Origin of the sequence: Elstera cyanobacteriorum (assembly GCF_002251735.1) — a bacterium.
Lineage (GTDB): Bacteria > Pseudomonadota > Alphaproteobacteria > Elsterales > Elsteraceae > Elstera > Elstera cyanobacteriorum.
The window spans coordinates 337,079-541,527 of record NZ_NOXS01000035.1 but is presented as its reverse complement, the minus strand read 5'-3'; the positions used below and the strand labels follow the sequence as shown (position 1 = coordinate 541,527).

Genomic DNA, 204,449 nt, shown 5'->3' with positions numbered 1-204,449 from the left:
GCGGTCGTACCGTCGGCGCCGGCGTCGTCGCTAAAATCGTCGCGTAAGGCCGACGATACGAGATGCCAGGGCCGCGCATCGGCCCTGGCTTTTTCGTAATAAAAGCCTTGCAAAGCGGAAGGGGTGCTGCTAAATCCAGCGCCCCGACTGGAGGAGCATAGCTCAACTGGTAGAGCACCGGTCTCCAAAACCGGGGGTTGGGGGTTCGATCCCCTCTGCTCCTGCCATCTCCCTCAAGGCGATGGCGCCCCACCAGCAGGGACATTGATAGGACCGATCGAGGCGGCGGAACCCTTCCCCGCCTTTCTTATTCGGGCCGGAGACGTTGAGTTAGGCGCATGGCGAAGACAAGCCCGGTTCAGTTCTTCAAGGAAGTTCGGCAGGAAGCCCGCAAGGTCTCTTGGCCGACCTGGAAGGAAACTTGGATCAGCACCGCAATGGTGTTCATGATGGGGCTGCTTGCGGCCTTGTTCTTCTTTCTGGTGGATCAAGGCCTTTCGCATGGCATTCGCCTGATCCTTGGTCTGGGGAAATAAGCTCATGGCGCAGCGTTGGTACGTGGTGCACGTCTACTCCGGTTTCGAAAAAAAGGTGGCCCAGGCCATCCAAGAAACCGCCGAGCAAAAGGGCATGGCCGATCTTTTCGGGGATATTATGGTCCCGACCGAAGAGATTGTTGAGGTCCGGCGCGGCGCCAAAGTGAATTCGGAGCGGAAGCTCATTCCCGGCTATGTGCTGGTGAAGATGGAAATGAACGACCAGACTTGGCACATCGTCACCTCGACGGCGAAAGTGACCGGGTTCTTGGGCGCCAAAGGCAAACCGTCGCCGGTCAGCGATGCGGAAGCCGAACGGCTGGCCCGGCAGGTCAAAGAAGGCACGAACCGTCCGCGTCCGTCCGTCCGCTTCGAAGTGGGCGAACAGGTGCGCGTTGCCGATGGTCCGTTCGCCTCCTTCAACGGCACGGTGGAAGAAGTGGACGAAGAGCGCTCGCGCCTCAAGGTGGCTGTGTCGATCTTCGGACGCTCGACCCCGGTCGAATTGGAATATGGCCAGGTCGAGAAAGTTTAAGACCTGGCTCTATCGCGCGGGAGGCTCGCCATGGCCGCACCGCGCTTCCTTCTCGTGAGAGGATCAAATGGCAAAAAAGATTGTTGGCTACATTAAGCTACAGGTGCCGGCTGGCAAAGCCAATCCGTCGCCGCCGATCGGTCCGGCGTTGGGTCAGCGCGGTCTGAACATCATGGAATTCTGCAAAGCGTTCAATGCGCAGACGCAGCAGCTTGAAGTCGGTATGCCGATCCCCGTGGTCATCACGGCCTATGGCGACCGTACCTTCACCTTCGTGATGAAGACCCCGCCGGTCACTTACTTCCTGAAGAAGGCTGCGGGCATCGATAAGGGGTCGCAGACCACCGGCAAGGGCGCGAAAGTGGGTAAGGTCACGATGGACCAGATCCGCGAAATCGCGACCAAGAAGATGGCCGATCTCAACGCCAATGACGTTGATGCCGCGGCTACCATGATTGTCGGCTCGGCCCGGTCCATGGGCCTGGAAGTGGTGGAGTAAGCCCATGGCCCGCATCGGTAAGCGTCTGAAGAAGGCGTATGAAGGCGTTGACTCCGAAGCCCTGGTGGCGCTGGAGCAAGCCGTTTCCATGATTAAGGCCCGGGCCACGGCGAAGTTCGATGAAACCATCGAAATTGCCATGAACCTGAACATCGATCCGCGTAAGGCCGATCAGGCCCTGCGTGGCGTCGTGTCGCTGCCGAATGGCACCGGTAAGACCCTGCGCGTCGGCGTGTTCGCCCGCGGCGCCAAGGCTGAAGAAGCCAAGGCGGCTGGGGCCGATGTGGTCGGCGCCGAAGACCTGATGGAAATCGTTCAGGGCGGCAAGATCGAGTTCGATCGTTGCATCGCCACCCCGGACATGATGGCCATCGTCGGTCGTCTCGGTAAGGTGCTCGGCCCGCGTGGCCTGATGCCGAACCCGAAGCTCGGCACGGTGACCACCGATGTCGCAGCAGCGGTTGCGGCGGCCAAGGGCGGTCAGGTGCAGTTCCGCGCCGAAAAGGCCGGGATCGTCCATGCTGGTATTGGTAAGGCGAGCTTCTCGGAAGAAGCGCTGCTGGAGAACGTCAAGGCGTTCGTTGGCGCGATCAACCGGAATAAGCCGACCGGCGTTAAGGGCGTCTACATTAAGAAAGTCAGCCTCAGCTCGACCATGGGTCCGGGCGTGAAGCTGGAACTCGGGTCGGTCGCCAGCCTCTAAGGCGCGACGATCCGATGAAGGATCCCCGAAGCGCTTCGGCGCTTCGGGTTTGATCGGATGAGCGATCATCCGATCCCCTGTCCAAGACCATTGGGGCCAAGGCTTCGGCCAAACGCTTAATCATCCAACGGTAGACAGAAGGTACCGGAACCATCCCCGCGAGGGGGCCTGGGGAAAGACTTCTGCGGACAGGCGAACGAGAGGGGAGCCTTCGGGCTGCCCGAGTGTGCCGGGGGTTAGCAATAACCCCCATCGTATCAGGAAAGCAGATGGTCTGCTTTCCCTTGATATTGGAGACGAGACGTGGACCGTTCCGAGAAGCAGGAGCTGGTTTCGTCCTTGCATTCCGCGCTGGCTGGTGCCGGTTTGGTAGTTGTCACCCAACAAAAGGGTTTGACGGTTGCCGAAACGACCAACCTTCGTCGCAAGATGCGGGCCGAAGCGGCCTCCTACAAAGTTGCGAAGAACAGGCTCGCTAAGCTCGCCCTCGCCGGCACGCCCTACGAAAACCTCGGCGATCTGCTGAAGGGTCCGACTGCGCTTGCGTATTCGGCTGACCCGGTTGCGGCTGCCAAGGTTGTCGTCGAGTTCGCCAAGACGAACGACAAGCTCACCATCGTTGGCGGCTCCCTCGGGGGGCAACCGCTCAACGAAGCCGGTGTGAAGGCTCTTGCAACGCTGCCGTCGCTCGACGAACTGCGTGGCAAGCTGCTCGGCGTGCTCCAGGCTCCGGCCCAGAAGCTCGCCGCAGTGGCACAGGCCCCGGCTGCTCAGCTTGCTCGCGTCGTTCAGGCGTATGCCGACAAAGGCGCAGCGGCCTAACCGTCGCAGCTTAATCTTTCCCAGACTTACCCTCCTAGGAGACTTACAATGGCTGATTTGGCCAAACTCGTTGACGATCTCTCGGCCCTGACCGTTCTGGAAGCCGCCGAACTCGCGAAGCTGCTGGAAGACAAGTGGGGCGTCACCGCCGCCGCTCCGGTCGCCGTTGCCGCTGCTGGCCCGGCTGCTGCCGCCGCTCCGGTTGAAGAACAGACCGAATTCACCGTGATCCTCGCCGATGCCGGCGACAAGAAGATCAACGTGATTAAGGAAGTCCGTGCCATCACCGGTCTCGGCCTGAAGGAAGCCAAGGACCTGGTCGAAGGCGCTCCGAAGCCCGTCAAGGAAGGCGTGTCGAAAGACGAAGCCGCCAAGATGAAGAAGGTGCTGGAAGAAGCCGGCGCAAAGGTCGAAGTGAAGTAATGCCTTGCGGCCCTCTGGCCGCACGGTGTTAATCTTATCGGCTTGCCGTGGGCGGAAGGGGTTTCGCGAAGCCTTTCCGTCCACGCAGTCGGTAACTGGAAGCGTAAGCGTACTTTAGAGCGGGCCTGCTGAGCGCCGGGGTTTCCGGGGCAGCACGGGCCTGTTCCCGTTTGCAGAAGAATCCGATGGCTGCGCGAAGCGGTCGGTTCCGGTGCGGCGGCGGAACACAGACGATTGAGGGGCAGACATGGCGAAGTCGTTCACGGGTCGTAAGCGGGTTCGGAAGAGCTTCGGGCGCATCCCGGAAGTGGCAAAAATGCCGAATCTGATCGAGGTGCAAAAGAGCTCCTACGATTATTTTCTGCAAATGAACGTACCGCCTGAACAGCGCACCCCGGTCGGGCTTCAGGAAGTGTTCCGCTCGGTATTTCCGATTAAGGATTTCTCCGAACGCTCGCAGCTCGAGTTCGTTAAGTACGAACTGGAAGAGCCGAAATATGACGTTGAAGAGTGCCAACAGCGCGGCATCACCTTTGCAGCGCCGCTGAAGGTTACGCTCCGTCTCGTGGTCTGGGATATCGACGAAGATACGGGTTCGCGCTCGATCCGCGATATCAAAGAACAAGAAGTCTACATGGGCGATATGCCCCTGATGACCAGCAATGGTACGTTTATCATTAACGGCACCGAGCGCGTCATCGTCAGCCAGATGCACCGGTCGCCGGGCGTGTTCTTCGATCACGACCGTGGCAAGACCCATTCGTCGGGTAAGTTCCTGTTTGCCGCCCGCGTTATCCCCTATCGCGGATCGTGGCTGGACTTTGAATTCGACGCGAAGGATATCGTCTACGTCCGTATCGACCGCCGCCGCAAGCTGCCGGCGACGACCCTGATGCTGGCACTGGATTCCTTCTTGACCGAAGAGCGGCGCGTGAAGCTGGCCGAAGACGGGGCGACCTTGGCGCCCTTCGAAGCCACCGGCATGACCGCCGAAGAAATCCTGCAGTATTTCTATGAGACTCTGACCTTCGAACGCACGCCGGGCGGCTGGAAGCGGCCATTTAGCGCTGAGCAGTTCAAGGGCATGAAGCTCACCTATGATCTGATCGATGCGGCCACGGGCGAAGTGCGCGTGCCGAAAGAAACCAAGATCACCCCGCGTCTCGCCAACAAGCTGGTCTCGGAAGGTCTCGAGGCAGTGCTGGTGCCGACCGATGATCTGGTGGGCCGTTATGTCGCCGCCGACATCATCAATGAAAACACCGGGGAAATCTGGGTTGAAGCTGGGGAAGAGGTGAGCGAGCAGCTTCTCGAAACCCTGGCCGATATGAATGTTGGCGAACTGCCGACGCTCAATATCGATCACGTCAACGTCGGCCCGTACATTCGCAACACGCTGGCTGTTGATCGCAACAAGACCCGCGAAGACGCGCTGATCGATATCTACCGCGTCATGCGCCCGGGCGAACCGCCGACCCTCGAAACCGCTGAAAAGCTGTTCGGCGATCTGTTCTTCGATTCGGAACGCTACGATCTTTCGGCCGTGGGCCGTGTGAAGATGAACGCGCGCCTGGGCCTGGATGTGCCGGACACGATGCGCGTGCTGCGCAAGCACGATATTCTGGCCATCGTCAAGCTGCTCTGCGACCTGAAGGACGGGCGCGGCGAAATCGACGATATCGACCATCTCGGCAACCGCCGCGTTCGCTCGGTCGGCGAACTGATGGAAAATCAGTATCGTCTCGGCCTGCTGCGCATGGAGCGCGCGATCCGCGAGCGCATGTCGTCGGTCGAAATCGACACGGTGATGCCGCATGATCTGATCAACGCCAAGCCGGCGGCGGCGGCAGTGCGCGAGTTCTTCGGCTCGTCGCAGCTCAGCCAGTTCATGGATCAGACCAACCCGCTGTCGGAAATCACCCATAAGCGCCGCCTGTCGGCGCTTGGGCCGGGCGGTCTGACGCGCGAACGCGCGGGCTTCGAAGTCCGCGACGTGCATCCCACGCACTATGGCCGTATCTGCCCGATTGAAACGCCGGAAGGCCCGAATATCGGTCTCATCAACTCGCTCGCCACCTATGCGCGGGTGAACCAGTACGGCTTTATCGAAAGTCCGTACCGCAAGGTGAAGGACGGGGTTGTTTCGTCGGACGTGGTCTATCTTTCCGCGATGGAAGAAGGCCGCTACACGATCGCCGAAGCGAATGCCGAACTTGATGCCGATATGCGTTTCGTCGCCGAACTGGTGCCGAGCCGTCAGGGCGGGGAATATATCGTCGCCCGTCCGACCGATATCGACCTGATCGACGTGTCGCCGAAGCAGTTGGTGTCTGTCGCCGCCGCGCTCATCCCCTTCCTCGAAAACGACGACGCGAACCGCGCCCTCATGGGCTCGAACATGCAACGTCAGGCCGTGCCGCTGATCCGGGCGGAAGCGCCGCTGGTCGGCACCGGGATGGAAGCGACCGTGGCACGCGATTCGGGCGTTGCGATCTCCGCCAAGCGCGGCGGGATCGTCGATCAGATCGACGCGACCCGTATCGTTATCCGCGTGACCGATGCGACGGAAGCCTCCTCCTCGGCGGTTGATATTTACAACCTGCTGAAGTTCCAGCGCTCGAACCAGAATACCTGCATCAATCAGCGTCCGCTGGTGAAGGTGGGCGACGTGGTGGCGGCGGGCGACATCATCGCTGACGGCCCCTCGACCGAGCTGGGCGAACTGGCGCTGGGCCGCAACGTCCTCGTCGCCTTCATGCCGTGGAATGGCTACAACTTCGAAGACTCGATCCTGATCTCCGAACGCATCGTGTCGGAAGACGTGTTCACGTCGATCCATATCGAAGAGTTCGAAGTGATGGCCCGCGATACCAAGCTGGGTCAGGAAGACATCACGCGCGATATTCCCAATGTCGGGGAAGAAGCGCTGAAGAACCTCGACGAAGCCGGGATCGTTTACATCGGTGCCGAAGTGAAGGCGGGCGATATTCTGGTCGGTAAGGTGACGCCGAAGGGCGAATCGCCGATGACGCCGGAAGAAAAGCTGTTGCGCGCCATCTTCGGTGAAAAGGCGTCGGACGTGCGCGATACCTCGCTGCGCGTGCCGCCGGGGGTCACCGGGACCATCGTGGAAGTGCGCGTCTTCTCCCGCCGTGGCGTGGATAAGGACGAGCGCGCGATTGCCATCGAACGCCTGGAAATTGAACGTCTGGCGAAAGACCGCGACGACGAACGGGCCATTCTGGAACGCAGCTTCAACGGCCGCTTGAAGGAACTGCTGCTCGGTCAGACCATTGCGTCTGGTCCGCGCGGCGTGAAGGCGGGCGCGGTTGTCGATAGCGAAACCCTCGCAGGTCTCACCCCCGGTCAGTGGCGCCAGATTGCCGTTGCCGACGATAAGGTGATGGACGATCTCGAAGCGCTGAAGAAGCAGATGGACGCCTCCATCGACCGCCTCAACAAGCGCTTCGAAAACAAGGTCGAAAAGCTGCAGCGCGGCGACGAACTGCCGCCGGGCGTGATGAAGATGGTCAAGGTCTTCGTTGCGGTGAAGCGCAAGCTGCAGCCGGGCGATAAGATGGCCGGTCGCCACGGCAACAAGGGGGTTATTTCCCGCATCACGCCGATCGAAGATATGCCCTATCTTGAAGACGGAACAGCGGTCGATATCGTCCTCAATCCGCTGGGCGTGCCGAGCCGCATGAACGTCGGGCAGATCCTGGAAACCCATCTGGGGTGGGCCTCGGCCAACCTCGGGCGGCAGATTAAGGATCTCGTCGATCAATTCCGCCGCGAAGGGTCGAAAGACACCAGCAAGCTGCACAGCTACTTCAAGGATATCTACGGCGAGAAGGTCTATGGCGAGGATATCGCCGACCTTGATACCGGCGATACGTTGGAACTGGCGCAGAATCTGACGCGCGGTATTCCTTTCGCAACGCCGGTCTTCGACGGCGCCCGTGAAGAAGATATCGTCCATATGCTGGAAAAGGCTGGGATCCACAGCTCGGGTCAGATGACCCTGGTCGATGGCCGCACCGGCGAGCCGTTCGACCGGTCGGTCACGGTCGGCTACATCTACATGCTGAAGCTGCACCATCTGGTCGATGACAAGATCCACGCCCGCTCCATCGGGCCGTACAGCCTCGTCACCCAGCAGCCGCTGGGCGGTAAGGCGCAGTTCGGTGGGCAGCGTTTCGGGGAAATGGAAGTCTGGGCGCTCGAAGCCTATGGCGCGGCCTATACCCTGCAGGAAATGCTCACGGTCAAGTCGGACGACGTGTCGGGCCGTACCAAGGTTTATGAAGCCATCGTCCGCGGCGACGATAACTTCGAAGCCGGTATCCCTGAGTCCTTCAACGTGCTCGTGAAGGAACTGCGGTCGCTGTGCCTCAACGTCGAACTGGAAACCCGCGCCTAACGGCGCGGGGGCTTTCGGCGGTTATATAGTTTAGAAGTACGGGTCTTCTAACGGGCTGGCCTCAGGGGCTGGCGGGAGTAAGACATGAACGAGTTGATGAATCTCTTTGGTCAAGTGACCAGCCCTCAGAGCTTTGACGAGATCCAGATTGCGATCGCAAGCCCAGAGCGGATTCGGTCCTGGTCCTTCGGCGAAGTTAAAAAGCCCGAGACGATCAACTATCGCACCTTTAAGCCGGAACGCGACGGTCTGTTCTGCGCCCGTATCTTCGGCCCGATTAAGGATTACGAGTGCTTGTGCGGTAAGTACAAGCGCATGAAGTATCGCGGGATCATCTGCGAAAAATGCGGCGTCGAAGTCACGCTGGCCAAGGTTCGGCGCGAGCGTATGGGCCATATCGAACTGGCCTCGCCGGTTGCGCATATTTGGTTCCTGAAGTCGCTGCCCAGCCGTATCGGCCTGCTGCTCGATATGACGCTGAAAGATCTCGAGCGCGTCCTATACTTCGAAAACTACGTCGTCATTGAGCCGGGTCTGACGCCGCTGAAGCTGAAGCAGCTTCTGTCGGAAGAAGATTACCTGAAGGCCCAGGACGAATACGGCGAAGAAAACTTCACCGCCAAGATCGGCGCCGAAGCCCTGCGCGACATGCTGGTGCAGATCGACCTTGAAGACGAGGTCGAGACGCTGAAGACCGAGCTGCGCGAAACCGCCTCGGAAGCCCGCCGCAAGAAGCTGGTGAAGCGCCTGAAGCTGGTCGAAGCTTTCCACGCCTCTGGCTCGCGCCCGGAATGGATGATCCTGGAAGTCGTTCCGGTTATCCCGCCCGAACTGCGCCCGCTGGTGCCGCTGGATGGCGGCCGCTTTGCGACCTCCGATCTCAACGACCTTTACCGCCGCGTCATCAACCGCAACAACCGCCTGAAGCGGCTGATCGAGTTGAAGGCGCCGGACATCATCGTCCGCAACGAAAAGCGTATGCTGCAAGAAGCGGTCGATGCGCTGTTCGATAACGGCCGTCGTGGCCGCGTCATCACCGGCGCCAACAAGCGTCCGCTGAAGTCGCTGTCCGATATGCTGAAGGGTAAGCAGGGTCGCTTCCGTCAGAACCTGCTGGGTAAGCGCGTCGACTACTCGGGCCGTTCGGTTATCGTCGTCGGCCCGGAACTGAAGCTGCACCAGTGCGGCCTGCCGAAGAAGATGGCGCTCGAACTCTTCAAGCCGTTCATCTATGCCAAGCTCGAACTTTACGGCCACGCGAGCACCATTAAGGCGGCGAAGCGTATGGTCGAAAAAGAGCGCCCGGAAGTTTGGGACATCTTGGAAGAGGTGATCCGCGAACATCCGGTGATGCTGAACCGCGCGCCGACGCTGCACCGCTTGGGTATCCAGGCGTTCGAGCCGACGCTGATCGAAGGTAAGGCAATCCAGCTTCACCCGCTGGTCTGTACCGCGTTCAACGCCGACTTCGACGGCGATCAGATGGCCGTTCACGTGCCGCTGTCGCTGGAAGCGCAGTTGGAAGCGCGCGTGCTGATGATGTCGACCAACAACATCCTCTCGCCCGCCAACGGCAAGCCGATCATCGTGCCGAGCCAGGACATTGTTCTGGGTCTCTATTACCTCTCGATGGAAGACTTCCGCCGCCTGACGGATGAAGTTGATCTGGCGCAGCTTACCGATGCCGAGATTGATGCGGCCATTACCAATGGCAAGCTGATCCTGCGCGAAGGCGATGCGGCGACCGGCACCTATCATGTGAAGCCGCTGGGCGCCGACTTGGCCGCTAAGCGCGCCAAGCTGGTTGGCCTGCGCGTGCCGTATTATTCGAACATCTCGGAAATCGAAGCCGCGCTGCAAGAAAAGACCATGCACCTGCACACGCCGGTGCGCGGTCGCTGGACGACGGTGGATGCCGCAGGCAATCTTGTTCAGAAGGACGTCCGCGCCACGGCGGGCCGGATGCTGCTGGGCGAAATCCTGCCGAAGAGCGTTCTCATCTCCTTCGATCTGGTCAACCGTCAGTTGACCAAGAAGGAAGTGTCCTCGATCATCGATATCGTCTACCGCCATTGCGGTCAGAAAGAGACGGTGATTTTCGCCGACCGTATGATGGCGCTGGGCTTTAGCCACGCCTGCCGCTCGGGCATCTCCTTCGGTAAGGATGACATGATCATCCCGAAGGATAAGGATGCGCTGGTCGCCGATGCTCAGGAAAAGATCAAAGAATACGAACAACAGTATCTCGACGGTCTGATCACCCAGGGCGAAAAGTACAATAAGGTCGTCGACGTTTGGTCGCAGTGCACCGAAAAGGTCGCCGACGCGATGATGAAGACCATGCAGGCGGTCCACGGGTCGGGCAAGCTCAACTCGGTCTATATGATGGCCCACTCCGGGGCGCGTGGTTCGGCGGCGCAGATTAAGCAGCTTGCCGGGATGCGCGGTCTGATGGCCAAGCCGTCGGGCGAAATCATCGAAACGCCGATCATTTCGAACTTCAAAGAAGGTCTGACCGTGCTGGAGTACTTCAACTCCACCCACGGTGCCCGTAAGGGTCTGGCCGATACCGCGCTGAAGACCGCGAACTCCGGGTATCTTACCCGCCGTCTCGTGGACGTGGCGCAGGATTGCATCATCACCGAAGACGATTGCGGCACGCAGCAGGGCATTACCGTCCGCGCCGTCGTCGATGGCGGTGAAGTCATCGCCCCGCTGGCCGAACGTATCCTCGGCCGCTCGGCGGTTGCCGATGTGATCAACCCGAAGACCGGCGAACTCATCGCCAAGGGCGGCGAGATCATCGATGAAGACGCGGTCGAAAAGGTCGAAAAGGCTGGGATCGACTCGATCCTCATTCGCTCGGTTCTGACCTGCGAAAGCCATGTCGGCGTGTGCGCCGCGTGCTACGGGCGCGATCTGGCGCGCGGTACGCCGGTCAATATGGGCGAAGCCGTGGGCGTTATCGCGGCGCAGTCGATCGGCGAGCCGGGCACCCAGCTTACCATGCGTACCTTCCATATCGGTGGGGCGGTGCAGCGCGGGGCGGAGCAATCCTCAATCGAAGCCAGCCATGACGGCACGGTGAAGTTCATCAACCGTACGGTGGTGATGAACGGCCAGGGCGTGCCCATCATCATGGGCCGCAATGTAGAACTGATCCTGCAGGATGCCGATGGCCGCGACCGCGCCCGTCACCGCATCCCCTACGGCTCGAAGCTGCTGTTCGATGAAACCCAGCCGGTCACCAAAGGCCAGCGCTTGGCGGAATGGGACCCGTATACCCTGCCGATCATCGCGGAACAGGAAGGGGTTGCCCATTTCGTCGACCTCGTGGACGGTCTGTCGATCCGCGAAGTCATGGACGAAGCCACCGGGATTTCGAACCGCGTTGTCACCGATTGGCGTCAGCAGACCCGCGGGTCTGACCTGAAGCCGCGTATCGTGCTGCGCGACGAGAAGGGCGAATCGATCAAACTGCCGAACGGGCTGGAAGCGCGCTACTTCTTGCCGGTAGATGCGATCCTGTCGGTCGAGAATAATCAGCGGGTGAAGGCGGGCGACGTTGTGGCCCGTATCCCGCGCGAAAGCTCGAAGACCCGCGATATCACCGGGGGTCTGCCGCGCGTCGCCGAACTCTTCGAAGCGCGTAAGCCGAAGGATTACGCGATCATTTCGGAAAGCGAAGGCCGCGTCGAATTCGGGAAGGATTATAAGACGAAGCGCCGCATCCTGGTCGTCCCGACCGAGGAAGGGCGCGAACCCGTCGAGTATATGATCCCGAAGGGCAAGCACATCAGCGTGCACGAAGGCGATTACGTGCAGAAGGGCGACCTGCTGATGGATGGCAACCCGGTTCCGCACGATATTCTGCGCGTGCTGGGTATCGAAGCCTTGGCCAATTACCTGACCAACGAAATCCAGGACGTGTATCGTCTGCAGGGCGTGAAGATCAACGATAAGCATATCGAAGTGATCGTCCGGCAGATGCTGCAGAAGATCGAAATCGACGATGCGGGCGACAGCACGTATCTGATCGGTGAACAGGTCGGTAAGCTGGAATATGAAGCCGAAAACCGCAAGCTGGTGGCCAAGGGCGAACGCCCGGCGCACGGTAAGCCGGTTCTGCAGGGCATCACCAAGGCGTCGCTGCAGACGGATTCCTTCATCTCTGCCGCATCGTTCCAGGAAACTACCCGCGTGCTGACCGAAGCCGCCGTGTCGGGCAAGACCGATACGCTGAACGGTCTGAAGGAAAACGTCATCGTCGGTCGCCTGATCCCCGCCGGGACCGGCTCCGTCGTGGCGGAATTCCGCAAAGTGGCGGCGGAACGCGACAAGGCCATCCTGGCCACCGAAGCGACCGCCGATGCCGCGCTGACGGACGAACGCGAAAGCGCCTAACGCTTCCTGCGACTAAGCAAAACCCCCGGTTCCGCAAGGGCCGGGGGTTTTTGTTTGGCGGTAAGGATGGACGGCGGCCCGGTGCTGAGGGTGCGTTAGTCGCCCCCGCCGCCGCCGTCCCCACCCCCCGTATCGCCGCCGCTACCGCCTGTATCGCCGCTGCTGTCGGCGAAGCCGTCGGAACTCTCGCCCCCGGCCTCCATTGCCAGAAGCGCAGAAAAACTGAGCGCCAGACCAGGGGCGCCGGAATCCTGGGGCCGGCGGTAGGCGCGCGGCGCTAGGCGATAGGCTGGGGCCCAGGCGCCCGGATCGATCCGGCTGAACATCCCGGTCTTCACCCCCGCCAGCACCTGCGCCCCGATCCATTGCGTCGGTGGAAACCAGCAGGGCAGCGCGCAGAAGGGGTAGCGTAACCAGGGCAGCAGGCGGGCGTTTGATTGGAAAAACGGCGTCAGCCAGCGGCTGGCCCATTGATAAAAGCGCTGCTGCCCCTGGCGGGCGCGGGCATAGTGGGCTAGGGCCTCCGGCAGCGGGCGGGCGCCACTAAGGCAGAGCGACAGCACTAAGGCGTCGAGCAGCGCTAAATTAGCCCCTTGGCCGAGCTGCGGGCTGGTGCAATGGGCGGCATCGCCGATGAACAGCAGCCGCCCGGCAATCGGGGTTTTCAGCACGACATCGCGGTAGCGCGCGGGGGTAAGGTGCCCGTGCTCGGTAATCTGCGCTGCAAGCGGTTCGGTTTCCGGCCAAAGGCGCCGAAGCGTGTCCCGCCAAGCGGTGAGATCGGCGTGCGGCCAGTCACCCAGCGTCGCGGTCGGCTCGCTCCAGAACAGGGCCGCCCGGTTGCCGCCAACTGGCAACACGCCGATCATATGCCGGGCGGCCTGATAGCGCTGGTCCAAGACGTCGGGGGCGAAGCGGCTGTCTTTCAGATTAACCAGCCCCCAAAGCGCGCCGAAGGGATACGGCCGATCCCGCCGAACGTTGCCAACCTGCGCGCGCAGCGGGCTATTGGCGCCGCTGGCATCGACAATCAGGTCGAAGGGGCCGAAACGACCAGCGGCGGTTTCAACGAACCCGCCGGAACCATCTGGGTCAAGATCAGTCGCCCCTGTCACCGGGGCGCCGGTGATCAGCCGGATCGGGCGGGCTTGGGCGGCGGTATAGAGGGTTTCGAAGAGCGCCGTCCGGGTAACCCCAAGACCGAAAAGCCGTGGCGCGAGGGCGGCATAGCGCACGTCCAGCAGGGTGATTTTGCCCCCCACCGCCCGGCCATAGAGTCGTGAGATGCGCGCGCCGTGCGGCAGCAGCGCGGTATCGAGCCCTAGGCACGCGAGGACTGACAAGCCGCTCGGTTGCAGCAGCAGCCCCGACCCCAGCGGGCGCGGCGCCTCAAAGGCTTCGATCAGCGTCACCGCGTGGCCTGCATCGGCGAGAAAACAAGCGGCGGCCAACCCGCCCATCCCGGCGCCGAGAACGGCGATCTCTTGCGGGGTGGCGGCGGCGGGCAGCATGGGTTAGGCCGCTGCCGCCTTCTTCTTCGCCGCCACCACTAGCCAGCGGTGCGTCCCGAAGCCCGTCAGGACCAGGGCGAACATGATATAGGCCATTGGCCGGGCGGAGGCGTCGTGGAATAGGCCCAGCAGCACGCCCGCCCCCATGCCCAGAATAAACGGCAGCACCCCGCCCAAAGCCGCAGCGGCCCCCGCCATATGGGGGTAAGCCGCCAGCGCGCCTGCCATCGAATTGGCGCCGACCATGCCGAGGGCGGCCAGCATAATGAACAGCGGCACGGCGATCCCGGCAACGCCGAACAGGTTGAAGCTGGCCGTCACCAACAGCAGGGATGCCCCAACCAAGGTGAGCATCAAGCCATAGCCCAGCATGCGATCCGACCCGACGCGGGTCACCACGCGGCTATTCACGGCGGACAGGATCATCATCCCCACGACATTGCCGCCGAACAGAAAGCCGAAGGTCTGCGGGCTAATGCCCATGACGGTGATATACACATGCGGCGTTCCGGCAATATAGGTGAACATCGCCGCATACAGGCAGCCCGCCGACAGGCAATAGCCGAGAAAGGGGCGGGAGCGGATCAGCTCGCGGTAATGATGCAGGGCAACGCGCAGGGTGCCTTGACTGCGCCGGTCCCGCGCCAGGGTTTCCGGTGCCAGGGTAAAGGCGACGATCAAGCAGAGGATACCGAAGCCGGTCAGCGTCCAGAAAATCGCCCGCCAGTCGAAGAAGATCAGCAACTGCCCGCCAACCACGGGCGCCGCCATCGGCGCCGCCCCCATCAGCAGCATCAGGATCGAATACATCCGGGCCGATTGGTCGCGGCCATAGAGATCGCGCACCATCGCCCGCGCCATCACCGGCCCCGCCGAGGCGCCGATACCTTGCAGCAGCCGGGCGAGGATCAGGGTTTCGACACTGCCTGCCGTTGCGCACAAGATACTACCGACGAGATAGAGCAGAATCCCGCCCAAGGCCACCGGGCGCCGCCCCAGCGAGTCCGACACCGGCCCATAAACAAGCTGCGCCAGCCCGAAACCGACCAGGAAGCCGCCCAAGGTAAGCTGAATTGCCGCCGGATCGGCCCGCAGCGCCGCTTCCATCGCGGGTAGGGCGGGCAAATACATATCGATGGAAATCGCCCCGAACATCGACATTAAGCCGAGAACAGCCGCGAGAACGGGGAAGGGCAGGGCGGTCGCCGGGCGGGCGGCGGCAGACGATTGGTTATTCATGCAACCAACCTGTCGAGGTGCTACCCAAGGTGCAAGCGATAATCCGGCAGAGGGGGGATGCTATCCCCGCCCGCCACGCGCCGCATGCATCAGGGCGCGATCAATCAGATAATCAATGTCCTGCGGCAGGGTTTGCCAGTTGGTGACGAACCGCACCTCCGACGATCCTGGCCCGCCCCAGCGGTAGAAGCCGATGCCATCGGCTTCCAGCCCATCGGCCACCCCGTCCGGCAGGGCGGCGAAAACCTCGTTGGCTTCGACGGGATAGAGTAGCCGCGTACCGGGCAGGCGGGCGAGGCCCTGGGTCAGCCGTTCGGCCATCGCATTCGCCTGGGTCGCCCAGGATAGCCAGCGCCCATCGGCGAGGCTGGCAGCCAATTGGGCGGACAGAAAGCGCATCTTCGAGAAAACATGCCCGCCGCGCTTACGGCGAAAGGCGGCTTCATCGGCTAGGGCCGGATCGAAGAACAGCACGGCTTCCGCCGCCAGGGCGCCGTTCTTCGTTGCGCCAAACGACAAAACATCAACCCCGGCTTCCCAGGTGATTTCGGAGGGGGCGGTTGCCAGCGTCGCCACGGCATTGGCAAAGCGCGCACCGTCCATATGCACTTTCAGCCCGTGGGCATGGGCGATTTCGGCAAGCGTGTGGATTTCGTCGGGCTGATACAGCGTGCCGCATTCGGTCGCCTGGCTCAGCGATAGGGCGGCGGGCTGGGTTTTCTGCGGATTGCCGGGCGCGGTGGTGGCGAGAACCTGGGTTAGCCCTTCCGGCGTGATCTTGCCGTTCTCGCCGGGGATCGGCACCAGTTTGGCGCCATTGGTGAAGAATTCCGGTGCGCCGCATTCGCTTTCGATGATATGTGCGCCCTCGTGGCAGTAAATCTCCCCCCACGGCGGGCAGATGCAGCTTAGCGCCAAGGCATTGGCGGCGGTGCCGGTGGCGACGGCGAACATCGCCAACTCGCATTCGAACAATTCGCGGAAGCGGCGCAGGGCCAGCGCGGTCATATCGTCGGCACCATAGGGCATGGCGCTCGACTGGTTGGCGACGGCAATAGCCTCCAGAATCTCTTGCGGGACGGAGGCGACGTTATCGGAGGCGAAGTTCAGGTTCACGGCGCCGTTCCTTGTACGATGATGCGGCCCAGGGTTTTGCCGGTCGCGGGATCGACGGCCAGCAGCAGCGCCTCGCCCTTCGGGCCGCGCGTGTGCAGGATCACCCGGTCTTGCGTACCGGCGACGCCCATCAGCCCATAGCCTTCCGGCAGCATGACGGTGTTTTCCCACACCGCTTTGTTTCCGGCCATGCGGGAGGCTAAAGTGGCGGCCAGCACCACAACGCCGACGATAATGAGAACCCCCATTCCGATGACCAGAGCCTTCAACGCCGCCACCCGTTCCTCCTGCTGCTCGTGCGCCCAATGACCGCGACGATCCTAACCGTGCCCGACGATCTGGCCGGGGAACGGCTGGACCGCGCCCTAGCCGTTCTGCTGCCCGATCTATCGCGCTCCCGCCTGAAAACCCTGATCGAAGGGGGGCACGTGCTGCTTTTAACCGAAGCGCCCGAGGCGGAAGACGACGACCCGATCGACGGTGCGACAGTAACGGAGCCGTCCAGCCGGGTCAAACCGGGGCAGGTCTTCGCCCTGGCCTTGCCGGAGGCCGAAGCCGCCGCGCCGGTGCCGCAGGATATTCCGCTGAGCATTCTCTACGAGGATGCCAGCGTGATCGTGATCGATAAGCCCGCCGGGATGGTGGTGCATCCGGCGCCGGGCAATCCCGATGGCACGCTGGTCAATGCGCTGCTCTATCATTGCGGCGAGAGCCTGACCGGCATTGGCGGCGTCGCCCGGCCCGGCATCGTTCACCGGATCGATAAGGAAACCAGCGGCATTCTGGTTGTCGCCAAGACCGAAACCGCCCATGCGCACCTGTCGGCGCAATTTGCTGATCATTCGGTGGACCGCAGCTATCGCGCCTTCGTGTGGGGCGGGCCGGTGCCGCTGGAAGACCGCATCGAAGGCCCCATTGGCCGCCACCCGACCGACCGCAAGCGCATGGCGATTACCGCCAAGGGCAAGCATGCCGTGACCTATTATTCGACGCTCGCCCGCTATGGGGTGCCCGATATCACCCTGGTCACGCAGCTTGCCTGCCAGCTTGAAACCGGGCGCACCCATCAGATTCGCGTCCATCTGACCCATCGCGGTCACCCGCTGCTGGGCGATCCCGTCTATGGTCGCCCGTCGAAACAATCCCTCGCCGCTTATGCCGGGGCGCAACGGTCGGGCGCTTTGGCGCGCTGGGACCAGATCGCCGCCTACGTAAAGGATTGGGACCGCCAAGCGCTGCACGCGGCGGAGCTTGGCTTCACCCACCCCGTCAGCGGCGAGCGGCTGCATTTCGCAAGCCCGCTGCCCGCCGACCTCGCAGGCTTGGAAAGTTTTTTAGAAGGAGCCTAAAAACCTATTGAAACAGTGTTAAGTTGGGGTATGCTCTGAATATCCGAGAGGGTTGGTCAGACATTATCTCGCCTTTTTTGGGGGATAGCGTCACCGCACCGCAGAACTGGGTGCCGATCTCGGACCGATGTTGTGTTGATACCGACCGAACGCCATAGGAGGGTTCATAATGGCCGCTAGCTTGCCTGTGATCGGAAGCGATGGAAATCTGGCCCGGTATCTTGCGGAAATCCGCAAGTTTCCGATGTTGACGGCCGAGGACGAGTTCCTGCTAGCCAAGCGTTTCAAAGAACATGGGGACGTTGAGGCGGCGCACAAGATGGTGACCAGCCACCTCCGTCTCGTTGCCAAAATTGCGATGGGCTATCGGGGCTACGGTTTGCCGGTCTCCGAACTCATCTCCGAAGGTAATGTCGGCATGATGCAGGCGGTGAAGCGCTTCGATGCCGATAAAGGGTTCCGCCTAGCGACCTACGCCATGTGGTGGATCCGCGCCGCCATTCAAGAATATATCCTGCATAGCTGGAGCCTGGTGAAAATGGGGACGACGGCGGCGCAGAAGAAGCTGTTCTTCAATCTGCGCCGACTGAAGGGCCAGATGCGCGCGATTGACGATGGTGATATGACGCCGGAGCAGGTGCAGAAGATCGCCACCGACCTTGCGGTGTCGGAAGACGATGTGATCCAGATGAACCGCCGTTTAGGCGCCCCGGATCATAGTCTGAATGCCCCCTTGCGCGTTGATGGCGAAGGCGAATGGCAGGATTGGCTGGTCGATGACGCCGATAGCCAGGAAATCGCCATCGCGGAACAGGACGAAAGCGATAAGCGCCGCGCGCTGCTGAAGGACGCGCTGAAGCAGCTTAACGACCGCGAGCGCATCATTCTCGTCGCCCGCCGCCTGACCGATGAGCCGCAGACGCTGGAAGACCTGTCGCAGCGCTATAACATCAGCCGCGAACGGGTGCGCCAGATCGAAGTGCGCGCGTTCGAAAAGCTGCAAAAGGCGATCCGTACCGCTGCGGCGGCCAAGAACCTGCTGCCCGCCTAAGCCTGTCGCCACTGGTTGCGAAAAGCCGCAAGAGTCTCGCTCTTGCGGCTTTCGGCTTTCGGCTTTGGTTAGGGTTTAGGCAGGGTTTTGAGATAGGCGATCACATCGGCGCGGTCTTGTTCGTTCGGCAGACCGACCGTCATGCTGGTGCCGGGCACTCGCTTGGCCGGGGCGGCGAGATAGGCGTCGAGGTCTGCCTCGGTCCAGGTGATCCCAGCGGCGGGCAGGGCTTTCGAATAGCGCGCGCCCGGCACGCTCCCCGCCGGGCGACCGATGATGCCAACCAGATGGGGGCCGACTTTATTTTGCTCGGTCACGGCGTGGCAGGCGGTGCAGCGGGTGAAGACGCTTTGGCCGCGCGCGGCGTCCCCCGCCGCCCAAACCGGGCTTGCGAGTGTGGACAGCAGTAGGGCCGTGGCGACGGCGGGTCGCATCGTCATCAATATCTCCTGGTCGATGGGGATGATCTGAAGATGGGGGCCGCGCGGGGCCAGCGTTAGCCGAATCCTCGGGAATTCTTGCCCGATTCTCCGGGGGGACTTGTCGGACAGGGCAGTGTGTCGCCACCTTGTCACATCATCGCCGCCGCTGAGTCTGGAGCCGCCCGTGCCGCAGTTTGCCGCCGATACTGCCGACGCCATCCGTACCGATATTCTAGCCCGGTTGACCCCGGACCATCCCGACCGCGCCGCCCGCATCACCGGCTTTGCGATCTATCGGGTCACGGAAACGGCGGGGCCGATGTGCGGCCTATACGAACCCAGCCTATCGGTGATCATTCAGGGGGCCAAACGCCTGCATATCGGCGATGAAACCCTGGTCTATGACGAAAAGCACTTCCTGCTGACGGCGGTGGGGCTGCCAATCCTGGCGCAGATTGAAGCGGCAACGCCGGAGCGGCCCTATTACTGCCTCGCCCTGCGCATCGATCTTGCCAAAGTGCGGGAGATTATTGCCGAGATCGGCCCCCAGCCCGTCAGCGGGGCGGAAGTTGGCCTGTCGATGGCGCTCGGTACGGCGACCGCCGAACTCTTCGATGCCTTCCGCCGCCTGATCGCCCTTCTGGACCAGCCGCACCATATCCCCTTCCTGGCCGACCAGATCGAGCGGGAAATCTATTACCGCCTGCTCACCGGCGACCAGGGCGTCCGCCTACGCCGTTACGCCCTCGCGGGCAGCCAGAGCAGCCGGGTGGCGCGGGCGGTGGAATGGCTGAAGCAGAATTATACCCAGCCGCTGCGGGTGGAAGATTTGGCCGATATTGCCGCGATGGGCGTTTCCACCCTGCACCATCATTTCCGCGCCATGACGGCGATGAGCCCGCTGCAATTTCAAAAGCACCTGCGGCTTAATCAAGCGCGGATGCTGATGCTGGGCGACAATCTCGACGCGGCGACGGCGGCCCTGCGCGTCGGTTACGAAAGCCCGACCCAGTTCAACCGCGAATACCGCCGCCTCTTCGGCGCCCCGCCGATGCGCGATATTAAGACGTTGCGCGCGATGCCGGCGGCCAATCAGCCGGTCGACTTGGATATCGCGGGGTAGGCTCGGCTAAACCCCCTCTCCCCTTGGGAGAGGGAAGGGTGAGGGATAAAGGCCCCGAAAGATCGGAATGCTTTCCCTCACCCGGCGCCTCCGGCGCCACCCTCTCCCGGAGGGAGAGGGATCGACGCGGCTTCAGTCTAAGCACTCAGCCCCTTCGACAGCGGCAGCACATGGATCCGCTTGCCCAGCGCCTTGAAGATGGCGTTGGCGACAGCGGGGCCGATGGGCGGGACGCCCGGTTCGCCGATGCCGCTCGGTGGGTTGGTGGAGGGGACGATATGCACCTCCACCTTTGGCATGGCGTCGATGCGCAGCGGGCGGTAGGCGTCGTAATTACTCTGTTCGACCTGGCCGTTTGCCAGCGTAATCGCTTCGTCCATGATTGCACCTAGCCCGAAGCCAACCCCGCCTTCCACCTGGGCTTTCACCTGATCGGGGTTGATAGCCGTGCCGCAATCGACGGCGGCGACCACCCGTTCGACCTTCACCCCGCCGCGCGGATCGACCGAGATTTCGGCGATTTCCGCAACGACCGTGCCGAAGCTTTCGGCCAAGGCCACGCCCCGGAAGCGACCGGCGGGCAGCGGCTGATCCCAGGCGGCTTTTTCCGCTGCGAGTTTGAGGGTCACGGCGTGGCGGGAAGTTGGCTCTAGCATCGACAGGCGGAAGGCCACCGGGTCTTTCCCTGCCGCCGCCGCAACTTCATCGAGGAAGGCTTCGCCGACATAGGACGTATGGGTGGAGCCGACCGAGCGCCACCAGAGGATCGGCACGCCAACCTCCGTGGTGGTCAGGCCGATGGTCTGGTTGGGGATGGCATAGGGCAGGTTATTGGCGCCTTCGACCGAGGTCGGATCGACCCCGCCGACGACCATGCCTTTTTCGAACATTGTGCCCTTCATGATCGACTGGCCGACGATATGGTCAGCCCAGGCGATCAGCTTGCCGTCCTTATCCAACCCGGCCTTAACCTTATGGACGTAGGCGGGGCGATAGCGGCCGCCCTGCATATCGTTCTCGCGCGTCCACTGCACTTTGACCGGCGCTTTGAAGCCGATGGCTTTGGCGACGGCAACCGCTTCCGCAATCACATCGGCGTCAAAAACCGCGCGGCGGCCGAAGCTGCCGCCCGACTTCATCACGTGCAGATGCACCTTATCCGGCGTGGTTCCGGCGATCCCGGCGGCGATGGCTTGATAGACATCGGGGAACTGGTGGCCGCCCCAGATTTCCAGCGTGCCATCGGCATTCATGCGCGCGACCGCGTTCAGCGGCTCCAGCGCCGCATGGGCGAGGTAGGGGAATTCATAGGTGGCTTCCAGCACTTTCGCCGCGCTGGCGAAGGCTTTTTCCGTATCGCCATCCTTGCGGGCGACGGCTTGGGGGGCCTTACCGGCAATGTCCTTATAGCTGGCGATAATCGCGTCCGACCCGCGCTTTTCCGCGCCGCTTTCGTCCCAGGTCACGGTCACCGCGTCGCGGCCCTTCAGCGCGGCCCACATATGCTGGGCGACGACGGCGACCCCGCGCGGGGTGCTGACCACATCGACGACGCCTTTCACCGCTTTGGCGGCAGTCGCGTCGAAGGATTTCACCTTGGCGCCGAAATAGGGCGGATGGATCATCACCGCCGTCAGCATGCCGGGCAGTTTAACGTCGATAGTATAGCGCTCGGTGCCATTGGCCTTGCGGGCGCTATCGAAGCGCTTCAGGTCGGACTTACCGATGAACTGCCAATCCTTCGGCGCCTTCAGCGCCACTTTCTCGGGCACCGGCAGCGTCGCGGCCTTGGCGGCGAAAGGACCGAAGCCCGACGATTTACCCGATGGGTGGGAGAGGATGCCCTTGGCAACGCGGATTTCCTCCGGCTTCACCTTCCACTCGGCGGCGGCGGCGGCGACCAGCATTTCGCGCGCGGCGGCCCCGGCCAAACGATAGCGCTCCCACGAGGAGGCCATCGAGGTCGAGCCACCCGTACCTTGGAAAGCCCCACCGAAAGCGAGATTGCCGTAGAGCTTTACATTTCCGGCGGCGCCCTGCACTTCGATGGTGTTCCAATCGGCGCCCAATTCTTCGGCGACCAGGGTAGCGATGCCGTTGTAGGCGCCTTGGCCCATTTCGAACTGCGACGACAGGATCGTCACCTTGCCATCGGCGCCGATGGTTAAATAGGCCGCGAACGGCTGGCCTGCGGCGGCGGGGGCGACGCCGCTATTGGCAGCGGCCCGCTTGCCCGGCAAGTGGAAGCCGACCGCCAGCCCGGTTCCGGCGGCGGCGGCCCCCAATAGAAAACGGCGGCGGGTCGGTTTCGCGTCCAGCACCGGTTGGGCCAGGCGTTGCATCATTTTCGGCAGCATGGCTTAGGCCTCCAGGCGCTTGGCGGCTTCGTGGATACCGGCGCGGATGCGGTGGTAGGTGGCGCACCGGCAGAGGTTGCCGGACATGGCGGCGTCGATATCCGCGTCCGTCGGCTTCTTATTGGCGGTTAGCAGCGCCGTCGCCGCCATCACTTGCCCCGACTGGCAATAGCCGCATTGCGGCACGTCGAGATCGGCCCAGACCTTTTGCACGGTCGCCGCGACCTTACCGGCCAGGCCTTCAACGGTGGTGATCTTGCGCCCGTCGAGATCGCCGATGAAGGTTTGGCACGCGCGCGTCGGCTCGCCATCCACATGGACGGTGCAGGCGCCGCATTGCGCCATGCCGCAGCCGAATTTGGTGCCGGTCAGGCCGATGATATCGCGGATCGCCCACAGGAGCGGCATATCCGCATCGGCTTCGATCTGATGATCGACGCCGTTGACGTTGAGTTTCACCATAACCCTTCCCCACGATTGCTACCGAACGCGACTTTTCGGAAAAAAAGGCGGCCCGGCAGGTGTTGGATGTCTTGTGTGTATGATGAAACTGTACGCCCCGGTCGCCCAGCCGGATAGCGACGATCCTGCCGGTTTCTTGCCCGATCCTGCCGACTAGAACCCAACGTCTGGCTTGACGATCATCAGATAGAAAATGCCGATGACGCTGATAAAGGCGGGCCAGCCGAGCGCGAACCACCAGCGGGCATAGGTTACGTACCGCGGCGGCAGCGGCGTGTCCCCAGCCTTCGCCTCTTTCACCATTTTATGCATCTGAAGCTGGAGCCAGACGACGGGCAACCAGCAGGCGCCAACAAAAAAATACAGAAGAATAGCGAGCGCCAACCAACCTTCAGTCAGCGGAAACCCGGCCTGAAGCGCCATCCACACCCCTGTTACCGGCTGCACGATCACGGCAGGGGTTGTGAAAATCCAATCGGCTAACACAACATTGCGGTTCACGACCAAGGTGGCGTCGAGGTTGCGGCTGCGCCCCGCCATCCAGCCATGAAACGCTGTGCCAAGGCCCGTACCGAACAGCAGCGTCGAGCTCATGACGTGAATGAATTTCAAGAGCAGATAGCTATCCACGGTCGGTCTCCAGTGCCATCATCACCAGGGTGGCTGCCGCCACCGGTAAGTTCTTCGAAATTGGCCCCAAGGGGTGCAGCCATAGATCGGGCAGGAAAAGCGTGACAAGGCCGGTGTAGCCCGCCATCAGCAGCAGTTGCGCCGCGCCGACCCAGGGAATGCGCCAGCCGATCAGCAGCAGCACCCCCAGAATCAGATCAAGCCCGGCGCCGCCTAAAATGAGCGTTAACCCGGCCCAGGGGGGCAGACCGAGGGGGGCGATCAACTGAAGGCTGCCCGCCAGCGGATAGACGCCTGCCGAGACAAAAGCCGTCCACAGCCAAACGAAGGCGAGGCTGAGGCGCAGCGGCACGGGGAAGAACCTAAGCCGCGCCCGCCAACGGTCCGCCGCTGTGGCCGGGGTTTCCGCTAGCGCCTCGGCCAGGGCGCGCGGGCGGACGCCCAGCGTCTCAACGAGGGGTTCCACGGGGGCCGTGTTGCCCGCTGCGAGCATCGTTAGGCTCTCAGAGGTAAGCGCCCCCAGCGCCAGCCGGTCGCCGAGCGTCCCCGCAAGCCGCAGTGCCGCTTGCGGGATGGGGAGGGACGGCACCGGGGGCAGGCCCAACCAACTGCGGTAGGTGGCGGTGAGCGCGTCGGTAGTCATCGCCTCCGGCCCGACGATATTGAGGCGGCAGGCCAAACGCCCCGGATGCTGAAGCGCGTTGTGCACGGTCGCAACAAAGTCGGCAATTCCGATGGGCTGCACCTGCCAGGTTCCCGGCCCAAGGCGCGGCGGCAGCGGCAGGGCGGCCAGGGCCGCAAAGAGGTCGTGACTGGCCCCGCCCGGCCCCAGGATCAGCGAGGGGCGTAAGATAATCCAATCCAGGGTGCCGCTGTCTTGGGCCAGGGCGTCATCTGCGGCGCGTTTGCTGGTGTGATATTGGGTAACTGCGGCTTCATCGGCTCCAAGCGCGGAAACCTGCACAACCTGCGTCACCCCTACCGCCCGGCACGCGCGGAACAGCGCCTGCGGCCCATCGGCATGCACCCGCTTGAAACCACCCCCGCCGTCACGGATCAGTCCGGCGAGGTTGACGACGGCCTCAACCCCCCTCAGCCGGGTCTGCCAATCGGCTTCGGTATCCGTCGCAAAATCGCAGGAAACGGGGGGGAGGGCGGGGAAGAGCCGCCGCAACCGCTCCGGCGAGCGGCCCGCAGGGAGCACGGCCATTCCGGCGGCAGTTAACCCGCGCACCACGGCTTGCCCCACGAACCCGCTTGCACCGATCACGAGAACCCGCATGGCTCTCTACCTCTTTTTATATGTTCCCGCTCTGTTTCGCAGAAAAACCGCATTGATGCAAGACAAGTCCGGCGTGGCCCCCTATCTAGGGAGGCACAGCGATCCTGCGATGGAGAAGATGATGCGGCGCATGATGATCGGGCTAACGGTGGCGGGCCTTCTGATGGCGGGCGGGGCTGTCGCCCAAACCGCAAAAACGCCAACGAGCGGCACCAATATTTCGGTGGTTGGGCTGGAAGATTCGCTCAGCAAACTCCAGGCGATGAAAACCCGCAATGCCGCCCAGGCCGTGCTGTTTCTCCAGCTCATCAAGGGGGTTGGCAAGAAGGGGACGGCTGCCGATGGCCGCAGCCAATATGATTATCGCATCGATGTGACCGACAGCGGCGGGGTGCTGGTCAATGGGATCGACATCGCGCCGATTCTGAATGCGGCCAACGCGGTAAAATAGCGGGCTTGAATCTGGCGCCGGGGCGGCTTATCTCGCACCCCGGTATCTCGATAAGAAGAAAGGATTGTGCAATGACCACCGAAACTTTGGCCTTCCAAGCTGAAGTCAGCCGCTTGCTCGATATTGTGGCCCATGCCCTCTATAGCGAGCGGGACGTGTTCTTGCGCGAACTCATCTCCAACGCGGCGGATGCCTGCGACAAGCACCGCTATTTGGCGCTGACCGAACCGGAGAAGGCCGGTCCCGCCCTCGATTATGCCGTGACCTTGACGGCGGACGCCGAGGCGAAGACCCTGACGATTGCCGATACCGGCATCGGCATGGACCGGATGGAATTGGTGGAAAACCTCGGTACCATCGCCCGCTCCGGCACCGGCAAGTTTCTTGAAACCCTGTCGGGCGACGCCAAGAAGGATTTTTCGCTGATCGGCCAATTCGGCGTCGGCTTCTATTCGGCGTTTATGGTCGCGGATAAGGTGCGCGTCACCTCCCGCAAGGCCGGGGCGGCCGAAGCTTTTGCCTGGGAATCGGATGGGCGCGGCAGCTTTACCGTTGCCGAAGCGGACCAGGCGACGCGCGGCACGACGATCACTCTGCACCTGAAGGAAGACGCCGCCGAGTTTCTGGACGAATGGCGCCTGAAGGAAGTCGTCCGCCGCTATTCCGATCACATTGCCTTGCCGATCAAACTGCAAACGGCGGAGAAGACCGAGACGATTAACGCCGCCTCCGCCCTCTGGACCCGCGCGAAGAACGAGGTGACGGCGGAGCAGACGAAGGCGTTTTACGAAAGCCTGACCTACGATAAGGACGATCCCTTCGCCACCCTGCATATCAAGGCCGAAGGGGCGTTGGAATATTCGGCGCTGCTGTTTCTGCCGAATAAGCGCCCGCCCGATCTCTTCACCCCGGAACGCCAGCACCGGGTAAAGCTCTATGTGCGCCGGGTGTTCATCACCGACGACTGCAAAGACCTGATGCCGACGTGGCTGCGGTTCGTGCAGGGCGTTGTCGATTCCGCTGATCTGCCGCTGAACGTCAGCCGCGAGATGCTGCAAAACAACCCAACGGTGCGCAAAATCCGCTCCGGCCTCGTGAAGAAAATTCTGGGCGAGTTGGAAAAGAAGGCGAAGCCGGACGCGGACCATTCCGCATACGAAAAATTCTGGGAGGCCTTCGGCCCAGTGCTGAAGGAAGGGCTGTACGAGGATTTTGAGAACCGCCAGACCATCCTCGGCCTCACCCGGTTCCGCTCCTCCACTCAAGACGGTTGGGTGAGCCTCGCCGACTATGTTGGGCGGATGAAGCCGGGGCAGAAGGCGATCTATACCGCTTCCGGCGAAAGCGTGGAGGCGATTGCCGCCAGCCCGCATCTCGAAGGCTTCCGCGCCAAGGGGATCGAGGTTCTCTACCTGACCGATCCCATCGATGAATTCTGGCTGCCGATGATCGGCACCTTCGACGAAAAGCCCTTCCAATCGGTCACGCGCGGCGCCGCCGACCTCGGGGAAATCGCGGCGGATGGCGAAGAAAAACCCGCCGAAAAGCCGGAAACGACGCCGGACCTTGCGGCGCTGATCGACCGGTTGAAAGGCGTTTATGGCGAGACGGTCAAAGACGTTCGGGTTTCGCAACGGTTGACCGATAGCGCCGTTTGCCTGGTGGCCGACGAGGGCGATGTTGATCTTCATCTCGAAAAACTGCTGCGCCAGCACCAGCGCCTCGACCGCGATGCCAAGCGCGTGCTGGAAATCAACCCGACCCATCCGGTCATCACCAAACTGACCGGCACCCCCGCCGAGGCGGCGATTGACGATGCCGCTTGGTTGCTGCTCGATCAGGCCCACATCCTCGAAGGCACCCCGGTCCGCGACGCCCGCGCCTTCGCCCGGCGGTTGGAAAGCGTGCTGGGGCGGTAGGATCGCGCACGCGATTGCAGGAGGCACCGCCTCCTGCACCTCCGGCCAAGGGCTATCCCTTGGCAATCCTGCTTGTTACTGTGACAGCATTGGCTTAAAATTGCTGTCATCGAGAGCGGGAGGGGAAAAAATGGCTGTTCTAACCGTGCGGAACCTACCCGATGACGTCCATCGTGCCTTGCGGATACGGGCGGCCGAGCATGGGCGCAGCACGGAAGCCGAGGTTCGGGATATTCTGGCGCAGGCCGTTAAGCCTGCTGTGCGCTTGGGCGATGCCTTGACCGAACTTGGGCAGCGGCTGGCTCTCACCGACGAGGACATAGCTGTTCTCGACCAAAACCGTGATACTACGCCCGCCGCCCCCCTTACTCTCTGATGTTCGTTTTGGATACCAATGTGGTTTCCGAGGCGATGAAGCCTTCGGCAAACCCAAACGTTAGGGCGTGGTTAAACCGGCAACCTTCTGGCGCACTGTACCTTTCGGCGGTGACCTTGGCGGAGCTGCTCTATGGCATCGCTGCCCTACCCGATGGGCGCCGAAAGGTCGCTTTAGCCGCCGTCTTGGACGGGCTACTCGATCTTTTTGCTGGCCGGATATTGTCATTCGATACCGCAGCGGCGCAGTGCTACGCTCCGCTTGCCGCCACGGCTCGGACTGCTGGGCGAGGGTTTCCCACCCCGGATGGCTATATTGCCGCTATTGCTGCTGCGCAGGGATACACCGTGGTAACGCGCGATAGCAGCCCGTTCTTGGCGGCGGGTGTGCCAACGCTCAATCCTTGGGACGCGGCTTAAACCGTCAACCCCTTCAACCGATACAGCGCCTCCAGCGCTTCGCGCGGGGTCAGCGCGTCCGGGTCGATGTCCGCCAGGGCGGCGAGCGCCGGGTGCAGGGCGGGCGGCTCTTCCGCCTCCTCTGCCGGTTCCGGCGCGGCTTTCAGCGCGGCGAACAGCGGCAGATCGTCGGCGAGGCGCGAGAGGGCGGTGGAACTATCGCCGCTTTCCAGCAGTTTCAGCACCTGTTCGGCGCGGCGCAGCACCGGCTTTGGCAGCCCGGCCAGCTTCGCCACATGGATACCGTAAGATCGGTCGGCGGCGCCCGTCTGCACCTCGTGCAGAAACACCACATCCCCCTGCCATTCCTTCACCCGCATCGAATGGCACGAGAGGGCGGGCAGGCGCGCGGCCAGTTTCGTTAGCTCGTGATAATGGGTGGCAAACAGGCAGCGGCAGCGGCTTACCTCGTGCAGATGTTCGACGGCGGCCCAAGCGATGGACAGCCCGTCGAAGGTCGCCGTACCGCGCCCGATTTCATCCAAAATCACCAGGGCGCGCGGCCCGGCTTGATTGAGGATCGCGGCGGTTTCCACCATCTCGACCATGAAGGTGGACCGCCCGCGCGCCAGATCATCGGCGGCACCGACGCGGGAGAACAACCGGTCGACGATCCCCAGGGTCGCGGCGCGGGCAGGGACGAAGCTGCCAATTTGTGCCAAAAGGCAAATCAGCGCGTTCTGGCGCAAGAAGGTCGATTTACCCGCCATATTCGGGCCGGTCAGCAGCCATAGGCGGCTCGTTCCGAGATCGCAATCATTGGCGATAAAGCCGCTTGCCCCGCCGGGCAGCAGGGCTTCCACCACCGGATGGCGCCCGCCGTCGATGTGGAAGTCGATGCCGTCGGTCAGGCTGGGCCGCGCATAGGCGCGGTCGGCGGCAAGATCGGCGAGGGCGGCGGAAACATCCAGTACCGCCAGGGCGCGGGCCGTCGCGGCAATCGGTTCGGCGCGGGCCAGAACTTCCCCGACCAAATCCTCGAATAGCTTCTGTTCCAACGCCAAAGCGGTATCGCCCGCTTTTGAGACCTTGGCGTCGAGATCGGCGAGATCGACCGTGGTAAACCGCGCTGCCCCCGCTAGGGTTTGCCGGTGAATGAAGGGCGCACTCAGCTTATCCGCTTGGGCGGCTGTGACTTCGACGAAATACCCCAGCACATTGTTATGCTTCACCTTCAGGCTATTTACGCCTGTTTCGGTAACGTAACGGGCTTGCAGTCCGGCAATATGGCGGCGGGCATCGTCGCGCAGGGAGCGCTGATAATCCAGCTCCGGCGCATAGTCGGGGGCGATGAAATCGCCGTCGCGCGCCAGCATCGGCAGGTCGGGTTTCAGCGCCCGGTCCAGCCGGTCGATCAGGCCGGTATCGGGGCGGAGGTCGGCGACAGCGGCGGCGAGTTCGGCGGACAGCGGGCGCGATTGATCGGCCAGTAGCCGTTCGCGCAGGGTTTCCGCCGCGCGCAGCCCGTCGCGGATGGCCGCAAGGTCGCGCGGCCCGCCGCGCCCGAGGGTCAGGCGGGTAAGCGGGCGTTCAAGGTCCGGCGCGCGGTTCAGCGCCTCCCGCAGCTTCGCGCGCAGGTCGCTGTGGGTGTGGAAAAAGCTAACGCTGTCCAAGCGGGCGGAAATTGCCCCCCGGTCGGTCAGCGGCGCCACCAGCCGGGCGTTCAGCAACCGCGCCCCACCAGGAGTGATGGTGCGGTCCACAACGGATAAAAGCGAGCCTTTGCGCTCTCCGTTTTGGGTTCGTACGAGTTCCAGCGAGCGGGCGGTGCTGGCGTCAATCGCCATAACAGCGCTGCTTTCCAGCCGCACGGGGGCGTCCAGCCGGGGAAGCTTGCCGCGCTGGGTCAGGTCGAGATAATCGACCAGCGCCCCAGCGGCGGCAATTTCGGCCAAGCTGAAATGCCCAAAGCCTTCCAGCGTCCCGACCTCGAAGACGCTTTCCAGCCGCTTGCGGGCATTGCCGGGGTCGAAGCGCGGGCCGGGCAGCGGGGCAAGGCGGGCTTTCCACTCGCCAAAAACCTCGAACAGCCGTTCGGCCTTCAGCAATCGTTCCGGCAGCAAAATTTCTGCGGGATCGAGCCGGAAGAGTGCCGCTGCGGCGGCCTCCGCCAGCCCGGATTTTGCCGTTTCGCCTAAGAGGCCAACCTGAAAACTGCCGCTGGTCATATCGACCGCTGCCAGCGCAAGCTGCCCGCCCCCATCGCAGAGGGCGGTCAGGAAATTCGCCCGCCGCGCGTCCAGCAGCCCGTCTTCGGTAATCGTCCCAGGCGTGACCACGCGCACCACATCGCGCTTCACCGGGCTTTTCGGCCCGCGCTTTTTGGCTTCGCTGGGATCTTCCATCTGCTCGCAGACGGCCACGCGAAACCCGGCGCGGATCAGGCGCGATAGATAGCCCTCTGCCGCATGCACCGGCACGCCCGCCATCGGGATGTCATCCCCGGCATGCTTACCCCGTTTCGTTAACGTAATATCCAACGCGCGTGCCGCCTGCACCGCGTCGTCGAAGAACATCTCGTAGAAATCGCCCATGCGGTAGAACAGCAGGCAGTCCGGGTACTGCTGCTTCAGCGCCAGATAATGCGCCATCATCGGCGTTGTGGCGGCGTCGGGCGAAAGGCTCATCGGCTCCTCGGTCTTGCTGGATCAGGGGCGGCGCTCTGCCTATCCCAACCAGGTTCCGGCGACCCACCAGTCGGGATGGGCGGTTTTGATGCGGGCGGCGGCTTCGGTGCGGGCGTCGCGGGTCGGGAAGAGCCCAAAGCAGGTGGCGCCGCTGCCAGAGAGGGCGGCGGCGAGGCACTGCGGGGTGCCGCGCAGGGCTTTTAGCACGTCGCCGATCACGGGGGCGATGGCGAGCGCCGGGCGCAGCAGATCATTCCCACCGCGCTGCACTAGGTCGGCCATCGCGCTGGCCGTGGCAAGATCGGGCAGGGTCACGAGCGGCAGCGAATAATCGCCGATCCGCTTGCCGAAGGCCGCTTTGGTTTCAATCGGCACCCCAGGGTTCACCAACACGACCGGCACGCGCGGCAGACGGAGGGGGGTGAGAAGCTCCCCCACGCCGCCAACGCGGGCGCTGTGCCCGAGCAGGCACATGGGCACATCAGCGCCCAGGCGGGCGGCAATCTTGGCGAGCGGCAGGCTCTCGGCGTCCAGCCCCCAGAGCTTCACCAGCAGTCGTAGGGCCGCCGCCGCATCCGCCGAACCGCCACCGATGCCCGACGCGATGGGCAGATGCTTTTCGAGGTGCAATGCTGCTCCCAGGTCCGGGCGCCCGGCAGCGGTACGCAGCGCGTCGGCAGCGCGCAGCACCAAATTCTGGTCGGGCGGTGTGGCGCGCAACGCGGCGGCAAAGGGGCCGGAGACGGTTAACGCGAGGTCGGGCGCCGCCTCCACGGTCAGCCGATCGCCAATCTCGGCAAAGCCGACCAGCGAGTCCAGCCGATGATAGCCATCGTCTCGCTGGCCCAGCACGCGCAGAAACAGGTTGATCTTGGCAGGCGCCAGACCGGTCAAAGGCGCCAAGGTTGCGGCGGTCACGGTGTCGGCAAGCCCTGCTTTAGCTTTTGTTCAATCAGCGGAATATCTTTTGGCTCCGGCCCCAGCTTCAACGCCCGTTCCCACTGGAAGCGTGCTTCGCGCTGGCGCCCGGTGCGCCAATAGACATCGCCGAGGTGATCGTTGACGGTGGCATCGCCGGGCTTCAGTTCCACCGCCCGTTCCAGCCAGCGCACGGCGCGCGGCAGATCGCCCAGGCGGTAGAAGGCCCAGCCCAGACTATCGACGATGGCCCCGTCGCGCGGGCGCAGTTCCACGGCCTTTTCCAGCATCTTCCGGCCTTGGTCGAGGTTCTTGCCCTGATCGACCCAGGTATAGCCGAGGTAGTTGAGGATATAGGGTTGATCCGGCTCCAGGCTCAGCGCCCGTTGCAGGTCTTCGATGGCGCGGTCCACTTGGCCGGAGCGTTCAAGCGCGATGGCGCGGTTGAACAGCAGCGACGCGTGACGGCGCTCGATCTTGGGGATGCGCCCGAAAGCGCTATCGTAGAGCGTCACGGCCTCGGCAAAACGGCTGTGCTGGCGCAACAGGTCGCCCGCATAGCCCAAAGCATCGTCGCGCTCGGGCCGTTCGAGGGCCATTTGCTTTAGGTCGGCCAAGGCGCCGTCGGTATCGCCCATCGCGTCGCGGTTACCCGCCACGCGCAGGCGGGCGACCCAGCGGAAGGGCGAGTCTGGCCCGATGGTCTGATAGACCTTGATCGCGGCGGCTTCGCGGTTCTGATTCTCCAAAATTTCCGCCAGCAGCATTTGCGCCGCCGGAAAATCCGGGCGCAGATGCAGCACGAGGCGGGTGTAGATCAACGCCGTCTCATTGCCCTGGCGCTCGCGCTGGATCAGCGAGGCTACGTCGAACAGCGCTTCGGCTAAGCCTTCCCGATCGGTCAGTGCTAGGCGCGGTGGTGGGACTTTTCCGGCAACGCGCTTATAGGCGTTGGTGAGGTAAAGCGTGTCCGGGTTGCGGCTTTGGTAAACGTCGTAGATCGCCTTGGCTTTGTCCGGGCGCCCGGCGTTCTCATAAAACAGGCCCGCGAGTTCGACGATGCGCAGCGGCGGGGTCTCGTCGGCTTTCAGCAAGGCTTCGATGGCGGCTTCGGTTTCCGCCTGATTGCCTTTGCGGGCGGCGATAAGGGCGGTGTGATAATCGTACAGCCCGGCGAGCGGCGAGATATCGGCCAGCGGCTTGAGCGACGCTTGCGCCGCGTCCCATTTGCCCTGGGCGGTGGCAATCCAGGCGCCGACCACCGGCAGCAGCAGGTTGTTGATGCCGGAGCGGGGCAAGCGGGCAATACGCTTTTCCGCCTCTGCCGGGCGCCCGGCGCCGACGTCTTCGAAGGCCAGCACCATTTGCGCCAGCGGGAATTCCGGGTCGCGCTGCACGAGGCGGCGGGCGAGTTGCACCGATTGCTCGATACGCCCTTCGCCGGTCGAGAAGACGAAGGCGCGGCGCATCAGATCGAGATTATCGGGATCGGCGGCCAGCGCCTGCATCGACAGATCGGCGGCGGCGGCATAATCGCCCGCCGTTGCGGCGGCACTGCTGGCAAGATAGGCGCCGAGCGGGCTTTGCGCTTGAATGGGAACGGGTTCCTGCGCGGCGACGGGCGCGGGCGGCTGGCCGGTCTGCGCACAGGCCGACAGGGCCGGACCAAGCAGCAGGACGGCAACCGCCGACCGCAAGCGCTGGATACGAGAGGTCAGAGAAAGCACGTGACGCCGCTCCCAAGCCGTCGAAACGAATAAGTCTTTTTCCCATAGCACAGCCCGCCGGGGGCGTCTCGACCGACCTTTGCCGACCAAGACGGTTCCGAGAGGGGCCGCGCTTGCCCGATCCTCCAAAACCCTTGCCGGTTTCGCCAAAATCCCCGCGCCGGGCGTGCGTTTATCGCGGTGCGTCCCTATCCTGTTCGGCACGAACGGAGGGAGGGGATCATGCCGGAAGCAGCACTAACCCAAGGGTTGATCGCGGCAACCCTGCGCCATATGCCGGAAGACGGCATGGCGGCAACCGCGCTGCCGAACCTAACGATTTTTCGCGCGCAAGGGCCGACCGATAGCGTTCCCATCCTGCATAAACCCGCCGTTTGCTTGATCGTGCAGGGTGCGAAGCGGGTGATGCTGGGGACGGAGGTTTTTCTCTATGACGCCGCGACCTATTTCGTCGTCTCCGTCGATCTCGCGCTGAGCGGTCAGGTAATCCAGGCAACGCCCGACCAGCCCTATCTGTGCCTCAGGTTCGATCTCGACCTTTATGGCATCAACGATCTCCTTTTCGGCCTTGATCTGGGCAAGGCCGAGGGGCGGGAGGCGGGGCCGGGGGCGTTTCTCAGTCCGGTTACGGCGCCGTTGCAGGATGCCTTTCTGCGCTTGCTTGGCCTGCTGGATCGGCCCGCCGATCAGCCCGTGCTGGGGCCGCTAATTGAGCGGGAAATTCTCTATCGGCTGCTGACCGGGCCGCAGGGAGCGCGGCTACGGCAACTGGCGCGCCCCGGCAGCCGGGATGCCCGGATAGGCCGGGCCATCGGTTGGATCAAGGCGAACTATCGCGATACCCTGCGGGTTGCCGAGGTGGCCGATGCGGCGGGGATGAGCCCGTCCGCCCTGCATCTCTACTTCAAGCAGATGACGCAGATGAGCCCGCTGCAATATCAGAAACATATCCGCTTGCAGGAAGCGCGGCGGCTGATTCTCGCGGAGGGGATGGATGCGGCGTCGGCGGGGTTCAGCGTTGGTTACGAAAGCCCGTCGCAGTTCAGCCGCGAATATCGCCGCCTGTTCGGCGCCCCGCCCCGGCGCGATACCGACCGCCTGCGCGCCGATCCCACGGCAGGCGCTACTTTGTAGGATCGTGCAAGAAAGGCGGCGGGCTGATCTACCGCCAATTTGGCGCAAAACTATAGATTTCTCTCACACCGGGGCGCGGTTGTCCTGGGATGATGTGGAGAGAGATCATGGAAACTGGGCAAGGAAAAGTGATTGCCATCACCGGTGCTAGCAGTGGGATCGGCGCGGCGACGGCCAAGCATCTCGCCGCGCGCGGGGCGCGGGTAGTGATCGGGGCGCGGCGCGCCGACCGGTTGGAAGCCTTGGCGGCGGAGATCCGCGCAGCAGGCGGCACGGTCCTCGTGCGGGCGCTCGACGTGACCGATCTTGCAAGCGTCGAAGCCTTTGTGCAGGCGGCGGTGGCCGAGTTCGGGCGGCTGGATGTCATCGTCAATAACGCCGGGATCATGCCGCTCTCGCCCTTCGCCGCCTATAAGATCGACGAATGGAACCAAATGATCGACGTCAACATCCGGGGCGTGCTGCATGGGATCGCCGCCGCCCTGCCGGTAATGCAGAATCAGAAGGGCGGCCAGGTCATCAATATTGCCTCCATAGCCGGGCATGCGGTGTTCCCGAAGGCGGGGGTTTACTGCGCAACGAAATATGCAGTGCTGGCGATTTCGGAAGGGCTGCGGCAAGAGCATACGGATATCCGCGTCACGGTCGTTTCGCCGGGCGTTACCGAGTCTGAACTCGCCGAGACGATCACCGACAGTTCGGCAAAGGCAATGATGACCGATTTCCGGTCCATCGCCCTTCCGGCCCAAGCGATTGCCGAGGCGATTGGCTTTGCTGTCGATCAGCCCGCTGGGGTCGATCTGAGCGAGATTATCGTGCGCCCGACCGCCAGCCCCTATTAAGGAAAAGACCCATGGAACGCCACCGCAGGGGGGCGGCTGCGCTGCTGCGCTGGCTGGTCCCGCTTCTCTCGCTTTTCACCTTGCCGGGGGCGGCGCAGCCGCCCTCTTTCCTCTTTGGCCCGCAGGAGATCGCAATGGCCGAACCGCAGTCTTTCATCGGTCTTTGGGTAACGGCAGATAAGTCCGTTCGTCACGAATTGCTGCCGAACGGTCGCTATGTCGAAGCGCGCGGCACCCGCGAGCGGGCCTATGAAGGCCGCTACGTCGTAACCGGCACTCATATTGAGTATTGGGACGATACCGGCTTTATGGCGGATGGGGATTTCATCGACGGCGTGCTGCATCACGGCGGGATGATTTTATACCGGCAATAAAAAGGGGCCGCCGTAGCGACCCCCCTGGTAGGCTTACTTCTTCGTCCAGACTTCCGTGCCCTTGGTGCCGGCATCGCTCCGCCGCCACCATTGGCCTTTCACCGACCCATCGGGATTAATCTTCATAATCATAATGGAGTTGCGTTGATCCACGACAGAGGCAACAGCGAGAATGTCGCCCGACACTTGACCGATGCCGATGTATTCGCCGCCGTCCCACTTCACCAGATAGGCGCCCGAAGGCTCCTGGGAAATGGTCAGCGAGCCTTCGTCATAAGCCGACCCATCGGTATTGGTGCCGGTCACCTTATAGCTGCCAATCAGATTGGCTTGGGCCAGGGCGGCGCCGGTCAAGGAAAGGGCGAGGGCGCCACTCAGGAGAAGCGTCTTCAGCATTATCGTCTCCGACGAAAAAAGAGGGCCTGGATTAGACCGACGCTTAGAATGCGGTAAAAGCTATGAATATCAAATTAATGTTGCGTAACCGCAGGGTCTAACAGGACAAGTTTCTGTCTTATTAGCATCGACTGCTTATCATTCGCCCGGCGGCAGGGCGCGGATTACGCGGTTGCGGCCAGCGTGCTTGGCCTGATAGAGCGCCCGGTCGGCTGCTGCCAAAATCGCTTCCGGCGGCTGGAAGCCATAGCATTCGGCAACACCGATGCTAACCGTCAGGGTAAGATGCTCGTCTTCAGTCAGGCTGATTTTCGCGGCGGCAATGCTGCGGCGGAGCCGTTCGGCGACGACATGCGCGTCTTCGATATTGGTTTCCGGCAGCAGCGCGGCAAATTCCTCCCCGCCCATCCGACCGAGATGATCATGGGTGCGCAGGCAGGCTTTGCACACTGCCGAAAAATGCGTCAACGCCAGATCGCCGGTCGCGTGCCCAAAGCGGTCGTTGATCAGCTTGAAGTGATCAAGGTCGATCATCAGCACGCTCAGCGGCAGATTGGTGCGGTTGCGCCGGGCCAGTTCTTGATCGAAAAGCTCCAGGAAGCGGCGGCGCGTTAGGGCGCCGGTCAGCGCATCCAGCGTCGCGAGGCGTCGCAACTCGTCTTCCAGAATTTTGCGCTGTTCGATTTCCAGCGCCAGCATTTTGTTCAGCGCCTGCAAGCGGTTATTCGCTTCCTGAAGCTGGACGTGCTGTTCGCGGAGATGCAGCATGTTCTGCACCCGCGCGCGCAACTCAGTCCCATCGACCGGCTTGCCAAGAAACTCGTTGATCCCGGCGCTGAGGGCGAGGGTACGCACCGCCGCCTCATTCCGCGCGGTGGCCATGATGATTGGCACGGCGGCGCCGTGGGGCAGGGCGCGGATGCGGCGGGCCAGCGCGATACCATCCATCTCCGGCATCACGTAATCAGTGATCACCAAATCCGGGCGATGGGTTTCGATCCATGTCAGGGCTTCCTGCGGATCGGTGAAGAGCGTGATGGCCAGATTGGCCGAATCGCCCAGGGCGGCTTTCAGTAGCAGCGTACTGGGGCGTGCATCATCGACGATGACGATAGAAAACACACGGCCAGGGCCGGTCGTCGGCTGCCCGCTGTTCATCGTCTCCTCCGATTTGCGCCCGGCACTCATGCCCTATCCCTTGCCCCCGGCCCTCCGTTGGGCGGTGTTGCTGATTTATGTCTCAGCTTTTTGTAACACCCGACACTAGCGAATGCTGGGGGCGGGGGGAAGAAGATTCCCGAAACACTCCTAGAAATTCCGCAGGCGGGAATTATGTTTCTGCCGCATCGGGCGGCGGCTTACGCTTGAAGGCCGCCCCGCGCCCGGCATCCATGAACACGGAATAGAGCGAGCGCAGCATATCCTCGGGCCGTTGTCGGCCATAGGGCAAATTATCTTTGGCGTATTCGATGATCTCGTCCGACGGGCGGCCCGGCACCAGCACATAGCCTTCCTTCGCCAGCATCCGCAGCACGGCTTCGGCCTGCTTCGTGTAATCTTCGAAGAAATAGCGCGTATCGGCCTCGCGGATGGCGGCGGCGATCTTCATGCGGAAATCGGGGCGTTTCGGGGCCATCGGCGATCTTAAGACCCTTCGGGCGACATATAGGTGGCGAGCGCCCGACGATTTTCGTCGAGACTGAGGGCGTGATGCAAGGAGGGATGGGCACGGTCGGCGCAATCCTTGCGCGGGCAGACCCGGCAGGAAACCCCGATGGGGGTGATCAACTGCGGATCGTCAAGATCCAGCCCATCCGCATAGACGATCTCGCGGGCGTAGGAGATGGCACACCCAAGGCCGATGGCGTGCCGCCCGCCGCCGCGCGCGTTATTGCCGCGCAGGGTTGACCGCCCAACCCCATCGACCGTGCGGGCGATGCAAAAGAAGCTGCCGCCTTCCGGCATGCGGCTAACCTGGCGGCGCAGCAACCCGGGGGTAGAGAAAGCATCATAAACATTCCAACGCGGGCAGGCGCCGCCAAACCGCGCGATGGAAATGCCCGAGGCCGAAAAGCGCTTGGAGATATTCCCGGCGCCATCGACGCGCAGCAGATGGAAAGGAATGCCCTGCTGGCCCGGGCGGCGCAGGCTGGTCAACCGGTGGCACACTTGCTCGAAGCTGGTATCGAACCGCCGCTCCAGGGTTTCGATATCGTGCCGGGTCTCCCGCGCGGCCGCCAGGAACCGCTCGTAAGGCATGACCACGGCGGCGGCGAAATAATTTGCGAGCGCCACCCGTGCCAGCGTATCGGCCTCTTGGGTCGTGAATTTGCCGCCCGAGACCAGCCGGTCGAGCAAGGGTTTCTGACCCAGCAGGGCGATCTGATGGGCCAGTTGAAAGGTGCGGCTGGGGCGCGGCAGCAGTTCGGACAGAACCAGCTTGCGGGTGCGCGGATCATATTGGCGCAGCAGCCCCCCAAGGGCCGCCGCAGGGGCGATAATGACATCGACGGCATAGGCTTCGCCGAGGGTCTTCACAAGACCCGCATAGAGGGTATCGGCTGAAAGCTCTGCCCGTTGCCACAGCTCGTCGGCGGCGGCTTCTAATTCCTTGAAGTAGTTCTTCCGCTCCTGAATGAAATCCGTCACCTCCTCCGACGGCATGCCGACGGGGACGGGCGTATCGCCATCTTCCGCAAGGCCGCCGCCCGGGGCGGCAGTCGCACTGCCCCCCGCCCGAAAAGCTTGGTAGAGGGTCAGGACAGCTTTCCCCAGGGCGGGGGCAGCGCCGATCAGTTCTTCGACATCGGCAGTTTTAAGGTCGGCGCCGTCGAACAGCGGATCGGCGAAAACTTCCATGAGGTCAGACGTCAGGCGCGCATCATCATCGGCGGTAAAATCGGCGATATCGATGCCAAAGCGCTGGGCCAGCTTCAACAGCACTGGGACGGTGACGGCGCGCTGGTTATGCTCCAGCAGATTAAGATAGCTGGCCGATAGCCCCAGGGCTTCCGCCATCTGGGCTTGGGTCAGTTTCTGCGACTGGCGCAACCGGCGGAGCTTACCGCCGAGCCGGGCGTTCTGCTGGGCCATGAAAATTCTTTACAGGTTGATAAGTTGAAATATGTAAAGAAGTATAATTTTTCACCACTTCCGTTGACTTTGCAAGCCCTTCTTGCCGCTGCGGCGATTTGCGTGTTTTCTAAGGGCAGAGAATGATCAAGGCCGGATCAACCGGCTGAGCCTGGTACCGCAGTAGCGGTGCCGACCTTGGTGGAACGGCGGGGCGCTTGTCCCCGTCAACAAACAACCCCTCGGTTCCCATGCGCTGGGCGAAAAGCGTTAGGGAACCCAATAACACGTCCTGAAAAGGCCAAAGGCCGGTAGGACCAAGACCGTCCTCAAGTAGGCCAAAGGCCGATAGGACAAAAAAAGACCCGGGGAGGGGCGACCGGCGCAGGTGGGCGGACCTGCGCCGGTTTTGCTTTTGGGGGCGGGAAAGGTAAAACTGTAACTACGATTACCGTTTACTTCCCTAAATTTAATTCATCTGTTTTTAATACAATCTTTGTTGCGACCGGATCGCGACTCGGGCATGTTTTGTCGGGTCGAGAGAGACGAAAAATCCTTTTAAATGAAGGTTTTCGTTTTTTCGATTGAAATAAAACCGCTTGCCCTCTGGGAGAATATACAATGAAGCGTGCCTCGATTATCGGCATGGCGCTGGCCAGCCTGTTCGTCTCGACGGTCGCCCTGGCCCAGTCGGCCGACGACAAGAAGTGGGTGGCGCAGTGCCTCGTGGACAATAAGGACGCGAAGGTCTCGCTGGAGATCGTTACGAGCTATTGTACCTGCATGAACAGCCAGATGAGCGAAAGCGAAACCCGGACGATCACTGAATGGGAAAAGGCGAATCCCAACACGCGCAAGATGTGCGAACAGAAGGCCGGTTGGAACTAAGCTATTCTTCTCGTTGAAGAAGGACGGGCCGCCGCGTGCGGCCCGTTTTCTTATATATTAGGATATGATATATAGAACTATTTTACTGATTTTTCAATAATAGAGAGCGCGCTAAATATTTTATCAGTTAGTTGAAATAAGGGAATTGAGATTAAGGTTAGTGGTAGCGCGGCCCCTAGATAAAAATCTTTCTTTGATCGTCCACACAGATAAGAAAGTATACATATTGGGGCGGCGACAATTATTAATAGATAAACTTCAAGCGCCAGCGGTACGCCGATTGCTAATCCTTCAGCAAAACCGCCTCCATCGTAATTTCCTGCGCGTAGATTGGAGGAGGATGTATATAATTGCACGGCTTCAAGATGAAACTGAAATGGGATTGCGTAGTTAAATATAAATAAAAATAAAAAAGGGAAAGTGATAATTGTCTTTTTTAGAAGGGAGTTGGTGCTTGTTCGGAAGAATAATAATACAATCAATAGGGATATCAAACAAGTTAGGGTAATCTGTGTCGTTGCCATCGAAAAGAAGGTTTTGGGGTACATGGCGGCGAATACAAGGGGATTGGTGATTAATGGACGTGTTCCGATGTCATCCATTTAAAACTCCTAGCGTATTAAACTCTCTCAAACCCCGTCAGCACAGCGGCGACATTGGTGCCGATTTCGGCGACCGCATAGCCGCCTTCCTGCGTGAAGACGGTCGGCAAACCGAGGCGGGCGATGGCGGCGCCGATCAGCGGGTAATGCTCGGCCTTCAGTTTGAAGGCGCTGATCGGGTCGTTCTCGTAGGTATCGACGCCCAGGGCGATGACCAGCGCGTCGGGTTTAAAGGCTGCAACGACGCCCAAGGCTGTCTCCAGCACGCCCCGGTAGCTATCCCAATCGGTGCCGCGCGGTAGCGGGAAATTGCGGTTGAAGCCTAGCCCGGCGCCTTCGCCGGTTTCGTCGGCAAAACCCCGGAAGAAGGGATATTCGGTTTCCGGCGTCCCGTGGACCGAGACGGTCAGCACGTCGGCGCGGTCGTAGAAAATATCCTGGGTGCCATTGCCGTGATGGTAATCGACATCCAGCACCGCCACGGTGGCCCGCCCTTGGTCGCGCAGATATTGGGCGGCGAGGGCGGCGTTATTGAGGAAGCAATAGCCGCCATAGGCCGCTTTGGCGGCGTGATGCCCCGGCGGGCGGCAAAGGGCGTAGGCGGCGCGTTCCCCCTCCGCCACCAGCGCGGCGGCGGTCAGGGCGCATTGGGCGCTGGCATAGGCGGCATCCCAGGTGCCTTCGACGATGGGCGTTCCGGCGTCAAAAGCGTAATAGCCCAGCTTGCCGTTTACCCCCGGCGGAATAACATCCTGGCGCATACTGCGCGCGGCAAACCCGCTGGGGAGCATAAACCCATCTTTGCCGACGGCTTTCCATTGATCGAACGCACTGCGTAGAAATTCGACCAGCCCGGCATCGTGCAGGGCCAGGATCGGCGCCAGACCAAAGTCGCGCGGCGCCGTCAACCCGTGCCCCGCCGCCGTAACGGCATCGCGGATATAATCGGCGCGCGACGGCATTTCAAAACAGGGCACCAATTCGCCCCGATGCAGCTCCATGCCGCCATCGTGGCGGGCGTGCAGGGGGGAATAGACGGCTTTCATGGCGGGGCCTCCCAACCTCCGGGGTGATGCGATCAGCTTCAACAGGCCGGTGACGATAGGTCAAGAGGTTGCTGAAATATGTCCAAAACCGCGATTGTTGCGCAGGAATGCAGAAAATCTTGCGTTGACCTTTGTCCGGGCGCAGGCTGACGTGAGCGATTGTGACGGTTGGAGGGGGCGATGCGGCGCTTTCTAGCGGTTCTGCTGATGGCCGGTATTCTGCCCGGGGTGGCGTACGCCCGGGTGGTCGATCTGCTGCTGGTGATGGCGGTCGATGTTTCCCGCTCGATCGACGAGGAAGAATTTACCCTCCAGCGCGAAGGATACGCTCAAGCGCTGACCGATCCTGCCGTGGTCACGGCCATTCGGTCGGGGCCGATGGGGGCGATTGCCGTCGCCTATATGGAGTGGTCGGGGGCCGGTCTCCAGGCTGTGCTGGTGCCGTGGACGGTGATCGATACGATGGAGGCGGCGCAGCGCGTCGCCGCGATCTTGCGTCGCGAACCGCGCCCGTTTGGCGAACGCACAGGGGTTGGCGCCGCCATTGGCGCTTCCGTCGCGCTGATCGAGGCCGCACCGCACGAAGGGCTGCGGCAGGTCATCGATATTTCCGGCGACGGGCGCAATAGCTCCGGCCCCGAACCGCGCGCCTTCCGTGATATTGCCGTTGAAAAGGGCATTATCATCAACGCCCTGCCCATCGTGAACGATAAGCCGACCTTTGGGCGGATGGAGGTTGACCTACCGGGGTTCTTCCGCGAGGAGGTGATCGGCGGCCCCGGCGCCTTCCTACAAGTGGCGGAAGGGTTCGGCAGTTTTGCCGCAGCGATCAAAGCAAAATTGGTGCGGGAAATCGCTTGGCAAGGACAGGCTGATGAATCACAGCGTATTGCAGTAATACCGCTGGGTAAATAATTCCGGCTGAAATTGGGCCGCGAATTTTGCTAGGGTCGCACGGCTAGCAGTAGGGATTAGAACCAATGGCAGTCGGTAACTCGGCCCTCGGGCAGAAAAACCTTTCGCAGAAGACCACGGGCGCCAAGGGCGGCCGGGATGCTGACGTGCAGGTGGCCGGGTATAAGATCGATGGCGACGTTCTGTCCAGCATCCGGGGCGCGGCCAAAAAGACGGGGGTAAATTTCTCTTACCTCATGGCGCAGGCGGCCCAGGAAAGCAGCTTCAATACCGATGCGAAAGCGTCCAGCAGCTCGGCGACCGGCCTGTATCAGTTCCTCGATTCCACCTGGATGCAGATGGTGAAGGAACATGGCGGCAAGCACGGCCTGGGCCAATATGCCAATGCGATCGAGATTGGCCGCAGCGGCTATACGGTGCGCGATCCAAAGCTGAAGCAGGAAATTCTCGATCTGCGCAAGGATGCGAAAATCGCCGCCGTGATCGGCGCGGAATTCGCCCTGGGGAATAAGGAGACGCTGGAGCGGAACCTGAACCGCGCTGTCGGCGGGGCGGAAATGTACCTCGCCCATTTCCTCGGTGCGCAGGGCGCGACCAAGTTTCTCGCGGCGGTGGATCGCAACGCCGATTTGCCCGCAGCGAAGTTGATGCCGGAAGCGGCAGCGTCCAATCGCAATGTCTTCTACGATAAGGAAACCGGCCGCCCGCGGACCGTGGGCGAGGTTTTCCGCATGTTCAGCCGTTCCATTGAAAAGAAGGCGGAAAGTTTCGCCTCGCTGGAGGATGGCGGCATGGGCGGCGCGGTAGCCGCCGGGCCGCGCGCGGGCAAGCCTTCGGTCAGCACGATGCAGGGGCCACGGCAAGACTATGTGCGCTTCCTGCCGCAAGCGCCGTCCGCCGATAGCGAGACGGTGGTGGCTCTGCCGACCGGCCTGTCGAATGCGACCTTCCTGACCATGCTAACCATTGCCGCGCTCGAAACCACCGAAGGCGTTGGCGATGCGTTGGACAAAAAAGATGCCGATGGCGATGGCCGCGTAACGGCGGCGGACGCGCGCGCGGGGGGCCGTCAGGATCAGGAAACCGCCAATGCCGCCCTTGAAAAAGGGCTGCGGGAAGCCCGGGCGGCGGAAGCCGTGCAGCGGTTCAAGTCGGCAACCCTGCTGTAAGAGCGCCGCGTCAACGGCGCTGTGTCGATATTTTCTCGACAGTGTGCCTTTCTCTCGCCGATAATACCGCCCTATAAAGCATACGATTGTGCCGCCGTTCGCGGGTGGCATGGCTGACAGGAAACGGACAGAGGGTGCGGCATGGAGTCCACTCCGCTCGCCTCCGGGGCGATTGGAACGGTCGGGACGGGGGAACCCCCGCCAGATCGGCAAAGCATGGCCATCGCGGCGCTTCTGGACCAGATCGGTCGACGGGCCGATGCGGCGGCCTGGGCGACGGGCCTGCACCCGGCCCAATGGTCGGCCTTGCGCTATTTCTCCCGCGCGGGGGCCGAAGCCCGGACCGTCGCGGCGTTTGCGGCGTTTGTCGGCGCCTCGCTCGGCACGTCCTGGCAAACGGTGAAGGCGCTGATCGGCAAAGGCTATGTTACCAGCAATAAAATGCCGGGGCGCGGTAAAGTGCTGCGCATCGATCTGACCCAAAAGGGCCGTCAGCGCATTGCCGATGATCCTTTGGCGGAAATTGGTCGGGCGATTGCCCAGCTTGATCCGACCTTGCGGATTACCCTGATCGAAGCCGCAGAAGGCGTCTTGCGCCGCCTGCCGGCGCGCGGCGTTGCCGCAGCGGCGGAGGAGGAGACGGTACCTGGCGAGGCGGAGGCTGAGCGGCCCCGGCCCTCGATCCATCCGGTTCCTTTGGCGAGCGACCCGACGCCAACCGAGGCGGAGGATGCGGGGGAAGCCGTGATTGGGTTTTTCCCGCGTGGGGGCCGGGTTTCGGCGCCCGAATAACCCGTTACGGGCTGATCGCGGCCAGCAGTTCTTCCGGCTCGAAGGGCTTAAACACCACGGCATCGGCCCCGCGCGCTTCGGCGGCGGCGGTGGAGACTTCGAGCGGCATCGACCGTGACCCGCCGGAGACCACGACGAAGCGCGTTTGCGGCCGGGCGGCGCGCCAGCGGGCGAGCAGTTGTAGCCCATCCACCCCCGGCATCCACAGGTCGGTCACCACCACATCGAAATTCTGGGCCGGATCGCGCAGCCAAACCTCGGCCTGCTCGCCATTCTCGGCAGTTTGAATGCGATGCCCGGCGTCGGACAGGATCAAGGCAATGGCGTCCCGCACGGCGGCCACGTCTTCGACGATCAGGATGGACAGCGGGGCAGCAGCGTTGGACATCAGGGGCGGCCTAGGCGGTTATCATGATAGGACAACAGTTTATGCCGATTCTTCCGCATAGGGAAAGAGGGTGAGCACGGCTTCTGCTATTCCACAGTGATTGTCACCGGGGCCGAGGCTTCGGGCCGCTGCGGCAAGCGCACTTGAAAAGCGTGGCGCCCGGGTTCAATTGGCCAATGGAACGGCTGGTCGGGCGGGCTGACTTGGCGGGCGATCCCATCGGCATACCAGATGACCTGCGCGACGGGCGGATCGGTTGCGACGCGCAGGGTTAAGCGATTGGCCGCGTCCGGCACTTCCGGGTTGCGCCACAGCCGCAGATTGTTCCGGGGGGCGGTAATAGTCAGCGCGACCGGCTGTTCCGCCCGGCGTAGGGCGGCGCGCGGTGGGGGCAGCGCGGGGGAAAGCGCGGCGCGCGCCCGATCCATCGGCAACCATTCGCGCAAGATCGGCCCGCAGGCGGCGCTGGTCTTAGCATAGGCCGCCTCCTGCCCCGTTGCGCTACACAGGGCGACGCGCTCATACCCCACCGGTGCTGGAAAATCGGCGTCCAGCATCTCCCCGGCGGTGGTGCGATGGGCGAGCAACATCAGCGCGCGGGCGAGCGGCGCGGCACCCCCGGCCCCGGTAACCTGCCGCATCGGCGCGGCGTCGGGTCGCCCGACCCAGACGCCGATCAAATAGCGGTCGGAATATGCAATCGTCCAAGCGTCGCGATAGGCCTGCGACGTGCCGGTTTTAACCGCGACTGGAAACGGGTAATCGGTCGGTCCACCGCGCGGGAAACTCGGCAACCGGGCGAGCGGATCGGCCAGAAACCCCGTCACCAACCGGGCCGTCTCGGCGGAGATCAGGCGGCGTGGCGGCTCTTGCGTCTCCCCGGCGTACCAGTGCAGCGGCTTGAGAATCCCGTCATTCGCCAACGCGCCATAGGCTTGAAGCAGCCAATCGAGCCGTGTCGGCAGCCCGCCGATGGCCATCGACAGGCCGAAGCTCTCGGCGGGCAGGGCGATGTGATGTAGCCCGACGTCTTCAAAAAACCGGAAGCTCGGCTCGAACCCCAGGGTGCGCAGCAGGGTAGCGGCGGGGATATTGCGGGAATTGGCGAGTGCTTGGCGCGGCAGCAGCGGCCCCAGGAACTGCCCATCGGCGTTCGCCATACCGAAGGCTTCCTCCGGCGCGTCGGCCATCACCTGATCCGGGCGCAGCACCCCTTTTTCGAGCGCGAGGGCAAACAGGAAGGGTTTCAGCGTACTGCCGGGGGACCGGGGGGTGCGGGTGAAATCTAAGGCGCCGCCGGGCGTGCCGAAAAATCCCGCCGATCCTACAGCGGCGCGGACGGCTAAGCTGCGGCGGTCGAGGATCAGGGCGGCGGCCTGCTCGGCTTCCGCCCCGCGCCAGTCGGCGACATGCTTCATCAGCAATGTTTCCGCCGCCTGTTGTAAGGACCGGTCGAGCGTTGTGACCACGCGCCCGTCGCTGCCCAGGGGCGACCAGCCGCTCTGATGCAATGCCTCCTTCAGTCGCAGCACCACATGCAGGCTGCCGGGGCGGCGGGCGGGGGCTTGCAGCCGCAGGCGGGAAAGCTGCTCTTCTGCCAACCGCCGTTCGCCATTGGTCAGAACGCCCCGCGCTTCCAGCCGCGCCAACAGTTTCCCAGCCCGCGCCAGTGCCCTTGGGAAGCCATCGGCCCGCAGCGGGTTCATCCGGGCGGGGGCCTGCGGCAGGGCGGCGAGAAAGGCAATCTCCGCCCAGCTTAAATCATCGACCGGCTTATCGAAGTACCAGCGCGCGGCATGGGCGATGCCGTGGCTGCCGTTGCCATAGGGCACGAGGCGAAGATAGTGGCGCAACAACGCCTCCCGCCCATAGCGCGCGGTCAGCAGCAGCGCCGTTCCCGCTTCCAGAAACTTCGCTTTGAAGGCCCGATCCGCCGGGCGCTGCATGCGGGCGATCTGCATCGCAAGGGTGGAGGCGCCGGAGCGGCCCGATCCCGTCGCGCGCTGCCACACCGCCCGGCCCACCGCCAGCGGATCGACGCCGGGATGCGACCAGAAGCGCTGATCTTCCAGCGCCAAAGTGGCCAGCGCCACCCGTTCCGGCACGCGCGGCAGCGGCCAAAAGCCATAGTCGGCGCGTGGCCCGTCCTCCGTCACCTGGGCTAGAAAGGCGCCAGTCCGATCGACCAGCACCGCGCTGGGCGGCGGGCTTTCCAGCCGGGCGCGGGCCGAAAGTTCGGCCCCAAGGACGGCGACCCCCGCCAAGCCGACGAGGGCGGCTAGAAGCGCCGCGATTCGGCCCGCTGTTCTCACCGGCTGACCGTCACCCGCGCGCCGGGGCTGTTGCCGCGTACCTCCGTGCGGTACATCAGTTCCGCCTCGCTGGGTGGCTGGGTGAAGCTGCCCGGGATCGTGGCGCGGCTGCGCAGGGCGAGCTTATAGGTGCCGCGCGGCAGATCGGTGAAGAAGAAGCTAACCTGATCGTCGAGGAACGACACCGCACTCCAGGCGCTGGTGACCTTCGTGCTGATTTTCGCCTCTGCCGGGGCGGTGGCGAGGCTGGGGTTCAGCGGCTCCATTCCTGCCGCCAGCGGAATGCGCACGGCAACATGGGTGCGGTCTTCGGCGGTGACCACCTCTACGACATCTTCAATGACGTCGCCGACTTGCAGGCTAAGACTGCCGGGGGCGAGTTTTTGCAGCGGTCCACCGCCGGGGGGAACGCGGTAGCTGTCGCGCTGGACGACGAAACCCTGCGCCCCGGCGGCAGCGTCTGCCCCCGGTTGTTGCGGCACGAAGCTTTCGTCCAGCGTCACGGTCAGCGCCGGTTGCCCCGTGGGCGCGGCGAGTTTTGCGGCGTCAGGCGCCAGCAGGGTTTCCCGCACGAGCAGTTGATTGGCGGCGAGCATGAGGGGTTTGCCCGCGCCGCTGCCCAAGGTCAGGTCGGCGCGGGCAGGCTGGGCTGCCGTTTGCAAACCATTCTTCACCAGGGCGAGGATCGCCTCGCTATTGGTATTGGTATTGCCCCAGCCATTGCCCTGGCCGCTGTCGATCAAGGCACGCACCAGCATCGCATTGCGCGGATCGTTCGGCGTGGCCGTGCCGACGGCGCGGATCATTTGGGCGAGGCTGCGGGTTTCGGACGGCAGCAGAACCGCCGGGCTGCCGCTGCCAACGAACCCATCGAAGGCCAGCCCCTGCGGCGTCTGCCGGGTTTTGACGGCGGCCCAAAGCTGCGCCAGCACGCCATCGAGCACTTGCGTGTCGGAAAAGCGAGCGGCGGTCAGCACCCGCACGGTTTGGGCCAGGGTTTCTGGGCCGAGGGTGCGGGCGCGGCGGGCGAGTTCGGCGAGATAGCCGGTTTCAAGGCTGCCCGCCTGTGCTAGGGCCGCCAACGCCTGCGCCCGTTCGGCCCAAGCCGCCTCCCCAAGGCGCTGATCGTCCCCCGGCGCGCGCAGGGCGCGCTTGAGCGCCGTCGCCAGCCGCTCCAGCAGGGCGAGATCGACCGCCTCGCCGCCCTCCCGCGCTTCGATCAGAAACTGCAACGCCCAAGCCGTCAGCGTCACATTCCCTTGCGTCCCCGGCCAGAAGGCGGCAAGGCCGCGCTCGTCGGTCGAGCGGTCGATCGTGTCGATGGTCTGGCGCACGTCACGGGACAGGCGGGCGAGCAAAGCGGCTTCCCCCAGCTTATCGGCGATGGGTTTCAGCGCCAGTTCGACGCGGGCGAGGCTGATGCGCTGTTCGGTGCAGCCCCAGGGGGCTTCGACCAAATGCACCATCCCGGCAATGACGCGCGGCAGGGCGGGATCGCTGGCGAGCAGCAGGGAGCGGCGCAAGGTGCCCGGACGCGCCGGGTCGGCGACGGCGGGAATCTCCAGCGTCTGCCCGGGGGCCAGGGTCAGAAGCTGCTGGCGACGGGTGGCGGGCCGGTCGGGGCGCAGCGGCAGGCTGATTTCTACCGCGTCCCCCGCTTGATCGGCGAGGCGCTGCACCGTGAAGCCCAGGCGCACGGCGCTGCGGTCCAAGCTGCCATCGGGGCGATAGGTGTGCTGGCCGACTGCGACTGGATAGTCCAGCCGCTGCGGGCGGTTGGCTTCCCAGGTGAAGCTTTGTTCGGCGGCGCCCGATAGGGTTAGCCCATCGGCTTTCAGGGTGGCTTTCCCGGCCCCCACTTCGCCTTCAACCACACGGCCAATTACGCTGGCGTCGAACGTATCGCCCGGGCGCACGAAACGCGGCAAAGCCGGTTGCGCGATGACCGGCAGGCGCACGGGTAACTCGCCGGTGGCATAGCCGAAGCGGTCCGGTCCGCTGATCGCTTTGGCACGCAGTTTAAAAACCGTCAGACTATCGGGCAGCGTCACCGGGATCGTGACCTCGCCGTTCGGGCCGATGGGCACGGTCGGCAGATAGATCGGCACCGGGGTAAAGTTTTTGCGCACGGCGATATTATCGACGCCCAAATCGTCCATCGGCTTATCGCCGCCCGGCGTTTCCATCAACGGCAGCAGCCCGAAGGCCAGATTGCGGCTGTCGCGCGCCGCCATCTGCATCTCGCGCGGCACGATGAACTGCGGCAGTGGGTCCAACGGCTGTTCTTTCGCCAGTGACAGCACGGCTTGGTCGATCAGCCAGAAAGTCGCTTCCCCCGCCAAAGGCTTCCCGGCCTCATCCCGCAGCTTCAGCACCACATCGATAGTTTGGCCGGGGCGGGCTTTTTCGGGGTAGGTGAAGCTGGCGGTGATCTGATGGGCGACAGGGGTGACCGTCAGCCATTTCGACGCGGCCAGGGTCGCCGGTTTGCGCAGATCGAACTGCGCCGTTGGCGCCGGGGCCTCGCCGGGCAAGCGCCCGCGCATGACGAGGAAGTGAACTGCAACGCGCGGCATCTGCGTCTTGCGGATCGGCAGGGTAAAACTGCCGCGGCCCTTTTGAATGTCGAGCCACTCATAGCGGAAGGGGCCTTCTGGTTCTTCGACGATGGCCAGCGCTCGCGCGGTTTGAAAGGGGCTTTGCAGCACCAATTGCGCCGTTTCGCCGGGATCGTAGCGGTCTTTATCGGTGCTGACCGTCACCGTTTCGGTCGGCGGGCGCGACCAGGTGACGGGGGTGCCGCCATTGACGAACAGATCGACGGAAACCGCCTGCCGACGCCCGATCTTATCGGCGGCCTCGGCCTGAACCAGATAGACCCCCGCCTCGCGCACGGGGAACTCCAGCGTCAGCGCGTCGTCGGCGCTGGTGATTTTGCGCTCTTCGATCACCTCGTCGATGGTTTCGGTGGTGTATTTGGCGGTTCCTTGCGAAAAATCGCCCGCTTGCAGCAGCGAATTCCAACTGCGTTTGATCAGCTTCACCGTCAGGCCGACGCCCGCGACCGGCGTGCCCTGTGGGCCGATGGCAATAATCTCCGGCTTCAGGCTGGTGGCGCTCTCAAGATAGCGCGGCACCTTCACCCCCAGCACGAAGGCGGGCAGCGCCTGCACTTGGGTAGAGGTGCGGACCTGAATATCGTCCGGCCCGGTTACGGTCGCTTCGATCTGATAGCGGCGCGGGTGGCCGGTCGGCTCCAGCGTTGGATTGAGGGTGATTGACGCGCCGCCGCCCTCGTCCGTCCGGGCGGTTTGTTCCAACACCGGGCTTGCGCGGAATTTTTCCTCTGCCCCGAAGCGCGAATCGCTGGAGAAGAAGAAACCGGGCCGGTCGGGCGGCGTCCAGGCTATGGGGGCCTGAGTTACGCGCCAAGTAATAGGCCGATCAGCGACCAGCCCGCCCGCGAAATAGCGCGCGGTAAGATCGACGCCGAAGGCTTCGTCCAGCGGGGCGCGCTGCGGGCCGTTCAGCAGCACTTCGAAAGTCGGTAGGCGGTAGGCGTCTTTCTTAAAGGTCATCCGCCCGCAGCTCTCCGGTGCCTTACCCGCGCTTTCGAAGACGGCGCTATACTCGCCCGTCGCCACGGTCTTTTCGGCAAAGGCGTAATGAAAGCTGCCCGTGTCGCTGAGCGTGACCGGGACGCGCCACTCCTCGTCATTCGGGCCTTGGATCACCAGCGTGCCGCCGCCCGTGGCAAAGCGATGGGCCCCGCCGAGGTAGCTGCGCACGAAGCCCTTCACTTGCACCGGGTCTTCCGGGCGATAGATCGGGCGTTCGGTGAAGATATGGCAGAGCACGCGCGGCTTTTCTTGGCGCGGCTCCAGCGGTTGCAGGGTCCAATCGAGCCAGCCTGAGACGGTGTTATTCCACGTTTGACCCGCATAGCGCGGCAGCACGAGGCCGGGGTGCAGCACCAGCCGGTCTTCCCCCTTGGTGACGGTCAGCCGATACCAGGGCCGGGTTTTACCGCCCGGCGCCCGCCAAGTGACGGCGCCCAAGGTATCAGTTGTGGCGTCAAGATAGGCTTGCTCTTGACGGCCCTCGCCCCCCTCCAGCCGCACCCGCGCCCCGGCGACCGGTTGGGCGGTGGCGAGGGAGGTGACGAAGAACCGGACGGCCCCTGCTTCCTCCACCGCCGACAGCGAAAGATCCGTCACCTGAAGGCGCATCCAACTACGCACCCCCGGCCCATCGGTGCGGCGCAAGCCGACCAGATAGGTGCCGGGGCGCTCCGGTCCAGCAATCCGCGCCAGATAGGGCTGAAGGTCGATGCCCAGGCGGGCCAGACCGCCGCCACGCTTGCCCGGCAGGGGGATGATTTCAGAAATTGACGGCGTGCCGAGCGCGGAGAGCCGGGCGGCCAAGTGCTCGGCGGTGATCGGCGTTACCTCCCGGTGGGCGGCCGGGGCCAGCCCGTCGAGCGGCGGTTCGACCGTCTCGTCAATCTCAACGGGGCCATTGGGGAAGGGCCAGAAGCTGCGCGCCAGCGGATCGATGGGGTGAATGCGCAGATCGACTTTCTCCACCCCGCGCGCCCGGATCGGCACCATCTGCGGCCCTAACCGTTCGGCGATGCCTTGGGATTTTTCCCAAGCAAGGACGGGCCGTTCCGGGCTGAAAAACACCCGCCAGCGGGTGAGACCGGCGAGATCGAGCGGGCGGCCGTCGGTATCCGTCACCCCGGCATCGCCCAGGTGGAGATCATAAAGCGTATCGGGCCGAAAGGCGCCGCGCAGCAGCAGGGCGTTCGGCCCATCCGGTACGGCGGTCAGCCCGTCTACGGGCGGGGAGAGGCGCAGCAAATTCGCTGTCTGCACCGGGTCGAGCGCCGGGAGCGGGGCCGAAAAACTGAGGCGCAGGGCGGGGCTAATCGGTCCCGCTTCCGTCTCGCGGTAGCGGGTCGGTTGGCACGCGAGGGCGTCATCCCCCGCCGCGCCATCGTAACCGCGCCCGCAGGCAAGGCCGGTCGCGCGGAAGGGCTGGGCGGTCGAAAAGTTCAGACTGCTGACGGGGGCATCAAGGCCGCTGTCCAGCGCCTGCCGTAGCCGAACGATGACTTTGGCGCCGTCTTCGATGGGGGCGCGGAACTGAAGGGCGTAATCGGCGGTGCCGTCGCGGCTGCGGTCGAGCGGCTTGATGGTGAAATCCTGGGCGGTCAGGCTGCGGCCCTGGGCGGCGTCCAGCCCCGGCAGCGGGCGGATCTCCACGGTCAGCAACCGCGCCAAGAGGGCGGGATCGACCGGATCGGCGAAACTCAGAATAACCTCGCGCGGGCTGGCGACCTGCGTCACCCCATCGGCGGGCTGACTGCTAACCGGGGCGGGCATCAGCACGGTCAACCGCTCGCGTCGGGCACCCAGGCTGACGGTGACCTCCCCCGCCGCAGGCCAGGGTTCGGCGGGCTTGAAGTGCAGCGTGCGTGGATTGATCCACAGCCAGCTTCCCGGCTGCGGCGGGTCGAGCGTGACGATCCGCCCCGGCTGATCCTCCGGCGCGGGCTGGGCTGGGCCGACGTCTTGATTGAGGAACAGGGTCAGCGAATCCCAGCGCCGCAGAAACCGGTCGGGCACCAGCACGGCGCCATCGGCGCGGCGGGCCTGATCGAGCGGCACGGTGGGCGCCAGTTTCGGCGGGTCGAGCACCACCGGCGGCGTTTGCGCCACGGCAGCGGTGCAGAGCAGAAGAGCGGGGAGGAGCCAGCGCATCGGGCGATCCTTCAAACGGTCAAGGCGCGGTGGGGCGCAGGCCCACAAGATCAAGATAGGCTTGCCGCACGTCCGGCGGTGGCCCCCGGTCGGGCAGGGCGATCCCGACGACGGCGGCTTGGACGCTCAGGGCCGCGTCGGCGGGCGCCTCGACCTCCAGCACATAGGCCCCGGGGGGCAGGCTGCGGTACTGCACCAACCCCGTGCCGATCAGCGTGCCCTTGGCGTCGAGCAGCCGGACGGCGGCGGGATCGCGCAGCGCCTTAACGCCGACGCCGATTTTCCCGGCGCGCGGCACGGTGAAAGCAAAGGCCCGGCTTTCCCCCGCCGCCAACGGCACCGGGGCGGAGAGACCGTCTGGAAGGGGCGTCACCGGGCTGACGGTCAGATCGAGGCTACCGCTCAATCCGCCATCTTGGGCCGCGGCCAGATGCAGATCGACCGGCCCTGGCGGCAGATAGCGATACCAGTCGGCGCCGGTCGGGAACAGGCGCACGCTTTCCGCCCCCTCACCACTGCGCAGGCCCGCGATCACCGGCGCCGTACTGCGGATGTGCAGCAAGCCTGGCTCGGCCAGGGTGAGTTTGAAGGCTTGGGCCGGGCCACTGAGGGGCAGGCTTTTCGGCAGGGTAAGGGTTTGGGCGGCGGTGTCAGGCCATAGGCTCGCCCCCGGCCCGTCGAGCCAAACGGCGACCAGCCCGTCAGGATGATCGAGGGTCAGCACTCCCGGACCCGCTACTGGAAGGCGCGATCCGCGCAACACCTGTCCATTCGCCCCCTGCCAAACAGCGGTAGCCCCTTCGATCCGCAAGGATTGGCCAGGGGCTGCCTCAACCGTCAGCACCAAAGTTCCGGCGGCCGGTAGGAAGCGTTTGAAGCTCTGCTGTGCCGTCACCGTCAGGCGCAGGTCGGGCACGGGAAGCTGCCGCAGCGCCGCCTGGGCCGGGGTCGTCCCGAGGTTATAGAGCCGCAGCCGGTCGGCCTTGGTTTCAAGCTGATAGGCGGTGGGCGCGCCGGTACGGCCCATCAGCGGCAGCCCGTCCAGCTCCGCTGCCACGCCCGCGGGCAGGTCGAGCATCAACCGCTTCGGGCCGCTGGCGAGGGTGAGGTCGAGGCTCCCCCGCGCGGGGAGCGGGGGGCTCAGGGCGGCGGCTTTGCCGTCCATCTGTATGGGTTTATCAAGAAGATGCCGGGTGAGCGTGACCAGCGGCATCGGTTGGGAACCGAGGGCGGTCAGGCGCACCTGCGCCGCCGGTCCCGTCGCCAACGCGCTCCCAGGGGATAGGCCCGCTGCACCCCCCAAAGCAAGCAGCGGTTGCCCTTGCGGCGCCTCGGCGTGCCACAGCGTCACTTTCCCCTCGGGCACGGCCCCCGCCGTCAGCGTAACCGGCCCGGTCGGGCGCAGCACCAGCGGTTCATCCCCGGCCAGGGTGAGCGGTTTGACGGTTAGCGGCATCGTTTCAGGGCTGGGGCGGAACAGCCATAGGTCTTCCCCAGCAGGCAGGAGCACCGAAGCAGGCACTGGGTGCGCAATCCCATCGGCGCCGGACAGGGCGGTCAGCCCGCTCGGCAGCGGTCCAAGGTCGAGCGCTGGGGCTCCCGGTGCGCGCAGGCGGGCGACGGCCAGCGGCAGCCCATCGAGCGCGGTGAAGCGCAGCCCGTCCCCCATCGCCTGAGCGGGTAGATCGAGCGCGCGTAGCGTGACACGGTGCCCAGGGGTATCGCCCCCGCTGAGGGCGACGATCCGAAGCCGATAGGCGCCCCCCGCCGCAGGCAGCAGGGCGAGGGACGGCGCGGAGCCGCTGGCCTGGTCCAGCGTTTCCCACGGCCCGTCTGCCGCCGCCTGCCGTTCAAGGCTAAGCAGCAGTTCTGGCCCCGGTGCCGCGTCGATCCGCAGTGCCGTCGGGCCGAGCGTGAGCGGCAGCAGGGTTTGCGCCCCGCCCACGGGGATGCTGTGGCTTTGCCCGCTGGTGAGGGTCAAGGGCGCCAGCGGCGTTTCCGGTAAAGGGCTGAGCGTGAGTTCCACCGCCCCGGCGGCTAAGTGTGCGAGGGGGGAGAGGCTGGGGTCGAGCGCGGGCGCCGCATCGGGCATCTCGGGGGTGGCGTCGGCGGTTTCTTCCTCCTCGGCCGTTTCAGGGTCAGCCGAATAGTTTTCCTCTGGTACGGTGGCGGGATCGACCCCGGCAGGCGGCGGGGTGACGGCATCGACGCTGAGCGTATAGCGCCCGGCGGGCAGGGCGCGGACCAGCACGAAGTTCCAATCGTTCAGCCGGTCATCAGCCTCCGCCACGATCCGCCCCTCGGCATCGCGCAGGGTCGCCCGCACGTCCTGGGTGCCGTAGGAGGTAAGGCGGACCGTTTGCGGCGTCGCCAGGCTAAAGCTCTGGCGGGTCGGCAGCGGCACCCGGCGCGGCTGATCGGGTAGAATTTCCTCGGTCGCGCTGGTCAACCGGTAGCCCAGGCGATTGTTACGGGCGAGCGCGGTGACCGCCAGCCGGTAGCGCCCCCCCGCGACCGTGGCCGTGAAGGGCCGGGCAGCGCTGATTTGGCCGACGCTCTTATAAGTGCCGCCGTCCTCGTACAGCAGGTCGCCGACCATGCCCTCGGTCAGCGTCAGGGTCAGGCGCGTCGGGCCGGGCAGGGCGAAGTCCCATTGATCGGGGGTGCGCGGCGCGTCGGGTTGGGCGGGTTCGAGCCAACGGAAATCTTGTGCAGTATTCAGCGTTAGCGGGTGCGGCCCATGCCCTTGCGGCGCGGGTGGTGCCTCCGTCGGCGGCGTCAGGCGAACAACGGCGCGGGCGGGCAGGGCGGGCGGCAGAAGGACGAGGCGATAGTCCCCCGCCTCCAGCGCGACGGTCAGCAAGCGCCCTGCCGCGCCGAAAGGTTCGGTTTCTTGGCTGAGGGGGAGGAGCGGCCAACCGTCCGTATCTTCCAGGCGGAAGGCGATGGGATCGGCCAAGCTCAGCACCTGAAGATCGTAGGGGCCGCGTTTCGCAACCGTAAACGGCAGGATCGCCCCGGCCCCGCGCGCCAGGGCGACGCGAGCGGGCGTGTCGATCCGCAAGGGCGGGCTTTCGGCCAGCGGCGCGCGGCTTAGCGACAGGCCGACGCGGCCCTGGGTTTTGCGCAAGGCGGTGAGATCGACCTGATAGCGCCCGGCGCGCAGATAGGGTTCCAGCACGGCATTATGGCCGGGGCCATTTTCGGCCGCGCGGGCGAGGTGCGGCAGGAGAAGCGTGCGTATCCCCGCCTGCACGGCAAGCCGCCCCTGGGTTTCGATGCGGTAGAGGCCCGCCTCCTCCACCAGCAGATCAAACCGGCGCGGGTCGGTTCCTGACAGATCGAGCGCATAGGTTTGACCCGCCGTCAGGCGCGGATAGGCGGGGGGTGGCGGTTCTGCGCCGCCGGACGGGGGCGGCGGCGTGGCGGCGCGGGTTTCAAGCGCGACCCGCAGGCCCAGCGGCGCACTGTCCGCATTCTTAACGGTCAGCTTATGCGCCCCAGCGGTCAGCGCCGCTTTGCCGGTGGCCGGTTTACCGTCGAGTTGGAAGGGCAGCGGCTTGCCCACCTCGTCGTTAACACTGAGGGTGCCCGCCGTTGCGGGGGCTAGCGGCAGGTCGAAACTCTGGTCGGGGGCGAGGCCGAGCAACACGGGCGCGGCGGCGGTCAGTTTCAACGGCAGCGGATAGACTGCCATCCCCGATGGGGCGCTGGCCCGCTCCGGCACCATGATCAGCGGGTAATTGTAGCTGGCATTCGGCGGTTCCGGCACCAGCATCGATAGCAGGCGGCGAGCGGGCGGGGCGGCGGGGGTGTCGGTCGCCGCTTCCCCCGTCAAAATCACCTCCACCGGGCCGGTTTTGGCCGAACTAGGGCGCAGCGACAGGCGGTAGAGGCCCGCATCGAGATCGAACGCGCCGGAGGGGCTATTCGGCACCGCCTCGTAGCTGCCCGCCGGATAAAGCGACCAAAAATGCGGCACGCCCTGGGTTTTCAGCCGATAGCGCCCGGCCTCGGTAATCTGCACATACAGCGTTTCGCGCCCATCGAGCGTCAGACTGCTCCGTACCCCATCGGTAGAACCGAGGCGCAGGGCGGCGGTCGCTAAGAGTTTATCGTAATCACCGACATAGGCCGTCAGGGGAAAGCCGCCACTGCCCGGTGCGGCATCCAGCAGGGTGACGAGATGGGCGGCTTTGGCACTCGGTAGCCGGGTTTCTTCGGTGGTGACGCGCGGGAAGCTGGTCAGGGTGAAGGCCTGCCCGGGCGCCCCTTCCAAGGTGATCAGCGTGCCTTTGGCGTCGGCGGCGAAGCCCATCGCGGCAATCGGGCGGCGGTTCAGCCGGGTAATTTCGGCAAAGCCGGTCCCCCGGGGGGAGGAGAGACCGCGCGCCGCGAGACGCACGGGGGCGACCGATGGCAGTTCGACGCGGGCGTAATCGACCGTGGCGGGCACGATTGCCTGCTCGATGCCCGTCGGGCCGATGGTTCCGGTGCGATACTCCAAGGTGGTTAAGCGCTGTGGCGCAAGGCGCAGGGCGGTGGGCATCTCGGTCGCGTCCTCGGTCCAGCGCAGCGGCGCGCCGCCGTATAGGGTGAGCTTATAGCGCCCCGGTGGCAGGCTGCCCGCCAGCGTCAGCACCCGTTGAGGCCGACCGGGGGCAGCGTCCGTCACGCGCGTTTCGGGCGTAAGCGGTGCTAGCTCCGTTCCGTCGCGCCACAGCCGCAGGTCGGCAAGCGCGCGGCCCGTCGCCAGGATCGCCACCGGGTCGGCCCCAACCGTGACCCAATACGAACGCTGCTGCCCGTCCTCCAGGGTCGTCGCGAGCGTCTCGCCCGGCGCTTGGGCCAGCGGCAGGGCGGGGGCGTGCAGTTCCGTCGCGCTGCGGGCGGTAACGGTGACATGCCCATCGGTCTTATCGGCGCCGGTCAGGATCAGCTTATAGCGCCCGCGATCCAGCAGTGCATCGATGCGCCCGTCGCGCTGGCCGGCCTCACCCGCCTCGCCGAGCGGCCCGGCGATCATATCGACGAGTTTTAGGGCAACGCCGGTGGCGCTCTCGGTTTTCACCGTCACCCAGGCGGGGGCGTCGAGGCTTAGATAGCTGGTCTGCCGCCCGGTTGCGGGAAGCTGGGCCGGGTCAACGGCGACCGCTGGGCCGGGGTGCGGCTGGCTGGGCGGTGTCGAGGGTTGCGGCGCGGCGGCCGCTTTCAGGGCAGCGATCTGTTTTTCGTAGGCTTGCATCAGGCAGGCCAACACCGGGTCGCCTGCCGGGGGGCGGATCAAGCCACAAGCCCCCGGCGTTTCCGCCAGCCAGCGCCGATGATCGGCCAGCAGGGCCGCGCGCCCGTCACCGGCCTGTTTCACTGCCGCATCCAGCGCCAGCTTCAACCGATCATCGAGGGCATTGAGGGCAGGGGTCGTGCAGATCAGCACTTCGATGGCGGCTTTTGCCTTGGCGCAGTCGAAGCTAGCGGCGCGGGCCTGCGGGGTGATACTGGCCCCCCCTGCCCAGAGACTTAGCCCCAACAGCCCCAGTTGGACGACGCCCTGCCTGCGCATAGGAAATATCCTTTCGGATCAAACCGCTATTCTGCGGTTGCCGGGGCGCAGTATGCCCTTTTATCGGGGGGCGCGCAAATGCGCCCGGGGCTGCCCCTAAGATGTCTCAGGCGTGTAGGGCAGGGTCAGGATAAAGCGCGTGCCCGCCCCCAGGCTGCTTTCGCAGCGGATGGTGCCACCCCAGCGCCGGATGATGCCGTAGACGATGGAGAGGCCAAGGCCAGTGCCTTTCCCGAATTCCTTGGTCGTAAAAAACGGCTCGAAAATCCGCGCGCAGGTGGTTTCGCTCATCCCGGGGCCGGTATCGGCAATACAGAGTTCCAGCGCGCTGTCATCGGGGGCCGGGGCGGTGGTGACGGCCACTTCCCCGCCGTCCTCCATCGCCTCGCGGGCGTTTTTGATCAGATTGGCGATAATCTGCCCCAGTTCGGCGCGGGTGCCGACGATGGGGCGGTTGCCCGCCGGGGTATGGGCGAGGGTTAACTTCATCCCCGGCGCCAAATCGGCGGCGACGCGGGCTTCTTTGTCGATGACCGTGACCGGGTCGGCGATGATGCCGATACCGCCGAGATTGCGCGGGCGGGCGAATTCCAGAACGGTGCGCACGATGTCGCGCGCTTGCCGGGCGCTGGCCAGTACGGTTTCCATCGCCTCGCGGTCGCGGTCATTGTCCGCCCGTTCGGCGGCGAGGCGGGAAAAGGTCAGGATCGGTTGCAGCAGATTGTTGATCTCGTGGGCAACGCCCCCTGCGACCCGCCCGAGCGCGGCGAGATTGCGCTGAAGCTCCCCCTCGCGGCGGGCTTGTTCGGCGCCGGTTTCATCGCGGAAGGTGCCGCGGAAACCTATCAGCTTATCGGCCTCGTCGCGCACCGGCACCCCGTTCATCTCGATGAGCCGCCGCCCGAGCGGGCCCAGGTCGAAGGGCAGGGTCAGATTCCGGAAGGGCCGGGCCGTGGCCAGCGCCGCTTCCACCGCATGGACGGCGGTATCGCCCCGCGCGTCGAGCGGGACATGGTTCACCCAGCGGTCGCCCAGCATGAGGCTGAAGGCATGGCCCAGATCGTCGCCGCCTTCGACCTGGCTCAAGCGGCCATCCGGCGTCATATCCCAGAAAACATCGTGGGCAGATTCGGCTAACTGGCGGTAGCGCAGATAGTTTCGCTCCAACTCCCGCTTTGCGCGGGCGCGGGCGGTTACGTCGATGAGGCTGGAGAAGATGACCGTCCGCCCCTGCCACTGGATCGGGCGGGTGTGGATATCGACGTAGAATTCCCCGCCCTGCCGGTTAAGGCCGCGCACGTCGGTTAGGCTGACCGGCTGGCCGCTCTCCAGGACGCGCGCCCACACCACAAAGGCCCGCACTAGGCGCTGAATCGGGATCAGATCCTCAAGCCAACCGAGGGCGATCACCTCCTCCGGCGTTTCAAAGCCCAGCAGTTTGGCAAAGCGGCGGTTGGCGTAGAGCGGCTGAAGCCGGTCGTGAATCAGAATAGCCTGATTGCTACCGTCGAGCAGGGTCGCGAATAGTTCTTGGCGATCATCCGCGTCCTCGGGCATCGGGGACGGGCCGTTAGCGGCGGAAGCAGGGCTGGTCACGCGGACTCCCGGTTTGACTCGAGCGCGCAAAGGCGCTATAGCCACGCACCTTATCGCGGGGTTTTCCACAAGGGAAGATCCTCCGCCGGTCCGCGAGTGTCGCGCACCGGCGCTTTTTGTTTTGTGTAAACGGGTTCGGAACGCGCATGTTCGAAGGCTTGAGCAATCGGTTAGGAGAGGTTTTCGACCGCCTGAAAAAGCGCGGTGCCCTCTCGGAGTCCGATGTCTCGGAAGCCCTGCGCGAAGTGCGCATCGCGCTGCTCGAAGCCGATGTCGCCCTGCCCGTCGTCAAAGATTTCATCAATTCGGTCAAGGAACGCGCCGTTGGGGCGGAGGTGATCAAGTCGATCACCCCCGGTCAGATGGTGGTGAAGATCGTTCACGATCACTTGGTCGAACTGCTGGGCGGCACGGTCCAAACGCTCGATCTGGTGGCAGCGGCCCCGGTTGTCGTGATGATGGTTGGTCTGCAAGGCTCGGGGAAAACCACCTCGACCGCCAAGATCGCCAAACGCCTGAGCGACCGCGACCGTAAGAAAATTCTCATGGCCTCCCTCGACGTTGCCCGCCCGGCGGCGCAAGAGCAGTTGGCCGTGCTGGGGCGGCAGGTCTCGGTCGCAACCCTGCCCATCGTTCCCGGCCAGCCGCCGGTCGAGATCGCCAAGCGCGCGCTGATGGTCGCCAAGACCGAAGGCTATGACGTGCTGATGCTCGATACGGCGGGCCGTCTCGCCATCGACGACGCGCTGATGGCCGAAGTGGAAGCGGTGCGCGACGCGACCCACCCGGCGGAAACGCTGCTGGTCGCCGATGCGATGACCGGCCAGGACGCGGTGAATACGGCGCGCATTTTCAACGAGCGCGTCGGCCTGACCGGCATTGTGCTCACCCGGATCGACGGCGATGCGCGCGGCGGCGCGGCGCTGGCCATGCGCTCCATCACTGGTAAGCCGATCAAGCTGCTCGGCACCGGCGAGAAGATGGATGCGCTGGAAGATTTCCACCCGGACCGGATCGCCGGGCGCATCCTGGGGATGGGCGATGTCGTTAGCCTTGTCGAAAAGGCAGCCGCGACCATCGACCAGGCGGAGGCGGAAAAGCTCGCCGCCAAGATGCAGAAGGGGACTTTCGACCTCGACGATTTCCTCTCCCAGCTTCGCCAGCTCAAGAAGATGGGCGGCATGGGTGGGCTGATGGGCATGCTGCCCGGCATCGCCAAGGTCAAGAAGCAGATGTCGGAAGCCAAGATCGACGATGGCATGCTGAAGCGCCAGGAAGCGATCATTCTGTCGATGACCAAGGCTGAACGGCGCGATCCTAAACTGTTGAACGCCAAGCGCCGCGTGCGCATCGCCAAAGGTTCCGGCACCGATGTTGCCGACGTGAACCGGCTGATCAAGCAGTTCGGCGATATGCAAAAAATGATGAAGCAGGTTCAGGCGATGGGCAAATCCGGCAAGCTCGCCAAAATGATGCCCCAGCTTCAGAACATGATGGGCAAGGGGGGCTTTCCGCGATGATGGATCACGTCTCCATCGGCGTTTCGGATTATGCCGCTGCCCGCCGCTTTTACGATACGGTGCTGGCCGCCTTGGGGCTGAAGGCGTTGATGGCGTTTCCTGACCAGAAGGTTGCGGGCTATGGCGCACCAGGCGCTCCCGCTCCCTTTTTCTGGATCGGCGATGCCCATCAGCCGGATACCCAAGGCCAGGGCCGCTCGCTCGGCAGCGGGCCGGGGCTGCACCTTTGTTTCCGCGCGCCCAGCCGGGCGGCGGTTGATAGTTTCTATGATACGGCTTTGCGTATGGGGGCAGACGATAACGGTGCGCCGGGTCTGCGCCCCCATTACCACGCCAATTACTATGGCGCCTTCGTCGTCGATCCCGACGGCTGGCGGCTAGAAGCGGTTTGCCATTCGCCGGAAACGGACTGAGTGGCGGAACTTGTGTGTTTGACTGTGTAAACCCTGAAGGAAGTTACTAAAATGGCTCTGAAGATCCGTCTGACCCGTGGTGGTGCGAAGAAGCGTCCGTATTATCGCATCGTCATCGCTGAAGCGACCTCGCCGCGCGATGGTCGTTTCCTCGAAAAGGTCGGCGCTTACAATCCGATGGTCGCTCAGGATCATCCGGAACGCCTGACGCTCAACGAAGAGCGTATTAAGCATTGGCTGTCGGTGGGCGCCCAGCCGACCGATCGCGTTGCTCGTTTCCTCGGCAAGGCCGGTCTGATCGAAGCCCGCACCTATCGCGAAACCCCGACCAAGTCGGCGCCGAAGAAGAAGGCCCAGGAACGCGCTAAGGCCGCTGCTGCGGCTGCCGCTGCAGCCGAGTAAGTCTGACGGGATTTGCCGATGACGTCGCCGTCTGACACTGCTTCGCGTCTTTGCGTTGGCCGGTTCGCCGGGGCGCAAGGGGTGCGCGGGCTTGTGCGGCTGCAAAGCTTCACGGCAGACCCGAAAGATATTCTGCGCTACCGCCCCTTGTTCGACGAGCAGGGGCGGGAACTGCGGCTCGCTTCGGGCGGGCAGGCTCCCAAAGGCGCCAAGGGCGATGTTCTCGTCCTGAAGGTCGATGGGGTGGCGGATCGCGATGCCGCTCAGGCCCTCAACGGTTTGCGCGTCTATGTGGATCGGGCGGCCCTGCCGCAGCTTGAGGGCGAGGAAGACTTTTACCACGCCGACCTCATCGGCTGTGCCTGCGTGACGGAGGAGGGGGAAACTCTCGGCCTCGTGCGGGCCGTGCATGATTTCGGCGCGGGCGATGTGCTGGATGTGGCGGGCGGCGCGCGCGGAAGCCTGTTGCTGCCGTTCACCAAGGCCGTTGTGCCCACGGTGTCGATCACCGAACGGCGCTTGACCGTCCGGCTGCCGGTCGAAGTGGCCGGGGAGCCGGGGCGCGATCGTGCTGAACCCGATGCCGAGGATGCGGCGTGACCGCTGCACCCTGGTCGGCAACAGTGCTGACGCTGTTTCCAGAGATGTTTCCCGGCATGCTGGGCTATTCTCTGGCCGGGAAGGCACTGGCAGCGGGTAAGGTGCGGTTGGAGGCGGTGCAGATCCGCGACTTTGCCACGGATAAGCATGCGTCGGTCGATGATTCGCCCTTCGGTGGCGGCGCGGGCCTTGTATTGCGGGCGGATGTGTTGGACCGGGCCTTGCGTTCGGTGACAGTGCCCGGCGGCGACCGGCCAGTGATCTACCTCTCGCCGCGCGGCACACCGCTGACGCAGGCGCGGGTGATCGAGTTGGCCGAAGGCCCTGGGCCGGTGCTGCTGTGCGGGCGCTACGAAGGCGTCGATCAGCGGGTGCTGGACGCCTGGGGTATGGAAGAGATTTCGGTGGGGGATTATGTGCTGTCGGGCGGCGAGCCTGCGGCCCTGGTGCTCCTCGATGCCTGTATCCGCCTATTGCCGGGCGTGATGGGCAATGAGACTACGACGGTGGAAGAGAGTTTTTCGCACGGTTTGCTGGAGTATCCGCACTATACCCGCCCCGCCGAATGGGACGGGCGGGGGGTTCCCCCAGTGCTGCTGTCTGGCAATCATGCGGAAATCGCGCGCTGGCGTTTGGCGGAAGCCGAAGCCGTAACGCGCGCCCGCCGACCCGATCTGATGCAGGCCTATCAGGCCCGCACAGCCCCGGCCAAAAGGTAGCTTCTGGCCGTTTTTTCGATAAGCCCCGGTCCAAAGCCGACGGCTTCTCTCGAACTGAAAGGAAGACGACGTGAATATCATTCAGACTCTCGAGCAAGAGCAGATCGCGAAGCTCACCGCCGAAAACCCGATTCCGGTTTTTGCCCCCGGCGATACCGTTCGTGTGAAGGTGAAGGTTATCGAAGGCACGCGCGAGCGCGTCCAGGCCTATGAAGGCGTGGTCATCGCCCGCAAGAACTCCGGCATCAACTCCAACTTCACCGTGCGGAAGATTTCCTACGGCGAAGGTGTTGAGCGCGTGTTCCCGCTCTACTCGCCGCGTCTCGCCGGGATCGAAGTTGTGCGTCGCGGGGCCGTGCGCCGCGCGAAGCTCTACTACCTGCGTGATCGTCGCGGCAAGTCGGCTCGTATTGCCGAAAAGACCACGCCGCGTAAGGAAAAGGGTGCGGCGGCTCAATAAGCCTGCCGATCACACGCCTTTCGAACCCCGCCGCCCTCCCAAGGTCGGCGGGGTTTTTTGTTATCCCCCGCGCCGTAACCGGCGATAGAGCGTGCTGCGGTCGATGCCCAAGGCCTGCGCTGCGCGCGACCGGTTACCCCCGGCGGCGTCCAACGCCGCCCGGATCGCGCCATCGGTGATGGTGGCGAGGGAGGGGGCCTCCGCAGCGTCCAGTGTCGCTGCTGCGTTGGGGCGCAGGAAGGCGGGGAGGTCACCCGGTTGAACCCTTCCGCCAGGTTCCGCAAGCGCCAGCAGGGCGCGCAAAACGCCCAAAAGCTGGCGATAATTCCCCGGCCAGTCGTAAGCGGCAAGGCAGGCGGCGGTTTCCGGTGCCAGCTCGACGCGCGGGGCGCTCTGCAACCGGTGCCAGAGATCACGGACAAGCCCGGCCCGGTCGGGCAGGCGGCGCAGGGGCGGTAAATCGACGGTGTATTGGGCAATGCGGAAAAACAGATCCTGGCGAAACCGCCCTTCTGCCACCAACGCCGCCAGCGGGCGATGGGTCGCGCAGATCAGGGCGAAATCGATTGGGATCGGTGTATCGCCTCCCAGAGGCTGCACGGCCCGGTCTTGCAGTACGCGCAGCAGCCGGGCTTGCAGGACCAGCGGCATATCGCCGATTTCATCGAGGAACAACACGCCGCCGTCCGCTTGCCGCAGCAGGCCGCGATGGCCCTTGCGGCGGGCGCCGGTAAAGGCCCCCTCCTCATATCCGAAGAGTTCCGACTCGATCAGGGTTTCCGGCAGGGCGGCGCAGTTGACGGCAACAAAGGGCCGATCCGCCCGGTCGCTTTCGCCGTGAACCCGGCGGGCAAACACTTCCTTCCCCGCGCCGGTTTCCCCCTGCACCAGCACCGGAATGCCGACGGCGAGCAGGCGCACGGCGCGGGCGGCATCGGCCTGCACATCGGCGCTCAGCAGCGGGCCAGGATCGGCGGCGGGTTTCGGCGGGGCCGCGAGAGGGCGCGACCGTTGCGGCGTGACCGGCTTCACCGCCCGCCCGACGAGGGCAAGGCCGGACGCCGCCTGCCAGCCGGTGGGATCGGCGCTTAACCGGGCTTGCGGGAAAAGATCGGGCAAGCGCAGCCGCGTCAGCCCCGGCCAGTCCAACCCCAGGGCGCGCACGGCGGCGCGGTTGGCGGCAACCAGCGTCTCGCCGTCGAAGGCCAGAACCCCTTCCTGCGCCGTCCCCAGCAAGGCGGCATCCGTATGGAACCGCAGCATCAGGCAGTGATCGAAGCCGTGGTCGAACAGCCGATGTTCGATCTGCTCCACCGCTAGGCGTACCAGGCCGAGCGCGTGGAGTGGGCGAACGGCGGCATGTCCCGATAGGTCGAGCACCCCCAGCAAGGCCCCGCGCGGGTCGAGAATCGGCGCGGCAGCGCAGGAGAGAATGCGGTGGGGTTCGAAGAAATGTTCGGCGCCATGCACGGCAATCGGGCGGCCTTCGACGAAGGCGGTGCCGATGGCATTGGTGCCCATTGACGCCTCGCTCCAACTCACACCCGGGCGCAGGGCTACTTGGCTGGCGCGGTCGGCGAAATCGAGGCTACCGACCAGATCGAGAATAAGTCCCGATGCATCGGCGAGGATGACGACACTCTCGGTGCTGGCGGCATCGGAATAAAGAGTCTCGATCTCCGGTCGCGCGAGGCGGCGCAGCAAATCGGCGCGGTCGTGATGCTCGCGCAGATGATGTGTGGCGATCGGTTCGGCGGGCGGGCGGCGGGCGGCTTCAAGCCCTTGTTCGGCACAGCGTTGCCAAGAGCGTAGAATCGGTGCGGCCACCAGCCCGTCGGGGGCGTGGCCTTCTTCGAAAAACCGGCGGCGGGCGGTTTGCACCGGCTCCCCCTGGCCCGGCGTCGCACACGGTGACGGCATGGCCTTTCCTCCCTGGGGCATTTTGCAACAGTGTGGCTGCAACACTGGTGCGCGATGCCCCTTTTTATTATGGCGGAACTTTAGCGCGGCAAAGGCTTCGGCGTCCAGGGGCGTGGCGATACCGTCAGGACAAAGAAATATTTCAAATAAACTCAAAGAGTTGATCTTTTTTGTCGAGGCGACGCCCTTGGTTGGCACACGCCCTGCTAATGCGGTTGCGTTCATACTAAAAACCGGGAGGAAATCAAATGAACATGGAATCACCGCAGTCCCTGACAGCGCAAAACCAGCTACCGTTCAAGACGCAGTATCAGAATTTCATCGGTGGCCAATGGGTAAAGCCCGTTGGGGGCCAATATTTCGATAATATCTCGCCGGTCACGGGTAAGAAGATCACCGAGGTTGCCCGGTCCCAAAAGGAAGATATCGAACTGGCGCTCGACGCAGCCCATGCGGCGAAAGACGCCTGGGGCCGGGCCAGCGCTGCTGAACGCGCGTTGGTCCTGAACCGGATCGCCGACCGGATGGAGCAGAACCTCGACCTGCTCGCCCGGGCCGAAACCTGGGATAACGGCAAGCCGATCCGCGAAACCACGGCGGCCGATATTCCGCTGGCGATTGACCATTTCCGCTATTTCGCCGGGGCGATCCGGGCGCAGGAAGGCAGCATTGGTGAGGTCGATCACGATACGATCGCCTATCATTTCCACGAGCCGCTGGGCGTTGTGGGCCAGATCATCCCGTGGAATTTTCCGATCCTCATGGCGGCCTGGAAGGTTGCTCCGGCGCTGGCCGCCGGGAACTGCATCGTGCTGAAGCCCGCCGAACAGACCCCGGCCTCCATCCTGGTTCTGGCCGAACTGATCGCCGATATTCTGCCGCCGGGCGTACTGAATATCGTCAATGGTTTTGGTCTTGAAGCGGGTAAGCCGCTCGCGTCCAGCCCGCGCATTGCGAAGATCGCTTTCACCGGGGAAACCACCACTGGGCGGCTGATCATGCAGTACGCCAGCCAGAACCTCATTCCGGTGACGCTGGAATTGGGCGGTAAGTCGCCGAATATCTTCTTCCAAGATGTGGCAATGGAAGACGATGACTTCTTCGATAAGGCCATCGAAGGCTTCGTCATGTTCGCGCTCAATCAGGGCGAGGTTTGCACCTGCCCCAGCCGCGCGCTGGTCCATGAGAAGATCTACGACAAGTTCATGGAAAAGGCCCTGGCCCGTGTTGCCGCCGTCATCCAAGGTGATCCGCTGAACCCAGCGACGATGATCGGCGCGCAGGCTTCCGGCGAGCAGCTCGAAAAGATCCTGTCCTACATTGACATCGGTCGTCAGGAAGGCGCGGAAGTGCTGGCCGGGGGCGGGCGAAACCTGCTGCCGGGCGAGCTTGCAGGCGGCTATTACGTGCAGCCGACCGTGTTCCGCGGTCATAATAAAATGCGGATTTTCCAAGAAGAAATCTTTGGCCCGGTCGTCTCCGTTACCACCTTCAAAGACGATGCCGAAGCGCTGCATGTTGCCAATGATACGCTTTACGGCCTTGGGGCCGGGGTGTGGACGCGCGACGGCAGCAAGGCCTATCGCTTCGGCCGGGCTATCCAGGCCGGGCGCGTCTGGACCAACTGCTACCATGCCTACCCGGCCCATGCGGCCTTCGGTGGGTACAAGCAATCGGGCATTGGGCGCGAAACCCATAAGATGATGCTCGATCATTACCAGCAGACCAAGAACCTGCTGGTCAGCTACAGCCCGAAGAAGCTTGGCTTCTTCTAATCCCCCTTTAAAGGGTTGTTGCTGAGCAAGAACGCGTTTTGCCTCCCAACCTTGGGGCGAGCTTGGCTCGCCCTTTTTTTAGTTCGTCCTATCGGCCTTTGGCCTACTTGAGGACGGGGCTTTCGGAGGGGTGCTATGTCCAACCTCGATACTCGCCGCGTCATTGCAACCGATGCGGCGCTGGATCTGATCGCCGAGTTGCGCCGTGACTATGGCGCGCTGCTGTTTCACCAGTCGGGCGGCTGCTGTGACGGTTCATCGCCAATGTGCTACGCCGTGAGCGATTTCATGATCGGCGATGCCGATGTGCTGCTGGGGGAAATCGGTGGCGCGCCGTTCTATATGAGCGCCGCCCAGTTCGACTATTGGCGCCATACCCAGTTGATCATTGATGTTGTGCCGGGGCGCGGCGGAATGTTTTCGTTAGAAAACGGGCGGGAGAAACGCTTCCTAACCCGATCCCGCCTGTTCACGGATGCTGAAGCGGCCGCTATAGAATGACAGCGGCGGGGCTGGGGATGCTGCCGCAAACCCGGTCGCGCCCACTGTTTTTCGCTTGGTAGAGCGCCTCATCGGCACGGCGCAGCAGCGTGTCGATACTATCGCGCGGGCGCAGTTCGGCAAATCCAACGCTGACCGTCTGGCGCCAACCGGTTTCGAACGGGTGAACGCGGGTTGCGGCGCAAATCCGTTCCGCGACAACGCGCGCCTGCTCGGCATTGGTTTCCGGGCACAGGATCAGGAACTCCTCGCCCCCCCAACGGCCGGCCGTATCGTAATTGCGCAGCGTCGCGCGCAGCACATCGGCAAAGGCGATCAACACTCGGTCGCCGACAAGATGCCCGCGTTCATCATTCACGCGCTTGAACTGATCTAGGTCGATCAAGACGACCGATAGGGTCCGGCCATAGCGTTCGGAGCGTTCGATTTCCTTGCTCAGCAGTTCATCCAGGGCGGCGCGATTGTAAAGCCCGGTCAGCCGGTCGGTCTGCGAGGCGCGCAGCAACTGCTTATTCACCCGCCGCAGTTTGATCGCCCAAATCAGGTTCGACAGCAGCAGCACCGAAAACCCGATGACGACATTGATCAACAGCCGGTAGTCGATGGCCGTTTGCACGTTGATCGACACGTGCTGATTGGTAATGCTCTGGCGTTCCTGCGGGGTCAGGGTGGCAATACCTTGGTTCAACTGATCGCGCAGGTCGGGCCGGTCCTTGCGCACGCCGACGCGCAGTTCATTCTGATAGCCGGGGATTTGGCCGGAGACCTTGAGGTTGAACCAGCCTTCCTTCTTGATCGTGTAAACCGCGACGGTTAGCGAGCGGATGGTCAAATCCGCCTTGCGGTTCGAGACCAAGGCGAAGGCTTCTGCCTCGCTGCCGGTCGTGACGATGGCAAGGCCAGGGAAATCGCGGCGCACCCGTTCTTCGATGGACGTGCCGCGCGGTAACGCGATGGTTTTGCCGGTTTCTGCGGCAAGATCAGCGATGAACGGATGTTCTTCCCGCGTGATGATGACATTGGGATCGATAAACAGCGGCTCGGTGAAGATCAGCCATTCATCGCGCTTCGGCGTTTGGTTGAGGAAGCTGAGCATCTGGCAGTCGCCGCGCTGCGAAGCGGCGATACTGTCGTCCCAATCTTTCGTTGGGAAGAGCTGGAGCGTCACGCCCGCCCGGTTTGCCGCAAGCGTCAGCAGGTCGGCGGCTATGCCTTCGTGGGTGCCATTGCGGGCGATAACCTCATAGGGCGGCCAGTCGGGATCGACGCAAAAGCGCACCGGGTCGGCGGCGTGGGGGGCTGCGGGGAGAAGAACCGAGGCCGCTAGGAAAATGCCAATGAGACCGCGAAACAGCGCAGGGAAGGGGCGCCTTTGGGTTGAACCGAGTATCGCCACCGCGCTGTGCACCGTTTGCTGCTGATCCTCCCCCAACAATAGGCGGCAGCGCGAAGCCGGTGCAAGGCCAGCGGGGCGTTTCAGCGGATCAAGGCGCCGGATAGCGTTGCGTTAGCCGTCCGATTCCGCCGAGCAGCCGGGCGGTCTGCTCGCCTGCGCGGGCGAGCGTATCGTCCGTCAGGTCTTTGCGCAGGGCCTTTACCTCCGCCAGCAAAACCCGCCACGGCTTCTGCCCGTCGATGCGCGGCAGCAGGGCGGGGGCGATGGTCGGCAGGGCGAGGGCGATGTCCAGCCCCTCCTGCCCCACGGTCAGGCGTCCGCCCCGGTCCATCGCCGCCAACAGCCGTTGCGGGTCGATATCTTTATAAGCGGGAATAGCGTCGGGATCGCCCGGCGGCGGCGGCGCCACCGGGTTATCGACGCGGACCAGATACCCGGCGTGGCGAGCCAGATTCCCGGCGATTTGTTCGGCCAGGGCGGCTTCGGCTTCAGGGGACAAGCCTTCCGCCCGTTTGAGCACAGCGGGATCGGTCACATAGGTCGCTAAACGGTAGCGCGCCGGTTCCACCCAATCGGCATGGCGCAGCCCGGCGCGGGCGACGAAGGCGAACCAGTCCGGCACAGTATAGGCCCGGTCACGGGCGTGCAGCAGCAGATCAAACAGCCCGGCGTCGCCGCCGTCGAGGTGATCGCGGATCACGCCATTGCGCCGCAGCCAATTGGTCGGCGGCAGTTGATTCAGCACGCGCTTGGCTTGGGCCACCCGCTCCTTCGGTGACCCAACGGCGGCAAGGGTGCGCAGAATGGCCTGCACATCGTAAACGCCGCGCCGCCCGTAATGACCATAGAGCATCAGACCAATGCCGCCCTGGGGGGCCAGTACGCGGGTTAAGGCAGAAAGCCCGGTATCGGGATCGTCGAGATGATGCAGCACGCCGCAACAGTCGATGTAATCAAAGGGCGCGTGCCCGGCGGAGGGCAGGTCGAGCAACGAGCCAGTTTCAAACCGCACCGTTACCGGGCCGGGGGCATCGAGACCGCGCGCGGCGATTCGCGCTTCGGCCACCGCCCGCGCCGCGTGGGAGGGATCGAGATAGGTGATCGCCGCCGCCCGTCCGGCCCAGGCCAATTGCTGCGCCAGCATGGTTACGGCATCGCCGGATCCGCCGCCCGCAATCAGAATGCGCACGGGCCGGTCGGGCCAGCGCCCGCCGAACACTTTTTCCTCGATCTCCTGAAGATGCGAGGGCGAGCCGATAATCAGCCGCTTGCGCTCGTCGCGCGGGTCGCGGTGGGGATAGGGCAGGGCTTCATACTGGGCCGCAACGGCGGCATCGACGGCGGTGCTCATAGGGGCGCAGACTGGCAGGGCCGCGCGGGGGAGGCAAGCCCCCAACGGCAAAGCCCCCAGTTGCCGGAGGGGCGCGGCGTCGGCACACTCCGGTGTCACAGCAAACGGGGGCTGCCATGGGGCGGTGGGGGGTAGCGCTGCTGGTTGCGCTGGGCGTCAGTCTGGCGGCCCAGGCTGCGGAACGGTTCGACCGACCGGGCGATTATCGCGGGGCCTTGACCGTTCAGGGGATGGAGCGGGCCTATCTGCTGCATGTTCCGCCCGCCGCAAAACAGGGGGCGGCGCTGCCGCTTGTCATCGCCCTGCACGGCGGTGGCGGCGATATGGAGCGGATGGCGCGGGACGATCTCTTCGGTCTGATCAGCAAGGCCGACCGGGCGGGGTTTGTGGTTGCCTTTCCCAATGGCTATAGCCGCCTGCACTTCGGTAAATTCGCCACCTGGAATGCCGGGCGTTGCTGCGGCGCCGCGCGCGACCGCAATAGCGATGACGTTGGCTTTTTGCGCCAAGTGATCGAGACGTTCGCCGCCCAGGCGTCGATTGACCGGAAACGGGTGTTCGCCATCGGTCTATCAAACGGCGGCATGATGGCCTATCGGCTGGCGTGCGAGGCGCCCGAGCTGCTGCGCGGCATTATGGCGGTGGCCGGAACCGATAATACTGTAACCTGTGCGCCGTCCCGCCCGGTAGCGGTGCTGCATATTCACGCCCGCGACGACGATCATGTGCTGTTCAAGGGCGGGCGGGGACCGGCCGCAGTCAATGCCGATCTGGTGACCGATTTCACGTCGGTTCCGGCAACCATCGAAAAATGGACGCGCCTCAATCGGGCAGGGGTGGCTAAGCCGGTCTTGACCTTTTCGGGCGCCGCCTGCACGCGGTCGGAGGGCGCTGCGCCCGTGCAGCTCTGCGTCACCGAAAACGGCGGCCATAGCTGGCCCGGCGGCGCCAAGGCGCGGGGGGAAGCACCGAGCCAAGCCATCCGCGCGACGGATGTGATGTGGGGATTTTTCTCGGGTCTATAACCGCGCCTTGCGCATCATAGCCTTCACGATAATCGGATGAACTCGGGCAACAGGCACCATGTAGAGCCTGCCGAGCCAATTATGGGTCTTCACGACGGTTGCCGTTACATAGGTTCCCGGGGCGTCGGCGGGTTTGATAAGCGCGACGCGTACATCAAGGTGCGTGTCGTTAATCCCCAGAACAATCTCGCGATCGCTTAGAGTAAAGATATTGAAGATCGCCAACTTGTCGCCAACTCGGTAGGCTGCAAGCGGTTTACTCGGATCAATGGTCATTGCCCCCACCGTGCGGATACCGACCAGTGCGATCAGACGGTCACGCAGATGCAGCAGCGCGTTCACCCAGGCGGGCGTTTTGCCGAAGGTGTGCTGGGCAATGGCCAGCGGTGTCAGGCTGATGTCGCCCAAGGGGGTGCTATACGCATCCCAAAAATCAGCCGAAGACCTTAGCGCGCACAGGTCGCTGTCGGCAGGGAGGGAGGTGAGTGGGCGGATCGGCATTTTGTCGTCCAATTGCAAGCGCTGGACGACTGTAAGCCCCCGCTAAAACTGAATAAACCTATTCATCACCCAACCCAGCGGGCCGGTCAGTTTCAGCGTGCCGTCCACCACGGCAAGGCAGACGCAATCGCCGTCGTCGTCGGCTTTTGGCGTATGGACATGCGCGTCGGTGGAGATCGCGAGATCGCCGGGGAGGAAATGGCCGAGTTGGTCGCTGAACCCGCCCTTCAACACCAGCACAAATTCGGTGCCGCCGTGGGTATGTTCGGGCATTGCCTGCCCGGCCTTGATGCGCATCAGTCGCGTGCGGCTGGTGGGCGTGCTGCCGGGGGTCGGCAGGCGAATTTCCGACAGGGCACCGGTGACGCGCTTCCACGGCAGGGTCGTGCCGCGTGGGGTGGGGACGGCGGCGAGCGAGCGGCGCAGCGGGCGCGGCATCCAGGCTTCCCCGCCCAACCGATCCGGCACGGGCGGCGGTTGCGGTGCATCGATCTTGGCGAAAACCGCGTCCAAGCTGCTCGAAACCTCGGTCGGTGGCAGGCTGTCCAGCATGGCGCCGCCAACCGCTTCAAGGCGGCGGACCTCGGCCCGGCACTCCGGGCAATAGGTTAGATGGGTGGCGATGACTAGGCTAACCGCTTCCGGCAGGGCCCCGGCGGCATAGTCCAGCAGCATGGATTCGGGGGGGTGGAAGCTCGGCATCACTCACTGTCCTTCAGCACACCGCGCAGCCGGGTCAAGGCCAGACGTATGCGCGATTTGACGGTTCCTAACGGCAATTGTTCCGCCGCCGCAATATCGCTGTGCGATCGATCGTCCCAATATGCCATCTGAAGTAGGCTGGCTTGTTCCGGCGGCAAGAGCGCCAGGGCGGCGCGCAGTTTTTCGCTTTGTTGTGCAAGCCCATAAGCATCATCGGCGCGCGGGGCCGGATCGATGGCCGCGTCGGGGGTTAGCGCCGGATCGTCGGCATCCCAATCGATATGGCGGTCGCGGCGCAGCCGGTCGATTCGCTTATTGCGGGCGATGGTGAACAGCCACGTGCTGACGGAGGCGCGGGCCGGATCGAAATCCGCCGCTTTCCGCCACAGCGTGACCATCACCTCCTGCAATAAATCCTCCGCCTCGGCATCGGGCGACCCGAGACGCAGCAGGTAAGATTTTAAGCGGGGGCCGAAATGGGCGAAGAGGCTGGCGAAGGCCGCCCGGTCGCCGTGGTCGGCCACCTGCCGCATCAGGGTTGCAAAATCGGCGGCAGACTCGTCACGCATCGCCCGGGCCGAAACCGCGTCGGCGGGTAAAAAATGGCAGGCCCGAGGGGCCATAGGGGCGCGCACGCTTGTCATTACCCTGGGTTCGCCGCCCGACCGCGGTCGGATCACCCAGCACGACTATTTTTTTTCCGCCCATCAGATCAAGCTACGCCCGGCGTCCAGTGGCGGCAGGCCGAGGTGATGGGCCAGCGTCTGGCCACCATCGGCAAAGCTGGTGCGCCGCCCGCCGTTGCCGGTGGCAAGGCCAGGCCCGAAGAAGATCAGCGGCACTTGCTCCCGCGTATGATCAGTGCCGATCCACGTGGGGTCGCAGCCGTGGTCGGCGGTAATCAGCGCCAGATCGCCCGGCTGAAGTTTTGCCTGAAGCTCCGGCAGGCGGGCGTCGAAGGCTTCCAGCGCATCGGCATAGCCGCCGGGGTCGCGGCGATGGCCGAAGGATTGGTCGAAATCGACGAAATTGGTGAAGATCAGGTCGCCGTCCCCGGCGCGGTCGAGCGCGGCCAGGGTGGCATCGAACAATCCGGCGTTATCGTCCGCCTTCGTCACGCTGCTGATGCCTTGATGGGCGAAAATATCGCCGATCTTCCCGACGGCTAGAACCTGACTGCCGCGCGCCACCAGCTTATCCAGCAGCGTCGGCGCGGGCGGCGGAACGGCGAGATCCTTTCGGTTCGGCGTGCGGCGATAGTCCCCGCTGCGCCCGGTGAAGGGGCGGGCGATGACGCGGCCGATATTATAAGCATCGACCAGCTTGCGGGCGATCTTGCAGAGCGTATAGAGCCGGTCGAGACCAAAGCTTTCCTCGTGCGCGGCGATTTGCAGTACCGAATCGGCTGAGGTGTAAATGATGGGCTTGCCGCTGGCGACATGCGCATCCCCCAGTTCCGCGATAATCTCCGTGCCCGAGGCGTGGCAATTGCCGAGAATGCCGGGCAGCCCGGCTTCGGCGATGAGCGCGTCGGTCAGCGCCGCCGGAAAGCTTGGCACGGTCTTCGGGAAATAGCCCCAGTCGAACAGCACCGGCACCCCCGCCAATTCCCAATGGCCAGACGGCGTGTCTTTGCCCTTCGATTGTTCGGCGGCGGCGGCGTAAAGACCGGTGAAATCGGCCTGCTGTAAAAACCCACTGGGCAGAAAACCCGTGGCCTCGCGCGCGGCAGCACCCAGGCCCAAGGCTTCGAGATTTGGCAGAGTCAGCGGCCGCCCACGCTTTGCCAGCGACCAGGACGCAATATGCCCCAGGGTGTTCGATCCCTGGTCCTGGAAGTGGCAGGCATCGGGCGCGGCGCCAATGCCAAAGGAATCCATCATCAAAATGATCGCACGTTTTGCCATGACCTACCGTTGCTTGCTTAGCGATGCTTTGCAAGCACCTTATCGACTCGCCATCTGGTTACTTATTCTATAGCCGCAAAGCTTTAAGAAGCCGTTTCTGAGAGGCTGGGAGAAGCCCAATACAGTTCCGACGGCGCTTCCGGCAGCCAGCAGCGCACCTCCGTCCCGGCGCCCGATGAAGTTATATCGATATCACCGCCGTGCAATTCAATGATGCTGCGCACCAGCGATAGCCCGAGGCCCGCCCCAGCCTGTCGCCCGGCCCGCTCGAACCGCCCAAAGACGCGCGGCAGGGTTTCCGGCGGAATGCCCGGCCCGGTATCGGCAACGCGGATGGTAACGCCCTGATTGGTTTCGCGCTTGGCGCTGACCATCACCTTATCGGCGGGGCGGCTGAACTTGATGGCGTTCGACAGAAGGTTGAACAGCGCTTGGCGCAGTCGTTTACTATCGCCGATGACGGTGCCGATATCGGCGGAACACTCGAGGGTCAGGCTAATATCGCGCGCCTGTGCCCGCTCGCGCACCAGGGCGAGGGTGGAAACGAGCAGGCTATTCAGTTCCACCGTCTCCCGTTCCAGCGCCATATAGCCCGCTTCGATGGTGGCAAGGTCGAGGATATCGTTGATGAGCGTCAGCAAACGCTGCGAATCCGCCAAAATCCCCCGGCTATAATCGAGTTGCCGGGCGTTCAACGGGCCGAAATATTGTTCCGACAGGATTTCGGCAAACCCGATGATGGAGTTGAGCGGCGTGCGCAACTCGTAGGAGACGTTGGCGATAAACTCCGTCTTCAGCCGGTCCGCCGCTTCCAGCGCTTCATTGCGCTCGCGCAGGGCCGATTGCGTGCGGTTGCGCTCGGTAATATCGAGGAAAAGATAGAGCGTCGCCCCGTCCGGCAGCGGGACGGAGGTGAAATCGATATCCTTCTCGTCCCGCCAATGCAGTACGCTGGTGCGGATGCGGCGCTGGGTCGGGTCGCGCGGGTCAATCTCCTGCGGGCCATTGGCTTCGACCCAAGGAACGGTCGCCGCCTGAAGCTCCTCCAGCGCGGGTTCGCCGACCAATTGCTCTTCGCTCAGGCCCCAGATTTGCCGGAACGCCGGATTATGCAGCCGCAGGCGCCGGTCGATGCCGAAAAACGCCACCCCTTCGGAAAGGTTGTTCAGGGTTTCAAGCTGCACTTCGACGGCTGTATTGTAAGAGCGTTCGAGAGCGAAGCGATCCGTCGCATCCTCGTAACTATAAATCAGCCCGCCCAGGGGATGGGGGGCGACGCGCTGGAACAGCGTGCGGCCATCCGGCAAATGCAGCACCTCTTCCTTCGCGGTGACCAGCGATTGGAACTGCGCCAATTGTTCGCGCTTATAGGCGGCGAAGTCGATCACTTCCGGCAGTTGGCGCTTTTCGCGCAGAATATCGATCAACTCTTGCAGGGTCGGTTCGCGCGCCAGCCAAACGTCGTCGAGCCGGAACAGCCGGGCGAAGGGGGCGTTGAAGAACTTAATCCGCCGCTCCGGCCCGAAGATCACGATAGGCGCATTCACCGCGTCCAGCACATCGTCTTGCGCCGAAATCAGGCGGGAGACTTGCGCCATCAGGCTTTCGATCTGGCGCATATCGGTCGCGCTGACCGCAACCCCGGCTTTCGACGGGAGCGCCCGCAGAGAATAGGCGTGCACCGCCCCGCCCAGCACCAGAGAAACGGTTTCCACCTGCTCGCTATCGAGCCGCAGGGCGCGCATCGCCAGTTCGCGCGCCTGTTCGATGAAACTGTCACTGCTGCGCGTCAGGCCCGACCAAGCGTGATTGCTCTCCAGCAGCCGCGTATCGGGGCCGAAGAGAGCGAGCGGCGTTTGCGCCGCGTCGATCAACGCCTGCCGCCGGTCCGCTACCTGTTGCACGGTCCGCAGCGTCTGCTGCACCGCCCGCCCGCGCAGAACGGTGCGGAAATGCAGCGTGCCGATGATCAGCAGGGCCAGCGCGAAGAGGCTGAGAAAGCCGACAAGCGGTTGCAGAATAGAGGTGGAGGTCACGTCCGGCGCGGCGGCCGCGGGCAGGCTGAGCGGAAAAGCCAGCGCCGCCACCCACCCCAGAGTGCGGCGGAACGCGCTGGACGAAAGCGGCAACCGGATCATCATGGCAGCGAGTGTAAGCAATTGCAGCGGGGTTGAACAGGCGGCTTCCACTTGCTATTTCTGCATTCATTATGTGCATATCGCCTATGCGCTAGGCAAATTTCGAGACAATTTAGAAGTATAATAACAGTAAATTGAAATTATAAGAAATATTATGCGGAAAATTATCAGGTTTACGCAGTTTTTGTCCAAAATGACAGCTTCGGGCCGGGCAGGGGGACAATTGCCTTCGGGCCGCCGGGTTGCCGGGGCCGCTGAAACCGGCTCAGGATGCCGCCAAGCCGGCCGGCATGAGGCCAGGACCGGCAATAATTGGAGGAGTTGCACAATGAAACGCAGCCTTATCGTCGCCGCCGGTCTTAGCAGCCTGCTGATGGCAGGCTCGGCCCTGGCAGACGTAAAGATCTACGGCGTGGCGCCGCTGACCGGGGCGGTTGCCGCCTTCGGCGATCAGGTGCGCAAGGGCGTGGAAGCGGCGGTCGCCGATATTAACGCCAAGGGCGGGGTGAAGGGCGAAAAGCTGGTCGTTGAGTTTTCCGACGATGCCTGCGACCCGAAGCAGGGCGTTTCGGTCGCCAACCAGCTCGCGGGTAAGAAGGCGGAGTTTGTTATCGGCCACGTCTGTTCCGGCGCGACCATCGCCGCTGCCGATATTTATGACGAAGAAGGCATCGTCATGGTCACGCCGACCGCGACCAACCCGACGCTGACCGAAAAGGGCAAGAAGACGATTTTCCGTGCCTGCGGTCGCGACGATCAGCAGGGCGTGATCGCCGGGAGTTTCATCGCCGACCGCTTCAAGGGCAAGCGCGTTGCCGTGCTGCACGATAAGCAAGCCTACGGCAAAGGCCTTGCCGACGAGGCCACCAAGGCGATGAAGGCCAAGGGCCTGACCCCCGTTTATGAAGGCTCGGTCACCGCAGGCGATAAGGACTATAGCGCCCTCGTCTCGCGCTTGAAGAACGATAACATCGATGTCGTTTACTATGGTGGCTATCACCCGGAACTTGGGTTGATCCTGCGTCAAGCCGATGAAGCCGGGCTGAAGGCGCAGTTCATTTCGGGCGAAGGCGTGTCCTCGCCGGAAATCTACTCGATCGCAGGCAAGGCCGCCGACGGGCTGATGTTCACCTTCCCGCCCGATGGCCGCAAACTCGATACCGCTAAGGATGCCGTCGCCAAGCTGCGCGCGTCGGGCGTCGAACCCGAAGGCTTCGTGCTGCAAGGCTATGCTGCCACGCAAACGCTGGCCCAGGCGATGATGGCCGCCAAATCGTTGAAAAAGGCCGATGTGCTGGCCGCGATGCGCGCCCAAGACTTCCAAACCGTCCTGGGGACGCTGGCGTTCGATGCCAAGGGCGACCTCAAGAACCCGGACTTCCGCGTTTATGTGTGGAAGGACGGCAAATACGATTACCTGCCGAACTAACCCGGCAACCGATCGGAACGGCGGGGGCGCGGCAACGACACCGAAAGCCGCCCCCCGGCTACCGCCGCTCCGGCCTATGCCTGCGTTGGGAATTGAGGGAGTAAGGAAGGTTAATTTCGGTGGGAAGTGGTAGGCGGCTTTGCTACCCTAAGGCGTTCTTTCCCCGCCCGAGGGCCGCTATGGCGCGTATCCTTCTGCTGATCCTCCTGCTTCTCCCCGTCGCCCGCCCCGCGCTGCCGGAAACCCCGGTGGATGATCAGGCGCGCCTTTTTCAAGAACTGTCTGAAAAATTTAAGAGATTGGAAACAGAGCTCTCCAATCTGCGCAGTGAAAAGGAGAAACTGGAGGATTTAAAATCAAAACTTGATGCGCAGGACGTTCGGATAAATGCTCAAGATAAATGGATTAGCAATTTCGGCCTGTTTTTGGCCCAAGGCGCAAACAACATCGCTGCCTCCAGCAATGCAATTTCCAGCGCATCGAATGCGACGAGTTGGATTGTGGGGATTGGCGCCATCCTGTTAACGGCGGGTTTGTTCGGTGTGGGTCTTTACTCGGTTATCAAGGTGCCCGAACAATCGCGGCTCGCAGCCGAGCGGACTATCAAGGACTATTTGAGCAGTGCTGATGCAAAGAGAGACTTCCATAGTAGCGTGGAAAAGCTGTTCGGCCCTGAGATTTTAGCAATCCAAGCCGTGGCGAAACGCGGGGATCGTCTTTCGACGAGCCCGTCCTCCGAACCGCCACAGCCCCTGTCGCCGGAAACAGAGCAAGCGCTACAAAAAGTCTTAGCGATGCCAGAGGAGGAGCGCGATACCGTCCAGTGGCGCGCCCTGATCTATAGCTATTCAGATACGAAGCGCTTTGAGGCGGCTCTTGCCCTTGCGGACAAATGGCTAACGCTGTCGACTCTCACACCACTGCAAACCGCCTCAGCGCTCTGGGTGCGGGGCAATGTTCTTCTCGACGCAGGTCGATTACAAGAAGCCATCGCCGCCTACGACGCGGTGATCCAGCGCTTCGGCAGCGATCCCGACCCGGCCCTACGTGAACAGGTGGCAAGGGCGCTCGTCAACAAGGGCTACGCCCTCGGGCTCCTCGCCACGCCGCAGACGAAGGCCGCAATCGCCGCCTATGACGACGTGATCCAGCGCTTCGGCAGCGATCCCACCCCGGCCCTGCGTGAAGTGGTGGCAAGGGCGTTCGTCAACAAGGGTGTAGCCCTCGGGAAACTCACCCCGCCGCAGCCGGAGGCCGAAATCGCTGCCTATGACGACGTGATCCAGCGCTTCGGGACCGATCCCGCCCCGGCCCTGCGCGAACAGGTGACAAGGGCGCTCGTCAACAAGGGTGTAGCCCTTGGGCAACTCACCCCGCCGCAGCCGGAGGCCCAAATCGCTGCCTATGACGAACTGATCCAGCGCTTCGGGGCCGATCCCGCCCCAGCCCTGCGCGAACAGGTGGCAAGGGCGTTCGTCAACAAGGGTGTAGCCCTCGGGAAACTCACCCCGCCGCAGCCGGAGGCCCAAATCGCCGCCTATGACGACGTGATCCAGCGCTTCGGGACCGATCCCACCCCGGCCCTGCGCGAACAGGTGGCAAGGGCGTTCGTCAATAAGGGCTATGCTCTCGGGCAACTCACCCCGCCGCAGCCGGAGGCCGAAATCACTGCCTATGACGACGTGATTCAGCGCTTCGGCAGCGATCCCGCCCCGGCCCTGCGTGAACAGGTCGCAAGGGCGTTCGTCAATAAGGGTGTAGCCCTCGGGCAACTCACCCCGCCGCAGCCGGAGGCCGAAATCGCCGCCTATGACGACGTGATCCAGCGCTTCGGGACCGATCCCGCCCCGGCCCTGCGCGAACAGGTGTCAATGGCGCTACACTATAAAGCGATCATCCTGAAAGACCTGAACCGGTTCGCCGACGCTCGCACCGTGTGCGAGGACTATATCCACCGATTTGCCGACGCCCCCGAGACCGCCATTCAAGAGATGACAAAGAAGGTCCGTAGCCTCCTGAGCAACCTCCCTCCGCCTGAACCCTCCGCTGATTCCTAAGGGGCGCGGCCCCTTAGGTGGGGTCCAGGGGCGGCGCCCCTGGGAAAGCCGCCAAAACTCCGTCATACGCTCTTGCCCCGAGGCGCGGCAGACCTGATATTTCTCTCAGTTAGCCGCCGCGCGAGAGGAAGCCGCCCGATGCCCCATGACACGCCCCTGATTTCTACGATTGTCGGGGGCTTGGTCCTGGCGTTTATCTTTGGCGCGCTGGCGCATCGGCTGCGGCTGCCGCCGCTGGTGGGCTATTTGTTCGCCGGGATTTTGGTGGGGCCGCACACGCCGGGGTTTGTTGCCGATCAAAGTTTGGCGCCGGAACTGGCGGAGATTGGCGTTATTCTGCTGATGTTCGGCGTTGGACTGCATTTTTCGTTGAAGGATTTACTGTCGGTGCGCGGCATTGCCGTGCCGGGGGCTTTGGCGCAGATCGGGCTTGCGACGTTGATGGGCTTGGCGCTGGCGAGCCTGCTCGGCTGGCCGGTCGGCGGCGGGCTGGTCTTCGGGTTGGCGCTGTCGGTCGCCTCCACGGTCGTGTTGTTGAAAGCCTTGCAGGAACGGCGGTTAGTGGAGACGGAGCGCGGCAAGGTCGCCGTTGGCTGGTTGATCGTCGAAGATTTGGCGATGGTGCTGGCCCTGGTGCTGATCCCTGCCGCCGCCAGCATCGCCGATGGCACCAGCCAATCCAGCGACCCCCTGGCGGCACTCATCAGCAGCAAGCTGGGGCTAGAGCTTGGCATCGGCGGCATCATCGGACTGACCTTGCTGAAGGTCGCCGCCTTTGTGGTGTTGATGCTGGTGGTCGGGCGGCGGGTGATCCCGTGGCTGTTGCATTGGATCGCCCATACCGGCTCCCGCGAACTCTTCCGCCTTGGGGTGCTGGCGATTGCCCTGGGGGTGGCGATGGGGTCGGCCAAGCTCTTCGGCGTGTCGCTGGCGCTGGGGGCGTTTTTCGCCGGGATGATCCTGTCGGAAAGCGAGCTTAGCCACCGGGCCGCCCAAGAGAGCCTGCCGCTGCGCGATGCGTTTGCCGTGCTGTTCTTCGTGTCGGTCGGCATGCTGTTCGATCCGGCGATTTTGATCGAAAACCCGCTGCCGGTCATCGGCACGGTGTTTATCATCATCGTCGGCAAGTCGCTGGTCGCCTTCTTCGTCGTGCTGGCTTTCCGGCATAGTGTGGGCACGGCGCTGACGATTTCTGCCAGCCTGGCGCAGATCGGCGAATTTTCCTTCATTCTGGCGGAACTTGGGGTTGGGCTGAAGCTGATCCCGGCGGAAGGGCGCGATTTGATCCTGGCCGGGGCGATCCTGTCGATCCTGCTCAACCCGGCGATCTTTGCCCTCTGCGAGACAATCCGCCCGGGGCTGGAGGCGCGCTTCGGCCGCAAACCCGCACCGACCGCGCCGCAGGCCAGCACCGCCGACCCGCTGGCCGAGGAACCGCTGTCGGAAGCGCCGCCGACCCGCCTGACCGATCATATCATTCTGGTCGGCTATGGCCGCGTCGGCAGCCTTGTCGGTCAGGATTTGCTGGCCAGCGGCCAGCCGTTTTTGGTCATCGAAGACAACGACAGCCACGCCGACGCGCTAAAAGCTGCGGGGGTGGAGCTTATTCGCGGCAATGCCGCCAGCCCCGCCGTGCTGGAGCGCGCCAATCTGGCCGGGGCGCGCAGCTTGGTGATTGCTATCCCCGATCCGTTCGAAGCGGGCCAGGCAATTGCGCAAGGCCGCAAGCTCACCCCCGCGCTGACCATCATCGCCCGCGCCCATTCGGATGCGGAGGTGGAGCATCTGACCCGCTTGGGCGCCGATATGGTGATTATGGGCGAGCGGCAGATAGCCCTGGAGATGATCGCGGCGTTGAAGCCGCAACCGGCGCCCGCGCTATAGATCCATCACCTTCACCAGCTTGCCGGTCGCAAAGACCGGCCCGGTCGGGGTGCCGGTGGGCGAGCCGCCCTTGGGTTCGCGGCTAACCGCCAGCGTACGTCCGGGGCCGGTTTCGACGGCAGGGTCGATCGACAGACCATCCTGGGCGATCAGCCCCAAGGATTTTGGCACATTATCCGGCCCGATGATCCAAAGCTCCCGGTCCTGGCCATCGTCCGGCATTGGCTTCATCAGGGTCAGGGTCAGCTTGCCGTCGGGGGCGCCTTCGCGGACCACGCACCACGGCTCCTGCGCTTCGTTGAGCATGACGGCAACGAGGAGGGGGCGCGCCGGGGCCGCCGGGGCATGATTAGAGACATGGGGCGCCGCTTCGGCCGGTTTTTCAGCGACGACAACCGGCGCGGGCGGCGGCACCTGAAGCAAGTCTGGCCGCACGAGAACGACGCCGATCAATCCGGCGGCCACCGCCATGCCCATCATCACACTGGCAACGCGCCAGCGCCCCAGGCTGCGGCGCAGGTGAATGATCTCGGCGGTCGGATCGTCTTCGTCGGTGCCGTGCAGTTCCTCCGTCTCAACCGCGCCCCGGTCGGCGCTGCGGCGGTCAGAGATCACTTCGAAGCCCAGATCGTCGCTGAGATGGGTCCAAAGATGATCCGGTGGGACGATGGGGGGATAGAGCGTCGCCAGGGGCGCCAGATGATCCTCCCAGGCATCGCGGACCGCCGCCACCTCCGGGTCCGCCGCGCACAGCGCTTCGAACTCCGTGCGGGCCCGGCCACGCAGAGTGCCGAGGACATATTCCCCGGCCAGAACCGTCAGCGTATCGCGATCCACGGCGCTCATGTGGCAAGGCACCCTTTCAGTTTCAGCAACCCCCGGCGGACCCAGCTTTTGACCGTTCCAAGGGGTGTGGCCAGCGTTTCCGCCGCTTCTTCATGGGTCGCCCCATCAAAGAAGGCGACCAGAATAGCGCGGCGCTGATCGGCGCTCAGCGTGTCAAGACAGGCGTGCAGGCGGGCGGCGTCTTGGCGCCCGGCGAGCGCGTCGAACGCGGTTTCCGCCGGGTCGGGCAACTCGTCGAACGTCTCAGGCAGCGGGGCATCGCGCCCCCGGCGAGAGATGAGATCGAGCGCCCGGTTCCGCGCCATCGTCGCGAGCCATCCCATCGCCGAGCCGCGGGCGGCATCGAACGTCGCCGCCCCCGACCACAGCTTGGTCAGCACATCCTGCACAACATCTTCGGCACTGGTCCGATCCCGAGTGATACGCAGCGCCACGCCGTATAGATGCGGGGCAACGTGCCGATAAAGCGCAGCGAAAGCCCCTTCATCGCCGGAAGGTACCTGCGTTAGCAAAGCGGCAAGGTCGAACGTCTCAGCATCCCGCATAGTGGATTACGTCCTCCAGCGATTGGGCCTGTCCCAGGGCTATCCGGCCAAAGACTGCCTGCACGGATAGGGCTTCGTCCAGTCTTCTGCGATAGTCGGACCGGGGAATTTCGATCACACCGAATTGCGCCAGGTGATCGGTCTTAAACTGCGTGTCGAGCAGGGTGAAGCCCCCCGCTCGCAGTTGCGCCACCAGATAGACCAGGGCGATCTTGCTGGCATCGCGCGCGGTGGAAAACATGCTTTCGCCGAAAAACGCCCCGCCGAGCGACACGCCATAGAGGCCGCCGACCAGATTATCGCCCTGCCAGCATTCCACCGAATGGGCGTGCCCCCGGTCGAACAAAGCCGCGTAAAGGCGGCGGATTTCTTCATTGATCCAGCTATCGGGGCTGCCGGGGCGCGGGGCGGCACAGGCGGCGACCGTGCGGCGAAAGGCCGTATCGACTGTCACGCAATAGGGGGCGGTGCGCAGGCTGCGCTTTAGGCGTTTCGGCAGATGAAACCCATCCAGGGGCAAAATCCCGCGCTGATCGGGATCGACCCAGAAAAGCTCTGGGTCGTCCCGGCCTTCCGCCATCGGAAAAATCCCGGCGGCATAGGCACGCAGCAGCAGATCGGGCGTCAGCCGCATGCCGCGCCCGGGGCTTAGGCCGCGCCGTCCTTAGCGGCGGCGGTGCGTTCCATGAAATGTTCGAGCCAATGGATCGTATAATCGCCGGTAATGAAATCGGGATCGGCGATGATCTTCTGATGCAGCGGGATGGTCGTATCGATCCCAGCGATCACATATTCTTCCAAGGCCCGGCGCAGGCGCATCAAGCATTCGTTGCGCGTTTTGCCATGAACGATCAGCTTCGATACCATGCTGTCGTAATGGGACGGCACCTTATAGCCGGAATAGAGCGCCGAATCGACGCGCACGCCCGGCCCGCCCGGCGCATGATATTCGCCGATCTTGCCCGGCGACGGCGCAAAGGTCACCGGATGTTCGGCATTGACGCGCACTTCGATGGCGGCGCCGTTAAAGCGCACGTCTTCCTGCTTCATCGTCAGCTTACCACCGGCGGCAATGCGAATCTGCTCGCGCACCAGATCGATGCCGGTAATGAATTCCGACACCGGATGTTCGACCTGCAGGCGCGTGTTCATTTCGATGAAATAGAACTGCCCGTCTTCGTACAGAAACTCCAGCGTGCCCGCCGACGCATAGCCGAGCGTGCCCATTGCCTTCAGGGCGATCTCGCCAATAGCCTCGCGTTCCGCTGCATTCAGCGCGGGCGACGGGGCTTCTTCCAGAAGCTTCTGATGGCGGCGCTGCAACGAGCAATCACGCTCGCCGAGATGGATCACATTGCCTTGCCCGTCGCCGAGGATTTGCAGTTCGATATGGCGTGGGCGTTCCAAGAATTTTTCGAAGAACACCGCATCATTGCCGAAGAAGGCACGGGCTTCCGACCGGGCCACCGGCAATTGCGCGCGCAGATCGGCCTCGTTCCGGCAAATCTTCATGCCCTTGCCGCCGCCGCCCGCCGCCGCCTTGATCAGGATCGGATAACCGATGCGCCGGGCGATCTCGATGGCCTCTTCTTCAGTGGCGACCGGCCCATCGGAGCCGGGAACGGTGGGGATGCCAAGATCCTGCACCGCCTTTTTCGCGGTGATCTTATCACCCATAACCCGGATATGCTCCGGCGATGGGCCGATGAAGACCATGCCGTGATCCTGCACCATCTGGGCGAAATCGGCGTTCTCGGCCAGAAAGCCGACGCCGGGGTGAATGGCTTCCGCCCCGGTAATCGTCGCGGCCGAGATGATCGCCTGCATGTTCAGATAGCTTTGGCGCGGCGCGGGCGGGCCAATGCAGACGCTTTCGTCGGCAAGGCGCACATGCATGGCGTCGGCATCGGCGGTAGAATGAACGGCGACCGTGTGGATGCCCAGCTCCCGGCAGGCGCGGTGGATGCGCAGGGCGATTTCGCCGCGATTGGCGATCAGGATCTTTTCAAACATGCGCTTACTCGATGATCACGAGCGGTTCGCCGTATTCGACCGGCTTGCCATCCGTCACCAAAATCTCTTTCACGACACCGGCGCGCGGCGAGGGCAGCGGGTTCATCACCTTCATCGCTTCGATGATCAGCAGGGTCTGGCCCTTCTGAACCGTATCACCCACCGAAATGAACGGGCGCGCGCCCGGTTCCGGGGCAAGATAGGTGGTGCCGACCATCGGCGACGGCACCATGCCGGGATGATCCGCCGGGGCGGCGCTAACGGCCGGGGCCGCCGGGGCGGCGGGTGCAACGGCCATCGGCGCTGGGGCGGCGACCGCAACCGGCGGCAGAGCGACATTGGCGGGCGGCAGCGTGCGGGCCACGCGGATGCGAACATTATCGCGCTGATATTCGATTTCGGTCAGCTTCGTCTCGTCCAGCAGGCTGGCGAGATTGCGGATCAGTTCACTGTCCAATTGATGCTGAGACATGCTTTCTCTCTATCAGAATCGCGCGGGCGACCGCGAAGGCCGCTGCCGCCAGAAAAACGGAACCCTTAGGCGGCGGTTTTAATCAGGTTGGCCAGGGCCGCCACGGCCAACACATAGGATTGCCCGCCGAAGCCCGCGATGACCCCAACCGCCGCTCGACCGGGATAGGAGGTATGGCGAAAGGCTTCGCGGTGGAAGATGTTCGACAGATGAACCTCGATCACCGGCAGGCTGACGCCCTTCAGCGCATCGAGCAACGCAATCGAGGTATGGGTATAGGCCCCAGCATTGATGATGATCCCCGCCGCCGTGCCGCGTGCCTCGTGAATCCAATCGACCAACACGCCTTCGTGGTTCGACTGGCGGAAATCCACCGTGCAGCCCAATTGCGTCGCCGTCCGCTCCGTCACGACGCGGATATCGTCCAGCGTATCGGTGCCGTAGATTTCAGGTTCGCGCGTGCCGAGCAGATTGAGATTCGGTCCATTGAGGACCAAGATCAGGGGGGCAGACAAAAGGTCGACCTCAAAAGATTGCGTCAGACCCCGCGTTATACCACGCCGCGCGTGCGATGCAAGAAAGGCGCAGTGTGAGGCCTATCCCGGCCTCTGCCTGGGGGCGGTTACTCCCCCTTGCCCCAAATCCCCACGCCGTCGCGCTTCGCTTCCGCCTCTGCCGCCGCAAAGGCGCCTTTCGAGTATTTTGGGTAATCCCAGGCCCAGCCAGCGCGGGTTTGGGTATGGGAGAGGTCGGCTTTAGCCGTGCAGCAGCGCGCAACGGGGCGGTTGTGGTCGTCGGTGTCGACGCGCTGACAGGCGACCGTCCGGCCCTCGACCAAAGATTGCAGCGCGGCGCGGGATTGGCGGTAGCCGGGGGTGCCGCTTTCGGGGGCATTGACGCCCCAGAGGCGCACCAACTGCCCGCCGCCGCAACGCTGGCCGGTAATATGACCGCCGAGGCTGAGCGTATCGCCATCCACGGCGCAGGCCGGGCCGGTCAGGGCCGTATCGCCGGGGCAGGGCGGCGCATCGTCGGGCCGGGTGCCGAACCATCCGGCGGCGATCACGGCAGCGAGCGCCAGGGCCGACAGAAAACTCGGGCGCGGCCAGCGGCGGCGCGGCGGCGGGGGAAGCGCGGCACGTTTGCTGCGGGCGGGGGCCGGGCCGGATTTCAGCCGCGCCAGCCGGGCGAGGGGATTGAGCATGTTCATGATATATCCCAAAATCGACCCAGCCTGCACGCGAAATAACGGCAGGGTTGCGGCGCAACGGCTTGGTCGCGGCGGGCGGACGCTCTATATCCAAAGGTAAAGGAGTTTCGCATGTCCGTTTCGTTGAAAACTGCCGATCTGCCGACCTGGGATCTGTCCGACCTGTATCGCGGCCCGAGCGATCCTGCGATTGACGCGGATTTCGCCTGGGCTACGGCGGAAGCGGCGGCGCTGGTCGCGGTCGCGCAGGGCAAGCTGAACGGCATGGCGTCCGCCGATTTCGCCGCGACCGTCAAACGCTACGAGGCGCTGGACGAACGCTTAGGCAAGCTCGGCTCCTTTGCCCAGCTTCTCTACGCGCAAGACATGAGCAGCCCGGACGTGGGGCGCTTCTACCAGTCGGTGCAGGAACGGATTACCGAGATCGCGGGCACGCTGCTGTTCTTCACGCTGGAACTCAATCAGCTCGACCCGGAGGCGGTCGAAGCGCTGCTGGCCGATCCCGCCGCCGCGCGCTACCGTCCGTGGGTAGAGGCCAGCCGCGCTTTCCGCCCGCATCAGCTTTCCGATACGGAAGAAAAGCTGCTGCTGGAAAAATCCCTGACTGGGCGGGCGGCCTGGGTGCGGCTATTCGATGAAACTATGGCGGCGCTGCGCATCCCCATCGATGGGCGCGAGCTAACGTCGACCGAAGTGCTGGCGCTGATGGTGTCGCCGGATCGGGAGATGCGGAAGGCGTCCAGCCAAGCCTTCGGTAAGGCGCTGGCGGACGAGGTGCGCGTCTTCTCGCTCATCACCAATACGCTGGCGAAAGATAAGGAAGTCGAAGACCGTTGGCGGAAGTATCCGCGCCCGATTTCCAGCCGCAATCTCGGGAACCGGGTGGAAGATGGCGTGGTCGATGCGCTGATTGCGGCGGTCCGCAGCGCCTATCCGCGCCTTGCCCATCGCTATTATAAGCTCAAGGCGCAGTGGCTCGGCCTGAAGCAGCTTGAAACCTGGGACCGCAATGCGCCGCTGCCGGGGGCGCCGGATCGGCAGATTCCCTGGCGGGAGGCGACGGAAACCGTTCTGTCGGCCTATCACGCTTTCTCCCCCGATCTGGCGACGGTCGCGCGGCAGTTTTTCGATAAGGCCTGGATCGACGCGCCGGTGCGCCCCGGCAAGGCGCCGGGGGCCTTTGCGCATCCCACCGTTCCGTCGGCCCATCCCTATTTGCTGGTCAATTACCAGGGCAAGGTGCGCGATGTGATGACTCTCGCCCATGAATTGGGCCACGGCGTCCATCAGGTGCTGGCGGGCAAGACCCAGGGGCATTTGCTGGCCGAAACGCCGCTGACGCTCGCCGAAACCGCCTCCGTCTTCGGGGAAATGCTGACCTTCCGCGCGCTGCTGGCGCAGGAGAAGGACCCGGCGCAGCGGCGCTTCCTGCTGGCCTCCAAGGTCGAGGATATGCTGAACACCGTCGTGCGGCAGATTGCGCTGCATTCGTTCGAAGAAGCCGTCCACGACCGCCGCCGCCAGGGCGAATTGCTGCCGGACGATCTGGCGGAAATCTGGCTGCATACCCAGCGTGATTGCCTGGGCGATGCCGTGCGCTTCGACGATAGCTATAAGCACTTCTGGGCCTATATCCCCCACTTCATCCATTCGCCCTTCTACGTCTATGCTTATGCCTACGGCGATTGCTTGGTGAACTCGCTCTACGCCGTCTACGCCGGGGCGGAAGAGGGGTTTGCGGAGCGGTATCTGACGCTGCTGAAGGCGGGCGGCTCCCAGCATCATTCGGCGCTGCTCGCCCCCTTCGGTTTGGATGCGCGCGACCCGGCCTTCTGGGACCGCGGCCTGCAAATGATCGCCGACTTCATCGACGAACTGGAAAGCTTGCCTGCTCATGTCTGAGGAAAACAGCTTCGGCGGCCGCATGCGCCGCTATGCCACCGTCACCACGAAGATGAGCGGCGTGGCCGCGCGGCTTGCGGGGGAACGCTTCCTCGGCATTGGCATCGACCGCGACAAGCATGCCGCCGAACTCACGGCTATTCTCGGCGGCATCAAGGGGCCGTTGATGAAGGTCGGGCAGCTTATCGCCGTGCTGCCGGATGTGCTGCCGGAAGAATATGCGCGGGAGTTGCGCTCCCTCCAGTCCAACGCCCCGGCGATGGGTTGGCCCTTTGTGAAGCGCCGCATGCAGGGCGAACTTGGGCCGGGCTGGCAGAGCAAATTCGCCGAGTTTGGGCAGGAAGCCGCTGCCGCCGCCTCCCTTGGCCAAGTGCATAAGGCCAAGCTGCCCGATGGGCGGGCCGTTGCGGTGAAGCTGCAATATCCCGACATGGCGTCTGCTGTCGAAGCCGATTTGAAGCAGCTTAAGCTGCTGCTGGCGCTCTATGAGCGGACGGATAAGGCCATTTCCCCCGGCGATGTGCATCTCGAAATCGGTGACCGGTTGCGGGAGGAGTTGGATTACGACCGCGAACGGCGGCACCTGCACCTCTACCGACATATGCTCGCCGACGAGCCGGGGGTTTCGGTGCCGGAGCCGATCGACGACCTCTCGACCGGGCGGCTGCTGACCATGACCTGGCTCGACGGCGTGCCGCTGCTGTCCTTGAAAGATGCCCCGCTGGAGCAGCGCAACCGCCTTGCCTATAACCTCTTCCGCGCTTGGTACGTGCCCTTCTACCGCTACGGCGTGATCCACGGCGACCCGCACCCCGGCAATTACGCCGCGCGGCCCGATGATGGGATTAATCTGCTCGATTTCGGCTGTATCCGGGTTTTCCCGGCGCGCTTCGTCAATGGCGTGATCGAGCTTTATCACGCGCTCGATACCGGCGACCGCGACCGGGCGATTGCCGCCTATGAAACCTGGGGCTTCACCAATCTCTCGCACGAATTGGTGGATGTGCTGAACCAATGGGCCAGCTTCCTTTACGGCCCGATCTTGGAAAACCGCACCCGCTTGATCCAAAACGAAGGCGGGACGGAATACGGTAAGGAAGTCGCCGCCAAGGTCCATGCCGAACTGCGGCGCCTGGGCGGGGTGAAGCCGCCGCGCGAATTCGTGTTTATGGACCGCGCCGCCATCGGACTTGGGTCGGTGTTCACCCATCTGGGGGCAGAGATCAATTGGTATAAGCTGTTCCACGATCTGGCGGGCGATTTCGACGCCGGGGCGCTGGCGGCGCGGCAGGCGGCGGCGTTGGCGGCCAGTGGGGTTCCGGGGGAGGCTTTGCCCGGGCGGCTAAATCCTGTAGGCTGACGCTATGACGACGGCGCCCCTTTCCCCCATCCCGCTCGACGAAGCGCAAGCGCGCTTTGCCGACCTCGCGGCTGCCGCCAAGGCGGGGGAGGAGGCGATTGTTACCAAGGACGGCAAGGCCTATGTCGCGCTGATCGATGCGGAGAGCTTGGCTTATTATCACCGGTTGGCGCGGGAGCGGTTGAATGGCCTTTTGATTCAGGATGCTATCCAGGGGCTGGAAGATGTAGCCGCAGGGCGGACAGAAGACGCTTACGGGATGCTGCGCCGTCTGCGTCGGGCGCGTGCGCCTCAGTCTTAAGGGCGTTTCGCGATGCGCCACTTGCGGACTGGGCCAGTCTTTGAGGCGCGGTTATTGGAAATCGCGCGATATTTCGAAGAAAATAACTCGCGGGATCGCTATTTACGGTTACTGGCGGCGCTTGAAAGCCTCATCTTTCCCAATATTCAACGTTTCCCCAGCATTGGCCGTCTATTCGATCCAAATCGCGGCGGTTTGACCGGTCTCTCGGTCGAATGGGAACATTTCCAAGTTCTCCTCGCCAAGGAGATGGGAAGGGCCGAGGTTCGGGAATATATCGCCGGTGAATATCTAATCCTCTACGCCGCGAATGAAACGGATATTTATGCCCTGTCCATTCGCCATTTCCGGCAGCGGGAGGTGGGCTTCGGGGCAGCCTGAACGCGCCTTTTGAGGCGACCTACCCAGCGTTTTCCGCCGAGTAGGTCGGTTGCAGCAGGCTACTCCCCCGCCACCTGTTCCTTCGCCACGGCCAGCAGGCGTGTCATTTCGCTGCGGATGGTGGCGGCGTCGATGGCGATGCCCTTTTTGGTGAAATCGGCGGCGACTTTTTCCAGCACGTCATCGTCGCCGGGACGGTCGAAATCGGCGGCGACCACGGTTTTCGCGTAAGCGTCGGCATCCGCCTCGCCGAGTTTTTCGGCGGCCCAGAGGCCGAGCAGCTTGTTGCGCCGCGCGACAACTTTAAAGCGCAGGGTTTCATCCTGGGCGAATTTGGTTTCGAAGGCTTTTTCCCGGTCATTGATGCCGCTCATGATCGCTCCTGCGGGTAGGGGGTGGATGCCCGAGAGATGGGCCGCGAATGCCCTTTGTGCAACCCTGGGCCGCTAGAAATTCGGTCAGTTATCTTGATGTTTCTAATCGCGTCGGGCAGATTTACAGGAATATGACAAAAGACGGGCAAGGGGGAGGAAAACACCGTGCCGTCAGCGACGGAAGCACCACAAGGCCCGTTGGCCGTTCATTTCGATGGCGTGCGCCTTGCCTTTCCGGTGAAAAATAAACCGGAGTATGAGGTCTTGGCGCCGCTCACTTTATCTGTTGCGCCGCAGCAATTTATTTCCATCGTCGGTCCAACGGGCTGCGGGAAATCGACCCTGCTGAACGTCGCCGCCGGGTTGCTGAAGCCGACCGGCGGGCGGGTTTTGATCGATGGGGCGCCGCTTCCCGGCCTTAATCGCGGCGCGGGCTATCTGTTTCAGCAAGACGCGCTGATGCCGTGGAAAACGGCCCTTCAGAATGTTGCGGTGCCGCTAGAGATTGCAGGCATCCCCGCAGCCGAGGCGGCAGAGCGGGCGCAGGCTTGGCTGGGCAAGGTCGGCCTGGCGCGCTTTGGCGACCGGTACCCGCACCAGCTTTCCGGCGGGCAGCGCAAGCGGGTGGGCATGGCGCAGGTGCTGATCCGCGACCCGCAGCTTTTGTTGATGGACGAACCCTTCGGCCCGCTCGACGCCCAAACCCGGCAGATCATGGGCACGCTGCTGCTCGATCTCTGGGCGGGCACCGGCAAGGCAGTGATTTTCGTGACCCATGATCTGGAGGAGGCGATAGCCCTCTCGGATCGCGTCATCCTGCTCTCGGCGGGGCCATCCGCCCGGCTGATCGGCGACTATGACATCGACCTGCCGCGCCCGCGCAATACGGCGGATATCCGCCTGCTGCCGCGCTTTCATGAGCTGCATCATGCGATCTGGAGCCAGTTGCGCGGTGAGGTGGCGAAAGCCTATGCGGAGCAAGCGGCATGAAATCGCCCGTTTCCTTGCTTGCGCTGCAAATCCTCGTTGGCCTTGGGTTTTTGACCGTCTGGTACCTCGGCGCCACCGTGCCGCTGGGGGAGGTTTATCTGCTGCCGTCCTTCTTCTTCTCCGATCCCGTCGCGGTGGCGCAGCGGGTGGTGAGGATGTTCGCGACGGGCATGATCTGGCGGCACCTGTGGGTGACGCTGCTGGAAACCGTGCTGGCCTTTATCATCGGCGCCGGGTTGGGGATTAGCCTAGGGTTCTGGTTCGCGCGGAAACCGCTGCTGGCCGCCGTTTTCGATCCCTATATCACCATCGCCAACTCGTTGCCGCGCGTCGTGTTGGCGCCGATTTTCATGCTGTGGCTCGGTCTCGGCATCTGGTCGAAGGTCGCGCTCGGGGTCACGCTGGTCTTCTTCATCGTCTTCTTCAACGTCTATCAAGGCGTGAAGGAGGTGAACCCGGTCATCCTGGCCAACGGGCGCCTGCTGGGGATGAACGAGCGGCAGTTGCTGCGCCATATTTATTGGCCGTCGGCCCTATCGTGGATGTTCTCGTCCTTGCACACCTCCGTCGGGTTCGCGCTGATCGGCGCGGTGGTTGGGGAATATCTCGGTGCCTCGGCAGGCCTTGGCTATCTGATCCATCAGGCGGAAGGCGTGTTCGATACCACGGGGGTTTTCGCCGGCATGGTCGTGCTGGCCAGCTTCGTCTTGATGGTCGATGCCATCGTCACCCGTGTTGAACGGCGGCTGCTGGTCTGGCGCCCGCCCAATCCATCGTAAAAATAACTTTGGGAGGAAACAGATGAAACGGGTTTATCGGGCGCTCGCGGCGCTCGCCTTAACGGCAGCGGCCAGCCTGCCCGCGTTTGCGCAGGATTTAGAGAAGAAAAACATCGAACTCGGCGTCGGCGGCAAGCCGCTGTTGTATTATTTACCGCTGACGATTGCCGAACAGAAGGGCTTCTTTAAGGAAGAAGGCCTGACCGTCACCATCAATGATTTCGGCGGCGGGGCGAAGTCCTTGCAGTCGCTGATCGGTGGATCGGTCGATGCGGTGACGGGCGCTTACGAACATACTTTGCGCATGCAGACCAAGGGGCAGGCGATTACCGCCGTGCTGGAACTTGGGCGTTTTCCCGGCATCGTGCTGGCGGTCCGTAAGGATCAGGCGGATAAGGTCAAGTCCGCCGCCGACTTGAAGGGCATGATCATCGGCGTTAGCGCCCCCGGGTCTTCGACGCATATTTTCGCGCAATATCTGATGGTCAAGGCGGGGCTGGCGACCGATGCCGCGTCCTTCGTCGGCGTTGGCAGCGGCGCGTCGGCGGTGGCGGCAATGCAGAAGGGCGAAATCCAGGCCATCTCCCACCTTGATCCGGTGATCGCCAAGCTGGAAGCCGATAAGGCCGTGAAAGTTTTGGTCGATACGCGCACGCTGGAAGGCACCCAGGCGGTTTTCGGCGCCACCAATCCGGCGGCGGTGCTGTACCTCAAGAGCGATTTTATCGCGAAGAACCCGAAGACCACTCAGGCGCTGACCAATGCGCTGTATAAGGCGCTGATGTGGATCGCCAAAGCCGCGCCGGAGGATATTACCGAAACGGTGCCGCAGGATTATTGGCTGGGCGATAAGGCGCTTTATACCCAGGCGGTGGCGGCTAATCTTGCCAGCTATTCGCGCACGGGGGTGATCCCGGAATCGGGCCAGAAAGCGGCGGCGGAGTTGCTGACGACCACCGATGCCGAATTCAAGAATGTGAAGCTCGATCTCGCCAAGACCTTCGACGGGCGTTTTGTCGCCAAGGCCCGCGAGGCAGTAAAGTAAGAGGAAACGGCCTGCCCCGACCCTCGGGGCAGGCCGGTTTCTTTAGGCCTGCTGGCCCAGGATCTCGCTTTTGGCGACCGCGTGCAGCCGGTCGAGTTCGACGCGCAGTTGCGGCAGATCGGCGTGAACCCCGCGCGCGGCAAGGTCATCCGCCACCCGTTCCAGAATGTCTTCGTCGCCCGGGTGTTCGATGTCGTAATCGATCAGCCCCTTGGCGTACATATCCGCTTCGGCGGCGGGCAAGCCCATACGCTCGGCAGCCCAGAGGCCGAACAGCTTATCGCGGCGTACCATCGCGCGGAAAAGCTGGTCTTGCTCCAGCGCAAAATGGGCTTCGAACGCGCGTTCCCGATCTTCAAACTTGGTCATGGCCTGTCCTGTTTCTTGCGGGGGCCGATCCCCCCTGCAATTTTTTACAGCGGGGCACTATCTGGGAGCAGAAACACCCCCGTCTTTGATATAGCTCAAAAGCGGGTTGCAGGGGGAGTGTGAGATGTGCGTGGTGTTGCTCGTGCGCCGTCCGGGGCAGGCGTGGCCGATTTTGATGGCGGCGATGCGTGAGGAAATGCAGGACCGGCCTGCCCGGGCGCCGGGGCGGCATTGGCCCGACCGGCCCGAGGTGCGGGCGGGGCTGGATGAACTCTCCGGTGGTTCCTGGCTGGGGATCAACGATTACGGCGTCACGGCGGCGCTGCTTAACCGCTATGGCACGCTAGGGCCGCAGGACGGTAAGCGCAGCCGGGGCGAATTGGTGCTGGACGCGCTCGACCATGCCGATGCGCGCGTGGCGGCGGAGGCGCTGGCGGCGCTCGATCCGCGCGCCTATCGCGGCTTCAATTTAGTGATCGCCGACGACCGCGATGCGTTCTGGATCCGCTCTGACGAAACCCGCCTGACGGTCGAAACCATTCCCGAAGGGTTTTCGATGTTTGGCGCGTGGGACCGCAATGATCCGCACGACCCGCGCATCAAGAAACATTTGCCGCGCTTCATCGCCGCGCCGCTGCCCGACCCATCGGCAGGGGATTGGGGCGCGTGGCAAGCCTTGCTCGCGCAAGAGGATAAGGTAGAGCCGCGCCACGGCCTGTCGATGCATCTGCCGAACGGCTACGGCACCCGCTCGGCCAGTCTGATCGCGCTGCCGCCTTTGGGGCAGGGGCGGGCGCCGGTTTTTCTGCACGCCGATGGGCCGCCCGCCGCGACGGCGTATGAAGCGGTCGCATAACCGGGTCGCCCGCTGGGGGCGACGGGTACATTGTATCCCCTTCCCCCCGCTGCTATAGAGACGCGGACCGGATCGCCGCCGCTGGGGTTGGCGCGACCGGACAGCCCCAGAGGATCGGTTGATGGCGCGACGCAGGAAGATTTACGAAGGCAAGGCGAAGGTTCTGTTCGAAGGGCCGGAACCCGGTACGATCGTGCAGTATTTTAAGGACGATGCGACCGCCTTCAACAATCAGAAGAAGGGCACCATCAGCGGTAAGGGCGTGTTGAACAACCGCATTTCCGAATTCCTGATGACGCGGCTGACCGAAATCGGCATCCCCACCCATTTTATCCGCGCGCTCAACATGCGCGAACAATTGGTGCGGCAGGTCGAAATCATTCCCATCGAAGTGGTGGTGCGCAATGTCGCCGCCGGGTCGATGTCCAAGCGTTTGGGCATCCCGGAAGGGACGCCGCTGCCGCGCTCCATCGTCGAATATTATTATAAGAACGACGAACTGGGCGACCCGATGGTGTCGGAAGAGCATATCACCGCCTTTGGCTGGGCCAGCACGCAAGATATCGACGATATGGTTCACCTGACCCTCAGGGTGAATGATTACCTGTCGGGCCTGTTCCTGGGCGTTGGGCTAAAGCTGATCGACTTTAAGCTGGAATTCGGCCGCGTCTGGGAAGACGAGGAAATGCGCATCGTTCTGGCCGATGAAATCAGCCCGGACAATTGCCGCCTGTGGGATGTAAAGACCAATCAGAAGCTGGATAAGGACCGCTTCCGCCAGGATCTCGGCGGGGTGCAGGAAGCCTACCAGGAAGTCGCGCGCCGCCTTGGGGTTCTGCCCGTCGAGGTCGAGGGCGAAGGCGGCGAGGGCGAAGACCCGCGCACCCCGCGCGTGGTGAACTAACATGCTTCGGCCCGCCGATCCTCTGGTCGGCGGGCTTTTGTCTTTTCGGTAAGCCGGGTTCCCCGGCGTTTTTGCTTTTGGAAGGATGGTGCGATGAAGGCGCGCGTGCACGTCACCCTGAAAAACGGCGTTCTCGACCCCCAGGGCCGGGCGATCCATCAGGCGCTGGAAACTTTGGGCTTTGCCGGGGTGCAGGACGTGCGCCAGGGCAAGTACATCGAAATCGACCTCGATGAAACCGACCGCGCCAAGGCCGAAAGCCTCGTGCGCGAAATGTGCGCGACGCTGCTGGCCAATACCGTCATCGAAACCTACACCGTTTCCTTGCAGGACTAAGCGCCATGAAAAGCGCGATTGTGATTTTTCCCGGCACCAACCGGGAGCATGACGCTGCGGCGGCGCTCCGGCAGATTTGCGGGTCCGAACCGCAGTTCGTCTGGCACGGCGAAACCGAACTGCCGCAGGGCCTCGACCTCATCATCGTTCCCGGCGGTTTTTCTTACGGCGATTATCTGCGCTCCGGCGCGATGGCGGCGCAGTCGCCGGTGATGCGCGAAGTCAAGGCGGCGGCGGAGAAGGGCGTTCACGTCCTCGGGATCTGCAACGGTTTTCAGATCGTGACCGAAGCCGGGCTGTTGCCCGGCGCGCTGATGCGCAACGATACGCTTAAGTTCGTCTGCCGCGACGTGTTCCTGTCGGTCGGTACGACCAACTCGCCCTATACGGCGGCGCTGAAATCGGGCCAGGTGCTGCAAGTGCCGGTGGCGCATCATGACGGCAATTATTTTGCCGACGATGCGACACTGGATAAGCTTGAGGCCGAAGACCGGATCGCCTTCCGCTATTGCAGCCCCGATGGCGACCTTGAAGACGGGTGGAGCCCCAACGGCAGCCAGCGCGACATTGCCGGTATCCTGTCGGAAAATCGCCGCGTGCTGGGGCTGATGCCGCATCCTGAAAACGCCATCGATCCTTTGTTCGGATCGACCGACGGTGCGGGCCTGTTCCGCAGCCTCGTGCAGTCCATCGCCGGTTAAGGAGGCCCCTTCGTGACCGCCAATACGCTTGCCTTCGATACGCGCCCCGCGACCGAGGCCGACGCCACCGAATTCGGCCTGAAGACCGACGAATATCAACGCATCCTCACCCGCCTGGGGCGCACGCCGACCCTGGTGGAATTGGGCGTTTTCTCGGTGATGTGGTCGGAGCATTGCTCCTATAAATCCTCGCGCATTCACTTGAAGAAACTGCCGACGACGGCCCCTTGGGTCATCTGCGGGCCGGGCGAAAACGCCGGAGTGATCGATATCGGCGACGGCGATGCGGCGATCTTCAAGATCGAAAGCCATAATCACCCGAGCTTCATCGAACCCTATCAGGGGGCGGCGACCGGCGTTGGCGGCATTATGCGCGACGTGTTCACGATGGGCGCGCGGCCGATTGCCAACCTCAACGCCCTACGCTTCGGCGACCCGGCGCATCCGAAGACCCGGCATCTGCTGGCGGGCGTCGTGTCGGGCATCGGCGGCTACGGCAACTGTATGGGCGTGCCCACCGTGGGCGGCGAGACGCAGTTTCACCCGGCCTATAACGGCAATATCCTGGTCAATGCCATGACCGTCGGGATCGCCAAGACCGATAAGATTTTCTATTCGGCGGCGGCGGGCGTCGGCAATCAGGTGATTTACCTGGGGGCCAAGACCGGGCGCGACGGGATCCACGGCGCCACCATGGCCTCGGCCGAATTCACCGAGGAAGCGGAAAGCAAGCGCCCGACCGTGCAGGTTGGCGACCCCTTCACCGAAAAGCTGCTGCTGGAAGCCTGCCTGGAACTGATGGCGACCGATGCCATTGTGGCGATCCAGGACATGGGCGCCGCAGGCCTCACCTCCTCCTCCGTCGAAATGGCGGGCAAGGGGGGGCTGGGGATCGAGCTTGATCTCGATAAGGTGCCGACCCGCGAGACGGGGATGAGCGCCTACGAAATCATGCTGTCCGAAAGCCAGGAACGCATGCTGATGATCCTGAAGCCGGGATCGGAAGGCGTGGCGCGGCAGATTTTCGAAAAATGGGGCCTGGATTTCGCCCCCATCGGTGTGCTGACCGATAGCGGCCATATCGTGCTGAAAAAGTCGGGCGGCGTGGTCTGCGACCTGCCGCTGTCGCCGCTGGTCGATGATGCGCCGCTCTATGATCGCCCCTACGAGCCGACGCCGCTGCAAGACGAAGTGTTGGCGGGGGAAGTGGAGGCGCCGGACTCGCTGACCGACGCGCTCGCCACCCTGATGGGCACGCCCGACCTCGCCTCCAAGCGCTGGATTTGGGAACAGTATGATCATCTCGTCGGCGGCCATACGGTCATCCGACCGGGCGGCGATGCCGCTGTGGTGCGCCTGCCGGGCCAGAAAAAGGCGCTGGCGATGGTCACCGACTGCACGCCGCGTTATTGCTTCGCCGATCCGCAACGCGGCGGCATGCAGGCCGTGGTCGAAAGCTGGCGCAATCTAACGGCCGTCGGCGCCATGCCGCTCGCCGTGACCAATAACCTTAACTTCGGCAACCCCGAGCGCCCGGAAATCATGGGCCAGCTCGTCGGCTGTCTTGAGGGGATGGGGGCCGCGTGCCGGGCGCTCGAGTACCCGATCATCTCGGGCAATGTCTCGCTCTACAATGAAACCAATGGCCAGGGCATTCTGCCGACCCCAGTGATCGGCGGCGTCGGGCTGCTCGAAGACGCCGAAACCTCCGTCAGCATCGCCTTTAAGGCTGAAGATGAAGCCATCTTCATGGTCGGGGAGACCAAGGGCTGGCTTGGCGCTTCACTCTATCTCCGCGAACTCTGCGGGGCCGAAGAAGGCGCGCCGCCGCCGGTCGATCTGGCGCTTGAAAAGCGCAATGGCGATTTCGTCCGCTCGCTGATCGCCGAAGGGCTGGTAACCGCCTGTCACGATGTGTCGGACGGCGGTTTGTTGGTCGCGGTGACGGAAATGGCGCTGGCGGGCGACATCGGGGCGGAAATCGACCTGCCCGATACCGGCCCGGCCCATGCCATCGCTTTCGGCGAGGATCAGGCGCGCTATATCTTCACCACGAATAAGCCCGATGCCGTGCGCAAGCAGGCGGCTGCGGCGGGCATGGTGTTGACCGAATTGGGGATGACCGGCGGCGCCGGGATCATCGTCAACGGCGACGATGCCATCGACCTTGAAGATCTGATGGTCATTCATGAAAGCTGGCTGCCCGATTATATGGAAAATGGGGTTGGCAGCGACGAGGAAGATGACAATCTCTACGCTGACGAACCGGCGAACGATTAAGGAGACGCCCTAATGGCAATGGATGCCGCCACCATCGAAGCGATGATCCGCGAAGCCCTGCCCGATGCTCAGGTCAGCATTCAGGATCTGCGCGGCGACGGCGATCATTATGCCGCGCATATCGTCTCCGCCGAATTCCGGGGCAAGAGTCGCGTGCAGCAACACCAAATGGTCTATGCGGCCCTGCGCGGCAAAATGGGGGGCGAGCTGCATGCGCTCGCCCTGCAAACCGCCACCCCGGACGCCTGACCCGCTTTCCGCTGAAAGGATATCGCTATGACTGACGCTACCGTTCGGGACCGCATTCATCAGGAAGTGACCGGCACCGATGTGGTGCTGTTCATGAAGGGCACCCCGGTGTTTCCGATGTGCGGCTTTTCCGCCGCCGTCGTCCAGGTGCTCAATCATCTGAACGTGCCGTTCAAGGGTATCAATGTTCTGGATGACCCCGGCATTCGCCAGGGCATTAAAGATTACACCAACTGGCCGACGATTCCGCAGCTTTACGTGAAGGGCGAATTTATCGGCGGTTGCGATATTATCCGCGAGATGTTCGAGTCGGGTGAACTGCTGGAGATGTTCAATACCAAGGGCATCAATGTTCAAGCGGCATAAGCCGTTTTAGTCGAAAAGGGCGGCAAACAGTCGCCCTTTTTTGATCTTAATGGAATTTTATGTAATTTGATTCAGTCTATCTCTCTAAGCTGCAGCGGGAAAATCCTTTGCAGCACAATGGTTTTTTTGCGAGGTGGATGTGGCTTTTGACTGGAATGCCCCTGTCCCTTGGCTACACTGAGTCTCATGGTTGCGCAGCCCTCCTTCTCGGTATCGGCAGACGCTGAACCCTCAGGCTCTCTTGGCGCCGCCTATGACCGGCTGCCGACGGCCGTGGTGTGCGTGCGGGGCGCGGCGGTATTCTATGCCAATCCGGCGGCGGCGGCCCTTTTTCGACGCCCGGTAGCGAGTTTGATCGAAACCCCCTGGGCGGCCCTGTGCCGCGCGGTTTCTGCCGAGCCGTTAGACCTGGCCCAGCGCGCGCAGGCTGGTGGTGCGGTCACGGTGGCGCTGAAGGATATGGGGGCCGGGGCCAGCGAGCCGCTGTGCCAATTATTCGTCTCGCCGCTGCGACTGGTGCCGGGCGGCGATTGGCTGCTGATTTTCGAACCGGTTTCCGCTCTTGGCCCGTTGGCCGACCAACAGGATGTGCTCAGCCGTCTCTTGGATACGGTCGGCGATGCGGTTCTGCTGGTGGATGATGATGGCCGGATCCTCGATCTCAATACGGCGGCCCAGCGGGTTTTCGCCGTTGATCGGGACCCGGCGCGCGGCATGTCGGTCTGGCCGTTACTGGCGCCGACCTTGTTCGAAGATGGCGGTATGGGGGAAGAGGCATCGGTCCAGATGCTTATCCGGGCGGTGCCACGCAGCACGCTGGGCACAGGGCGGTCGATTACCATGTCGCGGGTCGATGGCATCGGTTTTCCAGGCGAAATGGCCGTCTCGCCGCTACCCCTGCCAACCGTTTCCGCCCATCTGGTCACTGTGCGCGATGTGTCGGACCGCAAGCGCATCGAAAGCCGGTTGGAACGGCTGGCGCTTTACGATCCGCTGACCCGGCTGCCGAACCGGGTCAAAATCCTCCAACATCTTGAACGGATGATCGCCCAGGCGCCGCTTAGAACCATCGTCGCCATTTCGATCGATATTGATCACTTTAAATATGTGAACGATTTCTTTGGGCATGGGCCGGGCGACCGGTTGCTGCAAGCCGTGGGCGGGCGCTTGGGGGGCGATCTTGAGGAAGGCGACCTGCTGGGGCATCTCGGCGGTGATGATTTCGTTATCATCTCCTCGACCCTCGATCCGGTCGCGACCATCGACCGGCTGGCGCGGCGGGTGGAAGAAGCCTCGGCCCGGACATTCTTGATCGACCAGTCGGAACTTTATATCTCGCTCTCGCAGGGGATCGCGCTCTACCCGGATCACGCGAGTGAGCCGTCGAACCTGCTGACGGCGGCGCAAGCGGCGACCTATGAGGCGAAAGAGGCGGGGCGCGCCACCACGGTTGTCTATTCCGAACGGGTGCGCGACCGTCGCGCCGGGCGGCTGGCGATTGAGACCGATCTGCGCCGGGCGGCGGAGCGGGGGGAATTTTCGCTGGAATATCAACCGCGTCTCGGCACGCTCGATGGCACCCTGCGGGGGATGGAGGCGCTATTGCGCTGGGACCACCCAGAAATGGGTCGCATCCCGCCATCGCATTTTATCCCGATTGCCGAAGAATCGGGCCTGATCGTCCCTATCGGCCATTGGGTGTTGGAAACCGCCTGCAAACAGGCGCGCTACTGGATGCAGCGGGGCTTTCCCGATTTGAAAGTGGCGATCAATCTATCCGTCCGCCAGTTCCGCGACGCCGGGCTGCTGCAAAAAGTGGTGGAGGCGCTGGAAGCCTCGGGCTTGCCCCCGGCCAATCTGGAGCTGGAGATCACAGAAAGCGGCCTGATGAGCGATCTTGATCGGGCGGTTGATCTTTTGCAGGACTTAAAAGCCCTCGGCATAACAATTGCCATTGATGATTTTGGCACCGGCTATTCGTCGCTGTCGTATCTCAAGCGCTTGCCGATTGATCTGTTGAAGATCGACCGCAGTTTCATTTCCGGCATTTCCGATAATGCCGATGATCGCGCGATTTGCCAGGCCATTGTGTCGATGGCGGCAAGCCTGACGCTGGAAACGGTGGCGGAAGGGGTCGAGACCGAAAGCCAGTTCGAATGCCTGCAAGAAATCGGGTGCCGCGAGGTGCAGGGCTATTATTTCGCCCGGCCCCTGTCGGTTGGGGATTTTTCGACCTATCTCACCCGGCATCCGGCGAATAGCCCGCGCTGACCCCTCTCGCCAGCGCGGCGGTTTTGGGCTATGCCTGACAGAACGCAGAATAAAATTCGGCAGGATAGGGCATGGCCAAGACGCCACGGAAACTCGATCGGACCGATCTCAAACTCCTCGCAGCATTACAAACCGAGGGGCGGATCACCAATCTTAAGCTGGCCGAGAAAGTTGGCCTATCGCCCAGCCCCTGCCTGGAACGGGTTAAGCGCCTAGAAGCGGCAGGATATATCAAGCGTTATTCGGCTGAAATCGACCTCGATCAACTGTGCCGCAACGTCTTGGTCTATGCCGAAGTGACGTTGAAGAACCAGCGCAGCGAAGATTACGAGCGCTTTGAAAGCGTGATCGCTAAAATTCCTGAAGTGATCGAAGCCTATTCCATTGGGGGTGGCTATGATTACTTACTGAAGTTCGTCTGTACCGACGTGCGCGATTACCAGATCCTCAGCGAGAAGATGATTAATTCCGATGTGGGGATTGATAAGTTTTTCAGCCATATTGTCATAAAACCGGTCAAGGCCTATGCCGGGATGCCGCTGCATCATTTGATCGAAAAGGATAATGATCCGTCTATCATCCTGTCCTGATTTTTGCAGGATTTCGCCAGGGCGTCAGAATGCCCCCATGCGCTGTAGTCAGATTACGAAAAGCCAAAGAAAATCGGCATAATCCGGCCCTATTCACCGGATCGCGAAATTTGATGACAAGATGATGTAGCGATGATACGTTTTAAGCCAATCAACTGGTTGGCTCTCTCCCCTCCCCGCCGACTGGTTGCGCGGGTGCTTTCGGGCAAAGGCGCCCGCAACATTGAAACGGCTGAAGCGTGGGCAACGCTTCAGCCGTTTTTTATGCCGCAACGCGCTGAAGGTGATACTGGGGGATAAGCCCGACCTGCTGGCCAAAGGCTTCCAAATCGCGGCTTTCGGTTTCCAGCAGATCGCCGGAGCGGCGATACCAACTGGCAATCGCTTCCACCCGTCGGCGTTGGGCGGCATCGAGGCCGGGGGCGGCCAGCAGCCGGTCGATCAGCGGATGGCCCGTCGCCGCCTCTTCGATAATCACCGTTTCGGTATCGTCGGGGGTGGGGGAAGGGGCCGCTGCCGCCGGGGCGACCATCGGGTCGGGTTTGACCGCCGCTTCCCGCAACCGGGCGAGGGTTTGCCAATGGTGGGCAGCACGCTCGGCAGCAATCCGGCGCTTGGTTTCCGCCGCGAGCATTTTCCCGAGGTCGAGAAAGCCGCGCCAGCCCTTACCGGGGGCAGCGCTAATCACATCATCCCAGCCAAGCCCGGCCACCCGCAGCAGGCGCGATGCCGCCCGCGCCGCGGCCAGTACCTCGGCATCTTGATCGCTATCGAGCCGCGCCAGCAGTTTGGCCAGCCGTGCCAGATCGGTCCCGGGGGTCTGGAGTTCCTGCCGTGCCATGCTGCGCCTCCTGCCTGGAAAGATCGGAACAAACGCCGAACCTATGCGGCAAGAATGCCGCCGCGTCAGGGGCTTGTCAACCGATCTTCAACGGCTGTGAGACGGGGGGTATTACGGGGCGGCGGTCAGCAGATTCGGGCGGGACACCACGCGCTCGGCGGGCAAATGCACCGTGATCGTCGTCCCAACATTCAGGGCCGTTTCGATTTCCAGCGTGCCGCCATGCAGTTCGATCAGCGATTTCACCAGCGGCAGCCCCAGCCCCGTTCCCTGGAATTTACGCGACAGGCTATTGTCGAGTTGCCGGAAGGGCGTCAGGGCAATGGGGACTTCGGCCGGGTCCATGCCGATGCCCGTATCGGCGACGCGCAGGGCCAGCCCGCCCCCCTCTTCCAAGCTGGCGCTGATGGTAACGCTGCCGCCCGCATCGGTGAATTTGACGGCGTTGGAGAGAAGGTTCAGCAGAATTTGGCGCAGCAAGCGGCCATCGGCATAAAGGCTGGGCATCGCTGGTGGCAGGTCGGTGTGCAGGGCCAGCCCGGCGCGGGCGGCGCGGTGTTGGAGCAGGCGCACGACCGATTGAATGATGCGCACCAGGTCCAACTCTTCCTCGTTCATCTCCACTTTGCCGGATTCGATCTTGGAGAGGTCGAGGATATCGTTAATCACTTCCAGCAGATGGGCGCCGCTTTCGCGAATATCGCGGGCGTAATCCAGATAGCGCGGATTGCCGATCGGGCCGAACAATTGGCCTTCCATAATTTCGGCGAAACCGATCACCGCATTCAGCGGCGTGCGCAGCTCGTGGCTCATATTCGCCAGGAAGACGGTCTTGGCGCGGTTGGCGGCAAAGGCTTCTTCCATTGCCGTGCGCATCTTTTCTTCGCTGCGCTTACGGTGGGTGATGTCGATATGGGTGAAGACGAACCCCAGGCCGGGCGTGAAGCGCCGGTAGGTTTCGATGATTTTATCCGACAGGATGGTCCATTCGATCCGCTCCGGCCCATTCGGCGGCAGGCTGGTCATCTGTTGCTGGACAATGGTTTCCGGCTCGCCCGGGCCGTAATCACCGCGCTTTGCGAAATAGCGCACCAAATCGGCATAGGGCATGCCCGGCTTGATAATGCCGGTCGGCAGGTCGAAAATCCCATGCAGTAGCCGGTTCCAATGGCGGATCTTCAAATCCTCGTCCACTAGCAGGACGGAGGAGGCGACGTTATCGATGGTCAGGCGCAGCAGCGCGGTTTGGCGCGCCAATTCCATCTCGCGCTGGCGCAGGCGGGTGAGATTCGACGCCGCGCCGCGCCAGCCGATCACCTTGCCGTCGCCGTCCAGCACTGGCCGCCCGGACGAGCGGACATAGGCCAGCGTGCCGTTCGACCGGCGCACGGAATAGAGGAAATTATCGAAGGGGCGCCCAGCGGCAATATCTTCCGCATGGCGGCGCCAATGGGCTTGGTCGGTATCGTCGGCGGTTAAATCCTGGCGGCGCTTGCCATAGGGCAGCCGGTCTACACCATCAACATCGGGCACCGCCGACTGGGGGCCGCGCTCGAACCGCAAAAAGCGCCCATCGGCATCGGTTTCCCAATACCAATCGGCGCTGCAACTCAGGAAATCCTGATACTTCGCATCCAGGCTTAGGGCGGTGCCGCGAATCTGCTGCACCTGCCGCCGAAGGGAGAAAGCCCAGGTAAGGGCCGCCGCCGCCAGGACCGTCGCTAGAAAGAACGCAATAAGTGCCGCACTTGTTCCCACGTAGCACCGCCTGCCGTCACCAAGTGTCTGCGGGCGGCCCAGACGCCCGAAACAGGGTTAAATCACCTCGCCCCGTGCCCGGAGCATAGCTGATCCGGGGGGCGGGGGCGAGTCTATGGGCGTGTCCCCCGTGCTTTTTAGGCCGCGTCCTTGGAAAGTTCCCCAGGGTGCGACAGAATGTCCAGATGTAGCGCCGTTTCAGCCTTGACACGCTGCACCGCACCATACTACTTTTGCAGTGCGGCATCGAGAGTTTCTCTCCATCCCGCTGACGCTCTTGAGCGTTTCCTCCCTAAACTCGGCAGCCGCGCTTTTAGCGCGGCTCTTTTTTTGTGCGTTGCAGCCTAGATCAGCCGGTCTTTCGGCAGGGTTAGGGTGAAGCAACTGCCCTGGCCGGGCGCGCTTTGCACGGTCACGCTGCCGCCATGTAATTCCATGAGAGATTTGACCAGCGGCAGGCCCAACCCGGCGCCAATGTGCTGGCGGGTCAGGCCATTATCGACCTGGAAGAACGGATCGAAGATCACGCGCTGATCATCGCTGGAAATGCCGATCCCGGTATCTGTCACGCTGATTTGCGGTGCCCCTGCGTCATTCAGGCCCCAGGCAAGCGTCACCGTGCCGCCCTTCGGGGTGAATTTGATGGCGTTGTTCAGCAGGTTCAGCACGCTTTGCCGCATGGCCCGCTGTTCGGCATAGATGACGCGGCGCGGCCCCTCCGGCTCCTTTAGCACCAGGGTCACCTGGGCTTCCTCTGCCTTGGCGCGCAGCAGGTCGGCGGCGAAGCGGCACGGCGCCCCAAGGTCTTGCCGGGCTTCGTTCAGCGTATATTCCTTGGCCTCGATGCGGCTTAACGACAGAAGATCTTCGACGAGGGTCGAGAGATGCTCGGCGCTTTGATGGATATACTGCACATATTCGGCATAACGCGGCGGCTGGATCGGGCCGAAACTTTCGCGGTTGATGGTCTCGGAAAACCCGAGGATCGAGTGCAGCGGCGTCCGTAGCTCGTGGCTAACATGGGCAAGGAAGACGGTCTTAGCGCGGTTGGCATCCTCCGCCCGCTGCTGGGCGTCGGTTGCTTCAGCGTGCAGGCGGGCCAGCTCTGCTTCTCGGTCGCGCAGGACCGCGACCATCGCGTCCGACTGGCGGAGCAGGCGCCGGGCTTCGCGGATTTCCGACATCAGCAGCAGGAACAGCAGCACAACGAGGCTGCCGAGGGCCGTCAGCAGAAACGATAAGCGCCCTTCCAGAAGATCATGAGCGGCGCTTGTGCGCAGACCATTGTAGTTCGCATCGGTCAGCATCATTAAAAAAGCGTCGCGCAGCCGGGGGATAATCGCATCTATGGCCTTGTGGGCTGCGTGCAGCTCCTCCGGCGTTGCCGCTTCTAGCCGGTCAATCAACCCTTCCTGCTCTTGGAGCGTTTTATCGAAGGCAGCCAGGGTTTCGGGATAGCCGGGCAGGCGCAGCAATGGGCGTCCTTCGGGGCCAGTCTTTAGAATATCCACCCGGCTCCAGGTTGTATCGAAGCGGCGGCGGGCTTCCTCGATCACCTCGGGCGACCGACGGCCATAAGCCAGTAACTCTAACGCTTGCCCATACCGCAGAGTTTCCACCTCCGTCGCGGCGATGGCCCAGGGGCTGCGCGAGAAATCCAAGCGGGCGGCGCTCTGCCGTTCGACATTGGCAAGATGGGTCACTGCCGCCGCAACCAGCGTCAGCAGCACCATCAGCGCCAGCAGCGTGATGCGCAGGCGGCGATTGGCCAGGAACGGCAGCCGCGTCACGACACAGTGATCCGGTTCAACTGCCAGACCCAGCGGTGGCGCACGTTGATCCGTTCGAGATCGGGATCGCCCCGGCGCGGATACATGATCCACAGCGGCCCTTTGGTCCGGCGCGGCAGCGGCTGCTCGTCCATAAAGCGCGCCAGTAGCACCGGCCAGCGGGTAACGTCGCCCATCGGAATGGTCATGGCGAAATCATTGATGGCGACGGCGCGAAAGCTGCCCTTCGTCAGGTCAGCCCCGCAGGCGGCCAGCACGTCGCGCAGCAGCGGGCCGCGATAGCGACGCGGCTGTTCGTCCCACCAGGTATCGGTTTCGACGGTGACCTGCGGCAGCATATCGAGAATATCGGCGTCAAACTGCGCCAGCGGCGCGCCGGTATCGGATTTGCCGTTGCCGCGCGTAATGGCGCCGTCGATGGTCAGCAGCACCGGCCCCTTGGCAGGCGGCAGGGCGGCCTCTGCCCGGCTAACGGCCGGCAGGAAGGCTAACGCGGCGCTGCCCAGAAACATCTGACGGCGGGATAGAGTCTTAACCATAGCGCGGACAACCAAAAGGCAGGGGGAAGCGATTGTTAACCTGATTCGAGCGTTACAGCAAACCCAGCGCTTTGAAGCTACTGTGACCATATCGCCCTATGATGAGATGATCATGCAGGGATATGCCGACCCCCTCCGAGGCGCGGGCGAGCGCCCGGGTCATATCGATATCCGCCTTCGACGGCGTGGGGTCGCCGGTTGGGTGATTATGCACCAGAATAAGGGCGCTAGCCCCGACATCCAAGGCGCGTTTGACCACCTCGCGCGGGTAGAGCGGTGTTTGATCGATGGTGCCACGCTGGACCACATCGTCGCCCAGCAGGTGGTTTTTGCGATCCAGGAACAGCAACCGCACCTGCTCCACCGCCTCATGCGCCATCGCAACCCGGCAATAGTCGAGCACGGCCTGCCAGCCCGCGAGCACGGGGGCATTGCGCGCTTCCTCCCGCGCTAGCCGCCGGGTGGCGGCCTGGATCGTCTTCAAAGTGGCGACGGCAACCGGGCCGACCCCCTCGACGCTTTCAAGCTGACCTTGGGGGGCATTGATCACCGCCGCGAAACTGCCGAACCGTGCCAGCAGCTTCTTGGCCAGCGGCTTCACATCGCCGCGCGCATTGGCGCCGAATAGCACGAGTTCCAGCAGCTCGTAGTCGGGCATCGCCTCGCCGCCGCCCGTCAGCAGGCGGTCGCGCAGGCGGGTCCGATGTCCAGCGTGGGGGGAATCGGCGTCGGCAGGCATCAGGCGTAGGGTGGCGCGTGCCAGCCCTTGGGCGAGAGGGTGAAAATCTCGTAGCCGTTGGCGGTCACGGCGATGGAATGTTCGAACTGCGCTGACAGCGACTTATCCTTGGTCACCGCCGTCCAATTGTCCGACAGCACTTTCACGTCGAACTTCCCGGCGTTGATCATCGGTTCGATGGTGAAGAACATGCCTTCTTTGAGCTCCGGCCCGGCGCCGGGCTTGCCGAAATGCAGGATGGACGGTGCGTCGTGGAAGACGCGGCCCAAACCATGCCCGCAAAAATCGCGGACTACCGAAAACCGATGCCCTTCGGCGAACGTCTGGATCGCGTGGCCGATATCGCCGACCGTCGCGCCCGGCTTCACCACTTCGATGCCGCGCATCATGGCTTCGTAGGTGACCTCGCAGAGTTTGCGCGCCTTCGTACCAACCTTGCCCGCATAGAACATGCGGCTGGTGTCGCCGTACCAGCCATCGAGAATCACGGTCACGTCGATATTGATGATGTCGCCGTCTTCCAGCTTTTTCTTTTCGTCGGGAATACCGTGGCAGACGACATGGTTGACCGAGGTGCAGATCGACTTGGGGAAGCCGCGATAATTTAGCGGTGCTGGAACCGCCCCGGCCTGAACGATGAAATCGTGGCAAAGCTGATTAAGCGTTTCCGTACTCACCCCCGGCACCACATGGGGGGTGATGAAATCCAGCGTTTCCGCTGCCAGCCGCCCGGCCTTGCGCATGCCGTCATAGTCTTCGGGCGTATGGATTTTAATGCTCTTCACCGTCTCGTCGTCCCACTCGTCGTCAAAATCATCGGCGTTATACATAGGCATCCCCGCGCGCGGTCACCAGTGGCAGGCGGGATCGCAGCCGAACCCCGTCGGGCGACAGCGTACAGCAATAGACCAAAGCCTCAACCCCCGCCTGCCGGGCTTCTGCGAAGGCGTGGGCATAGGCAGGGTCGATATCGGCGGCCAAGGCGAATGCGTCGCAATCGTCCCGCTGCACAATATACAGCATTACTGCGCGCGCCCCAGCCTTTACTTGGGCGGCGAGTTCGAAAAGATGCTTGGCTCCGCGTGCTGTCACGCAATCGGGAAACTCTGCCAGGCCCGGTTGGCGCAGCAGGTGGACGTTCTTCACTTCGATATAGCAGGGTGGCCGGTCGGGCGCCTCTGCCAGCAAGTCGATGCGCGAATTGACGCCATAGCGCACTTCCCGCCGCAAACTCGTATAACCGCCGAGGTCGGGGATGAGATCGGCCTTAATGGCGGCTTCGGCAATACGGTTTGGGTGGCCGGTATTGATCCCGGCGAAATGCCCGTCCGGCAGTTCAGTCAGTTCCCAAGAAAACGGCAGCTTGCCCTTTCCTGGGGCGAGGAGCACGGTCCAATCCGGTTCCGCCAGCCCGGTCATCGCGCCGGGATTGGGGCAGTGGATGGTGACTTCTTCCCCCGCGCGCGGCCCGTCGAGCAGCACGACATCGGCCAGGAACCGCTTATAGCGTTTGATCAAGCGGGCGCGGGTCAGCGGCGGGAAAGCGTGCAGGATCACCGGGTTTTCGACCAGTCGATCAGACGGCGGGCCGACAAGCGCATCCCATCTTCCGATCCGGCGAAGGAAAAGCGCACCGTGCGGCTGCCGCGCTGCGGGTCGAAATCGACCCCCGGCGTGATCGCCACCCCGGTTTCGGTTAGGATGCGCTGACAGAAGGCAACCGAATCGTTGGTCATATGGCCGACGTCGGCATAGAGATAGAAGGCGCCATCGGCGGGGGCGAAGTCGCGGAACCCGGCTTTCGGCAGTTCTTCCAGCAGGATCGCCCGGTTGCGGGCATAGCGGGCGCGGTTGGCCTCAAGCTCCTCCGTTGCCTCGAAGGCGCCCAACGCGGCGCGCTGCGCCAGGGTAGGGGCGGAGATGAAGAAATTCTGCGCCAGACATTCGACCGAGCGCACCAGATCGTCCGGCAGGATCAGCCAGCCCAAGCGCCAACCGGTCATCGAGAAATATTTCGAGAAGCTGTTGACGATAATCGCCCGCTCGCCGCCTGCTTCCGGCAGTTCCAGGGCGCAGGTGGCGGCGCCGGTATAGGTGAGACCGTGGTAGATTTCGTCCGACACAAGCCGCACGCCGTGGTTTCGGCACCAGGACAGCAAGGCCCCCAGGGCGTCGCGCGACAGGACGGTGCCGGTCGGATTGGCAGGGCTGGCGACGATGACCCCATCGAGCGGTTGCACGGCGGAAAGCTGTTCGACGGTCGGGTGAAAGCCGCTTTCCGGCCCGGTCAGGATTTCCACCACCTCAATGCCCAAGGCCCGTAGAATGTTGCGGTAGGCCGGATAACCGGGGCTGGCCAACGCCACCCGCGCCCCGGCATCGAAGGCTGCCAGAAACGCCAGCAGGAATCCGCCCGACGATCCGACCGTCAGGCAGATGCGCGCCGGATCGACCGTGACGCCATAGGTGGCTTTGTAATGCCCCGCCAGCTTCTCCCGCAGTTCCGGCAGGCCGAAAGCGTCGGTATAGCCGAGCTTATCGGCGTCGAGCGCCGCATGGGCGGCGCGCAGGACCGAAGCGGGGGCGGGCGTCGACGGCTGGCCGACTTCGAGATGCAGCACATCCGCCCCTGTCGCGGCGCGGGCATCGGCGGCGCGCATGACCTCCATCACAAGGAACGGGTCGATCTGGCCGCGGCGGGAAATCTGCATGATCCGTCTTTCGTCACTGGGGGCGAGGCCCCATGCCCTTTACTGTTGCTGCCCGAGCGACAGGCCAAATCCGCGCGGGTCGGTGCGCTGGTCGCAGCGCGGCGTCGGGTCGGGAATGCCGGAGGGGCAGAAGACGGCGTTGACGCGGCCCATGCCGGGGGCATCGATGGGCGTATAGCCCTGCTGCTTCAGCCGTTCCTTACTGTCGTCGGCATCGGGTTCGAGGAAGAGGTACGGACCTTCCGCAAATTGGCGCGGACGGATGACCGCTTCTTCAAGGTCAAGACCATCGACGAAGGCGGCGTTCAGCACCTGCATGACGGCGGCGGTCGCCGGGCCGCCCCCGGTGCCTGCGGCGGCCATATAGGTTTTGCCCGCGTTGAGATTGACCACCAGCACCGGGGCCAGCGAGGCGTTCACGGCGGCAGGCGGCGGCAAGAATAGACCCGTGCCGGTCAGGCTGCGCCCAGTGCCGAACAGCCCGCCGCTGGTGAAGGTACAGGCGACGGCGCTGCCGGTTTGATCAACGACGACCAAGCTGGCACCCGGCGGGGCGCTGCCTTCCGGCAGGGGAATACCCGCATCCGGGGTGGGCTGACCGGGGCGGAAATCGGCGAGCAGCGCCTGCGCGGCGGCATCGGTCCCCGGCGGCGGCACGGCATCGCCCTTGCTGCGCTTGACCTGAGCCGTTACCGCGCGGCGGGTGGCTTCGGCGAAGCGCTGCGGTCGATCCGGCGGCGTCAGTCCAATGAAGTTCAGGCGCTGAAGCTGGGCATAGATATCGGCAGCGATGACCCCACCGCCGACGGCCCCGCCTGGGACGGCGAAGACGTGGTTGCCGAGTTTCTGTTGTAGCGGGGTTTCGAGGGCGGGCAGGGCGGCGCGCAAATCATCGAGCGACAGGCTGCCGCCCGCTGCTTTACTGGCGTCCACCAATTGCCGCGCGGCAAGGCCGGTGTAGAGATCGCCGATTCCGGCGAGGCGCAGGCGGGCGAGCAGCGCCGCCAGTTCCGGTTGGCGGATCGGCGTGCCTTCGGGCAGCGGGAAACCGCCGGGGGCAAAGAATAGCCCCTGGGCCGCCGGTTCCAGCATCGGCGCGATGCCGGGAATGTTCAGATAGGCGGCGAAGGCGCGTGACAGCGGGACGCCTAAGCGCGCGGCTTGTTCGGCTGGGCCGATGGTCTGTTCGATCCGCAGCCGCCCGCCCTTGCTGTGCAGCAGGGCCAAGCCGCGCGGCGTCATCGGCACGCCCATGCCGCCGCCCGCCGCCGTGCGGGGGAGGAAGTTGATCGTATCAATCCGTTTCGTCAGGCTATCGAAGCTCAAGCAGGCCCCACCGCCCGACAGACCCGCGACGGAGGGCAGCGTTACCCCTAGCATAAAACCGCCCGCGACGGCGGCATCGACGGCGGTGCCGCCCGCTGATAGGATTTCGCGCATCGCCAGCGCGGCATTCGGCTCGTCGGCGGCAACCCCGCCTAGGAAACCCTTCACATAGCCCGAACTGCCCAGCGTCTTCGACGGTTCGTCGGCGCAGCCGGTCAGCACCGCAAGGGAGAGGGCAAGCGCGCCGTAGAATTGACGCTTTGGACGGAGAGGCTTACCTAAGATCATCATGACCAAGCGCGCGCCTTTGCTGAAGCGACTGATTGCCGGAACTCTGGCCGGAACCCTGCTGCTCGTTGGGGGAACTCTCCCCGCGCGGGCGCAAGGGTTAAGCCTTGTCCGGGATGCGGAGGTGGAAACTAGCATCCGCATCATGGCAACGCCACTCTTTGAAGCGGCGGGCCTGCGCCCGGAAGCGGTTTCGATCAATCTGATTAACGATAAACGCCTGAATGCCTTTGTGGCGGGGGGGCAAAACCTCTTCCTCAACACCGGGCTGCTGGTCCGGGCCGATAATGCCGGGCAGGTCTTAGGCGTTATCGCCCATGAAACCGGGCATATGGAAGGCGGGCATCTGGCGAAGCTGCCTGGGGCGATCCGCGAAGCGATGATCGGCTCGTTGCTGGAAACCCTGCTGGCCATGGGGGCGGTGGTCGCCGCCGGCTCTCAACGCAGCCGCGATACCCAAGTGCCGAGTTCCAACACCGGCTCGCCGGTCACGGGGGGTGGCGGCGGTCAGTCGGCAGCGATGCGCAATCTGTTTAGCTTTACCCGCACGCAAGAAACCGCTGCCGATGCCGCCGGGGTATCGCTGCTCGATCAGACGCGGCAATCGTCGCGTGGGTTTTTGGAGTTCATGGAAATTCTAGCGAACCAGGAGTATCTGGCGCTGGAGCGGCAAGACCCCTATGCCCGCACCCATCCGCTATCGCGCGAGCGGGTGGAGTTTTTGCGCAATCATGTCGCCAACTCACCGCTTAGCAATACCCCCGTCGCCCCGCAGTATGCCGCGATGCACAAGCGGATTAAGGCCAAACTGATCGGTTTCTTGGAACCGCAGGCCATCGTTTTCCAGCGCTACCCGACGACCGATACCAGCCTTGAAGCGCGTTACGCCCGCGCCATTGCCTATTACCGGGTGCCAGATTTGCAGCAGGCACTGCGCACGGTCGATAGCCTATTGGCCGACGCGCCGACCGATCCGTTTTTCTGGGAACTCAAGGGCCAGATGCTGTTCGAAAACGGCAAGGCCCTGGAGGCACGGGAGCCGTATGAGAAGGCGGTGCAGTTCAGCAAGGGGATCCCGCTGCTGAAAGTCGATCTGGCGCAAGTGCTGCTGGCGGCGGCCGATGCGCAGTCTGGACAGGCCGCGACCGATCTTGCCAAGCGGGCGCAAAATCTGCTGCTGGACGCGCAGACGCAGGAAGGCCAATCGCCGAAGCTCTGGCGCCTGTTGGCTGTCACCTATGGGCGGGAAAATAACATCGGCCTTGCGGCGCTCGCGACGGCGGAACTGGCGATGCTGGAGGGCCGCTACCGCGACGCGCGCGACCAGGCCCGGCGGGCCTTGAAGTTGCTGCCCGCCGGCGTCCCCGGCCAGTTGCGGGCGCAGGATTTGGAAAGCCAAGCGATCAGAGAGTTTGAAAGGGCGCGGGAATGATGAAAATCGGCGTATGGGCGGTCGGGATCGGTTTGCTGCTGGGGGGAAGTGCGCTCGCCGCCGATCCCTTGACGCCCGCCCAGGCGGATGCCGTCAAAGCCCTGGTGCGGCAAGTGCTGCGCGATAATCCCGAGTTGGTGATGGAGGCGTTACAGTCGCTGGAAGCCAAACAGCAGGCCGAACAGGCGGAAAGCGCCAAGAAGATGATCGCCGCCAGCCGCGCGTCGTTGGAACGCGACCCGGCCGACCCGGTGCTGGGCAATCCCAATGGCGATGTGACCATCGTCGAATTCTTCGATTACCGCTGCCCCTACTGTAAGCAGGCCGCCGATACGGTCGACAAGGTGGTGAAAGCCGATGGCAAGGTCCGGCTGGTGCTGAAGGAATATCCCATCCTCGGCCCGCAGTCGGTGCAAGCCTCGCTGGCGGCCTTGGCGGCCCAGCGCCAGGGCAAATATGCCGAAATGCATGATGCGCTGATGGCCCACCGCGGGACTATCGATGATGCGGCTATCGAACGGCTGGCAACGGCGGCGAAGCTCGACGTGCCGCGCCTTAAGGCCGATATGGATAAGCCGGACCTGAAGCAGCGCCTGCAAGCCGTGCTGCTGCAAGGCCGCGAAATCGGCGCCAACGGCACACCGGCCTTCATCATCGGTGATCGGATGATCCCCGGCGCGGTCGATGCCGATACGCTGAAGGCGGCAATTGCCGAGGTGCGGGCGAAAAAAAGCTAACGCCCTTGTTCTACCGGGGGCATGCCCTAACTCTGTCACCTGACTGATATTGTTTTTAAGCCCAGGGGATGCGGCATGACCCTCACCGTTATCGAGTTCGGTAAATCGGACATTGAAAATACCATCGCGCAGCTTTCGAACGCCGAGGTCGATTCCCTTGCGTTCGGTGCGATTGAGCTGGACGCAACCGGTAAGATCCTGCGCTACAACGCCACCGAAGGGGCGATTACTGGGCGCGATCCGAAGAGTATGGTGGGGAACAATTTCTTTCGGGATGTCGCCCCCTGCACCGATACGCCGGAGTTTCGCGGTAAGTTTACAGAAGGCGTAGCGCGCGGCGATCTGAACGTTATGTTCGAATATCTGTTCGACTATAAAATGACGCCGACGCGCGTGAAGGTTCATATGAAGAAGGCGCTGGTCGGCGATAGCTATTGGATTTTCGTCAAGCGTGTCTAATCCAGCTTTCACCTGGTGGCGGGCGCCCGGCCTATTAAGCCGGTTGCTCGCCGATGCCGTGCGCGGGCAGTTTTTAAGCGATCATCCCGGCCTGGATGTGCCAGTGCCGCCGTGGCCGGATAGCTTCGATTTTGTTGACGATCTTGGTGCCGACTCGCTGGATCGGTTGGCGCTCGCCACCGCCGTTAGTGTGCACCTGCAGATCAACCGCAGCGGGCTCGACGATGCCCTATTGGCGCGGCGGCGCTTGGGGGACTGGCGGGACGTCGCGGCGCAAGCGCTGACGCTGTATTCCGACAGTTTCCACGTGCGGTCCTCCGGCAGTCAGGGGGCGCCACGCTGGCACGCGCACCGGCTTGACGTCTTGGTGGCGGAGGTCGAGGCGGTTCTGGCCCTGCTGCCGCCAGGGCGGGGGCGGATCGTCAGCCTGGTGCCCGCCCATCATATCTATGGGTTTCTTTTCACGATCCTCTTGCCCGCGCGGCTTGGTTGTTCGGTCTGGGAGGCGCGGGCCGCCTCGCCGGTTTCGGTCGCCGGGCGACTGATGCCGGGGGATGTGATCGTCGCCCATCCCCATTGGTGGCGCCTCTTGGCCGAAAGCGGCGTTCCCCTGCCGCCCGCCGTTGGGCTGACCGCAACGGCCCCATGCCCGCCCGCCGTGGCGCAGGCGTTGCGCGGCGCCGGGCTGGCCGAGCTTATCGAAATCTATGGGGCCAGCGAGACCGCCGGGATCGGCTGGCGCCCCGCAGGGGCCGGGCCGTTTCAGCTTTTGCCCGCCTGGCAGCCGGGGGAGGATGGGCAGCTTGTGGCCGCCGATGGCCGCCGCGTCGATCTGCCCGATCATCTTGCCTGGCAGGAGAACGGGCGGTTCGAGGTCCTGGGCCGCAAAGACGGTCAGGTGCAGGTCGGCGGCGTCAATGTCGATCTGGCGGAGGTGCGCCGTACGATCCTGGCCGTTGCGGGCGTTCGCGACGTTGCTCTGCGCCTCGCGGCGTCCGGGCGGCTGAAGGCCTTCATCGCCTCAGACGCACCGCCCGTGGACTTGCGCCCGGCCCTCCAGGCGGCGGTCAGTGCGACCCTGCCGCCCCCGGCCCGTCCTGCTTCTTGGACCTTCGGTCCCGCCCTGCCGCTCACCCCAGCGGGGAAGCCGAGCGATTGGCAGGAGGGGGCGTGAGGCTAAGCCTTACTTCGCCGCCGGTTTGGCGGAGAAATATTTGTCGAACTTCCCGGCGACACCCTTAAAGCTATCGGCGTCCGACGGCGGTGCTTCTTGGCGGGTGATGTTCGGCCATTGGGCGCTATACTCGCGGTTCAGCTCGATCCAGGCTTCGGCGCGCGGGTCGCTGTCGGGCAGAATGGCTTCCGCCGGGCATTCTGCTTCGCAGACGCCGCAGTCGATGCATTCATCGGGGTTGATGACCAGCATATTTTCCCCGGCGTAGAAACAATCCACCGGGCAGACTTCGACGCAATCGGTATAGCGGCACCGGATGCAATCTTCGGTCACGATATAGGACATGAGGGGGAGGCTCCCTTCCCGAGCAGGTTGGATCAGGCGCGGTTTTTAGGCGCATTATCGGCGGCGCGTATCATAGTCAGCCCGCCCCAGGACACAAGCCCGGCTACGGCAGGGCGCAATTCACGGAGAAGAGTGTAAATATGTCCGATCCCCGTCTCGCCCAACAAAGCGCCCCGGCGGCCCTGCGCAACCGCGCCCCGATTCTTGAGGTTCTTCAACCCCATCTGCCGCCGGGCGGCCTTGTGCTGGAAATCGCTAGTGGCACGGGGGAGCATGCCCTGTTCTTTGCGCAAGCCAGACCTGACGTGACCTTCCAGCCGACCGACCCGGATGCGATGGCCCGCGCCAGCATCGATGCCTATGGGGCCGACGCCGGATTGCCGAACCTGCGCGCGGCGCTGGCGCTCGATGCCAGCGCGCCAGCGACGTGGCCGGTAGATCGGGCGGACCTGATCCTCTGCATCAATATGGTTCATATCTCCCCGTGGGGCGCGACCGAAGGGCTGATCCAAGGCGCCGCCCGCTGCCTGCCGCCGGGCGGCACACTGGCGCTCTATGGTCCCTATCTCCGGGACGGGGTGGCGACTGCGCCGAGCAACCTCGCCTTCGACGAAAGCCTACGTCGCCGCAACCCCGCCTGGGGGCTACGGCGGCTTAAGGATGTGGCGGACCTCGCCGCCTCGGCAGGCTTCTCCTCCCCGGAGGTAACGGAGATGCCTGCGAATAACCTGACGGTGGTGTTCACGAGAAACTAGAAGCGTCTCGCGTATCCGGTATCGGGGTGTCTTGCTTCGGCTCTGCCGGGTTTTTGGGGGATATATTTTTACATGCGCCGAACTTGGGCGAGGAACCGATCAACCTGGGTATCGAGGTCATTTGCTTGAGTGCCGAGGACTTGCGACACCTTCAGCACATGGACCGAGCTTCGGCCGGTTTCTTCGGTCGCGGCTGTTACGCCATCCGTATTGGCGGCGACTTCCTTCGTGGCCGAGGATTGCTGCTCAATCGCGCCCGAAATCGACGCGTTGATCTCGCTGACTTGGATAATCGTGTGAACGATTTCCTGGATCGATGCGGCTGTGCTGCGGCTGGCTTCCTGAATATCGCTGATCTGGCGGCCGATTTCTTCGGTTGCGCGCGCCGTTTGGGTGGCGAGGCTCTTCACCTCGCCCGCAACGACCGCGAAGCCTTTTCCGGCATCGCCCGCGCGGGCGGCCTCGATGGTTGCATTCAGCGCCAGTAGATTGGTTTGACCGGCGATGCTGCTAATCAGGTTCGTCACCTCGCCAACCTTGGCGGCGGTGGCGACAAGCGCCTTCACCAGCTCCTCGGACTTATGGGCGGTCGTGACCGCGCGGCCAATCGTTTGCGAGGCATCGGTAATCTGGCGGGAAATTTCGGCGATAGACGCGGACAATTCCTCCGTCGCCGATGCAACGGTGGAGCTTTGCTTATCGGTTTCCTGCGCCGCAGCGGAGAGGGCTTCGGCGGTTGTTTGCAGGGTCTCGGCGGTTTTGGCGACCGAATCGACGAGGGATTTGACCGAGGTTTCAAAGACCTTGGCAAGATCGGCGTTCTGCTTCTTCCGCTCCGTCAAATCAATCGCGAATTTGACGATTTTCACAACGCGCCCGTTTGCATCGCGAACCGGGTTATAGGAACCTTCGATCCAAACTTCCCGCCCGCCTTGCCCGATCCGGCGGAACTGCCCCGCCTGATAGGTTCCGGCGCGAAGACGGTCCCAAAATTCCCGATACTCGGCGGAGGTCTTATAGGCAGGCTCCACAAACAGGCTGTGGGGGCGGCCTTTAATATCGTCTAGGGCATAGCCCATCACCGCCAAGAAGTTTTCGTTCGCGGTCAGGATTGTACCGTCAAGATCGAACTCGATCATCGCCTGCGACCGGTTCGCCGCGTCGTTCTTGCCTTGCAGGTCGGCGAAAATTGCCTTCTGCGCCGAAATATCGGTGGCGATTTTTACCACCTTATAGGGGCGCCCGCTGCGGTCGAGAACAGGATTATAGGATGCTTCGATCCAAACCTCGCGGCCATCCTTACCGATGCGTTTGAATTGCGCCTGCTGGAATTCGCCGCGTTTCAGCGCTTCCCAGAAGTGCCGGTAGTCTTGGCTATCGCGATAGGCCGGCTCGACGAAAATACGGTGGTGCTGGCCTTGCACCTCGTCCAGCCGATAGCCCATTGCCTTCAAAAAGTTCTCGTTGGCGGTAATGATCGTGCCGTCCATCTTAAACTCAATGATCGCCTGAGAGCGACTGAAGGCCGATAGCGTCGCTTGATCATCGGAAAAAAAGCCAAACATCTGTCAGTTCCTCCCGGGGAAGATTTTTTGGGTGGGTGCTTGACTGAATTAATAAGGTAAACAGATTAATTGACCGTAAAAAGATCATTCGAAAAAAAACCGCAGTTTTTCAGGGAAGGGAAAAATTTAAATAATTCTAGGATTTAAAATCAGGAAAAATATTAATGATTTTTTTACCTCTCTCGGATTGGTGTTTATGTAAATCTATCTATATCTGCGGATAATTCTTAATATAGTAAGTGTCTGTGTTCTAAGGTTCTAACTTTCGTTGAGATTGAGGGTGTCAATTTTCAATAAAAAATAGGGTCTTGAGTTGGTGCATATCTACAGATAGCGGTGACTCAGGCGGCACCTCATCAAGATATTTTCGTTTCGGCCCCATCAATTTGGCATGCCTCAAAAGCCAGAGGGGCCATCAGCCGATGGCGCATTGGTCTGGTGAAGGGGCTGAGGCAAATTGCCACATCCGCAAAAATACGCACGTTTAAAGCCCCCTTATGAGGCTTCGAACGCGCGGCATGGCTGCAACCTAATTGTCGGTGCCGCTAAAAGAACTTCGCCCGCACGTCGGTGGAGCTTTCGACGCCGATCTTGTCGAAATGCTCCGCCAAAAATTCCTGGGCCTTCTGCCGTCCCATATCGTGCAGATAGGTCAGAAAATCCCAGTCAGAGTTCAGTTTCGACGAAACGCCGAACTGCGCCAACTCGGCTTCGGCATCAATGGTATGGATGTTCACGCGCTTATATTTTGCCGCATCCAACTCGTTCCCGTCGAGCAGATCGCTGACGAATTGGATCGCCCGCATTTCGCGCATCAGGCTGGAATTGAACGACAGGGTGTTGATGCGGTCCATAATGCCGCGCGCGGTGCGCGGCACTTCGGTAATATTGATCGGGTTGATCTGGACGACCAAAATATCATTGGTGCCGCCCGCATAGATCAGCGGGAAGATCGGCGGATTGCCCGAATAACCGCCATCCCAGAAAAACTCGCCATTGATTTCCGCTGCTTGGAACAAAAACGGCAGGCAGGCCGATGCCATGATGGTTTCCGGCGATAGTTCCGCCTGTTCGAAGACGCGCAACCGTCCGGTCAGCACATTGGTGGCGGCGATGAAGACTTTGCAGATATCGCCCCCGGCGCGCAGGGCCGGGAAATCCACCACATCGGCGATGATCTTCTGAAGCGGGTTCAGGTTCATCGGGTTGAGTTCGTAGGGCGAGAAGATGCGCGACATCGCATCGAACGTGGCCCAAAGCGGCGAGAATTCGATGTTCCCGCGCGACAGCATCTTATCCAGCGGCGTCGCCTGAATCGGGCTTTTCTTACCCTCGTCGGACGATTTTTTCCAGAAACGGCGCAGCAGGTCGCGCGCCGCCTCCGGCCCGCCGGTGATCAGGCCGCAACCGGTCATCGCGGCATTCATCGCCCCAGCGCTGGTGCCGACCACCGCTTCGATCTCGACCCGCCCGTCTTCCAGCAGCGCATCGACCACCCCCCAGGCGTAAGCCCCGTGCGAGCCGCCGCCTTGCAGGGCCAGCTTGATTTTCTTTTTGGTCGGGGCGGCACTCATGCAATCTCTCCAGAAACAGGCTTGGTCAGGGCGGTGGGATCGGCCTTGTGCAGCCAAATCTCGTTCCGCGGCAGGAAGGCCCCGGCGGGGCCGGAGCGGAAGGCGGTATAGACCGCTTGGGCAAGTTGCCCGCGGATGATGACCAGCCGGGCGAACTCGTTGATGAAGAAATACAGACGCCAGACCACCACATCGTTGCGCATTTCATGCATCAGCACGATCGGGCCGGGGTCGCTCAGCACGCCGGGGACGGTAACGGCGGTGCTTTTCAGCAGGTCTTCGATCTCGGCAGCGTCGAAACCGTAGATCAACGGCACCTCGATATTGGCGAGATGGTTTTTGCTCGGCACCATATGATTGGTTAGCCGCGCTTTGGCGATGGTGGCGTTGGGTACCACCATATCGTCGCCGGTACGGGTGCGGATATGGGTGGCGCGCCAATTGGTGACCAACACCATGCCCTGCACATTGCCGTCCAGCGTCACCCAATCGCCTGCCTTGAAAGGCCGTTCGAAGTTCAGCGCTAACCCGGCGAAGAGATCGCTCAGGGTGTTTTGCAGCGCAAGACCGATAACGATGGCGACGATCCCAGAGGTGGCGAAAACCCCCGTCACCGGCTGCTTGAACACATGCACCGCGACCGTTGCCGTCGTTAGTACGTAGATGATGATGTTCAGCATATCGGTCAGCAGTTTGCGCTGACGCGGCATGCCCCCGGCGCCGGACCCGAAGATGCGCGACCACAGGAACAGCTCGAGGCCGGAGGTAATGTTCCAGGCCAGCGCGTACCACCATGCGATGGCAAGCCCATCGACGATTTTATCGTGCAGCAGTTGCGATGGCAGGAAGCCTTGATAGCCGCCGAGATCGTCGGGCCGCAGGATCGCCGCCACGACGAGCACCTGCACGAGGATCGACCAGAAAAAACGCCTCGTCTCTGCGCGCATGGGGCTTCCTAGGTTCGCGGTGTGCGGTGACGATAAGAATCGCTCTGAACTTTGTAAATAATAAAAGCCCAGCCCCCCTAGGGATATCCCCGGCGGGACTAAAAAGAGGGACGGGCCGGACCCAAGAAAACCCAAGGGTTCCGGCCCATCGTTTTATTGTTCGGTGCCCAAATCCTCGTACAGCGTTTGCGCGACCGGGGCAGGGCCGCGTTTTTCATCCAGCGCTACGACCCGCACCACGCGGATGCGGTCAGCCTGCGGGAAGGTCAGCACATCGCCGACCCGCACCGTCACATGGGCTTTGTCCACGAGCCTTCGGTTCACGCGAACCCGGCCCTCCTTCAGCAATCCAGCCGCCAAGGTGCGGCTTTTGAAAAATCGCGCGGCCCAGAGGAATTTATCCAGCCGCATGCCGTGGGTCAGGATGGGGGCGTGAAGCATTGTCATGGGATCGGCACCATCTCCCTTAATTTGGCGAAGGGTGAATCGGGGCGCGCTGCCCCTTGGCTGGACCGCTCCGGCGCCCGTTGCGGGCGACGGCGGCGGCGGGTGAAGCGCAGGTCGGCGGCGTCATCCGCCTCCGGCGCCGGGCGGCCGCGATAGCCCAAAGCGGCTAGCACGGCGGGAACTTCGGTCGGCTTGCAAAAGGCCAAACGCGACAGGCTTTCGTCGGCGGCAAATGGGCCCTGCGCGGCTTTCTCGCGCACGGCTTGGGCCAGCCGTTCCACGAGATCGGCACGAACGATGCGCGGGCCGAGCACGACGAAGCCCAAGCGTTCGTACCAAGCATCCGGCAGGCCGGGATTGCGCGGTCCCGCCGGTCCCGCCGGGGCGGGGGTCGGCACGCGCTGGCCGTCGGCGATGGAATGCAGCAGGGCTTTCAGCGAAATCGCGGGTGGTTTCAGCAGCGCATCGAGGTAGATGGTTTCGGTGCCCAGCCGCACCCCCAGCCGCCCGAGGGCGCTGCGGTCGGCCTTGGTCAGTTTTTCGACCGCGATGGTCACGGCGGCGCGGGCGAGGGTGCCGCCCGCTTCCGCCAGTTCAAACGCCAGCCCGCGCGCCGCCCCGCTCAGGTCGGCGCTGCGCAGCGTGTCGAGCGGTCCTAAGGCGGTGGCGAGATGGGCGCGCACCCACCGCTGCAACCGTTCCAGCACTCTGGCGCGCGGTTCGCCGTCGAGAAGATCGGAGGGCAGCAGGTCAAGGGCGGGTTGCCCCCAGCGCGGACCGGGCGCCAGCCGCGCCAAGGGGGCCGGGGCGGCGGGCGGGTGATGCCAGAGCAGGGTGCCATCGGGCGTTAGGCTAATATCCTCGTCTGCTGCCGCGTTCAGCAGGGCGGCGCGGCGCTGGATTTCGAGGCTCAGCGAGCGGCGGGCAGCGGTCAGCAGGCGTTTGGCCTCAAGCCCTTCCGCCGTCTCGTCGGGTGTGAAGATGAACCCGTCGAGCCGCCCGACCGGGTGGCCCTCCACCACAACGCTGCCTTCCGCCGTCACCCCCGCCAGTAAGGCTTCTTGCCCGTCGAGCCGCTTGATCAGGAAGGCGCCGCGCCGGTCCACAAACCGCTGCGTCAGCTTTTCGTGCAGCGCGTCCGACAGCCGGTCTTCGATGGCGCGCGTGCGGTCCTGCCATTCGCCCGCATCGCGCAGCCATTCCGGGCGGTGGGAGATATAGGTCCAGGTGCGGATATAGGCGATGCGGGTGGAAAGCTGGTCGATGTCGCCATCGGTCCGGTCGAGCCGGATGATCTGGCCCTTCACCCACTCGTTCGGCAGCCGCCCGCCGCGCGCCGACAGGTGGCTATAGATCTGTTGCAACAGCCGCACATGGGCTTCGGCCATCGTTTTGCGGAAGTCGGGGATTTGGCAAATATCCCACAGCAGGCGCAGGGCCTTCGGATTAGTCGCCGTCTCGCGCACTTCCGGCAGCTTCGCCATCGCCTGTAGGGTCAGGTGATCCTCGGCGTCGCGCTTGCGCTTTAGGGCGGGGTGGGGCGGCGGTGCATCGAGCGAGCGTAGCAGCCCTTCCAGCGAGCGGAAGTCGAGTTTCGCCGTGCGCCATTGCAGGGTTTCGATGGGATCAAAGCGGTGGGTTTCGATGGCTTCGATCAGATCGGCGTCGAGCGCGCCAACCTCCGGCAAGGTTCCGAACGAACCATCGCGCATGTAGCGCCCAGCGCGTCCGGCGATTTGGGCCATTTCCGGCGCGGTCAGGCGGCGCGGGCTTTGACCGTCGAACTTGGAGATGCGGGCGAAGGCCACATGCTCCAGATCCATATTCAGCCCCATGCCGATCGCGTCGGTCGCGACCATGTAATCGACTTCGCCGGACTGATAGAGATCGACCTGGGCGTTGCGCGCGCGGGGGGAAAGGGCACCGAGCACCACGGCACAGCCGCCGCGCGTCCGCCGCACCTGTTCGGCTAGGGCGTAAACATCGGTGGCGGAAAAGGCGACGATGGCCGACCGGCGCGGCAGGCGCGACAGTTTCTTCGGCCCGGCATAGGTAAGGGAGGAAAAGCGCGGGCGCGTCGTAATCTCGATATCCGGGATCAGCCGCTGGATCAGCGGCTTCATGGTTTCGGCACCCAGGAACATGGTTTCCGACAGGCCGCGCGCGTGCAGCAGCCGTTCGGTGAAAATATGGCCGCGCTCCCAATCGGCGCACAGCTGGATTTCATCGACGGCGAGGAATTCGACCCTCCGGTCGAGCGGCATGGCTTCGACCGTGCAGACGAACCAGCGCGCCCCCGGCGGCATGATCCGCTCCTCCCCCGTCACGAGCGCGACGGACCCGGCGCCTTTTAGTTTGCAGATGCGGTCGTAGTTTTCGCGGGCAAGCAATCGCAGCGGAAAGCCGATCATGCCGGAGGCATGTCCGAGCATGCGGTCGATGGCGAGGTGGGTTTTACCGGTATTGGTCGGACCCAAAACCGCAACCACCCGCGAAGCGCTGAAGCGGTGCTGCATCACCCCTGAGAGTCGGCGTTTTTGATGACAATCGCAAGTCCCCGCACTGCGAAAATTTTGTGTGCTGCAAAACGGTCACAGCGCGGGGGCGATGTTAGACCGGGCGCAGCGGCAAATGCGGTCCCGGCGGCAGGGCGACGGTTATCGCATCCTGCGGGCGCACAATGCCGGAGGTCAGGACGATGCCCATCACGCCCGCCTTGCGCACGAGTTCCCCTGCTGCATCGCGGTCCAGCACGGCCTCGGTCAGCCCGTCGCGGTAGGTATTGAGCTGCAGGCAGGGATTACGCAGGCCGGTGATTTCCACCACGGCGCGCTCGCCAATCGTCAGCCGCGTGCCCTGGGGGAGGGCCAGTAGGTCGATGCCCGCCGTCGCGATATTCTCGCCAATTTCACCGGGGCCGATGGCAAAGCCTTTGCCTGCCAGCTCCTCAAAAAGCTCGGTATGGATCAGATGGACTTGCCGCAGGTTCGGCTGATCCGGGTTGGCCCGCACGCGGGAGCGGTGTTTAACCTTTTCCCCGGCATGGGCGTCGCCCTCCACCCCCAGGCCAGCAATCAAGCGGATTTCGAACTGGGTGCGCTTTGAAAAATTATGCGATGGGCTGAGGCTGACGGCGGTAACGCGGGCGGTCATGGTGGCTCCTTCTTCATCGCCAGGAAGCCTACCCGGCAGGGCGCCCGCTGGGCCCGTGCAACCTTGGCATATCTCCCGTGTTGCGGGGCTGGCGCCCGGCCTGTAGCTGGGTTACATCTGCGGAAAATGGGGAGGAAGCAGATGCGTCTCGGCATTGATCTCGGCGGCACCAAAACGGAAATCGTGGCGCTGATGCCCGATGGTTCCGAAGCCTATCGTACCCGCGTGCCGACCCCGCGCACGGAGTATCGGGCGATTCTGGAGACGATTGTCGGGTTGGTGGCCGGGGCGGAAGCGGCGCTCGGTCAGCGCGGCACGCTTGGCGTCGGTATTCCCGGTACGGTGGATCGCATCAGCGGGCGGGTGAAGAACGCCAATACGCAGGTGCTGAACGGCCATCCCATCGACCAAGATTTAACCGCTCTGCTGGGCCGCCCGGTGCGGGTGACGAATGACGCCAACTGTCTTGCCGCCTCCGAAGCCTCGGACGGCGCGGCGGCTGGGCTGGACGTTGTGTTCGCCGTCATTATCGGGACGGGGGCCGGGGGCGGGGTGGCTCTGAAAGGCCAGGTTTGGCCGGGGCCGAACGGTATCGGCGGCGAGTGGGGGCATAATCCGCTACCCTGGGCGACGGCGGACGAGCTGCCGGGCACGCCCTGCTACTGCGGTAAGTCGGGCTGCCTTGAAACCTGGATTTCCGGCACCGGCTTCGAGCTAACCGAGGGGCGCGGCCATAAGGCGAAGGAGATTGCCGCCCTTGCCCAAGCGGGCGAAGCCTGGGCCGAAACCGCCCTGCAGCGCTACGAAGACCGGCTGGCGCGCGGCCTTGCCACGGTGATCAATCTTCTCGACCCCGACGCCATTGTGCTGGGCGGCGGCATGTCGAACCTCGACCGGCTTTACACGAATGTTCCGCCTCGGCTGGAAGGCTTGATCTTCGGCGGCGGGCCGCTGCGCACGAAAATTCTGAAGAACAAACACGGCGATAGTTCCGGCGTGCGCGGGGCGGCATGGCTTTGGCCGGTCGCCGAATAATCTCGGCCTAGCGCTCTGATTGTATCGATGATTACACAGGAAGTTAACCCGATCAGCCCAAGTGCGCACTTGTTATAAATAATGATTAAATTTTATTCTGTTTGACGGTCGGTTTTCCTTCGTGTTTCTTTAAGAGATGTATGTGACTATCGCCTGATAGAAGCACTGGGGGGGTAGAATGTTCGCATCATCCAAGCAAAATCGGTTGCTAAAGCAACAAGTCGCTGCCCTGGGTGCCTTGAATGCCCGCGTTATGATCGCGGATAAGGATCTTAATATTGTCTATGTGAACCCCTCGGTAATTGCACTGTTACGGGCCGCCGAAACCGATCTTCAGCGCGAGTTGCCGCGTTTTCGGGTCGATACATTGGTGGGTAGCAATATCGATATCTTTCATAAGAACCCGCATCATCAGCGGAATATTCTTGCCGCCCTCAAAACCCCGCATAAAGCGACGATCAAGGTTGCCGACTATCAGTTCGATCTGCTGGTCACCCCGCTGCTGGAGGACGGGCAATCGATAGGCTTTGTGGTCGAATGGGCGAACGCGAAGGAGCGGCTGGAGAATCTCGATTTCGCCGCGCAGATGGCGGCAGTGGACCGGTCGCAGGCGGCGATTGAGTTTACCGTCAATGGCGATATCACCCGGGTAAACGAGAATTTCTTGCGGGTGATGGAGTATCGCCGGGAAGAATTGATCGGTAAGAACCATCGCATTTTTGTCGATGCCGCCTATCGCGATAGTGCCGATTATGCGCAGTTTTGGGAGAAACTGCGCAAGGGCGACTATCAGGCGGGGCAATACCGCCGCATCGCCAAATCGGGCCGGGTTGTGTGGATCGAGGGCGCCTATAATCCGATTTTCGATGAAAACGGCAAACTGGCCAAGATCGTCAAATTCGCGACCGATGTGACGCAGCAGGTCGATTTGCTGAGCAATCTCAAGAAGATCCTCGATACGAACTTTAGCGAGATTGGCGGCGCCCTGCGCAAATCCAGCGAGGCGGCGGGGATGGCGGGGACGGCGGCCCAGGTTACGTCGACCAATGTTCAGACCGTCGCGGCCAGTGCCGAAGAACTCGCAGCCTCGATCGCCGAAATTGCCCACAGCATGGTCCGCGCCCGGTCGGCGACGGAGAATGCTGTGGAACGCACCGAAAAAGCCTCCACCAGTACCGAGCGTCTCGCGGCGGCAGGGCAGGCGATGAACGGGATTGTCAGCCTCATCAACTCAATCGCCGGGCAGATCAATTTGCTGGCCCTTAACGCCACAATCGAAGCGGCGCGGGCGGGCGATGCCGGGCGCGGCTTTGCCGTTGTCGCGTCGGAGGTGAAGAATCTCGCCAATCAGGCGGCGCGGGCGACCGAACAAATCTCCACCGAAATCGACGGGGTGCAGGTGACCTCGGCAGAGGTTGTAGCGGCGCTGGTCGGCATCCGCGACGTCGTTTCCTCGGTCCGCGACCATGTGACGGGCACGGCGGCGGCGGTGGAAGAGCAAAGCGCCGTCACCAAAACAATGTCGTCCACGATGCAGGAGGCTTCGGCAGCGGTGGCCAAGGTTAGTGACGGTATCCAGGCGATAACCTCGGCCGTCGATCTTGTGCAAGGCGCGGTCGGGCGCACCAAGGACGCTGCCGAAATCCTAGTGCGCTAGAGCGCTTTGCGGGCGCGGGGCTTTTGCCGAGGCAAGCCCCGCGAACCTGCTTACTGCCAGCCGTCGCCCACATATTTGGTGACGATAGCGGCCGCCGTTCCATCGGCCTTCATCGCGTCGAGGGCTTTCACCATGGCCTGAACGACGGGCGTATTGCTCTTGCCGGTGGGGGTGCGCAGGCAAGCATCGATCTTCCCGACGACGAGGCGGTCGGCCAGAACATCGCGCAGGCCGTTGGTCTTGGCCTGATAGTACAGCGAGACGCCGGACCCGATAGTGGCCTGCAACCGCCCGGCGGCCATTTTCTTCAAAATGGTTTCGACATTGGCTTCTTCGGATTTCTTGATCTGGGCGTTTTCATCGAAGGCTTGATCGTAGGTGACGCCGCGAATGACGCCGACGCCTTGCGGCGCGGCATAAAGATCGTCGATCTTGGTCAGCGCGAACCCTTTGGCGGCAATGATGATGACCGGGCTCGCCACCGGGCAGGCCGGGTAATCGACAAAGCTGGCGGTGCCCGTGCTCTTCACGCCAAACGCAAGGTCAACGCTGCCGTCCTTCAAGGCCTGTTGCAGACGGGCGCTGGGGGCGCGTTTGATGTCGAAGACAAGGCCGGTGCGCTTTGTAATCTCTGCCGCCCAATCGTCGAAAACCCCATTGCCGTTGGCGTCGCCGGTCAGATTGCTCCAGGGTGCGGCCTCGGGCAGATACAGCGTCTGCGCATCAGCGGCGACCGCGTGCGCGCTGCCCAGGAGCAGAATGAGCGCCGACAGGGCGGCAAATGGTTTGGTCATGCGACGTTCCTTTGCGGTAAACGGGATTTGACAATAAATTTGCAAACCCTGTCGCATCGTCGCAACACAGAGACCATACAGGGTATAGGGAAATAGGCGGCAGGGACCGATAGGGCTTACGCCGGAATGGCTTCCGGGGCCGGGGCGGTATCATCCTGCTTGGTCGCCAATTCGTCGATCATATGGCGCAGGATATCGGCATAAAGCGCCAGCTTATCGCCAAACTCCCGGTCACGACCTGCCAGCGCCGAAAAATCATCGGCGACATACTGCAGCAATCCGGCGTGGGTAGCGAAATACGGCGACATCTGCTAACTCCCCTCCTACGCGCGGTCCGGGGAAACCCGAACCTATCGTATCCTGGCCCGGCGGTTTCCGGGTCTTCCGAGCTGTCCCCGGCGGCGTGCTGTCATACCAGGGTCAAACTCTTGTCTCTTGTTTGACACAGAGTATGCCGTATGAGGGGTTAAATCGAGATTACTTTTTTGCAACGCAGCAAGGCCCGCCGATGATCCCTCGTTACAGCCGCCCCAAGATGGTCGCCATTTGGGAGCCCGAAAACCGCTATAAAATCTGGATGGAAATCGAGACGCTCGCCGCCGAAGCGATGGCGGAACTGGGCACGATCCCCAAGGACGTCCCGGTCGCCGTTCGCGCCCGCGGCGCCTTCAATGTGGCGCGAATCGAGGAAATCGAGGCGGAAACCAAGCATGATGTGATCGCCTTCCTGACCAACCTCGCCGAATATGTGGGGGAGGAAGCACGCTTCGTGCATCAGGGCATGACCTCGTCGGACGTGCTCGATACCTGCCTTGCGGTGCAGTTGACCCAGGCCACCGATATTCTGCTGGAAGACCTCGATGGGTTGTTGGCTGCGCTGAAACGCCGCGCCTTCGAGCATAAGCACACGCTGACCGTTGGCCGCAGCCACGGTATCCACGCCGAACCGGTCACCTTCGGCCTGAAGCTCGCGACCTATTACGCCGAGTTTGCCCGCAATAAGGCCCGCCTGCTGGTCGCACGGGAGGAAATCGCTACCTGTGCCATCTCCGGCGCGGTTGGCACCTTCGCCCATCTCGACCCGCGCGTTGAGGAATATGTGGCGGAAAAGCTGGGCCTGAAGCCGGAAACCATCTCGACCCAGGTGATCCCGCGCGACCGGCACGCCGCCTTCTTCGCCACCTTGGGGGTGATCGCTTCCTCCATCGAACGGCTGGCCACGGAAATCCGCCACCTTCAGCGCACCGAAGTGCGCGAGGCGGAAGAGTTTTTCTCGGCGGGGCAAAAGGGCTCCTCCGCCATGCCGCACAAGCGCAATCCGGTGCTGACGGAAAACCTGACCGGCCTCGCCCGTTTGGTCCGCTCCGCCGTGATCCCGGCGATGGAAAACGTGGCTTTGTGGCACGAGCGCGATATTTCGCACTCGTCGGTCGAACGGATGATCGCACCCGATGCGACCGTAACGCTGGATTTCGCCCTCGCCCGATTAACCTCGGTGGTCGATAAGCTGGTGGTCTATCCCGAACGCATGCAGGCGAACCTCGACCTGCTCGGCGGTCTGGTGCATTCGCAGCAGGTCTTGCTCGAACTCACCCAGAAGGGCATGAGCCGCGAGGATGCCTATAAGGCCGTGCAGCGCAACGCTATGGCCTCGTGGAAAGAGGGCAAGAACTACCGCGCCCTGCTGGAAGCCGATGCGGATGTGGCAAAACACCTGACCCCGCAGGACATCGCCGCGCTGTTCGACCTCGGCCAGCATACCCGGCATGTGGATACGCTGTTCAAGCGGGTGTTCGGCGAGGCGTAAGCCGGGCTGGAGTGCAGGAATTGGAGCCGCCGCCAGGGGAAACCTTGGCGGCGGTTTTTTAATAAGCTAGGGTTTCGATAAGCCTTATTAAAGAAAATCGATTATCTGTTTAATAAGCGTACTCTGGAGACGGCCTTATGAAAGCAAGCGCCTTGGCAGCGCGGGTGCGACGAAGCCTCGTTTCGCTTCCGCCGCCGCTTGAGAATATCAAAGCCGTTGTGCCGCCGCTGCCACCGGCAGCCCTGGTTCCGGGGGATCTGCGTTTGCATAGTGAGGCGCAAAAGGCGCTTGGCAAGATCAACGGGTTTGTGCGCGGTTTGCCGGGCCGACGGTTCTTAGCAACCCGGATGCTCGAACGGCAGGAGGCGGTGCATTCCAGCGCGATCGAGGGAACTTATGCGACCCTCGCCGATCTTCTGACGCTGGATGCCGACGAGGGCGATAGCGCCGATGATGTGCTGCAAGTTCGTCAGTATGCCCTGATCCTAGGGGCATCCCTCGGCAATGTCCGCGACGAGGGGATGCGGGCGATTACGGTGCCGTTGTTGCGAAAATTGCATGTGGCCGTGCTAGAAGCCGATCCAAAGGCGAACGGTTGGCGGGGGCGGTTGCGTGCCATGCCCGTGCGGATTGGCGGGCGCAGTTTTGAAACCGCCACCTTCATTCCGCCGCCGCCGGACCAACTCTTTCTATGCCTGTGGCGTCATTTCCGCTGGTTGCGCGACGATGAAATCCGTTTCAAGAACAGTTCCATCGCGCGGATCGCCTGCGCCCATGCGCATTTCGAGGCAATTCATCCGTTTATGGACGGCAACGGGCGTGTCGGACGGTTATTGATGGCCCTCATGTTTGCGGCGGAGGGCGATGAGCCGCTCTATCTGTCGCCCTATATCGACGCCAATAAGGATCACTATTACGCCGCGCTACGGGCGGCGCAGCAGCGCGACGATTGGGGCGCGATGATCGACTTCATCTCAATGGCGACGATTGCAACCGTTGACGAAATCCTACGGGTGCATGACCGGCTTTCGACATTGATTGCCGACTGGCGGGCGCATTTCCAGCCGCGTTCCGGCAGCGTCTTAGATCGTTTGCTCGATCTTCTGCCCGATTACCCCAGCCTCTCCGTGAAGCTGGCGGCGGAGAAACTCGGCGTCACCTATCCGGCGGTCAGCGGCTATATCGAATTGCTGCACAAGGAAGGCATTCTAGTTGAAACCACGGGCCAAGCGCGCAATCGGCGCTTTGTGGCTGATGCGATTGTGGCACTGTTCCAGCCCAACCGGGACTAGGCCTAATTCTCCAACGGCACCCAAGGGATTGCGCCAACCTCAATGCCTTCTTCCGTCAGGGCGGCCCGTTCTTCCGGGGTGCTTTCGCCGTAGATGCCGTGGGCTTCGACTTCGCCGTAGTGAATCTTGCGGGCTTCCTCGGCGAAATTGCCGCCGACGTAATCGCAATCGGCTTCGATCTTGCGGCGCATCTCGCGCAGCATGTGAAGCGCGGTAGCCTGTTTATCGGCTTCTTCGGCGCTGGGGGCGGCGACAGCTTCGGCGGCGGGTTTGGGGGCGGCTTTCGATGAGGGGCGGATGGCCGGGGCCATCAGCGCTTTGCGAATGCCGGTATCGCCGCACATCGGGCAAGAAATCGCGTGCGCCGCCGCTTGCTCGTCATAAGCATTGCTATTGCGGAACCAGGCTTCAAACTCATGCTCGCGGGAGCACAGAAGGCTGTAAACGATCATCTTTCATACATAGAGCCGCTCAGGCGGAAAGAAAAGAGGGCGGCGTAAAGGCGCGGTCGTGGGTGAGCGATGGGATGCGCTGGCGGGCTTTTGTGACCTCGGCCAGATCAAGCGTCGCGAGCAGCAGGCCCGGCTCGGTTCCGGCTTCCGCGATGATTTCCCCCCACGGCGCGACGATTAGGGAATGACCATAGGTGCGCCGCCCTTCGGCATGGGTGCCGGTCTGGGCGGGGGCGAGCACGAAGGCGCCGGTCTCAATCGCCCGCGCCCGCAGCAGCACGTGCCAATGGGCTTCCCCGGTCGGGACGGTGAAGGCGGCGGGAATGGTCAGAATCTCCGCCCCCGCCTGGGCTAGCGCGCGGAACAGGGCCGGGAAGCGCAGATCGTAGCAGACCGACAGGCCGAGCTTGGCGATGGGCGTTGCCACCGTGACCGCCGCACCCCCGGGGGCGATCAGCGCCGATTCGCGGTAGCTTTCGCCGTTCGCCAGATCGACATCGAACAGATGGATTTTATCGTAGCGCGCCGCCACCGACCCATCGGGCGCAAACAACAGCGAGCGGTTGGCGAGCTTGTCGTCGCCGACCTTGACGGCAATCGACCCCGCCAGCAGCCACGCCCCGGTTTCCTGCGCAAGACGCGCGAACAGCGGCGGTAGCGGGTGGGTTTCCTCGGGTTGGGCTTTGGCGCGATGCGCCGCGCGGTCAGGCTCCAGCATGGCGCAGTTTTCCGGCGCCAGAATGAAGCGCGCGCCCTGCGCCGCGGCCGCCCGCACCTGATCTTCCAGGAAAGCGAGATTGGGGGCGAAGTCGCGCGCCGCCGTTTGCTGAATCAGCCCGACCGTCAGCATGCTTAGGCCGCGAGCAGCGGATCAAGCCCGCCCTTGGCGTCCAGCGCGTGCAGATCATCGCAGCCGCCGATATGCTGCCCGTCGATGAAAATCTGCGGCACTGTGTTGCGCCCGCTTGCCCGGTCGCGCATTTCGGCGCGGCGCTTGGGATCGGCGATCACGTCGATTTCCGCCCAGGTCTGGCCTTTGGCCGTCAGCAGGCGTTTGGCCTTGGCGCAATAGGGGCAATACGGATCGATATACATTTCGATAGTGGCCATGATGCTCTCGTTTTGAACAGGGTATGAAGCCTATTTAAGAACAATTCTAAAAAACGTCCAGGGCGATCCGGGCACGGCCCCTATGCGATTTTGAAAGGGTTGCGCAGGGTCAGGCGACCGTCAACGGTCAAACCATCCTGCATATCCTCGGACAGCAAAAGCTCTGCCCCCGCGTGCAAGGCCGCCGCAACCATAACGCTATCGTACAATGACAGGCTATACTCATGGCACAGGCGAAGGGCTGTATGATGGGTTTCCAGCGTAATCGGATGGATTGTGTGGCATAACCGCTGAAAGTCGGCGAGCGCGGCGGCGATATCGGGCCAAGCCATCGCCAGTTTACGCCGCGCAACGGCGGTAAATTCATTCAGGGCCTGCACACTGGTATCGCACCGTTCGGCGAGAAGAACAGCCGCCTGATCACCGCGCGGATCGTCGCTGATCGCGTCGATCAGCACATTGGTATCGAGGAAGGGGCGCGCCACAGTTAGCGCTGGTTAGCGTCGTCGCGATCAAAGCGCCAGCCCGCAGGCAGCGGCTTACGCAATGCCCGCAGCCGGGCCAAGGCAGCCGCTCGGTCGTGATTAGCTTCGATCTCGAAGGTCCGGGTGCCGAGGATGTGGATATTCACATCGTCGCCTTCTTTCAGGTCCAGTGCTTCGACGACCCCAGCAGGAAGACGAATAGCGAGGCTGTTGCCCCAGCGGGCGACTTGCATGACGTTCATCCTTCTGGATAGACATTACTAATGTATATCTAGAAGGATGCTGCCGCAACTCAGTTGAACCGTTCCACCGGCTGATTGAAGAACTTCGGGTCACGGAAATCGAAGATTTTCGGGTCGATGGGATCGCCGAGGCGGGTATCGATCAGCGTCACCTTAGTTTGGCGGCTCTGGCTGTCCAGCACGCTCCATTGTTCGAGCCGGAAGGGGGCGTCGCTGAATTGCAGGGTCAGCTCGCCCTGGTCGGCATCATCGGTTTCGCGGACGGAAACGCGCAGCACGCCCGGCCCGCGGTCGATGCGCGTCACGGTAATATCCTGGCTTAGCCGGAACTTCTCGCGCAGCAGAAAGGCGACGGGGGTGGTGCTGAGCGGCAGGGTGGTCGTCTCCACCAACTCCCGATCATGGTAGATCAGCAAGGTACCATCGGCGATCATGACCACCGGCGAAGGCGGGGCATAATCGAAGCGCATGCGGCCTGGGCGCTGGATATACAAAGCCCCGCGCGAGATTGCGCCCGCATCGGTGACTTGCAGAAACTTGGCCGACAGGGTTTTTAGCCCGTCGAAATAGGTTTCGATGCGGGCGATATCGGCCTTGTCCTGCGGGGTGAGCGGCCAGGGCTTCGCCTTCGCTGCCAGGGCAGGCGCGGCGGCAAGAAGCGGCAGACCGAGCGCGAGAACGGCGAGCAGGGAACGGCGGGCGATGGACACTCTCAAACCTTTCATCAACATGCGGTACCCCCAGTCAAGCCGGGGCTGATGGCGAAATAAGGGCGGTCAGCGCCCGCAAAAAGCAAGCATCCCGTGCGCCGCCTGCACGCCGCTGGCCAGACAGGCGGACAGAAGATAGCCGCCGGTGGGGGCCGCCCAATCGATCATCTCCCCCGCCGCAAACCAGCCCGGGCGGGCCTTCAGCATCAGGCCGGGGGTTAGCCCGTCGAACGCCAAACCGCCTGCCGTTGAAATGGCTTCGGCGATGGGGCGCGGCTGCCCCAGGGTAAGCGGTAAGGCTTTCAGCCGAAGCGCGAGCGTCGGGGGGGCATCCCAGCCCGCCGGGCGGGGTGGTTCGTGCAACAGGGCGAGGGCGGCGGGGGTTAGGCGAAAGCGCTTCTTTAGGAAAGAACTCAGGGAGGCCCCGCCGCGCTGGGCCAGCGTCTCCAACACCGCCGCTTCGGAATAATCGGGCAGCAGATCAATCGTCAGCCGCCCCCCTGGGGCAAGATGATGGGACAGAGCGTAGAGCGCGCTGCCCTCTAACCCATAGTCCGCCAGAATAATCTCGCCGCGTACCCGCTGGCCGCCTGCCGTGAGCGCAACCGTTTTCAGTGGGCTACCCGCTTTTTCCCGCAACACCGGCGACCAGGGAATTTCCCACCCGCAGTTGAACGGCGCGAGCGGCGCTATGGGGCCGGGCAGATGGGCGGTCCAGGTGCCGTCCGACCCAAGATGCGGCCAGCTTGCCCCGCCGAGCGCCAGCAGCACGGCATCGCCTTCGGCGGTCACGGGACCGGTCGGCGTCTCAAAGCGCAGGCGCCGCCCCTCGGCGTCCCCCGTCCAGCGGTGGCGGGGATGGGTGCGCAGGCCCAGCGTGCGCAGCCGCCCCAGCCATGCCCGCAGCAGGGGCGCGGCCTTGAAATCGGTCGGGAAAATCCGGCCAGAGGTGCCGACGAAGGTTTCGACCCCGAGGCCCGCCGCCCAATCGCGGATTGCCTGCGGTGGCAGCGTTTCGATCCACGGGGTAACCGCCCCCTCCGCCGGACCGAAGCGGGCGAGGAAGGCGGGCAGCGGTTCGGAATGGGTTAGGTTCAACCCGCCGCGCCCGGCCAGCAAAAACTTCCGCCCCAGCGACGGCATAGCGTCATAGAGATCGACCGAGGCCCCCGCCGTCAGCAGGGTTTCCGCCGCCATCAACCCCGCCGGGCCGCCGCCGACGATCAGGGCTTTCACGGCACCAGCGGAATATCGTAGCGGACGTAAGGCGTCAGTTTCGCCACACGGTCATAGAGTTTCCGTGCCGTCGTATTGTCTGCATGCGTATGCCAGTAGATGCGATACCAGCCCGCCGTTTTGCCGATGTCCACCAGCGCGTCGATCAGCTTTTCGCCAACCCGCTGGCCGCGCGCGTCGGGGGCGACGAACAGGTCTTCGAGATAGCCGACCAGCCGGGCGCTATTGGTGTGCGGGTGCGGCACATAGTGCAGCAGGCCGACAAGGGCGCCGTCCGCCGCTTCTGCCACAAGGCCGAAGATTGGGGCCGCGGGATCGTGCAAGCGCCGCCAATTGGCTTCCAGCAGGGCAGGGGTATAGCTGCTGTCGTAGAACCGGCCATAGGCGGTGAACAGCGCTTCCCACGCCGCGCGGTCCCCGGCGGCAACGGGGCGAATGGTGATGCTCATGCTTACCGTCCGGCCAGCGTCATGCCATCGACCCGTAAGGTCGGGCTGTCGATGCCGCGCTTCAATTCCAGATCATTTGCCGGGGTGATTGCCCGATACATATCCTTCAGGTTCCCGGCGATTGTGATTTCGCTGACCGGATAGGCGATCTCGCCCTTCTCGATCCAGAAGCCTGCCGCGCCCCGGCTATAGTCGCCGGTCAGGCCATTGACGCCCTGGCCCATGAGATCGGTGACATAGAGCGCGTTTTCGCCCGCATAGAGATCCTGCGGGGACCGGCTGCCCGGCTCCACAATCAAATTGCTGGCCGAGGGGCCGGGCGGGCCAGACGTGCCGCGCGCGGCATGGCCGGTCGGGGCGAGGTTGAGTTGCCGGGCGGAGCGCAAATCGAGCAGCCAGGTCGTCAGCACGCCCTTATCGAACAGGGCGCGGGCCTGCGTCGGCAAGCCTTCAGCGTCATAGGGGCGGGAGCGTAGCCCGCGCCGCCGATGCGGGTCTTCGCGCAGCGTGATCGCGTCGCTGAACACCGCCTGACCGAGTTTATCTTTCAGAAAGCTGGTACCACGCGCGATGCTGGGGCCGGAAATCGCCCCCAAAGCATGGCCGACCAGCCCGCCTGCCACGCGCGGATCGAAGATCACCGGCACTTTGGCCGTGTCGAGCTTGCGCGGGTTCAGCCGCCGCACCGCCCGTTCCGCCGCTGTACGACCGATGGCAACGGGATCGTCCAAATCTTCGGCAAAGAGGGCGGAGGTATAATCGTAATCCCGCTCCATCCCGGTGCCGCTGCCCGCCACGGCGGTCATCGAGATCGAATGCCACGTACTGCGGTTTTCGCCGGCGAACCCGGCAGACGTCACGAGGGCGCTATAGCCTGATCCCCACCCGGCGCTCGCGCCATCGGAATTGGTGACGCCTTGGTAGGCCAGGGCGGTATCTTCCGCCGCGGCGGCGCGGGCGAGCAGCGTATCGATATCCGGTTCAACCGGATCGAAATTATCGAGGATGGGATAGTCTTGCGCCAGCAGATCGGCGGCGGCGATACCGCAGAACGGGTCTTCCGGCGCCAGGCGGGCCATCGCGACGGCGCGGTCCACCATCGCGGTCAGCGCGTCGGGCCGAAGGTCGCTGCTGGAGACGATGGCTTGGCGCTGGCCGATAAAGACGCGCAAGCCTAAATCCTGGCCTTCCGACCGTTCCAGCTTTTCGATCTGTCCGAGGCGCCGTTCGACCGAGACCGAAACGCCGTGATGCAGCACCGCATCGGCGCTATCGGCCCCGGCGGCGCGCGCCTTGGCGATCAGATCGGACAGAAGATCGAGAGTCGGGGGTGTCGTCATGCGCAAGGTCGCCCAACGTGAGAAGCGGAGGGATCACAGAGTGGCGATCCCAGACGCAGGCGACAACCCCCGAAACGCGGTTGGGCAGGTTTATGGTCAGAACTCCCGATAGTTCTGCCCGCTGAGGCGCAACGGGCAGGGTCTATCCGAAGCGGCGACCGGTCTTAGTCCTGCTTGGTCCCGCCCGCCGTTTTGCGATCCCGGCGGGCGAGGGGTTAGAAGGTTTAGTTAGCCTGACGACGCAGGAACGCCGGGATTTCCAGCAGATCGTCGTCCGATGCGCTGGTCATCGGGCGGCTACCGGCATCGCCCAAGCGCGGGGCGGCAGCGGCCGTCGGAGCCGGGGCGGTCGGCGAGGAACCGCCGCCTTGCACGCGGCTTCCCGCAGACGGGGCCACGGTCGGTGCAGCGTCGCGACGGCCTGCCGACAGCGGGTTGGTGAAGCGTTCGAACAGGCTGGGCGAGCGGGCCTTATCCTTCGCCGCCGCCGGGGTAATGGCGGGGGTTGGGACATGGACCGGCTGCATGGCCAGGGCGGCATTCCCGATGCTGGTCGGCTGCGACAGGCTGGGTTCGGCACTGGCGGTCGTGGTCGGCACGACGCGCTGGGTCAGGGCCGGTTCGGTTGCGGCTTCGACGGGCCGGGGCGGAATGAAACCGCCGTCCACCGCCGGGGCGGCCGCGCGCGGCGCCGGGCTGAAGCTGCTGCTCATCGACGGCTGCGGCGCGGCTTGCGGGCGCACCGGTTCGTTGAGGCTCTGGGTCACCACCGGCTGCGGAGCAACGGCGAGATTGCCCTGCACGCCGAACGCCGGGCCGCTGGTCGGGGCGGTTTCGGCGCTCATCATCGGCGCGGCGGCAGCTTGATGCGGCACATGGACCGGGGCGGCGGCCATCGGCGCATAGCCGCTACCAATGCTGGCGGCGCTATTGGAGACGGTATTGTGCAGCGCCGGGCGGCTGGTCGCATCCGTCACCAGCGCGATTTGCGGGCGGCGCGGTTCGGCAGCGGCTTCCGATTCGATCCCGGTGGCGACGACCGAGACGCGGATGCGGCCTTCGAGGCCCTCGTCGAAGGTCGAGCCGAAGATGATGTTGGCGTCCGGGTCCACTTCCTCGCGGATGCGGTTGGCGGCTTCATCGGCTTCGAACAGGGTCATATCGAGACCGCCGGTGATGTTGATCAGCACGGCGCGCGCGCCCTTCATCGAGGCATCGTCGAGCAGCGGGTTGGAGATAGCGGCTTCGGCGGCATCCAGCGCGCGGCGGTCGCCGGTCGCTTCGCCCGTGCCCATCATCGCCTTGCCCATTTCGCTCATCACGGTGCGGATGTCGGCGAAATCGAGGTTGATCAGGCCCGGCATCATCATAAGGTCGGTGACGCCGCGCACGCCCGCGTGCAGTACATCGTCGGCCAGCTTAAAGGCATCGGCGAAGGTGGTGCGCTCGTTGGCGAGACGGAACAGGTTCTGGTTCGGGATGATGATCAGCGTATCGACATACTGCTGAAGATCCTGAATCCCGGCTTCGGCGAGGCGCATGCGGTGCGCGCCTTCAAACTGGAACGGCTTGGTGACGACGCCGACAGTCAAAATCCCGCGTTCGCGCGCCGCACGGGCGATGACCGGGGCCGCGCCCGTGCCCGTGCCGCCGCCCATCCCAGCCGTGATGAAAACCATGTTGGAGCCGTCGAGCTGCTGCATGATTTCTTCGATGCATTCTTCGGCAGCCGCCCGGCCCACGTCCGGCTTCGCCCCGGCGCCGAGGCCGCGGGTGAGGTTGGTGCCAAGCTGAATGCGGCGCGAGGCGAGATTATGCGCCAGCGCCTGATTATCCGTATTGGTCACAACGAATTCGACGCCCTGAAGATTGGCGCGGATCATATTGTTAACGGCATTACCGCCTGCGCCACCGCAGCCTACGACCGTGATACGCGGGCGCAGTTCGTGGTCGGCGGGATTGCTCAAACCGATTTGCATAGCCATTGGGTGCCTCCGCTTCGAAAATACGTGTGATGATCGTGCTTTAGTCGTCTTAGAAGTTTTCTTTGAGCCATAACCCAAGCCGTCCGAGCATTCCGGTTGGCGGTGCCGCGGGTGCCTTACGCCCGCTTTTCGCCGGTTCCGACGTCGGTTGAAGAGCATGGGCGATCAAACCTGTGCAGGTAGCATAGGCTGGACCGGCAAAATCGACCGGCAGACCGTGAAACCCTTGGGGTTTGCCCACACGGACCTGCTTGTCGAGAATATGGGCCGCAAGGTCGCGCACCCCGGAGAGCTGGCTCGCCCCGCCGGAGAGAACGGCCCGTCGGCCCGCAATCTTGTCCAAGCCACTCGCCTCCAAGCGGCTGCGGACAAGTTCGAAAGTCTCTTCCAAGCGGGGTTGGATGATCCCCGTTAGAATAGACTTAGGAATATGGTGCGCGGTCAGGCGGTCATCCTCGCCGACCAGCGGAACTTCGATGATCTCGCGCTCGTCGGCGCTGGCGACCAGGGCCGCGCCGTAAAGCGTTTTCATCCGTTCCGCATGGGCCAGCGGGGTCGATAGCCCGCGCGCAATATCGGTGGTGACATGGCTACCGCCGATGGGCACCGAGTCGGTGAACACCAGCTTGCCATCGAAGAAAACCGCCATGGTGGTGACGCCGCCGCCCATGTCGATCAGCGTGCAGCCCATTTCCCGCTCGTCCTGAACGAGCGTGGACAGGCCAGCGGCATAGGGCGCGGCGACAACGCCGTCGAGTTCCAGATGGCAGCGGGCGATGACCATGGCGAGGGTCTTCAAGGCCGAGGTCGAGGCCGAGACCACATGCATATTCACACCCAGGCGCTGGCCGTACATGCCGCGCGGGTCGCGGATGCCCCGGCTGCCGTCGATGGTAAAGCCCACCGGGATCGTGTGTAGCATCGTGCGGTCGGTGGGTTCGAGGTTCTGCCGCCCGGCTTCCAGCACGCGCCGCACGTCGGCATCGCTGATTTCATGGGATTCGACGGAAAGCTCGTGCTGCGCCACGCGCGACGACAGGTTCCCGCCGGTCATATTGACGATGACGCCGTGAATGGTCTCGCCCGCCATCTGTTCGGCGGCCTGCACAGCGGACAGGATATTCTGTTCGGCAGCGTCGATATCGGCAATCGTCCCGGCCTTGATGCCTTTCGAGCCGATCATGCCAATGCCGGTCACGCGCGGCACACCGCCATCCACCCGCGCAATCAAGCAGGTGGTTTTGGTCGTGCCCAGATCGAGCGTCGCCACAATCCCGTTGCGGGCTTTGGTCGATCCTTTGCGCATGCTCATTCTACCCGTTCCCTCCGCCTGCCGCTTTCGGCGCCGCCTGTTTTTGGGCCGCCGCCGCTGCGGCTGCCGCAGCGGGGCTGAGCTGCACGATCATGCGGTCGGACTGTCGCAGATCGACCGCGACGATATCCCGATCCAGCAGCTTTTGCTGCCGGTGCAGATCGGCGAGTACCCCAAGGGCGACCGCCGGATTTTCTTCCGGTAGGCGCACGTCGATGCCGCTTGCAAGATGCAGGTTCCACCGCCGGTCCCCGACGCGCACGGCGGCAGTGACCAACGGCTTAAGCTGCGGTTCCCCCTCCAGCAGCAGCAGGATTTCTTCCGCCCGCTGCGGAGCGCCCTCGCCGACGATGACCGGCAATTGGGCAAACTCGGCCCCCGGGTCGGTCAGGATGGTCACGCCCTTGGAATCCACCAGATGGAACCGCCCGCCGTTCTGCCATAGGGCATAGGGCGCACGTTCCTGAAGACGGACATATACCGTATCTGGCAACCGCCGCTCGACGATCGCCGATTCGATCCAGGGGAGTGCCTCCAACCGCTGTCGGGCGGCCTCGGCATCGAAGGCTAGAATCGCCTCTCCGCGCCGCGTTTGCAAGGAAGAAAGGATTGTTTCGGCACCGGAACGAACCCGGCCCTCAACGAGAACATCCTGAACGCGCAGCCCGAAACCCGCACCAACCTGGGCAAAAAAGCCCGGGCGCGGCAGGGTGTCACCCCCGGCGGTTCGCACGGGAGTCGTGGGATGTAGCGCAATTGTCACACCGAGCGCGCCGAGCATTCCGACAACGGCAGCTGTGCCAAGGCCCCACAGTGTCGGTTTCAGCCAGCGGTTCGGCGGGCGGCGCTTGGGCGGGTTCGGAATGACGATCAGCGCGCGGCCCGGTTCCTTCGGCGTCGCGGCGACCGGCGGCGGTGCCTTGCGGCTGGGGGAGGTCACGGGCTGGTTCGGCGAGATCAGCCGGGCCTTAAGCTGCGGTTCAATCGGGGCGGCAGGCGGCGGCGCAACCGGGGCGACCGCCGGGCCGGTCAGCAAGCGCTGCGGTTCCGCGATCTTTTTTGCGGCGGCGGGTTTGGCCGCGCGCTTCGGCAGCCAGCCGCCCAGCGCGGCGCGCAGGCGGGCAGCCGCGCCCGGCTTTTCCCGCTTCGGTTCCGTCAGGAAGCTCGGCAGGCTCGGGCGGTCGAGCGGATCGATCTGAAACTCGCTCAGCCCCATCGCGCTTGCTCCACCATCAGGGCCACCAGATCGGCAAAGGCAATACCCTGGCTGCGCGCCGCATCGGGCACCAGCGAGGTCGGGGTCATGCCGGGCTGGGTATTGGTTTCCAGCAGCCAGACGGTGCCGGGGGTTCCTTGCGTATCATCGTAGCGGAAGTCGGAACGGGAAACGCCCCGGCAGCCCAGCGCCTTATGGGCGCGCACGCCCATATCGTAAAGGTCTGCCAGCACCTCCGGCGGCACAGTCGGCGGCATGATATGTTCCGCCTCGCCGCCTTTATATTTCGCCTCATAATCGAAGAAGCCGTGGGCGTGAACGATTTCGATGGCGCCCAATGCACGCGGTTCGCCGGTTTCGGGATCGTCCATGACAGCAACGGTCAACTCCCGCCCGGCGATATAGGGTTCGACCAGGACTTCCTCGCCAAATCCCCATTCCGCCACCGCAGGGCCATTGTCGCCCGGGCGAACCACTTGCACCCCGAAGCTCGATCCCTCGGCGGGGGGCTTCACCACGTAAGGCCGGGCGATAACGTCGCCCGCCAGCACATCCGCTTTCGAATAGACCGCCCCGCCCGGTACGCGCAGCCCTTCGGCGGCAAAAACACGCTTGGCGGCGGGTTTATTCATGGCGAGGGCGGAGGCCAGCACGCCTGAATGGGTATAGGGGATTTCCAAGAGATCGAGGATCGCCTGCACGCGCCCATCCTCGCCGCCCTGGCCGTGCAGCGCGTTGAACACCGCATCGGGCTTTGGGGTGAGGGCGGCAATCAGGGCCGCCGGGTCTTTCGGCGCGTCGATCTCCGTCACCTCGAAGCCTTTTTCGCGCAGGGCCGCCGCGACCGCAGCCCCGGAGGCGAGCGACACGGGGCGCTCGGCAGACCAGCCGCCCATCAAAACGGCGATGCGGCGAAAGCGGCTCATGCGCCTTCTCCTGCGGAAACGCCGATGCGTTTGATTTCCCAGTCCAAGGAAACACCCGAGGTTTCGAGTACGCGGCGGCGCACCTCCTCGCCCAAGGCTTCGATCTCGGCGGCGGTGGCGTCGCCGGTATTGATCAGGAAGTTGGTGTGCTTTTCCGACACTTGCGCGCCGCCCAAGCGCAGGCCCCGGCACCCGGCCTTGTCGATCAGTTCCCAGGCCTTTTGGCCGGGCGGATTCTTGAAGGTGGAGCCGCCGGTTTTGGCGCGGATCGGCTGGCTCGCTTCGCGGTTGGCGCGAATTTCGGCAAGATGCTGGCCGATGGTTTTGGGATCGGCTTCCCGGCCCTGCATCCGCGCACCGGTGAAGATCCAATCGGCAGGCGCGTCGGAATGGCGGTAGGTCAGACCCATCTCGGTCAGGGTAGCGGTGCGCCGATTGCCCTTCCGGTCGAGCGCGCGGGCTTCCACCAGCACTTGCGCCATGTCGCCGCCATAGGCCCCGGCGTTCATGCGCAGGGCGCCGCCAATGGTGCCGGGCACGCCCGACAGAAACTCCAGTCCGGCAATCCCAGCGTCGCCCGCCGTCAGGGCGGTATTGAGGTCAAGCGCCGCCGCCCCTGCCGTGACCTGGGTTCCATCCGTTGTGATCGTGGCGAAGCCTTTGCCGAGGCGCAACACGACGCCCGGCACGCCGCCATCGCGCACCAGAAGGTTGGAGCCGACGCCGATCACCGTCACCGGCACCTCGGGCGGCAGGGCGGCGAGCAGGGTGGCGAGATCTTCCTCATCCGCCGGGCGCACCAAGACTTCCGCTGGGCCGCCGACGGCGAACCAAGTGATCGCGCTCAAGGGCGCGTTCGGCGTTACCCGCCCGCGCAGCTTGGGCAGGCGGTCGGCCAGCGGAATGGCGCTGTCGGGGCGGAGGAGGGCGATCATTGCGCCCCCCCGCTCACGGGTTCGCCGTAGAGTTCGGCCAATTGCCCCGGCAGGGCGTGCGCCCAATTGGTGACGGTCCCCGCCCCAAGGCAGACCACCATATCGGACGGGCGGGCCATGTCTTTGATGATTTTTGGCAGATCGTCTGGGCTTTCCAGCGGGCGCACGAAGCGGTGGCCGCGCTGCTTCATCCCGGCGACCATCGCATCGCGCGTCACGCCCTCGATCGGCGCTTCGCCCGCTGCATAAATATCGGCGACGATCACCGCGTCGGCATCGTTGAAGCAGGTGCAGAAATCTTCGAACAGGTCGCGGACGCGGCTGTAGCGATGCGGCTGCACCACGGCGATCACCCGGCCCCGGCAGCCCGAGCGGGCGGCTTTGAGCACGGCGGCGATTTCGACCGGATGATGCCCATAATCGTCAATCACCGTAATGCCACGCACTTCGCCCGTACGGGTAAAGCGGCGCTTCACGCCTTTGAACCCGGCCAACCCGCGCCGGATGGTATCGTCGTCGATACCCATTTCCAGCGACACGGCAATCGCCGCGAGCGAGTTCTGGACATTGTGGGTGCCGAGCATGGGAAGCTGAACATTGCGCAGAATGCGCGTCGGTCCGCCCATGCGGTCGCGGATTTCCACATCGTAGCGCGCGCCGCCGGGCTGCATCGATAGGTTCAGGCCGCGCACGTCGGCTTGCGGCGACAGACCATAGGTGACGATGCGGCGGTCGAGCTTCGGGATCATCGCCTGCACGCCGGGATGGTCGATGCACAGCGTGGCAAACCCGTAGAAGGGGATGTTCTCGACGAAGGTTTGGAAGGCTTCCTGCACCTTATCGAAGGTGCCGTAATGGTCGAGGTGTTCCGGGTCGATGTTCGTCACCACCGCGATGACGGAGGGCAGGCGGGTAAAGGTGCCGTCGCTTTCGTCGGCCTCCACCACCATCCAGTCGCCCGCGCCTAAACGGGCATTGGTGCCGTAAGCGTTGATGATGCCGCCGTTGATGACGGTCGGATCGAGGCCCGCCGCATCGAGCATGGCGGCGATCATCGAGGTCGTCGTCGTCTTGCCGTGGGTGCCGCCGATGGCGACCGACCATTTCAGGCGCATGAGTTCGCCCAGCATTTCGGCGCGGCGGACCACCGGGATCATCCGCTCGACGGCGGCGATGACTTCCGGGTTGTCGCGCTTGACGGCAGAGGAGATGACCAGCACCTGCGCATCGTCGAGATTTTCGGCGCGGTGGCCGATTTCGACCGGAATGCCCAGCGACCGCAGGCGCTTGACATTGGCGTTATCCGCCTGGTCGGAGCCGCGCACCTTATAGCCGAGATTGTGCAGAATCTCGGCGATCCCGGACATGCCGATGCCGCCGATCCCGACGAAATGTAGGGTTCCGATGGACAGGGGCATCGCTCTCATGGGGCGTCTCCAGAAACTTGGGCCAGCACGAGATCGGCAAGCCGGGCGGCAGCATCGGGTTTCGCCAGGGCGCGGGCGGCTTTCGCCGCCTCAAGCAGCCCGGCGGGATTGGTCAGAAGCTCGGTCACACGCCGGGTTAGCCCGCCGGTCGCAAGCGCTTCTTGCGGCAGCAACCAAGCGGCGCCGTGGTCGGACAGGGCGCGGGCGTTGACGGTCTGGTGATCGTCGGCGGAGTTTGGCAGCGGAATCAGGATCGACGGGCGCCCGGCGGCGGTCAGTTCTGCGACCGTCGAGGCCCCCGCCCGGGCGATGACCAGATGGGCCAGGGTCAGGCGTTTCGCCATATCGCCGAAGAAAGGGGCGCAGTCGGCCTTAATCCCGGCTTCGCGATAGATCTCTTGCGCGGTGTGAACATCCTCGGCCCGCACTTGATGCGATACGATCAGCATATCGCGCAGCACTTGCGGCAGGCTGGCAAGGGCGGGGGGAATAGTTTCACCAAACACCCGTGCGCCCTGGCTGCCGCCGGTGATGAGAATATGGAACCGTTCGGTCGGCAGGCTGAATTCCGGCACGGCGGCAATCGCCGCGCGCACGGGGTTGCCGATCCACGGTGTCGGCACCCGCAACGACGGCAGCGCGAGCGTGCGCTCGAAACTGGTTGCCAGCAGCCGGGCACGGTCCAGCAGCAGGCGGTTGGCCCGGCCCAGCACGGAATTCTGTTCGTGCAGCACGGTCGGCAGCCCCAGGCGTTGGGCGGCAAGCATCGGCGGGACGGAGGGATAACCGCCGAAGCCGACACAGGCGGCGGGCCTCAACTGTTTCAAGAGCGCCCGGCTAGCCAGGAAACCGCGCACGAGCGTGATCGCCCCGCGCGCCCGGCCCCAGAAACCCTTCCCCAACATCGCGGCGGAGGGGACAACGTGCAGGTCCAGCCCTTCCTGCTTCACGCCCAAGGCCTTGCCGCGACCATCGGTGATCAGGGCCGTCCGATAGCCACGCGCGATCAACTCGCCCGCCAGCGCTTCGGCGGGGAAGACGTGACCGCCGGTGCCCCCGGCAGCGAGAACGATCAGGGGGGCGCTCACAGGTCGCTCTCCCCAAACCGGCGGCGCGTCAGCCCCAGCAGCATGCCCATCCCGATGGCAATGGCGAACAGCGACGACAGACCGTAGGAAATGAACGGCAGCGTCATGCCCTTCGTCGGGATCATGTGCAGGGTGGAGGCCATGTTGATGAAGGCTTGCAGGCCGAATTGCACCAGCAGGCCGGTCCCGGCCAGTAGCACGAACAGGTTCGATTCGTGCAGCAGCTTGGCAAAGCCGCGCAGCACGATGAAACCGAACAGCGCAACGATGATCAGGCAGGTGATCAGCCCATATTCTTCACCCGCGACGGCGAAGATGAAGTCGGCATGCACGTCAGGAATAAAGGCTTTGGCGATGCCCTCGCCCGGCCCCCGCCCAAAGGCGCCGCCATTGGCAAACGCATCCATCGCCTTATCAACCTGATAGCGGTCGCCCGCCGCAGGATCAAGGAAGCGGTCGATGCGGCTAGCGACGTGCGGCAGCAGGAAATAGGCGCCGATCAGCCCCGTTACCGCGCCGACGCCACCGATCAGCACGAACAGCATCGGCAGGCCCGCCAGAAAGAACTGAATGAGCCAAATGGCGGTGATCACCACGGTCATGCCCAGGTCGGGCTGCTTCAGCAGCAGGGCGACGACGACGCCATAGAGCGCGCCGGAAATCAAAAAGCCCGGCACGCCGCTGCCCTTGCGCTGTTCGGAGAACATCCAGGCGGCAACGACGGCAAAGCAGGGTTTGACGAATTCCGAGGGCTGGATCGACTGGCCCGCCAAGGATATCCAGCGCCGCGCGCCTTTGATCTCCTGGCCCGCGACCAGCGTTAACGCCAGCGCTGCAATTCCGCCGATAAAGCCGACGACCGCCAAGCGGCGAATGTTGCGCGGCGACAGCAGGGAAATCCCGATCATCACGATCAGGGCTGCGGGCAGCACCATCAACTGACGTTTGACGAAGTGAAAACTGTCGGAAATACCGATGCGGGTGGCTACGGCGGGGCTGGCGGCCAGGATCAGCATCGCGCCGATCCCCGCCAGCACTAGCAGGGCCGCCAGGGTCATGCGGTCTACCGTCCACCACCAGCGCCCAACGATGGAGCGGTCGGCGCGGGAGAAGCTGGTCAACCCGGTCATTCGGCGCCCCCCGTGCGGCTGAGGTTTTCCACCAACTGTCGGAAATGATCGCCGCGATGCTCGAAGCTTTTGTACTGATCGAAGCTGGCGCAGGCGGGGGAGAGTAGGACCACCTCGCCCGGCTTCGCGGCTTCCCGCGCTTCGCGCACGGCCACTTCCAGGGTGCCGCAGGCTTTCGGGACGATCCCGCCCGCCACCAAGGTTTCGGCAAAGGTACTGCTGGCCTCGCCGATCAGATAGGCACCGCGCACGCGCGGGAAATGGGCGGCCAGCGAATCGATCCCGCCCGCTTTGGCGACCCCGCCCAAAATCCAATGGATCGCGGGATAGCAAACCAACGCCCGTTCCGCCGCATCGGCATTGGTCGCCTTGCTATCGTTGATATAGGCGACGCCATCGAGCGTGCTCACCCATTCCTGCCGATGGGCAAGGCCGGGGAAGCGGGTGATCGCCTCGGCAATCGCGTCGGGCGCAACCCCGGCGTGGCGGGCTGCGGCATAGGCGGCACAGATATTCTGCGCATTGTGCCGGCCCGGCAGGCGCGGTGCGCGGTCCAGCGCAAACACCGGCACGGCGGCACCGTCGAGATCGTCGATCACCTGACCGTCGAGGGCATAGACGCCGCCCGCGACCGGCGCCAGCACCGAGATGGGCACAACGCGCGGGGCGCGGTCGGCGCGGCGGACCTTATCGGCCATCCCCCGGCTGGGGGCGTCATCCATGCCGATGATCGCCCAATCCGGTTCGCCCTGATGGTGGAAGATTTCGGCCTTCGCTTGAATATACCCGTCCATGCCGCCGTGACGGTCGAGATGGTCGGCGGTGATATTCAGCAAAATTGCCGTGCGGGCCGAGAGGCTCGGCACTCGTTCAAGCTGATAGGACGAGAGTTCCAGCACATAGGTTCCTTCCGGCCCGAAAGCGGGCAGGGTAAGGGCTGGAACGCCGATATTGCCGCCCATGGCGACCGGCAGCCCGGCATCGCGCAGGATATGGTCGATCAGCGCCGTCGTCGTCGATTTGCCGTTGGTGCCCGTCACCGCGATCACCGGGGCGGCGGTCTGGGTTGAGAGTAGCAGATCGACATCGACAAGGATCGGCACCCCGGCCGCCCGCGCGGCGTCGGCAGCGGCGTGGGGCTTCGGGTAAGAATGGGGAATGCCCGGCGATAGGATCAGCGCAGTCAACTGTTCCCACGGCATCGCCACCACGGGGGTCAGCGTAAGCCCTGCCGCCAAAGCCGCATCGCGCGCCGGGGCATTATCGTCCCAGGCGTAAACGATTGCCCCGGCTTGACTCAAAGCCTGAGCCGCGACCAAGCCCGACCGGGCGAGGCCGACGACGGCAACCTGCTTATTGCGGTAGGCGGTGGGCAGAATCATGGAAACTCCTACCGCAGCTTTAGGGTGGAAAGACCGATCAGCGCCAGGACGGAGGCGATGATCCAAAATCGGATAACGATGGTGGGTTCGGCCCAGCCCTTCTTTTCGAAGTGATGGTGCAGCGGCGCCATGCGGAACACGCGCTTGCCGGTCAGCTTATAGCTGGCGACCTGAACGATGACCGACACGGTTTCCAGCACGAACAGCCCACCGATGATCGCCAGCACAATTTCATGCTTGGTGATCACCGCGACCATGCCCAACGCGCCGCCGAGGGAGAGGGAGCCGGTATCGCCCATGAAGACGCGCGCGGGCGGCGCGTTGAACCATAGAAAACCCAAGCCCGCCCCGGTCAGCGCCCCGCAGAAAACCGCCATTTCCCCAGCGCCGGGGACGGAGGGGATTTGCAAATAGGCGGAGAAAACCGCGTTCCCAACGAGGTAGGAGATCAGCGCGTAACAGCCCGCCGCGATCATCACCGGCACGATGGCCAACCCGTCCAACCCGTCGGTCAGGTTCACCGCATTCCCGGCGCCGACGATGATGAAGACCGCCACCGGCACGAAGAACCAGCCGATATTGATCATCAACTGCTTCAAGAAGGGGATCGCGAGGCTTGTCGAAAGCGGGTCGCGGGTAATCATCATCACCCACACCACGGCCCCCAACGCGATAGCGATTTCAAACACCAGTTTGATGCGGCCGTTAAGACCCTTGGGGTTCTTCTTACTGACCTTCAGGAAGTCATCGGCAAACCCGATCACGCCATAACCGATGGTCACCAGCAGCACCGCCCACACGTACCCCGACGATAGATCGGCCCACAGCAGGGTCGAGATCGCCAGCGCCAGCAGGATCAAGAAGCCGCCCATTGTCGGCGTGCCCTTTTTGGCGAGATGCCCTTCCGGCCCGTCGGTGCGGATCGGCTGCCCCTGCCCCTGCTTCAACCGCAGCCATAGAATCACCTTCGGCCCCGCGAAGAGCGCGATGAACAGTGCCGTCAAAATGGCCCCGCCCGTCCGAAACGTTAAGTATCGGAACAGGTTGAAGAGCAAAAACTCTTCGGCCAGCGGTGCCAGAAGATTGAACAGCATTAGGATAGAACCTTCTGCGGGAGGGCTGCGGTCTTGATCGCCTCGACCAGCGGTTTCATTTTCATGCCCAGCGAGCCTTTGACCAAAATTGCATCGCCCGGCTGTAGGTCGGCCAGCACCGGGGCAATCAAATCTTGGGTCAGCGCGGCGTGCGCCGTCACCCGGCCAGTCGGCAGGGCTTGAGCGAGGGCGGCGATATGGGTGCCCGCGAGATAGACCCGATCCAGCCCGGCGCCGTCAACCGCCTCGGCCAGCCCGGCGTGAAGGTCTGCGGCGTGATCACCGAGTTCCAGCATATCGCCGAGCACCAGCAGGCGGCGGCCCGGCAGCGTCGCAAGAACGTGCAGGGCGGCGCGCACGGCGGTGGGGCTGGCGTTATAGCTTTCGTCGAGCAGCGTAATCGTGCCGCCCTGCCACGGCAGCACCAGCCGTTCGCCGCGCCCGGCCATTGGGCGCAGGGCTTCGGCATCGCTTAGGGCGCGGGACAGGTCACCGCCGAGGCGCACGAGAGTGGTGAGCACGCCGAGACTGTTCAGCGCCTGATGCCGCCCGGCCATGCCCCAGCGATAGCGGCAGCGGGTGCCGAGAATATCGGCTTCGACCGTATCGATACCGTCGGCGCCGGGCTGCCAATCGATCAGGCGGCTATCGGCATCAGGCGCGGTACCGAAGCTTAGCACTTCGGGGTAGGCGGCGCGCATCGCCGCGAAATGCTGGCTGTCGCGCGGCAGGATCAGCACGCCGCCGGGCAGCAGGCCTTCGGCAATGCTGGCTTTTTCGCGGGCAATCCCCGCCTCGCCGTCGCTGAAGAATTCCACATGCGCCGGGGCAATCGCCGTTACCAGCGCCACATGGGGCTTTGCCTGCCGCGACAGCGGGGCGATTTCGCCGGGGTGGTTCATCCCCAGTTCGAACACGCCATAGGTCACATCTGCGGGCAGGCGGGCGAGGGAGAGCGGCACACCAAAGTTATTATTGAGATTGCCGCGCGAGCCGTAGGTCGGCGCTTGCGCCGCCAAAAGCTGCGTCAGCGCTTCCTTGCTGGACGTTTTGCCGACGCTGCCGGTGATCGCGGCAACCTTGGCGGACACGCGGGCGCGGGCGAAGGCCCCCAGGTCTTCCAGCGCGCGCATCGTGTCTGGCACGACAAGATGGGGGCCGTCGACCGGGTGATCGACCACGGCCGCTGCCGCGCCTGCCGCCAGGGCCTGCGGCACATAGGCGTGCGCGTCGTTATTCTCGCCGCGCAGGGCCACGAAAAGATCGCCCGGTTGCACAGTCCGGCTGTCGATGCTAACGCCAGTGGCGCTAAACGCCCCGCGGGCCGTACCCTGGGTCGCTTCGGCGGCGGTGATGTGAGTCCAGAGCGGGCTCATGCCGAGGCCCCCCAGATCACCTGACCGCCGTGGCTGGCGAGGGCCTGGGCGGCCACCTCCCGATCATCGAACGGTAGGGTTTCGCTGCCGATGATCTGGCCCGACTCATGGCCTTTTCCGGCGATGACCAGCACATCATCGGGCTGCAACGCGGCGATGGCCCCGGCGATGGCGGCGGCGCGGTCGCCGATCTCGATGATTTCGGCCTCGCCATCGCACCCGGCCAGCACGGCCTTGCGGATGGTGGCGGCGTCTTCGCTGCGCGGGTTATCGTCGGTGATCACCGCGCGGTCGGCCCGGCGGGAGGCGATGGACCCCATGATCGGGCGCTTCCCGGCGTCGCGGTCGCCGCCGCAACCGACGACGACGTGCAGCCGCGCGCCGGATTTCATCGTGCGGCGGGCGGCGCTCAGCACCTCGTCCAGCGCACCGGGCTTATGGGCGTAATCGACGATGACCGTCGCGCCGTTCAGGCTGCCGACCGTCTCCATCCGCCCCGGCACCGGGCGCAGCGATGGGATCGCCGCCAGCGCAGCGGCAACGGGTACCCCCGCAGCGATGACGAGGCCAAGGGCGGCCAGCAGATTTTCGGCCTGGAAACTGCCGAGCACGGGGAAAATCACCTCCGCCGTCTCGCCCAGGGCCGAAATCGTTAGCGCCTGCCCCCCGGGGGCCAAGGCACGGCCCGTCAGCGCCAGGTCGGCGGTTTTCGTGCCATAGGTCAGGCAGGTCTGGCCGCGCTGCTGCACTCGGTCGCGCAGAACCTGGCCCCAGTCGTCGCCCGCGTGGACGACGGCGGTGCCATTTTCCGGCAACAGATCGAGGAACAGCCGGGCTTTCGCTTCGAAATAGGCCGCCATCGTCGCGTGATAATCGAGATGGTCGCGCTGAAGATTAGTGAAGGCGGCGGCTTTGAGACGCACGCCATCGAGCCGCCGCTGGTCGATCCCGTGGGAGGAGGCTTCGAGGGCGAAATGCGTCACCCCCGCGTCCGCCGCTTGGGCGAGATAGAGGTGCAGCGCCACCGGGTCCGGCGTCGTCAGCGTATATTGTTCCGGCAGGCCGGGGACATGCAGGCCGAGGGTACCGAGATAGCCCGCCGTATGCCCGGTCGCGGCGAAAAGCCCCTGGGTAAACCACGCCGTAGAGGTTTTGCCGCTGGTGCCGGTCACGGCAACGATGGTTTCCGGCTGACGGGCATAAAAGGCGGCGGCGATCAGCGCCAGTTCTCGGCGCGGATCGGGGGAGATCAGCACCGGCACCGGCGCTTCGATCCCTTCGGCGCCCAAAATGACGCTGGCGCCCATCGTCACCGCTTGCGCGATGAACGCCCGGCCATCGGCCTTGCTGCCGGAGAGGGCGGCGAATAGATAGCCCGTGCGCACGGCGCGGCTGTCCGCCGTGATGCCGGTCACATCGATCCCGGCCAAGGGGCCGGGCAGGCCGATCAGCAAATCACCGAGCCGCAACGGTCGATCCTCCGACAGGGGTGACAGGCAAGGGGGTTGGGCGTAGGGCCGCCTGCGGTGGTTGACCGCGCACGGGGGTTGCCGCGCCCGCGGGTGGGGCGGGGACCAGCGGCGCGCCGATGGCACCCGGCATTGGATTGGTTTTGACGGCGCGCGGCCCGGCCCCAGCGAGATCGACGGCCAGGGCGGTTTTTACCTCCGGCGCGTTCAAATCGTAAGGCTCCACCCCCAGCAGCGGGCCGACGCGGGCGATGATCTTGCCGCCGGTCGGCGCGGCATTCCAGCCCGAGGTCGAGAAACCAAAGGTTTCCTTTAACCCCTTCGGCTCATCAAGCAGCGCCATCACCAAATAGCGTGGGTTATGGATCGGAAAGCCCGCAACGAAGGAGGTGATATTGGCATTCTTACGATAGCCGCCGCGCGCGCCGATTTTTTCCGCCGTGCCGGTCTTGCCGCCGACGATATAGCCCGGCACATCGCCCTTGCGGCCCGTGCCGTTACTCACGACAAGGCGCATCAGCTTACGCATGGTTTCCGAGGTTTTGGCCTGCATCACCCGCGTGCCTTGGATGGTCGCGCCCTCTTCCTGCTTCACCAGCGTTGGCTTGACGTAAACGCCGCCGTTCATGACCGACGACGCGGCAGCGGCGACCTGTAAGGCGCTAACCGAAATGCCGTGGCCGAAGGCGATGGTCATCAGGTTGATCGGGCGCCAAGGCTGCGGCACCTGCGGGCGACCGATTTCAGGGACTTCGAATTTCGGCGGGGTCAGCAGCCCGAGCTTATCCAGAAAGGCGCGCTGCCCCTGTACGCCCACATCCTGGGCCATTTTCACCGACCCGATGTTCGATGAATACATGAAGATTTCTGGCACCGACAGCCAACGCGGTACCGGGTGATCGTCCTTAATCGTAAAACGACCGATGGGGATCGGGCGGGCGGCGTCATACCCGCCGCTGACGGACACGGTGCCGTAATCCAGCGCCATCGCCGTGTTAAAGATCTTGAAGGTCGACCCCATTTCGTACACGCCCAAGGTGATGCGGTTAAAGCGCGCATCGTCGGGCGATTCGCCGGGGGCGGAGGGGTCGAAATCGGGCAGCGAGACCATGCCCAGCACTTCGCCGGTATAAATATCCATCACCAGCCCGGCGGCGCCGATGGCTTGGAATTTGGCGACGGCGGCATCGAGTTCCTGGCGCAGGATATGCTGAATGCGCGTATCGATGGAGAGGGCGACGGCCTCACCCCCCGCGCGCAGCCGTTCGTTCAGCCCTTTTTCGACGCCTGCAAGACCATTGTTATCAACGTCGGAAAAGCCGAGCACATGGGCCAGCAAACGGCCCTGCGGATAGAGCCGCCGGTTTTCCTGCTGGAACTGAATGCCGGGAATGCCGAGGCGGTTGATCTCATACTGCTGGCGCGGCGACAGGTTTCGGCGGATATAAACGAAGCTGCGGTCTGGCGCGGCCAGACGGTCGCGGATCTGCTTTTCGTCGATATCCGGCAGGACAGAGGCGAGCTTGCGCGCCACACCGACCGGATCGCCAATTTCCTTGGGGTTGGCGTGGGCGGAGGCGGTGGCGATGGAGGTTGCGACCAGCAGCCCATTCCGGTCCACCACATCGGCGCGATCCAGTTTTTCCGGTCGGGCGGCGCGGGCGCGTTTTGTGTCGTCGCTATGGGGCAGCAGCGTCACATCGGCCAAGCGCACGCCGACCGCGCCGAACGCCAGCGCAAAAAAAGCGCCGGTGACGATCAAACGGGTATGGGCGGTCTCCAGTGCATGTTTGCCGGAACCGCCGAGGGTGCAGGTGGCGCGCACGAGGCGCATGAGAGTTTGGCCGAGGCTCATGGAATTTTCCTCGGCGGCGGGGCATGGGCGGGGCCACGCACCACGGTAGGCGGTAGCGCGCCCGGCGCCGTCTGGCTCGCCAACGGCCCGGCCTGCACCGGGGCGGCGGCGTCGCCTTCGGTATCGAGATCGTCCGGCAGGCCACCGGCGCCTTCTTCGAACAAGGGATCGGCGTCCGTCTGCGGCGCATCGGATGCCGGGCGGCGCGGACCATTCGGCGCGGGTAACGGCTGCGCTTTCATCGGCAGGGACGCCACCCGCGTGATCTGCTTCACGGTCAGCGGCTCCAGCCCCAGATGGGTGCGTGCCACTTCTTCGATGCGCTGCGGCTGATTGAGAAAGCTCCATTCGGCTTTCAATACCTGAATGGCTTCCTGATCGGCCAGAATCTGGCGGTTGAGCTGGGTTAGCACGCGCTCCTTGCGCGCCACCTCATACTTCAGATGGTAGACCGCATAGCCGACCGAGCTTGCCAGCACCAACCAGATCAGGAAGAAGCGCCACATTATGCCGCCTCCCCTGCATGGGCGGGGGCGTCGGTGCGTTCGGCCACCCGCAGTTTCGCCGACCGGGCGCGCGGGTTCATCCTCAGCTCATCGTCCTGCGCGGTGATCGCCTTGCGGGAAATCAGCGTGAAGCTTGGCGGCGCCACATCCTTCGGCGGCGCATAGCGCGACACGGCGGCGCTTTTGCCGCTGCGGTCGGCCAGGAAGCTTTTGACGATGCGGTCTTCCAGCGAATGGAAGGTCACGACCGCCAGCCGCCCGCCCGGTGCAAGGCAGCGCTCCGCCGCCGCAAGACCGCGCTTCAGCTCGCCCAATTCGTCGTTCACGGCAATGCGTAGGCCCTGGAAGGTGCGCGTCGCCGGGTCGATCCCATCTTTCGATTTCGGTACGGCACCGCGCACGATCTCGGCCAACTGGAGCGTCGTGCGGATCGGGCTGTCCGCCCGCGCGGCGACAATCGCCCGCGCCACCCGCCGGGAAAACCGTTCTTCGCCGTACTGATAAATGATGTTGGCCAGATCTTCTTCCGCCAGCCGGTTCACGAGGTCCGCCGCGCTCTCGCCCGCAAGGCTCATGCGCATATCGAGCGGCCCATCGTGCCGGAAGGAGAAACCGCGCTCCGGCGTATCGATCTGCGGGGAGGAAACACCGATATCGAGTGTCACCCCCGTGACCGGTCCAAATCCGGCCCCCGCTGCCAGCGTATCGAGTTGACCGAAGGTGCCCGCGACGGCTTGCAAACGTCCGCCAAAAGCCTTGGTCATCTCGGCTGCGTGGGTTAGGGCTTCCGGGTCGCGGTCAATGGCCAGAACCGTGCAGTCTGCCGCCTCCAACAGCCTGCGGGTATAGCCGCCGCGCCCGAATGTCCCATCGATAAAGCGCCCGCCATCCTGGGGGACGAGCGCCGCCACCACTTCCCGGATCAGAACCGGAAGATGATCACCCGTCATCAGTCCCTCCCGGGGGAGGGCGCCTTTGGGGGTGAGTCTTTGGATTTTTTCGCCTCCAGCCTGCTGGCAATCGTCGCCTCTACGATTGCCCGCTGCTGGGACGGATCCCGGATCAGAAAATGTTTACCCTGACCGACAAAGGCGGCTTCTTCGCCAATCCCGGCATAGTCCAGTAGCGGTTGGGGCAACAACACCCGCCCGCCTTCATCCCACGCCAACTGATACGTCTCGCCCAGAAGGGTCGAGAGCAACGTATAGCGTTCGGCCTCCTCCGGCCGGTCGGGGTCGAGCTGTTCTAGCTCGTCCGAAAACTTTTGCAGCCGGTCGATGCCAGCCGCTTCGATCCACGGTCCATGCAGCGAGCGATACGCCAGAATCCCCGCATAGGGTTGCTCTGCCAAGGCTGTGCGAAAAGGCGCCGGGACCGACACGCGGCCCTTCTTGTCTACCTTATTCACAAATGTGGACAGGAATAGTGCCATTCCCGATCCGCAGCCCCTTCGCCCGCAACCCGAGGTGCCCCCCCGGGTTACCCACCACGTTTGTGCCTCCGCGCCCGGATTGTGCGTCTTACATCGTGTTACGCCTCAGTAACAATGCAAGCCGACGCCCCCGACCCCATCCCCGACGAGCACCGGATACGGGTGGGCGTATCTGGTTCCGCATGGGATGATTTGGGATAACATGGGACAGAATGGGCGTCAATGGAGCCAGGGAGTAAAAAACCCGATAATTCAAGGCATCATCTGCCCTGCTTCTCCTGCGCACTGAATCGCCAGAGTCCTGCCATATTGCTCATGCAATGAATGAGGATTCTTACTTAGAGAATTGTTGAAGATGATATTTTTTCGATAGTTTATGAAATGTTCCATAAATCGTATGACGAACCTACGCGACTCGATGCAGAACAGTGTTCAGGGGCGCGGATTCCCGAAGGTCTACCGGCAGGCAGCCGCCTTATTTCTGCCTATTTCGGGTCTCTAAAATGTTGTGAAGCTACAAAATTGACTACAGTTCTGCCCTCAGGCTACATGAAAATTAATTCAAGCTGCCGTCATCTGGGGCAATCTTATCCCCTTGCGTTCGCCTGCGAGGCCTTACGGGGGATGCCGAAAGTTTTGAAAACAGAAGATGCCAGACGGCCTGTAAGCCGGGTTCTGTCCGGGGCCTTGCGGCCCGTGGATGACCATTCCTCTGGGATGACCGTTGCCGATCACCTCTCGCAACCAACCCGAAGGGCGGCGCGGAAATGCGCTGTACCCGCAGGGGGCCTGCCCTTCCTATTCGGTTTTGCTCCGGGTGGGGTTTACCGTGCCGCTTCCGTTGCCGGTTACGCGGTGCGCTCTTACCGCACCCTTTCACCCTTACCTCGCGGGGCCGAAGGCCGCGCGGGCGGTTTGCTTTCTGTGGCACTATCCCTGGGGTCGCCCCCGCCGGGCGTTACCCGGCACCCTATTTCCGTGGAGCCCGGACTTTCCTCCCGCCGCAGAACGCGGCGCGCGGTCATCCAGCCGTCTGGCCGTGCAGGCTTAGACGGGGGCGCGGCGGGGGTCAAGCGCGAAAGGTTAACCGAGATAGGTGCGGATTTGATCGGGCGTCATATTGCCGCCGCAGAGAACGGTGGCAACCCGCTGCCCGGCAAACGCCTCTGGCCGCTCTAGAATTGCCCCGACGCCAATCGCCCCGGCGGGTTCGATAATCAGCCCATAATGCTGGTGGCAGAACCGCATACCGGCCAGAATAGCGCCATCGCGCACGCTCCAGACGTCATCGATTGTTTGGCGCAGATAGGCAAAGGCATAGGCCGACGGGGCGCGCTGAGCCAGACCGTCGGCGATGGTCGGAACCTCGGCCGGGGGCGCGGTGATAACCTTTCCAGCCTGCCAGGACAAAAGCATCGCCGGGCTGGTTTCGGGGACAAGGCCGATAACCCGAACATTGGGTTTTTCCGCCCTTAGCCAAAGCCCCACCCCGATGGCGAGCGCCCCCGCCCCCAGCGGCAGCAGCACGGTATCAAACTCAACGCCCGCTTCGGTCATCTCCCGCGCAATCGTGCCGAAGCCTTCCACCACGCGCGGATGGGCGCCATCGTCCAGAAGCTGGCCGCCGATGGTGTCGGCATAGGCGCGGGCTGCCTCCTTGGCGGTATAAAGATCGGCCCCTTCCAGCCGAACGTCGGCGCCGAGGTGGCGCATCGCCTCTAACTTGGCGGGATTGACCCCGACCGGAGCAAAAATGATCAGCGGGCGTTTCTTATCGCGCGCGGCATAGGCTAGCCCTTGGCCGAAGTTGCCGGGCGATGCCGTGACCAGCGGATCGGTGCGCTGCGGTTGCCCCGAGAAAAACCAATCCGCGCCGCGCCCTTCGGCGGCCCGGATCGGGTTCTGCGTTTCAACTTTCACGCGCAGGCTGCACGACAGCACCGCATCGGCCGAAGGATGGCCATAGAACGGCGAATTCCGAAACACCGGATTAATCGCGTGATGGGCCGCGCAAATGCCGAAAATACTGGGGGGTGGGATGGCAGACATTCCCAAAATTTATAGGATTTTGCCGCAAAAGTAATCTGGTTCATCCAGCTTGCGCCGTGCCTGGTCACTCTATCCCCGATGTGGGGCGCTGAGGCGACGCACGCCGCCCCAGCACGTTCAGGCTATTTCGGCGAATAGAGCGGCTTCGGCAGTAGAACGGGGCGCACGTCAAGGTAGATATCCTTGACCGTATAACTATCGCCGCCCAGGGCGCTGCTATACCAGCCCAGGCTGCCGGGGCCTTTGTAGAGTTTGAACTCGAACCCAATGTCGGGATTGGGGGCATTCGGGCGCAAATCCACGGCAAGGCCGATCTGTTCGGTTTGCTTATTGTCGATCAGGTTGCCCATCGCTTCGACCAGCGTGCGGTTCCCCAGAATCGTCGGCCAGGCTTCGGGGTCTTCGTTATAGGGTTTATAATCGGCGGCCGCGGGGTCGAGCTTATCTTTCGCCGGGTCTTTGACCGGGTTCGGCAGGATCGCCCCGGTTTTGAAATCGTAGCTATCACCCCGATCAAGATAGCTTAGCTTGGCGCCCTGAATGCTGAATGGGGCGGCATTGGCGCCGCCCTTCGCCGCGCTGGTATCGAGCAACACGACGCCGCTGTAGCCGATCACCTCCAGCTTTCCTGCGCGGACGACGGCAGCGGTATCCTCGTCAACCCCGAAGCCTTTCGTCATCCCGGTGGCCTGCATCGCCGCCAAGGCGCGGGGGAAGCGCCCGCGCGCCAGGAAATGCTGATCGACGAACCAGCCGTCGGTTAGGAAACCCAGGCCCTTGTCGATGGTTTTGCCCGGCACGATCCCCTGTTTCAGTACGTCCAGAACCGGGGGTGGGTCTTTGAACATGGTTTCCGACATGATCGCCGCCCCTGCCGACGTGCCGCTGATGACGCCGCCCGCCCGGTAAATCTCCCAAATGGCCGAAAGCACGGCGCTGGGCTTGCCGTCCGGTTCGACCAGCGCTTGGGTAATCCGCGCCTGATCGCCGCCTAGGAAATAGATACCCGTCGCGGCTTTGATCTTGGCAACATTGGCGGGATCATTCGCCGCCTTGCGCAGGTCGATATCCTTATAGCGCGGCCCGATTTGCACCAGATCGGCTTCCGCCCCAAACTTCTTCAGGGTCGCAACCGCAGCTTCACCGGTGCGCTGCGGGCTACCGGCGGCGGCGGGAATGACGATGATCTTCGCCCCCGGCCCCCCGGCCAGGGTAACCAGACGGGTCCAGACGTCACTTGTTTCGGGACGCAGGGCGCCGCCGATAATCATTAAGGCGCCATTCCCCGCCGTTTGCGCCGTGGCGGGCAGCGCGGCGCCAACCAGGGCGACCCCCGCGAGCAAACTGGCAATCATCGCAGACCGCATTCCCCAAACTCCCCAAGAGACTAAAACCGGGGTTAGCTTGCCTGCGGGCGCGCGCAATAGGTGCCCGAAGTTCGGGGCGATTTCGGTAATTATACGTGCAAAACGGGGGTGGTGGCGAAATTTTATGCCTTGCGGCGGTGGGGAAGGACGGTCAGCACGGCGACGCCGATCAGCGTTAACGCGCCGCCGATGCCTGCGCGCAGGGTGAAGGGTTCGCCCAAGGCGATGATTGCCGCGAACACCCCGAAGATCGGCGCGGTGAGCGCATAGGGGGCGAGAGTGCTGATCGGATAGCGCCGCATTAGCCCGTACCATGTGCCGTAGGCGAAGATCGAGGCGCCGCAAATCATGTAGAGCATCGTTCCCACCAGCAGCCAGCCGCCCGTTTGCAGGGCGGCGACCTGCCCGCTTTCCAGCAGCATGGATAGGCCGAAGAGCTGCGGGGCCGACATCAGCGACATCCAGCCGGTGATCGCCAGCGGGTGCAGCCCGGTAATGCGCTTCGTCGCAAGGTTGGAGCAGGCCCAGACGAAGGCAGCCAGCACGATCATGCCGGCATAAAGCGCAGAACTCGGCCCATGTGGTTCGCCGAAGACGATGCCGACGCCGATCAGCGCAATCGTCATCCCGACCAGCGTCGTCACGCTCGGCCGTTCCTTCAAGACGATCATGCCAAGCAGGGTGGAGAAGGGCACCTGCGCCTGGATCAGTACCGCCGCCAGCGCGCTATCGACCCGGCGCAGCCCGAAAAACATCAGGCCGAAATGCACAACCCCCAGCATCAGCGCCAGCAGCAGCAAGTTCTTCCACTGCCGCCGGGGCAGCGGGAAGAAGGGGATGATCAACAGACCGACGATCGTAAAGCGGATCGACAGCAGAAACAGCGGCGGCAGCGCGCCGACCCCCAGTTTTGCAACCGGGAAATTGATGCCCCAGACCAGCATGACCAGCATCACAAGGCCAAGGTCGCGCAGCGAAAGCGAGGAGGCGGCGGGGGCGGAAGCGGCAGTCGTCATCGTCAAAGGCTAGACCGGCGACCGCATAACGAGAACCGCCGCTTTGTCACAGGGGGGCTGCGTTGTTTGCGCAAGAAACGGAGCGACGAAACGGGAACAAGCGGCTAACGTCGGCCTCTCGTTTTCGCAGGAGCCGTTGATGACCTCCCCTTCCAGCCGTCCGATGTCCGCCCATGATTGGCTGATTTTGGGAATCCTGTCTCTCCTCTGGGGCGGCTCCTTCCTCTTTGGGCGGGTCGCCGTGGCGGAACTGCCGCCCTTCACCATCGTTCTCTGCCGGGTGGGCGGCGGGGCGCTGATCCTGGCGGTGGCCGTGCGGGCGATGGGCCTGTCGTTGCCGCGCGACGCCGGGCTGTGGGGCAGTTTTTTCGTTATCGCCCTGCTTAGTAACGTTATTCCCTTTTCGCTAATCGTCTACGGTCAGAAGCAGGTCGGCGCCGGGTTGGCGTCGATCCTAAACGCCACCACGCCGCTGTTTGCGCTGATCGTTACCCATTTTATGACCGAGGATGAAAAACTGACGCGGCTGCGTCTCGCGGGCGTTGTCGGCGGTTTTCTCGGCGTCACCATCATGCTCGGGCCGAGTGCGGTGGACGGGTTAAGCGGCCCCTTACTTGCCCAAGCCGCGATTTTGGGCGCCGCCTTCGCCTATGGTTGGGCGGTTTGGTACGGGCGGCGCCTGCGCAAGCTCAATCCGATTCTCGCCGCCCTGGGGCAGTTGACCGCCGCGACGCTGGTGATGCTGCCGCTGACGGCAGTCGCCGACCAGCCGTGGACGCTGGCGCTGCCCTCCCTCCCCACGCTGGGATCGCTGGCCGGGTTGGCCGCGCTCTCGACCGCGCTGGCCTATGTGCTCTATTTCCGCCTGCTGGCGCGGGTGGGGGCGGGCAATTCGTCGCTGGTGACGTTTCTCATTCCGCCCAGCGCGCTGCTGATGGGGATTTTATTCCTCGGGGAACGGTTAACCCTCTGGCAAGTGGCGGGAATGCTGGGGATTGGCTTTGGTCTGGCCCTCGTCGATGGCCGCCTGTTTGCCCGCCGTTAGGGCTTCTGTAACACCGCGTAACAAAGCGTGAATTGCTGCGTTGCATCACGCTTGCTATCCCTAATCCTGGTTATTTCTGGACTGGGGCGAGGCACCCCAGGCCGGATAAGCAAGGATCAGCAGCGTGGAGGCAAGCATGAGCGATCGGCGGGGTAAAGCGGCAGGTGTGCCGTCGGCAACGCGCCGGACGATTGGGCAAGCTATTCGCTGCGAAGGTATTGGTCTTCACACCGGGCAACCGGTGGCGATGACGCTGCTGCCCGCCGCGCCGGGCACCGGCATCGTCTTCCGCCGCACGGATATTGAGGGCGACGCAGGCATTCTTCCGGCCCGTTGGGACCGGGTGACGCAAACGATGCATGCGACGCTGCTGTCCAATCCGGCGGGCACGACGCTGTCGACCGTTGAACATGTGATGGCGGCCCTCGCGGGCCTCGGCATCGACGATATTTTGATCGCCGTCGATGGTCCTGAACTGCCGATCATGGACGGGTCGTCCGAACCCTTCGTCTTTCTGCTGGAAAGCGCCGGGCTGCACGATAGCGAGTTGCCGCGCCGCTACCTGCGCGTTCGCCGCACGGTCTCGATCACCGAAGGCAGCAAGTCGGCCAGCCTCTCGCCCGCCGATCATTTCTCCGTCTCGGTCGAAATCGACTTCGGTAATAATGCCGTCGCCCGCCAAAGCGGCGCCGTGGTTGTCGATGAAACTAGCTTCAAAGGCCAGATCAGCCGCGCGCGCACTTTCGGCTTCCTCGAAGAAGTGAACTACCTGCGCGCCAATGGCCTGGCCCTCGGCGGCTCGCTGGATAATGCGGTGGTCGTTTCTGGCCAGAGCGTGATGAACCCGGAAGGGCTGCGGTTCGACGATGAATTCGTCCGCCATAAGATTCTTGATTGCATCGGCGACCTTTATCTCGCGGGCGGGCCAATTCTGGGCGCCTTCCACGGGGTCAAATCCGGCCACGCGCTGAACAATAAGCTGCTGCGCGCCGTCTTCGCCGATCCGGCCAATTACGAATGGGTCGACGCTTCGGCCTCGGTTTCGACTGGCGCGCCGATGGACCTGCCCGCCGTGGCGGCGCGGGCGTAAGCCGAGAAGAACCCTCTCCCACTGGGAGAGGGCAGGGTGAGGGAATTGCCTGTTAGATCAGCGCGCTTCGCCCTCACCCGACGCCTGCGGCGTCCGCCTCTCCCAAAGGGAGAGGAGTCTTGAAGGCATACGTACTCACCGCCTCAGCCCAGCGTCGTGCTGGACCGTTCTACCACCACCATCGTAAACCGCACCGGCGCGTCGCCTGCATTGGCGTAGCGGTGCGGGCGGTCGGCGCGGAACAGCAGCGTATCGCCGGGGCCGATCTCCGGGCTTTCGTCGCCGACCGTAAGGCGTAAGCGGCCTTCCTGCACCGATAGAATTTCACGCGCGCCGGGCGGGTGGGCCTCGCCGTCGAAATGCTCGCCGGGGGCGAGGGTCCAGGTCCAAAGCTCGGTATATTCCTGCCCGTCGGTGCTCATCAGCAAATGGGCTTCGCTACCCGCCGCCGTTTGCCACAGGCGCGGCGTTTCGGCCTTGCGGACGATGCGCACGGGCGGGGTTTCGGCGAGTTCCAGCAGTTTTGCCACCGGCACGCCCAGGGCATTGGCCACGCGGCAGAGGGTGGCGATGGAGGGGTTGGTTTTGCCGCCTTCGATCTGCACCAGCATGCCTTTCGACACATCGGCGCGTTTGGCCAATTGATCGAGGCTAAGGCCCTGGCGCGTGCGGTGATCGCGCAGATTGACCGCAAGGGCGGCGGCAAGGCGGTCGGGGTCGAGCATCTGGCTCCGTGGATTATTATATTGACCGGATTGGTTCAACAAATTAAACGGTTCATTATAGTGACCGATCCGATCCGGGAGAGCAAGCATGAGCGTTGAGGCTTTAACCGCCGGGTTCGGCCTGGGGGGATCGCTGATCGTGGCGATTGGCGCGCAGAACGCCTTCGTGCTCCGCCAAGGCCTGCGCCGCCAGCACCCGCTGCCGATTGCCTTTCTGTGTTTTGCCATCGATGCGGTGCTGATCCTGGCGGGAAGCCTGGGTCTTGGTAGTCTGGTGCAGGAAATCCCGCTGCTGCTCATGGCGGTGCGTTGGGCCGGGGCGGTCTTCCTCTTCGCCTATGCCGCGCTGGCGTTGAAGCGGGCGTTCCACCCCGCAGCCCTGGCGGCAGAAGGGCAGGGCGAAGCCTCATTGAAATCGGCGCTGCTCACCGTGCTGGCGGTCAGTTTATTGAACCCGCACGTCTATCTCGATACCGTCGTGCTGCTCGGCAGCCTCGCCGGGCGCTACGGCTGGGACGACCGGCGCTGGTTCATCTTGGGTGCGATGGTCGCGTCCTTCCTTTGGTTCCACGGCCTCGCTTTGGGCGCCCGCTGGCTCGCCCCGCTGTTTGCCAAGCCGATCACCTGGCGGCTACTCGACGGGCTGATTGCGGCGGTGATGGCGACGCTCGGCTTGTCGCTGGCACTGGGGGCGTTTTAGGAGCAGTCTACCTGAATAAGCCGGGTTCCAAGGGGCCGAAGCCCCTTGGGCCGGGTCTAGGGGCGGCCAGCCCCTGGGGTCTCCTTACCCCACCAACGCCCGCAGGGTCCGTTCCGCCACGGTGAGCCGGGCGAGGTCGGCACCCGGTTGGGCGGTCAGGTCGGCAAGCAGGGCGTCGGCGGCTTTCAGCGCGTCGGGCCGGTCGGCGAGCCAGCCGTCGAGACCGTCGCGGTGGCCGAGGGCGGCCTGGGCGATGGTTTCGTGCAGGCGGGCGAAGTCCCCGGCAAGGCCGGTCAGTGCCGCGCGGGTCCATCCGTCCGGGGCCGGGGCGGTGGCCACGGCGCTGCGCAGAGTGTCGAAGCCCAAGCGTTGACCGACCGCAGCGAAGGCGGCGCCCGCCGCGTCGATATCGGCGTGCGCCTTTTCAGCAACCGCCAGCACGTCGAGCCGTTGCACCAGCAGACCGAGGGCGGCGATTTTCTCCGCCAGCGTTGCCGGTGTACCGCCGCGCAGTTTGGCAATCGCCGGGCTGAGGACGGCAAGGGCGGCGTCGATCCCCTGGGGCAGCGATTGGCGCAGTACCCAGCGCATCGCGGCTTCCAGGGCTTTGGCGCTGGCGCGGTAGAGCGCCAGTTGGTCGGACGCCGGGCCGTGGCCGTCGAGCGCCTCGATCTCTGCCCACAGGGCCGGTAGGTCAAGGGCGCCGCGCGCGATGGCATAGGCACGGGTCAGATCGGCGATACTATGGCCGGTTTCGGCCTCAAGGTCGGAGAAGAGGGCGATCCCGCCCCGGTTCACCATTTCGTTGGTTAGCACGGTCGCGATGATTTCCCGGCGCAGCCCGTGGCGCAGGATCACCTCACGGTAATCTTGCCCCAGGACGGGCGGGAAATAGCCGATCAGATCGGCATCGAAAGCCGGATCGTCGATGATCGCCGAGGGTAGCAGCTTGTTATAGACCGCGATCTTCGACCAGGCGAGCAGCGGCGCCAGTTCCGGGCGGACCAAGGCCAGCCCGGCCGCGCGGCGGGCGTCGAGCTGCGCCGGGTTCGGCAGGCTTTCAAGGGCACGGTCGAGCGCCACTTCCTTTTCCAGCCGCACCATCAGGCGGCGGGCGGTTTCCACATACTCCCCGCCCTCGTGTTGGGCAGCGGAGAGGGCGAAGGTCTGCAGGTAATTATCGCGCAGCACATGCTGGCACACTTCGTTCGCCATGCTGGCGACCAGCGCATCGCGGCCCGGAATATCAAGATCGCTGCGCTGCACCGGATCGCCCAGCAGGATCTTGATATTCACTTCGTGGTCGGAGCAATCGACCCCGGCGGAATTGTCGATGGCGTCGGTATTGAGGCGAACGCCCGCAAGCCCGGCTTCGATTCGGCCCTTTTGCGTCACGCCGAGGTTCGCGCCTTCGCCGATGACCTTGGCCCGTACTTCACGTCCGTCGATGCGCAGGGCATCGTTGGCGCGGTCGCCGACGGTGGCGTTATTCTCGTCCTGGGCCTTGATGTAGGTGCCGATGCCGCCGAACCACAGAAGATCGACCGGCGCGCGCAACAGCACCTGAATAAGATCGGCGGGTGTTATCTGGTCGCGGTCGATGTTGAAGGCCGCCTGGATCTCCGGCGTCAGCTTTACGATTTTCGCCGACCGGTCGAAGATCGCGCCGCCGGGGGAGAGTACCGAGGTGTCGTAATCTTTCCAGGTGGAGCTTGGCAGGGCGAACATGCGCTGACGTTCGGCAAAGCTCTTGGCCGCGTCCGGGGTCGGGTCGATGAAAATATGCAGATGGTTGAAGGCCCCGACCAGCCGCAGCTTATCGGAATGCAGCAACCCATTGCCAAACACGTCGCCCGACATATCGCCGATGCCGACGACGGAGATTTCCTGTTGCTTCAGGTCGATACCCGCTTCGCGCAGGTGGCGTTCGACGGCCACCCAAGCGCCGCGCGCGGTAATGCCCAGCGCCTTATGGTCGTAGCCCGCCGAGCCGCCGGAGGCGAAGGCGTCGTCCAGCCAGAAGCCATACTCCCGGCTAACGCCATTGGCGATGTCGGAGAAGGTCGCCGTGCCCTTATCCGCCGCGACGACCAGATAGGGATCATCGGGATCGTGGCGCACCACGTTCGGCGGCGGCACGATGGCGCCTTCTTTGCGGTTGTCGGTAATATCGAGCAGCCCGCGCATCATCGTCTTGTAGCATTCGATGGCGTGGGCGAGGACGGCCTGCCGTCCCGCGTCGGGCGCCACCGGGCGTTTCACAAAGAAGCCGCCCTTGGAGCCAACGGGGACGATCACGGCATTCTTCACCGTCTGGGCTTTGAGCAGGCCCAGAATTTCGGTGCGGAAATCTTCGCGCCGGTCGGACCAGCGGATACCGCCGCGCGCCACTTTGCCGCCGCGCAGATGCACGGCTTCAACATCGGGCGAATAGACCCAGATTTCGTACAGCGGGCGGGGTTTCGGCAGATCGTCGATCTTGCCGCTATCCAGCTTGAAGCTGACATAGGCCTTCGGCAGCCCATCCGCACCGACCTGATAGAAATTGGTGCGCAGGGTGGACAGGATCAGGTTCAGGTAGCGGCGCAGAATGCGGTCTTCATCCAGCGCGGTCACGGCGTCCAGCGCGTGTTCGATCTCCACCACCAGCCCGGCGGCGCGGATTTCGTCAGCGCGGGCGGGGTCGAAGCGGGCGTGGAACAGCGCCACCAGCAGCGCGGCGATGGCCGATTGATTGGCCAGCGCTTGCTCAAGATAGCTCTGGCTATAGGTCAGCCCGGCCTGCTTCAGATATTTGGCGTAGGCGCGCAGGATGACCACTTCGCGCCAATCGAGGCCTGCTGAGAGGATCAGGCGGTTAAAACCGTCATCCTCGGCCTTGCCGCTCCAGGTGGCGGCGAACGCAGCGTGGAAGCGGTCGCGCACGTCTTCCAGCCCCACCGGGCGCTTGTCCTGCACCTGCACGTCAAGGTCTTGCAACCAAACGCGGGCGGCGGGCTGGCCGTCGGCGGTCAGCGGGCGCAGCTTGAAGGGGGTTTCGCTGAGGACGCGCAGGCCGCGATTTTCCAGCATCGGCAGCACGTCCGACAAGGCGACCGGCTGGCCAGTGCGGAAAATCTTAAAGCTCAGGTCGGTTTCGGCGGCGTCCGGGCGGCGATAGAGCCAGAAAACCGTGTCGCCATTCCCAGCGTTCAGCACGCGCGGCAGATCGGCCACGGCGTCATCGCCAGTGAATTTTTCGCGGTAGGCCGCCGGGAAGGCGTTCATGAAGCGGCGCAATAATCCGCCGCGCGTGGCGCCCGCCGGGGGGATAACCCGGCCCAGGGCAGCCTGCATCTGATCGGCCCAACCGCGCCCGGCTTCGACCAGACGGCGTTCGATTTCCGCCGGGTCAACGTCCGGGCGCGCATCGTCGCGGTTGGTTTTGACGATGATGTGCAACCGCGCCAGCGGTGATTCAGACAGTTGGATATAGGAGGCGGAAATCCGCCCGCCGAAGCCTTCCGCCAAGATCCCGTGGAAGCGTTCGCGAAGCGCATTATCGTAGCGGTCGCGCGGCACGTAGATCAGGCAGGAGACATAACGCGCAAAAGGATCGCGCCGAACGAACAGGGCGATGCGGCGGCGGTCTTGCAGTTGCAGAACGCTGAGCGCCGTTTCCAGCAGTTCCCCGGCGTCGATCTGGAACAGTTCATCGCGCGGATAGGTTTCGAGGATTTGCAGCAGCGCCTTGCCATCATGGCTGGCTGGTTGCAGCCCCGCGCGCTCGATAACGAAATCGACCTTCTGGCGCAGCACGGGAATAGTGCGCGGGCTGTCATTGTAAACGCGGCCGGTGAACAGACCGACGAAGCGGCGTTCGGCGACCACTTTGCCGCTGGCGTCGAGCTTCTTGATCGATACAACATCCATATGCACTGGGCGGTGCACGGTGGCGCGCTGATTGGCCTTGGTTACGGTCAGCAGCGTCGGTGATTCAAGGAAGGCGCGGACTTCTGGGGGCAGGGCGGTCAGATTGCGCACGCCGTCGAAGATCGACACGTTGGGATCGCGCAGAATGCCGAGGCCCGCCTCGTCGGCGACCTTCATGACCGGCTCGCCATCCACCGTATCGAAGACATATTCGCGGAAGCCGAGCAGCGTCATGTGATTATCGGCCAACCAGGTTAGGAAGGCCTTGGTTTCTTCGATTTCTGCGGCGCCGATGGGGGCGCTGGCGAGGGCTGGGTCGTCCAGTTCTGCCGTGATCAGCGACAGCCGGTGCAGCATCGCCCGCCAGTCCTGCACAGCGGCCCGCGTATCGGCCAGCGCTTGGGTTAGCGAGGCTTCGATGGCGGGGAAATCTTCGTCTTCCACCGTGCCGCCAAGGCCGATTTGCATCACCGATTCGGCTTGGCCCGCGCCATAGGCGGTACGGTTGCCCTTACCATCGCGCGTGACGCGGACAATAGGGTGCAGAATGAGGTCGACGGTCAGATCGGCGGCCAACCGCCCGGTCGATAGCGCGCTGGTGACCGTATCGACCAAGAAGGGCATATCGTCGTTAACGATCTCGACCAGGATCGGCGTGCCGAGCCACGCCGATTGGGCGGGGTCCGGGCGCAGGACGCGCAGCTTTGCCGTACCGGGGGCGCGGGTTGCAGCGAAATCCCAGAGCGAGCGGGCGCAGGCGACAAGATCGTCCGGGGTGCGCGCCGCAAGGTCGGTCCGTGACAAACCACTGAACAGCGACCGGGCGAAGGCAGCAAGATCGCCGTCCAATCGTCCTGCCACCGCTTCCAGCACCTGATTGCGCAACGCTTCCGTCGTTAGGCCCATTCTTTCCTCCTGGTGCGGGCGGATGGGGAGGCATCCGGCCCGGCGGGCGAGCATCGAGCGAATTCCAAGTTTACCGTGTATTTTCTGCTGATTTTTTTCTGCTTTATAACACGGGCTGCGGCGGATTGAAGCATCCTGCCACGGTTTGGATATGCGGTTTTCTCAGGCCCGAAGCCAGAAAAAAGTAGTTCTCATTCCTGCACTACAGGCCGAAAAGCGCTTATTTTTCAATCAGGTCAGCAGGGCTTGCCTGTTTCCTAGATGGGTTTGGACCTGCGCGCGGACCTCTGCCAGTTCATCGGCCTGGATGCGGCCCAATGAGGTTACATCCCTGACGTCAATGGTTGCAATCTTAACCGTTCGGATCAGCGAGGGGGCGGGAAGCCCTGCTGCCGCATAACTTGCCTCCAGGCTAACATCGCCCGGCCATGCGCGATTTTCGGCGCTGGTGATCATCAGAACCCACAGTAGCCTCCGGTCTATCCCTAAGCCTTCTGCGGCAATAACCAGGGCCGGGCGGCGCTGACGGGTTGCCCGATCCGTGTAGGGGAACGGAACCTTGACGACATCCCCCGGCTCAAAGATCGGCATAGGCGCGGGCATCGGCATCGCTGGCCCATTCGCTGAAGGTGGCGAAGGGATCATCGGCAGCAGGCGCAGCTTTCGTAAGGACAACGCGGCCCTGTTCGATGCGATAGACGATCTCGTCTCCCGGCTGCAGGTGCAGGGCAAGGCGCACCGCTTGCGGGATCGTGGTCTGCGCTTTTGTCGTGAGCTTGCTGCTGATCATTCGCGGCTCCCATCCGGTATCAGGAGCGTAAGGAATTTCCTTGCGTAAAACAAGGCAGCCTACCCGTCTTCCCGCCGCAGCGCCCATTTGACCGTTGCGCCCGCGCCTTCGGTTTCACCGGTCAGGATAATCTGTTGGCAGCGGCGCATGTCCACCCCCGAACCGAGGTAGACAGAGTCACCCAAGGCTAAGGCCGCCCCGGCGGCGCGCAGGCGCCAGCGGCTGCCGCTCGCCGTGCGCAGCAGAACGGCGGGGGTATCGGCGCTCAGGCTGGCTTGCACGTCTGGGTGCAGATGAAAGCGCAGCACGAAAGGCGCGATGCCATAGCCCATCTCGCCGCCCCCGGGGACCAGCCGGTCTTCGCCGCGCAAATCGCGCCCATCGGCGGATAGGAACAGGCGGCGCTGCACGAGCAGGCCGAAGGGACCGATATAGCCGTCGTGGCTAAGGTCGAGCCAAACGCCATCTGGGCTTTCCTCCCGGCTGACCGTGACATGGGCGGCGCCGCGCGTCATCCGGCCATCGGAATCGAACTCGCCGCAGGAACGGTCGTTCAGCGTCAGGGTGGAGTGGGCGGCGGTGGCGCGCTGGGCTTTGCGCCAGCGGTCGTCCGCCAAGCGGTGCGCCCCGCAGTTGACGATCAGCCGTTCTTCGCCGTCCGACAGTTCAAAACTCAACGGACCAGCGTGGGGGGCACCACCGAGCGGGTAGAGCAGCGGCGCCCCGGCCTCCGCCCGCCCAGCGCTAAGATTGCTGCCGCAGTCGATGACCGCGATGGTTTGGCCGCGCTCCAGCCGCTGAAACCCGCTATGGGGGGCGCCCTGGGGCGTCTTGGCGCCGCCGCCCGCCCGGTCAAAGACGGCATCGAGCCGCGCCGCCGTTTCCTCCTGCCCGCCGTTGAACAACGCCAAAGCGCCATCGCCCAAACAGAAGAAGCGCAGCATTGGCACGATGCGATCAAGCGCGAGGCTGAGGGCGGCGGGCGGCGTCACTTGGGCAGCGCCATAGGCCGCCCGGACCGACAGCAGCGCTTCGGTGGCGCGCAATTGGGCGGAAGGGCAGCGTTCCAGCAGGCCGCCGTCGGGGCGAATATCCTCGGTGATCAAGGTCTCGCTGAGGGCGGCGACGGATTTTTCCGCTGCCCCGGCCAGATCGGGCGGCAGCGGCAGGGCAAGGGTTGCGAGCGCTAACCCGGTAAAGGCCTGGACGCGCGGCAGCCCGGCGGCGGCCATCGGTGCCGCATCGATCAGATAGCGCCCCTGCCGCCCGAGGGAGGCGAGCAGCGGCGCGCGCAGCCGGTCTTCCGCCGGGGCCAGTAGAATATCGAGTGTGTGCAGCCATGCCGCGACCCGCCGCCCAACGCAGTCGGGCCGCCAGGACACTGGGTGCCAATGGCCGTGATCGGCGATCCAGCGCCCGACGAGTTCGCGCGCCGTATCGTGGGCGTGGGCAGTGCCAAGGGCGCGCAGGCCCTGAAGCCAGTCGAAACTATGGAGTTCCGCCCGCCAAGCCGCCGAACTGCCTTCGGGCAGCCAGGTGCTATCGTTATCCCCCAGGCGGTGACTTTCGCCGAAAAAGACGAAGGTGCCCTCAAGGGTCGCCGTCGCCGCGCGGGGCGATGGCTCGTCGGTTGCCTCTCCCTCCTCCCGCTCCCACAGCGACGGCAGGGGGAGGCGGATCGCGTCCGGCGGGTCGCGGTCCAGCTTCCGCCAATAGAATGGCGAGAGGAAACGCGCGTGCCGTACCCAGGTCCAGGCTGCCATCCCGCGTCTCGCCCGCTGCGACCGATTACACCGCCTTCAGGCGCCGGATATTCTCGGCATAGGCGGCCGGGCCGCCCTTGAAGGTGGCGGTGCCGGCAACCAGCAGATCGGCCCCGGCGGCAACCGCGCGCGGCGCCGTTTCGACCGTGATGCCACCATCGACTTCGAGATCGATGGGCTTGCCCGTCGCGTCGATGCGTTTGCGCAGGATTTCGATCTTGCGCAATTGGCTGTCGATAAAGCTTTGGCCGCCGAAGCCGGGGTTGACCGACATGACGAGAATAAGATCGAGATCCTCGATCAGATAATCGATCATCTCGACCGGCGTGTGCGGGTTCAGCACGATCCCGGCCTTTTTGCCGAAGGATTTGATCAACTGCACCGTGCGGTGCGGATGCGGCCCGGCTTCCGGGTGGAAGCTGATGATATCCGCCCCCGCCTCGGCAAACCCCGCAACATAGGCATCGACGGGCGCGATCATCAGATGCACGTCGAAGGGCAGCGCCGAATGCGGGCGCAGCGCCTTTACCACGGCGGGGCCGATGGTGATATTCGGCACGAAATGCCCGTCCATCACATCGACATGGACCATATCGGCCCCGGCGGCGGTGATGGCGGCCACTTCCTCGCCCAGTTTGGCGAAATCGGCGGAGAGGATCGAGGGGGCGATCCGGGTGGCTTTCTGCATTCCCGTGAGACTCCGTTACGAAACCCGCCGCAGCCGCGCGGCATAAAACCCGTCGATCCCACCCTTGTCGGCCAGATGGCTCGGCAGGGTGCGCAGGTCGCCCTGCGGGGTGATGAACTCGGCCATGCCGCCCACTTCCGCCGCGCGCACCGGCACGCGGATGAAGCGGCGGTCGCGGGCCAGGAAACGGGCAATCCGCTCCGGCCCTTCTTCCGGCTCCAACGAGCAGACGCAGTAAACTAGCGTGCCGCCTGTTGAAATCATCTTGGCGGCGGCGTCGAGCAGCCGGTCTTGCGCGATGATCAGCGTATCGATATCGCCCGGCTGTTTCAGCCATAGTACGTCCGGGTGGCGGCGGGCGGTCCCCGTCGCCGAGCAGGGCGCATCGAGCAGAACGGCGTCGAAGGGGCGCGGCGCGCGGTAGAAGGCGGCATCATCGGCCACGGTTTCGGCGGTCAGGCCGACGCGGGCGAGGTTTTCCGTTACTCGGCGCAGGCGCTGGGCCGACCGGTCGAGCGCCGTGACCTTGGCCCCGGCGGCGGCAAGCTGCATCGTCTTACCGCCCGGTGCCGCGCAGAGATCGACAACGCGCTGCCCGGCGATATTGCCCAGTAGTTTGGCGGGCAGGGCCGCCCCGGCGTCCTGCACCCACCAGACCCCTTGCGAAAACCCGAGCAGCGCATCAACGCGACCGTGGGTTTCCTGCACGCGCAGCGAGCCGGTCGGCAGGATTTCCGCCCCCAGCTTCTCAGCCCATTCGGCGGCGGTTGCGGGGTCTTTCAGCGTCAGATCGAGCGGCGCTTCGCCACTGAGGCCTGCCGCAATCGCTTGAGTCGTCTCAAGCCCATAGGTGGCTTCCCAGGATTTCCACAGCCAAGCGGGCACAGCGGCGCGGGCGCGGTCGATGCTGGCCAGCAGCGTTTCATGTTCGTCGATAAACCGGCGCAGCAGCGCATTCACGAAACCGGTCATATGCGCCATGTTCAGTTCGACCGTCAGGGCGACGGTGGCCGAAACGGCGGCATGGGGCGGGGTTTCGAGGATCAGCAGTTGGGCAAGGCCCAGGCGCAGAATATCCTCCGCCACGGCATCGCGCGGCTTAATCGGTTCGCGCACCAGCTTAGCGATAACGGCATCGATCAAGCCGAGATGGCGCAGCACGGCGGCGGTCAGCGCGCGAACAAAGGCGCGGTCACGCAGATCGAGCGGCTTCAGCCCCGGATGCCCGGCGAACGCATCGTCGAGCGGACGACGACCGCGCAGGACTTGCCCGATCAGATCGACGGCCAGCACGCGCGGATTGGCAGCCGCCCCCGGCTTCATCCGGCGCGGCGCGCCGTCTAAGCGGTCGCCCTGCGGCCTTGGGCCGCGTGGACGATCACCTTCTGGCCTTGGGCCGCGTGGACGATCACCTTCTGGCCTTGGGCCGCGTGGACGATCACCTTCTGGCCTTGGGCCGCGTGGACGGTCCCCCTCGGGGCGCGGGCCGAAGCGACGCTCGCCCTGGACGCCGTCGGCTTTCGGGCGGTTGTTGAACGGACGCTCGCCGCGCGGGCCGTCACTGCGCGGACCATCGCCCTGTGGACGCGGACCGCGCGGGCGGTCTCCCTCGGGGCGCGGGCCGAAACGCCGTTCCCCCTGGGGGCGATCCCCTTGCGGGCGGTCGCCCTGCGGACGCGGGCCGAAGGGCCGGTCCCCCGGCGGGCGCTTACCGCCGCCTGCGCCGCCCGGACGCTTGCCAAACCCGCCTTTTCCTGGTGGCCGACGGCCCGACGATTGATCGCTCACCCCCAAGGCCTCCGCGTGCGAGGAGCCTCAGACCCGGCGCTTTTGCGCCAGGGCGACCCCGCCGAAGCGGGCCGGGTTAGGGAGGGAACAAGCGCCATAAGTTTCGCTACTCTATTCTTAGTCGCGGGATGGGTGGAAAACAGACTATCCGCCCCCGCGCCGCTCAAGGGATTATGAATGAACACATGGGCCGAAGCCGGATTGCGTTCGGCGGTCAGGTTTACGCGACCTTGGGCATAGGCTTCAATCTTTTGTAGGGCGCGCGCAAGCGCTTCAGGGTTGCCGCAAACGGCGGCCCCGGTGGCATCGGCCTCATATTCCCGCGTGCGGGAGATGGCCATTTGCACCAGCATCGCCATTAAGGGCGCCAAAATCATCAGCAGAAGCGCGCCCAAGCCGCCGATACCGCCCTCGCGCTCGCGGTTCGATGGGGTGAGGAAGGTTGCGAAATTCGCCAGCATGCCGATGGCGCCCGCCAGCGTCGCCGTAACCGTCATGGTCAAAGTGTCGCGGTTTTTGATATGGGCGATTTCATGGGCGATGACGGCGGCCACCTCGTCCCGGTCCAAGAGATCGAGCAAGCCGGAGGTGACGGCGACGACGCCTTTTTCCGGGCTGCGCCCTGTGGCGAAGGCGTTCGGCTGCGCCTCATACATCACATAGAGTTTTGGCATTGGGATTTGCGCCCGCTGCGCTAGCCCGGCGACGATCTGATACAGGTCCGGCGCCGACGCGGGGTCGAGCGGGCGGGCATGGTGCATGCTCAGCACCATCGTGTCGGAGGTCCAATAGGCGAAGAAATTCATCGTCGCCGCGATCAAAAAGGCGATCAGCATGCCCTGTTGCCCGGCGAGGGCAAAGCCCAGCGCGCCAAAAAGCGCGGTCATTACCGCCAGCAGCAGAAACGTCCGTCCGGTCATGGCACTCCTCCTAAAAGCCTAGGGGTTTTCCACCCGCCCCCTCTGGCCTATGTAAGAATGCGCCAGAGCCGATCAAGAAAGCCAGCCCGGAAGGAGCCGCCATGACCACCGCAAAACCAACCGACACGCCCACCGCGCCGCCCGCTGCCGCCCCGGAAACCGCCCCCGCCCCCGCCCCCGAGGCCAAACCGCCAAAAGAATACGGTGGCCCGCAAGGCCCAGAACCCACTCGTTTTGGTGATTGGGAACGGAATGGGCGGTGTTCGGATTTTTAGGAAGGGTTTGGCGTCGCTTCAATCCGGGTACGCAGTGCATTCAATTGTGCGAAAAGCGGATCAAGATTGGGATTGTGCAGTCTGCGGAACATTGTTTGGGCACGATTCAGAACATTCAGGGCCTCTGCCCGTCTTGGCGGGGCTAGAGCCATTAGGGTTTCAGCATAATCCATGGCCGCCTGAGCGACCAAGCGGTCCCGTGCAGTACTGTCTTTGCTCATCGGCAACCATTGCTCAGCACGATTATAGAGATCAATGGCAGTTAGCCGGTCGTCCGGGAAATATGTATGCAGAATTTTCGCGCGTTTAGTCAGGGATATTGCCCAGTAATAGCGCATTTCTTCCGTCATCTGCTCGTTTGCATAGCGCTCGAGGCCGATCAAATGGGCGATTGCTTTGGTCGGAACAGGTGGTTGTTCATTAAGGGCAAAATCGGCAAGCTGCACCATCGCTTGGGCGGTCGCCTTACGAATACCCATATTGTTTGTTGCGCTGCGGTCTTTAACCAAAGCGGTAAGATCTTTTTCGGCGTCACGAACTTGTTGCACACTCAAGTGCGGGGCAATTTCTGCAAGTTTCACCCGAGCCAGCAGGCCAGCTTCTTGTAACTCTGGAATGCTTGCCCCATCGGCCAAACTGCGAACCGCTCGGTAGTCTGCGGCGGCTTCTATGAAGTTTGGTGGCTTTTGGGCAACGAGCAGCATTCCGCGCAGCATACGCCCATCTGCTATATAGCGGCGGCTAATACTGTCATTGTCACCAGGAATAATTTTTTCCGTCAATTGTGCGATGCTATCCATTGCGGCAGCAGGCGAAAATCTTGAAGCCTTTTGCATGCCATCTCGAAAAAGAAGCTCGGCATAAAAAGGCGATATTTCGGAAAATGCAGGTTTATTATTTTGTTGAATTCTGGAGGCAAGGGTTAACCCCTGTTTTAGGATATTTTCAATTTCATTTGTCTCAACAGGGGTTCGTTGAGAGAGGGCGCGAATTTTATAGGCATAAGCTGCAATTCTAATTGTTTCGGTATCTGACACCCCTTCGCTGTCTTGTAAGACCTTCTGCGCGGTATTCGCGGCAAGTCCCGTATGCGGTGGGGTAAAAGCCAGCAGCAGGGCGGTCTTTTCTAGGCCTGCCTGCAATGCGAGCCGACGAAATTCGATCGTGGGACTGGTGGAGTAAGTTTCGATCAACTTATCGAAAGCTGCAAGAGCACGATCAGTGTGTCGTAGCGACTGTGCCGCCCTGCGACCCTCGTTCAAAAGAGCCTCAGGTGAGTTATCTGCTGTCGATACTGTTGCCTGTGTTTTGACAGGTTCTGTCGAAGACGAGTCTTTACTTGTCTCCGGGCCGCACCCCATCAAGAAGGTTAGAGCCAAGAAATAAGGGCTAACGCGCATTCTTAAACTACCTTCTGGCGAATTTTTCTAATATTAACAATTTTTAGGAAATCTCAATAACTCTTCGCGTCAAAAGCAAAAACCGGGGCCGTTGCCGACCCCGGTTCCAACGCTCGCAGTGCTGACGGCGTTTAGTAGCGGTAATGTTCCGGCTTATACGGGCCTTGTTCGGCGATGCCGAGGTACTGGGCCTGGGCGGCGGTGAGTTGGGTCAGCTTGGCGCCGACCTTAGCGAGATGCAGGGCAGCGACTTTTTCGTCGAGGTGCTTCGGCAGGGTATAGACCTTGCGCTCATAGTTCGCGGCGTTCTGCCAGAGTTCGATCTGCGCCAGCACCTGATTGGTGAAGGAGGCGGACATCACAAAGCTCGGGTGGCCCGTGGCGCAACCGAGGTTCACCAAGCGGCCTTCGGCCAGCACGATCAGGCGCTTGCCGTCCGGGAAGACGACTTCATCGACCTGCGGCTTCACGTTTTCCCACTTGTAGTTCCGCAGCGCCCCGATTTGGATTTCGCTGTCGAAGTGGCCGATGTTGCAGACGATGGCGCGGTCTTTCATCTCGCGCATGTGATCGAGGGTGATCACATCGACATTGCCGGTCGCGGTCACGAAGATATCGGCAATCGGGGCGGCGTCTTCCATCGTCACCACTTGATAGCCTTCCATCGCGGCCTGCAGCGCGCAGATCGGATCAACTTCGGTGACCATGACGCGGGCACCCTGGCTGCGCAGCGAGGCGGCGGAACCTTTACCCACGTCGCCATAGCCGGCGACCAGGGCGATCTTGCCCGCCATCATCACATCGGTGGCGCGCTTAATGCCATCGACCAGGCTTTCGCGGCAGCCGTAAAGATTGTCGAACTTCGACTTGGTCACGCTATCGTTGACGTTGATCGCCGGAACCTTCAGCGTCCCCGCCTTGGCCATTTCATACAGGCGATGTACGCCCGTCGTGGTTTCTTCGGAAATCCCCCGGATATCGTCCAACAGCGCCGGGAAGCGCTGGTGCAGCACCAGGGTCAGGTCGCCGCCATCGTCCAGCACCATATTCGGGCGCCAGCCGTTCGGGCCTTCGATGGTCTGGTCGATGCACCACCAGAATTCTTCCTCGCTCATGCCCTTCCAAGCAAAAACCGGGATGCCCGCTGCGGCCATAGCGGCGGCGGCTTGGTCTTGGGTCGAGAAGATATTGCACGACGACCAGCGCACTTCGGCGCCCAGCGCGGTCAGGGTTTCGATCAAAACCGCCGTCTGAATGGTCATATGCAGCGAACCGGCGATGCGTGCGCCCTTCAGCGGCTGCGACGGGCCGTATTCGGCGCGCAGGGCCATCAGGCCGGGCATTTCGGTTTCGGCGATGCGGATTTCCTTGCGGCCCCACTCGGCCAGCGACAAATCCTTAACTTTATAATCGGCGGTCATGATGGTCCTTCCGGCGGCACGGCCTGCTTCGGTGTGTATCAGGACATAAAGATAGCTTTATGTCCTGATCCTTATACGAGAGCGGCCCCGGAAGGGCAAGGGGGCGGGTTAAAACTTATTCTTGGCGCCCGTAAAACCCGATTTCGCCGCCTCTGCGGCGCAGGCATAGGCGCCGTCCTTGGTTTTGCCGAAATAGCGGTTGCCCGGCTCGAAGGATTTGCCGGAATTGGGGTTCAGCCACACCACAGCGTTTTTGCTGCCGCAGGTCTTTTCGGCGAGGGCGAGGTCGGTGAAATTCTGGCCCGGTAGCCCAGGTAGGGCCGATTTCGCTGCTTTCGCGGCTGTTGCGGTCTCGACCGTCGGGGCAGCGACCTTCGGGGTTTCAACCTTGGGGGCGGCGGCTTTCGGTAGGCCGGGCACGCCGTTCGGCAGCGGGGTTTGCGCCCAGGCGGTGGGGGCGATCAAGGCGGCGGCGAGGACCAGGGCAAAACGGGACATTTCAGTCTCCTGACGGGAAAAACCACCGGCAGTATATCACCTCGGCGCGAAAACGGCGGCGCGTTTCCGGCGATAGGCCGCCATGCGCAAACCCAAGGCGACGAGCAGCAGCACCAGGGCGATGCTATAGGGCGGGTTGGCCGGAACCCGTTTCCCAAACGCGACGACAAAGCTGATCCACAAATACCATAGGCCGATCCGGTGAAGCCCCGGCCAGATCGCCCACCGCCGGGCGGCATCGAAAGAGGTGGCAGCCATGAGGAGGATGAAGCCATAGGCGATGCCGCCGGTGACCACATTGGCGGGATTGGTCAGGCTCCAGAACAGCGCCGGGTCGCGCGTCGCCAAGGCCACCAGCACGACAGCGTGGGTGAGATGTGAGAGGGCGAAGCTCAGCCCAAACCAGCGGCGCAGCTTGAGGAGGGCGGCGCTGGCCGCACTCGGCCAGAGGCTGTGCAGCGGTCCCGCGACAAAGGCGAGCAGGAAGAGGATCAACGAACTGCGCGCGGTCCCCCGGATGATCAGGCGCAAGGCTTCCGTTTCGGTCGGCGCCCCGGCGAAGGCCAGCAGGCTGCCCCCGGCCAAGCCAAGACCGGTGAGCATCAACAGCAACAGTCCGTTCGGCATCTCAGACTCCATGCATCGTTATATGAGGTATCGTGTTACTAGGTATAAGCCGAAACCTTGATCCCTAGCAAGCCTAGGCTTAAGATCGGCGCATGGACGCGGAAATGCTAAAGGGCCATCTCGATACCATCCTGCTCGCGGCCCTGCGGGCGGGGGAGGCGCATGGCTATGGGATTATCGAAACCATCAAGGCGCAAAGCGACGGCACCTTTGATCTGCCGGAAGGAACGATCTATCCGGCGCTGCATCGGTTGGAAGCTGCCGGGCTGCTGGTCAGCCGCTGGGGCCAGTCGCCAACTGGGCGCAAACGGCGGCTCTACGCGCTGACCCCGGCCGGGGAGGCGGCGTTAGGCGACCGGCAGGCGCGCTGGGCGGCTTTTTCCGGCGCGGTGGAGGCGCTGTTGCGCCCCGGCGGGCGTTGAGTGGACCCGGCGGCGCAGCTCTATCTTCACGCGGTCCGGGCGGCGCTGGCTTTCGATCCGGCGCTGGCGGAGCGGGTGGCGGCTGAAGCCGAAGATCATCTTGCCGAAGCGGAAGAGGCGCGCGGCGGGGCGGTCGATCCCCATCTTTGCCTCGGCCCGCCGGATGCTTTCGCCCACGGCATCGCCGCCGCCCACGGGCCGCCGCGGCTGGCGGGGTTTCTGAAACTGCTGCTGACGGCGCTGCTGTTGGTAACGCTGACCATGCGCCTGCGTTTAGCCTTCCTGCCGCCGCTGGAGGCCGAGGCCTGGTTATGGCCCGCCCGTTTGGCCGACCGCTGGGGCTTGATTGCGGCAACACTCGCGGCGGCCTTGGCCGGGGTCGGCTTGTGGCGGCAGCGGCGTGGGAAAGACTGGCACCTGTCTCCCCGCCGCTTGGCCTGGGTGGGGGGCGCGGCCCTGCTCCTGTCCAGCCTTGGCGGGGGCGTATTGACCGCGCTCGGGATTGCCGCCCAGCCGACCTGGGGCGCAGTGGCCCCCCTAGCAACGACAGCGGCGGAGGTGGTGGCCCTGCTCTTCCTCGCGGGCGAGTACCGCCGCGTCCGCCGCTATCCGGGGCTGGTTTAGCGCGCCCCCATCCGCACCCCGGCGAGAAATTTTTCCACCGTCCCGCGCAGGCTTTGGCTTTCCGAGTTCAAATTGGCGGCGCTGTCGTGAACGGTGGCGGAGGCTTGGCGGGCCTGATCGACCGTGCCGGTGGCGGCGTTCATCTCCTCGGCAACGGCGCGCGTCCCATTGGCGGCTTCCTGCATCTGGCGGGCGATTTCGCTGGTCGCGGCGCCCTGTTGTTCGACCGAGCCGGAAATATCGGCGGCGAGGCGTTCGAGGCTTTGGATGACGTGTCCAACCTCGCGCACCGCCCCGGCGGCATTGCTGGTGCCGCTGCGGACGGCGGCGATTTGGGCGGCGATTTCTTCCGTTGCCCGCGCCGTTTGGGCGGCCAAGGCTTTAACTTCACTTGCGACGACGGCAAAGCCCTTCCCCGCATCCCCGGCGCGCGCCGCCTCGATGGTCGCGTTTAAGGCCAGCAGATTGGTCTGGGCTGCAATCTCGTTGATCAACTGCCCGGCCATACCGATGCGTTCCACCGTCTCGGTCAGGCTGGCGATTTGCCGGTCCACGGTTTCGGTTTCCGCGACGGCATTGCGAGAAATGGTTAGCGCCTCGCGCACCCGGCCCGCGATTTCGGCGTTGGAGGCCAGGAGTTCTTCCGCCGCGCCCGCCGTCGCCTCCACATTCGCGTGGGTCTGATCGGTGCTGCTAGCAATTGTGGTGAAGGCGCTATTGGCCTGCTGCACCGTGCTGGTCATCGTCCCTGCCGCCCGGTGCAACTGGTCGGTCATGCCGTTGACCTTGCCGAGCAGGCTAGACACCGCGCTATCGAAACTCTGGGTCAGGCTTTCAAGCTCCGCCTGCCGGGCGGCTTTGCGCGCCATCTCCTCCCGTTCGGCAGCTTCGCGGGCCTCCTGCTGCTCAAGCGCCGTCCCGAAACCTTCGAGGGCGCGGGCGAGACCGCCGATTTCATCGGCCCGCGCGGCTTCCCGGCTTAGGTTCAACCGCCGCTCCCCGCCCGCCAAACGGGCAACGGCGCCGCCCATCGCCAGCAAGGGCCGGGCGACGGTACGGGTGGCCAGCAGCGAGACGATCAGCACGGCAAGGCCGCCGAGCAGCACGACGCCGAGCACGCTATAGGTCAGCATATGCCCGCGCGCCAACTGCGCGTCGATCACCGTCTGAATTTCAAACACGCCGCGCACGTCGCCGACCTTCCAATCTTTCTTCGGCGATTGCGGGTGGGAGTTATGGCAGGCAACACAGGCTTCCCCCAGCCGGTCGCCGACCGCGACGCGCACGACTTCCTTGCCGTTCAGCACCGTGCGGTCGATGAAGGGGGTATCGGGGTTCTTCTGGAACTGCTCCCAGGCGGCTTTCTGGAACGCATCGGTCTGGCGGTTCGCCCGCTCCGGGAAGGGGTAGGGGCTATAGAACGATAGGCTGACGCCCTTGTCTTGGAGACGGGCCGACATATCCAACATAAAGGTTGCCGGGATCGGCGCGCCTTTTGGATCGTTGGCATGGAGGTGGGTTAACTTCAAATCCTGACTGCCCCGGATCTTCGGGACAATCGCGGTGTTGTAATAGTCGCGGACCGAGCGGAACTGCGCGATGGTTTGCAGGGCGTTTTCGACGGCGGTCGCTTGGGTATCCGCCTCGATCTGCCGGGGGATGATGAAGCCGATGGCTAAGATCATCGCCAGCAGCGCCAACGGCACCGGCAGCGCGATTTTCCAGACCAGTGAATGACGCCACGCCCGCATGCTCGATCCTCCTCAAAGAGAGGTGGTCCGCCGCCACCCGTCTGCCCGTTATACAGGAGTATCGGTTCGATAGATGCAGGTGGCACGCGGATTTTACCGGGGGGGGCGAAAGCGGGTTAGACCCCCGCGTCCACCCCGTCCAGCGTTACGCCCAGTTCGGCTTCGAAGGCGGCGACGGCTTGGGTGAGATGGGCGGCCAGCCGGTTGAAGGCGGCCAGATCGTCGGCGGCCAGCCCGCTCAGCATCTTCTGTTCCGCCGATAGGGCCAGCGGAACGATTTGGGCGTAGACGGCGCGGCCTTCCTCGGTCATCTCCAGGGTCAGGCGGCGGCGGTCGTGCGGATCGACGCGGCGGGCGAGGCGGCCCGCGTCGAGCAGCCGGGCGATGGCGCGCGAGACGCGCACCTTATCCATCGCGGTGCGGGCGGCAACCTCTGTCGCCGTCATCTCGCCATAGCGGCCCAGCACGGCCAAAATCCGCCATTCCGGGATCGTCAGGCTAAACTCGTCGGAATAGAGCTTGCCGATCAGGGCGCTGACGCGGTTGCTGAGAACGCTCAGGCGGTAGGGCAGGAAGCGCTCTAGGTCGAGCGGCGTATCCTCGGGGCGTCGCACCATCTCCTCTCCCATCTTGCTTGCAGTTTGTTTCTTGTGAAACTAATATCGCTTTCAGCCATTGTTTCCCAGATGGGATTGCAACGCAATCTGCCGGTTGCGGCAGTTTAAGGATAACCGGAGGGGCGCCGCTATGAGTGAGATTACCGATATCAATCCGATGGGCACCGATGGGTTCGAATTCGTCGAATATACGGCGGCGGACCCGGCGCAATTGGAAGCGCTGTTTACCCGTTTGGGCTTCAAGCCGGTCGCCAAGCATCGGTCGAAAAACGTGCTGCTGTTCAAGCAAGGCGACGTGAACTTCATTCTGAATGCCGAGCCGGAGAGCTTTGCCCAGTCCTTTGCCCGCGTGCACGGCCCATCGGCCTGCGCGATGGCGTTTCGGGTGAAGGATGCGGGCTATGCCGTCCGCCGGGCCGAAAGCCTGGGGGCGAAGGTGCACCACGGCGCGGTCGGGCCGATGGAACTCAGCATCCCCGCGATCCAGGGCATCGGCGGCAGCCTGATCTATTTGGTGGATCGGTATGGGCCGAGCACGATCTATGACGTGGATTTCGTGCCGCTGCCGGGGGCGGAGGCGGTGCCCTTCGGCGTCGGTCTAACGGGGGTCGATCACCTGACCCATAACGTCCATCGCGGGCGGATGAAGGAATGGTCGGGCTTTTATGAAAAGCTCTTCAACTTCCGCGAAATTCGCTATTTCGATATCGAAGGCAAGGTCACCGGTCTGTTTTCCAAAGCGATGACCAGCCCCTGCGGCAAGATCCGGATTCCCATCAACGAAAGCGCCGACGATAAGAGCCAGATTGAAGAATATCTGCGCGCTTACAACGGCGAAGGCATTCAGCATATCGCCCTGTCGACCGATGATATTTATCAGACCGTCGAAACCCTGCTGGGCAAGGGCGTGAAGTTTATGGATACGCCGGATAGCTATTACGAGCTGATCGGCAACCGCTTGCCCTATCACGGCGAGGATGTGGAACGGCTGAAGCAGAACCGTATTCTGATCGACGGCGCGCCGACCGAAAACGGCGGGCTGCTGCTGCAAATCTTCACCGATACGGTCATCGGCCCGATCTTCTTTGAAATCATCCAGCGCAAGGGCGACGAAGGCTTCGGCGAAGGCAACTTCCGCGCGCTGTTCGAATCGATCGAACTCGACCAAATCCGGCGCGGCGTGGTGTAGCATGAAAAACTGGATTGAGTTTCCCCACCGCGAGGGGGAAACCTCGCGCCAGGCGCATTGCGACCTGCCGCCGGGCACCTACGAGCGGGAATTGGGGCGCGAAGGGTTCTTCGGCCCTGCCACCCATATGTACCACGCCCACCCGCCGACCGGCTGGACCGATTGGGACGGGCCCTTGCGCCCGCGCGCCTTCGACCTTGCCCGCCTGACCGCCACCGAAACCAGCCCCTTCCTAGCGCCGGATATTCTCTATAACAGCCACGTCCGCATGCGCTTTTGGCACGCCCCGCAGCGCATGGACCATCTGGTGCGCAATGCCGATGGCGACGATCTTCTGTTCGTCCATACCGGCACGGCGGCGCTCTATTGCGATTACGGGCATTTGGACATCGCAGCGGGCGATTATGTGCTGCTGCCGCGCGGCACGATGTGGCGGATCGATCAGGCCCAGCAGTTCACGGCGCTGCTGATCGAAGCGACGAATAGCGCCTATCGCCTGCCAGATAAGGGCATGCTCGGCCCGCATGCGATCTTCGATCCCGCCATGCTGGACGTGCCGCGCATCGACGACGCTTTCCGCGCCCAGGCGACGGAAGACGAATGGAAGGTGCGCATCAAGCGGCGCGGGCAGATTTCCACCGTCACCTTCCCGTTCAATCCGCTGGATGCCAAAGGTTGGAAGGGCAATCTGTCGGCAGTGCGGATCAATGTGCGCGATATTCGCCCGCTGATGAGCCATCGCTACCATCTGCCGCCGTCCGCTCACACCACCTTCGTGGCGGATCGTTTCGTCGTCTGTACCTTCGCGCCGCGCCTGTTCGAAACCGACCCCGGCGCGCTGAAAGTGCCCTTCTTCCACGATAACCTCGATTACGACGAGGTGTTGTTCTACCACGCCGGGGATTTCTTCAGCCGCGACAATATCCACCCCGGCATGATGAGCTTCCATCCCTGCGGCTTCACCCACGGCCCGCACCCGAAAGCGCTGACCCGCGCCTTCGAGCAGCCGAAAGCCGCAACGGATGAATATGCCGTAATGATCGACACGCGCGACGCGCTAGAGATCGGCACGGGGGCGGCCTCGGTCGAATGGGCGGGCTATGTGAACAGTTGGATGGGGACATAAGCGGATGAAACTCGCAACCCTGCGAACCGGCGGGCGCGATGGCGCGCTGGTTCTAGTATCGACCGATCTGACGCGGGCGGTGGCCGCCACCGGGATCGCGCCGACCCTGCAAGCCGCGCTGGATACTTGGGCGGAGACAGCGCCGAAGCTGCGGGCACTCGCCGCAGACTTAGAGGCAGGCCGGGCCGAGGGCGCCTTTGCCTTCGATGCTGCCGCCTGCCTGTCCCCCCTGCCGCGCGCCTATCAATGGTGCGACGGTAGCGCCTATGTGAACCATGTGGAACTGGTGCGCAAAGCGCGCGGCGCAGCGATGCCGGAAAGTTTCTGGACCGATCCACTGATGTATCAGGGCGGCTCCGACAGTTTCCTGGCCCCGACCGAACCGATCCGTATGGCCAGTGAAAGCTTCGGCATCGATTTCGAGGGCGAAGTTGCGGTCGTGACCGACGATGTGCCGATGGGGGCCGATCTCGCCACGGCGGCGCGGGCGATCCGGCTGGTGATGCTGGTCAACGATGTATCGCTGCGCAATCTGATCCCGAATGAATTGGCGAAAGGCTTCGGCTTTTTTCAGTCGAAACCCTCCAGCGCCTTTTCCCCGGTTGCCGTGACGCCCGATGCGCTGGGCGCGGCCTGGGATGGCGGCAAGCTGCATCTGCCGCTGCTGGTGGCGCTCAACGGTCAGCCTTTCGGCAAAGCCAATGCCGGGGTGGATATGACCTTCGATTTCCCAACCCTGATCGCCCATGCTGCCAAGACGCGGCCTTTGGCGGCGGGCAGCATCATTGGCTCCGGCACGGTATCGAATAAGGATGCCGGGGGCGGGCCGGGGCGCCCGGTCAGTGACGGGGGCTTGGGCTATTCCTGCTTGGCCGAGGTGCGCATGGTCGAAACCCTGCTGCACGGCGGCGCCCGCACGCCCTTCCTACGTTTCGGCGACCGGGTACGGATCGAGATGCAGGACGCGACCGGCCAGAGCGTCTTTGGCGCAATCGAGCAGACGGTCGAAGAGTATCGCTAAGGCGTCAGGGGCTTAGCCCCTGACCCTTATTTTTCCGACCACTCCAACCGCCGTTGCCAGCCCGCGCCGTTGCGGTCGGCGATCAGCAGGGCGGCGTCGCCGTCTTTCAAGGAAAACCGCGCGCGGCCTTGGCGCAGGGGGCCTAGGTCGGGGCTGGTGCCGCTTGCCTCAATCGTAATGTCTGGCACCGTCGCCGTGAGTTTGGTCACGGTTGCGCTGCCGTTCCCGACCGTAACCTCTGCGGTTGCGTCCTTAAACGGCAGTTTGCCGGTGGTGAAGGCATTGGCGAGGGCGAGGCCGCGGTCGGCGCTGCGCTGCGGATTACCCTCGGTCGCTGGGGCTAGGGCCGCGCGCAGCCCGTCAAGGTCGATGCCGCCGATCTGCCCGTCCCGACTTTGCGCCGCCAGCGTGCCGCTGAGCCGGCTCGGCAGTTCGGCCAAGGTCAGGGCTTTTGCCGTCAGAATACTCTGGGCCGACAGGCGCCCCTCGGCGTCCGGTTCGTCGAAGAAGGCGGCGGTGGCGCGGCCTAGGGCGGCGTCTTTCAGGTCGAGGTTCAGGGTTAGGTGCGGCTCGCTCTCCCCGAAGGCCAGCAGGGCCGAAAGCTCCAGCGTTCCGTCGTAGAGTTTCGCGGTGCCATCGTCGAACCGCCAGGTGCCATTGGTAAAGCGCAGTTGCCCCGCAAGATCGGTTAGGGAATAGGGGGCTTGGTCGAGCAGCCCCAGGCGCACGGCGATATCAACCTCCAGCGGCCACAGCAGCGCGTCGGCCAACCGGGCTTTGCTGGCGGGGCTGTCCCGCCATTGGGCCGGGCGCAGGACGGAAATCCCGATACCGCCGTCGAGCTTAAAACCGCCGTCCCCGACCGGAAAGGTCAGCGTGCCGCGCGCGTCTGCCGCGAGATCGGGCAGGCGCAGGGCAAGACTATCCGCGTATAGGCGGCTGCGGCTAAGGTCGAGCCGCCCGGTCAGTTTCACCGGCCCGTCGCCATCGGCGGTCAGGCCCAGGGTCCAATCCCGCAGCGCTTGAGGTTGCGACGGGTGCAGCACATCGAGGTCTAGCAGGGCAGTTCCGGCCAGGGGTGCCCAGGTGCCGCCGATTTGCGCGTCGGCGCTTCCCAGCTTTAGGGCAAGCGCCAGATCGGCCTTCGCCAGCGGGCCATTGAGGGCCAGCGCAGCCCGCCCCTCCAGCCCAGCGCGCGCGGGCAGCGACACGTGCAGAAGATCGCCCGTGCGGGCGGTATCGGCCCAGGTGGCATTGGCTTTCAACGCCAGAACCGGCGGCGTCTGGGTCGCATCGACCGTCCCGCTCAAGCGGAAGGGTTCTGGCCCGCCGAAGCCGTGCGCCGTCGCCTCGGTCAGCGTCAGTACCCCGCTTGCGACCTGTGCCGTCAGCCGTAGGTCGCGCAGCGGATGATCGACTAGCAGGCTTTCACCGATGGTCAGGGCGAGGCTGCCGTCAAATCCCGTCAGCGGGGCGAGGCCACCGTCGCCGCCGATCAACTCGGCCCAGGGGGTGAGGGGTTGCAGCGCGTCGAGCGGCAACCGGTCGGCGGTCAGGGTGGCGCTGAGCGTCGGGCGGTCGCCTGCGGCCACCCGAAGGGCGCCGGTCACACGGCTATTGTCGAAACTCACGTCCAGCCGGTCCACCGACAGGTGCTCGCGGTCGCCGGAAAGGGCAAGCGTGCCCGAGAGCCGCCGCCAGCGGTCGCCCCGTGGGAACCAGCGCGGGTCGGCCCCGGCCCAAACCAGGGCGGGGCGGGGATCGTCGCCCCCCACTTCGCCGCGCCCGGCGAAGCGCCAGTTTTCATCGGGCAGAAAGGCGCCGCTAACGGCAATATCGGTGCCGCCCGGCAGCACAACGGCGCCTTCCGATAGGGTGAGCGTGCCATCGTCCCAGGCCGCGCTGATCCGGGCCTGCCGCAGCACACCGGAGCGCCAGTCGAGTGCGTCGGCGGCGAGGGTGAGCGTGCCGTTCGGCAGCGACGAGTCGCTGCGCGGCACCAGCGGCGGTTGCCACGGGGTGCGGAAGGCGTCGAGATCGAAGCGGTTAGCGCGCAGGCTGGCGTGCCATGTCAGTTGATCGGTCCAGGCAAAGCCAATGGCGCCCATGATCCGCTGCTCACCCAGGATTAAGGTGAGATCGTGCAGCGATAGGCCCTCTGGCGACAGATCGACGGCGGCATCGAGGGCAAACCGCCCCTCCGCCGGTTTCGGCACGCCGAAGCCGAGAAGATGGGCAAGCTCGGTCCCCCGGCTGCCCTCGCCCTTTAGTTTGCCGACGAAGCGCGCTTCTCCCTCTTCGGCAACCGTGCCGGTCAAGCGCAAGGTGGGGCCGCCGCCGCGCGGGCCGATGGAGAGGGCCAATGCCCGGCCCAGGCTGCCATCGAGCCGCCAAGGCAGGGTGCGATGCCGGAAGGTGGCGGTTAGGCGCGGGGCTTCCCCCGGTTTGCCGAACACCAGCTCCGCATCGATTGCAGTCAGCCGGTCGCCCGCATCCATCAGCGGTGATCCCGCTTCGCCATCGGTGATCGTCACCCGATCAAGGCTGGCGCGCCCGAGGCCGAGGAAATCGGTACCGGTCGGCAGATCGAGAAACTCCGCAACCGGATGATCGATGCGCAGGGAGCTAACCCGCACGGCGCCGGTGATCAAAGCCCCGAGATCAAGGTCGGCCTGAATGGCGGTGGCGCGCAGGAAGATGGGGGAGCGCTCGCCCGCCGCCTCTCCCAGCCGCACGTCTTCGGCGCGCAAAGACGGGGTGGGCAGCAGGGTCAGGCGGACATCGCCGTCGATGGCGACGCGGCGGCCGGTGACATCGCCGATCAGGGCCATCAGCTCGGGCCGGTAATGGGTCCAGTCGATCCAGCGCGGCACAAGCACCGCCGCCCCGATTGCCAGCAGAACCAGCCCCAGCGGAATAACCCACAGTGCCCCGCGCGTCGCCGACCTCTGCCCCATGATGCCCCTAAACCTGAACCGTTTGAGCGATTCTTATAGCAGAAGCGCGGCCCCGGCGGGCAGGGCCAAATGAAAACCGCCGGAAGCGGGGGCTTCCGGCGGCAAAACGCGGCAGATTGGGCGCGCGCCTAGGCCGTCAGCAGCCGGTTAACCGCCGAGGTCACGGCTTTCAGCGCGGCGGTAACGATATTACGGTCGGCGCCGACGCCCCACAGGCTGCCGTCCTTGGTCTTCAGTTCGATATAGGCGACGGCCTGGGTATTCTGACCGCGCCCGGTCGCCTGTTCGCTATAGGACAGAAGGTCGATTTCGATGCCGTGCAGGGCGGCCAGGGCGCTGCAATAGGCGTCGATGGGGCCATTGCCGCTGCCTTGGATGGTGGCGTCGGCGCCCTTGTGGCGGATCTTCGCCGTCAAATGCCGAACTTCCGAGGCATGGGCATCCGGCACCGTCGTATGGGACAGGAATTCCACCGGGTCGATGGCTTTGAGGTATTCGCTATCGAACACCTCCCAGATATTACCCGCCGTCAATTCCTTACCCGTGGCGTCGGTCACGCGCTGCACGACTTGCGAGAATTCGATCTGCAAGCGGCGCGGCAGGGTCACGCCATAGTCGGTTTCCAGCAGATAGGCGATGCCGCCTTTGCCCGACTGGCTGTTGACGCGGATGATGCCTTCGTAGCTTCGCCCCACGTCCGACGGGTCGATGGGCAGATAGGGCACTTCCCATTCCTTGGAGTTGGAGCGTTTCAGCGCATCCAGCCCCTTCTTAATCGCGTCCTGATGGCTGCCTGAGAAGGCTGTGAAGACGAGATCGCCCGCGTAAGGATGGCGCGGATGCACTGGCAGTTGATTGCAATATTCGGCAACGCGAACCAGCTCGTTGATATCCGACAGGTCCAGCCCCGGGTTAACGCCTTGGGTAAACAGGTTCAGCGCCAGGGTGACGACATCGACATTGCCGGTCCGCTCGCCATTGCCGAACAAGGTGCCTTCTACCCGGTCAGCCCCGGCCATCACGCCGAGTTCCGCCGCCGCAACGCCGGTGCCCCGGTCGTTATGCGGATGCAGGGAGACGATGGTTTCCTTCCGCCAGCGGGTATGGCGGCAGTAATATTCGATCTGGTCGGCGTAGATATTCGGCGTGGACATTTCCACGGTCGCCGGCAGATTGATGATCGCCTTATGGGTTTCGGTCGGCTGCCACACGTCCAGCACAGCATCGCAAACTTCGACGGCATAGTCGATTTCGGTGCCGGTGAAGCTTTCCGGCGAATATTGGAACACCACTTCGGTTTCCGGCACGCTGGCGACCAGTTCTTTGACGATCTGGGTGCCTTCGGTAGCGATTGCCTTAATGCCGTCCTTCTCCAGCCCGAAGACAACGCGGCGTTGCAGCGTGGAGGTGGAATTGTAGAGATGGACGATGGCGCGGCGCGAGCCTTTGATCGCCTCGAACGTCCGCTCGATCAGCGGGCGGCGGGCCTGGGTCAGCACCTGGATGGTCACATCCGCCGGGATCAGGTTTTCGTCGATCAACTGGCGGCAGAAATCAAAATCGGTCTGGCTGGCGGCAGGGAACCCGATTTCGATTTCCTTAAAGCCCATCGCCACAAGGGCCTTGAACATGCGCAGCTTGCGGTCCGGCCCCATCGGTTCGATCAGCGCCTGATTACCGTCGCGCAGATCGACGGAACACCACATCGGCGGCTTGGTGATGGTCGCATTCGGCCAAGTCCGATCCGGCAAATTGATGGGCTGGAACGGACGGTATTTGGTCGCGGCATCGATTTTCATCGGAAATATCCTAGTCTCAACTCGTCGGCCTAAACGGCATGGGGAGGGTGCGTGCGGCCCGCCTACAGCTACCGGATGGCCGCAAGTTAGGGCCGGTAGCCGCCGATAAGTCGAAGCGCGAGAAGAAGGCCAAGCGATGCCGACGCCGCCAGACGGGTCGTTTCAGTCGCAAGAATGGGGGCCTTCTGAATGCTCATGGCGGGGACGATAGGCAATCGAGGCGCCACGGGTCAACCGTCTTTCGACGCAGGGGCGGTATTAAGACAGGTCGCTTGCGGCGCGCAGGATCGTTGCTGTTTGCCCAGAGGTGGCTTCTGCGGCGCTGAGCAGTGCGGGGAAATCGTCGGGGGGATTACCCGCCCCAAGCATCTTACTGAAGACCGTATAGGCATCGGTGCCGCTGCCGTAAGCGCGCAAACTCGCGTCATCATTCACCCAGGCAAAAACGATCACCTTCGCCCGGCTGTCGAAGCGGTAGAACAGCCGGTATTGTTGGAAGAATTTGGCGCGGAACCAATGTTTCCGGGCATCGCCCAGGGTATCGCCCTGCCGGAATTTCGGGTGGCCGGGGTCGGCGGGAATATCGACGGTGATCAGCCTCAGGATGGCCGCCAGCCGTTTCGTGCAGTTTTTCTGCCGATAGTGTTCCGGGTCGGCGTCCTGGCGAAGGGCGACCTCGCGGCTCAAGCGCTCCAACTGATCGACGAATAACGGATGCGCATAAAGCCGCCAGCCATTGACCGTCACGTCAGGCATCGCCAATCCCGCGCAGGATTAATCGTTTTGGGGGTCAAGGGCGGTGTCGAGATCAATCTCCACCCCCTCGACCAGGGCTTGCATCTGCGTGACCAGGACCGGGCCGACCGATACCAGGGCGGTGGGCCGTGCGCGAATATCCGCTTCCAGGAGATCGAGAAACGGCCCGAGCGCGGTATCCGAACCATTGGTGGGAATGGGTTCGATATACACCCGCCCGCTCGCATCCAGGCTGTAGCGAATGCGGTCGCCTTTCGTCAGGTTCAAGGCACGGCGAATGCTGGCTGGAATCGTCGTTTGGTAACGGTCGGTCAGGGTTGAAAATTCTTGGTCAAGACCGGGCATGGCCGCATTCTCTTGGAAGGTCGCACTGTCGACTCAAGGGTAATGCAAATGCATTACTTGGTCAAATGCGCCGCCTCAACACCGCCGGGCCGATCAGCCCGAAGCCGAGGGTGAGCAGTGCCATGATCAACCCGTGGCTGACCAGCACGATCAGGCTGGTGTCGTAGCTGTGATAGAGGCTCATGGCGAAGGCCGCGAGGGAGGCGGAGGCAAGGCCCGCCAGTAGGGCCAGCGGTAGCCGCTCGAACGGCGCGGCGCGGCGCAGCATCAGCAGCATCGGCACCCCAGAGACAAGACCGGTCCAGCCTATCTGTTGCAGGCAATGGGTGGAAATGCCCCAATAGAGCGTTCCCGCGTTGGCGTCATCCAGGCAGCCCTTGCCGATCAACAGCAGCCAGGCGGCCAGCGGCAGCAGCGGCAGATAGCGCAGCGCCGGGGCGGCACCGGGGATCGACAGTTTGAAGGCAGCCAGTGCCGCCGTGATGCCGGTCAGCAGGATTGCGGCGGTTTCGCCCAGAAAGCGCGGTTGGGCGGCCATCGTGTCGAAATCGGGCCGCAGACCATTCGCCCAGATGATGAGGCCAAGGAACAGGCCGGTCACACTCAGCCAGCCCAGCGCGCGCACCCCCGGCGGGCGCAGCCGCCGAACGGGCGGCAGCTCCGTGCTCAGAAGGTCGATCAGCCGGGCGCTGTCCATCGTCTATTCACCCCCCAATAGGCTTTTCAGGCGCTTTAGCGCCCGATGCACCGAGACTTTTAAGGCCCCCACATTGGTCCCCAGTTCCACGGCGGCTTCCGCCAGTGACTTATCCTGAAGCCGCACCAGCAAGATCGCCTGCCGTTGCGCTTCGGGAAGCTGATCTAAGGCATGGCGCAAGGCCTGCACCTCATCCACGGCTTCCTGATCGCTATTCGTCGTCAAGCGGTCGGCGGTTACATCGAAATCATCGACGGTGATTTCGTTTTTCGCCCGCCGCGTCTGGCGGCGCAGCCCATCGAGCAAACGGTGGCGGACGATGGCGGCCAGCCACGGCTTGAAGGGGCGGTCGGGATCATAGGTATGGCGGACGAGATGGAGGGACAGCAGCGCTTCCTGCGTGGCATCCTCGTCGGTCCGGCCGATTTGGCGGACGATGATCGCCCGTACGAACGGCAGAATTTCGGTCAGAAGTTGCCGATAAGCCGCGCTATCGCCCGCTTGGGCGGCGGCCATCAAGCGGCCCCAGGCGGCCCCTTGGTCGGCAGAAAATGTCATCCGGTTACCGGGCGATCAGTACGCCCAGCATCAGCGCCCCCACGGCGATGCGATACCAGGCAAAGGGGGTAAAACCGTGCCGGGCGATGAAGCCAACGGCGGTACGCACCACCAGCAGCGCCGTCAGAAAGGCGGCAAGAAAACCCACGGCGATTACCACGCCGCCATCGAAAGACAAATCGGCGCGGTTTTTGTAAACATCATAGATGGTCGCTGCCAGCATGGTGGGCACAGCCAAGAAGAAGCTAAATTCGGCGGCGGTCTTGCGATCAAGCCCCATCATCCGCGCCCCCAGGATCGTGGCGCCGGAACGCGACACGCCGGGGATCATCGCAAGGCACTGGATAAACCCGATGGCAAGCGCGGTTTTCGGCGGCATATCGGCAATATCGGTAAAGCGTTCTTTCGGATGCAGCCCCTCGATCACCAGAATGACGATCCCGCCGACAATCAGCGCGATGGAGACGACCCAGGGGGAAAACAGCACGCTTTTTATAAAGCCATGCGCCCCAGCGCCGATGATCATCGCGGGCAGGAACGCGAGCAGGATCGCCAGAATGAAGCGCTGCGCCGCCTTATCCTTCGGCGCTGCCAGCAGCACGCCGAACAGCTTGCGCCAGTAGAGCACGACAATGGCAAGAATGGCGCCAAGCTGAATGACAATCTCGAAGATCTTGCCCGGCGGCCCTTCGAAGCCGATGAGATGGCCAAGCAGGATCAGATGCCCGGTGGAGGAGACGGGCAGAAACTCCGTCAGCCCTTCGATCAGCCCCAGAAAAAGCGCCTGCCAAAATACGCTGTCCACGGTCATCCATCCTCACGGCGATCTAACCCCCGCTGTATAGGGGTTTCCGGCGCCTCTGTCGAACCTTGCACAAGGTTCCCTGCCAATGGGACAGGAGAGGCGACCGAAAATTGCGCCTAAAGGATGATTGACGCGTCAGGTTTATCGCCTAAGACTGCGCTGCGGTAAAACGCCTCGCACCGGGGCGTTCCCGATAAGCATGGTTGAACCTGCCGCCGACCGAACGGCGGCAAATGCGACTATCAGAGGGGGAGACTGACTCGCATGAATAAGGTCCACGCGACCGCCGTCGATGCCCTGGCCGGGCGTCTGTTCGACGGGATGGTGATCATGGCCGGGGGCTTCGGCCTCTGTGGCATTCCTGATGTCTTGATCGACGCCATCAAACTCGCCGGGGTGAAAAACCTCACGGTCATTTCCAACAATTGCGGCGTCGATGGCGTTGGCCTCGGCAAGCTGCTGGAAGCGCGCCAGATCAAAAAGATGATCTCGTCCTATGTTGGCGAGAATAAGCTGTTCGCGCAGCTTTACCTGTCGGGCGAGCTTGAGCTGGAGTTCAATCCGCAGGGCACGCTGGCCGAACGCTGCCGTGCGGGCGGCGCCGGGATCGCCGGGTTCTACACCAAGACGGGTGTGGGTACGATCGTTGCCGACGGCAAGGATGTGCGCGAGTTCAACGGCGAAAAATACGTGCTGGAAACCGGGCTGGTGGCCGATCTGTCGATCATCCACGCTTGGAAGGCCGACCGCGAAGGCAACCTCGTCTACCGCAAGACGGCGCGCAACTTCAACGCGCCGATGGCGACGGCGGGTAAGTTCACTGTCGTGCAGTGCGAGCATCTGGTGGAGATCGGCGAGATCGACCCCGATCAGATCCACACGCCCGGTATTTTCGTGAACGCCATCGTTCATACGCCCGATGCCGAAAAGCGCATCGAACAGCGCACCACCCGGCCGCGCGCCTAACATCGGATCGGAGCACAGACTATGGCTTGGACCCGCGATCAAATGGCCGCGCGCGCCGCACAGGAATTGCGCGACGGTTTTTACGTCAACCTTGGCATCGGCATCCCGACGCTTGTCGCCAATCATATCCCGGACGGTATGCATGTGACGCTGCAAAGCGAAAACGGCATGCTGGGCATCGGCCCCTTCCCCTATGAAGGGGAAGAAGACGCCGATCTGATCAATGCCGGGAAGCAGACCGTGACGGCGCTGCCGCAGTCGAGCTTCTTCGACAGCGCCACCAGCTTCGGCATGATCCGCGGCGGCCACATCAATCTCGCCATTCTCGGCGCGATGCAGGTGGCGGCTAATGGCGATCTCGCCAATTGGATGATCCCCGGTAAGCTGGTCAAGGGCATGGGCGGCGCGATGGACCTCGTGGCCGGGGTGCAGCGCGTCGTCGTCGTCATGGAACATAACGACAAGGACGGCGGCCCGAAGATTCTGCCAGCCTGCACCCTGCCGCTGACCGGCACGCAGGTGGTGGATCGGATCATTACCGATCTCGCCGTCTTCGATGTGGACCGCAAGAACGGCGGCCTGACGCTGATCGGTCTCGCCGATGGCGTGACGGCCGACGAGGTTAAGGCCAAGACGGGCGCCCCCTTCGCGGTGGCGCTGTAAACGGCTTAACAAGACGAAACCCCGGCGACCGCCCCCCGCCGGGGTTTTTTTATGTTGTCTTAAACTGGCGGCAGCTTCATTTCCGTCACGTCGAACGTCTGCCACACGCCGTTTAGCGTATAGGGATCGCTGTTCAGATAGGCGTCCAGCGCGGCGCGGTCGGGGAAATCGGCGATCAGGGCGCTGCCGTTCATCGTGCCTTCTGCACTCAGTAGTGCGCCGCCGACGATAATGTTTCCGGCTTCCTTATATTTTTTCACATTCGCCAGATGGGCGTCACGGGTGGCGAGGCGGCGGGACAGCGCGTCGGCGTCGGTACCGTCGCGGGCAATGACCAGAAACTGCATAGCTGGGTTCCTTTAGTTTCACACCAAACCATTGGGGATGCGGCCCAGGATGAAAAGCCGAGTGCGGACCTTAGCGCCGCCGGGCGTTTCCCTGGAAGACCCTTCATGCCGCTGCCGCTTCTCCTCTCCCATCCCTATGCCAGTTTCGAGGCGGCAATCAAGCGCTGCCCGATGCCGGTGCAGGCGGCGATCTGGATGATGCTGTCGGGCTTGGTCTTCTCCAGCATGGGGGTGTTGATCCGGCTGGTGACGGTGGACTTGCACCCGTTCCAGGTCGCCTTCGTCCGCATCGCCGTGGGGATCCCCTTGCTGGTGCCGCTCATCTGGCGGCAGGGGATCAGCGTGCTGCGCACCAATCAGTTTCCGGCCTATCTGCTGCGGACGTTCTTCAGTATTTCCGGCCTGTTGGGCGGGTTCTACGCCACGGCGCATTTGCCGTTGGCCGATAGCGTTTCCTTCAGCTTTACCGCGCCGCTCTTCGCCACCTTGGGGGCTGCGGTTTTTCTGGGGGAAGTGCTGCGGGTGCGCCGGATTATGGCGCTGGTCATCGGTTTTATCGGCGTGCTGGTCATCTTGCGCCCGGGCCATGCGCCGCTGTCGGTCGAAATGATGGTAGCTCTGTGGACGGCGGCGGCGTCTGCCGGGTCGATCCTCTCGGTCAAGCGGCTCTCGACCACCGAGCCGTCGACCACGATTGTCGCTTATCTGTCGCTATTGACGACGCCGATTGCGCTTATCCCGGCGCTTTGGGTGTGGCAGGCGCCGACGCCGGGGCAATGGGCGGTCATGGTCTCCATCGGCATTTTGGGAACGGCGGGGCAGATTTTCGTGACCCGCGCCTATAGTCTGGCCGATGCCTCGATGGTCCTGCCCTTCGATTATCTGCGCCTGCCGATTACGGCGGTGCTGGCCTATCTGATTTTCTTCGAAACCCCGGATGCGCTAACCTTCGTGGGTGCGGGGATCATCGCCGGATCGACCTGCTTCATCGCTTGGCGCGAGGCGCAACTGGCCCGCCGGGCGCAGGTCGAAGACTAGCCCCGCTTAAACTTCTCCAGCATCTTGCGGGCGGCCTCGCGATGCGCCTCGGTGATTGCGCCGCCCGCGAGCTTAATCGCCCCGATCAGCACGGCAAAATCATCGCCATAGCCGAGGGCTGCGATCCAATCGGGCACGGTATCGAAGGGCAGCACGAAATAGGCGAGGGCGGCGGTCAGCGCCAGTTTGGTCGTCGCGGGGGTTTTCGGGTCGCGCGCCGCGTACCAGGCGGCCAGCAGATCGCCCGCGAACGGCAGGCGGGCGGCGAGGCGCTGGAGCTTTTTCCAGAACGAGGTTTCGACAAGCTGGGCTTGGCGCTGAGCCTCCTCCGGCGTTTTTGGCAGAACCAGCACGGGCAGGTTGCGCAATTCGGCATCGGTCATCGCGGGCGGTTCCCTGTGAGCGTTCCCATTGGTCGCAGGTAAGCTCTCTTGCCTTCGCTGGCAAGCGCCTGTATTGCCTCATCCGCAAATTCCCTTTTGCCCTGGATGGAAAAGATGGACCTGTCGAAGATCAGCATCGGCCCGAACCCGCCGGAAGACGTTCACGTCGTCATCGAAAACCCGCGCGGCCTGCCGCCGGTGAAATATGAAATCGACAAGGACAGCGGCGCGCTGTTCGTCGATCGGTTCGTGCATACGTCGATGGTGTATCCGGTCAATTACGGGTTCATTCCGCATACGCTGAGTGGCGACGGCGACCCCGTGGATATCATGGTCGTGACCGATCATCCCATCGTGCCGGGCTGCGTCATCCGCGCCCGCCCGGTCGGCGTGCTGATGATGGAAGACGAAAGCGGCGTCGACGAAAAGATCCTGGCCGTTCCGGCAACGAAGCTGTGGCCCGCCTATAAGGATGTGGAGCATTACAGCGACTTACCGGAAATCCTGATCGACCAGATCAACCACTTTTTCACCCACTATAAAGACCTCGAAAAAGGCAAATGGGTGAAGGTGCTGGGCTGGGAAGGCCCGGAGAAGGCCAAGGAACTGATTTTGGCCGGGATTGAAACGGCAAAGCAGAGGTAATCTTCCGCTTCTGCCAGAAGATGAGGAGCGCGGTTAAGCTAAACCGCGCTCTTTCTTTATCGTCTCCCAGGCGGCATTGATCCCGGCCAGGGTTTCGGTCGCAAGGCTGATGGCTTCCGCAGGCAAGCCACCGGCGATCAGCCGGTCTGGGTGATGGTCGCGCACCAGCGCCAGATAGGCGCGGCGAATATCGGCATCGCTGGCGCTCGGCTCCACCCCCAAGGTGCAATAGGGATCGCCGCAGCAGGCATCAAGGCCCAGATGCCGTTGCAGCACCGCACGGAAGGCTTGGCCTTCAAACCCAAAAATCGCGGCTACCTGCTGAAGATAGGTCACCTCATCCGGGTGGATTTCGTGATCGGCGCGGGCGATGGCGGCAAGGCTGCCCAACAGTTCTTCCAAGACCGGCGACGCGGGCGGAAACAGCGCGGCGATCTGGCGCGCGTAGGTTTCGAACCCGGCGGTGTTGCGGCGGGCCAGGTCAAAAACGCGGCGGGCGTTCTCCTGCTCTTCCGGCGAGACGGTGAATAGGCGGCGGAAAGCGGTAATTTCTGGCAGCGTCACCGCGCCATCGGCCTTCGCCATTTTCGCCGATAGGGCAATAACGCCGATGGTGAAGGCGATGGATTTCACCGCCTGGTCGGGCGGCGGCAGAGGCCGGTCGCCGGTCAGCCGGTCACAGGCATCGCCAAGGAAATCATGGATCAAGCCGCCCAAAGGCCCGCCGAGCACCCAGCCGACGCCGGCCAGAACAGCGCTGACGGTGATCAGATCCATCGGGAAGGGCCTCCTCTCCGGCTTAGGGTTGCACGTGATGCACGGCACCTTATCGCCCCGATGCGGTTTCGTCACCCGCCAGAACGGGCCTGGGGGGTTGACGGATGGGGCAGGCGCCGTTACCTATGTAGTCACGCTAAATGCTGCGCTGCACCATAAGCAGTGCCCCGATTTATCGGGAGTTGTGAGGCTAAGCCACCGTAAATTGCGGCGGCGCAAAAAGCCTCCGGGAGAGAACGATCCGCGATTGGACCTGACGATACCCCGCCGTGTGGCCGGGGGAAGGAGGGTGTGATGGGTCATTTCCGTAAACTGGGCGCCGCCGATGCTTCGGCGATGGTCGATCATCTCTGCCGCCTGCCGGATTCCGACCGGCGCCTGCGCTTCCACGGCACGGTTTCGAGCGAGTGGATCGCCCGCCGGTATGCGGGGCTGGACTGGAGCCGCACCGTTGCGGTCGGCGTTTTTGTTGAAGGCGTGCTGCGCGGTTTTGTCGAACTGGCGTTCGAAAGCCCGCTGCCCGTGCCGGAAACCCGCGCCGAGCTGGCGATTTCTATCGAACCCGACTTCCAGCGCGCCGGTCTGGGGCGGGAATTGACGGGCCGTGCGGTCACCATCGCCCGCAATCGCGGCGCGCAGCACTTGATTATGCTCTGTCTGCCAGAAAACCTGCCGATGCGCCGCATCGCCAAGCGCCTATCGGGCGTGATGCACCAGGAAGATGGGACGGTGGAAGCCGACCTCGACCTCACCGCTGCAACGCCGGTGTCCTATTGGCTGGAGGCGATGCAGGACGCCGCCGATGCGGTGACGGGTGGGCTTGAGTATTGGCCGCGCCTGATTCGGCCCCTCCTGCCGCCCACGCCGCAAGCCGCCTGATTTTTCAGCGTCCCCCCTTGCGGCCCGGCCCGGTCTGCGCCACCTTGGAACGGTGTTAACCAAAGCCGAGGGGGCGCGCTGTGTCGATCAATCTCTATTACTGGCCGACGCCGAACGGTCATAAGATCACGCTGTTTCTGGAAGAAGCCGGGCTGCCGTATCAGATCAAGCCGATTAATATCGGCGCAGGGGAGCAGTTCCACCCGGATTTTCTGAAGATTGGGCCGAACAACCGCATGCCGGTGATCGTCGATCACGCCCCGGCGGACGGGGGGGCGCCGATTTCGGTCTTCGAATCGGGCGCCATTCTGCTCTATCTGGCCGAAAAGACCGGTAAGTTCCTGGCCAAAGACCTGCGCGGCCGCGTGCAAACGACCGAATGGTTGTTCTGGCAGATGGGCGGCCTGGGGCCGATGGCCGGGCAGAACCACCATTTCGTGCAATATGCACCGGAAAAAATTCCCTACGCGATGGACCGCTACGTGAAGGAAACCAACCGGCTGTATGGTGTGTTGAACAAGCGCCTGGAGGGCCGGGAGTTTATCGTCGATGCCTATTCCATCGCCGATATGGCGGCCTACCCCTGGATCGTCCCGCACGAGCGCCAGGGCCAAAACCTCGACGATTTCCCGAACCTAAAGCGCTGGTTTAACGCCATCGCCGCCCGCCCGGCGACGATTGCCGCCTATGCCAAGGGCGAAGGGATGCGCAAGACCCCGACGATGACCGACGAGGAGAAGAAAATCCTGTTCGGCCAGACGGCGCGTTAACACGCCGCGCTCCTCCCGCCGCCGCGCCTATCCTTGGGTAAGCGCGGCGATCTGGGCCTCAAGGTCGGCAATGCGGGCGTCCCGCGCTGCCAGCGCATCGGCGACATCCGCCGCCTCGAACCGTTGGGGGATATGCTGAGGGCAGTTGATGTCCCAGGCGGCAACGCGGATCAGGATGGCCCGTTCCGGCACGCCTTCTGCCATGGGATCGTGCAGGCGGGCGATCAGGTCCGGGTCGTCTTCGATCACCTGTGCCGTGCCCCAGAGTTTGATGCGACGGCGGTGGGTGTAATCCATGAAGAACAGATGCACCTTGGGGTTATCCAGCAGATTGCCCCACGACAGATACTGGCGGTTGCCGCGATAATCGGCAAAGCCGAGCGTTTCGGAATCAAGGGTTTTCAGAAACCCCGGCGGTCCGCCCCGGTGCTGGATATAGGGCTGACCGTCGGCGGTGGCCGTTGCCAGATAGAAGCTACGCTGGGCGGCTAGAAACAGCGTTAGATCGGCGCTTACTTCCGTGCGGAACTCCCCGCGCGCTTCCATTTTGGCATATTGCGCGCGCGATCCCAGCCGCGTTTGCAGGGCTTTGACGCTGGGCGTGAAGGCGATATCGCTGCTGGGCGACTGGGACATGGCGGGCGCTCCGATTTTAGCGTTTTAAGGCAAATGCGTCGTCGCGGGGCGCGTGACCCGCTCGGGATTTGCCTTAGGCGGCGAGGGGGAAGTCGATTTCGGTATCGAAAGCGTTATTGATCAGATTGCTGAAGGTCACATGGGTGACGACGCCAACGATCTCGATCAAGGCCGCATCGGAAAAACCCGCGGCGCGGGCGGCGGTCAGCGTTGCCGGGTCGATCCGGCCCTGACTGCGGGCCACCTCGGTGGCGAAACGCACGGCGGCGTCGGCCTTGGTATCGGTCGATCCACCCGCCCGGTTGGCGCGAATTTCCGCCGCGTCGAGTTTGGCGAGATGGGTGGCGAGATAACCGTGGGCCGCGCCGCAATAATCGCAGCTATTGGCCTTGGAGACCGCCAGCGCAATGCGTTCGCGGGTCTTCAGGTCAAGCTCCCCCTGGCTCAGGGCGGCGCCCAGGTCGAGATAGCCCGTTAACGCGGCGGGACTTGTGGCGAGCAGACGGAAGAAATTCGGCAGGCTGCCAAGCTGGGCCTGAACCTTGCTCAGCAGCGGCTGGCTGGCAGCGGGGGCGGCGTCGAGGCTGGCGGGGGTCGGGATATGGGACATTGGGTCTCTCCTGCGGGGCGGCCCCACTGTGGGGCGCCGTTGAGAAGACCCTCTCATCTTTCCTAACTTGCGATAATTCAGTAAATCTAAAACAGACTATTGCGATTTTTGGGATAATCATGGATCGGCTGCAGGCGATGCGGGTGTTCGTGGGCGTGGCGGACGGGGGCGGCTTTGCCCCGGCGGCGCGCAAGCTGGGTTTGACGCCCTCCGCCGTGACGCGGTTGGTGGCGGGGCTGGAGGAGCATCTCGGCCTGCGCCTGTTGAACCGCACGACCCGGGCGGTTTCCCTAACCGATGCCGGGCAGCGCTATCTTATTCGCGCGCGTCAGCTTTTGCTCGATCTTGATGAGGCGGAGGCGCTGGCGCGGGAGGAACGGGCGCATCCCGCCGGGCGGCTGACGGTGGCGGCGTCTAACGTCTTCGGGCGGCTGCATGTTAGCCCGCTGATGTGCGACTATCTCTCGCGCCATCCAGGGGTTTCGGGGGAGCTTCTGCTGTCTGACCGTAACGTCGCGCTGGTCGAAGAGGGGATCGACCTTGCCGTGCGCATCGGCGATCTGGCCGACCAGAGCGTGATTGCCCGGCGCTTAGGGGCCGTTCGCCGTATCTTGGTGGCAACCCCCGCCTATCTGGCCGGGCGCGGCGTGCCGTCCCATCCGGCGGATCTGTCGGCGCATGCGCTGATCCACTTCGCGATTGCTCCGGGGGT

General features: G+C 63.6%; 188 protein-coding genes, 1 tRNA gene and 1 other RNA gene (1 of these 190 cut by a window edge). 76 read left to right on the top strand and 114 right to left on the bottom strand.

Annotation, left to right across the window (positions count from 1 at the left end; genetic code table 11):
- Positions 1-151: 151 nt before the first annotated feature.
- From CHR90_RS19030 to rpoC, 9 genes are all read left to right on the top strand, one after another.
- Positions 152-227 (top strand) — tRNA-Trp (locus tag CHR90_RS19030).
- Between the two features lie 111 nt (positions 228-338).
- Positions 339-536 carry a preprotein translocase subunit SecE gene (gene secE, locus CHR90_RS19025; RefSeq protein ID WP_094410685.1) on the top strand — a complete coding sequence of 66 codons (198 nt, stop codon included), beginning with the start codon at positions 339-341 and terminating at the stop codon, positions 534-536.
- A gap of 4 nt (positions 537-540) precedes the next feature.
- A complete protein-coding gene (gene nusG, locus CHR90_RS19020) occupies positions 541-1,071 on the top strand; it encodes a transcription termination/antitermination protein NusG (protein ID WP_094410684.1) in 531 nt (176 codons plus the stop codon).
- A 67-nt stretch (positions 1,072-1,138) separates the two neighbouring features.
- A complete protein-coding gene (gene rplK, locus CHR90_RS19015) occupies positions 1,139-1,570 on the top strand; it encodes a 50S ribosomal protein L11 (RefSeq protein ID WP_094410683.1) in 432 nt (143 codons plus the stop codon).
- A gap of 4 nt (positions 1,571-1,574) precedes the next feature.
- A complete protein-coding gene (gene rplA, locus CHR90_RS19010) occupies positions 1,575-2,273 on the top strand; it encodes a 50S ribosomal protein L1 (RefSeq protein ID WP_094410682.1) in 699 nt (232 codons plus the stop codon).
- A gap of 303 nt (positions 2,274-2,576) precedes the next feature.
- Entirely contained in the window at positions 2,577-3,095 is a 519-nt protein-coding gene (gene rplJ / locus CHR90_RS19005; RefSeq protein ID WP_094410681.1) for a 50S ribosomal protein L10, read from the top strand.
- A gap of 48 nt (positions 3,096-3,143) precedes the next feature.
- The gene (gene rplL, locus CHR90_RS19000; RefSeq protein WP_094410680.1) at positions 3,144-3,518 is read left to right on the top strand and encodes a 50S ribosomal protein L7/L12; all 375 of its coding nucleotides are present in this window, start codon (positions 3,144-3,146) and stop codon (positions 3,516-3,518) included.
- A 247-nt stretch (positions 3,519-3,765) separates the two neighbouring features.
- Positions 3,766-7,938, top strand: a complete 4,173-nt coding sequence (gene rpoB, locus CHR90_RS18995) for a DNA-directed RNA polymerase subunit beta (RefSeq protein ID WP_094410679.1) — start codon at positions 3,766-3,768, stop codon at positions 7,936-7,938.
- A gap of 84 nt (positions 7,939-8,022) precedes the next feature.
- Positions 8,023-12,342, top strand: a complete 4,320-nt coding sequence (gene rpoC / locus CHR90_RS18990) for a DNA-directed RNA polymerase subunit beta' (protein ID WP_094410678.1) — start codon at positions 8,023-8,025, stop codon at positions 12,340-12,342.
- Positions 12,343-12,437: 95 nt separating this feature from the next.
- On the opposite strand, the gene CHR90_RS18985 is transcribed toward rpoC, so the two are convergent.
- From CHR90_RS18985 to CHR90_RS18970, 4 genes are read right to left on the bottom strand one after another with little or no spacing between them, the layout of a single operon-like run.
- A complete protein-coding gene (locus CHR90_RS18985; protein ID WP_094410677.1) occupies positions 12,438-13,853 on the bottom strand; it encodes an FAD-dependent oxidoreductase in 1,416 nt (471 codons plus the stop codon).
- Positions 13,854-13,856: 3 nt separating this feature from the next.
- A complete protein-coding gene (locus CHR90_RS18980) occupies positions 13,857-15,092 on the bottom strand; it encodes a Bcr/CflA family multidrug efflux MFS transporter (RefSeq protein WP_094410676.1) in 1,236 nt (411 codons plus the stop codon).
- Positions 15,093-15,152: 60 nt separating this feature from the next.
- The gene (locus CHR90_RS18975; RefSeq protein ID WP_229671485.1) at positions 15,153-16,208 is read right to left on the bottom strand and encodes a threonine aldolase family protein; all 1,056 of its coding nucleotides are present in this window, start codon (positions 16,206-16,208) and stop codon (positions 15,153-15,155) included.
- Positions 16,205-16,486, bottom strand: a complete 282-nt coding sequence (locus CHR90_RS18970) for a DUF6476 family protein (protein WP_094410675.1) — start codon at positions 16,484-16,486, stop codon at positions 16,205-16,207. The genes CHR90_RS18975 and CHR90_RS18970 overlap by 4 nt, the downstream gene beginning before the upstream one ends.
- A 27-nt stretch (positions 16,487-16,513) precedes the next feature.
- On the opposite strand from CHR90_RS18970, the gene CHR90_RS18965 reads away from it, so the two are divergent.
- The gene (locus CHR90_RS18965) at positions 16,514-17,557 is read left to right on the top strand and encodes an RluA family pseudouridine synthase (RefSeq protein WP_094410674.1); all 1,044 of its coding nucleotides are present in this window, start codon (positions 16,514-16,516) and stop codon (positions 17,555-17,557) included.
- A gap of 169 nt (positions 17,558-17,726) precedes the next feature.
- Positions 17,727-18,608, top strand: coding sequence for an RNA polymerase sigma factor RpoH (rpoH, locus tag CHR90_RS18960; protein WP_170941468.1), 882 nt, complete (start codon positions 17,727-17,729; stop codon positions 18,606-18,608).
- 68 nt (positions 18,609-18,676) lie between these two features.
- On the opposite strand, the gene CHR90_RS18955 is transcribed toward rpoH, so the two are convergent.
- The gene (locus CHR90_RS18955) at positions 18,677-19,048 is read right to left on the bottom strand and encodes a c-type cytochrome (RefSeq protein ID WP_094410673.1); all 372 of its coding nucleotides are present in this window, start codon (positions 19,046-19,048) and stop codon (positions 18,677-18,679) included.
- A gap of 166 nt (positions 19,049-19,214) precedes the next feature.
- Between CHR90_RS18955 and CHR90_RS18950 the strand changes: the two genes are divergently transcribed.
- Positions 19,215-20,153 (top strand): AraC family transcriptional regulator, encoded by a 939-nt coding sequence (locus CHR90_RS18950; protein ID WP_212668729.1) that lies wholly within the window; start codon positions 19,215-19,217, stop codon positions 20,151-20,153.
- 137 nt (positions 20,154-20,290) lie between these two features.
- Here CHR90_RS18950 and CHR90_RS18945 read toward each other — a convergent pair whose 3' ends face one another.
- The 4 genes from CHR90_RS18945 to CHR90_RS18930 form a co-directional block, all read right to left on the bottom strand.
- Positions 20,291-22,510 carry a xanthine dehydrogenase family protein molybdopterin-binding subunit gene (locus CHR90_RS18945; RefSeq protein WP_094410672.1) on the bottom strand — a complete coding sequence of 740 codons (2,220 nt, stop codon included), beginning with the start codon at positions 22,508-22,510 and terminating at the stop codon, positions 20,291-20,293.
- 3 nt (positions 22,511-22,513) lie between these two features.
- Positions 22,514-22,972, bottom strand: a complete 459-nt coding sequence (locus CHR90_RS18940; RefSeq protein ID WP_094410671.1) for a (2Fe-2S)-binding protein — start codon at positions 22,970-22,972, stop codon at positions 22,514-22,516.
- A 153-nt stretch (positions 22,973-23,125) separates the two neighbouring features.
- Complete coding sequence (locus tag CHR90_RS18935) at positions 23,126-23,602, bottom strand: DUF2269 family protein (RefSeq protein ID WP_094410670.1); 477 nt, start codon at positions 23,600-23,602, stop codon at positions 23,126-23,128.
- Entirely contained in the window at positions 23,595-24,884 is a 1,290-nt protein-coding gene (locus tag CHR90_RS18930; protein WP_094410669.1) for an SDR family oxidoreductase, read from the bottom strand. The genes CHR90_RS18935 and CHR90_RS18930 overlap by 8 nt, the downstream gene beginning before the upstream one ends.
- A gap of 109 nt (positions 24,885-24,993) precedes the next feature.
- On the opposite strand from CHR90_RS18930, the gene CHR90_RS18925 reads away from it, so the two are divergent.
- From CHR90_RS18925 to CHR90_RS18910, 4 genes are all read left to right on the top strand, one after another.
- Entirely contained in the window at positions 24,994-25,335 is a 342-nt protein-coding gene (locus CHR90_RS18925) for a hypothetical protein (RefSeq protein ID WP_094410668.1), read from the top strand.
- Positions 25,336-25,406: 71 nt separating this feature from the next.
- The gene (gene htpG / locus CHR90_RS18920) at positions 25,407-27,254 is read left to right on the top strand and encodes a molecular chaperone HtpG (protein WP_094410667.1); all 1,848 of its coding nucleotides are present in this window, start codon (positions 25,407-25,409) and stop codon (positions 27,252-27,254) included.
- A gap of 130 nt (positions 27,255-27,384) precedes the next feature.
- Positions 27,385-27,630 (top strand): FitA-like ribbon-helix-helix domain-containing protein, encoded by a 246-nt coding sequence (locus CHR90_RS18915; RefSeq protein WP_094410666.1) that lies wholly within the window; start codon positions 27,385-27,387, stop codon positions 27,628-27,630.
- Positions 27,630-28,049, top strand: coding sequence for a type II toxin-antitoxin system VapC family toxin (locus CHR90_RS18910; protein WP_094410665.1), 420 nt, complete (start codon positions 27,630-27,632; stop codon positions 28,047-28,049). Before CHR90_RS18915 ends, CHR90_RS18910 begins: the two co-directional genes overlap by 1 nt.
- Here CHR90_RS18910 and mutS read toward each other — a convergent pair.
- Genes mutS through CHR90_RS18895 form a run of 3 tightly spaced genes read right to left on the bottom strand, consistent with a single transcriptional unit; the run spans position 28,046 to position 33,360 of the window.
- Positions 28,046-30,715 carry a DNA mismatch repair protein MutS gene (mutS, locus tag CHR90_RS18905; protein WP_229671484.1) on the bottom strand — a complete coding sequence of 890 codons (2,670 nt, stop codon included), beginning with the start codon at positions 30,713-30,715 and terminating at the stop codon, positions 28,046-28,048. The genes CHR90_RS18910 and mutS overlap by 4 nt on opposite strands.
- A 39-nt stretch (positions 30,716-30,754) precedes the next feature.
- On the bottom strand, positions 30,755-31,633 hold the full coding sequence (locus CHR90_RS18900; protein WP_229671483.1) for a 4-(cytidine 5'-diphospho)-2-C-methyl-D-erythritol kinase: 879 nt from the start codon (positions 31,631-31,633) through the stop codon (positions 30,755-30,757).
- A complete protein-coding gene (locus CHR90_RS18895) occupies positions 31,630-33,360 on the bottom strand; it encodes a tetratricopeptide repeat protein (RefSeq protein ID WP_141211003.1) in 1,731 nt (576 codons plus the stop codon). Before CHR90_RS18895 ends, CHR90_RS18900 begins: the two co-directional genes overlap by 4 nt.
- 222 nt (positions 33,361-33,582) lie before the next feature.
- Between CHR90_RS18895 and CHR90_RS18890 the strand changes: the two genes are divergently transcribed.
- From CHR90_RS18890 to CHR90_RS18880, 3 genes are all read left to right on the top strand, one after another.
- Positions 33,583-34,494, top strand: coding sequence for an AraC family transcriptional regulator (locus CHR90_RS18890; protein ID WP_094410662.1), 912 nt, complete (start codon positions 33,583-33,585; stop codon positions 34,492-34,494).
- A 107-nt stretch (positions 34,495-34,601) separates the two neighbouring features.
- The gene (locus CHR90_RS18885) at positions 34,602-35,336 is read left to right on the top strand and encodes an SDR family oxidoreductase (RefSeq protein ID WP_094410661.1); all 735 of its coding nucleotides are present in this window, start codon (positions 34,602-34,604) and stop codon (positions 35,334-35,336) included.
- Positions 35,337-35,347: 11 nt separating this feature from the next.
- On the top strand, positions 35,348-35,710 hold the full coding sequence (locus tag CHR90_RS18880; RefSeq protein WP_094410660.1) for an Atu4866 domain-containing protein: 363 nt from the start codon (positions 35,348-35,350) through the stop codon (positions 35,708-35,710).
- A 33-nt stretch (positions 35,711-35,743) separates the two neighbouring features.
- Here CHR90_RS18880 and CHR90_RS18875 read toward each other — a convergent pair whose 3' ends face one another.
- The 4 genes from CHR90_RS18875 to CHR90_RS18860 form a co-directional block, all read right to left on the bottom strand.
- Entirely contained in the window at positions 35,744-36,106 is a 363-nt protein-coding gene (locus tag CHR90_RS18875) for a hypothetical protein (protein WP_094410659.1), read from the bottom strand.
- Positions 36,107-36,244: 138 nt separating this feature from the next.
- Positions 36,245-37,294 (bottom strand): diguanylate cyclase, encoded by a 1,050-nt coding sequence (locus CHR90_RS18870; RefSeq protein WP_094410658.1) that lies wholly within the window; start codon positions 37,292-37,294, stop codon positions 36,245-36,247.
- A gap of 142 nt (positions 37,295-37,436) precedes the next feature.
- Positions 37,437-37,742, bottom strand: coding sequence for a hypothetical protein (locus CHR90_RS18865; RefSeq protein ID WP_188775347.1), 306 nt, complete (start codon positions 37,740-37,742; stop codon positions 37,437-37,439).
- Positions 37,743-37,750: 8 nt separating this feature from the next.
- Entirely contained in the window at positions 37,751-39,199 is a 1,449-nt protein-coding gene (locus CHR90_RS18860) for a helix-turn-helix domain-containing protein (protein ID WP_094410657.1), read from the bottom strand.
- Positions 39,200-39,799: 600 nt separating this feature from the next.
- Here CHR90_RS18860 and CHR90_RS18855 point away from each other — a divergent pair.
- Complete coding sequence (locus tag CHR90_RS18855; protein WP_094410656.1) at positions 39,800-40,066, top strand: hypothetical protein; 267 nt, start codon at positions 39,800-39,802, stop codon at positions 40,064-40,066.
- A 77-nt stretch (positions 40,067-40,143) separates the two neighbouring features.
- On the opposite strand, the gene CHR90_RS19350 is transcribed toward CHR90_RS18855, so the two are convergent.
- Positions 40,144-40,668: a hypothetical protein gene (locus tag CHR90_RS19350; RefSeq protein ID WP_141211002.1), complete on the bottom strand. Its 525-nt coding sequence runs from the start codon at positions 40,666-40,668 to the stop codon at positions 40,144-40,146.
- Positions 40,669-40,685: 17 nt separating this feature from the next.
- Complete coding sequence (locus CHR90_RS18850) at positions 40,686-41,714, bottom strand: histone deacetylase family protein (protein WP_094410655.1); 1,029 nt, start codon at positions 41,712-41,714, stop codon at positions 40,686-40,688.
- Positions 41,715-41,894: 180 nt separating this feature from the next.
- Between CHR90_RS18850 and CHR90_RS18845 the strand changes: the two genes are divergently transcribed.
- From CHR90_RS18845 to CHR90_RS18835, 3 genes are all read left to right on the top strand, one after another.
- Positions 41,895-42,629 carry a DUF1194 domain-containing protein gene (locus tag CHR90_RS18845; RefSeq protein WP_229671482.1) on the top strand — a complete coding sequence of 245 codons (735 nt, stop codon included), beginning with the start codon at positions 41,895-41,897 and terminating at the stop codon, positions 42,627-42,629.
- Between the two features lie 65 nt (positions 42,630-42,694).
- A complete protein-coding gene (locus CHR90_RS18840; RefSeq protein ID WP_094410654.1) occupies positions 42,695-43,798 on the top strand; it encodes a transglycosylase SLT domain-containing protein in 1,104 nt (367 codons plus the stop codon).
- A gap of 141 nt (positions 43,799-43,939) precedes the next feature.
- Positions 43,940-44,590 carry a MarR family winged helix-turn-helix transcriptional regulator gene (locus tag CHR90_RS18835; protein ID WP_141211001.1) on the top strand — a complete coding sequence of 217 codons (651 nt, stop codon included), beginning with the start codon at positions 43,940-43,942 and terminating at the stop codon, positions 44,588-44,590.
- 4 nt (positions 44,591-44,594) lie between these two features.
- Here the strand turns inward: CHR90_RS18835 and CHR90_RS18830 are convergent, their stop codons facing one another.
- The 5 genes from CHR90_RS18830 to CHR90_RS18810 form a co-directional block, all read right to left on the bottom strand.
- Positions 44,595-44,978 (bottom strand): response regulator, encoded by a 384-nt coding sequence (locus tag CHR90_RS18830; RefSeq protein WP_094410652.1) that lies wholly within the window; start codon positions 44,976-44,978, stop codon positions 44,595-44,597.
- 86 nt (positions 44,979-45,064) lie between these two features.
- The gene (locus CHR90_RS18825; protein WP_094410651.1) at positions 45,065-47,290 is read right to left on the bottom strand and encodes a transglycosylase domain-containing protein; all 2,226 of its coding nucleotides are present in this window, start codon (positions 47,288-47,290) and stop codon (positions 45,065-45,067) included.
- Complete coding sequence (locus tag CHR90_RS18820; protein ID WP_094410650.1) at positions 47,287-53,055, bottom strand: alpha-2-macroglobulin family protein; 5,769 nt, start codon at positions 53,053-53,055, stop codon at positions 47,287-47,289. Before CHR90_RS18820 ends, CHR90_RS18825 begins: the two co-directional genes overlap by 4 nt.
- A 19-nt stretch (positions 53,056-53,074) precedes the next feature.
- Positions 53,075-58,618 (bottom strand): lysozyme inhibitor LprI family protein, encoded by a 5,544-nt coding sequence (locus CHR90_RS18815; protein WP_094410649.1) that lies wholly within the window; start codon positions 58,616-58,618, stop codon positions 53,075-53,077.
- Between the two features lie 96 nt (positions 58,619-58,714).
- Positions 58,715-60,214 carry a sensor histidine kinase gene (locus CHR90_RS18810; protein ID WP_141211000.1) on the bottom strand — a complete coding sequence of 500 codons (1,500 nt, stop codon included), beginning with the start codon at positions 60,212-60,214 and terminating at the stop codon, positions 58,715-58,717.
- 146 nt (positions 60,215-60,360) lie between these two features.
- Here CHR90_RS18810 and ffh point away from each other — a divergent pair, with 146 nt between their 5' ends.
- The 6 genes from ffh (at position 60,361) to rplS (ending at position 64,328) form a co-directional block, all read left to right on the top strand.
- Positions 60,361-61,734, top strand: coding sequence for a signal recognition particle protein (ffh, locus tag CHR90_RS18805; protein WP_094410647.1), 1,374 nt, complete (start codon positions 60,361-60,363; stop codon positions 61,732-61,734).
- Positions 61,731-62,147, top strand: coding sequence for a VOC family protein (locus CHR90_RS18800; protein WP_094410646.1), 417 nt, complete (start codon positions 61,731-61,733; stop codon positions 62,145-62,147). Before ffh ends, CHR90_RS18800 begins: the two co-directional genes overlap by 4 nt.
- A 51-nt stretch (positions 62,148-62,198) precedes the next feature.
- Positions 62,199-62,549 (top strand): 30S ribosomal protein S16, encoded by a 351-nt coding sequence (rpsP, locus tag CHR90_RS18795; RefSeq protein WP_094410645.1) that lies wholly within the window; start codon positions 62,199-62,201, stop codon positions 62,547-62,549.
- Between the two features lie 18 nt (positions 62,550-62,567).
- Entirely contained in the window at positions 62,568-63,149 is a 582-nt protein-coding gene (gene rimM / locus CHR90_RS18790) for a ribosome maturation factor RimM (protein WP_094410644.1), read from the top strand.
- Positions 63,146-63,868 carry a tRNA (guanosine(37)-N1)-methyltransferase TrmD gene (gene trmD, locus CHR90_RS18785; RefSeq protein WP_267890200.1) on the top strand — a complete coding sequence of 241 codons (723 nt, stop codon included), beginning with the start codon at positions 63,146-63,148 and terminating at the stop codon, positions 63,866-63,868. Before rimM ends, trmD begins: the two co-directional genes overlap by 4 nt.
- Before the next feature lie 70 nt (positions 63,869-63,938).
- Positions 63,939-64,328, top strand: coding sequence for a 50S ribosomal protein L19 (gene rplS / locus CHR90_RS18780; RefSeq protein WP_094410642.1), 390 nt, complete (start codon positions 63,939-63,941; stop codon positions 64,326-64,328).
- A gap of 60 nt (positions 64,329-64,388) precedes the next feature.
- On the opposite strand, the gene CHR90_RS18775 is transcribed toward rplS, so the two are convergent.
- Positions 64,389-66,248 carry a sigma-54-dependent Fis family transcriptional regulator gene (locus CHR90_RS18775; RefSeq protein WP_094410641.1) on the bottom strand — a complete coding sequence of 620 codons (1,860 nt, stop codon included), beginning with the start codon at positions 66,246-66,248 and terminating at the stop codon, positions 64,389-64,391.
- A 254-nt stretch (positions 66,249-66,502) separates the two neighbouring features.
- Here CHR90_RS18775 and adh point away from each other — a divergent pair, with 254 nt between their 5' ends.
- Complete coding sequence (adh, locus tag CHR90_RS18770) at positions 66,503-68,023, top strand: aldehyde dehydrogenase (RefSeq protein ID WP_094410640.1); 1,521 nt, start codon at positions 66,503-66,505, stop codon at positions 68,021-68,023.
- 135 nt (positions 68,024-68,158) lie between these two features.
- Positions 68,159-68,524, top strand: coding sequence for a DUF779 domain-containing protein (locus CHR90_RS18765; protein ID WP_094410639.1), 366 nt, complete (start codon positions 68,159-68,161; stop codon positions 68,522-68,524).
- Here the strand turns inward: CHR90_RS18765 and CHR90_RS18760 are convergent.
- Positions 68,514-69,920, bottom strand: a complete 1,407-nt coding sequence (locus CHR90_RS18760) for a diguanylate cyclase (RefSeq protein WP_229671481.1) — start codon at positions 69,918-69,920, stop codon at positions 68,514-68,516. The two genes, CHR90_RS18765 and CHR90_RS18760, sit on opposite strands and share 11 nt — an antisense overlap.
- Before the next feature lie 88 nt (positions 69,921-70,008).
- Positions 70,009-71,271, bottom strand: coding sequence for a class I SAM-dependent methyltransferase (locus tag CHR90_RS18755; RefSeq protein ID WP_094410638.1), 1,263 nt, complete (start codon positions 71,269-71,271; stop codon positions 70,009-70,011).
- Positions 71,272-71,387: 116 nt separating this feature from the next.
- Between CHR90_RS18755 and CHR90_RS18750 the strand changes: the two genes are divergently transcribed.
- Positions 71,388-72,296: an extracellular catalytic domain type 1 short-chain-length polyhydroxyalkanoate depolymerase gene (locus CHR90_RS18750; RefSeq protein WP_094410637.1), complete on the top strand. Its 909-nt coding sequence runs from the start codon at positions 71,388-71,390 to the stop codon at positions 72,294-72,296.
- Here the strand turns inward: CHR90_RS18750 and CHR90_RS18745 are convergent.
- The 5 genes from CHR90_RS18745 to CHR90_RS18725 all read right to left on the bottom strand — a co-directional run bounded on the left by CHR90_RS18745 (position 72,291) and on the right by CHR90_RS18725 (position 77,595).
- Positions 72,291-72,797, bottom strand: coding sequence for a DUF2867 domain-containing protein (locus CHR90_RS18745; protein WP_141210998.1), 507 nt, complete (start codon positions 72,795-72,797; stop codon positions 72,291-72,293). The genes CHR90_RS18750 and CHR90_RS18745 overlap by 6 nt on opposite strands.
- 42 nt (positions 72,798-72,839) lie before the next feature.
- A complete protein-coding gene (locus CHR90_RS18740) occupies positions 72,840-73,499 on the bottom strand; it encodes a ChrR family anti-sigma-E factor (protein WP_229671480.1) in 660 nt (219 codons plus the stop codon).
- Positions 73,499-74,122, bottom strand: a complete 624-nt coding sequence (locus CHR90_RS18735; RefSeq protein ID WP_233428427.1) for a sigma-70 family RNA polymerase sigma factor — start codon at positions 74,120-74,122, stop codon at positions 73,499-73,501. The genes CHR90_RS18740 and CHR90_RS18735 overlap by 1 nt, the downstream gene beginning before the upstream one ends.
- Positions 74,123-74,206: 84 nt before the next feature.
- Complete coding sequence (locus CHR90_RS18730) at positions 74,207-75,406, bottom strand: phosphopentomutase (RefSeq protein ID WP_094410633.1); 1,200 nt, start codon at positions 75,404-75,406, stop codon at positions 74,207-74,209.
- Between the two features lie 83 nt (positions 75,407-75,489).
- Positions 75,490-77,595 carry a sensor histidine kinase gene (locus tag CHR90_RS18725; RefSeq protein ID WP_141210997.1) on the bottom strand — a complete coding sequence of 702 codons (2,106 nt, stop codon included), beginning with the start codon at positions 77,593-77,595 and terminating at the stop codon, positions 75,490-75,492.
- A gap of 277 nt (positions 77,596-77,872) precedes the next feature.
- Between CHR90_RS18725 and CHR90_RS18720 the strand changes: the two genes are divergently transcribed.
- The 3 genes from CHR90_RS18720 to ybaL all read left to right on the top strand — a co-directional run bounded on the left by CHR90_RS18720 (position 77,873) and on the right by ybaL (position 82,914).
- The gene (locus tag CHR90_RS18720; RefSeq protein WP_094410631.1) at positions 77,873-78,973 is read left to right on the top strand and encodes an ABC transporter substrate-binding protein; all 1,101 of its coding nucleotides are present in this window, start codon (positions 77,873-77,875) and stop codon (positions 78,971-78,973) included.
- A gap of 248 nt (positions 78,974-79,221) precedes the next feature.
- Entirely contained in the window at positions 79,222-81,030 is a 1,809-nt protein-coding gene (locus CHR90_RS18715) for a tetratricopeptide repeat protein (RefSeq protein ID WP_170941467.1), read from the top strand.
- Positions 81,031-81,168: 138 nt separating this feature from the next.
- The gene (gene ybaL, locus CHR90_RS18710; protein WP_094410629.1) at positions 81,169-82,914 is read left to right on the top strand and encodes a YbaL family putative K(+) efflux transporter; all 1,746 of its coding nucleotides are present in this window, start codon (positions 81,169-81,171) and stop codon (positions 82,912-82,914) included.
- Here ybaL and CHR90_RS18705 read toward each other — a convergent pair.
- The 7 genes from CHR90_RS18705 to CHR90_RS18675 form a co-directional block, all read right to left on the bottom strand.
- Positions 82,909-83,760 (bottom strand): anti-sigma factor, encoded by an 852-nt coding sequence (locus tag CHR90_RS18705; RefSeq protein ID WP_094410628.1) that lies wholly within the window; start codon positions 83,758-83,760, stop codon positions 82,909-82,911. The genes ybaL and CHR90_RS18705 overlap by 6 nt on opposite strands.
- Complete coding sequence (locus CHR90_RS18700) at positions 83,757-84,305, bottom strand: sigma-70 family RNA polymerase sigma factor (RefSeq protein ID WP_094410627.1); 549 nt, start codon at positions 84,303-84,305, stop codon at positions 83,757-83,759. The genes CHR90_RS18705 and CHR90_RS18700 overlap by 4 nt, the downstream gene beginning before the upstream one ends.
- On the bottom strand, positions 84,292-84,939 hold the full coding sequence (gene aat, locus CHR90_RS18695) for a leucyl/phenylalanyl-tRNA--protein transferase (protein ID WP_094410626.1): 648 nt from the start codon (positions 84,937-84,939) through the stop codon (positions 84,292-84,294). The genes CHR90_RS18700 and aat overlap by 14 nt, the downstream gene beginning before the upstream one ends.
- Before the next feature lie 14 nt (positions 84,940-84,953).
- Positions 84,954-86,318, bottom strand: a complete 1,365-nt coding sequence (gene accC / locus CHR90_RS18690; RefSeq protein ID WP_094410625.1) for an acetyl-CoA carboxylase biotin carboxylase subunit — start codon at positions 86,316-86,318, stop codon at positions 84,954-84,956.
- Positions 86,319-86,322: 4 nt separating this feature from the next.
- Complete coding sequence (accB, locus tag CHR90_RS18685) at positions 86,323-86,790, bottom strand: acetyl-CoA carboxylase biotin carboxyl carrier protein (protein ID WP_094410624.1); 468 nt, start codon at positions 86,788-86,790, stop codon at positions 86,323-86,325.
- Positions 86,791-86,855: 65 nt separating this feature from the next.
- Positions 86,856-87,305 (bottom strand): type II 3-dehydroquinate dehydratase, encoded by a 450-nt coding sequence (gene aroQ, locus CHR90_RS18680; protein WP_094410623.1) that lies wholly within the window; start codon positions 87,303-87,305, stop codon positions 86,856-86,858.
- 107 nt (positions 87,306-87,412) lie between these two features.
- A complete protein-coding gene (locus CHR90_RS18675; RefSeq protein WP_094410622.1) occupies positions 87,413-88,000 on the bottom strand; it encodes a thermonuclease family protein in 588 nt (195 codons plus the stop codon).
- A gap of 111 nt (positions 88,001-88,111) precedes the next feature.
- Here CHR90_RS18675 and CHR90_RS18670 point away from each other — a divergent pair, with 111 nt between their 5' ends.
- The 4 genes from CHR90_RS18670 to CHR90_RS18655 are packed head-to-tail and all read left to right on the top strand — an operon-like array spanning position 88,112 to position 91,944.
- Positions 88,112-89,902: a M3 family oligoendopeptidase gene (locus CHR90_RS18670; protein WP_094410621.1), complete on the top strand. Its 1,791-nt coding sequence runs from the start codon at positions 88,112-88,114 to the stop codon at positions 89,900-89,902.
- Positions 89,895-91,262 (top strand): ABC1 kinase family protein, encoded by a 1,368-nt coding sequence (locus CHR90_RS18665; protein WP_094410620.1) that lies wholly within the window; start codon positions 89,895-89,897, stop codon positions 91,260-91,262. The genes CHR90_RS18670 and CHR90_RS18665 overlap by 8 nt, the downstream gene beginning before the upstream one ends.
- Positions 91,263-91,266: 4 nt before the next feature.
- Positions 91,267-91,563, top strand: a complete 297-nt coding sequence (locus CHR90_RS18660) for a type II toxin-antitoxin system prevent-host-death family antitoxin (protein ID WP_094410619.1) — start codon at positions 91,267-91,269, stop codon at positions 91,561-91,563.
- A gap of 12 nt (positions 91,564-91,575) precedes the next feature.
- The gene (locus CHR90_RS18655) at positions 91,576-91,944 is read left to right on the top strand and encodes a hypothetical protein (RefSeq protein WP_094410618.1); all 369 of its coding nucleotides are present in this window, start codon (positions 91,576-91,578) and stop codon (positions 91,942-91,944) included.
- Between the two features lie 59 nt (positions 91,945-92,003).
- Here CHR90_RS18655 and CHR90_RS18650 read toward each other — a convergent pair whose 3' ends face one another.
- Complete coding sequence (locus CHR90_RS18650) at positions 92,004-92,318, bottom strand: DUF1476 domain-containing protein (protein ID WP_094410617.1); 315 nt, start codon at positions 92,316-92,318, stop codon at positions 92,004-92,006.
- 165 nt (positions 92,319-92,483) lie between these two features.
- Between CHR90_RS18650 and CHR90_RS18645 the strand changes: the two genes are divergently transcribed.
- From CHR90_RS18645 to CHR90_RS18635, 3 genes are read left to right on the top strand one after another with little or no spacing between them, the layout of a single operon-like run.
- Positions 92,484-93,308 (top strand): ABC transporter ATP-binding protein, encoded by an 825-nt coding sequence (locus tag CHR90_RS18645; RefSeq protein ID WP_094410616.1) that lies wholly within the window; start codon positions 92,484-92,486, stop codon positions 93,306-93,308.
- On the top strand, positions 93,305-94,087 hold the full coding sequence (locus CHR90_RS18640; protein ID WP_094410615.1) for an ABC transporter permease: 783 nt from the start codon (positions 93,305-93,307) through the stop codon (positions 94,085-94,087). Before CHR90_RS18645 ends, CHR90_RS18640 begins: the two co-directional genes overlap by 4 nt.
- 22 nt (positions 94,088-94,109) lie before the next feature.
- Positions 94,110-95,132, top strand: a complete 1,023-nt coding sequence (locus CHR90_RS18635) for an ABC transporter substrate-binding protein (RefSeq protein ID WP_094410614.1) — start codon at positions 94,110-94,112, stop codon at positions 95,130-95,132.
- Between the two features lie 42 nt (positions 95,133-95,174).
- On the opposite strand, the gene CHR90_RS18630 is transcribed toward CHR90_RS18635, so the two are convergent.
- Positions 95,175-95,501, bottom strand: coding sequence for a DUF1476 domain-containing protein (locus CHR90_RS18630; RefSeq protein WP_094410613.1), 327 nt, complete (start codon positions 95,499-95,501; stop codon positions 95,175-95,177).
- Between the two features lie 124 nt (positions 95,502-95,625).
- Here CHR90_RS18630 and CHR90_RS18625 point away from each other — a divergent pair, with 124 nt between their 5' ends.
- The 9 genes from CHR90_RS18625 to CHR90_RS18585 all read left to right on the top strand — a co-directional run bounded on the left by CHR90_RS18625 (position 95,626) and on the right by CHR90_RS18585 (position 104,054).
- Entirely contained in the window at positions 95,626-96,357 is a 732-nt protein-coding gene (locus CHR90_RS18625) for an NRDE family protein (RefSeq protein WP_094410612.1), read from the top strand.
- A 121-nt stretch (positions 96,358-96,478) separates the two neighbouring features.
- Positions 96,479-97,261: a phosphoribosylaminoimidazolesuccinocarboxamide synthase gene (purC, locus tag CHR90_RS18620; protein WP_094410611.1), complete on the top strand. Its 783-nt coding sequence runs from the start codon at positions 96,479-96,481 to the stop codon at positions 97,259-97,261.
- 93 nt (positions 97,262-97,354) lie between these two features.
- Positions 97,355-97,597 carry a phosphoribosylformylglycinamidine synthase subunit PurS gene (gene purS, locus CHR90_RS18615; RefSeq protein WP_094410610.1) on the top strand — a complete coding sequence of 81 codons (243 nt, stop codon included), beginning with the start codon at positions 97,355-97,357 and terminating at the stop codon, positions 97,595-97,597.
- A 5-nt stretch (positions 97,598-97,602) separates the two neighbouring features.
- Positions 97,603-98,298 (top strand): phosphoribosylformylglycinamidine synthase subunit PurQ, encoded by a 696-nt coding sequence (gene purQ / locus CHR90_RS18610; protein WP_094410609.1) that lies wholly within the window; start codon positions 97,603-97,605, stop codon positions 98,296-98,298.
- A gap of 12 nt (positions 98,299-98,310) precedes the next feature.
- Positions 98,311-100,578, top strand: a complete 2,268-nt coding sequence (purL, locus tag CHR90_RS18605) for a phosphoribosylformylglycinamidine synthase subunit PurL (RefSeq protein WP_094410608.1) — start codon at positions 98,311-98,313, stop codon at positions 100,576-100,578.
- Positions 100,579-100,590: 12 nt separating this feature from the next.
- The gene (locus CHR90_RS18600; protein ID WP_094410607.1) at positions 100,591-100,827 is read left to right on the top strand and encodes a BolA family protein; all 237 of its coding nucleotides are present in this window, start codon (positions 100,591-100,593) and stop codon (positions 100,825-100,827) included.
- Positions 100,828-100,854: 27 nt separating this feature from the next.
- Positions 100,855-101,193 (top strand): Grx4 family monothiol glutaredoxin, encoded by a 339-nt coding sequence (grxD, locus tag CHR90_RS18595; protein WP_094410606.1) that lies wholly within the window; start codon positions 100,855-100,857, stop codon positions 101,191-101,193.
- 186 nt (positions 101,194-101,379) lie between these two features.
- Positions 101,380-103,464: a putative bifunctional diguanylate cyclase/phosphodiesterase gene (locus tag CHR90_RS18590; protein WP_094410605.1), complete on the top strand. Its 2,085-nt coding sequence runs from the start codon at positions 101,380-101,382 to the stop codon at positions 103,462-103,464.
- A gap of 71 nt (positions 103,465-103,535) precedes the next feature.
- The gene (locus CHR90_RS18585) at positions 103,536-104,054 is read left to right on the top strand and encodes an Lrp/AsnC family transcriptional regulator (RefSeq protein WP_094410604.1); all 519 of its coding nucleotides are present in this window, start codon (positions 103,536-103,538) and stop codon (positions 104,052-104,054) included.
- Positions 104,055-104,316: 262 nt separating this feature from the next.
- On the opposite strand, the gene CHR90_RS18580 is transcribed toward CHR90_RS18585, so the two are convergent.
- The 9 genes from CHR90_RS18580 to CHR90_RS19345 all read right to left on the bottom strand — a co-directional run bounded on the left by CHR90_RS18580 (position 104,317) and on the right by CHR90_RS19345 (position 114,049).
- Entirely contained in the window at positions 104,317-104,895 is a 579-nt protein-coding gene (locus CHR90_RS18580) for a hypothetical protein (protein ID WP_094410603.1), read from the bottom strand.
- 111 nt (positions 104,896-105,006) lie between these two features.
- Complete coding sequence (locus tag CHR90_RS18575; RefSeq protein WP_141210996.1) at positions 105,007-106,653, bottom strand: ATP-binding protein; 1,647 nt, start codon at positions 106,651-106,653, stop codon at positions 105,007-105,009.
- A gap of 344 nt (positions 106,654-106,997) precedes the next feature.
- On the bottom strand, positions 106,998-108,443 hold the full coding sequence (locus tag CHR90_RS18570; RefSeq protein WP_094410601.1) for a sensor histidine kinase: 1,446 nt from the start codon (positions 108,441-108,443) through the stop codon (positions 106,998-107,000).
- Positions 108,440-108,982: a putative pterin-binding protein gene (locus CHR90_RS18565; RefSeq protein ID WP_141210995.1), complete on the bottom strand. Its 543-nt coding sequence runs from the start codon at positions 108,980-108,982 to the stop codon at positions 108,440-108,442. The genes CHR90_RS18570 and CHR90_RS18565 overlap by 4 nt, the downstream gene beginning before the upstream one ends.
- A 52-nt stretch (positions 108,983-109,034) precedes the next feature.
- Positions 109,035-109,721: a RadC family protein gene (gene radC / locus CHR90_RS18560; RefSeq protein ID WP_094410599.1), complete on the bottom strand. Its 687-nt coding sequence runs from the start codon at positions 109,719-109,721 to the stop codon at positions 109,035-109,037.
- Complete coding sequence (map, locus tag CHR90_RS18555) at positions 109,721-110,551, bottom strand: type I methionyl aminopeptidase (protein WP_094410598.1); 831 nt, start codon at positions 110,549-110,551, stop codon at positions 109,721-109,723. The genes radC and map overlap by 1 nt, the downstream gene beginning before the upstream one ends.
- Positions 110,544-111,272, bottom strand: a complete 729-nt coding sequence (gene sfsA, locus CHR90_RS18550) for a DNA/RNA nuclease SfsA (RefSeq protein ID WP_094410720.1) — start codon at positions 111,270-111,272, stop codon at positions 110,544-110,546. Before sfsA ends, map begins: the two co-directional genes overlap by 8 nt.
- A 2-nt stretch (positions 111,273-111,274) precedes the next feature.
- Positions 111,275-112,432 (bottom strand): pyridoxal phosphate-dependent aminotransferase, encoded by a 1,158-nt coding sequence (locus CHR90_RS18545; protein WP_094410597.1) that lies wholly within the window; start codon positions 112,430-112,432, stop codon positions 111,275-111,277.
- A gap of 39 nt (positions 112,433-112,471) precedes the next feature.
- On the bottom strand, positions 112,472-114,049 hold the full coding sequence (locus CHR90_RS19345) for a gamma-glutamyltransferase (protein WP_170941466.1): 1,578 nt from the start codon (positions 114,047-114,049) through the stop codon (positions 112,472-112,474).
- Between CHR90_RS19345 and CHR90_RS18525 the strand changes: the two genes are divergently transcribed.
- The 4 genes from CHR90_RS18525 (at position 114,048) to CHR90_RS18510 (ending at position 117,848) form a co-directional block, all read left to right on the top strand.
- Positions 114,048-115,478, top strand: a complete 1,431-nt coding sequence (locus CHR90_RS18525; RefSeq protein ID WP_094410594.1) for a M48 family metalloprotease — start codon at positions 114,048-114,050, stop codon at positions 115,476-115,478. The two genes, CHR90_RS19345 and CHR90_RS18525, sit on opposite strands and share 2 nt — an antisense overlap.
- The gene (locus CHR90_RS18520) at positions 115,475-116,215 is read left to right on the top strand and encodes a DsbA family protein (protein WP_094410593.1); all 741 of its coding nucleotides are present in this window, start codon (positions 115,475-115,477) and stop codon (positions 116,213-116,215) included. The genes CHR90_RS18525 and CHR90_RS18520 overlap by 4 nt, the downstream gene beginning before the upstream one ends.
- 75 nt (positions 116,216-116,290) lie before the next feature.
- Complete coding sequence (gene pyp, locus CHR90_RS18515; protein ID WP_094410592.1) at positions 116,291-116,674, top strand: photoactive yellow protein; 384 nt, start codon at positions 116,291-116,293, stop codon at positions 116,672-116,674.
- Positions 116,667-117,848 (top strand): AMP-binding protein, encoded by a 1,182-nt coding sequence (locus CHR90_RS18510; RefSeq protein ID WP_170941465.1) that lies wholly within the window; start codon positions 116,667-116,669, stop codon positions 117,846-117,848. The genes pyp and CHR90_RS18510 overlap by 8 nt, the downstream gene beginning before the upstream one ends.
- Before the next feature lie 9 nt (positions 117,849-117,857).
- Here the strand turns inward: CHR90_RS18510 and fdxA are convergent, their stop codons facing one another.
- The gene (gene fdxA, locus CHR90_RS18505; protein ID WP_094410590.1) at positions 117,858-118,193 is read right to left on the bottom strand and encodes a ferredoxin FdxA; all 336 of its coding nucleotides are present in this window, start codon (positions 118,191-118,193) and stop codon (positions 117,858-117,860) included.
- A 140-nt stretch (positions 118,194-118,333) separates the two neighbouring features.
- Between fdxA and CHR90_RS18500 the strand changes: the two genes are divergently transcribed.
- On the top strand, positions 118,334-118,948 hold the full coding sequence (locus CHR90_RS18500) for a DUF938 domain-containing protein (RefSeq protein WP_094410589.1): 615 nt from the start codon (positions 118,334-118,336) through the stop codon (positions 118,946-118,948).
- A gap of 68 nt (positions 118,949-119,016) precedes the next feature.
- Here the strand turns inward: CHR90_RS18500 and CHR90_RS18495 are convergent, their stop codons facing one another.
- The 6 genes from CHR90_RS18495 to CHR90_RS18470 all read right to left on the bottom strand — a co-directional run bounded on the left by CHR90_RS18495 (position 119,017) and on the right by CHR90_RS18470 (position 126,634).
- Positions 119,017-120,513, bottom strand: a complete 1,497-nt coding sequence (locus tag CHR90_RS18495; RefSeq protein WP_094410588.1) for a methyl-accepting chemotaxis protein — start codon at positions 120,511-120,513, stop codon at positions 119,017-119,019.
- A gap of 545 nt (positions 120,514-121,058) precedes the next feature.
- Entirely contained in the window at positions 121,059-122,087 is a 1,029-nt protein-coding gene (locus CHR90_RS18490; protein WP_094410587.1) for a patatin-like phospholipase family protein, read from the bottom strand.
- A complete protein-coding gene (locus CHR90_RS18485) occupies positions 122,084-123,034 on the bottom strand; it encodes a mechanosensitive ion channel family protein (RefSeq protein ID WP_094410586.1) in 951 nt (316 codons plus the stop codon). Before CHR90_RS18485 ends, CHR90_RS18490 begins: the two co-directional genes overlap by 4 nt.
- A 153-nt stretch (positions 123,035-123,187) precedes the next feature.
- A complete protein-coding gene (locus CHR90_RS18480; RefSeq protein ID WP_212668727.1) occupies positions 123,188-123,481 on the bottom strand; it encodes an RNA-binding S4 domain-containing protein in 294 nt (97 codons plus the stop codon).
- Positions 123,478-125,997 (bottom strand): helicase-related protein, encoded by a 2,520-nt coding sequence (locus CHR90_RS18475; protein WP_229671531.1) that lies wholly within the window; start codon positions 125,995-125,997, stop codon positions 123,478-123,480. Before CHR90_RS18475 ends, CHR90_RS18480 begins: the two co-directional genes overlap by 4 nt.
- A 94-nt stretch (positions 125,998-126,091) precedes the next feature.
- The gene (locus CHR90_RS18470) at positions 126,092-126,634 is read right to left on the bottom strand and encodes an MOSC domain-containing protein (RefSeq protein ID WP_094410584.1); all 543 of its coding nucleotides are present in this window, start codon (positions 126,632-126,634) and stop codon (positions 126,092-126,094) included.
- 141 nt (positions 126,635-126,775) lie between these two features.
- Here CHR90_RS18470 and CHR90_RS18465 point away from each other — a divergent pair, with 141 nt between their 5' ends.
- Together CHR90_RS18465 and CHR90_RS18460 are read left to right on the top strand one after the other, a co-directional pair.
- Positions 126,776-127,669 carry an ROK family protein gene (locus CHR90_RS18465; RefSeq protein WP_094410583.1) on the top strand — a complete coding sequence of 298 codons (894 nt, stop codon included), beginning with the start codon at positions 126,776-126,778 and terminating at the stop codon, positions 127,667-127,669.
- Positions 127,670-127,847: 178 nt separating this feature from the next.
- Complete coding sequence (locus CHR90_RS18460) at positions 127,848-129,326, top strand: methyl-accepting chemotaxis protein (RefSeq protein ID WP_094410582.1); 1,479 nt, start codon at positions 127,848-127,850, stop codon at positions 129,324-129,326.
- A 50-nt stretch (positions 129,327-129,376) separates the two neighbouring features.
- On the opposite strand, the gene CHR90_RS18455 is transcribed toward CHR90_RS18460, so the two are convergent.
- Entirely contained in the window at positions 129,377-130,120 is a 744-nt protein-coding gene (locus CHR90_RS18455; protein WP_170941464.1) for a substrate-binding periplasmic protein, read from the bottom strand.
- Between the two features lie 116 nt (positions 130,121-130,236).
- Positions 130,237-130,428, bottom strand: a complete 192-nt coding sequence (locus CHR90_RS18450) for a hypothetical protein (protein ID WP_094410580.1) — start codon at positions 130,426-130,428, stop codon at positions 130,237-130,239.
- Between the two features lie 200 nt (positions 130,429-130,628).
- On the opposite strand from CHR90_RS18450, the gene purB reads away from it, so the two are divergent.
- Both purB and CHR90_RS18440 read left to right on the top strand, forming a co-directional pair.
- The gene (gene purB / locus CHR90_RS18445; protein ID WP_094410579.1) at positions 130,629-131,927 is read left to right on the top strand and encodes an adenylosuccinate lyase; all 1,299 of its coding nucleotides are present in this window, start codon (positions 130,629-130,631) and stop codon (positions 131,925-131,927) included.
- 137 nt (positions 131,928-132,064) lie between these two features.
- Positions 132,065-133,219 (top strand): Fic family protein, encoded by a 1,155-nt coding sequence (locus tag CHR90_RS18440; protein WP_094410578.1) that lies wholly within the window; start codon positions 132,065-132,067, stop codon positions 133,217-133,219.
- Positions 133,220-133,221: 2 nt separating this feature from the next.
- Here the strand turns inward: CHR90_RS18440 and CHR90_RS18435 are convergent, their stop codons facing one another.
- From CHR90_RS18435 to CHR90_RS18295, 29 genes are all read right to left on the bottom strand, one after another.
- Positions 133,222-133,671, bottom strand: coding sequence for a DUF1178 family protein (locus CHR90_RS18435; RefSeq protein ID WP_094410577.1), 450 nt, complete (start codon positions 133,669-133,671; stop codon positions 133,222-133,224).
- Between the two features lie 19 nt (positions 133,672-133,690).
- Complete coding sequence (locus CHR90_RS18430) at positions 133,691-134,521, bottom strand: carbon-nitrogen hydrolase family protein (protein WP_094410576.1); 831 nt, start codon at positions 134,519-134,521, stop codon at positions 133,691-133,693.
- A 2-nt stretch (positions 134,522-134,523) separates the two neighbouring features.
- Positions 134,524-134,781 (bottom strand): glutaredoxin 3, encoded by a 258-nt coding sequence (gene grxC, locus CHR90_RS18425; RefSeq protein ID WP_094410575.1) that lies wholly within the window; start codon positions 134,779-134,781, stop codon positions 134,524-134,526.
- Between the two features lie 80 nt (positions 134,782-134,861).
- Positions 134,862-135,266 (bottom strand): PIN domain-containing protein, encoded by a 405-nt coding sequence (locus CHR90_RS18420; protein WP_094410574.1) that lies wholly within the window; start codon positions 135,264-135,266, stop codon positions 134,862-134,864.
- Between the two features lie 2 nt (positions 135,267-135,268).
- A complete protein-coding gene (locus CHR90_RS18415; protein WP_094410718.1) occupies positions 135,269-135,499 on the bottom strand; it encodes an AbrB/MazE/SpoVT family DNA-binding domain-containing protein in 231 nt (76 codons plus the stop codon).
- Positions 135,500-135,558: 59 nt separating this feature from the next.
- Positions 135,559-136,239 (bottom strand): LolA family protein, encoded by a 681-nt coding sequence (locus CHR90_RS18410; protein ID WP_094410573.1) that lies wholly within the window; start codon positions 136,237-136,239, stop codon positions 135,559-135,561.
- A gap of 45 nt (positions 136,240-136,284) precedes the next feature.
- The gene (locus tag CHR90_RS18405) at positions 136,285-137,454 is read right to left on the bottom strand and encodes a TIGR03862 family flavoprotein (RefSeq protein ID WP_212668726.1); all 1,170 of its coding nucleotides are present in this window, start codon (positions 137,452-137,454) and stop codon (positions 136,285-136,287) included.
- On the bottom strand, positions 137,451-137,903 hold the full coding sequence (locus CHR90_RS18400) for a GNAT family N-acetyltransferase (RefSeq protein WP_094410572.1): 453 nt from the start codon (positions 137,901-137,903) through the stop codon (positions 137,451-137,453). The genes CHR90_RS18405 and CHR90_RS18400 overlap by 4 nt, the downstream gene beginning before the upstream one ends.
- Before the next feature lie 2 nt (positions 137,904-137,905).
- Positions 137,906-139,243 (bottom strand): TldD/PmbA family protein, encoded by a 1,338-nt coding sequence (locus CHR90_RS18395; RefSeq protein ID WP_094410571.1) that lies wholly within the window; start codon positions 139,241-139,243, stop codon positions 137,906-137,908.
- Positions 139,244-139,467: 224 nt separating this feature from the next.
- Positions 139,468-141,228: a cell division protein FtsZ gene (gene ftsZ, locus CHR90_RS18390; protein WP_229671530.1), complete on the bottom strand. Its 1,761-nt coding sequence runs from the start codon at positions 141,226-141,228 to the stop codon at positions 139,468-139,470.
- 49 nt (positions 141,229-141,277) lie between these two features.
- Positions 141,278-142,540 (bottom strand): cell division protein FtsA, encoded by a 1,263-nt coding sequence (gene ftsA / locus CHR90_RS18385; RefSeq protein WP_229671529.1) that lies wholly within the window; start codon positions 142,538-142,540, stop codon positions 141,278-141,280.
- A 1-nt stretch (position 142,541) separates the two neighbouring features.
- A complete protein-coding gene (locus tag CHR90_RS18380; RefSeq protein WP_094410568.1) occupies positions 142,542-143,756 on the bottom strand; it encodes a cell division protein FtsQ/DivIB in 1,215 nt (404 codons plus the stop codon).
- Positions 143,747-144,682, bottom strand: a complete 936-nt coding sequence (locus CHR90_RS18375; protein WP_094410567.1) for a D-alanine--D-alanine ligase — start codon at positions 144,680-144,682, stop codon at positions 143,747-143,749. Before CHR90_RS18375 ends, CHR90_RS18380 begins: the two co-directional genes overlap by 10 nt.
- Positions 144,679-145,617, bottom strand: coding sequence for a UDP-N-acetylmuramate dehydrogenase (gene murB, locus CHR90_RS18370; RefSeq protein ID WP_094410566.1), 939 nt, complete (start codon positions 145,615-145,617; stop codon positions 144,679-144,681). The genes CHR90_RS18375 and murB overlap by 4 nt, the downstream gene beginning before the upstream one ends.
- The gene (gene murC, locus CHR90_RS18365) at positions 145,614-147,044 is read right to left on the bottom strand and encodes a UDP-N-acetylmuramate--L-alanine ligase (RefSeq protein WP_094410565.1); all 1,431 of its coding nucleotides are present in this window, start codon (positions 147,042-147,044) and stop codon (positions 145,614-145,616) included. The genes murB and murC overlap by 4 nt, the downstream gene beginning before the upstream one ends.
- Entirely contained in the window at positions 147,041-148,132 is a 1,092-nt protein-coding gene (gene murG, locus CHR90_RS18360; protein WP_094410564.1) for an undecaprenyldiphospho-muramoylpentapeptide beta-N-acetylglucosaminyltransferase, read from the bottom strand. Before murG ends, murC begins: the two co-directional genes overlap by 4 nt.
- Entirely contained in the window at positions 148,129-149,262 is a 1,134-nt protein-coding gene (locus CHR90_RS18355) for an FtsW/RodA/SpoVE family cell cycle protein (protein ID WP_094410563.1), read from the bottom strand. Before CHR90_RS18355 ends, murG begins: the two co-directional genes overlap by 4 nt.
- Positions 149,259-150,644: a UDP-N-acetylmuramoyl-L-alanine--D-glutamate ligase gene (gene murD / locus CHR90_RS18350; protein WP_094410562.1), complete on the bottom strand. Its 1,386-nt coding sequence runs from the start codon at positions 150,642-150,644 to the stop codon at positions 149,259-149,261. The genes CHR90_RS18355 and murD overlap by 4 nt, the downstream gene beginning before the upstream one ends.
- 8 nt (positions 150,645-150,652) lie before the next feature.
- Entirely contained in the window at positions 150,653-151,735 is a 1,083-nt protein-coding gene (gene mraY / locus CHR90_RS18345) for a phospho-N-acetylmuramoyl-pentapeptide-transferase (protein WP_373283878.1), read from the bottom strand.
- 2 nt (positions 151,736-151,737) lie between these two features.
- On the bottom strand, positions 151,738-153,114 hold the full coding sequence (locus tag CHR90_RS18340) for a UDP-N-acetylmuramoyl-tripeptide--D-alanyl-D-alanine ligase (RefSeq protein ID WP_094410560.1): 1,377 nt from the start codon (positions 153,112-153,114) through the stop codon (positions 151,738-151,740).
- Positions 153,111-154,583 (bottom strand): UDP-N-acetylmuramoyl-L-alanyl-D-glutamate--2,6-diaminopimelate ligase, encoded by a 1,473-nt coding sequence (locus CHR90_RS18335; protein WP_229671528.1) that lies wholly within the window; start codon positions 154,581-154,583, stop codon positions 153,111-153,113. The genes CHR90_RS18340 and CHR90_RS18335 overlap by 4 nt, the downstream gene beginning before the upstream one ends.
- The gene (locus tag CHR90_RS18330; protein ID WP_212668725.1) at positions 154,570-156,438 is read right to left on the bottom strand and encodes a peptidoglycan D,D-transpeptidase FtsI family protein; all 1,869 of its coding nucleotides are present in this window, start codon (positions 156,436-156,438) and stop codon (positions 154,570-154,572) included. Before CHR90_RS18330 ends, CHR90_RS18335 begins: the two co-directional genes overlap by 14 nt.
- Positions 156,435-156,944 carry a cell division protein FtsL gene (gene ftsL, locus CHR90_RS18325; protein ID WP_094410558.1) on the bottom strand — a complete coding sequence of 170 codons (510 nt, stop codon included), beginning with the start codon at positions 156,942-156,944 and terminating at the stop codon, positions 156,435-156,437. Before ftsL ends, CHR90_RS18330 begins: the two co-directional genes overlap by 4 nt.
- Positions 156,944-157,894 carry a 16S rRNA (cytosine(1402)-N(4))-methyltransferase RsmH gene (gene rsmH, locus CHR90_RS18320; protein ID WP_094410557.1) on the bottom strand — a complete coding sequence of 317 codons (951 nt, stop codon included), beginning with the start codon at positions 157,892-157,894 and terminating at the stop codon, positions 156,944-156,946. Before rsmH ends, ftsL begins: the two co-directional genes overlap by 1 nt.
- The gene (locus tag CHR90_RS18315) at positions 157,894-158,376 is read right to left on the bottom strand and encodes a division/cell wall cluster transcriptional repressor MraZ (RefSeq protein WP_094410556.1); all 483 of its coding nucleotides are present in this window, start codon (positions 158,374-158,376) and stop codon (positions 157,894-157,896) included. Before CHR90_RS18315 ends, rsmH begins: the two co-directional genes overlap by 1 nt.
- Positions 158,377-159,024: 648 nt before the next feature.
- Positions 159,025-159,413: RNase P RNA component class A (rnpB, locus tag CHR90_RS18310), an RNA gene on the bottom strand.
- A 46-nt stretch (positions 159,414-159,459) separates the two neighbouring features.
- Positions 159,460-160,425 carry a threonine ammonia-lyase gene (locus tag CHR90_RS18305; protein WP_094410555.1) on the bottom strand — a complete coding sequence of 322 codons (966 nt, stop codon included), beginning with the start codon at positions 160,423-160,425 and terminating at the stop codon, positions 159,460-159,462.
- Between the two features lie 122 nt (positions 160,426-160,547).
- A complete protein-coding gene (locus CHR90_RS18300) occupies positions 160,548-161,792 on the bottom strand; it encodes a cyanophycinase (protein ID WP_094410554.1) in 1,245 nt (414 codons plus the stop codon).
- 122 nt (positions 161,793-161,914) lie between these two features.
- Positions 161,915-162,808 carry a DMT family transporter gene (locus CHR90_RS18295; protein ID WP_094410553.1) on the bottom strand — a complete coding sequence of 298 codons (894 nt, stop codon included), beginning with the start codon at positions 162,806-162,808 and terminating at the stop codon, positions 161,915-161,917.
- A gap of 139 nt (positions 162,809-162,947) precedes the next feature.
- Between CHR90_RS18295 and CHR90_RS18290 the strand changes: the two genes are divergently transcribed.
- Both CHR90_RS18290 and lpxC read left to right on the top strand, forming a co-directional pair.
- Positions 162,948-163,853, top strand: a complete 906-nt coding sequence (locus tag CHR90_RS18290) for a DMT family transporter (protein WP_212668724.1) — start codon at positions 162,948-162,950, stop codon at positions 163,851-163,853.
- 136 nt (positions 163,854-163,989) lie between these two features.
- Positions 163,990-164,943, top strand: coding sequence for a UDP-3-O-acyl-N-acetylglucosamine deacetylase (lpxC, locus tag CHR90_RS18285; RefSeq protein WP_094410552.1), 954 nt, complete (start codon positions 163,990-163,992; stop codon positions 164,941-164,943).
- Positions 164,944-165,086: 143 nt separating this feature from the next.
- Here lpxC and CHR90_RS18280 read toward each other — a convergent pair whose 3' ends face one another.
- On the bottom strand, positions 165,087-165,668 hold the full coding sequence (locus CHR90_RS18280) for a helix-turn-helix domain-containing protein (RefSeq protein ID WP_094410714.1): 582 nt from the start codon (positions 165,666-165,668) through the stop codon (positions 165,087-165,089).
- 88 nt (positions 165,669-165,756) lie between these two features.
- Here CHR90_RS18280 and CHR90_RS18275 point away from each other — a divergent pair, with 88 nt between their 5' ends.
- Positions 165,757-166,368: a LysE/ArgO family amino acid transporter gene (locus tag CHR90_RS18275; RefSeq protein ID WP_094410551.1), complete on the top strand. Its 612-nt coding sequence runs from the start codon at positions 165,757-165,759 to the stop codon at positions 166,366-166,368.
- A gap of 84 nt (positions 166,369-166,452) precedes the next feature.
- Here CHR90_RS18275 and CHR90_RS18270 read toward each other — a convergent pair whose 3' ends face one another.
- The 8 genes from CHR90_RS18270 to htpX all read right to left on the bottom strand — a co-directional run bounded on the left by CHR90_RS18270 (position 166,453) and on the right by htpX (position 177,135).
- Positions 166,453-171,186, bottom strand: a complete 4,734-nt coding sequence (locus CHR90_RS18270; RefSeq protein ID WP_094410550.1) for an NAD-glutamate dehydrogenase — start codon at positions 171,184-171,186, stop codon at positions 166,453-166,455.
- 231 nt (positions 171,187-171,417) lie between these two features.
- Positions 171,418-171,789, bottom strand: coding sequence for a type II toxin-antitoxin system PemK/MazF family toxin (locus CHR90_RS18265; RefSeq protein ID WP_229671527.1), 372 nt, complete (start codon positions 171,787-171,789; stop codon positions 171,418-171,420).
- Positions 171,764-171,976 (bottom strand): AbrB/MazE/SpoVT family DNA-binding domain-containing protein, encoded by a 213-nt coding sequence (locus tag CHR90_RS18260; RefSeq protein WP_094410548.1) that lies wholly within the window; start codon positions 171,974-171,976, stop codon positions 171,764-171,766. The genes CHR90_RS18265 and CHR90_RS18260 overlap by 26 nt, the downstream gene beginning before the upstream one ends.
- Before the next feature lie 59 nt (positions 171,977-172,035).
- On the bottom strand, positions 172,036-173,739 hold the full coding sequence (locus tag CHR90_RS18255) for a heparinase II/III family protein (protein WP_094410547.1): 1,704 nt from the start codon (positions 173,737-173,739) through the stop codon (positions 172,036-172,038).
- A gap of 25 nt (positions 173,740-173,764) precedes the next feature.
- Complete coding sequence (gene rpe, locus CHR90_RS18250; RefSeq protein WP_094410546.1) at positions 173,765-174,427, bottom strand: ribulose-phosphate 3-epimerase; 663 nt, start codon at positions 174,425-174,427, stop codon at positions 173,765-173,767.
- A 15-nt stretch (positions 174,428-174,442) separates the two neighbouring features.
- Positions 174,443-175,750 (bottom strand): RsmB/NOP family class I SAM-dependent RNA methyltransferase, encoded by a 1,308-nt coding sequence (locus CHR90_RS18245; RefSeq protein ID WP_094410545.1) that lies wholly within the window; start codon positions 175,748-175,750, stop codon positions 174,443-174,445.
- Positions 175,751-175,767: 17 nt separating this feature from the next.
- Positions 175,768-176,169, bottom strand: coding sequence for a hypothetical protein (locus tag CHR90_RS18240; protein ID WP_094410544.1), 402 nt, complete (start codon positions 176,167-176,169; stop codon positions 175,768-175,770).
- Between the two features lie 42 nt (positions 176,170-176,211).
- Positions 176,212-177,135: a zinc metalloprotease HtpX gene (gene htpX, locus CHR90_RS18235; protein WP_094410543.1), complete on the bottom strand. Its 924-nt coding sequence runs from the start codon at positions 177,133-177,135 to the stop codon at positions 176,212-176,214.
- 101 nt (positions 177,136-177,236) lie between these two features.
- On the opposite strand from htpX, the gene CHR90_RS18230 reads away from it, so the two are divergent.
- Positions 177,237-177,410: a DUF1674 domain-containing protein gene (locus tag CHR90_RS18230; RefSeq protein ID WP_094410542.1), complete on the top strand. Its 174-nt coding sequence runs from the start codon at positions 177,237-177,239 to the stop codon at positions 177,408-177,410.
- Here the strand turns inward: CHR90_RS18230 and CHR90_RS19340 are convergent.
- The 4 genes from CHR90_RS19340 to CHR90_RS18210 form a co-directional block, all read right to left on the bottom strand.
- Entirely contained in the window at positions 177,407-178,810 is a 1,404-nt protein-coding gene (locus tag CHR90_RS19340; protein WP_141210992.1) for a tetratricopeptide repeat protein, read from the bottom strand. The genes CHR90_RS18230 and CHR90_RS19340 overlap by 4 nt on opposite strands.
- 131 nt (positions 178,811-178,941) lie before the next feature.
- Positions 178,942-180,231 carry an adenosylhomocysteinase gene (gene ahcY, locus CHR90_RS18220; RefSeq protein ID WP_094410540.1) on the bottom strand — a complete coding sequence of 430 codons (1,290 nt, stop codon included), beginning with the start codon at positions 180,229-180,231 and terminating at the stop codon, positions 178,942-178,944.
- Between the two features lie 108 nt (positions 180,232-180,339).
- Positions 180,340-180,729: a hypothetical protein gene (locus tag CHR90_RS18215; protein WP_094410539.1), complete on the bottom strand. Its 390-nt coding sequence runs from the start codon at positions 180,727-180,729 to the stop codon at positions 180,340-180,342.
- A 36-nt stretch (positions 180,730-180,765) separates the two neighbouring features.
- Positions 180,766-181,356: a ferric reductase-like transmembrane domain-containing protein gene (locus tag CHR90_RS18210; RefSeq protein ID WP_170941463.1), complete on the bottom strand. Its 591-nt coding sequence runs from the start codon at positions 181,354-181,356 to the stop codon at positions 180,766-180,768.
- A 92-nt stretch (positions 181,357-181,448) separates the two neighbouring features.
- Between CHR90_RS18210 and CHR90_RS18205 the strand changes: the two genes are divergently transcribed.
- Together CHR90_RS18205 and CHR90_RS18200 are read left to right on the top strand one after the other, a co-directional pair.
- Positions 181,449-181,778: a PadR family transcriptional regulator gene (locus tag CHR90_RS18205; protein ID WP_094410537.1), complete on the top strand. Its 330-nt coding sequence runs from the start codon at positions 181,449-181,451 to the stop codon at positions 181,776-181,778.
- Positions 181,779-182,402, top strand: a complete 624-nt coding sequence (locus CHR90_RS18200) for a hypothetical protein (RefSeq protein WP_094410536.1) — start codon at positions 181,779-181,781, stop codon at positions 182,400-182,402.
- Here CHR90_RS18200 and CHR90_RS18195 read toward each other — a convergent pair.
- A complete protein-coding gene (locus tag CHR90_RS18195) occupies positions 182,399-184,153 on the bottom strand; it encodes a methyl-accepting chemotaxis protein (protein ID WP_094410535.1) in 1,755 nt (584 codons plus the stop codon). The two genes, CHR90_RS18200 and CHR90_RS18195, sit on opposite strands and share 4 nt — an antisense overlap.
- A gap of 116 nt (positions 184,154-184,269) precedes the next feature.
- Positions 184,270-184,770 (bottom strand): MarR family winged helix-turn-helix transcriptional regulator, encoded by a 501-nt coding sequence (locus CHR90_RS18190; protein ID WP_212668723.1) that lies wholly within the window; start codon positions 184,768-184,770, stop codon positions 184,270-184,272.
- A 130-nt stretch (positions 184,771-184,900) separates the two neighbouring features.
- Between CHR90_RS18190 and hppD the strand changes: the two genes are divergently transcribed.
- The 3 genes from hppD to CHR90_RS18175 are packed head-to-tail and all read left to right on the top strand — an operon-like array spanning position 184,901 to position 188,106.
- On the top strand, positions 184,901-185,959 hold the full coding sequence (hppD, locus tag CHR90_RS18185; protein WP_094410533.1) for a 4-hydroxyphenylpyruvate dioxygenase: 1,059 nt from the start codon (positions 184,901-184,903) through the stop codon (positions 185,957-185,959).
- 1 nt (position 185,960) lies between these two features.
- Entirely contained in the window at positions 185,961-187,085 is a 1,125-nt protein-coding gene (locus CHR90_RS18180; RefSeq protein WP_094410532.1) for a homogentisate 1,2-dioxygenase, read from the top strand.
- A 4-nt stretch (positions 187,086-187,089) separates the two neighbouring features.
- On the top strand, positions 187,090-188,106 hold the full coding sequence (locus CHR90_RS18175; protein WP_094410531.1) for a fumarylacetoacetate hydrolase family protein: 1,017 nt from the start codon (positions 187,090-187,092) through the stop codon (positions 188,104-188,106).
- A 26-nt stretch (positions 188,107-188,132) separates the two neighbouring features.
- On the opposite strand, the gene CHR90_RS18170 is transcribed toward CHR90_RS18175, so the two are convergent.
- The 7 genes from CHR90_RS18170 to CHR90_RS18140 form a co-directional block, all read right to left on the bottom strand.
- On the bottom strand, positions 188,133-191,063 hold the full coding sequence (locus tag CHR90_RS18170) for an AsmA family protein (RefSeq protein ID WP_094410530.1): 2,931 nt from the start codon (positions 191,061-191,063) through the stop codon (positions 188,133-188,135).
- 128 nt (positions 191,064-191,191) lie between these two features.
- Positions 191,192-192,862 carry a 2-isopropylmalate synthase gene (gene leuA / locus CHR90_RS18165; RefSeq protein ID WP_094410529.1) on the bottom strand — a complete coding sequence of 557 codons (1,671 nt, stop codon included), beginning with the start codon at positions 192,860-192,862 and terminating at the stop codon, positions 191,192-191,194.
- Between the two features lie 258 nt (positions 192,863-193,120).
- Entirely contained in the window at positions 193,121-193,618 is a 498-nt protein-coding gene (locus tag CHR90_RS18160) for a type II toxin-antitoxin system YhaV family toxin (RefSeq protein ID WP_094410528.1), read from the bottom strand.
- A gap of 18 nt (positions 193,619-193,636) precedes the next feature.
- A complete protein-coding gene (locus CHR90_RS18155; protein WP_094410527.1) occupies positions 193,637-193,963 on the bottom strand; it encodes a type II toxin-antitoxin system PrlF family antitoxin in 327 nt (108 codons plus the stop codon).
- A 61-nt stretch (positions 193,964-194,024) separates the two neighbouring features.
- Positions 194,025-194,660: an NrsF family protein gene (locus CHR90_RS18150; RefSeq protein WP_094410526.1), complete on the bottom strand. Its 636-nt coding sequence runs from the start codon at positions 194,658-194,660 to the stop codon at positions 194,025-194,027.
- A 3-nt stretch (positions 194,661-194,663) separates the two neighbouring features.
- Complete coding sequence (locus CHR90_RS18145) at positions 194,664-195,218, bottom strand: sigma-70 family RNA polymerase sigma factor (protein ID WP_094410525.1); 555 nt, start codon at positions 195,216-195,218, stop codon at positions 194,664-194,666.
- Positions 195,219-195,222: 4 nt separating this feature from the next.
- Positions 195,223-196,023 carry an undecaprenyl-diphosphate phosphatase gene (locus CHR90_RS18140; protein WP_373283872.1) on the bottom strand — a complete coding sequence of 267 codons (801 nt, stop codon included), beginning with the start codon at positions 196,021-196,023 and terminating at the stop codon, positions 195,223-195,225.
- Positions 196,024-196,287: 264 nt separating this feature from the next.
- On the opposite strand from CHR90_RS18140, the gene CHR90_RS18135 reads away from it, so the two are divergent.
- On the top strand, positions 196,288-196,989 hold the full coding sequence (locus tag CHR90_RS18135; RefSeq protein WP_094410523.1) for a CoA transferase subunit A: 702 nt from the start codon (positions 196,288-196,290) through the stop codon (positions 196,987-196,989).
- Positions 196,990-197,010: 21 nt separating this feature from the next.
- Positions 197,011-197,652: a CoA transferase subunit B gene (locus CHR90_RS18130; RefSeq protein WP_094410522.1), complete on the top strand. Its 642-nt coding sequence runs from the start codon at positions 197,011-197,013 to the stop codon at positions 197,650-197,652.
- Between the two features lie 59 nt (positions 197,653-197,711).
- Here CHR90_RS18130 and CHR90_RS18125 read toward each other — a convergent pair whose 3' ends face one another.
- On the bottom strand, positions 197,712-197,999 hold the full coding sequence (locus CHR90_RS18125) for a YciI family protein (protein ID WP_094410713.1): 288 nt from the start codon (positions 197,997-197,999) through the stop codon (positions 197,712-197,714).
- A 105-nt stretch (positions 198,000-198,104) separates the two neighbouring features.
- Here CHR90_RS18125 and CHR90_RS18120 point away from each other — a divergent pair, with 105 nt between their 5' ends.
- The gene (locus CHR90_RS18120) at positions 198,105-199,037 is read left to right on the top strand and encodes a DMT family transporter (protein WP_170941462.1); all 933 of its coding nucleotides are present in this window, start codon (positions 198,105-198,107) and stop codon (positions 199,035-199,037) included.
- Here the strand turns inward: CHR90_RS18120 and CHR90_RS18115 are convergent.
- The gene (locus CHR90_RS18115) at positions 199,034-199,420 is read right to left on the bottom strand and encodes a YkvA family protein (RefSeq protein ID WP_094410520.1); all 387 of its coding nucleotides are present in this window, start codon (positions 199,418-199,420) and stop codon (positions 199,034-199,036) included. The two genes, CHR90_RS18120 and CHR90_RS18115, sit on opposite strands and share 4 nt — an antisense overlap.
- Before the next feature lie 114 nt (positions 199,421-199,534).
- On the opposite strand from CHR90_RS18115, the gene ppa reads away from it, so the two are divergent.
- Positions 199,535-200,065, top strand: a complete 531-nt coding sequence (gene ppa / locus CHR90_RS18110; protein ID WP_094410712.1) for an inorganic diphosphatase — start codon at positions 199,535-199,537, stop codon at positions 200,063-200,065.
- Positions 200,066-200,098: 33 nt separating this feature from the next.
- Here ppa and CHR90_RS18105 read toward each other — a convergent pair whose 3' ends face one another.
- Positions 200,099-200,842 carry a TerB family tellurite resistance protein gene (locus tag CHR90_RS18105; RefSeq protein ID WP_094410519.1) on the bottom strand — a complete coding sequence of 248 codons (744 nt, stop codon included), beginning with the start codon at positions 200,840-200,842 and terminating at the stop codon, positions 200,099-200,101.
- Between the two features lie 294 nt (positions 200,843-201,136).
- On the opposite strand from CHR90_RS18105, the gene CHR90_RS18100 reads away from it, so the two are divergent.
- Complete coding sequence (locus CHR90_RS18100) at positions 201,137-201,721, top strand: GNAT family N-acetyltransferase (protein ID WP_094410518.1); 585 nt, start codon at positions 201,137-201,139, stop codon at positions 201,719-201,721.
- Positions 201,722-201,801: 80 nt separating this feature from the next.
- Positions 201,802-202,491 carry a glutathione binding-like protein gene (locus CHR90_RS18095; RefSeq protein WP_229671526.1) on the top strand — a complete coding sequence of 230 codons (690 nt, stop codon included), beginning with the start codon at positions 201,802-201,804 and terminating at the stop codon, positions 202,489-202,491.
- 27 nt (positions 202,492-202,518) lie between these two features.
- Here the strand turns inward: CHR90_RS18095 and CHR90_RS18090 are convergent, their stop codons facing one another.
- Together CHR90_RS18090 and CHR90_RS18085 are read right to left on the bottom strand one after the other, a co-directional pair.
- On the bottom strand, positions 202,519-203,127 hold the full coding sequence (locus CHR90_RS18090; RefSeq protein WP_094410517.1) for a pyridoxamine 5'-phosphate oxidase family protein: 609 nt from the start codon (positions 203,125-203,127) through the stop codon (positions 202,519-202,521).
- Positions 203,128-203,200: 73 nt separating this feature from the next.
- On the bottom strand, positions 203,201-203,737 hold the full coding sequence (locus CHR90_RS18085; protein WP_094410516.1) for a carboxymuconolactone decarboxylase family protein: 537 nt from the start codon (positions 203,735-203,737) through the stop codon (positions 203,201-203,203).
- Positions 203,738-203,856: 119 nt separating this feature from the next.
- Between CHR90_RS18085 and CHR90_RS18080 the strand changes: the two genes are divergently transcribed.
- On the top strand, positions 203,857-204,449 hold the 5' portion of the coding sequence (locus CHR90_RS18080) for a LysR family transcriptional regulator (RefSeq protein ID WP_094410515.1). 307 nt of this gene lie beyond the right edge of the window; 593 of the gene's 900 nt are visible here — the first part of the coding sequence; the start codon lies at positions 203,857-203,859; its stop codon lies beyond the right edge, outside the window.

What these genes read in the sequence shown, in the direction of transcription:
- CHR90_RS18740 (WP_229671480.1), bottom strand. Translation starts at nt 73,499, where the DNA reads ATGCCGAGCTTCCACCCCCCCGAATCCATGCTGCTGGACTATGCCGCC.
- CHR90_RS18395 (WP_094410571.1), bottom strand. Translation starts at nt 139,243, where the DNA reads ATGACGACACCCCCGACTCTCGATCTTCTGTCCGATCTGATCGCCAAG.
- htpG (WP_094410667.1), top strand. Translation starts at nt 25,407, where the DNA reads ATGACCACCGAAACTTTGGCCTTCCAAGCTGAAGTCAGCCGCTTGCTC.
- CHR90_RS18750 (WP_094410637.1), top strand. Translation starts at nt 71,388, where the DNA reads ATGGGGCGGTGGGGGGTAGCGCTGCTGGTTGCGCTGGGCGTCAGTCTG.
- CHR90_RS18330 (WP_212668725.1), bottom strand. Translation starts at nt 156,438, where the DNA reads ATGAGCCTCGGCCAAACTCTCATGCGCCTCGTGCGCGCCACCTGCACC.
- CHR90_RS18880 (WP_094410660.1), top strand. Translation starts at nt 35,348, where the DNA reads ATGGAACGCCACCGCAGGGGGGCGGCTGCGCTGCTGCGCTGGCTGGTC.
- CHR90_RS18585 (WP_094410604.1), top strand. Translation starts at nt 103,536, where the DNA reads ATGGCCAAGACGCCACGGAAACTCGATCGGACCGATCTCAAACTCCTC.
- CHR90_RS18415 (WP_094410718.1), bottom strand. Translation starts at nt 135,499, where the DNA reads ATGCAAGTCGCCCGCTGGGGCAACAGCCTCGCTATTCGTCTTCCTGCT.
- CHR90_RS18565 (WP_141210995.1), bottom strand. Translation starts at nt 108,982, where the DNA reads ATGGTTAAGACTCTATCCCGCCGTCAGATGTTTCTGGGCAGCGCCGCG.
- ffh (WP_094410647.1), top strand. Translation starts at nt 60,361, where the DNA reads ATGTTCGAAGGCTTGAGCAATCGGTTAGGAGAGGTTTTCGACCGCCTG.
- CHR90_RS18625 (WP_094410612.1), top strand. Translation starts at nt 95,626, where the DNA reads ATGTGCGTGGTGTTGCTCGTGCGCCGTCCGGGGCAGGCGTGGCCGATT.
- CHR90_RS18155 (WP_094410527.1), bottom strand. Translation starts at nt 193,963, where the DNA reads ATGCCCGGTCTTGACCAAGAATTTTCAACCCTGACCGACCGTTACCAA.
- CHR90_RS18875 (WP_094410659.1), bottom strand. Translation starts at nt 36,106, where the DNA reads ATGCTGAAGACGCTTCTCCTGAGTGGCGCCCTCGCCCTTTCCTTGACC.
- CHR90_RS18720 (WP_094410631.1), top strand. Translation starts at nt 77,873, where the DNA reads ATGAAACGCAGCCTTATCGTCGCCGCCGGTCTTAGCAGCCTGCTGATG.
- CHR90_RS18845 (WP_229671482.1), top strand. Translation starts at nt 41,895, where the DNA reads ATGCGGCGCTTTCTAGCGGTTCTGCTGATGGCCGGTATTCTGCCCGGG.
- CHR90_RS18840 (WP_094410654.1), top strand. Translation starts at nt 42,695, where the DNA reads ATGGCAGTCGGTAACTCGGCCCTCGGGCAGAAAAACCTTTCGCAGAAG.
- rpe (WP_094410546.1), bottom strand. Translation starts at nt 174,427, where the DNA reads ATGCAGAAAGCCACCCGGATCGCCCCCTCGATCCTCTCCGCCGATTTC.
- htpX (WP_094410543.1), bottom strand. Translation starts at nt 177,135, where the DNA reads ATGACCGGACGGACGTTTCTGCTGCTGGCGGTAATGACCGCGCTTTTT.
- CHR90_RS19340 (WP_141210992.1), bottom strand. Translation starts at nt 178,810, where the DNA reads ATGCGCGTTAGCCCTTATTTCTTGGCTCTAACCTTCTTGATGGGGTGC.
- CHR90_RS18670 (WP_094410621.1), top strand. Translation starts at nt 88,112, where the DNA reads ATGTCCGTTTCGTTGAAAACTGCCGATCTGCCGACCTGGGATCTGTCC.
- ftsA (WP_229671529.1), bottom strand. Translation starts at nt 142,540, where the DNA reads ATGAGCATGCGCAAAGGATCGACCAAAGCCCGCAACGGGATTGTGGCG.
- CHR90_RS18650 (WP_094410617.1), bottom strand. Translation starts at nt 92,318, where the DNA reads ATGAGCGGCATCAATGACCGGGAAAAAGCCTTCGAAACCAAATTCGCC.
- grxD (WP_094410606.1), top strand. Translation starts at nt 100,855, where the DNA reads ATGACTGACGCTACCGTTCGGGACCGCATTCATCAGGAAGTGACCGGC.
- CHR90_RS18085 (WP_094410516.1), bottom strand. Translation starts at nt 203,737, where the DNA reads ATGTCCCATATCCCGACCCCCGCCAGCCTCGACGCCGCCCCCGCTGCC.
- CHR90_RS18495 (WP_094410588.1), bottom strand. Translation starts at nt 120,513, where the DNA reads ATGTTTGGCTTTTTTTCCGATGATCAAGCGACGCTATCGGCCTTCAGT.
- radC (WP_094410599.1), bottom strand. Translation starts at nt 109,721, where the DNA reads ATGCCTGCCGACGCCGATTCCCCCCACGCTGGACATCGGACCCGCCTG.
- accB (WP_094410624.1), bottom strand. Translation starts at nt 86,790, where the DNA reads ATGTCTCAGCATCAATTGGACAGTGAACTGATCCGCAATCTCGCCAGC.
- CHR90_RS18355 (WP_094410563.1), bottom strand. Translation starts at nt 149,262, where the DNA reads ATGACCGGGTTGACCAGCTTCTCCCGCGCCGACCGCTCCATCGTTGGG.
- CHR90_RS18400 (WP_094410572.1), bottom strand. Translation starts at nt 137,903, where the DNA reads ATGAGCATCACCATTCGCCCCGTTGCCGCCGGGGACCGCGCGGCGTGG.
- leuA (WP_094410529.1), bottom strand. Translation starts at nt 192,862, where the DNA reads ATGAAAATCGATGCCGCGACCAAATACCGTCCGTTCCAGCCCATCAAT.
- CHR90_RS18375 (WP_094410567.1), bottom strand. Translation starts at nt 144,682, where the DNA reads ATGAGCCGCTTTCGCCGCATCGCCGTTTTGATGGGCGGCTGGTCTGCC.
- CHR90_RS18885 (WP_094410661.1), top strand. Translation starts at nt 34,602, where the DNA reads ATGGAAACTGGGCAAGGAAAAGTGATTGCCATCACCGGTGCTAGCAGT.
- CHR90_RS18830 (WP_094410652.1), bottom strand. Translation starts at nt 44,978, where the DNA reads ATGTCCAACGCTGCTGCCCCGCTGTCCATCCTGATCGTCGAAGACGTG.
- CHR90_RS18300 (WP_094410554.1), bottom strand. Translation starts at nt 161,792, where the DNA reads ATGCGGTCTGCGATGATTGCCAGTTTGCTCGCGGGGGTCGCCCTGGTT.
- CHR90_RS18090 (WP_094410517.1), bottom strand. Translation starts at nt 203,127, where the DNA reads ATGTCCCAGTCGCCCAGCAGCGATATCGCCTTCACGCCCAGCGTCAAA.
- CHR90_RS18820 (WP_094410650.1), bottom strand. Translation starts at nt 53,055, where the DNA reads ATGCGCTGGCTCCTCCCCGCTCTTCTGCTCTGCACCGCTGCCGTGGCG.
- purC (WP_094410611.1), top strand. Translation starts at nt 96,479, where the DNA reads ATGGCGCGACGCAGGAAGATTTACGAAGGCAAGGCGAAGGTTCTGTTC.
- CHR90_RS18125 (WP_094410713.1), bottom strand. Translation starts at nt 197,999, where the DNA reads ATGCAGTTTCTGGTCATTGCCCGCGACGGTACCGACGCCGACGCGCTG.
- murB (WP_094410566.1), bottom strand. Translation starts at nt 145,617, where the DNA reads ATGATCGCCCTCCTCCGCCCCGACAGCGCCATTCCGCTGGCCGACCGC.
- CHR90_RS18205 (WP_094410537.1), top strand. Translation starts at nt 181,449, where the DNA reads ATGGACGCGGAAATGCTAAAGGGCCATCTCGATACCATCCTGCTCGCG.
- CHR90_RS18455 (WP_170941464.1), bottom strand. Translation starts at nt 130,120, where the DNA reads ATGACCAAACCATTTGCCGCCCTGTCGGCGCTCATTCTGCTCCTGGGC.
- CHR90_RS18925 (WP_094410668.1), top strand. Translation starts at nt 24,994, where the DNA reads ATGGAGAAGATGATGCGGCGCATGATGATCGGGCTAACGGTGGCGGGC.
- CHR90_RS18655 (WP_094410618.1), top strand. Translation starts at nt 91,576, where the DNA reads ATGCGCCACTTGCGGACTGGGCCAGTCTTTGAGGCGCGGTTATTGGAA.
- CHR90_RS18315 (WP_094410556.1), bottom strand. Translation starts at nt 158,376, where the DNA reads ATGGCACTATTCCTGTCCACATTTGTGAATAAGGTAGACAAGAAGGGC.
- rplL (WP_094410680.1), top strand. Translation starts at nt 3,144, where the DNA reads ATGGCTGATTTGGCCAAACTCGTTGACGATCTCTCGGCCCTGACCGTT.
- nusG (WP_094410684.1), top strand. Translation starts at nt 541, where the DNA reads ATGGCGCAGCGTTGGTACGTGGTGCACGTCTACTCCGGTTTCGAAAAA.
- rplK (WP_094410683.1), top strand. Translation starts at nt 1,139, where the DNA reads ATGGCAAAAAAGATTGTTGGCTACATTAAGCTACAGGTGCCGGCTGGC.
- CHR90_RS18145 (WP_094410525.1), bottom strand. Translation starts at nt 195,218, where the DNA reads ATGACATTTTCTGCCGACCAAGGGGCCGCCTGGGGCCGCTTGATGGCC.
- CHR90_RS18705 (WP_094410628.1), bottom strand. Translation starts at nt 83,760, where the DNA reads ATGAGCGCCGTGGATCGCGATACGCTGACGGTTCTGGCCGGGGAATAT.
- mutS (WP_229671484.1), bottom strand. Translation starts at nt 30,715, where the DNA reads ATGAGCCTTTCGCCCGACGCCGCCACAACGCCGATGATGGCGCATTAT.
- lpxC (WP_094410552.1), top strand. Translation starts at nt 163,990, where the DNA reads ATGAGCGATCGGCGGGGTAAAGCGGCAGGTGTGCCGTCGGCAACGCGC.
- CHR90_RS18775 (WP_094410641.1), bottom strand. Translation starts at nt 66,248, where the DNA reads ATGCCGTCACCGTGTGCGACGCCGGGCCAGGGGGAGCCGGTGCAAACC.
- CHR90_RS18305 (WP_094410555.1), bottom strand. Translation starts at nt 160,425, where the DNA reads ATGTCTGCCATCCCACCCCCCAGTATTTTCGGCATTTGCGCGGCCCAT.
- rpoB (WP_094410679.1), top strand. Translation starts at nt 3,766, where the DNA reads ATGGCGAAGTCGTTCACGGGTCGTAAGCGGGTTCGGAAGAGCTTCGGG.
- CHR90_RS18175 (WP_094410531.1), top strand. Translation starts at nt 187,090, where the DNA reads ATGAAACTCGCAACCCTGCGAACCGGCGGGCGCGATGGCGCGCTGGTT.
- CHR90_RS18210 (WP_170941463.1), bottom strand. Translation starts at nt 181,356, where the DNA reads ATGCCGAACGGACTGTTGCTGTTGATGCTCACCGGTCTTGGCTTGGCC.
- CHR90_RS18275 (WP_094410551.1), top strand. Translation starts at nt 165,757, where the DNA reads ATGAGCGTTGAGGCTTTAACCGCCGGGTTCGGCCTGGGGGGATCGCTG.
- CHR90_RS18115 (WP_094410520.1), bottom strand. Translation starts at nt 199,420, where the DNA reads ATGACCGATGCCGAATTGCGCAACCTGCCCGTGCTGGTTCTGCCAAAA.
- CHR90_RS18130 (WP_094410522.1), top strand. Translation starts at nt 197,011, where the DNA reads ATGGCTTGGACCCGCGATCAAATGGCCGCGCGCGCCGCACAGGAATTG.
- CHR90_RS19350 (WP_141211002.1), bottom strand. Translation starts at nt 40,668, where the DNA reads ATGGATGACATCGGAACACGTCCATTAATCACCAATCCCCTTGTATTC.
- CHR90_RS18835 (WP_141211001.1), top strand. Translation starts at nt 43,940, where the DNA reads ATGGAGTCCACTCCGCTCGCCTCCGGGGCGATTGGAACGGTCGGGACG.
- pyp (WP_094410592.1), top strand. Translation starts at nt 116,291, where the DNA reads ATGACCCTCACCGTTATCGAGTTCGGTAAATCGGACATTGAAAATACC.
- CHR90_RS18915 (WP_094410666.1), top strand. Translation starts at nt 27,385, where the DNA reads ATGGCTGTTCTAACCGTGCGGAACCTACCCGATGACGTCCATCGTGCC.
- CHR90_RS18150 (WP_094410526.1), bottom strand. Translation starts at nt 194,660, where the DNA reads ATGGACAGCGCCCGGCTGATCGACCTTCTGAGCACGGAGCTGCCGCCC.
- CHR90_RS18945 (WP_094410672.1), bottom strand. Translation starts at nt 22,510, where the DNA reads ATGCTGCCGAAAATGATGCAACGCCTGGCCCAACCGGTGCTGGACGCG.
- CHR90_RS18730 (WP_094410633.1), bottom strand. Translation starts at nt 75,406, where the DNA reads ATGGCAAAACGTGCGATCATTTTGATGATGGATTCCTTTGGCATTGGC.
- CHR90_RS19345 (WP_170941466.1), bottom strand. Translation starts at nt 114,049, where the DNA reads ATGATGATCTTAGGTAAGCCTCTCCGTCCAAAGCGTCAATTCTACGGC.
- CHR90_RS18660 (WP_094410619.1), top strand. Translation starts at nt 91,267, where the DNA reads ATGACGACGGCGCCCCTTTCCCCCATCCCGCTCGACGAAGCGCAAGCG.
- murC (WP_094410565.1), bottom strand. Translation starts at nt 147,044, where the DNA reads ATGAGAGCGATGCCCCTGTCCATCGGAACCCTACATTTCGTCGGGATC.
- ftsZ (WP_229671530.1), bottom strand. Translation starts at nt 141,228, where the DNA reads ATGGCTATGCAAATCGGTTTGAGCAATCCCGCCGACCACGAACTGCGC.
- CHR90_RS18270 (WP_094410550.1), bottom strand. Translation starts at nt 171,186, where the DNA reads ATGGGCCTAACGACGGAAGCGTTGCGCAATCAGGTGCTGGAAGCGGTG.
- accC (WP_094410625.1), bottom strand. Translation starts at nt 86,318, where the DNA reads ATGTTTGAAAAGATCCTGATCGCCAATCGCGGCGAAATCGCCCTGCGC.
- CHR90_RS18485 (WP_094410586.1), bottom strand. Translation starts at nt 123,034, where the DNA reads ATGCGCGCAGAGACGAGGCGTTTTTTCTGGTCGATCCTCGTGCAGGTG.
- rimM (WP_094410644.1), top strand. Translation starts at nt 62,568, where the DNA reads ATGACGTCGCCGTCTGACACTGCTTCGCGTCTTTGCGTTGGCCGGTTC.
- CHR90_RS18675 (WP_094410622.1), bottom strand. Translation starts at nt 88,000, where the DNA reads ATGAACATGCTCAATCCCCTCGCCCGGCTGGCGCGGCTGAAATCCGGC.
- CHR90_RS18230 (WP_094410542.1), top strand. Translation starts at nt 177,237, where the DNA reads ATGACCACCGCAAAACCAACCGACACGCCCACCGCGCCGCCCGCTGCC.
- CHR90_RS18985 (WP_094410677.1), bottom strand. Translation starts at nt 13,853, where the DNA reads ATGCTGCCCGCCGCCGCCACCCCGCAAGAGATCGCCGTTCTCGGCGCC.
- rpsP (WP_094410645.1), top strand. Translation starts at nt 62,199, where the DNA reads ATGGCTCTGAAGATCCGTCTGACCCGTGGTGGTGCGAAGAAGCGTCCG.
- aat (WP_094410626.1), bottom strand. Translation starts at nt 84,939, where the DNA reads ATGCGGCTGACGCCCGATCTGCTGCTGCGTGCCTATGCCGCCGGGATT.
- CHR90_RS18600 (WP_094410607.1), top strand. Translation starts at nt 100,591, where the DNA reads ATGGCAATGGATGCCGCCACCATCGAAGCGATGATCCGCGAAGCCCTG.
- CHR90_RS18460 (WP_094410582.1), top strand. Translation starts at nt 127,848, where the DNA reads ATGTTCGCATCATCCAAGCAAAATCGGTTGCTAAAGCAACAAGTCGCT.
- CHR90_RS18340 (WP_094410560.1), bottom strand. Translation starts at nt 153,114, where the DNA reads ATGAGCCCGCTCTGGACTCACATCACCGCCGCCGAAGCGACCCAGGGT.
- CHR90_RS18860 (WP_094410657.1), bottom strand. Translation starts at nt 39,199, where the DNA reads ATGGCCCAGCAGAACGCCCGGCTCGGCGGTAAGCTCCGCCGGTTGCGC.
- rsmH (WP_094410557.1), bottom strand. Translation starts at nt 157,894, where the DNA reads ATGACGGGTGATCATCTTCCGGTTCTGATCCGGGAAGTGGTGGCGGCG.
- CHR90_RS18265 (WP_229671527.1), bottom strand. Translation starts at nt 171,789, where the DNA reads ATGCCCGCGCCTATGCCGATCTTTGAGCCGGGGGATGTCGTCAAGGTT.
- CHR90_RS18465 (WP_094410583.1), top strand. Translation starts at nt 126,776, where the DNA reads ATGCGTCTCGGCATTGATCTCGGCGGCACCAAAACGGAAATCGTGGCG.
- CHR90_RS18475 (WP_229671531.1), bottom strand. Translation starts at nt 125,997, where the DNA reads ATGCAGCACCGCTTCAGCGCTTCGCGGGTGGTTGCGGTTTTGGGTCCG.
- CHR90_RS18815 (WP_094410649.1), bottom strand. Translation starts at nt 58,618, where the DNA reads ATGCGCAGGCAGGGCGTCGTCCAACTGGGGCTGTTGGGGCTAAGTCTC.
- grxC (WP_094410575.1), bottom strand. Translation starts at nt 134,781, where the DNA reads ATGGCCACTATCGAAATGTATATCGATCCGTATTGCCCCTATTGCGCC.
- CHR90_RS18590 (WP_094410605.1), top strand. Translation starts at nt 101,380, where the DNA reads ATGGTTGCGCAGCCCTCCTTCTCGGTATCGGCAGACGCTGAACCCTCA.
- CHR90_RS18735 (WP_233428427.1), bottom strand. Translation starts at nt 74,122, where the DNA reads ATGGCCCCTCGGGCCTGCCATTTTTTACCCGCCGACGCGGTTTCGGCC.
- purQ (WP_094410609.1), top strand. Translation starts at nt 97,603, where the DNA reads ATGAAAAGCGCGATTGTGATTTTTCCCGGCACCAACCGGGAGCATGAC.
- CHR90_RS18255 (WP_094410547.1), bottom strand. Translation starts at nt 173,739, where the DNA reads ATGGCAGCCTGGACCTGGGTACGGCACGCGCGTTTCCTCTCGCCATTC.
- CHR90_RS18955 (WP_094410673.1), bottom strand. Translation starts at nt 19,048, where the DNA reads ATGACGATGCGACCCGCCGTCGCCACGGCCCTACTGCTGTCCACACTC.
- map (WP_094410598.1), bottom strand. Translation starts at nt 110,551, where the DNA reads ATGTATAACGCCGATGATTTTGACGACGAGTGGGACGACGAGACGGTG.
- CHR90_RS18865 (WP_188775347.1), bottom strand. Translation starts at nt 37,742, where the DNA reads ATGGCCCCGAAACGCCCCGATTTCCGCATGAAGATCGCCGCCGCCATC.
- CHR90_RS18470 (WP_094410584.1), bottom strand. Translation starts at nt 126,634, where the DNA reads ATGACCGCCCGCGTTACCGCCGTCAGCCTCAGCCCATCGCATAATTTT.
- CHR90_RS18980 (WP_094410676.1), bottom strand. Translation starts at nt 15,092, where the DNA reads ATGAATAACCAATCGTCTGCCGCCGCCCGCCCGGCGACCGCCCTGCCC.
- CHR90_RS18890 (WP_094410662.1), top strand. Translation starts at nt 33,583, where the DNA reads ATGCCGGAAGCAGCACTAACCCAAGGGTTGATCGCGGCAACCCTGCGC.
- rpoC (WP_094410678.1), top strand. Translation starts at nt 8,023, where the DNA reads ATGAACGAGTTGATGAATCTCTTTGGTCAAGTGACCAGCCCTCAGAGC.
- CHR90_RS18850 (WP_094410655.1), bottom strand. Translation starts at nt 41,714, where the DNA reads ATGAAAGCCGTCTATTCCCCCCTGCACGCCCGCCACGATGGCGGCATG.
- CHR90_RS18580 (WP_094410603.1), bottom strand. Translation starts at nt 104,895, where the DNA reads ATGGCACGGCAGGAACTCCAGACCCCCGGGACCGATCTGGCACGGCTG.
- CHR90_RS18630 (WP_094410613.1), bottom strand. Translation starts at nt 95,501, where the DNA reads ATGACCAAGTTTGAAGATCGGGAACGCGCGTTCGAAGCCCATTTTGCG.
- CHR90_RS18665 (WP_094410620.1), top strand. Translation starts at nt 89,895, where the DNA reads ATGTCTGAGGAAAACAGCTTCGGCGGCCGCATGCGCCGCTATGCCACC.
- CHR90_RS18450 (WP_094410580.1), bottom strand. Translation starts at nt 130,428, where the DNA reads ATGTCGCCGTATTTCGCTACCCACGCCGGATTGCTGCAGTATGTCGCC.
- CHR90_RS18545 (WP_094410597.1), bottom strand. Translation starts at nt 112,432, where the DNA reads ATGCAGATTTCCCGCCGCGGCCAGATCGACCCGTTCCTTGTGATGGAG.
- CHR90_RS18435 (WP_094410577.1), bottom strand. Translation starts at nt 133,671, where the DNA reads ATGATCGTTTACAGCCTTCTGTGCTCCCGCGAGCATGAGTTTGAAGCC.
- CHR90_RS18215 (WP_094410539.1), bottom strand. Translation starts at nt 180,729, where the DNA reads ATGTCCCGTTTTGCCCTGGTCCTCGCCGCCGCCTTGATCGCCCCCACC.
- ppa (WP_094410712.1), top strand. Translation starts at nt 199,535, where the DNA reads ATGGACCTGTCGAAGATCAGCATCGGCCCGAACCCGCCGGAAGACGTT.
- CHR90_RS18295 (WP_094410553.1), bottom strand. Translation starts at nt 162,808, where the DNA reads ATGACGACTGCCGCTTCCGCCCCCGCCGCCTCCTCGCTTTCGCTGCGC.
- purB (WP_094410579.1), top strand. Translation starts at nt 130,629, where the DNA reads ATGATCCCTCGTTACAGCCGCCCCAAGATGGTCGCCATTTGGGAGCCC.
- CHR90_RS18700 (WP_094410627.1), bottom strand. Translation starts at nt 84,305, where the DNA reads ATGCGGGATGCTGAGACGTTCGACCTTGCCGCTTTGCTAACGCAGGTA.
- CHR90_RS18380 (WP_094410568.1), bottom strand. Translation starts at nt 143,756, where the DNA reads ATGGGGCTGAGCGAGTTTCAGATCGATCCGCTCGACCGCCCGAGCCTG.
- purS (WP_094410610.1), top strand. Translation starts at nt 97,355, where the DNA reads ATGAAGGCGCGCGTGCACGTCACCCTGAAAAACGGCGTTCTCGACCCC.
- CHR90_RS18100 (WP_094410518.1), top strand. Translation starts at nt 201,137, where the DNA reads ATGGGTCATTTCCGTAAACTGGGCGCCGCCGATGCTTCGGCGATGGTC.
- CHR90_RS18135 (WP_094410523.1), top strand. Translation starts at nt 196,288, where the DNA reads ATGAATAAGGTCCACGCGACCGCCGTCGATGCCCTGGCCGGGCGTCTG.
- CHR90_RS18440 (WP_094410578.1), top strand. Translation starts at nt 132,065, where the DNA reads ATGAAAGCAAGCGCCTTGGCAGCGCGGGTGCGACGAAGCCTCGTTTCG.
- CHR90_RS18965 (WP_094410674.1), top strand. Translation starts at nt 16,514, where the DNA reads ATGACCGCGACGATCCTAACCGTGCCCGACGATCTGGCCGGGGAACGG.
- CHR90_RS18195 (WP_094410535.1), bottom strand. Translation starts at nt 184,153, where the DNA reads ATGCGGGCGTGGCGTCATTCACTGGTCTGGAAAATCGCGCTGCCGGTG.
- CHR90_RS18765 (WP_094410639.1), top strand. Translation starts at nt 68,159, where the DNA reads ATGTCCAACCTCGATACTCGCCGCGTCATTGCAACCGATGCGGCGCTG.
- CHR90_RS18520 (WP_094410593.1), top strand. Translation starts at nt 115,475, where the DNA reads ATGATGAAAATCGGCGTATGGGCGGTCGGGATCGGTTTGCTGCTGGGG.
- CHR90_RS18755 (WP_094410638.1), bottom strand. Translation starts at nt 71,271, where the DNA reads ATGAGCACCGCCGTCGATGCCGCCGTTGCGGCCCAGTATGAAGCCCTG.
- secE (WP_094410685.1), top strand. Translation starts at nt 339, where the DNA reads ATGGCGAAGACAAGCCCGGTTCAGTTCTTCAAGGAAGTTCGGCAGGAA.
- rplA (WP_094410682.1), top strand. Translation starts at nt 1,575, where the DNA reads ATGGCCCGCATCGGTAAGCGTCTGAAGAAGGCGTATGAAGGCGTTGAC.
- CHR90_RS18635 (WP_094410614.1), top strand. Translation starts at nt 94,110, where the DNA reads ATGAAACGGGTTTATCGGGCGCTCGCGGCGCTCGCCTTAACGGCAGCG.
- CHR90_RS18245 (WP_094410545.1), bottom strand. Translation starts at nt 175,750, where the DNA reads ATGAAGCCGGGGGCGGCTGCCAATCCGCGCGTGCTGGCCGTCGATCTG.
- murD (WP_094410562.1), bottom strand. Translation starts at nt 150,644, where the DNA reads ATGATTCTGCCCACCGCCTACCGCAATAAGCAGGTTGCCGTCGTCGGC.
- ftsL (WP_094410558.1), bottom strand. Translation starts at nt 156,944, where the DNA reads ATGTGGCGCTTCTTCCTGATCTGGTTGGTGCTGGCAAGCTCGGTCGGC.
- CHR90_RS18190 (WP_212668723.1), bottom strand. Translation starts at nt 184,770, where the DNA reads ATGGTGCGACGCCCCGAGGATACGCCGCTCGACCTAGAGCGCTTCCTG.
- fdxA (WP_094410590.1), bottom strand. Translation starts at nt 118,193, where the DNA reads ATGTCCTATATCGTGACCGAAGATTGCATCCGGTGCCGCTATACCGAT.
- ybaL (WP_094410629.1), top strand. Translation starts at nt 81,169, where the DNA reads ATGCCCCATGACACGCCCCTGATTTCTACGATTGTCGGGGGCTTGGTC.
- CHR90_RS18480 (WP_212668727.1), bottom strand. Translation starts at nt 123,481, where the DNA reads ATGACAATGCTTCACGCCCCCATCCTGACCCACGGCATGCGGCTGGAT.
- rpoH (WP_170941468.1), top strand. Translation starts at nt 17,727, where the DNA reads ATGGCCGCTAGCTTGCCTGTGATCGGAAGCGATGGAAATCTGGCCCGG.
- CHR90_RS18280 (WP_094410714.1), bottom strand. Translation starts at nt 165,668, where the DNA reads ATGCTCGACCCCGACCGCCTTGCCGCCGCCCTTGCGGTCAATCTGCGC.
- CHR90_RS18260 (WP_094410548.1), bottom strand. Translation starts at nt 171,976, where the DNA reads ATGATCAGCAGCAAGCTCACGACAAAAGCGCAGACCACGATCCCGCAA.
- CHR90_RS18160 (WP_094410528.1), bottom strand. Translation starts at nt 193,618, where the DNA reads ATGCCTGACGTGACGGTCAATGGCTGGCGGCTTTATGCGCATCCGTTA.
- CHR90_RS18105 (WP_094410519.1), bottom strand. Translation starts at nt 200,842, where the DNA reads ATGGATCTGATCACCGTCAGCGCTGTTCTGGCCGGCGTCGGCTGGGTG.
- CHR90_RS18410 (WP_094410573.1), bottom strand. Translation starts at nt 136,239, where the DNA reads ATGTTGATGAAAGGTTTGAGAGTGTCCATCGCCCGCCGTTCCCTGCTC.
- CHR90_RS18870 (WP_094410658.1), bottom strand. Translation starts at nt 37,294, where the DNA reads ATGAGTGCCGGGCGCAAATCGGAGGAGACGATGAACAGCGGGCAGCCG.
- CHR90_RS18940 (WP_094410671.1), bottom strand. Translation starts at nt 22,972, where the DNA reads ATGGTGAAACTCAACGTCAACGGCGTCGATCATCAGATCGAAGCCGAT.
- CHR90_RS18500 (WP_094410589.1), top strand. Translation starts at nt 118,334, where the DNA reads ATGTCCGATCCCCGTCTCGCCCAACAAAGCGCCCCGGCGGCCCTGCGC.
- CHR90_RS18290 (WP_212668724.1), top strand. Translation starts at nt 162,948, where the DNA reads ATGACCTCCCCTTCCAGCCGTCCGATGTCCGCCCATGATTGGCTGATT.
- CHR90_RS18640 (WP_094410615.1), top strand. Translation starts at nt 93,305, where the DNA reads ATGAAATCGCCCGTTTCCTTGCTTGCGCTGCAAATCCTCGTTGGCCTT.
- CHR90_RS18430 (WP_094410576.1), bottom strand. Translation starts at nt 134,521, where the DNA reads ATGCTGACGGTCGGGCTGATTCAGCAAACGGCGGCGCGCGACTTCGCC.
- CHR90_RS18120 (WP_170941462.1), top strand. Translation starts at nt 198,105, where the DNA reads ATGCCGCTGCCGCTTCTCCTCTCCCATCCCTATGCCAGTTTCGAGGCG.
- CHR90_RS18745 (WP_141210998.1), bottom strand. Translation starts at nt 72,797, where the DNA reads ATGCCGATCCGCCCACTCACCTCCCTCCCTGCCGACAGCGACCTGTGC.
- ahcY (WP_094410540.1), bottom strand. Translation starts at nt 180,231, where the DNA reads ATGACCGCCGATTATAAAGTTAAGGATTTGTCGCTGGCCGAGTGGGGC.
- CHR90_RS18930 (WP_094410669.1), bottom strand. Translation starts at nt 24,884, where the DNA reads ATGCGGGTTCTCGTGATCGGTGCAAGCGGGTTCGTGGGGCAAGCCGTG.
- CHR90_RS18525 (WP_094410594.1), top strand. Translation starts at nt 114,048, where the DNA reads ATGACCAAGCGCGCGCCTTTGCTGAAGCGACTGATTGCCGGAACTCTG.
- CHR90_RS18490 (WP_094410587.1), bottom strand. Translation starts at nt 122,087, where the DNA reads ATGAGTGCCGCCCCGACCAAAAAGAAAATCAAGCTGGCCCTGCAAGGC.
- CHR90_RS18855 (WP_094410656.1), top strand. Translation starts at nt 39,800, where the DNA reads ATGAAGCGTGCCTCGATTATCGGCATGGCGCTGGCCAGCCTGTTCGTC.
- CHR90_RS18800 (WP_094410646.1), top strand. Translation starts at nt 61,731, where the DNA reads ATGATGGATCACGTCTCCATCGGCGTTTCGGATTATGCCGCTGCCCGC.
- CHR90_RS18910 (WP_094410665.1), top strand. Translation starts at nt 27,630, where the DNA reads ATGTTCGTTTTGGATACCAATGTGGTTTCCGAGGCGATGAAGCCTTCG.
- adh (WP_094410640.1), top strand. Translation starts at nt 66,503, where the DNA reads ATGGAATCACCGCAGTCCCTGACAGCGCAAAACCAGCTACCGTTCAAG.
- CHR90_RS18170 (WP_094410530.1), bottom strand. Translation starts at nt 191,063, where the DNA reads ATGGGGCAGAGGTCGGCGACGCGCGGGGCACTGTGGGTTATTCCGCTG.
- hppD (WP_094410533.1), top strand. Translation starts at nt 184,901, where the DNA reads ATGAGTGAGATTACCGATATCAATCCGATGGGCACCGATGGGTTCGAA.
- CHR90_RS18180 (WP_094410532.1), top strand. Translation starts at nt 185,961, where the DNA reads ATGAAAAACTGGATTGAGTTTCCCCACCGCGAGGGGGAAACCTCGCGC.